General features: G+C 43.1%; 145 protein-coding genes and 1 pseudogene. 105 read left to right on the plus strand and 41 right to left on the minus strand.

Features of this window, described 5'->3' with window-relative positions; genetic code table 11:
• Window positions 1–135: 135 nt before the first annotated feature.
• Together B2746_RS21420 and B2746_RS21425 are read left to right on the plus strand one after the other, a co-directional pair.
• On the plus strand, window positions 136–576 hold the full coding sequence (locus B2746_RS21420; RefSeq protein WP_290798884.1) for a MarR family winged helix-turn-helix transcriptional regulator: 441 nt from the start codon (window positions 136–138) through the stop codon (window positions 574–576).
• Window positions 577–1,541: 965 nt separating this feature from the next.
• Window positions 1,542–3,338: an acyl-CoA dehydrogenase family protein gene (locus B2746_RS21425; protein ID WP_290798887.1), complete on the plus strand. Its 1,797-nt coding sequence runs from the start codon at window positions 1,542–1,544 to the stop codon at window positions 3,336–3,338.
• A 177-nt stretch (window positions 3,339–3,515) separates the two neighbouring features.
• Here the strand turns inward: B2746_RS21425 and B2746_RS21430 are convergent, their stop codons facing one another.
• On the minus strand, window positions 3,516–3,689 hold the full coding sequence (locus B2746_RS21430; protein ID WP_290798890.1) for a hypothetical protein: 174 nt from the start codon (window positions 3,687–3,689) through the stop codon (window positions 3,516–3,518).
• A gap of 19 nt (window positions 3,690–3,708) precedes the next feature.
• Between B2746_RS21430 and B2746_RS21435 the strand changes: the two genes are divergently transcribed.
• From B2746_RS21435 to B2746_RS21460, 6 genes are all read left to right on the plus strand, one after another.
• Window positions 3,709–6,945, plus strand: coding sequence for a SusC/RagA family TonB-linked outer membrane protein (locus B2746_RS21435; protein WP_290798893.1), 3,237 nt, complete (start codon window positions 3,709–3,711; stop codon window positions 6,943–6,945).
• A gap of 10 nt (window positions 6,946–6,955) precedes the next feature.
• On the plus strand, window positions 6,956–8,836 hold the full coding sequence (locus tag B2746_RS21440) for a RagB/SusD family nutrient uptake outer membrane protein (protein WP_290798896.1): 1,881 nt from the start codon (window positions 6,956–6,958) through the stop codon (window positions 8,834–8,836).
• Between the two features lie 71 nt (window positions 8,837–8,907).
• Window positions 8,908–12,240 (plus strand): VCBS repeat-containing protein, encoded by a 3,333-nt coding sequence (locus B2746_RS21445; RefSeq protein ID WP_290798899.1) that lies wholly within the window; start codon window positions 8,908–8,910, stop codon window positions 12,238–12,240.
• Window positions 12,237–13,592: a vanadium-dependent haloperoxidase gene (locus B2746_RS21450; protein ID WP_290798902.1), complete on the plus strand. Its 1,356-nt coding sequence runs from the start codon at window positions 12,237–12,239 to the stop codon at window positions 13,590–13,592. Before B2746_RS21445 ends, B2746_RS21450 begins: the two co-directional genes overlap by 4 nt.
• A gap of 21 nt (window positions 13,593–13,613) precedes the next feature.
• Window positions 13,614–15,299 (plus strand): CRTAC1 family protein, encoded by a 1,686-nt coding sequence (locus B2746_RS21455; protein ID WP_290798905.1) that lies wholly within the window; start codon window positions 13,614–13,616, stop codon window positions 15,297–15,299.
• A gap of 26 nt (window positions 15,300–15,325) precedes the next feature.
• Window positions 15,326–15,745, plus strand: a complete 420-nt coding sequence (locus B2746_RS21460) for a Dabb family protein (protein ID WP_290798907.1) — start codon at window positions 15,326–15,328, stop codon at window positions 15,743–15,745.
• Between the two features lie 108 nt (window positions 15,746–15,853).
• On the opposite strand, the gene B2746_RS21465 is transcribed toward B2746_RS21460, so the two are convergent.
• From B2746_RS21465 to B2746_RS21485, 5 genes are all read right to left on the minus strand, one after another.
• Window positions 15,854–17,020, minus strand: a complete 1,167-nt coding sequence (locus B2746_RS21465; RefSeq protein WP_290798910.1) for a T9SS type A sorting domain-containing protein — start codon at window positions 17,018–17,020, stop codon at window positions 15,854–15,856.
• 262 nt (window positions 17,021–17,282) lie between these two features.
• Window positions 17,283–18,014, minus strand: coding sequence for a 6-phosphogluconolactonase (gene pgl / locus B2746_RS21470; RefSeq protein ID WP_290798913.1), 732 nt, complete (start codon window positions 18,012–18,014; stop codon window positions 17,283–17,285).
• Window positions 18,015–18,074: 60 nt separating this feature from the next.
• Window positions 18,075–19,595, minus strand: coding sequence for a glucose-6-phosphate dehydrogenase (gene zwf / locus B2746_RS21475; protein ID WP_290798916.1), 1,521 nt, complete (start codon window positions 19,593–19,595; stop codon window positions 18,075–18,077).
• A 29-nt stretch (window positions 19,596–19,624) separates the two neighbouring features.
• On the minus strand, window positions 19,625–21,064 hold the full coding sequence (gene gndA / locus B2746_RS21480) for an NADP-dependent phosphogluconate dehydrogenase (protein WP_290798919.1): 1,440 nt from the start codon (window positions 21,062–21,064) through the stop codon (window positions 19,625–19,627).
• Window positions 21,065–21,144: 80 nt separating this feature from the next.
• Window positions 21,145–22,422: a sugar MFS transporter gene (locus tag B2746_RS21485; protein WP_290798922.1), complete on the minus strand. Its 1,278-nt coding sequence runs from the start codon at window positions 22,420–22,422 to the stop codon at window positions 21,145–21,147.
• 91 nt (window positions 22,423–22,513) lie between these two features.
• On the opposite strand from B2746_RS21485, the gene B2746_RS21490 reads away from it, so the two are divergent.
• Both B2746_RS21490 and B2746_RS21495 read left to right on the plus strand, forming a co-directional pair.
• Window positions 22,514–23,710 (plus strand): TCR/Tet family MFS transporter, encoded by a 1,197-nt coding sequence (locus B2746_RS21490; RefSeq protein ID WP_290798924.1) that lies wholly within the window; start codon window positions 22,514–22,516, stop codon window positions 23,708–23,710.
• 165 nt (window positions 23,711–23,875) lie between these two features.
• The gene (locus B2746_RS21495) at window positions 23,876–24,196 is read left to right on the plus strand and encodes an RNA recognition motif domain-containing protein (RefSeq protein WP_290798927.1); all 321 of its coding nucleotides are present in this window, start codon (window positions 23,876–23,878) and stop codon (window positions 24,194–24,196) included.
• Between the two features lie 63 nt (window positions 24,197–24,259).
• Here the strand turns inward: B2746_RS21495 and B2746_RS21500 are convergent, their stop codons facing one another.
• The gene (locus B2746_RS21500) at window positions 24,260–26,680 is read right to left on the minus strand and encodes a hypothetical protein (protein WP_290798930.1); all 2,421 of its coding nucleotides are present in this window, start codon (window positions 26,678–26,680) and stop codon (window positions 24,260–24,262) included.
• Window positions 26,681–26,893: 213 nt separating this feature from the next.
• Between B2746_RS21500 and B2746_RS21505 the strand changes: the two genes are divergently transcribed.
• Window positions 26,894–28,240: an alpha-L-fucosidase gene (locus tag B2746_RS21505; RefSeq protein WP_290798932.1), complete on the plus strand. Its 1,347-nt coding sequence runs from the start codon at window positions 26,894–26,896 to the stop codon at window positions 28,238–28,240.
• On the opposite strand, the gene B2746_RS21510 is transcribed toward B2746_RS21505, so the two are convergent.
• Window positions 28,237–32,262, minus strand: a complete 4,026-nt coding sequence (locus tag B2746_RS21510) for a hybrid sensor histidine kinase/response regulator transcription factor (protein ID WP_290798935.1) — start codon at window positions 32,260–32,262, stop codon at window positions 28,237–28,239. The genes B2746_RS21505 and B2746_RS21510 overlap by 4 nt on opposite strands.
• A gap of 217 nt (window positions 32,263–32,479) precedes the next feature.
• Here B2746_RS21510 and B2746_RS21515 point away from each other — a divergent pair, with 217 nt between their 5' ends.
• The 4 genes from B2746_RS21515 to B2746_RS21530 are packed head-to-tail and all read left to right on the plus strand — an operon-like array spanning window position 32,480 to window position 39,796.
• On the plus strand, window positions 32,480–35,572 hold the full coding sequence (locus tag B2746_RS21515; RefSeq protein WP_290798938.1) for a SusC/RagA family TonB-linked outer membrane protein: 3,093 nt from the start codon (window positions 32,480–32,482) through the stop codon (window positions 35,570–35,572).
• A 17-nt stretch (window positions 35,573–35,589) separates the two neighbouring features.
• Window positions 35,590–37,266 carry a RagB/SusD family nutrient uptake outer membrane protein gene (locus tag B2746_RS21520; RefSeq protein ID WP_290798941.1) on the plus strand — a complete coding sequence of 559 codons (1,677 nt, stop codon included), beginning with the start codon at window positions 35,590–35,592 and terminating at the stop codon, window positions 37,264–37,266.
• An 18-nt stretch (window positions 37,267–37,284) separates the two neighbouring features.
• Window positions 37,285–38,535, plus strand: a complete 1,251-nt coding sequence (locus B2746_RS21525; protein ID WP_290798944.1) for a glycoside hydrolase family 88 protein — start codon at window positions 37,285–37,287, stop codon at window positions 38,533–38,535.
• A 10-nt stretch (window positions 38,536–38,545) separates the two neighbouring features.
• Window positions 38,546–39,796, plus strand: coding sequence for a DUF2264 domain-containing protein (locus B2746_RS21530; protein ID WP_290798947.1), 1,251 nt, complete (start codon window positions 38,546–38,548; stop codon window positions 39,794–39,796).
• A 19-nt stretch (window positions 39,797–39,815) separates the two neighbouring features.
• On the opposite strand, the gene B2746_RS21535 is transcribed toward B2746_RS21530, so the two are convergent.
• A complete protein-coding gene (locus B2746_RS21535) occupies window positions 39,816–40,835 on the minus strand; it encodes a LacI family DNA-binding transcriptional regulator (protein ID WP_290798949.1) in 1,020 nt (339 codons plus the stop codon).
• A 273-nt stretch (window positions 40,836–41,108) separates the two neighbouring features.
• Here B2746_RS21535 and B2746_RS21540 point away from each other — a divergent pair, with 273 nt between their 5' ends.
• From B2746_RS21540 to B2746_RS21555, 4 genes are all read left to right on the plus strand, one after another.
• The gene (locus B2746_RS21540; RefSeq protein WP_290798952.1) at window positions 41,109–42,008 is read left to right on the plus strand and encodes an META domain-containing protein; all 900 of its coding nucleotides are present in this window, start codon (window positions 41,109–41,111) and stop codon (window positions 42,006–42,008) included.
• Window position 42,009: 1 nt separating this feature from the next.
• The gene (locus tag B2746_RS21545; protein WP_290798955.1) at window positions 42,010–43,098 is read left to right on the plus strand and encodes a lipase family protein; all 1,089 of its coding nucleotides are present in this window, start codon (window positions 42,010–42,012) and stop codon (window positions 43,096–43,098) included.
• Window positions 43,099–43,169: 71 nt separating this feature from the next.
• A complete protein-coding gene (locus tag B2746_RS21550) occupies window positions 43,170–44,213 on the plus strand; it encodes a 2-oxoacid:ferredoxin oxidoreductase subunit beta (protein ID WP_290798958.1) in 1,044 nt (347 codons plus the stop codon).
• A gap of 404 nt (window positions 44,214–44,617) precedes the next feature.
• Entirely contained in the window at window positions 44,618–45,232 is a 615-nt protein-coding gene (locus B2746_RS21555) for an L-threonylcarbamoyladenylate synthase (protein WP_290798961.1), read from the plus strand.
• Here B2746_RS21555 and B2746_RS21560 read toward each other — a convergent pair whose 3' ends face one another.
• The gene (locus tag B2746_RS21560) at window positions 45,233–45,832 is read right to left on the minus strand and encodes a ribonuclease HII (RefSeq protein ID WP_290798964.1); all 600 of its coding nucleotides are present in this window, start codon (window positions 45,830–45,832) and stop codon (window positions 45,233–45,235) included.
• Between the two features lie 64 nt (window positions 45,833–45,896).
• Between B2746_RS21560 and B2746_RS21565 the strand changes: the two genes are divergently transcribed.
• The 8 genes from B2746_RS21565 (at window position 45,897) to B2746_RS21600 (ending at window position 50,856) form a co-directional block, all read left to right on the plus strand.
• Window positions 45,897–46,532 (plus strand): Crp/Fnr family transcriptional regulator, encoded by a 636-nt coding sequence (locus B2746_RS21565; RefSeq protein ID WP_290798967.1) that lies wholly within the window; start codon window positions 45,897–45,899, stop codon window positions 46,530–46,532.
• A gap of 80 nt (window positions 46,533–46,612) precedes the next feature.
• Complete coding sequence (locus B2746_RS21570; protein WP_290798970.1) at window positions 46,613–48,028, plus strand: MBL fold metallo-hydrolase; 1,416 nt, start codon at window positions 46,613–46,615, stop codon at window positions 48,026–48,028.
• A 67-nt stretch (window positions 48,029–48,095) separates the two neighbouring features.
• On the plus strand, window positions 48,096–48,401 hold the full coding sequence (locus tag B2746_RS21575) for a rhodanese-like domain-containing protein (protein ID WP_290798973.1): 306 nt from the start codon (window positions 48,096–48,098) through the stop codon (window positions 48,399–48,401).
• 30 nt (window positions 48,402–48,431) lie between these two features.
• Window positions 48,432–48,683 carry a hypothetical protein gene (locus tag B2746_RS21580; RefSeq protein ID WP_290798976.1) on the plus strand — a complete coding sequence of 84 codons (252 nt, stop codon included), beginning with the start codon at window positions 48,432–48,434 and terminating at the stop codon, window positions 48,681–48,683.
• A 5-nt stretch (window positions 48,684–48,688) separates the two neighbouring features.
• Entirely contained in the window at window positions 48,689–48,988 is a 300-nt protein-coding gene (trxA, locus tag B2746_RS21585) for a thioredoxin (protein WP_290798979.1), read from the plus strand.
• Between the two features lie 55 nt (window positions 48,989–49,043).
• Window positions 49,044–49,607, plus strand: coding sequence for a YeeE/YedE family protein (locus tag B2746_RS21590; protein ID WP_349680622.1), 564 nt, complete (start codon window positions 49,044–49,046; stop codon window positions 49,605–49,607).
• Between the two features lie 12 nt (window positions 49,608–49,619).
• The gene (locus B2746_RS21595; RefSeq protein ID WP_290798982.1) at window positions 49,620–50,147 is read left to right on the plus strand and encodes a DUF6691 family protein; all 528 of its coding nucleotides are present in this window, start codon (window positions 49,620–49,622) and stop codon (window positions 50,145–50,147) included.
• Between the two features lie 172 nt (window positions 50,148–50,319).
• Entirely contained in the window at window positions 50,320–50,856 is a 537-nt protein-coding gene (locus tag B2746_RS21600; protein ID WP_290798985.1) for an ORF6N domain-containing protein, read from the plus strand.
• Window positions 50,857–50,874: 18 nt separating this feature from the next.
• On the opposite strand, the gene B2746_RS21605 is transcribed toward B2746_RS21600, so the two are convergent.
• Window positions 50,875–51,876, minus strand: a complete 1,002-nt coding sequence (locus B2746_RS21605; RefSeq protein WP_290798988.1) for a 4-hydroxyproline epimerase — start codon at window positions 51,874–51,876, stop codon at window positions 50,875–50,877.
• A gap of 143 nt (window positions 51,877–52,019) precedes the next feature.
• Here B2746_RS21605 and B2746_RS21610 point away from each other — a divergent pair, with 143 nt between their 5' ends.
• The 4 genes from B2746_RS21610 (at window position 52,020) to B2746_RS21625 (ending at window position 57,633) form a co-directional block, all read left to right on the plus strand.
• Entirely contained in the window at window positions 52,020–53,759 is a 1,740-nt protein-coding gene (locus B2746_RS21610) for a DUF885 family protein (protein ID WP_290798992.1), read from the plus strand.
• A gap of 110 nt (window positions 53,760–53,869) precedes the next feature.
• Entirely contained in the window at window positions 53,870–54,814 is a 945-nt protein-coding gene (locus B2746_RS21615; protein WP_290798995.1) for a dihydrodipicolinate synthase family protein, read from the plus strand.
• Window positions 54,798–56,390, plus strand: coding sequence for an aldehyde dehydrogenase (NADP(+)) (locus B2746_RS21620; RefSeq protein WP_290798998.1), 1,593 nt, complete (start codon window positions 54,798–54,800; stop codon window positions 56,388–56,390). Before B2746_RS21615 ends, B2746_RS21620 begins: the two co-directional genes overlap by 17 nt.
• A gap of 4 nt (window positions 56,391–56,394) precedes the next feature.
• Complete coding sequence (locus tag B2746_RS21625; protein WP_290799000.1) at window positions 56,395–57,633, plus strand: NAD(P)/FAD-dependent oxidoreductase; 1,239 nt, start codon at window positions 56,395–56,397, stop codon at window positions 57,631–57,633.
• Here the strand turns inward: B2746_RS21625 and B2746_RS21630 are convergent.
• Window positions 57,596–59,011: an APC family permease gene (locus B2746_RS21630; RefSeq protein WP_290799003.1), complete on the minus strand. Its 1,416-nt coding sequence runs from the start codon at window positions 59,009–59,011 to the stop codon at window positions 57,596–57,598. The two genes, B2746_RS21625 and B2746_RS21630, sit on opposite strands and share 38 nt — an antisense overlap.
• A gap of 147 nt (window positions 59,012–59,158) precedes the next feature.
• On the opposite strand from B2746_RS21630, the gene B2746_RS21635 reads away from it, so the two are divergent.
• From B2746_RS21635 to B2746_RS21655, 5 genes are all read left to right on the plus strand, one after another.
• Window positions 59,159–59,728 (plus strand): hypothetical protein, encoded by a 570-nt coding sequence (locus tag B2746_RS21635; protein ID WP_290799006.1) that lies wholly within the window; start codon window positions 59,159–59,161, stop codon window positions 59,726–59,728.
• Window positions 59,729–59,737: 9 nt separating this feature from the next.
• Complete coding sequence (locus tag B2746_RS21640) at window positions 59,738–61,438, plus strand: S9 family peptidase (protein ID WP_290799443.1); 1,701 nt, start codon at window positions 59,738–59,740, stop codon at window positions 61,436–61,438.
• A gap of 128 nt (window positions 61,439–61,566) precedes the next feature.
• Window positions 61,567–64,551, plus strand: a complete 2,985-nt coding sequence (locus B2746_RS21645; protein ID WP_290799009.1) for a SusC/RagA family TonB-linked outer membrane protein — start codon at window positions 61,567–61,569, stop codon at window positions 64,549–64,551.
• 18 nt (window positions 64,552–64,569) lie between these two features.
• On the plus strand, window positions 64,570–66,165 hold the full coding sequence (locus B2746_RS21650; protein WP_290799011.1) for a RagB/SusD family nutrient uptake outer membrane protein: 1,596 nt from the start codon (window positions 64,570–64,572) through the stop codon (window positions 66,163–66,165).
• Between the two features lie 149 nt (window positions 66,166–66,314).
• On the plus strand, window positions 66,315–68,723 hold the full coding sequence (locus B2746_RS21655; protein WP_290799014.1) for a glycoside hydrolase family 127 protein: 2,409 nt from the start codon (window positions 66,315–66,317) through the stop codon (window positions 68,721–68,723).
• Window positions 68,724–68,726: 3 nt separating this feature from the next.
• Here B2746_RS21655 and B2746_RS21660 read toward each other — a convergent pair whose 3' ends face one another.
• Window positions 68,727–69,611, minus strand: coding sequence for a helix-turn-helix domain-containing protein (locus tag B2746_RS21660; RefSeq protein ID WP_290799016.1), 885 nt, complete (start codon window positions 69,609–69,611; stop codon window positions 68,727–68,729).
• Window positions 69,612–69,792: 181 nt separating this feature from the next.
• On the opposite strand from B2746_RS21660, the gene B2746_RS21665 reads away from it, so the two are divergent.
• Genes B2746_RS21665 through B2746_RS21685 form a run of 5 tightly spaced genes read left to right on the plus strand, consistent with a single transcriptional unit; the run spans window position 69,793 to window position 75,618 of the window.
• Window positions 69,793–70,992, plus strand: coding sequence for an NAD(P)/FAD-dependent oxidoreductase (locus tag B2746_RS21665; RefSeq protein ID WP_290799019.1), 1,200 nt, complete (start codon window positions 69,793–69,795; stop codon window positions 70,990–70,992).
• A gap of 34 nt (window positions 70,993–71,026) precedes the next feature.
• Window positions 71,027–71,344, plus strand: a complete 318-nt coding sequence (locus B2746_RS21670) for a DUF202 domain-containing protein (RefSeq protein ID WP_290799022.1) — start codon at window positions 71,027–71,029, stop codon at window positions 71,342–71,344.
• A 21-nt stretch (window positions 71,345–71,365) separates the two neighbouring features.
• Window positions 71,366–72,199 (plus strand): universal stress protein, encoded by an 834-nt coding sequence (locus B2746_RS21675; RefSeq protein ID WP_290799024.1) that lies wholly within the window; start codon window positions 71,366–71,368, stop codon window positions 72,197–72,199.
• A 50-nt stretch (window positions 72,200–72,249) separates the two neighbouring features.
• Window positions 72,250–73,335, plus strand: coding sequence for a COX15/CtaA family protein (locus B2746_RS21680; RefSeq protein WP_290799027.1), 1,086 nt, complete (start codon window positions 72,250–72,252; stop codon window positions 73,333–73,335).
• A 45-nt stretch (window positions 73,336–73,380) separates the two neighbouring features.
• Window positions 73,381–75,618, plus strand: a complete 2,238-nt coding sequence (locus B2746_RS21685) for a patatin-like phospholipase family protein (RefSeq protein WP_290799030.1) — start codon at window positions 73,381–73,383, stop codon at window positions 75,616–75,618.
• Here B2746_RS21685 and B2746_RS21690 read toward each other — a convergent pair.
• Both B2746_RS21690 and B2746_RS21695 read right to left on the minus strand, forming a co-directional pair.
• Entirely contained in the window at window positions 75,602–76,342 is a 741-nt protein-coding gene (locus B2746_RS21690) for an SDR family oxidoreductase (RefSeq protein ID WP_290799033.1), read from the minus strand. The genes B2746_RS21685 and B2746_RS21690 overlap by 17 nt on opposite strands.
• A 58-nt stretch (window positions 76,343–76,400) precedes the next feature.
• Window positions 76,401–76,934: a Crp/Fnr family transcriptional regulator gene (locus B2746_RS21695; protein ID WP_290799037.1), complete on the minus strand. Its 534-nt coding sequence runs from the start codon at window positions 76,932–76,934 to the stop codon at window positions 76,401–76,403.
• A 112-nt stretch (window positions 76,935–77,046) separates the two neighbouring features.
• Between B2746_RS21695 and B2746_RS21700 the strand changes: the two genes are divergently transcribed.
• Both B2746_RS21700 and B2746_RS21705 read left to right on the plus strand, forming a co-directional pair.
• A complete protein-coding gene (locus B2746_RS21700; RefSeq protein WP_290799040.1) occupies window positions 77,047–77,409 on the plus strand; it encodes a YciI family protein in 363 nt (120 codons plus the stop codon).
• Window positions 77,396–78,649, plus strand: a complete 1,254-nt coding sequence (locus tag B2746_RS21705) for an RNA polymerase sigma factor (RefSeq protein WP_290799044.1) — start codon at window positions 77,396–77,398, stop codon at window positions 78,647–78,649. Before B2746_RS21700 ends, B2746_RS21705 begins: the two co-directional genes overlap by 14 nt.
• A gap of 644 nt (window positions 78,650–79,293) precedes the next feature.
• Here the strand turns inward: B2746_RS21705 and B2746_RS21710 are convergent.
• Complete coding sequence (locus tag B2746_RS21710; RefSeq protein ID WP_290799046.1) at window positions 79,294–80,544, minus strand: hypothetical protein; 1,251 nt, start codon at window positions 80,542–80,544, stop codon at window positions 79,294–79,296.
• 253 nt (window positions 80,545–80,797) lie between these two features.
• Complete coding sequence (locus tag B2746_RS21715; protein WP_290799049.1) at window positions 80,798–81,811, minus strand: LacI family DNA-binding transcriptional regulator; 1,014 nt, start codon at window positions 81,809–81,811, stop codon at window positions 80,798–80,800.
• Window positions 81,812–82,078: 267 nt separating this feature from the next.
• On the opposite strand from B2746_RS21715, the gene B2746_RS21720 reads away from it, so the two are divergent.
• From B2746_RS21720 to B2746_RS21745, 6 genes are read left to right on the plus strand one after another with little or no spacing between them, the layout of a single operon-like run.
• Window positions 82,079–83,575, plus strand: a complete 1,497-nt coding sequence (locus B2746_RS21720) for an FAD-dependent oxidoreductase (protein ID WP_290799052.1) — start codon at window positions 82,079–82,081, stop codon at window positions 83,573–83,575.
• Window positions 83,568–84,833 carry an MFS transporter gene (locus tag B2746_RS21725; protein ID WP_290799055.1) on the plus strand — a complete coding sequence of 422 codons (1,266 nt, stop codon included), beginning with the start codon at window positions 83,568–83,570 and terminating at the stop codon, window positions 84,831–84,833. The genes B2746_RS21720 and B2746_RS21725 overlap by 8 nt, the downstream gene beginning before the upstream one ends.
• A gap of 56 nt (window positions 84,834–84,889) precedes the next feature.
• Entirely contained in the window at window positions 84,890–87,964 is a 3,075-nt protein-coding gene (locus tag B2746_RS21730; RefSeq protein WP_290799059.1) for a SusC/RagA family TonB-linked outer membrane protein, read from the plus strand.
• Between the two features lie 10 nt (window positions 87,965–87,974).
• Window positions 87,975–89,609, plus strand: coding sequence for a RagB/SusD family nutrient uptake outer membrane protein (locus tag B2746_RS21735; protein ID WP_290799062.1), 1,635 nt, complete (start codon window positions 87,975–87,977; stop codon window positions 89,607–89,609).
• 18 nt (window positions 89,610–89,627) lie between these two features.
• Window positions 89,628–91,211, plus strand: a complete 1,584-nt coding sequence (locus B2746_RS21740; RefSeq protein WP_290799065.1) for an alpha-L-arabinofuranosidase C-terminal domain-containing protein — start codon at window positions 89,628–89,630, stop codon at window positions 91,209–91,211.
• A gap of 9 nt (window positions 91,212–91,220) precedes the next feature.
• The gene (locus tag B2746_RS21745; protein ID WP_290799068.1) at window positions 91,221–92,837 is read left to right on the plus strand and encodes an alpha-L-arabinofuranosidase C-terminal domain-containing protein; all 1,617 of its coding nucleotides are present in this window, start codon (window positions 91,221–91,223) and stop codon (window positions 92,835–92,837) included.
• Between the two features lie 341 nt (window positions 92,838–93,178).
• Here the strand turns inward: B2746_RS21745 and B2746_RS21750 are convergent, their stop codons facing one another.
• A complete protein-coding gene (locus B2746_RS21750; protein ID WP_290799070.1) occupies window positions 93,179–93,991 on the minus strand; it encodes a hypothetical protein in 813 nt (270 codons plus the stop codon).
• A gap of 291 nt (window positions 93,992–94,282) precedes the next feature.
• Here B2746_RS21750 and B2746_RS21755 point away from each other — a divergent pair, with 291 nt between their 5' ends.
• From B2746_RS21755 to B2746_RS21785, 7 genes are all read left to right on the plus strand, one after another.
• Entirely contained in the window at window positions 94,283–95,335 is a 1,053-nt protein-coding gene (locus B2746_RS21755; protein ID WP_290799072.1) for an alpha/beta hydrolase, read from the plus strand.
• Window positions 95,336–95,447: 112 nt separating this feature from the next.
• Entirely contained in the window at window positions 95,448–96,044 is a 597-nt protein-coding gene (locus B2746_RS21760) for an RNA polymerase sigma factor (protein WP_290799074.1), read from the plus strand.
• A 72-nt stretch (window positions 96,045–96,116) separates the two neighbouring features.
• A complete protein-coding gene (locus tag B2746_RS21765) occupies window positions 96,117–97,322 on the plus strand; it encodes a FecR family protein (protein WP_290799076.1) in 1,206 nt (401 codons plus the stop codon).
• Between the two features lie 174 nt (window positions 97,323–97,496).
• Window positions 97,497–100,883, plus strand: a complete 3,387-nt coding sequence (locus tag B2746_RS21770) for a TonB-dependent receptor (protein WP_290799079.1) — start codon at window positions 97,497–97,499, stop codon at window positions 100,881–100,883.
• A 24-nt stretch (window positions 100,884–100,907) separates the two neighbouring features.
• A complete protein-coding gene (locus B2746_RS21775) occupies window positions 100,908–102,398 on the plus strand; it encodes a RagB/SusD family nutrient uptake outer membrane protein (protein WP_290799082.1) in 1,491 nt (496 codons plus the stop codon).
• A gap of 171 nt (window positions 102,399–102,569) precedes the next feature.
• Complete coding sequence (locus B2746_RS21780) at window positions 102,570–102,890, plus strand: type II toxin-antitoxin system RelE/ParE family toxin (RefSeq protein ID WP_290799085.1); 321 nt, start codon at window positions 102,570–102,572, stop codon at window positions 102,888–102,890.
• A 9-nt stretch (window positions 102,891–102,899) separates the two neighbouring features.
• Window positions 102,900–103,208, plus strand: a complete 309-nt coding sequence (locus B2746_RS21785; protein ID WP_290799088.1) for a HigA family addiction module antitoxin — start codon at window positions 102,900–102,902, stop codon at window positions 103,206–103,208.
• Window positions 103,209–103,221: 13 nt separating this feature from the next.
• On the opposite strand, the gene B2746_RS21790 is transcribed toward B2746_RS21785, so the two are convergent.
• The 5 genes from B2746_RS21790 to B2746_RS21810 form a co-directional block, all read right to left on the minus strand.
• A complete protein-coding gene (locus tag B2746_RS21790) occupies window positions 103,222–103,890 on the minus strand; it encodes a hypothetical protein (protein ID WP_290799090.1) in 669 nt (222 codons plus the stop codon).
• A gap of 101 nt (window positions 103,891–103,991) precedes the next feature.
• Window positions 103,992–104,849: a hypothetical protein gene (locus B2746_RS21795; RefSeq protein WP_290799092.1), complete on the minus strand. Its 858-nt coding sequence runs from the start codon at window positions 104,847–104,849 to the stop codon at window positions 103,992–103,994.
• A gap of 11 nt (window positions 104,850–104,860) precedes the next feature.
• Window positions 104,861–105,346, minus strand: coding sequence for a GDYXXLXY domain-containing protein (locus tag B2746_RS21800; protein ID WP_290799095.1), 486 nt, complete (start codon window positions 105,344–105,346; stop codon window positions 104,861–104,863).
• Window positions 105,336–106,322 (minus strand): DUF4401 domain-containing protein, encoded by a 987-nt coding sequence (locus tag B2746_RS21805; RefSeq protein WP_290799098.1) that lies wholly within the window; start codon window positions 106,320–106,322, stop codon window positions 105,336–105,338. The genes B2746_RS21800 and B2746_RS21805 overlap by 11 nt, the downstream gene beginning before the upstream one ends.
• Window positions 106,309–107,226, minus strand: a complete 918-nt coding sequence (locus B2746_RS21810) for a DUF2157 domain-containing protein (RefSeq protein WP_290799101.1) — start codon at window positions 107,224–107,226, stop codon at window positions 106,309–106,311. The genes B2746_RS21805 and B2746_RS21810 overlap by 14 nt, the downstream gene beginning before the upstream one ends.
• Window positions 107,227–107,304: 78 nt before the next feature.
• Here B2746_RS21810 and B2746_RS21815 point away from each other — a divergent pair, with 78 nt between their 5' ends.
• Window positions 107,305–108,666 carry a tagaturonate reductase gene (locus B2746_RS21815; RefSeq protein WP_290799104.1) on the plus strand — a complete coding sequence of 454 codons (1,362 nt, stop codon included), beginning with the start codon at window positions 107,305–107,307 and terminating at the stop codon, window positions 108,664–108,666.
• Window positions 108,667–108,676: 10 nt separating this feature from the next.
• Here the strand turns inward: B2746_RS21815 and msrA are convergent, their stop codons facing one another.
• The 3 genes and pseudogenes from msrA to B2746_RS21825 all read right to left on the minus strand — a co-directional run bounded on the left by msrA (window position 108,677) and on the right by B2746_RS21825 (window position 112,419).
• Complete coding sequence (msrA, locus tag B2746_RS22770; protein ID WP_349680626.1) at window positions 108,677–109,165, minus strand: peptide-methionine (S)-S-oxide reductase MsrA; 489 nt, start codon at window positions 109,163–109,165, stop codon at window positions 108,677–108,679.
• Window positions 109,166–109,207: 42 nt separating this feature from the next.
• Window positions 109,208–110,884 (minus strand): annotated as a pseudogene (locus B2746_RS21820) (amidohydrolase); the annotation flags it as partial.
• Between the two features lie 53 nt (window positions 110,885–110,937).
• A complete protein-coding gene (locus tag B2746_RS21825; RefSeq protein ID WP_290799108.1) occupies window positions 110,938–112,419 on the minus strand; it encodes an endo-alpha-N-acetylgalactosaminidase family protein in 1,482 nt (493 codons plus the stop codon).
• A 99-nt stretch (window positions 112,420–112,518) separates the two neighbouring features.
• On the opposite strand from B2746_RS21825, the gene B2746_RS21830 reads away from it, so the two are divergent.
• The 7 genes from B2746_RS21830 (at window position 112,519) to B2746_RS21860 (ending at window position 119,718) form a co-directional block, all read left to right on the plus strand.
• Complete coding sequence (locus B2746_RS21830; protein ID WP_290799111.1) at window positions 112,519–113,226, plus strand: energy transducer TonB; 708 nt, start codon at window positions 112,519–112,521, stop codon at window positions 113,224–113,226.
• A gap of 14 nt (window positions 113,227–113,240) precedes the next feature.
• Window positions 113,241–113,915: an HD domain-containing protein gene (locus B2746_RS21835; protein ID WP_290799114.1), complete on the plus strand. Its 675-nt coding sequence runs from the start codon at window positions 113,241–113,243 to the stop codon at window positions 113,913–113,915.
• 75 nt (window positions 113,916–113,990) lie between these two features.
• Window positions 113,991–115,859: a beta-N-acetylhexosaminidase gene (locus tag B2746_RS21840; RefSeq protein ID WP_290799116.1), complete on the plus strand. Its 1,869-nt coding sequence runs from the start codon at window positions 113,991–113,993 to the stop codon at window positions 115,857–115,859.
• Complete coding sequence (locus B2746_RS21845) at window positions 115,859–117,394, plus strand: sulfatase family protein (RefSeq protein WP_290799119.1); 1,536 nt, start codon at window positions 115,859–115,861, stop codon at window positions 117,392–117,394. The genes B2746_RS21840 and B2746_RS21845 overlap by 1 nt, the downstream gene beginning before the upstream one ends.
• Window positions 117,381–117,725 (plus strand): MmcQ/YjbR family DNA-binding protein, encoded by a 345-nt coding sequence (locus tag B2746_RS21850; RefSeq protein WP_290799122.1) that lies wholly within the window; start codon window positions 117,381–117,383, stop codon window positions 117,723–117,725. Before B2746_RS21845 ends, B2746_RS21850 begins: the two co-directional genes overlap by 14 nt.
• A gap of 72 nt (window positions 117,726–117,797) precedes the next feature.
• On the plus strand, window positions 117,798–118,859 hold the full coding sequence (locus B2746_RS21855; protein WP_290799124.1) for a bifunctional transcriptional activator/DNA repair enzyme AdaA: 1,062 nt from the start codon (window positions 117,798–117,800) through the stop codon (window positions 118,857–118,859).
• A gap of 46 nt (window positions 118,860–118,905) precedes the next feature.
• Entirely contained in the window at window positions 118,906–119,718 is an 813-nt protein-coding gene (locus B2746_RS21860) for a penicillin-binding transpeptidase domain-containing protein (protein ID WP_290799126.1), read from the plus strand.
• 53 nt (window positions 119,719–119,771) lie between these two features.
• Here B2746_RS21860 and B2746_RS21865 read toward each other — a convergent pair whose 3' ends face one another.
• The 5 genes from B2746_RS21865 to B2746_RS21885 all read right to left on the minus strand — a co-directional run bounded on the left by B2746_RS21865 (window position 119,772) and on the right by B2746_RS21885 (window position 128,826).
• A complete protein-coding gene (locus tag B2746_RS21865; protein WP_290799127.1) occupies window positions 119,772–124,367 on the minus strand; it encodes a YDG domain-containing protein in 4,596 nt (1,531 codons plus the stop codon).
• A gap of 153 nt (window positions 124,368–124,520) precedes the next feature.
• The gene (locus B2746_RS21870) at window positions 124,521–125,432 is read right to left on the minus strand and encodes a diacylglycerol/lipid kinase family protein (RefSeq protein WP_290799129.1); all 912 of its coding nucleotides are present in this window, start codon (window positions 125,430–125,432) and stop codon (window positions 124,521–124,523) included.
• Between the two features lie 33 nt (window positions 125,433–125,465).
• Window positions 125,466–126,425: a glycoside hydrolase family 43 protein gene (locus B2746_RS21875; RefSeq protein ID WP_290799131.1), complete on the minus strand. Its 960-nt coding sequence runs from the start codon at window positions 126,423–126,425 to the stop codon at window positions 125,466–125,468.
• Window positions 126,400–127,704, minus strand: a complete 1,305-nt coding sequence (locus B2746_RS21880; RefSeq protein WP_290799133.1) for a Gfo/Idh/MocA family protein — start codon at window positions 127,702–127,704, stop codon at window positions 126,400–126,402. The genes B2746_RS21875 and B2746_RS21880 overlap by 26 nt, the downstream gene beginning before the upstream one ends.
• Window positions 127,705–127,782: 78 nt before the next feature.
• The gene (locus B2746_RS21885) at window positions 127,783–128,826 is read right to left on the minus strand and encodes a 3-oxoacyl-ACP synthase III family protein (RefSeq protein WP_290799135.1); all 1,044 of its coding nucleotides are present in this window, start codon (window positions 128,824–128,826) and stop codon (window positions 127,783–127,785) included.
• 99 nt (window positions 128,827–128,925) lie between these two features.
• Between B2746_RS21885 and B2746_RS21890 the strand changes: the two genes are divergently transcribed.
• Together B2746_RS21890 and B2746_RS21895 are read left to right on the plus strand one after the other, a co-directional pair.
• Window positions 128,926–129,351 (plus strand): DUF2752 domain-containing protein, encoded by a 426-nt coding sequence (locus B2746_RS21890; protein ID WP_290799136.1) that lies wholly within the window; start codon window positions 128,926–128,928, stop codon window positions 129,349–129,351.
• Window positions 129,341–129,583, plus strand: coding sequence for a TM2 domain-containing protein (locus B2746_RS21895; protein WP_290799138.1), 243 nt, complete (start codon window positions 129,341–129,343; stop codon window positions 129,581–129,583). Before B2746_RS21890 ends, B2746_RS21895 begins: the two co-directional genes overlap by 11 nt.
• Here B2746_RS21895 and B2746_RS21900 read toward each other — a convergent pair.
• Both B2746_RS21900 and B2746_RS21905 read right to left on the minus strand, forming a co-directional pair.
• Window positions 129,560–130,555, minus strand: a complete 996-nt coding sequence (locus tag B2746_RS21900) for an alpha/beta hydrolase (RefSeq protein WP_290799140.1) — start codon at window positions 130,553–130,555, stop codon at window positions 129,560–129,562. The two genes, B2746_RS21895 and B2746_RS21900, sit on opposite strands and share 24 nt — an antisense overlap.
• Before the next feature lie 60 nt (window positions 130,556–130,615).
• A complete protein-coding gene (locus B2746_RS21905) occupies window positions 130,616–131,923 on the minus strand; it encodes a Gfo/Idh/MocA family protein (RefSeq protein WP_290799142.1) in 1,308 nt (435 codons plus the stop codon).
• Window positions 131,924–132,175: 252 nt separating this feature from the next.
• On the opposite strand from B2746_RS21905, the gene typA reads away from it, so the two are divergent.
• The 9 genes from typA to B2746_RS21950 all read left to right on the plus strand — a co-directional run bounded on the left by typA (window position 132,176) and on the right by B2746_RS21950 (window position 145,962).
• Window positions 132,176–133,987, plus strand: coding sequence for a translational GTPase TypA (gene typA / locus B2746_RS21910; RefSeq protein WP_290799144.1), 1,812 nt, complete (start codon window positions 132,176–132,178; stop codon window positions 133,985–133,987).
• A 70-nt stretch (window positions 133,988–134,057) separates the two neighbouring features.
• The gene (locus tag B2746_RS21915) at window positions 134,058–134,591 is read left to right on the plus strand and encodes a hypothetical protein (protein WP_290799146.1); all 534 of its coding nucleotides are present in this window, start codon (window positions 134,058–134,060) and stop codon (window positions 134,589–134,591) included.
• Between the two features lie 101 nt (window positions 134,592–134,692).
• Window positions 134,693–137,068, plus strand: coding sequence for a TonB-dependent receptor (locus B2746_RS21920; protein WP_290799148.1), 2,376 nt, complete (start codon window positions 134,693–134,695; stop codon window positions 137,066–137,068).
• A gap of 49 nt (window positions 137,069–137,117) precedes the next feature.
• The gene (locus tag B2746_RS21925; protein ID WP_290799150.1) at window positions 137,118–137,990 is read left to right on the plus strand and encodes a heme/hemin ABC transporter substrate-binding protein; all 873 of its coding nucleotides are present in this window, start codon (window positions 137,118–137,120) and stop codon (window positions 137,988–137,990) included.
• Entirely contained in the window at window positions 137,980–139,008 is a 1,029-nt protein-coding gene (locus tag B2746_RS21930; protein ID WP_290799152.1) for a FecCD family ABC transporter permease, read from the plus strand. Before B2746_RS21925 ends, B2746_RS21930 begins: the two co-directional genes overlap by 11 nt.
• Window positions 139,009–139,011: 3 nt before the next feature.
• Window positions 139,012–139,785 (plus strand): heme ABC transporter ATP-binding protein, encoded by a 774-nt coding sequence (locus B2746_RS21935; protein WP_290799154.1) that lies wholly within the window; start codon window positions 139,012–139,014, stop codon window positions 139,783–139,785.
• 71 nt (window positions 139,786–139,856) lie between these two features.
• The gene (locus tag B2746_RS21940; protein ID WP_290799156.1) at window positions 139,857–143,108 is read left to right on the plus strand and encodes a DUF1553 domain-containing protein; all 3,252 of its coding nucleotides are present in this window, start codon (window positions 139,857–139,859) and stop codon (window positions 143,106–143,108) included.
• Window positions 143,109–143,111: 3 nt separating this feature from the next.
• On the plus strand, window positions 143,112–144,632 hold the full coding sequence (locus tag B2746_RS21945; RefSeq protein WP_290799158.1) for a DUF1501 domain-containing protein: 1,521 nt from the start codon (window positions 143,112–143,114) through the stop codon (window positions 144,630–144,632).
• 1 nt (window position 144,633) lies between these two features.
• Window positions 144,634–145,962: a c-type cytochrome domain-containing protein gene (locus B2746_RS21950; protein WP_290799159.1), complete on the plus strand. Its 1,329-nt coding sequence runs from the start codon at window positions 144,634–144,636 to the stop codon at window positions 145,960–145,962.
• A gap of 14 nt (window positions 145,963–145,976) precedes the next feature.
• Here B2746_RS21950 and B2746_RS21955 read toward each other — a convergent pair whose 3' ends face one another.
• The 4 genes from B2746_RS21955 to B2746_RS21970 all read right to left on the minus strand — a co-directional run bounded on the left by B2746_RS21955 (window position 145,977) and on the right by B2746_RS21970 (window position 150,526).
• The gene (locus B2746_RS21955; protein ID WP_290799161.1) at window positions 145,977–147,041 is read right to left on the minus strand and encodes a hypothetical protein; all 1,065 of its coding nucleotides are present in this window, start codon (window positions 147,039–147,041) and stop codon (window positions 145,977–145,979) included.
• A gap of 13 nt (window positions 147,042–147,054) precedes the next feature.
• On the minus strand, window positions 147,055–147,840 hold the full coding sequence (locus B2746_RS21960) for a hypothetical protein (protein WP_290799163.1): 786 nt from the start codon (window positions 147,838–147,840) through the stop codon (window positions 147,055–147,057).
• 89 nt (window positions 147,841–147,929) lie between these two features.
• Window positions 147,930–148,571, minus strand: a complete 642-nt coding sequence (locus B2746_RS21965; RefSeq protein WP_290799165.1) for a LuxR C-terminal-related transcriptional regulator — start codon at window positions 148,569–148,571, stop codon at window positions 147,930–147,932.
• On the minus strand, window positions 148,568–150,526 hold the full coding sequence (locus B2746_RS21970; protein WP_290799167.1) for a tetratricopeptide repeat-containing sensor histidine kinase: 1,959 nt from the start codon (window positions 150,524–150,526) through the stop codon (window positions 148,568–148,570). Before B2746_RS21970 ends, B2746_RS21965 begins: the two co-directional genes overlap by 4 nt.
• A gap of 201 nt (window positions 150,527–150,727) precedes the next feature.
• On the opposite strand from B2746_RS21970, the gene B2746_RS21975 reads away from it, so the two are divergent.
• The 5 genes from B2746_RS21975 to B2746_RS21995 are packed head-to-tail and all read left to right on the plus strand — an operon-like array spanning window position 150,728 to window position 161,411.
• The gene (locus B2746_RS21975) at window positions 150,728–153,124 is read left to right on the plus strand and encodes an ABC transporter permease (RefSeq protein ID WP_290799169.1); all 2,397 of its coding nucleotides are present in this window, start codon (window positions 150,728–150,730) and stop codon (window positions 153,122–153,124) included.
• Between the two features lie 43 nt (window positions 153,125–153,167).
• Complete coding sequence (locus B2746_RS21980) at window positions 153,168–154,361, plus strand: DUF2062 domain-containing protein (RefSeq protein WP_290799171.1); 1,194 nt, start codon at window positions 153,168–153,170, stop codon at window positions 154,359–154,361.
• Between the two features lie 6 nt (window positions 154,362–154,367).
• Window positions 154,368–158,231 (plus strand): trifunctional MMPL family transporter/lysophospholipid acyltransferase/class I SAM-dependent methyltransferase, encoded by a 3,864-nt coding sequence (locus tag B2746_RS21985; protein WP_290799173.1) that lies wholly within the window; start codon window positions 154,368–154,370, stop codon window positions 158,229–158,231.
• Window positions 158,221–159,738: a phytoene desaturase family protein gene (locus B2746_RS21990; protein WP_290799174.1), complete on the plus strand. Its 1,518-nt coding sequence runs from the start codon at window positions 158,221–158,223 to the stop codon at window positions 159,736–159,738. Before B2746_RS21985 ends, B2746_RS21990 begins: the two co-directional genes overlap by 11 nt.
• Entirely contained in the window at window positions 159,735–161,411 is a 1,677-nt protein-coding gene (locus B2746_RS21995; protein WP_290799176.1) for a C45 family peptidase, read from the plus strand. The genes B2746_RS21990 and B2746_RS21995 overlap by 4 nt, the downstream gene beginning before the upstream one ends.
• Before the next feature lie 61 nt (window positions 161,412–161,472).
• Here B2746_RS21995 and B2746_RS22000 read toward each other — a convergent pair whose 3' ends face one another.
• Together B2746_RS22000 and B2746_RS22005 are read right to left on the minus strand one after the other, a co-directional pair.
• Entirely contained in the window at window positions 161,473–161,889 is a 417-nt protein-coding gene (locus B2746_RS22000) for a hypothetical protein (RefSeq protein ID WP_290799178.1), read from the minus strand.
• Between the two features lie 401 nt (window positions 161,890–162,290).
• Entirely contained in the window at window positions 162,291–164,450 is a 2,160-nt protein-coding gene (locus tag B2746_RS22005) for an alpha-L-fucosidase (RefSeq protein WP_290799180.1), read from the minus strand.
• Window positions 164,451–164,536: 86 nt separating this feature from the next.
• On the opposite strand from B2746_RS22005, the gene B2746_RS22010 reads away from it, so the two are divergent.
• Window positions 164,537–166,849 carry a DUF4838 domain-containing protein gene (locus tag B2746_RS22010; protein WP_290799182.1) on the plus strand — a complete coding sequence of 771 codons (2,313 nt, stop codon included), beginning with the start codon at window positions 164,537–164,539 and terminating at the stop codon, window positions 166,847–166,849.
• A gap of 21 nt (window positions 166,850–166,870) precedes the next feature.
• Here B2746_RS22010 and aqpZ read toward each other — a convergent pair whose 3' ends face one another.
• Window positions 166,871–167,554 carry an aquaporin Z gene (aqpZ, locus tag B2746_RS22015; protein WP_290799184.1) on the minus strand — a complete coding sequence of 228 codons (684 nt, stop codon included), beginning with the start codon at window positions 167,552–167,554 and terminating at the stop codon, window positions 166,871–166,873.
• A 21-nt stretch (window positions 167,555–167,575) separates the two neighbouring features.
• On the opposite strand from aqpZ, the gene B2746_RS22020 reads away from it, so the two are divergent.
• Window positions 167,576–168,031, plus strand: coding sequence for a hypothetical protein (locus tag B2746_RS22020; protein WP_290799186.1), 456 nt, complete (start codon window positions 167,576–167,578; stop codon window positions 168,029–168,031).
• Between the two features lie 349 nt (window positions 168,032–168,380).
• Here the strand turns inward: B2746_RS22020 and B2746_RS22025 are convergent, their stop codons facing one another.
• Complete coding sequence (locus tag B2746_RS22025) at window positions 168,381–170,909, minus strand: family 20 glycosylhydrolase (protein WP_290799188.1); 2,529 nt, start codon at window positions 170,907–170,909, stop codon at window positions 168,381–168,383.
• Between the two features lie 97 nt (window positions 170,910–171,006).
• Here B2746_RS22025 and acpS point away from each other — a divergent pair, with 97 nt between their 5' ends.
• The 23 genes from acpS to B2746_RS22140 all read left to right on the plus strand — a co-directional run bounded on the left by acpS (window position 171,007) and on the right by B2746_RS22140 (window position 190,718).
• Window positions 171,007–171,381, plus strand: coding sequence for a holo-ACP synthase (gene acpS / locus B2746_RS22030; protein ID WP_290799190.1), 375 nt, complete (start codon window positions 171,007–171,009; stop codon window positions 171,379–171,381).
• Between the two features lie 15 nt (window positions 171,382–171,396).
• Complete coding sequence (locus B2746_RS22035) at window positions 171,397–172,686, plus strand: phenylacetate--CoA ligase family protein (protein WP_290799192.1); 1,290 nt, start codon at window positions 171,397–171,399, stop codon at window positions 172,684–172,686.
• A 57-nt stretch (window positions 172,687–172,743) separates the two neighbouring features.
• Window positions 172,744–174,309: an HAL/PAL/TAL family ammonia-lyase gene (locus B2746_RS22040; protein ID WP_290799194.1), complete on the plus strand. Its 1,566-nt coding sequence runs from the start codon at window positions 172,744–172,746 to the stop codon at window positions 174,307–174,309.
• Window positions 174,310–174,316: 7 nt separating this feature from the next.
• Complete coding sequence (gene fabG / locus B2746_RS22045) at window positions 174,317–175,045, plus strand: 3-oxoacyl-ACP reductase FabG (protein ID WP_290799195.1); 729 nt, start codon at window positions 174,317–174,319, stop codon at window positions 175,043–175,045.
• Between the two features lie 5 nt (window positions 175,046–175,050).
• A complete protein-coding gene (locus B2746_RS22050) occupies window positions 175,051–176,274 on the plus strand; it encodes a beta-ketoacyl-[acyl-carrier-protein] synthase family protein (RefSeq protein WP_290799197.1) in 1,224 nt (407 codons plus the stop codon).
• 68 nt (window positions 176,275–176,342) lie between these two features.
• A complete protein-coding gene (locus B2746_RS22055) occupies window positions 176,343–176,600 on the plus strand; it encodes an acyl carrier protein (RefSeq protein WP_290799199.1) in 258 nt (85 codons plus the stop codon).
• Window positions 176,600–177,481 carry a lipid A biosynthesis acyltransferase gene (locus B2746_RS22060; protein ID WP_290799200.1) on the plus strand — a complete coding sequence of 294 codons (882 nt, stop codon included), beginning with the start codon at window positions 176,600–176,602 and terminating at the stop codon, window positions 177,479–177,481. The genes B2746_RS22055 and B2746_RS22060 overlap by 1 nt, the downstream gene beginning before the upstream one ends.
• Window positions 177,478–177,909: a 3-hydroxyacyl-ACP dehydratase gene (locus B2746_RS22065; RefSeq protein WP_290799202.1), complete on the plus strand. Its 432-nt coding sequence runs from the start codon at window positions 177,478–177,480 to the stop codon at window positions 177,907–177,909. The genes B2746_RS22060 and B2746_RS22065 overlap by 4 nt, the downstream gene beginning before the upstream one ends.
• A gap of 17 nt (window positions 177,910–177,926) precedes the next feature.
• Complete coding sequence (locus B2746_RS22070) at window positions 177,927–178,565, plus strand: hypothetical protein (protein WP_290799204.1); 639 nt, start codon at window positions 177,927–177,929, stop codon at window positions 178,563–178,565.
• Window positions 178,566–178,576: 11 nt separating this feature from the next.
• Window positions 178,577–179,011 carry an acyl-CoA thioesterase gene (locus B2746_RS22075; RefSeq protein WP_290799206.1) on the plus strand — a complete coding sequence of 145 codons (435 nt, stop codon included), beginning with the start codon at window positions 178,577–178,579 and terminating at the stop codon, window positions 179,009–179,011.
• A complete protein-coding gene (locus B2746_RS22080; protein ID WP_290799208.1) occupies window positions 179,011–180,159 on the plus strand; it encodes a beta-ketoacyl-[acyl-carrier-protein] synthase family protein in 1,149 nt (382 codons plus the stop codon). The genes B2746_RS22075 and B2746_RS22080 overlap by 1 nt, the downstream gene beginning before the upstream one ends.
• Before the next feature lie 13 nt (window positions 180,160–180,172).
• Window positions 180,173–181,243 (plus strand): methyltransferase, encoded by a 1,071-nt coding sequence (locus B2746_RS22085; RefSeq protein WP_290799209.1) that lies wholly within the window; start codon window positions 180,173–180,175, stop codon window positions 181,241–181,243.
• Between the two features lie 44 nt (window positions 181,244–181,287).
• The gene (locus B2746_RS22090; protein WP_290799210.1) at window positions 181,288–182,535 is read left to right on the plus strand and encodes an NAD(P)/FAD-dependent oxidoreductase; all 1,248 of its coding nucleotides are present in this window, start codon (window positions 181,288–181,290) and stop codon (window positions 182,533–182,535) included.
• On the plus strand, window positions 182,532–183,185 hold the full coding sequence (locus tag B2746_RS22095) for a hypothetical protein (protein WP_290799211.1): 654 nt from the start codon (window positions 182,532–182,534) through the stop codon (window positions 183,183–183,185). The genes B2746_RS22090 and B2746_RS22095 overlap by 4 nt, the downstream gene beginning before the upstream one ends.
• A complete protein-coding gene (locus tag B2746_RS22100) occupies window positions 183,163–183,432 on the plus strand; it encodes a phosphopantetheine-binding protein (protein ID WP_290799213.1) in 270 nt (89 codons plus the stop codon). The genes B2746_RS22095 and B2746_RS22100 overlap by 23 nt, the downstream gene beginning before the upstream one ends.
• Before the next feature lies 1 nt (window position 183,433).
• Window positions 183,434–184,660, plus strand: a complete 1,227-nt coding sequence (locus B2746_RS22105; protein WP_290799215.1) for a beta-ketoacyl-[acyl-carrier-protein] synthase family protein — start codon at window positions 183,434–183,436, stop codon at window positions 184,658–184,660.
• A 1-nt stretch (window position 184,661) separates the two neighbouring features.
• Entirely contained in the window at window positions 184,662–185,648 is a 987-nt protein-coding gene (locus B2746_RS22110) for a beta-ketoacyl synthase chain length factor (RefSeq protein ID WP_290799216.1), read from the plus strand.
• Window positions 185,642–186,403: a polysaccharide deacetylase family protein gene (locus B2746_RS22115; RefSeq protein WP_290799218.1), complete on the plus strand. Its 762-nt coding sequence runs from the start codon at window positions 185,642–185,644 to the stop codon at window positions 186,401–186,403. Before B2746_RS22110 ends, B2746_RS22115 begins: the two co-directional genes overlap by 7 nt.
• Window positions 186,396–187,028, plus strand: coding sequence for a LolA family protein (locus tag B2746_RS22120; protein WP_290799219.1), 633 nt, complete (start codon window positions 186,396–186,398; stop codon window positions 187,026–187,028). Before B2746_RS22115 ends, B2746_RS22120 begins: the two co-directional genes overlap by 8 nt.
• Before the next feature lie 91 nt (window positions 187,029–187,119).
• Window positions 187,120–187,641, plus strand: a complete 522-nt coding sequence (locus B2746_RS22125) for a hypothetical protein (protein WP_290799220.1) — start codon at window positions 187,120–187,122, stop codon at window positions 187,639–187,641.
• Window positions 187,638–188,006, plus strand: a complete 369-nt coding sequence (locus tag B2746_RS22130) for a 3-hydroxyacyl-ACP dehydratase (RefSeq protein ID WP_290799222.1) — start codon at window positions 187,638–187,640, stop codon at window positions 188,004–188,006. The genes B2746_RS22125 and B2746_RS22130 overlap by 4 nt, the downstream gene beginning before the upstream one ends.
• Window positions 188,007–188,065: 59 nt before the next feature.
• Window positions 188,066–188,284: a hypothetical protein gene (locus B2746_RS22135; RefSeq protein WP_290799224.1), complete on the plus strand. Its 219-nt coding sequence runs from the start codon at window positions 188,066–188,068 to the stop codon at window positions 188,282–188,284.
• Between the two features lie 34 nt (window positions 188,285–188,318).
• Complete coding sequence (locus B2746_RS22140; RefSeq protein WP_290799226.1) at window positions 188,319–190,718, plus strand: zinc-dependent metalloprotease; 2,400 nt, start codon at window positions 188,319–188,321, stop codon at window positions 190,716–190,718.
• The last annotated feature ends 25 nt before the right edge of the window (window positions 190,719–190,743 follow it).

Here is a 190,743-nt window from a genome sequence, read left to right on the forward strand (position 1 = left end):
CCTCACCCTTTTCTAAGGTTATACCTCCATTTTACCCATACTAACTTAACGGATTTTAATCCCCGTATTTTAAATGGAAAAGATTGGAAGAGTCAATTATTTTAATTAGATTTGGATAGTTGTTTAACTAACTATATGCCAAACAACCAATTTAAAAAAGGCGAATTATACAGTTTTATTACGGGCAAGGCATCAACCGCTATTGCGAGGAGATTGCAGAAGAAGTTTAATACGGCACAACTGAATCTGACGATAGAGCAATGGAGTGTGTTGTATCATTTATGGAAGCAGGATGGGATCAGTCAGCAGGAACTTTGTAATGCAACTTTTCGCGATAAACCAAGTATTACCAGACTCGTTGATAATTTGGAGAAGCTGAAACTGGTGAAGCGGGTTTCTTCGAAAGAGGATCGGAGAATGAATATGATCTATCTAACGGCAGAGGCGCGAAAAATGCAGGAAGTATCCATGGAATTGGCAGAAGAAACCCTGAATGAAGCCTTAACCGGCGTGCCCGAGGATCAGGTAGAAATTTGTAAGGGGGTGCTTCAGATTGTCTACGACAATCTGAAGTGAAAGGTGAGAGGTGAGAGGTGAAAGCGGTGAGAGGTGAAAATGGAGTGTCAGGTAATGGAAGACTTTAAGAGAAATAGAGCGCAGAGAAAGGGAAATAAAGAGTAGATGAGCGTTTAAAGCATTAGTTGAGAGAAAGAATAATTAGCTGAGAGAATGAGTAGTTAGCTGAGAAAATGAGTTGTTGATGTGAGTGTTAATTGTTAGTCGTGCGAGTGAGTAGTTGAAGTGGGTGTTAGAAGTGAGAGGTGAAAATGGAGTGTCAGGTAATGGAAGACTTAAAGAGAGAGCGCAGAGAAAGGGAAATAAAGAGTAGATGAGCGTTTAAAGCATTAGTTGCGAGAAAGAATAATTAGCTGATAAAATGAGTAGTTAGCTGAGAGAATGAGTTGTTAGCTGAGAGAATGAGTTGTTAGCTGAGAGAATGAGTTGTTGATGTGAGTGTTAATTGTTAGTCGTGCGAGTGAGTAGTTGAAGTGGGTGTTAGAAGTGAGAGGTGAAAATGGAGTGTCAGGTAATGGAAGACTTTAAGAGAAATAGAGCGCAGAGAAAGGGAAATAAAGAGTAGATGAGCGTTTAAAGTATCTGCAGACAATGAGTAATTAGACGAGAGAGTAAGTAATTAGACGAGAGAATGAATAGCTGATGAGAGGGTTAGTAGTTCGTTGTGAAAGTGAGTAGTTGCTGTGAGAATGGAATCGTGAGAGAATGGAATCATGAGAGAATGGAATCGTGAGAGCGTGAGAATCGTGAGAGAATGGAATTGTGAGAGATCGCGAATCAATTTGAAGCTGAGTTATGAGCCGGTGATGGGAAGAAGTGAATGGGTGAAAGAAGTGAATGGGTGAAGAAGTGAATGGGTGAATTAGTGAATTAGTGAATGGGTGAAGAAGTGAATGGGTGAGTGGTGAATTTTGTCCGGCTGCCCCAACTTTTAACTTTTAATTTTTGACTTTTAACTTTGAAACATGTCAAGTGCATCCCAAAAACAAGCAACCATCCTGAAGGGTGGAGAGTGGTTGATCAAAGAAAGTGCTCCCTTTGACACGTTCATACCGGAGGACTTCAATGAAGAACAACAGATGGTAAAAGAGATGTGTGCCAGTTTTCTGGACACGGAAGTTTTGCCGATTGTGGATCGGATTGATAAATTGGAGCCTGGTCTGATGCCATCACTGGTGGATAAAGCGGGTGAACAGGGATTACTGGGTTCTTCCATCCCTGAAGAATTTGGGGGTTTGGGAAAGGATTTTATTACAGCTACGCTGGTAAATGAAGGACTGGGGGGAGGGTTTTCTTTCTCCGTGGCAGTGGCGGCGCATACCGGTATCGGTACTTTACCCATTCTTTATTTCGGAACCCAGGAGCAAAAGACTAAATACATTCCCAAGCTGGCATCCGGCGAATGGAAAGGTGCCTATGGTTTAACCGAGCCCAATTCCGGATCGGATGCATTGGGAGCAAAGACCACGGCGAAATTATCGGAGGATGGAAAACATTATATACTAAACGGGCAGAAATGCTGGATTACCAATGGGGGCTTTGCCGATGTTTATACTGTTTTCGCTAAAGTAGATGGCGACAAGTTCACCGGATTTATAGTTGAGCGGGGAATGGAAGGTTTTACCCAGGGTCCGGAAGAACATAAGATGGGCATCAAGGGCTCTTCAACTGTCCAATTGTATTTCCAGGATTGCAAAGTACCCGCAGAAAACGTGTTGGGTGAAATTGGAAAGGGGCATATCATCGCGTTTAATATTCTCAATATTGGCCGTCTCAAATTATGCGCAGCAGCATTGGGAGGTGCCAAGAGAGCGTTCAATACCTCTATCGTGTATGCAAATACCCGCGAACAGTTCAAACAGCCCATCAGCAATTTTGGCGCCATCAAGAACAAGATTGCGGAGATGGCTATCCGGATCTGGGTCTGCGAATCAGCACTGTACAGGGCAAGTAAATGGATCGACAATAAAGAAGTTGAATTATTGGCAGACGGCAAACCATTTAATGAAGCCTTACTCGGGGCTGCGGAAGAATATGCCATTGAGTGCGCTATGCTAAAAGTTTTCGGAAGTGAAGTACTTGATTTTGTAGTAGATGAAGGGGTTCAGATTCATGGTGGAAACGGGTATAGTGATGAATATATCATTTCGAAAGCCTATCGCGACAGCCGGATCAACCGGATTTACGAAGGAACCAATGAAATCAACCGGCTCCTCACTGTGGATATGGTATTGAAACGTGCCATGAAAGGGAAACTGGATCTGCTCAATCCGGCGATGGCAGTGATGAAAGAATTGATGAGTATACCTGAATTCGGATCCGGTGAGGAAGCAGCCTTTGATGCGGAGAAAAAGCTGGTGGCAAATTTCAAAAAAGCCATTTTGATGACTGCCGGTGCTGCTGTTCAGAAATTACAAATGAAGATTGAAGCAGAACAGGAAATTTTAATGAATGTGGCAGATATGGCCATCCTTACCTATAATGGAGAATCAGCCCTGCTTCGCCTGATGAAGCTGACCGGGCAGCGTGGAGAAGCTGCCTGCCAGATGGAAGCGGATATGGTTCGAACCTATCTGTATGATATTGCTGACCAAATCAACAAATTTGGAAAAGATGCCATCAATGCTTTCGCCGAGGGCGATGAACAACGCATGATGCTGCTTGGTTTAAAACGATTTACCAAAGCTGCGCCGTTTAACAGCAAGGAAGCAAAACGTCGTATTTCAGAGAAAATTATCGCCGATAATAAGTATCCCCTCTAATAATCAAGCAGTTATAAGTGTTTACACGAAGGAGCCTATGGCTCCTTTTTTGTGTAGTTCAACTATTTGAACGCTTGTTTGGTTTATTTTAACATATCCTGATTATTTTATTAAGTGTTTGATTGACTTTTAATAATATTATCATATATTTAACAAGACCAAACTAAAAGCCATTTATTATGACACGATTGCTGCTATGGCTCCGCCATGTCCGGAGCGACGTATTCCGTCTCTTCTCCAACTTCCCGATTTACAAACAAGATGAGATTCAACTGAACCCAAGAGCAAGGCGCTTGCTGCTGATGGGGTAATCAGGATTTGTTTATTCGGGACACCGGAATCCAATTTCAAACATATTTAAATCAGTTAAATGAATTCATCATTTAAACTCAACCAGCTTAATGGAAAAAGTATGGCTGTGCTGCTATTTGCTGCCGTACTCGCACTGGGCCTTACCGTGCCTGGTAAAGCGAACGCAAATCCGGAGGGGTATACAGATGCTCCCTTTCAACAGTCGCGCGAAATCAGCGGACGTGTAACGGATGATAAAGGAAGTCCAATTGCAAATGCCAGTGTTACTGTTAAAGGCAAATCTTCCGGTACTACTACCAATGACGATGGGTTTTTCAAAATGACTATTGACGAAACGGATAAAACCCTGGTTTTCAGTTTCGTAGGCTTCAGAACACTGGAGTATAATATCACCGCTTCCAATTCCATTGCTATAACCTTGAATGCCTCGAACGAGCAACTTTCAGATGTGGTAGTAGTGGGTTATGGCACACAAAGAAAAGTTACCGTAACAGGAGCAGTTACGGCCGTAAAAGGAGATGCGCTGGTAAAATCGCCCGCTGTAGATCTTTCGAATTCACTTGCCGGACGGTTACCCGGTTTGGTAGTTATCCAGACCAGTGGTGAGCCGGGAAATGATGGCGCCACTATTCGGATTCGGGGAAATAATACCCTGGGTAACAGTAGTCCGCTTATTGTAATTGACGGTATCCCCGACCGGGATGGCGGTTTAGGCAGATTGAATCCCAAAGATATTGAGTCCATATCCGTTTTGAAAGATGCCTCTGCTGCTATTTATGGAGCAAGGGCTGCAAATGGAGCGATCCTGGTAACAACTAAAAGAGGCAGCAGCGGCAAGCCAAAAATTTCTTACGACTTTAACCGCGGTTGGAGTCAGCCTGCCCGAATTCCCAAAATGGCCAATGCCTACCAGTATGCCACTATCATGAATGAATTGCCTATTTATAGAAATGTGAATCCGGCTAATTGGGAAGCAGCCTGGGAATCCATTCAAACAAATGGAACTTATCCCGGTGTACCAAGTGTGCAATATTCTCCGGAATCGGTACAGAAATTTAAGGACGGATCGGATCCCTGGGGACATCCGGATACGGATTGGTTTGGAGATGCATTCAAAACCTGGTCGCCGCAAACAAGACATAATCTGCAATTGAGTGGCGGTACGGAGAGCCTGCGTTATTTCACATCAATAGGATATGTTAATCAGGATGCGTATTATAAAAATTCAGCAACCTTTTATAAGCAATATAATTTCCGCACCAATTTAAGTGCGAAAGTGAATCCCTATATAAATGTAAATGTTGGTATCCTGGCCAGAAGGGAAGACCGGAACTATCCTACAGAAAGTGCAGGTTCTATTTTCCGGATGCTGATGAGGGGACGTCCTACTGAGCCGGAAGTATGGCCCAACGGATTGCCTGGTCCGGATATTGAAAATGGACAGAACCCATATGTAATCACCACCAATGCCACAGGCTATGTTCGGAATCCAACTGACTTTGTACAGGGAAATGGATCTGTTGAAATAACCAATCCATGGATAAAAGGGTTGAAACTGACCTTATCAGGAGCGGTTGATAAAACCACTTCCACCAATAAAAACTGGCAAACTCCCTGGAGATTGTATTCATGGGACAAAATTTCCTATGAGGCAGATGGGGTGACTCCCTTGCTTGTTGGAGCCATCCGATCCAATTTTACGGATCCCAGACTTACACAAACCTATTCATCCGTCCTGAATACGAACCTTACCGGGATGTTGAATTATGATACGAAAATTGGAGAGAATCATTCCATCGGATTATTGGTAGGTGTAACCAAAGAAACCTTCCAGGGTGAAGGATTTCTGGCATACAGAAGAGATTTTCTTTCCACCGCAGTGGCACAGATAGCAGCAGGTGGAACAGCCAACCAGCGGACAGATGGCGGAGCTTATGACAGAGCCCGGCTTGGTTACTATGGTCGTGCTCAATACAACTATAAGGAAAAATACCTGGCTGAATTTATATTCCGTTATGATGGTTCTTATATGTTCCCGGAAGATTCCCGGTTTGGATTTTTCCCCGGACTCTTATTGGGATGGAACATTTCGAATGAAAACTGGTGGAATGTAAAAGCAGTTAATAATCTGAAGCTTCGTGCCTCTTATGGTCAGATGGGTAATGATCAGATTCTGTATAATAATGTGCTGCAGGAATTTGCTTATTTGTCTATTTATGGTTCGGGTACCTATCCGATCAATGGCCAGGTGGTTAATACCCTGTATGAGCGTTTGCTTCCGAATCCGTTCTTTACCTGGGAGAAAGCCAAAAACTACAATGTTGGTTTAGATGCGAGCATTCTCGATGGTAAGTTTGATCTGACATTGGAATATTTCTACAATAACAGAACTAAAATCCTGATACCGAATACAGGCGTTACTCCGGGTTCTTCCGGAATTGCGGATCGCCTGCCACCACAAAACCTGGGTGAGGTTAACAACAGAGGATTTGAATTCTCGCTGAACTATAATACAAGAGTCGGTAAAGATCTTGTTATCAGAGCAGGAATTAATGGCGGATATGCGAAGAATGAAGTGGTGTTTATGTCAGAAACTCCGGGTATACCGGATTACCAACGTATGGAAGGCAAACCGATTGGAGCATTTCTTGCTTTCCAGTACGACGGTGTGTTCAGAGATGTGGAAGACATCAACAAAAATACGGTGGACTACAGTGGTGTAACCGGACAGTTAATTCCGGGTGATATGAAAATCAGGGATGTAAACGGTGATAACCTGATCAATGCAGATGATGCCGTTCGTCTGGATAAAAACAATACACCCACTTTCAACTATGGTGCAACATTCGATTTGCGCTATAAAGGATTTGATCTGAGTTTATTATTCCAGGGAGCAACCGGAGCATTAATCAGAATTCAGACAGAATCCGGGGATATTGGAAACTATCTTGATTATTTCTATAAAAATCGCTGGTCGATTGATAATCCAAGTAGTGTACATCCAAGGCTTGCCAGCAGAGGAGACACCTACTTTACCGGTGGTAATTATGGAAATAATACCTACTACATGTTTAACAAGAATTATGTGCGGTTAAAGAATATTGAAATCGGTTATAATCTGCCTGCAGATTTATTACAGAGAATCAAGCTCAGCAACCTGCGTGTATTTGCGAATGGATTGAATGTTTTCACAATCGATAAAATGAAAGTTTACGATCCGGAGGCAACTGTAGAGAGTGGCGTTTATTATCCACAATCAAGGGTAATTAACCTTGGATTTAGTGTAACCTTTTAAACTTGTACAAATGAAAAACGGGAAAATAATTACCGGCTTTGCGATGGCCATTATGGTGATCGCAGGCGCATGTAAAAAAGACTTCCTCAATACGGAACCACAGAATGAGTTTTCGAGTGAATCAACCTGGACGGATGGGCCATTGGCACAGGCTTTCATTTACAATGTATACTCCTATCTCGGATATGGTGGATATGAGGAGCAGGCATTGGCGGCCTATACAGATGAAGCCATGTTTACCCATGCGGGAAGAAACATCAATACCTTTACGGAGGCAAGTGAAACACCTTCCAATCCGGCCTGGTTCAGTAGTACCTATAGCTGGAACAACATGTATGAAGCCATACGTGATGCCAATATTGCCATCAACCGACTGCCTACTGCAAGTTTTGATGATCAGCCCCTGAAGGATCGCTTACTAGGTGAAGCCTATTTTTTAAGAGGTTATTATTACCATCAGCTGATGCGTTTCTATGGTGGTGTTCCGATTATTAAACGTCCATATGGATTAAATGAAGACTATACGATTGAGCGCAGCAGTTTTGATGCAACTGTAAGTTCAATAATATCCGATTTGGACAGTGCCATCTTACTGCTGGATGGTAAAACAGTAACACCCGGAAGAGCATCTGAACTGTCGGCCAAGGCATTAAAATCAAGAGTATTGGTGTATGCTGCGAGTGATTTGCATGATGCCAATACTGCCAAAGCAAAATCTCCAACGCTTAGCGGGTATGGTAACATTGAATTGGTTGCATATACTTCAGGTGATAGAACTGCACGCTGGCAGGCAGCAAAAGTGGCATCTAAGGCAGTTATGGATGAGGGCCAGGGATATAAGCTTGATTTAACGGCACCGGTCTCTGCAACAGAAGGGAAGAATAATTATATTTCACTTTCAATGGCAGGCGGAAGTAAGGCTGCTGAAGCAGATGCGGCTGCTGCATCAGAATTAATATTCTTCCGTACGTTATCCGGTTTGTATACACAGGAAAGTAACTGGCCACTGGGCGGTTTGCATTACGGAATCAACAATGGTCCGAATGGATATCATAACTGGGGAGGTAATACACCCATTCAGCAATTGGTAGATGATTATGAAATGATGGATGGCAGCAAATTTGACTGGAATAATCCGGCTCAAAAAGCAGATCCCTACACCGGTCGTGATCCCCGTTTTTATGCCACCATACTGTATGACGGAGCAGACTGGAAACCCCGGCCTTCTGATGTGATCGGTCTTGATCCGGTTAGTCAGATTCAGACAGGGTATTACAACAACGGAGGTGCAACTATAAACGGAATAGACACCAGATCTTCCGCTGTTGAAAACTGGAATGGTACAAGAACCCATTATTATACCCGGAAATTTATTGATCCAAATCCGGCTTTGCCCGATAACCAATCGAATTTCCAATTGGTTCCCTGGCCCTTTATCCGCTATACAGAAGCCGTATTCAATTATATTGAATCCTGTATTGCATTGGGTGAGGAAGCCGAAGCCAGATTATGGCTGAACAGAATTCGTTTCAGAGCAGGAATGCCTGCAGTAAATGATGCCGGTCAGGATTTGGTAAACCGATATCGCAACGAACGTCGCGTGGAACTGGTTTATGAAGAACACCGCTACCATGATGCCAGAAGATGGATGATACCTGCTGAAACTGTTGGAAGAGGAATTAAAAGTATTATTGTCAACGGAACCATTAAGGCGGGTGCTACTCCACATGTTCCATATCGCCACGATAAGTCGAGGTATAATTATACGTACACAGTTGTTGATAACAACGAAAATGAGCGAAGAAAATGGGAGGATAAAATGTATTTCAGACCTGTTTTAAGGGATGAAATCAACCGGAATGATAAACTGATTCAGAATCCCGGATATTGATCTTTTTGATTGCATTTACAAAAGAATCTATTCCTAAATTGGGATAGATTCTTTTTATATAGAACCATCAAATGAAGCTGCTTAAAATTTTTACCCTGTTTATTAGTATCATTTATTTGCCTGCCTGTAAGGAGCAGACAGACAGTGAAAGCATAAGTGATGAAAACGGTTTATTCCACCTGCTTCCAGCATCACAAACCGGAATCAGTTTTGAGAACACATTAACGGAAGGATTGAATACCAATATCCTGTTATACGAATATTTTTATAATGGTGCAGGAGTTGCAACGGGAGATTTTAATAGTGATGGACTAATCGACCTCTACTTCAGTTCCAATATGGGGGAGAATAAATTCTATCTTAATAAAGGCAGTTTACAATTTGAAGATATTACCCTGCAATCAATGGCTGGCGGGCGCCCGGGGCCCTGGAAATCCGGTGTAAATGCAGTGGATATAAATGGAGATGGCAGGCTGGATATTTATCTCTGTTATTCGGGTGCCATGCCTGCTGAAAAAAGAAAAAATCAGTTGTTTATAAATACCGGTAATTCAGCCTCCGGCATTCCTCAGTTTGAAGAGAGAGCCGAACAATTTGGTCTGGCACATTCCGGTTTTAGTAATCAGTCCTATTTTCTGGATTATGACAGAGATGGCGATCTTGATATGATCCTGATGAATCATAATCCCAAGAATTTGCCGATTCTGAATGATGTACAAACAAGGCAATTAAATCAACGCGATGATCCGGAAAAAGGAATCCGGCTTTTTCGTCAGCAGGATGGACGCTTTGAAGACGTTACGGTGAAAGCTGGTATTAACGGCTCAGAACTATGTTATGGATTAGGAATTGGCATTGCTGATTTTAACCGCGATGGCTGGCCAGACTTCTATGTTTCCAATGATTACGCTGTACCAGATTTTCTCTATATCAATAATACAAAAGGCGGGTTTACAAATCAACTGGAATCTTCAATGGGACATATCAGCCAGTTTTCCATGGGAAATGATGCGGCTGATATCAATAATGACGGATTAACGGATCTGTTTACACTGGATATGTTGCCTGAGGATAACCGGCGACAAAAATTATTGATGGCTCCGGATAACTATGAAAAATTTGCAGTTAATCTCCGGAATGGTTTTTATTATCAGTACATGCGCAATATGCTGCAATTGAATAATGGCAACGGAACCTTTAGTGAAATCGGACAGCAGGCGGGGGTTTCCAACACTGATTGGAGCTGGTCTGCTTTATTGGCTGATTTCGATAACGATGGCTGGAAGGACCTCCACATCACGAATGGTTATCTCAAAGACTTCACCAACCTGGATTTTATTCATTACATGAATGATTATATTCAGCAAAAGGGACGTTTGCAGCGGGAAGATGTAATGAACATTATTAAGGAAATGCCTTCTTCCAATGTCATGAATTATATGTTCCGTAATACAGGCGGCGCTTCCTTCTCCAATGCTACAGCAGAATGGGGGTTGAACAGGGTTTCCAATAGTAATGGTGCTGCTTATGCGGATCTTGACAATGATGGAGATCTGGACCTGATCGTCAATAATATCAATCAGGCAGCTTTTATCTATCAAAATACCGGTGCAGAAAAAAAAGAGAATAATTATCTGCAGGTCAGGTTGCTTGGAAAGGCTCCGAATACGCAGGGGATTGGTGCAAGGGTGGGATGGTATAAAGACGGGAAGGTTCAATTACTGGAACAATATCCGGCAAGAGGCTATTTGTCGAATGTGAGTTACCTGCTTCAGTTTGGTACTGGAAAACATACGGAGGCAGATTCTCTGGTGATTACCTGGAACAGTGGAAAAACCCAGGTACTGGAAAAGGTAAAAAGTAATCAGGTTATTTCGGTGGATGAAAAGGAGGCGACTGAACCGGTAAGAAGGGAAACAACGGTTGAACCCTGGTTTCTTGCAAAGGAAAGTCCGGTTGAGTGGCAATACAGCGACAGCACTATCAATGATTTTAATCGGCAGTCTCTGTTGATTCATCAGTTTTCAAATGACCAGTTTTGTATGACAAAAGCGGATGTCAACAAAGATGGCCTGGACGACCTGCTAATTGGTGGTCCGATGGGGAAAGCAGCTGAGTTATACCTGCAGGAATCAAATGGCAGATTTGTCAAAAAGCCGGTTCCCGCTTTTGAACAGGATAAAGGTTTTCATGATGCTGCCATTAAAGTGTTTGATGCGAATGGAGATGGTTTTTCGGATATCTATATTGCAAGTGGTGGGTATCATTTTTTTGAACCTGCTGATCCTTTATTACAGGATCGGTTATACATTAATAATGGCAAACAGCAGTTTACAAGGTCAGCCGGATTGCCGGAATTGAGGTCCGGCAGTTCCTGTATCGCAGTGGAAGATATTAACGGAGATGGTGCGCCTGATCTTTTTGTTGGTGCTCGTGTTGTTCCGGGTCGATATCCCGAAACGCCAAAATCTGCCCTGTTAATAAATGACGGGAAGGGCAATTTTCAAAACCGTACGACACTAATTGCACCGGAGCTGGAACAGGCAGGCATGATAACGGATGCGGTTTGGGCTGATCTGAATGGAGACAGTCAAAATGAATTAATTGTGGTTGGTGAATGGATGCCAATACTTGTTTATGAAAAGCAAAACGGATTATTAAAGAATCGTACAACTGCTTTTTTACCGAAAGAAGAAGCAGGATTTTGGAATACGGTGTTTATTTCGGATTTGAATGGGGATGGTAAACCAGATCTTGTAGCGGGAAACCTGGGATTGAATTCACAGATCCGAATAAATGAAAAAGAACCGGCTGAAATGCATTATGCTGATTTCGATAAAAACGGTTCGATTGATCCGATTTTCAGTTTTTATATCCAGGGTAAACGATATCCTTTTGTAACGCGTGATGAATTAATTGGGCAACTGCCGGTAATGCGGAAACGTTTTTCAAGCTTTAAATCGTATGCTGATATAAGTTTGGATGAACTGTTTGCGGGTGATGAATTAAATACTGCCGGAAAACTAAAAGCAACTCAGACTGAAACTATTTTATACCTCAGTAATTCAGCAGGCAAACTGATGAAATCATCCTTACCTGAGCAGGTACAATGTTCTCCGGTTTATGCAATTCAGGCACTTGATTTTAATGGGGATGGGAACCTGGATCTTTTCATGGGTGGCAACAGCAGCCAAATGAAAATAAGATTGGGGAAAATGGATGCCAGTTATGGTTCTCTACTGGAAGGTGATGGAAAAGGAAATTTTCGTTGGGTTCCTGCCATAGAATCAGGTCTTGAAATAAAAGGGGATATTCGGTCTGTTCTGCAGGTAAATAATAAAATTTTGGTTGGTATGCCAGGCAGACCATTGAAAACCTATGGTTTAAATAAAGCAAAAAAATGAACCGGGTTTTATCAAACGGAATTGTAAAAACGTACCTGATTGCATGGTGCGCAAGCAGCTTTTTATCCTGCAAACCGGCAGTTCTGCCTCCTCCTGCTGACTATGAATTAGCCATTGCATGGGCCGGGATGAGCACCTCAATTACTCAAACAACTCCGTCCAACTCACCCACTTTTGCTTCCCGTGCTTTTGGATACATCGGACTAACGATGTATGAATCGGTTGTTCAGGGATATTCAACACATAAATCCATTGCGCCGCAGTTGAATGGATTGGGAGTACTGGCAAAGCCGGAGCCTGGATTCGTTTATCATTGGCCATTATCATTAAATGCCGGACAGGCAGAAATTCTGCGCTTGATTTATATTCAGACAGGAGATGAAAATAAAAAGAGGATTGATTCACTGGAAGCTGCCATAACAGCAAGATTTCAGGCTGTTTTGGAAGACGACAGTCTGGTGAATCGATCAATTCGGTATGGGAGAAGAATCGCAGAACAAATATTTGAATGGTCAAAGACAGATGGGGGCCATCGGGGTTATTTGAAAAACTTTGATAAAAAAATGGAAAGCAGGAAAGGTCCGGGTTTCTGGCAGCCACCATTATATGCGCAATCATTCAGTCATTTTCCATTACATCCGCATTGGGGTAAAAACAGGACTTTTCTGGTGGCTGATTCAGTGATGGAAGCACCCATTCCGCTGGCCTTTGATACAACCCGGGGTTCACCTTATTATGAGCAATTCAGGATGGTGTATGAAAAAAGAAAAAATCTGACAGAAGAAGAAAAGCAGGCGGCCATTTGGTGGGGAGATGACCCGGATCTGAGTTTTACTCCACCCGGACATTCTTATTCCCTGGGAACCATTGCAATAAAAAAAGCGAAACCTGACCTGATCACCTGTGCGGAAACCTATGCGCGTATTGGCATAGCTGTTGCAGATGCCTTTCGTAATTGCTGGAAATGGAAATTCCATTATTATACCGAACGTGCTAATACTTTTATACCAGCACATATAGATCCGGAATGGGAATCTTTCTGGCCTGATCCTCCTTTTCCTGCATTTCCATCGGGTCATGCCATACAGGCAGCAGCAGCAGCTACGGTATTAACTGATTTATATGGTGATTCATTTGCGTTCACGGATAGTTCACATGTTGGTCGTCCGAAAGATGAATTACGAAATGTTGAATTTAGAGCCAGGTCATTTCCCTCCTTCTGGAAAGCTGCAGAGGAAACGGCGTTATCAAGATTTTATGGAGGCATCCACATACCAATGGACAATGAAAAAGGACTGGAGAAAGGAAAAGAAATTGGGGATAATGTAAATGCATTGCGATGGAGAAAATAAGCACCTTAAGAACCCTGCCATATGTATTACAAGCTGCTACTTGTATTGCTTTTCGGATTCACTATTTCCGAAATCAAAGCCCAAACAAAATTTACGGATGTATCAAAAGAAGCCGGGATCCGGCATGTATTTAAAGTACATGAAGGAATGTTCGGAGGAGGTGCGGCTGTGCTGGATTTTAACCAGGATGGCTGGGAAGATCTGTATATAACAGGCGGAAAAAATTCAGATCAGTTGTACCGAAATAATGGTGACGGAACATTTAGTGACTGGTTTGAAGAAGCCGGGTTATCGGTTACCAGAAAATATATAACGCAGGGTGTGGCAAGTGCTGATATCAATCGCGACGGCTGGCCAGATTTGGTTGTGACCACTATTACTTTAAGTAAGAACCCGCCTGCTATTCCCCGGGCAATCAATCTGCTTTTTTTGAATAAGGGAGATGGCAGTTTTCGTGATGCCACAGCTGCGTATGGTTTGGGTAATCATTTCTCTTTTAGTACAGGCGCGAGTTTTGGTGATTTCAATGCTGACGGCTGGCCTGATTTGTATATCGGCAATTATTTCAATCAATATGAAGGCGAACTAAGTAAAATAACAGATGCTACAGTAGTAGGGGCTAATCAGATAGCAAAGGGATATCTGTATCTGAATGAAAAGGGTAAGAATTTTCGGGAGGTCAGTGCAGGTTATGGCTTGAATCAGGCAGGTTTCGGATTTGGCGGATTGTTTACAGACTATGATAATGATCGGGATCAGGATCTGTATATCAACCATGATTTTGGTTATAAACGCACGGCCAATTTGTTCTATGAAAATAAATTTCCCGGTAATTATTTTCAGGAAATCGGCAAGCAAACAGGAATGGATCTGAAAATTAATTCAATGGGTAGTGCGGTTGGTGATTTAAATAATGATGGCTGGATGGATTATTATATAACTAATATTCGTTTTAATGCATTCATGGTGAATGAAAGCAAAGGGAAATTTTTTGTGAATCGTACAAGGGAATTGGGATGCAGTTATTCCGGTATCAGCTGGGGGGCCAATTTTGCAGATTTTGATCAGGATGGCGATCTTGATTTATTTGTATCAAATGGAGATCTAAATCCTAGTTGTAATCCTATTGGAGATTATTATTTTGAAAATACAGGGGCCAGGTTTGAAGAAAGGGCGAGGGCGGTGGGTTTACAGGATTATGGAATCGGCAGGGGCTCTGTGGTATTTGATTATGACAGGGATGGAGATCTGGACCTGTTTGTGGTTAATCAGGAATCGGTTTGTCCGGATTATCCGGTTCTGTCCGAATCGCGTTTATACCGCAATGATACGAAGGGTGGTAATTGGCTGACGGTTGCATTAAGCGGAGTGGATGCAGAGAAAAACGGAATCGGTTCAAGGGTTGAAATCCTGGCAGGAAAAATTCGAATGATCCGCGAAATAGATGGTGGCGGAACGAGTCATATTTCACAAAATTCTTTGTTGGCGCATTTTGGTTTGGGACAATCGGTTACTGTTGATTCAGTAATTGTGCATTGGACAGGAGGTAACCGGCAGGCAGTAACCAATATAAAAGCAAACCAGTTTTTTAAAATTGTTGAAATAGCCGCACCCAGGAAGCAAAATACAATATGGTATATACTGATGGTTGCGGGGCTTCTTGGTTTGGGTTTGTTCATCTGGATCAGCAGGCAAAAAAAATCGTAGTTTCATGGGGTAAAAGAAAGCGAATTATGGATACACAATCTCGTCGTGATTTTATTTCAACAACCGGAAAAGCAACTATTATGGGCGGATTAGGATTAGGTGCGTCACCTGCTGCAGGCGAAGAAGCCAAACTGGATAATACCTTTATACACCATGTATTTTTTTGGCTGAAAAATCCGGAAAGTGAAGAAGATAAACAAAAACTACTAGCCGGATTGCGAAAATTAGCAAAAGCGAAAACGATTCACCTCTCGCATATCGGAGTGCCGGCAAATACCAACCGGGATGTAATTGAGCGCTCCTATAAAGTATCCTGGTTATTGGTTTTTAAAAATGCTGCTGATCAGGAGGTTTATCAAACTGATCCCATTCATTTAAAGTTTATTGAGGAATGCAGTATGCTATGGGAAAAAGTGATTGTTTACGATAGTGTACAGGCTGGCTGATTGGTAAAAAAAAGATTCCTGGCTGCGCTTGTTAGAAAACGGACAGACCAGGAACTCTACCAGAAGGATCCTCTGCACCTTCCAAATTAATCGAACCGTGCAGTATTTTTAAAGCACCATTATTTTAATGGCTTCACCATTTACCTGCATCACGTACATGCCTTTCTGCATGCCCTGGTGATCAAATGAGTGGCGATTGCTATTGAAGTTCAGTTGTTTTATCAATTGTCCGTTGAAGGAGAACACATTGATTGAACGCGCTCTTGATTCAGAGAAGATAAGTTCAGTTCTGCCAACCTGATTGATAACACGCATGGTGCTAAGACTTTGATTGATGCGTATAACATCAGAATATACCATGCGATCCAGAATATTTACGCCACGCACCCGGTAGAATCCATTGCTGAGCGGAGTTTTATCGATAAAGGTATACTGACCGGTACGACCTGGGGCTACAGCAACCTGTCCGATTACTTCATACTGTTTACCATCTGCAGAGCGCTCGATGAAGAATGTTTTTCCTTCATGGTTATCAGCCGTTGTAAAGTTGATGCGGTTCTGGCTGTTTTCTGCGAAACCTTTGATGCTGGTAAACTCCAGAGGAAGGGTTCCAAAATCATAATAATATCCCGTAGTAAACTGAATGAAATTATTCCGGCGGCTATTGCTGTTATCATGAAAACTGCCGGTCATACGGATTCTTCCTGTTAATGTAAATCCACTTGCAAGGGTAGCGTCCAGCAGGTAAACTGTGCGGTTATCTCTTGGGTTAAGGGTATATGACTCATGAATATCCTGACCATTCAATTCAAGCTGGTCGATGATAATTTGGCCTCTATGTCCCGGAGGATTTCCATTTCCCATTTCCAGTTGCAGATAATTCATGTTGGGAAGATCAGCGCGTTTACGATTGCCTACAAAATCGCGGATATTACGGATACGACCATTTTCATCATCTTCCCGACGATTGCCACGGAATGTTTCAGTTTCGTTGGAGATTTCATCCCTTGAAGGATTATAGATAATGGTAAAGCGGATTTCTGCTTCATTATCGAAATCATAGTTATCACTGTTGCCGCGCGTATTGAGATCCGGTGTTCCGAAGATGACTTCCGTTTCGTCTTCATTCGGGTGTAATCCCTGAAAACGTTGAGCTAATAAGGCGTTAGAGCGGTTGGCTGGAATTGATCCATTGTTTAATTGCGCCTGGCTGTTAACGGCGCATACGATGGTCAGGCAGAGCATAAGTATGCTCTTGTAAAAGTTTGTTTTCATTTCTGGTACGATTAACTGATTAATCGGCTTTTGTAAGGAAGAGGATCAATTCTGGTATTGGGTCGATAAGGTTTCCATGTAGATCAGTACTAGGGTTTTTACCGATGACAATACAAAGGTAAACACTTAGATGAATTGTCCTAAGGGTATGCACTTATATTCGATAATCAGGCAGTTTCCTTCGATGAATAGCAGTTTTACCCGAAAAAATCCGTAGATCTTCGGGCTGTTCCGTATTTTCTGCAATCTTAAAAAGGCGTGCTCAGCGCTGTTCAAGGGAGGCTGCGGCAGCTTCATCTACCATCCAGATGGTAGTTCCTTGGGTAGATACTACTGATTGTGCGGGATATTCTACATGATTTTGGGGGCCTTCCAATACATTGGCCAGGGCTTTAGCTTTTCCGGCTCCTGTTGTAAGGAATAAAATACAAGCTGATTTGTTGGCAACCGGGCGGGTAATGGTTACTCTGAACATATCCTGCTGGGGGAGGAAAAAAGCGGATGTCCATCGGGTGTTTTCCTGGATTACCTCCGTATGAGGGAAAAGCGATAAAGTATGGGCATCATCGCCCATTCCAAGGATCAGGAGATCGAAGCTATGGGGATGGTTATCAAAATATTGATGGAGCAGTGCTTCATATTCCCGGGCAGCATCCGTCGGATTGTCGTAATCCGTGCGCATTATATGGATCTGATTTTCCGGAATGGGAACCTTATTCAGCAGGGTATCATAGGCCATTCGGGCATTATTTCGTTCATCTTCCAGGGGTACATACCGTTCATCTCCCCAAAATACATGCACTTTCGACCAGTCGATCTGATTATTGAGTGGTTCTTCAGCCAGCAACTGATGCAGTCGTTTAGGGGTTGATCCGCCGGACAAACAGATGGTAAATCGGTTTTGGCGGGTTAGCACTTCCTGAATCCGGTGAACAATAAAATGTGCTGCTTCACCGGCTACGGTTTCTGCGTTGGGGAAAACATGAAGTTGCATATGCTGGTTTTTTATTTCACCCGTCGGGTACCCGTCAGGTACCCGACGGGTGAAAATTGGTTAGCGGTCTTTATGAGGTTCGGGGAGAGAGGCCCAGTTACGGCCATCGCGGGCGATAAGGGCTTCGGCGTCCTCGGGGCCCCAGGAGGCCGGGGTATAATTCGGGAAATCAACCGGTGCCCGTTGCTGCCAGGCTTCGAGGATCGGCATAATTACTTTCCATGCAGCAGCCACCTGGTCTTCCCGCATGAAGAGGGTTGCATTTCCTTCCATTACATCGAGGAGCAGGGTTTCATACGCTTCGGGTTCATGCTCTTCGTAGGCATCCTGGTAGCTGAAAATCATATCAACCGGACTCAGAGTCAGATCCTGTCCGGGTCGTTTGGCCTGAAAACGCAGGCGGATATCCATTTCCGGAGCTATACTAATGGTAAGGCGATTGGCTCTCCAGGTTTCGGCAGATTCCGGCGGGAAGGCGTAGTTTGGTGCTGCTTTGAACTGAACTGTTACGATGGTTTCCTTATCTGCCATCCGTTTACCGGTCCGAACATAAAAAGGTACATCCTGCCAGCGCCAGTTATCGATATAGAATTTAACGGCGGCAAAGGTTTCCACCGGAGAATCGGGTTCAACATTTTTTTCCTGTCTGTAGCCAGGAACCTGTTGGCCCTTCATCCAGCCTTCACTGTATTGTCCGCGTACGGCCATTTTATGTACTTCTTCTTTGGAAATTTTACGCAAGGCGTGTAATACATCCACTTTTTTATTCCGGATTTCATCTGCATCGAAGCTCACCGGGGCTTCCATCGCCACCATGCAAAGCAGTTGAAGAATATGATTTTGCACCATATCGCGAAGGGCGCCCGAACTTTCGTAAAAATCACCTCTACCCTCAACACCTACCGTTTCGGAAGCTGTTATCTGGATATGATCAATATAATTTCTGTTCCAGATCGGTTCAAAGAGGGCATTGGCAAAACGAAGTGCCAGGATATTCTGAACCGTTTCCTTACCGAGGTAGTGATCGATTCGGTAAATCTGTTTTTCATCAAACATGCCGGCCAGTAATTTATTTAACTGAAGCGCGCTTGCCAGATCGTGACCAAAAGGTTTCTCAACAACCACCCGGGTGCATTTGGTGTCAGCGCAAATATTCAGAGGCCCGAGTTTGCCAACGATTCCAGGCACCAGTTGCGGGGCAACGGCCAGGTAAAAAATCACATTGGGGTGTTCGCCGTATTCAGCTTCTTTCTCTTTTACGATTTCTGCTATTTTCTGGTACTCTTCATCTTTTTCTGCATCCATTTGCAGATAGGCAACATGATTGGCGAAGACCTGCCATTTTCCACCCTGATCATCTTTGCGGCGACTGAATTGCTGAATTCCATTAAAGAGATGAACGCGATACGATTCATTATCGTAGGGCCGACGGCCGATTCCGACAATATCAAATTTCTCGGGCATCCATTCATCGATGAAGAGATTATAAAGGGCGGGTGATAATTTGCGATGATTCAGATCGCCGCTTCCACCAAAAATAAAAATGAGGGAGGCGGTTGGTCTTTTATGTGTAGCAGACATGATTCTTTTTTTGTATTAATGAGCTTTTCTCAGGTCCATTGGGTATGAAATTTTCCTTCCCGGTCGATTCGTTCGTAGGTATGTGCTCCGAAATAATCACGTTGAGCCTGCAACAGGTTCAGTGGCAGACGAGCGGTAGTAAAGGCATCGTAATAGGTAAGGGCATTCATGAGGCCTCCTGCAGCAAATCCATTCAATGCAGCCAGGCTGACTGCTTTTCGAAGCGATCCGATTTGTTGGGTAACCAGCTCAGCAATTGCATCATCCAGCAGGAGGTTACTGATTGCCGGGTTTCGTTGGTAGGCTTCATAGAATGTTCCTAACAGGGTGGAACGGATGATGCATCCACCTCTCCATACTTTTACAGCATTGTGAAGAGGTATATCCATTGCCAGATCTTTTGAAGCAGTATGCAACATAGACATGCCCTGAACATAGGAAAGAATGATGGCAGCAAAAAGTGCTTTTCTGCAATCTTCGGCAAGTTCTTTTTTGTCAAGTGAAAGCGAAGTTGCGGAAGCTGCATTCGTTAGCCGGATTTGCATTTCGCGATGCAGTTTTTCAGCTGCAAGGCGATCTGATTTTAATGCCGAGATAGTACGCATGGTCACGGCCATATCGATGGTTGGAATTGCAACACCCAAATCCATAGCAATTTGTGAGGTCCATTTGCCGGTTCCTTTTGAACCTGCTTTATCGAGGATGCTGTCTACCAGGTGTTTCCCGGTTTCAGGATCCATTTGTTTAAATATGGCGGCGGTGATTTCGATCAGGTAGGATTTGAGTTCGCCATCGTTCCAGTTGCTGAAAAGTTCATGTAGTTCTTCGTTGCTGAATTTTCCACCGCGATGGAGCAGGTCATAGGTTTCGCAGATCAGCTGCATAATCGCATACTCAATGCCGTTATGCACCATTTTAACAAAATGTCCGGCTGCGCCTTTGCCCATATAATCAACGCAGGCTTCTCCGTTAACTTTAGCGGCGATAGAAGTAAGAACAGGTTTCAGCTGTTGCCAGGCAGATTCATCGCCACCGGGCATCATAGAGGGGCCGAAGCGTGCACCTTCTTCGCCACCTGAAACACCGATTCCAATAAAGTGAATGCCTTTGGGTTGGAGGTATTCATATCGGCGGAGTGTATCGGTATAATAGGTGTTTCCGCCATCGATGATGATATCGCCCTTGCTAACAAGTGGTAGTAAACTTTCAATAACATCGTCTACCGGTTTGCCAGCCGGAACCAGGATCATTATACGACGGGGCATAGCCAATTGGGCTACCATCTCTTCCAGCGTATTCACGCCTTTAACGGTAGTGCCGGCTGAAGCAGCAGCTTCAAAATCTGAGGTCTTTTTTGGGTCTTTATCAAAGCCGATCGCTTTAAATCCGTGATCAGCCACATTCAACAGGAGGTTACGGCCCATTACACCGAGCCCTACCATGCCGAAATCAAAGGTTTGGTTGTCCATTGCAGTTGGTTGGATAGGCCGCAAAGGTAAGTACCAATAATGTAAGATTGGTCAGCATTCTGTCAGTTCGGAACTGAAACCTATGCAAACGTTTTACCAGCCTTGTATCCTTTGGCTGCATAAAAAAGAATGTAGAGGTAAGCAGGAGCTGAACAGAGAAAGAAGGCGAGCTGATTGGAAAGTCCCTGTGAATCTTTCAGCCATCCGTAAAGTGGTGGTACAATAGCACCACCGGCAATGCCCATGATAAGGAAGGCAGATCCGATTTGGGTATATTTTCCGATTCCGTCAATGGCGAGCGGAAAGATAGCGGGCCACATCAGTGCGTTGGCGAGTCCCAATGCTGCAATCAATATAATGGCAGTATAACCGGTTGAGAAATAAATTCCGATTGTCAGTAATAAGCCGAGGATAGCGGAATAACGAAGGGCATCCTGCTGGGAAATATATTTCGGAATAGTAAAAATGCCGATAATATAACCGAGCAGCATGGCGAACAGGGTATAAGAGGTGAAATATTTGGTTTCATCCAGGCTCATGCCCATTGATTTTCCATAGGTTCCGATAGCGTCTCCTGCAAGCACTTCCACTCCCACATAAAGAAAAAGGCAAAGAACGCCGAGCATCAGATGCGGGTAGGCAAAAACGGAGGCCCGGGTTTTATTGTTGCCGGTACTGTCTTCTTTTGGTTCGTCGATTTCAGGTAATCCGGATCTGTAGGTAAGGAAGGCAAGGATAAACAGACAGATGGCGATTACAATATAGGGTGGCACGATACGGCCGGTCAGTTCGGTCAGTAACTGTGCTTTTACAAGCGGATCTGTTGCTGCAATCACCTGCTCTTCAATTGCCTGGGCATTTTTAAGAACGATGGCACCCAGGATTAGGGGACTAAGAATGCCGGCAATTTTATTACAAACACCAAGGATACTGATTCGTTTGGCGGCACTTTCGATAGGACCCAGAATACTTGCATAAGGGTTGGATGCGGTTTGCAGGAGGGCCAAGCCGGCACCCTGAACAAAGAGTCCGCTTAGAAACAGCGGAAAACTCCGGGCATTGGCTGCAGGAATAAAAATGAGGGATCCAAGAGCCATCACCGCCAGACCGAGCGCCATTCCATTTTTATAACCGGATTTTTTAAGCAACCAGGCAGAAGGTATAGCGAGGAAAAAATAAGCCATATAAAATGCGGTGGTTACAAAAAATGCCTGCATATCGGATTCCAGTTCACAGGCGAGTTTCAGGAAGGGAATCAGCGTACTGTTCAGCCAGGTAATAAAACCGAAAATGAAAAACAATACGGCGATAATTGCCAGCGCATAAGTCTGGTTTTTAGTTGTGGTGGTTTGGTTCATGCTACTACTTTCAGGGCATTAAAATACGATGTTCAACAGAATAAATCTTGTGCAAACGATTCCGTATGTAATTTGCAGTCTTTAAATTTCTATGTTTAAGCACGGGAAAGCGGCACTGGGATTCATTTTCATCACACTTATAATTGATGTAACGGGATTGGGAATTATTATTCCTGTTATTCCAAAACTGATCTCACAGTTGATAGACGGGAATGTAAGTGAAGCTGCCAGTTATGGTGGCTGGCTTGGTTTTGCCTATGCCATCACACAATTCGTTTGTGCGCCGGTGTTAGGCAATTTGAGTGACCGGTTTGGGCGAAGGCCGGTGCTTTTGTTATCACTTTTGGGCTTTGGTGTCGATTATATTTTCATGGCCTATGCTCCAACTATCGGATGGTTGTTTGTGGGTAGAATTATTGCCGGATTATTTGGCGCCAGTATTACCACAGCTTCTGCCTATATCGCTGATATCAGTACAGCAGAGAATCGGGCACAGAATTTTGGAATGATTGGGGCAGCATTTGGAATAGGGTTCATTATTGGTCCGGTTATAGGGGGTGTGTTGGGGGAATATGGCGCGAAAATTCCTTTTCTGGCTGCAGCGGGTTTAAGTTTACTCAATGCACTTTATGGGTATTTTGTTTTACCTGAATCACTAGCAGTAGAAAACCGGAGATCCTTTGATTGGAAAAGAGCCAATCCATTAGGCTCTTTTCAGCACTTAAGGAAGTATCCGGCAGTATCCGGCCTGGTCATCTCTTTTGTATTGATCTATATTGCTGCGCATGCCGTTCAAACTACCTGGACCTATTATAATATAGAAAAATTCGGCTGGTCGGAGCAGATGATTGGTTATTCACTTGGATTGGTTGGATTGATGGTAGCATTGGTACAGGGTGGTCTGATACGGGTGGTGATTCCCAAACTAGGCTACCAGCGCAGTGTATATACCGGATTATTTCTATATAGTTTAGGGTTTTTGTTATTTGCTTTTGCAACTGAAACCTGGATGATGTTTGCTTTTACAGCGGTGTATTGTTTGGGTGGAATTACCATGCCTGCGATTCAGGGTATCATATCCTCGGTTGTTCCGCCGAATGAACAGGGTGAATTACAGGGTGGATTAACCAGTCTGATGAGTGCGACCTCCATTATTGGTCCGCCGTTGATGACCACTCTATTTGCATATTTTACCCAACCCGGGGCACCTGTTTATTTTCCGGGGGCTCCTTTTTTGACAGCGGCGATTCTTGTTTTGATCAGCGGATTACTGGCCAGAAAAGCCTGAGTTCCGTATTCTTTTGGTGAAACCGAATTAATGGTGTAGGTTTGCGGCGTTATTGAGTTATTGATCCCGGACAGGATCGAGTTATTCTGCTACGCAAATTCTGCTATCTGATTTCTCCCGCCCGTATCGTATTTCTCATTTTTATTTATTATTTTTTTTATTTACATGAACATTTACGTTTCAAATTTAAGCTTCAATGTTGAAGACGAAGACCTGAGAGAATTTTTCGCTGAGTATGGCGAAGTAACATCTGCCCGTGTTATCATGGACAAATTCACCAACAAAAGCCGTGGTTTCGGTTTTGTTGAAATGTCTGATGACGAAGCAGCTCAGAAAGCAATTTCTGAACTGGACGGTGGAATGGTTGAAGGTCGTGCTATCCGCGTAACTGTTGCTAAGCCTCGCGAAGAGCGTACTGGCGGTAACAACGGTGGTGGTGGTAACCGTCGCTCTTTCAGCAACAGCAACAGCGGTGGTCGCTGGTAACTGATTGTTTGTTTACTTTAGGGTAAGCAAAAGAAGCCGGTCAGCGAAACCTGACCGGTTTTTCTATTCTACAATACGCTCCATTCTCGTGAGTTTTCCTTCTACATTTATCCCTTCCACAATTATTCTCCAACGTTTGGTGCTGTCGTTATTATAAACTGTAAATAGTATTCTGCGGTTGTCTTTATCTGTTATGATAAATGGATTCCAGAATAGGGTGGTTCTGTTATCTTCCAGTTCATGCCGTTCTTCATACCTCATATAATCAGGTGAATAAAATTCTTTGATAGGCAGATAACCCGGAATATTGGCAAAATTCAGGCCTTTGATATTTTCATTCGCTGCAGCTCCTTTTTTAGTGTACACTGCAATGGCTCCTGCACTACCACCACCTGGGGCGCCAAGGAAAGGCGGACGAAATACCTTTACCATAGCAACATCGGACATGGGAATATTTTGTACCATGGAAATATCACTTATCATTTCATTCAGGAAAAGGCTGGGTGTTCCACCCCGCCAGTTCATACTGATATTCGTACCCATTCCGGTAATCTGCAATCCGGCAACTTTACCCTGGAGGTAATTCAAAACGGTCATTGCGCCATTGGCAGAAATATCATCTTCGGTAATGAATGTGTAGTCATTCTGTCCGCGGAATAAACCGGAGGTATATTCCTCATTCATTTTCTCCGCTTTCGATTTTACTTTGGCGGTAACAGTAACGGTTTCAAGCGTTTTTACTTTACGGGCAGCTTCTGCTGCCGCCAAATTTTTTTCTCCCATCAGCAGGGATTTTTGCAAAGCTTTGGGATCCAGTTTAGTGAAGACCGGGATCGGTTTATTTGCAGTGGAGAAAGGAATTGCTCCGGGTAAAAACGCAGTTTTGACATCGATCAGGGCCTTCGTGGTAATCAGTTTATTCTTATCGTTGTTAAACTGGTAATAGAGTTTGGCTGTATCGTAAAATACCATTCCTCCGATTCCAAAAGTTCCATCTGAAGCAACAGGAATTGATAGGAATTGCTGTCCGCCACCTTTTAGGGTAAGGATACCAGTTATTTCCTGATTAACCAGTTCGCTTTTTGTGAGGCCGGTAATCTTTCCATTGGCGGTGATATAATCTTCCGGTTTGTTTTTTATTTCAGGAAATTTTCCGGCCAGTACATCTTCCCATTTGAAACGTCTCCAGCCATTGGTCATCATTACGAGATCCAGGTGTTGGGCAACAGAATCTGCTTCACTGGAAAAATAGTAACCGGGTTGGTGGATATAGCCTTTGATATCCGGACTCAGTAAGAGTCCGGAATAAATATCTTCTTCCCCTTTTTGAACCGGGTTGATATCAGCATCCGTTACAGATATGGATAGATTACACTGAATTTCATCGGGTACATCTACCTGAATCACATTACGATCCCGTTTTCTCATCCCCTTTAATGGAACATTCAGGTCGGTAATAAAATAATAGTCCTGTCGGTTGACAAATACGATTCGTTCCGCCAGTGGTTTATTATCATCGGTAAAAAGAGTAACCTGAACAATACCGGCCGGAACATTTTCGATGGGAATCATTGCCTTTACTTCCGCAGATTTTGTCAGGTTTACCTTAGCCCGGTAAATCATTTGTTGTTGGGTTTGTGCAACCACCTGAACAGTTTCGTAAGGCGATGTTTCGCCCTCTTTCCGCTTTACACTATATTGAATGCCAGCCTGTGAATATTGAACTGCCAAAGCCACCCCTTTGGATTTTGCTGACGGAAGATTTTTCTGCTGTACTTTTCCACCCGGATCCTTCCAGGTAGCTTTATATGTTTCGCCGGTGACAGGAGTAAGTTCAAAATGGCCCATTCCCTGGTGAACAGAAGAAAAGCTGGCAACTTTAGCTCCTTTGGAACTAAGAATTTCACCAGTAACAGCAATGGGTAATCCCCTTTGATCGTTTGCTTTGAAAGCTATCCGGGTAGTTACCCCCTGAATGAGATCACCACCTTCCGGGAAAAAATCAAGATAATATTGAGCTGCTGCAGGTTTTGAGGCCGTACTTGTTTTGTTTTCAGGTTGTAATACCGGGATGGCTTTACTATAAAGAAAAGCCGAATCAAAATTGAGCATCCAGCGGGTATATGCCCTTACATATACTGTGGAATCAGTAAGTGTAGCCGGAAGGTCAAATGCCGCCGCGGCTCCGCCAATTGCAATGGGGCTGATTCTTCTATCCAGCACTTTTCCACTACCATCAATCAGTTCGGTATACAGGTTATTACTAATGGTTGTAATGGTTGATCCAACCATGATATACGCTTTCAACCAGATGGTTTCACCGGGTGTATAGGCACCTTTATCAAATTGAACATAAATCTTTTCCTGTGGATATTCAGCATCCAGCTTAAGGAGAGCCGAATCAATTACCTGCGCATTCAGGCCACTGTAAAACAGTATGGATAGAAATAAAACGAAAAGAGACGGGTAGTGCAATTTCTTCATAAACGATAAACTTCAATCAGGCTCAATATCCTTCATTTTTTTCGGAAAGAAGGAGGGATATAGCTCATTTCCTTCCACATTAAAATTTTTTAACGAAAGTGCTCGAAATCAGCGTGGGTGAAAGAAGCGGAAGAAAGGGGTAAAATGCAATAAGAATGACTTCAGATTCCCGGGGAATTTAGGATTAATTTCAACCGATTAAACGATTGTAGTATGATTTCATCAGTTTCAAAAAAAACAGGGTTGGGTTTTGCGGCTTTATTGGTCTCTGCCGCATTGTTGGCACAATCCTATACACCATCAGCCGTTAACCTGGAAGCGAGAAAGACTTTTCAGGACAATAAATACGGGATGTTTATCCATTGGGGATTGTCCAGTATGCTTGGTGACGGTGAGTGGGTGATGAATAATCGCAATATAAAGAAAGCAGATTATCAGCGACTGCTGCCTGCTTTCTACCCCGCTCAGTTTGATGCGGAGAAGTGGGTGCAAACGGCAAAAAATGCCGGGATGAAATACATCGTTTTTATCACCAGACACCACGATAGCTTTTCGAATTGGGATACCAACTATTCCGACTGGAAAATTACCAATACTCCATTTAAGCGGGATGTGTTGAAAGAACTGGCCGCTGCCTGTAAAAAAGAAGGAATCAAACTTGGCTTATATTATTCCACACTAGATTGGTATCGGGATGACTATCCGCATGAAACAGGCCGTACGGGAAGAGGTACTGGTCGTACCGGAAAAGGAGATTACGCTTCTTACCTCCAGTTCATGAAAAATCAACTGACGGAATTGCTGACCAATTATGGAGAGATTATGTCGATCTGGTTTGACGGGCATTGGGACCAGACGAATCCGGAAGGATCGCATGACCGATCTTCTCGTATTGACTGGCGGTATGATGAAATTTACAGCCTCATTCATTCCTTACAACCTCAATGTATGATTGGAAACAATCATCACCTGAGTCCGCTTCCCGGTGAAGATTTTCAAATGTTTGAACGTGATCTTCCGGGAGAGAACAAATCGGGATTAAGTTATCAGACAGCCTCGGATGAAGTACCGCTTGAAACCTGCGAAACCATTAATGGAGCGTGGGGATATAATATCACTGACCGCAATTATAAAACAGTGAAGCAGGTGGTGCAATTATTGGTTGGTGCCGCCGGTAGAAATGCCAATTTGTTATTGAATGTGGGTCCCATGCCAAATGGACAGATACAGCCGGAGTTTACAGATACACTGGCTGCTGCAGGTAAATGGCTGGAAGCCTATGCAGAAACAATTTATGGTACCAGAGGTGGTCCAATTGCACCACAACCCTGGGGTGTAAGTACAAGAAAAGGAAATAAAATTTACCTGCATCTGTTCAAACAACCGTTTGGCAATATGATTTTGTTACCCGGATTCAAAGAAAAAGTGAAGAAGGTACAGGTCTTTATCAATCGTCAGCCGGTAAAGTTCAAACAACAGGCAGAGGGATTGATAATTTCAACAGAAGGAATTCAGTTTGACAAGGCAGATGAAGTAATCCAAATAGAAGTAGGTTATTAAATTACTCCGCTGTTTTTTTCGATGTATTCGGTGGGATTAACACCGAATACTTTTTTGAATTCCTTACTGAAATATTTACGATCCGAGAAGCCAACAGCATAGGCTATTTCGTACACAGCCAATTCTTTTTGCAAAAGCAGACGGGCCGCTTTTTTCAGTCGGACCGATTTGATAAAATCATTAATGGACTGTCCGGTCATCGATTTTATTTTCCGGTATAATACAGTCTGGCTCATGGTTGATTTTTCTGCCAGCATACCTACGCCAAATTGTGGATCATCCAGATTTTCTTCAATAAGTCCGACTATTCTAAGCAGAAAGGTTTCGTCCGTTTTATTCTGTGAAATCGTTTGGATGATGGTTTCCTTACTGGCCGATCCCAATTGAAGCTGAAACCAGTTTCTTAATTTTTCCCTTGATTGAATCAGGTTATTAACCTGTAATTCCAACAGTCGGGTACTGAATGGTTTTGTCAGGTAGACATCAGCTCCGGTTTCCAATCCTTCTACCTGTTCGGAAGGTGTTGTTTTTGCAGTAAGCAGGATTACAGGAATATGACTGGTCCTTGGATCGGTTTTTAAGGTTCTGCAGAAACTAAAACCATCCATCTGTGGCATCATCACATCACTGATTATAATATCTGGTACAATGCTCATTGCTTTTTCCAACCCTGCTGCCCCATTTTTTTCCTGAATAATCCGATAGTGATTACCCAGACTTTCTGCAATCAAACGACGGATTTCTTCATTATCATCAACTACCAGTAAGGTTGGTAAAGTATCTGAAACCGGTTGTTCATCAATTGCGTCAGGAGCAGTTGAAATTGGTTCTGAAACATGCGCTGTTTTCAATGCAGGCTGAATTTGTTCATCTGTGAAATGACTCCTGCCTTTCTGTAGACGAATTATAAAACTGGTTGAACCAGGCTCTTCTGAAGTAGCCTGCCTGCTTGTTACAGATAGCGAACCTTTGTGCAATTCAACGATGCTTTTTGAGAGAGCAAGCCCAATACCGTATCCTGTATTTTGAAGTCCATGATCATTTACCTGAAAAAAATTAGAAAAAAGCTTAGGAAGGAATTCCGGAGCAATACCTTTTCCGTTATCGCGGAAAGTCAACAGCAGTTCCGATTCGTTCTGCTCCAGGAGAATTTCAATTTTTCCTTTTTCAGGTGTGAATTTGACCGCATTGATAAGCAGGTTAAAAAAAACTTTTTTCAATTGTTCTGCATCGATCCATGCCCTTACATCTGCATCCTGTGGAATCAACTGGCTGGAAATCTTTTTTGCATAAATATATTCCTGCATAGATTCAATAACTTCCTGAACAAGAGGAGCCAACGAATATTCCCGTACACGGATTTGCAGGTGATTGGTTTCTGCCTTCCTGAAGTCAAGTAATTCTCTAACCAACAATAACAGGCGCTCGGCATTGGATTTAACAGTGCTTAGTTTTTCCTGTACCAATGGATTATTTTTTTCAAGACGGATAAGGTTCTCCACCGGTCCCATAATCAGCGTCAGGTGGGTTTGAATTTCATGTGATACATTGGTGAAAAAATTCAGTTTCACCTGGTGCAGGTCGTTTTCTTTTTTAAGTAAGGCCTGCATGAAAAAATAACGGGTGGTTAGTAATATTAAGCCTGTAATCCCCACCGCATACAATAGATAGGCCCACCATGATTTCCAAAAAGGAGGACGAATGGATATTTGCAATGCAGCCGGATCACTCCAGGTGCCATCGTTATTGGCACCTTTAACCAATAATTTATAGGAGCCGGGTGGAAGGTTATTAAAGCTGGCGGAAGCAGAGTTGGTTTCAATCCAGTTATTATCTAATCCCTCCAGCTTATAGGCGTATTTATTTTTTTCCGGTTTAATAAAATTCAGAAGTGAAAATTCAATGCTGAAACTACTTTGATCCGGGCCGAAAGAAATCTTTTTGGTGTAACCTATTGATTGTTTTAGTAATCCGGATGCATCACCAATGGCAACCGGCTTATTGAATAAGCGGATATCAGTAAATGCAATAGTTGCTTTTTCCTGATTGTTTTTAATTTGTGCAGGATTAAACATGGTGAAACCTTTGATACTGCCAAATAGTAATTCTTTATCTGCATTCAGGATTGAAGCATTGTAGTTGTATTCATTTGATGGCAGTCCGTCGTTGGTTGTATAACTGTTTAGTGTAAACGAATCCGGATCCATTCGCACCAGTCCATTTGCAGTACTAACCCAGATCTGCCCGTATAAATCTTCCTGAATACTAAGGATATTGTTATTGGGTAGTCCTTCTTCGGTTGTGATACGGTCGAGGGCTCCTGATTCGGGTCTGTACCTTAGTAATCCCTGATAATTCATTCCGATCCATAAGCGCCCTTTGCTGTCTTCAAACAGGCAATTGATATTATCTCTTAACCATTCGGGGTATTGTACAGATTTCAGGTTCTGCAAACTGTATTTCCCTTCCTTATCTGGAATAGCTAGATAAAGTCCATTTGTAGAGGCAATCCAGATCCGATTATTTCTTCCCGCGAGTATGGATTTTATATGCGAGTTGAGTGGCGTTGGAAGCACTTCCAGCGTTTCTTCCATAAGTTTATTGTTGGAGAATCGGGCAATCAATAATCCGGTATTTTTTGCAATCCATAATCGTCCCCATGGATCTTCCTCAAAATCCAGAATTTCGACAGTGAAACGTTGCGGATTGCTCACATCGTGGAAGAAATGAAGGAAATCGCGGGTGGAAGGTTGGAATAAATTGATGCCTCCGCCATGGGTGCCGATCCAAACTCGTTGTTCTTTATCAAGAAAGACAGATTTTACGAGATTGGATCCGATTGACAGGGGATTATCGGGTTGATGTTTGAAGCTGTTGAACCGACCTGATTGAGCGTCAAAATAATTCAATCCACCGCCTTCTGTTCCAATCCAGTAATTTTTTTCTGCATCCTGTTGAAAGGAAGAGACTACGTTATTACTCAGGCTATTGGGAAGATTCCCTGCCTGGAAATTTTGGAATGGCTGGTTATCGGAATAGGCGATATTAACGCCACCGAAATAGGTACCGACCCATATGGAGCCTGTTTTATCGCGGAAAATACTATGTACGGAATTTTGACTCAGGCTGAAACTGTTACCCGGGTCATTTTGGAGGAGTGTTCCTTTCAGGGTAGCCGGGTCTACAAGGTAAATGCCTTCCAATGTACCAATCCAGAAACGACCTTTTTGATCAGGCACAATTTTTCGAACGTTGTTACTGGGTAATCCTTCTTTAAATCCAAGGGATTCAAAACTTTCCTTTACAGGATCAAACAAATAGATGCCGAGGTGTTGCGTGGCCAGCCAGATTTTTCCATCGGGCCCTTCCTGTAGTGCAGTAACCGGCATTTCATTATGAATGTATTTATTCTGGTAGTGTTTGAAGGGGTAGGGTTCAGAATCCGGATCCACTTTTAATAATCCCTGTGATGTTCCAACCCATAATGTACCCCGTTTGTCTTCAAAAATGGTTCGAACCTGAAAAGAAGTAAACAGGCTTCGATATTGTTCGGGGTGATCCTGATCGAAAACTGCCAATCCTTTGTTTGTTCCAATCCAGATTCTGGATTTTCTGTCTTCAAAAATACTGTGAATGGCAGCGGAGTTCAGTGGAATCGCTTCCGGTTTTGGCAACAAAGGGGCTTTGCGAAAATGATCAGTTTCGGGTTGGTAGATGCATAATCCGGCCTGTGTTCCTACCCAAAAGTTTCCTTTTGAATCACTTAATAGAGAGAGGATATAATTCTCGGGTAATGTTGAGCTATCTCCGGGTTTGGCATGGTATTGACGGAATCCGGTGCCATCATAGCGGTTGAGTCCATATCGGGTTCCCATCCAGATAAAGCCGGTTTTGTCCTGTGCTATGGCGAGTACAGAATTCTGGCTCAGCCCATTTTCAACTGTGAGGTGATTAAAGGCGATTTGCTGTGCTTTTCCGGGAAATGGCAACAGAAACCCAAAAAGGAAAAGCAGTCGGCTCAACCAGCGAATTGTATGGCAGCAGTGGATCCTCATCCGAAACTTAAATGTAGTGGATCGGGCAGAATTTTTACCCCGGCGGTTGAAATTTCCCCCTGTTTTCAGTTGCCGCGACTGATAATTACCCCTTCAAACACCGGAATCAACCCCTTATTTAGGGCTGTATCAGAACATATTTGTACCGCTAACGATAACTGTATAAAAAACTAAAACTCTGCTTATGCGTATGTTTCACCACGCAAAACGAATTGTCCTACTGCTTGCCTGTCCACTTCTATTGTGGGCACAGGACAAAAAAATCTCCGGTGTAGTTCGGGATGTTTCCGGCCAGCCGGTTCCCGGGGCCACAATTCAGGTTAAAAATTCCAGTAAAGCTACCCGTGCTGATGAACAGGGCCGATTTGAGCTGACGACTGGTCCGGGTTCTGTGTTGGTTATCAGTTCCATCAATTTCGAAAAAGCCGAATTGAGGGTTGGCGATCAAACCACCATTGGAGTGGTACTGACGAGTCAGCAAAACTCCCTGGAAAATGTGGTTGTTATCGGATATGGCACGCAGAAAAAGGCGAACCTGACCGGTGCGGTTTCTACGGTAAGTGGCAAACAATTGGAAGACAGGCCGGTTACCAATACGGTGGCAGCTTTACAGGGAACGGCACCCGGATTGGTCATTACCCGATCCAGTGGTCAACCGGGCGCTGAGGGCTACGACCTCAATATCCGGGGAGCATCCTCGGTAAACGGGTCGAATAGTCCGTTGGTGGTGATTGATGGCGTGGAAGGTGATCTATCCTTATTGAATCCAAATGATATTGAGAGCATCTCCGTATTGAAAGATGCGGCAGCGGCATCCATTTTTGGGGCAAAAGCGGCAGATGGGGTAATCATCGTTACAACAAAAAAAGGGACGAGCGGGAAAACTGTTCTGAGTTATTCAGGGATTTATTCCGTGAACCATGCTTTTGGTATACCGGAGCGATTGCATTCCTGGGAAGAAGCGGAATTATCGAATGAAGCACGCCTGAATGCCGGACAAACACCTTTGTGGACACAGGAGCAGATCGATATGATGCGCGATCCAAATGTGAATTATATCATCAATCCGGCTAACCCGAATGCCTACCAGTATTTTTATGATATTGACCAAATCGGGTTGTTGATGCGTCGGAATACCAGCAGTCAGAATCATAATCTGGCAGTTCGTGGGGGAAATGAAAAGACCCAGTATTTATTCTCCTTTGGTTATTTTGATCAGAATGGTGTATTCAAATTTGGTCCGGATGGAACCAGCCGCTACAATGCCCGCGCAAACATCACTACAAAGTTTAATACTATTTTTAGCCTGGATAGCCGGATACAATTCAGTCAGGGTAAAACAATGGCGCCGAGTTCCAGTGCCAATGGAGATTACGGGCTCTTTTATAATATTTACCAGCAGCGAACCCTGAATCCGATTTTTCTTCCTGAATCAGGAGATACCAAATATGCTTCAGGTGCCAATGCGGCAACTTATGCTACATTGAAAGATGGAGGTTATAATGAGCGGATACAGCGGAATATGGATGCCGTGTTTACATTGAAGGCCGAGAATATAATTCGTGGTTTATCACTGCGAATGATTTATAATCCACGTTTGAACAGTGATAATACGGATATTTTCGCTCGGCAGATTCCATTGTATGATTTGCGTGCAACGCCCGCATCCTTTATAAATAATCCGAATAGTATAACCAAGCGAAGAGTTACCACATTTAGTCATAATGTGCAGGCGCTTGCTGATTATGACTGGAAAATAGGAAAGAAGAATCGCTTTCATTTATTGGGGGGTTATCAGTATCAGTATTATAACTATGATTATATCAGTTCTCAGGCAAGGGTGCTGGTGTCGAATGATGTACCATCTTTAAATTTTGGAAGTAACCCAACTGTTCCACCGATAGTAGGTGATAATATTCAAACCAACGCATGGGTATCGGTATTCGGGCGACTGAATTATACATTTGATGACAAGTATATTTTTGAAGCGAATCTGCGCAGGGATGGTTCATCCAAACTGGCACCGGGCTATCGGTATAAAACCTTTCCTTCTTTTTCTGCGGGATGGAAGCTGGATAGGGAATCCTGGTTCGAAAATGCACTGCCTTTTTTCTCTGAATTTAAATTACGCGGATCATGGGGCCGGCTGGGAAATTCCAATGTATTGGGGAACTATGATTATATAGCAAGATTGGTAAATGGACCAACTTATCCTTTCAATAATGTGGCGAACCTGAGTTTGTATCAGCGTGATTTAGCATCCCCTGAAAAGGCCTGGGAAACGATTACCACTACCAATATTGGCTTGGATTTCGGGATCCTTAAAAACAGGCTGACAGGTAGTTTCGATTATTTTGTTCGTAAGAATGAAGACATGCTGGTGCAGGTAACCCTGCCGGCATTATTAGGGGTAACACCATCCGCTACGAACTCTGCTTCTTTGAAATCATGGGGTTGGGAAGCGGCGTTGAACTGGAAAGATAAAATCGGTCAGTTCAGTTATTATATAAGCGCCAATATTGCAGATAACCAGAATGAAGTTATCAGTTATAGTGGACGCAATGTAATTGGGGAGGGAATGAATTCCATTATAGAAGGCCATCCATTGAATTCAATTTACGGATTCCGTTCGCTTGGCTATTTCCAGGATGCGGAAGATGTTACCAAATCAGCTTTTCAGGACAATCGCAGTGGTGCGGGTGATATCAAATATGCTGATCTGGATGGAAGTGGCCGGATTGACGGAGGATTATTCCGTCCGGATAATCATGGAGATCTGGTTTATATGGGGAATACAACACCACGGTATACATTTGGGTCTACTATTGGGGCTGAGTACAAGGGCTTTGATTTTTCGATGTTTCTTCAGGGAGTGAGCGGGAGAAATATGCTGATTTATGCAAGGGCTGTATTACCATTAACCGAAAGCTGGAGACAGCCCTGGGAAGTGAATAAAGATTATTGGACACCGGAAAATACGGATGCACGATTTCCGCGCATGTATATGGGAGGTACACACAATACAAGGGTGTCATCTCATTGGGTTCAGAATGCAGCTTATATCCGGTTGAAGAATCTTCAAATCGGTTATACATTACCGGCAGCAATAACACAGCGGGCAAAAATCAGCAAAGCAAGATTTTATTTTTCCGGACAGGATATCTGGGAATCTTCCAAAATGTGGTATAAATATTATGATCCGGAGAATCCTAACAATGCCAGTTTCAACTATCCCTTTTTCCGCTCTTATGCAGTGGGTCTTAACCTGACTTTCTAACGATTTAATGCATTAAAATGAAAACATCAAGATATACCAATATAGCCATACTTGCAACTGGTCTTGCAATAGGAACAGCGGCTTGTAACAAACAACTCGATCAGGTACCACAAACAGACATTTCCGATGCGGGTTTCTGGAACTCTGCCAATGATCTGGCCAATGCCTGTAATTATTTATATTCTTTTCTTCCCGGTTTTGGAGGTTCCTATACCTCCATTGCACCGGCAGCAACAACTTCTCCAACGGATAATATGTCGGATGATGCGTATTCCAATAGTGGTGCCAACCAGGTAAGTGATGGAAGCCGCCTGGCTCCTGCTACTACGGCGGATTGGAATGATAATTACCGGCTGATTCGGGCTGCGAATAATATTCTGGAAAAATCTGTAAAAGTTGTTGCAGCCGAGGCAGAGATAAAAAAATACCTGGGCGAAGCCCGGTTTTTCAGAGCCTATGCCTATTTTGAATTGGTAAAGCGCTTTGGAGATGTGCCGCTGGTAATGAGAACACTGGGATTAAATGATGAGCAATTGTTTAGTGCAAGAATTGATCGTGAAATTGTGCTGGATTCAGTTTATGCAGATTTGGATTATGCAGCTGTCAATTTACCTGCGCCTGGTGCACAGGTTGCAGCAGAATATGGCCGGATTACATCCACGGCTGCGCTTGCTTTAAAATCAAGAATCGGATTGTTTGAAGGAACCCGCCAGAAATTTCATGGCTATGGCTCTTTTCAAAAACACCTTCAATTATCCATTGAAGCCAGTGATGCAGTTATTTCAGGAGGAAAACATCAATTGTTCCGATATGCTGCCAATCCGGATAGCAGTTATTATTTTCTGTTTCAGAATGCAGGAGAAGGTGCTGGAAATAAAGAGAATATTTTAGTTCGCTTATATGGCCAGAATGAAGCGAACAGTATAGCAGTTCATAATTGGGTACGGGCTACGCTGGAACAGGGACAAACGGTTCCTACCCGTGCCATTATGGATGCTTATCTTTATAAGGATGGATTACCTGCTGATAAATCGCCATTGGTTCAGCCAATGACTGAAACACAGGCAGAGTTTATCAATCGGGATCCCCGGTTAACCATGACCGTTTTTAATCGAAACAGTTGGTTTATCACGAATAACTATACGCCAACTTTCGCTTTTTCTCCAACAGGCTACAAGACAATGAAATATTTTATAGCAGCAGACTGGACACCCAATAAAAGTTATGTGGATCTGATGCTGATCCGATATGCCGAAGTGTTGCTGAATAATGCCGAAGCAAAATTTGAATTGAGTGAATCCATCAGTGATGCTGACCTGAACGCGACAGTAAATCTGGTACGCACCAGAGCAGGTATGCCGGCATTAACCAATGCATTTATTGCTGATAATGGATTGATCATGCGGGATGAAATTCGTCGGGAACGTAGAGTTGAACTGGCATTTGAGGGACACCGATATTGGGATCTGATCAGATGGAAACAGGCGGAAACGGAATTACCTAAAGCAGTTATTGGTTCCAAATATTTCCCAGCCGAACATGGAAATCTGAACCTTAATCTGGATGCCAATGGGTATGTAATTGTACAGGATGCGAGTAAACGTCAGTTCAATCCTTCCAGAGATTATCTGTGGCCCCTGCCATTGCAGGAGCTGGGATTGAATATTAATATGACACCGAATCCGAATTGGTAAAACGGTAAATAAAACCGGATGAAAAGAATAATTATATGCACTGCAGTTATTGCAGTTGTGGGAGCCGCTTTTCTTATACCTGAGAAAACCATACCACTGGTAGCGGAAAACCTGGGTTTTGCAACAGCGCAACTAAAAATACAGAGTCAGGAAGCGGAAAAAAATCCGCTTTCCTTTCCTCGTACGATCAATGCAAAAGGAGAGATGATCGGAACCAATATGTATGACTGGACATCGGGGTTTTTTCCAGGAAATCTATGGTATGCCTATGAGTTTACCCGGGAGGAAAGCATAAAAAAAGCAGCCATCAGGTGGACTGAGCGGTTGGAGCCTTTGCAATATTTTACCAGGCACCATGATCTGGGATTTATGATGTATTGCAGTTATGGCAATGCCTATCGATTAACAGGTGATGAAAAATATAAGGCGATCCTGGTTCAATCAGCAAAGTCATTGGCTACGAGATTTAATCCGAAAGTAAAAAGTATTAAATCATGGGAGGGCTTTCGTTCCTGGTCGGATCAAAAGCGGTATAATTTTCCGGTTATCATTGATAATCTGATGAATCTGGAATTATTGTTTTTTGCAACCAAAGTGACAGGTGATGCAAATTATCGGGATATCGCTCTGCAACATGCAGAAACAAGTTTGAAGTATCATATTCGACCTGATTTCAGCTCCTATCATGTTGTTTGTTATGATACTGCTACAGGTGGTGTGACAGGGCAGGAGACGGGACAGGGATATTCAAATAATTCTACCTGGAGTCGCGGACAGGCCTGGGGGATATATGGATTCTTGACTGTTTATCGTGAAACAAAGGATATGCGCTATCTGCAGGTTGCGGAGAAGATGGCGGATTGGGTATTGGAGCCAGGCAGGTTACCAGCTGATTTTGTTCCATATTGGGATTACAATGCTTATCAGGAGGGGTTTCAGCCTGGAATACATTCCAATGCATTTCTTTATCGGGGCATGCCAAGGGATGCTTCTGCGGCAGCTATCATGGCATCGGGCCTGCTTGAATTATCGACCTATAGCACGAAAGGAAAAAAATACCGGGATGCTGCTGAGAAAATGCTGCAATCGCTTTCTGGAAAAGCATATCAGGCGGATGCCGGAACCAATGGACATTTTATTCTTAAACATTCTGTTGGAAGTATTCCGCATGGAGTTGAGTTGGATGTGCCGCTGGTATATGCTGATTATTATTATCTTGAAGCCTTGCTGCGTCTGGATAAGTTAAGCAGGGGTGGCTCACTATTTTAAAACGAATGCTATGACAGCCAGAAGGAAATTTTTACAATCCGCCTCCCTGATTGGCCTGGGTTGGTTATTGCCAGGGAAAACAACAGCAACTGAAAATCCGGCAGTAGTAACGGCTGTGGATGATCGGAAAAATTGGTATGAGTTGTTGTATAAATTGGCGAAACCGGTGCTGGAGCCCATGAGTCGGGATCAGTTAAAGGCAGATATGGACGTTGAATACAGTCCGGCATGGGATGGTCGCGATAAAGGGGTAGCATATATGGAGGCATTCGGCCGCCTCATAGCCGGATTAGCACCCTGGCTGGCCCTTCCGGCAGATGGTACAGAAGAAGGTAAGAAGCGTACGGAATTATTGGGCTATCTGTTAAAAGCACACACACATGCTGTCAACCCCAAGTCAAAAGATTACCTGACCTGGCATAAGGAAGGCCAACCGTTGGTGGATGCGGCCTATATCGCACATAGCTTTTTACGCGCTCCTAAGCAGACCTGGGAGCCACTGGATGCGGTTACACGTCAACATTATATTGAGCATTTCAAATCACTTCGGCGGGTGAAAACTCCGTATAATAACTGGCTATTATTTGCAGCAATGGTGGAAACTTTTTTATTTTCCATCGGAGAAGCATATGATCCGTTTCGGATAGATCTTGCCTTGCGGAAGCATGAGGAATGGTATGCCGGGGATGGCTGGTTTAAAGATGGGGAGGTATTTCATTTTGATTATTATAATGGTTATGTGATACATCCAATGTTGCTGGACATTCTGCAGGTGATGAAGGTGCAGGGGAAACAAATGGAAGAGCAATATGCACTTGAATTACGTCGAATGCAGCGTTATGCGGAGTTTCTGGAAAGGTTGATTTCACCAGAAGGTAGTTTCCCGGCATTTGGCCGATCCGTCACCTATCGGCTGGGTGCTTTTCAGCCTTTATCGCAGTTGGCATTGATGGATCAGTTACCGGAAGGTATTTCGCGGGGACAGGTAAGGGCATCCCTATCTGCTGTTATGAACCGCATGTTTTCTATTGATGGGAACTTTAATAAGCAGGGGTATCTTAGGTTGGGATTTGCCGGCCATCAGCCGGATCTGGCAGATTATTATTCCAATTCCGGTAGCATGTATCTGACATCACTGGGCTTTTTGCAGTTGGGATTACCGGTTAATCATTCATTTTGGACTTCTCCAGCGGAGGATTGGACTTCGAAAAAGGCCTGGACGGGTAAGGCATTTAAAAAAGATTATGCAGTAGGATATTAGAAGATGGGGGAGGGGATCCTCACCTCCGGTGCACCACCAATTCTCCCTCAATCAAGAGGTTCTGCGGAGCGGGTCGCTGGTCTTCGGGAGATTCGAGCAATTGCATAAGAATTTCAGCCGATTTCATTCCCTGTTTTTTGGGGTATTGTTCAATGGAGGCCATTGGCGGACTCTCCAGATAATTGGTAATAGGAAGATTCGCATAACTTATAAAAAAGATATCCTTATTGTTTTTGATCTTTTTGGTTTTGCAGTACTGAATGGCATCCAGCGCAACATAATCATTGATCGCCAATACTGCTGTGGGAGGTTGTTTCAGGCTTAGCAGACTTTCCATGGCTTCTGCAGTACCTTCTCTGGTTAAATCGCAATAGGCTACCAGTGTGAGATCAATTTTTAATCTTTTCTTCTGCATCACTTCCATATAGGTATCGGTACGCTCCTTGGAAGATTTCATTTCTTTAGGGCCATTTATAATGCCAATTCTTCGGTGCCCTTTTTCCATCAGGTAGGTGATTGCCTGATGGGTTCCCTGGGGCATATTAAATGCAACCTTATTATATTCATTGGAAGCGGGCACCCGATCAAAGAATACAACAGGGATTCCATATTTTTCAAGGGCAGTAAAATGATCGAGATTTTTGGTGTGTTTTGACAGTGAAACAATGATGCCATCCACCCGTTGATTCTTCATTGCTGTCAGGATTTCTTTTTCCCTGTCCACATTATCCTGAGACTGCCCTATTAACACATTGTATTTGTGCTGCATGGCAATTTCTTCGATTCCGCTGATAGCGCCGGCAAAAAAATCCTCAATCAAATAAGGGAGAATAACGCCAATGGTAAAGGTTTTGCGTTGTTTAAAGAAGATCGCGGTTTGGTTGGGTTCATATCCCAGTTCTTTAGCAAGTTCCTGAACCCGGGTTTTGGTCCGAAGTCCGATACTTGGGTGATCATGCAAAGCCCTTGAAACGGTTGAAACGGAAATTTTCAACTGTTTGGCAATTTCCTTAATCGTAGGCACTTTATTCATTGTCATGCAGTCGGTTCAGAAACTAAAAATAACCATAATTAAACTAAACTATCTCTGTCAATTATTGTATTATTGCCTGAGGTTATATGTTCTCTGATAACAGCATTAAATCTTAGCTGTCTTTCTTATGAGAGAACGATTTTTTGTTCATTTTCGCAGGATTGAAATTTCTGTTGTTATTGCACAGAAACCGCAAATGCAAATCCCCACTTCACGATACCCAAAGGCCGTCCTTAAAATAAAATCAGTGCTTATCTTTCGTCCTTAATTAATCAATATATGAAAAATCTAATCTGGATTCTTGCAGGTGTAATCATTCTAATGGCATGTAACAATAGTGTGACAGAAGAAAAGGCAAATACCACTGCATTGGTGGATAGTATACAAATTGCGGATAACCAATATTGTTATGAAAATGCAGGTGGCGGTGATTCTATCCGATTGCAGATTGATCAGGTTGGGATGGATGTATCAGGTGAATTATTGTATGCTATTCGTGGTAAAGATCGAAATGAGGGGACGGTTCAGGGAGAATGGCTGGGGGATACACTTTTAGTTGATTATCTTTTTCAATCGGAGGGAAGTTTGTCATCCCGGCAGGTGGTGTTTTTGAAAAAAGACAGCTTACTAATTGAGGGATATGGTGCAAGTGAAGAAAAGGATGGTAAGTTGAAGTTCATTAATCGCGCCGAACTAAAATTTGGTACAGGCATTCAGCTGAAACAGTCCGATTGCCAACAGGGTGGCGCAGGAGCAGGTGAAGCTGTTTCTGCCGCATCATCTGGAGCTGCATCTTCTCCGGTATCAGGCAAAGGAGAAGACCAGGGCAGTGAGGTGCTTTTTATGTTTCGTTGGGAGTTGAAAGAATTGAACGGAAATCCTATTGAAATAGATAAGCGGGCGCAGTTTTTTCTGTTATTCACACCGGGTCAGGTGGGTCGGGTATCAGGTAAAGGAGGTTGTAACCGCCTAACCGGCACATTTGAATTGGTGGGAGAAAGAGGCATGAAATTCGGTGCTATCGCCAGTACCAAAATGGCATGTCCGGAAATGGAGCAGGAAACAACATTCCTGAAAGCCCTTGCGGATGCGAATCAATGGAAAATTATTGACAACCAGTTATTCCTGTCAAAAGATGACTCCAATCTTGCAGTTTTTCAATCTGTAACTGTTAAATAAAATGAGAATAGTAGTCTTGGTAGGTGTTGCATTTATATTGCATGTTTCACAATTAAATGCTCAATCACTTCAACCTGGTTTTGATAAGCTGGAATATGAAGAGTTAATCAAGGTGTCGGCACGTACGGCTAAAGCCGGCCTGTATGCGGATACCTTCCCTCCAACGGAACGATTTCGGATGGTTTATGAATCGCCGGTAATGGGATTGGAAAATTTGTGGGATTTATGGACCGACGATAAAGGCCAGGCAGTAATAAGTATAAGAGGAACAACACCGGATATGAATAGCTGGCTGGCCAATATCTATGCCGCGATGGTACCCGCCATAGGAAAATTGGAATTGGAGGAGGATTATACTTTTGAGTATCAGCTTGCTTCTCATCCACAAGCGGCAGTTCATGTAGGCTGGTTATTATCAACCGGTTATCTGGTTCGGGATATCCTTCCGAAATTGGATTCTACATATAAAGCCGGTACAAAAAATATACTGATAATGGGGCATAGTCAGGGGGGAGGTATTGCATTTTTAATGACTGCCTATTTATACAGCCTTCAAAAATCGGGAAAATTGCCAGGCGATATCCGATTTAAAACTTATTGCAGCGCCGGGCCAAAACCGGGCAATCTCTATTTTGCCTATGCATATGAAGCAATGACTTATGGTGGCTGGGCCTTTAATGTGGTGAATGCTGCAGATTGGGTTCCGGAAGTACCGCTTTCCATTCAGACAGTTACAGACTTTAATGTGACCAATCCATTTACAAATGCAAAAGCAGCTATACGGAAACAGAAATTTCCAAATAAACTGGTTTTAAAATATGTGTACAACCGATTAAGTAAACCCAGTATACGGGCACAACGGAATTACCAGAAATATCTTGGAAAACACACATCAAAAATGGTGGGTAAAAAATTGAATGGATTTCAGGCGCCAACCTATTACAATTCCAATCATTATGTTCGGACCGGAGCTACCATAGTTTTACAACCGGATTCGGAATACCGCTCGCGCTGGCAGGATAGTGAAACCAATGTATTTGTGCATCATGTGCATGCGCCCTACCTATTCCTGCTTAAACGGCTCCCCTGAACCATTCACCCGTCGGGTTTACCCGACGGGTGAATGGACGAAATGTGTAACTTTGCACCTTATTTGAGGTTATGAGTACAATAGAAGCACCCCAGGCAGTGGCACCGAGCCTGACACCGAAAGATTTTGCAACTGACCAGGAAGTTCGCTGGTGTCCGGGGTGTGGGGATTATTCCATACTTGCACAGGTTCAGAAAATTATGCCTGGATTGGGAGTTCCCAGGGAGAATATTGTAATCATCTCGGGAATTGGCTGCAGCAGCCGTTTTCCATATTATATGAATACCTATGGCATGCATTCCATTCACGGAAGAGCAACGGCGATTGCCAGTGGGTTAAAGGCCACAAGACCCGAACTGAGTGTTTGGATCGTAACAGGCGACGGTGATGGTCTTAGTATTGGTGGTAATCATACCATTCATTTATTACGGAGAAATTTTGACGTCAATATACTGCTCTTCAATAATCAGATTTATGGCCTAACAAAAGGCCAGTATTCTCCTACATCGGAAGAGCAAAAAGTAACTAAAAGTACGCCATTTGGATCCATTGATCATCCATTCAATCCATTAGCGCTGGCAATGGGCGCGGATGCCAGTTTTATTGCAAGAAGTATGGATCGAGATCCGAAGCACTTACAGGAAATGCTGATCCGGAGCCATGCCCATAAAGGAGCTTCCTTCCTGGAGATCTATCAGAACTGCAATATTTTTAATGATGGAGCATTCGAGATCTTCACAGAGAAATCGAGCAAACCGGAACAGGCTTTATTTCTGGAACAGGGAAAGCCATTATTATTTGGAACAAATAAAGACAAAGGTATACGGCTGGATGGATTAAAGCCGGTATTGACCGATCTCAACAATGGATTCACTGCCGACGATTGCTGGATCCACGATGAGCGGGATTTTTATAAAGCACAAATTCTGGTACGATTATTTGATGATCCCAGAATTGAAGGGCATATGCCGCGACCTTTTGGTGTTTTCTTTGAACAGGACCGAGCCTGTTATGAAGATATCATGGCTATGCAAATTGAAGAGGCTATTTCGCTTAAAGGTAAGGGTGATCTTGATCGCCTGTTACGTGGATCAGAGGTTTGGACGATTCAATAATTTCACCAATTTTTTCTGTATAAAAAAGCCAGCGATGGACATCGCCGGCCTGTGCTTACCTCTGAAACCACAAAAAGAAAGAGGTTATATATGGGTTTTCAATAATAAATTGATTGAGACAACAAAATTCTCACACACAAATTGAGTAAGGGGTAATTGATCAGATGGCTTTGTCAGGATAAGGTCAAGGAGGAGTTCAGGAAAGGTAGTAAGCTTTCGACGGGATTGGATAAATACAATGGGTAAAGAAACCCTAAAAACTGGTTAAAATTAAAGCCAGAACCAATACGATGCAAGATTTACCCGGAAAAACTTATTATTTTTTTCATTTTGGCACACTAGCAGATTTTTGAGCACAGGTTATCAACATTTATACTGTCTGAACTTTCTTCTTAACTTAGTTTATGCTAATCCACGTGCATCCGGAGAATCCGCAGCCAAGAGCAATCCGGACCATAATTGAAACCCTTCGTGAAGGAGGAATTATCATATATCCAACAGATACCATATATGGAATTGGATGCGATATCTTTCAACCCAAAGCTATCGAACGTATTTGCCGCATTAAGCAGGTAGTACCGGAGAAAGCACAGCTTTCCTTTATTTGCTATGATTTGAGTGATTTGAGTCAATATACCAAGTCCATTTCAACACCCTTATACCGCTTGTTGAAAAGCTATTTACCTGGTCCATATACCTTTATCCTGCCTGCCAGTAAGGAAGTCCCCAAAATCTTAAAAAGTAAAAAGGATACGATCGGCTTACGGGTACCGGATAACCTGATTGCCCGCACAATTGTGCGTGAATTGGGCCATCCGATACTAAGTGCCACCCTGCCGGGAGAAATGGTGGAAGAATACACCGATCCTGAAATGATGCAGGAAAATTTTGGAAAATTGGTAAACATGGTAGTAGATGGAGGGATCGGAGGATGGACGCCATCCACCATTGTGGATTGTACAAAGGAGCCACCAGAGCTGATTCGCCAGGGATTGGGGGAATGGGAAACAGAAGAATAATTAAAATAAAGTGTTTGCTGAAGGATTGATCTGGAAACTTTTCCGGTGAAATTCGCAAAGCCCATATTGCAGGATGGCATCCCGGTGGATTTTGGTTCCATAGCCTTTATTTTTTTCCCATCCATAATGCGGATAAGCTGAATGGAGCTGGTGCATATGGTCATCGCGATAGGTCTTTGCCAGAATACTGGCGGCTGCGATGGATGCATACAGGGCATCACCCTGAACAATACAACGGTGAGGAATACCCGAAAACGGCCGAAATCGGTTACCATCTATCAATAGCAATCCTGGCCTTGCCTTCAGTTGATCAATTGCCTGATGCATGGCTTTCCAGGTAGCCTGGAGAATATTGATGCGATCAATTTCAGCTTCCTCTACCTTTGCCACAGCCCATGCAAGGGCTTGTTTTTCAATAACATCTCTGAGTTCGTAGCGTTGTTTTTCCTTTACCTGTTTGGAGTCGTTCAGCAAGGGATGATAAAAACCGTCTGGTAAAATCACCGCAGCGGCAAATACCGGTCCGGCATAACAACCCCTTCCGGCTTCATCTATTCCGGCTTCAATAAATTCTGACTGATAACAGGCTTTGAGTGGCATGGCTTGGTCAAAAATAGAAAGAATCTTTTGTCGTAGATTTATTGGTTTACTAAAACTCCGAAATATGTCAGTCAGCGAAATACAACAGCAGTTCCCGGCTTTTGAAAAGGAATTGGTACAAGATATCGAATCAAACAGTGAGATCCGCTCTTTTACTGCAGGAGAACAATTAATGCGGACCGGTCAGTATTTTAAAAGTACTATGTTAATTGTAGAGGGACTGGTAAAAGTATACAGGGAGGACGATCAGGGAAATGAGTTTTTTATGTATTACCTGCAACCCGGACAAGCATGTGCACTTAGTATGGTTTGTGCGGTGAAGCAGGAAACCAGCCAGATTATGGCCAAAGCTGTAAAGGATACCGAGGTGATCAGCATCCCATTATCCTATATGGATGAATGGATGAGCAAGTATAAATCATGGTATCATTTTGTGCTGGAAACTTATCGCTCCCGTTTTGAAGAGTTGCTGGAAACCATCGATCATATTGCCTTTCAGGCGATGGATGAACGCCTTGAATTTTACCTCAAAAAACACGTTCAAACATTAGGTTCCAAAACCATCCCGCTCAGCCACCAGGAAATTGCTGATGAGTTGAATTCTAGCAGGGAAGTTATCTCCCGGTTGTTAAAGAAAATGGAACAAATGGGCAAGGTGAAGCTGCAAAGAAACTCCATTGAGGTAATAAAACTCAATTGATGTACTAATGTGACAAAAGTCATAGACCAGTGGGGGATTTAGTTACAAATTTGTATCTGAAACAAATGAAAAACAGAAAAATGAAAATAGAACAAATTTATACCGGATGTCTCGCTCAGGGAGCCTATTATATTGAAAGTGAAGGGGAAGCCGTAGTGATTGATCCGCTACGTGAAGTGGAGCCTTATATTCAGCGAGCCGCCGAGGATGGTGCGAAAATAAAATATGTTTTTGAAACCCATTTTCATGCTGATTTTGTAAGCGGACATATTGACCTGGCTCGCAAAAGTGGAGGAACTATTATTTATGGTCCGAATGCGAACCCAAGTTTTGATGCTTACATCGCAAAAGATGGTGAGGAATTCAAAGTGGGTAAACTCATTTTTAAAGTGATTCATACGCCCGGACATACCATGGAAAGCACCTGTTATTTGCTGAAAGATGCAACAGGAAAACATGTGGGATTGTTTTCCGGAGATACGCTCTTCATTGGTGATGTAGGCAGACCGGATCTGGCACAGAAAGCGGCGGATATGACGCAGGAAGAATTAGCAGCAACACTGTTTGATTCCCTGAGAAATAAAATTATGCCGCTGGCGGATGATATCATTGTTTATCCGGCGCATGGTGCCGGAAGTGCCTGCGGGAAAAACATGAGTAAGGAAACTACCGATACACTGGGTAATCAGAAGAAAACGAATTATGCACTAAGGGCAACCATGACAAAAGAGGAATTTGTGAAGGAAGTGACCAATGGACTTCTGCCACCACCCGCTTATTTCCCCTTAAATGTTATGATGAATAAAGAAGGATATGACAGCATTGATGAAGTACTGGAGCGCGGGCAACATGCTTTGTCACCGGTAGCGTTTGAAGTGGCTGCCAATGAAACAGGTGCCCTGATATTAGATACCCGCGATCCGCAGGTATTTGCAAAAGGCTTTGTACCCAATTCCATTAATATTGGTATCGATGGCAATTTTGCCCCCTGGGTAGGTGCCCTGATTCCCGATGTTAAACAGCAGCTCCTGCTGGTGGCTGAACCGGATCGGGTGGAAGAAGTAGTAACAAGACTGGCACGGGTTGGATACGATTATACCATTGGCTTTTTGGAGGGCGGATTTGAAGCATGGAAAAAAGCAGGAAAAGAAATTGATACCATTCAATCTGTAACTGCGGAGGAATTTGCCGCAAAAGCAGCTAAAGAAAACATACATGTGCTTGATGTTCGGAAAAACAGCGAGTACCTGAGTGAACATGTTCAGAATGCAGAGAATGCACCACTTGATTTTGTGAATGAAAGTATGTTGAAAGTGGATAAGAATAAAACCTATTATGTTCATTGCGCAGGCGGTTATCGTTCCATGATTTTCAATTCTATTTTAAGAGCACGCGGGTATGATAATCTGATCGATGTAAATGGAGGATTTAAAGCAATAAAGGATACCGGGAAAGTAGAAGTTACGGATTATGTATGCCCGAGTACGTTGATTTAAAAGTAAAAAGTAAAAAGTAAAAAGTAAAAAGTGAAAAGTAAAAAGTGAAAGGTGAAAAAGAAAATCTATGATTAATATTTTGAAATCGATGTTTGGAAAGACAGGGGATTTCCAGGCTTTACGTGAAGCAGGAGCTATTGTACTGGATGTTAGGACTCCCGAGGAGTTTGAATCGGGACATATTTCCGGATCAATCAATATCCCGCTGGACCAGCTGAGCAGACAGCTGGCAGGTTTGAAGAAGGATGGGAAAGCAGTAATTGCTGTTTGCCGATCTGGAAACAGAAGTGCAATGGCCGTTGCACAAATGAAAGCAGCAGGTATCGAAGCATATAATGGAGGGGCGTGGGAAAGTTTGAGAAGCAAGGTGTGAGGTGAAAAGTGAAAAGAAAAACATAAGAAAATGGAAAGAGTAGTAAAGGGCTGGAGTTTTATGCGTTGGTTACGGTTGAGTATGGGAATTTATGCACTGGTGGCTGCCGTGATTCAACAGGAATGGATACTTGGTATTGCCGGTATATTCCTTACAGGAATGGCCTTACTGAATATAGGTTGTTGTGCTGGTGGTACCTGTACACCGATGCCTCGCAGAAATAAAACTGAAAAGGAAACCGGCGGAACTATTCAGTTTGAAGAAATTAAATCGGAAAAATAACATTCATGAGCAGTTTTCAGAACCTGATAAATTCAGATAAACCTGTGTTGGTTGATTTCTTTGCAGAATGGTGCGGTCCGTGTAAAATGATGACCCCCATTCTGAAAGAGGTGAAAAATAAGTTGGGTGATTCTGTCACTATTATAAAGGTGGATGTTGACAAGAATCCGGATGCCGCTCGCCAATTTAATGTACAGGGAGTACCAACACTAATCGTTTTTAAGAAAGGCGAGGTTAAATGGCGCCAGAGCGGTGTTGTGCAATCCCGGCAATTAGAACAGGTACTGAATAGCGCGATTTACTAATGAATGCTGAAAAATTTTAGATCAACCGATCTTAACCCAAATACAATTTAAAGTTATGCTTGAATGGTTAAAGCAACCATGGCCATGGTATGTAGCAGGGCCATTGATAGGATTAACGGTACCTACCTTACTGATTTTAGGAAATAAAAGTTTTGGTATATCCTCTTCCCTGAGGCATGTATGTGCTGCCTGTATACCCGGGAAGATTCCTTTTTTTCAGTATGATTGGAAGAAGGAATTATGGAATATGTTTTTTGTGGTCGGTATTTTATTGGGGGGTGTTTTGGCAGCCTGGCTATTGTCGAACCCGGAACCGGTAATAGTGCATCCTAATCTTGCTGCAGAGTTGGCAGGATATGGGATAACCGACTATTATGGGTTGGTACCAACTGAAGTATTTAACTGGCCAGCATTGTTGACTCCACGTGGTTTTATTATGATGGTGGTTGGTGGATTCATGGTCGGATTTGGAACCCGCTATGCTGGTGGATGTACATCGGGGCATGCCATAATGGGAATTAGCAACCTGCAGATGCCTTCGGTTATTGCTACCTGTTGTTTTATGATCGGGGGATTTATTATGGCCAACCTTATTCTTCCATTTATTTTATCACTTTAAGATTTTAGCAAAATGTCAACAAGCAATACGTTTGTTCAACCACAGGATTCCGGGATACCAAATACAGACTTTGAGGTACGGTCACTTGATACCATGTGTGTTAGCGATACTAAAGTGACTGAACCCTGGTATAGTAATCTTAAATACCTCGTTATTGGAATATTATTTGGGATTGTATTTGTAAAAGCTGAGATCATTAGCTGGTACAGGATTCAGGAAATGTTCCGTTTACAAAGCTTCCATATGTATGGCGTCATTGGATCCGCTGTACTAGTTGGGATGCTTTCAGTTTTCCTGATCAAGAAGTTCAATATCAAAACCATTTATGGTGAAAAGATTGAATTTCATGATAAAAAATTCAACAAGGGTCAAATATATGGTGGCTTACTCTTCGGACTGGGATGGGCCATAACAGGTGCCTGTCCGGGTCCTTTGTTTGCACAGATCGGGACTGGTGCTACAGTTATTATAATAACCCTTCTTTCCGCAATTGCAGGAACCTGGGTGTATGGAAAGTTTAGGGATAAACTACCACATTAATTTATTCTGAACGATAAAAAAGAGGCTGACGAAAATCAGCCTCTTTTTTTATTCACTTATCCATCCAATAAGGAAGTGATTTTTATACTTAAATACCGTGTTTTCACCTGTAATTATGTAAATCTCTATGCTTATATTTTGATTAAGTAATTTAAGTATTAATCAGTAGGTAATGGCAAAGAGAGAATTACAGACATTAGTAGCGGAACAAAAGATTCTAAATAGAATTTACGCTGTGAGGGGCCAAAAGATTATGTTGGATGAAGACCTTGCAGCTATGTATAATGTCGAAACAAAACGTCTGAATGAACAGGTAAAGCGCAATCTAAAACGATTTCCAAAAGATTTCATGTTTACACTTACTAAAAAGGAGTTTGACAACTTGAAGTCGCAAAGTGCGACTTCAAGTTGGGGTGGAAGAAGAACTCTGCCATACGCATTTACAGAACAGGGAGTAGCAATGTTGTCAAGTATATTGAACAGTGATGTTGCTATAGAAGTAAATATTAAAATCATTCGGGTATTCACAAAGCTTAGAGAACATGCACTTACTCAGAAGGAAATCTTATTACAATTATCGAAACTCGAGAAAGAAGTAAAGGGTAATAGTAAAGACATTGAAAATATATTTATTGTCATTAAGGAGCTTCTGGAGAAGGAAAAGAAGCCCTCACCTCGAAATAAAATAGGATTTAAGCAATATGAATAAACATAGTTTCTGATGTCATTACAAAACCTGAAACCCAAATGCATACGGATCATCTTCAGGGTCAATCGAAATGGTATTATAACCATAGATTCTGGCCCATCCTTCAATACCTGGACGGATAGCGGGTTTTCCGGCAATAGTTGTTTCATCTTCGATAGTGCCGATAAAGGTGGAACCGATGATACTCTCATGAACAAATCGATCTCCTTTTTTTAATAAACCCTTTGTATACCATTGAGCCATTCTGGCTGAAGTGCCGGTGCCGCAAGGGCTTCGATCTATGGCTTTATCGCCATAAAATACAGCATTACGAGCAGTAGAAGAAGGGTCCAGCACAGCACCTGCCCATAGAATATGCGAACACCCGTTGATAGTTGGATCATCGGGATGTACAAAGGAATATTTTTCGTTGATGCGTTTTCTTAACTCGCGTGCCCAGGCAATTAATTTATCTGCAGAATAGTGTTCCAATCCGGCAAAGTTTTTCTGCACATCTACTATTGCATAAAAATTACCACCATAGGAAACATCAATTACCAGTTCTCCCAACTCCGGGCAATCAACGGTTAATTCGGTTGAAGCCAGATATGCAGCTACATTGGTGAGTTTAACGGAGCGTACTTTATTTCCTTCCTGTTTGTATTCAATTTGTACCAAACCGGCGGGAGCCTCCATCCGAATGCGGCCTGGAATTTTTGGCACAATCAACCCTTCTTCCACTGCAATGGTGATGGTTCCTATGGTTCCATGTCCGCACATGGGAAGGCAGCCACTGGTTTCAATGAATAAAACCGCGACATCATTGGCCGGATCATGGGGCGGATATAAAATAGATCCACTCATCATATCATGCCCCCTGGGTTCAAACATCAGGCCTTTTCTGATCCAGTCATAGTCTTTCAGAAAATGCTGGCGTTTTTCGCTCATGGTTCTGCCGATCAATACCGGTCCGCCGCCTGCTACCAACCGAACCGGATTTCCACAAGTATGGGCATCAATACAGAAAAAAGTCTTCTTCATAAAATATCCTTGGTTCCCGAAAATAAGGGTAGTTCCGCAAGAATCATCAGCCCGGTTAATTTCCGTAAAGTGAAAGCTAAATGAGGATTATCTTTCACAGGCTATTTCAAGTATGTTTGATTTAAACAGGCCCATTTAACAATATGAACCATTCCTTTCGGATACTTATCGCTACCGGCATACTAATCGGACTAATCTTTCCGGCATCTCTGCAGGCACAGCTTAAAACTAATCAGGAAGTTTCCTTACAGGCGTCTGAACTTACGAATACCATCTTGCGATACAAGGCAGACAAAGGAATCCTTGACCGTTTTTATTTTCTGGAAACTTCTCCTGAACGGATTGAACGGATGAAAATACTGAATACAGATTACCTCAATGTGATTAAACAGTTTAAATACGATCAGCTCAGTATGGATGGGATGGTAGATTATGTATTGTTCAAAAGAACCATTCAAAACGAATTACGGAGTCTGGAAGAAGATGCAGCAGGTTTGCCCATTGCAAAAACCTATATTCCCTTTTCGGATGCTGTATTTGGCTATGAAAAAAGGAGGCGAAGGGGGGCACAACTTCCGGCTTCAACCCTTGCAGGGGAGTGGCATCAATGGAAAGAAACTATTTCAGAACAGATAAAAAATCTGGAAGCCGATCAGCAAATTGATATTTCAACAGCTTATATTATTCAAAAAAGATTGCAGGATATAAAAGATGCCTTGAAGTCCGTTTATGATTTTTATTATGGTTATGATCCCCAGTTCAGCTGGTGGTTAGAAAAGCCTTACAGAGGTACAGACAGCTTGTTGAACCAATATAGTAATGCAGTTATGGTTCGTGCCAGAAAAAATTCCTCCGGAGCGGATGATGGAAGTGGAATAATTGGACGACCAATTGGTGCTGCTGAACTGAAACGCCAATTAGAACAGGAATACATTCCCTATACAGCCGATGAATTAATTCAGATAGCAGAAAAGGAATTCGCCTGGTGTGATAAGGAGCTTCTGAAAGCTACTCGTGAAATGGGATTTGGTACCGATTGGAAAGCGGCCTTGGAAAAGGTCAAGAATACCTTTGTACCGGAAGGAAAACAACCGGAAATGATTCTTGATCTGTTTAATCAGAGTATTGAATTTATAAAGAAACATCAGTTGGTAACCATCCCACCTATTGCAGAAGAAAGCTGGCGGATGAATATGATGTCACCGGAGCGCCAATTGGTTAATCCCTTCTTTCTTGGTGGAGAAAGTATTATAATTTCCTATCCAACCAATACCATGGCAGAGCCTGATAAGCTGATGAGTATGCGGGGGAATAATCCACATTTTTCAAGAGCTACTGTACATCATGAGCTGATTGCCGGACATCATTTACAGATGTACCAGAATCAGCGGTACAAAACCTATCGGAATTTTTATACGCCGTTTTGGATGGAGGGATGGGCACTCTATTGGGAAATGATTCTCTGGGATATGAATTTCCCGCGCGGACCTGAAGACAAAATCGGCATGTTATTCTGGCGCATGCATCGTTGCGCGAGGATCATTTTTTCGCTGAATTATCATCTTGAAAAGTGGACACCCCAGCAATGCATCGATTTCCTGGTTGACCGCGTTGGACATGAACGAGCCAATGCGGAAGGAGAGGTAAGGCGATCTTTTCAGGGTAATTATGGACCACTTTACCAACTTGCATATATGATTGGAGGATTGCAGTTTTATGCACTTAAAAAGGAACTGGTGGATGTTGGAAAAATGAATTACCGGCAATTCCATGATAAAATTTTACAACAACACCAGATGCCGGTTGAAATGATTCGGCACATTTTAACGAATACTTCACCCAAAAAGGATTTCAGTACCAATTGGCGATTTTATCCAAAATAACCCTGCTTTATAATCAGTTAAAATCGGTAAATTTTTCATTAATTGGTGGATAGCAGTTCGGGTTATCAGAGGCTAATTTTGAAACATATCTTTTCTATAAAAAAAATATTATGGCAAGCATTAACTGGAACGGTGTTTACCCTGCATTACTCACCCCCTTTAACAAACAGGAAGAAATTGATTTTGATCTTTATAAAATAAACCTGGAAGCACAGTTGGAAGCTGGTGTGGATGGTATTATTATTGGTGGATCCCTTGGAGAAACCAGCACGCTTTTAAGTGAAGAAAAAAGAGATTTATTATTATACTCAAAAGAAGGTCTTCCCGCTCATGTTCCTGTACTGGTGAATATTGCTGAACAAAGTACGAAAATTGCAGTTACTCTGGCCCAGGAAGCGGAGAAAAATGGAGCAGACGGACTAATGGTTTTGCCTCCCATGCGATATAAAGCAGATGATCGCGAAACCGTTGAGTTTTTTAAAACCATTGCAAAGAATACGTCCCTTCCAATTTTACTATACAATAATCCGGTAGATTACAAAATAGAAATAACACTGGAAATGTTTGAGGAAATGGCCGGCATAGACAATATTCAGGCGGTTAAAGAATCCACCCGCAATACGATGAATGTAACACGGATGCTTAACCGATTTGGAGAGCGTTATAAAATACTGACAGGTGTGGACCCGATTGCACTGGAAAGCCTGTTGCTGGGCGCACATGGATGGGTTGCCGGACTGGTGGATGCTTTTCCAAGAGAAACAGTGGCAATCTTCCGTTTGGCCAAAGCTGGCCGAATTGAAGAAGCAGTTGCCATTAACCGTTGGTTTTTACCGCTCTGCGAATTGGATATTCATCCAAAATTAGTGCAGTACATCAAGCTTGCAGCCAAGGCAACCGGAATCGGTTCCGAATATGTTCGGGCTCCCAGGTTGGTGCTGGAAGGTGCGGAAAGGGCAGCTATACAAAAGGTAATCGACGATGCATTGGCGATTCGTCCGGACTTACCTGATTATCTCAACTTACAAACCATATCAAATGCTCAGTGGGCTTAGTGTAATCGGTCATCTGTGCGGCAAGGTACAGGAGTCAAAACTTTTTGCTTTCAGTCCGGTTAAGGGTGAAATGCTTGTTGAAGGTTTTTCAATAGCAAGTGAAGATGAAATAGAAAAGGCAATCCATCTTGCACATTTGGCGGCACCTGCTTATACTGATATCCCGGCAGAAAGAAGAGCAGGATTTCTGGATAAAATTGCAGAGGAAATTCTGGAAATTGGTCCAGTACTAATTGATAGAGCGCATCTGGAAACCGGATTACCGGAAGCCAGACTAACTGGGGAGAGAGATCGTACCGTTAATCAGCTTAGACTCTTTGCATCAGTTCTACGTGAAGGAAGTTGGGTGGAAGCTGTGATTGATACCGCTTTACCTGATCGAAAGCCATTGCCACGAACGGATTTAAGGAAAATGCAGTTGGCAATTGGGCCTGTGGCTGTTTTTGCAGCCAGTAATTTTCCTTTTGCTTTTTCAACTGCCGGTGGTGATACTGCTGCAGCCCTGGCTGCTGGTTGTCCGGTTATTATAAAAGCACACGGTTCTCATCCCGGCACTAATGAATTGGTGGCTCAGGCGATTCAGCGGGCCTCTATTTTATGCGGAATGCCGGAGGGTGTATTTTCTTCTCTTATTGGTGAAGGAGCCATTCTTGGCCAGCAACTTGCCAGGGATGCACGAATTAAAGCCATAGGATTTACCGGTTCCTATAAAGCTGGCATGTCATTGTTTCATACTGCCGCAAATGAACGTAGAGAACCAATCCCGGTTTATGCAGAAATGAGCAGTATAAATCCTGTTTTAGTATTGCCTTCAGCAGTGAAATCGAACACTGTTGCATTGGCAACCCAGCTAGCTGGATCCATTACATTGGGTGTTGGTCAGTTTTGTACCAATCCGGGTATCCTGTTTGTGCTGGAGGATGAAAACACAACTACTTTGACGCAGGCGCTGATAGATTCATTAAAAGCATCAGCATCAGGCATCATGCTCAATAAATCCATTTGTCAAAGTTATTATGACAATAAATCAAAGCTAAAATCATTGCCAGGTGTAATTACTTTAACGGAAGGCGAGGATGCATCCGAAGCCTTTAAAGGAGCTCCTGCACTTTTCAAAGTAAACGCGGCAGATTTTATTAAGGAACCTGCTCTGCAGGAGGAGGTTTTCGGTCCTGCCTCACTGTTCGTAAGCTGTAGTTCGGTTGAAGAACTGTTGATTGCGTTAAATGTTCTACACGGACAATTAACCGGGTCTGTTTTTGGTGAAGCTGCTGATCTGAATGAATATAAAGCTGCTATTGCTCTGTTGCAAGCCAGAGTTGGCAGACTGATCTTTAATCAGGTGCCAACCGGGGTTGAAGTTTGCCACGCAATGGTTCATGGCGGACCTTTCCCTGCAACTACTGATGCGCGTTCCACTTCTGTAGGAGCAGAATCCATTCGTCGTTTTCTTCGGCCGGTTTGCTGGCAGAATTGTCCGGCAGAATTGCTTCCAGCGGCGCTACAAAACGATAATCCGCTCAACATCATGCGCAAAATAAACGGCAACTATACAAGAGATGCTGTAATCGAATAATTTTATGAAAGCAGTTGTTATTGGCGGAGGTATAATTGGATTATGTAGTGCATGGTACCTAAATCAGACTGGGTGGGATGTAATTATAACCGATAAAACAGATTTATCAGATAGTTGTTCCTATGGTAATCTGGGTATGATTGTTCCAAGCCATTTTGTGCCTCTTGCTGCGCCTGGAATTGTTGGACAGGGTATTCGTTGGATGTTCAATTCCAAAAGCCCTTTTTATGTAAAACCGGAACTGAGCCCGAAATTGTTTTCATGGGGGTTGCGCTTTATCCGGAGTGCTAATGCAAGGCATGTTGCGGAATCAGCAAAGCCATTACTTGAAATGAATCTGCTGAGTAAGTTATTGTATGAGGAGTTAGCCGGGAAGTTTGATTTTTTTATGGAATCAAAGGGCATACTGATGTATTTCAAAAACGAAGCAGTAGCAGAAGAAGAATTTCATCTGGCAGAAAAAGCCCGGGCAATGGGGCTCGACGCTGTTTACCTGAATAAAGAATCCGTCCAATTATTGGAACCGGGAATTCAATTGGATGTATTGGGTGCTGTTCATTATAAATCTGATGCGCATTTATATCCCAATGCATTAATGAAAGGACTGATTCAGCAATTAAAAGCGAAAGGTGTTCAATTTCTGAAGAATCATGCATTGCAAACAATCAATCGCAAGAAAAACAGGATAACAGAAATTATTGCAGGGGGTAAAAGTTTGCAGGCTGATCTATTTGTAATGGCAAGTGGTTCCTGGTTACCGGAAACATTGAAATTAGCCGGACTCAATATCCCAATTATGCCAGGCAAGGGCTATTCTTTCACGATTGAACAACCGGTACAAAAGCTCCAGATACCGGCAATACTATGTGAGGCAAGGGTTGCCATTACGCCCATGAATAATAAGATGCGCTATGGAGGAACGATGGAATTGGGAACTGTGCAAAACAAGGTCAATCTGAATCGTGTCAGAGGTATTGTTGAATCCGTACCCAACTATTTTCCAGATCTGAAGCTCGATATGCCGAATGAAAAGGATATCTGGTATGGTTTTCGGCCCTGTTCACCGGATGGATTACCCTATATTGGATTTTCTTCATCTGTAGATAATCTGTTGGTTGCCGGCGGGCATGCTATGATGGGACTCAGTTTAGGCCCGGCTACCGGAAAATTGATTGCGGAACTGGCCAATGGTAATTCAACATCGGTTAACCTGACTGCGTTTGATCCGAATCGTTTTTCCTGATCAGATAATACATTGGAATTCCCAGGAGCGTAATGATTAAGCCCGGCCAGGTATAAGCTGGTTTGAAAACGATCAGTAAGCCGCAAAAACTTAGACCCATCAGGATATAGATAATTGGAAGAACCGGATAGCCAAAAGCTTTATAAGGACGATGGGCATCCGGTCTTTTTTTGCGTAGAATGAAGATACCGGCAATCGTCAGCATATAGAAACCTACAACAACAAAGGAAATCATATCCAATAATTGTCCATATTGTCCACTTAAACTCCAGGCACAGGCAAACAGGCATTGAAACCAAAGTGCATAGGCAGGTACGTTATTATCATTTAGTTCTCCAGCTTTTTTAAAGAAAAGTTTGTCCTGTGCCATAGTGTAATAAACTCTGGCACCGGCAAGAATCAGCCCATTATTACATCCGAAAGTGCTGATCATGATCATGATGGCAATAATTATAGTACCGGAACTGCCAAAAATTACCTGGGCGGCGGTAACCCCAACCCGATCTTTTTCTGCAGCTGCGATTGCATCCAGGGGAAGCACTGACATATAAACCAGATTGGTGCATACATAAATGATTGTAACAATAAGGGTCCCGAGGAAAAGACTCAGTCCTATGTTTCGTTGGGGATTCTTAATTTCGCCCGCAATAAATGTTACGTTATTCCAGGAATCGCTGCTGAAGATCGAACCTACCATAGCAGCGGCTACAGCACCAAGTGCTGCGATTGTGGTATAGGTTTCTACTGAAGACCCTGGTACCAGTTTCTGTAAAGTCCAGGCGGATTTCCAGTTGCTGTTCCAACTATCTGCATTGAATGCAAGCATCCCAAACAGGATCAATCCGAATAAGCTAAGTAGTTTGGTAAGCGTAAACGTAGTCTGGATCAGTTTGCCACTTTTAATACCTCTGGTATTGATATAGGTTAGCAAAATAATCACACAGATGGAAAGTAGCTGTGCGGGTGAAATACGAAGTCCGCCTATGGTTGTCACAACAGCATCCGTGCTGAGCGCGGGAAATAAATATGCGGTGAATTTAGCGAAAGCAACGCCTACTGCTGCAATGGTGGCTGTTTGAATAACAGCGAAAAAACTCCAGCCGTATAAAAAACCAATAAGTGGATTGTATGCTTCTTTTAAATAAACATATTGTCCACCTGCTTTGGGAAACATACCACTCAATTCGCCATAACTCAGGGCTGCGGTTATAGTCATGAAACCGGTTATCAGCCAGATGGTTATCAGCCAGCCGGCACTCCCAACATTTCTGGTGATATCAGCGCTAACAATAAAGATACCGGAGCCAATCATTGAACCAGCCACCACCATGGTGGCATCTAATAAACGAAGGGTCGGTTTAAAACTGGTTGAACTCATATGCAGCGGGTTTTACACGAAATGGAAATTAAGGAATCCTGCATCAAACGGTGCAGGCGGGTTAAAATCAGACCAGCTTCCGCTAAATGCTGTAAAATCATACCTGTACAGTCCCGTTAAGTTTGGTATTGGCTAAATCTGACTGGTATGTACAAAAAAATAATCCTTCTGGTAGTAATAATTAGTGCAGCAAATTTTTCCCTTCGGTCTCAAACGCGGGGCAACTTACATGAACCAACAAGAGAGGAGATGCTGCTACGGTATAAAAAAGCAGCCAGACTCGATAGTGCTGTTAGAACAAGTGTTTATTATCAATATGTGCAGCCTGTTTGGTTCGAAAAAGGCAATCGGTTCTGGTATCAGCGTATACATCCTGATAGCACAATGGAGTACCTGGAAGTTAATCCGGAAAAGGGGGTAAAAAAAATTGCCTTTGATCATTCCCGGTTAGCTGTAGGTTTATCTGCAGTAACTAAAAAAACGATACAAGCCAATCGACTTGAAATTACTATTAATCGGGTTGATGGGGAAAGGAAACAAATGGAATTCAGTCATGATCATAAAAGATGGGAGCTTGATCTAATCAGTTATGTAATCCGGCCGGTGAATTCCAATGATCGGAATTTTCGTTGGACGAATGGCGAAAATGGCTGGACCAAGCGAAGCAGGTGGATGAACTTTTCGACAGATGCTGTTTCGCCAGATAAAAAATGGTAAGCGGAAGTAATCAACCATAATCTTCAATTAAAATCCTTAACAGGGGCAACGGAAATACAGCTTACATCTGATGGAACGGAATATGCAAAATATGGCTCCATGGCATGGTCTCCCGACGGAAGTTATTTGATTTTCTACAGAATACTGCCCTACGAAGATTCTGTGATTCATTATTTAAAAATGGCCGGGGACGCAAGTACCCGGGGAGGGCATTTTTCGATTCCTTACAAACAACCAGGCGATCCTTTTACCAGTTATGAAATGATGGTATATAAAATTGGCGAAAAGGAACCCGGAAAAATTAATATTCCAATAATTGATTTTTTTGGCGCACCCTATCTCCATTTTAATAAAACGCAGTCAGGGAAATTTTTATTTGAACGGGTTGATCGGGGGCACCAGCGTTTTCGTATTCTTGAAGCTGATATTCATACCGGAGAAATCAGGACGGTATATGATGAGCAGACAAACAGTTTTATTTATGAATCACGCATATTTACAGACTATCTGCCAGAAACCAATGAAATTATTCTGAGTTCTGAAAAAGATGGCTGGCGGCACCTTTATCTGCTGGATATAGTAAGTGGTAAAATTAAAAACCAGATAAGTTCCGGGAGTTGGATAGTAAAAGAGATTGATAGTATTGACTATAAGAAAAGGGAAATCTGGTTTCGTGGGGCTGGGATGAAGGAGCTCGAGAATCCATATTATGTGCATCATTATAGGATTGGATTTGACGGAAGAAATTTAGTTGAATTGAATCCGGAGACTGGGCATCATCAGGTAAGTTATTCAGCGGATGGAAAGTATTTTCTGGATAGTTATTCAGAAGTAAACAAAGCACCGATAATAACCGTTCGATCAGGTGCAACCGGGAAAAAGCTGATGACAGTTGAAACACCCGATACAAGTCGTTTAAAAGCACTGCAAATTCCAACTGCAGTGCCTTTCAAAGCAAAAGGCAGGGATGGTAAAACAGATATATGGGGAGTGGTATGCTGGCCGGTGGATATGGATTCAATGAAACAATATCCGGTGATTGAGCATATTTATGCTGGTCCGCAGGATGCATTTGTTCCGAAATCTTACCTGCCTTACAGTGAAATGCAGAGTATGGCAGCACTTGGCTTTATAGTAGTGCAAATTGATGGAATGGGAACAGCAAATCGGTCCAAAGCGTTTCATGATGTATGCTGGAAGAACCTTGCGGATGGAGGCTTTCCTGACCGGATCAGGTGGATTAAAGCGCTAGCAGAAACATATCCCTGGGTGGATACCACAAGAGTTGGATTATATGGCACATCAGCGGGCGGACAAAATGCACTGGGCGGGTTACTTTTTCATCCATCCTTTTATAAAGCTGCTGTTTCAGCTTGTGGTTGCCATGATAACAGGATTGATAAACAATGGTGGAATGAGCAATGGATGGGCTATCCGGTTGGACAACACTATGAAGCTCAATCTAATATAACGCATGCAAATAAACTCAGCGGAAATTTACTGCTGATTGTTGGGGATGAGGACAACAATGTTCCACCGGAATCAACTTATCGGGTGGCTGATGCACTCATAAAAAGTGGTAAACATTTCGAATTGCTGAGTATACCGGGAATGGGCCATAGTGATGGAGGTCCTTATGGCAGAATCCGAAAGCGTGATTTCTTCGTGAAAAGTCTTTTTCGAATAGTACCTCCAGATCGGAATAAGTAATAAGCTGCTAATATCTGGTAACAATTAAATAAAATGTGTGAATCGGTAGAGAATTCATGGTTTTACATTTAAGTGTAAATATTACAATTAACGGATTGCTTTCTGTCACAACCAAAAATTGTTAAGCTATGAGAATTCTTTATGGGAAGAACAACCCATTTTTTGTCTTCCTGCTACTTGCAGCACTACTTGTAACCGGCATATCTGCCCGGGCACAGGAAAATAATCAAAACCGGGTAACAGGGAAAGTTACCAATGAGGAGGGATTACCACTTCCAGGTGTAACGATAACGGAAATCGGAACGCAGAATGGAACTGCCACCGATGAGAAGGGAGAGTTTGAATTGTTTCTTTCCCGTGCGAATGCGAAAATCAGGATAAGTTCAGTGGGTTTTGCATCGCAGGATATTGATCCGGCGGGAAAATCATCGATTGCCATACAGCTATCACCATCCAATTCCAGTTTGGATGATGTGGTAGTGGTAGGTTATGGAAAGCAGAAAAAAGGAGAAGTAACCGGAGCGGTTGCCAATGTAAAGCGGGAAGATTTTACGCAGGGTTTTGCCCGGGATGCCGGTCAGCTTATCCAGGGAAAGGTGGCCGGTTTGGCGATTGTTTCTCCCAGTGGCAATCCGAATGCAACCACACAGATATCATTAAGAGGAAACAGTACCATAATGTCTACAACGGAGCCACTTATTCTGATTGATGGAATTCCCGGTTCATTAAATACGATTGCACCCGAGGATATTGAATCAATTGATGTATTGAAAGATGGATCTGCTGCTGCTATTTATGGTACAAGAGGCACTAATGGTGTTATTTTGATTACTACAAGAAAGAGAAATGGCAAGTTGCCGGTAACCCTTAACTATGATAGTTATGTAAGTCTGCAGACCATTGCGCGAAGAATGGAGTTCCTGAATGCAGCAGATGTTCGAAAATTGGTAGACGATGGTTTTTATCCTGCAACTTATGATAAAGGTACCAGCACAGACTGGTTAAAGGAAATTACTCGTAATCCTATCAGCCATGTGCATAATGTATCACTTCAGGGAGGAACAGCACAGTCCAATTATATTGCAACACTTAACCTGAGAGACTGGCAGGGTTTATTCAACCGTTCGGATAACAAGCAGTTTACCGGTCGGATAGATTTGAACCACAATATGCTGGATAATCGGTTGCGTTTTAATGTTAGTGTATTGGGTAGAAACAGGAAATATTTTTCTGGTCCCAATTACGATTATATCTATCGTCAGGCTATTATTCGTAACCCAACAGATAGTGTGTTTGATTATCGCGGACAGTGGAAAGAAGATCCGAATGCTTATAACTATGATAATCCTGTGCGGAGTATCGACGAAACTTCCGGAGAATTTCGTACTTCTGAACTGCGCCTTAATGGGAGTGTGGTATTTTCTCCATTGAAGGATTTGAATATTAAGTTGCTGGTATCCAATGTTAAAATCAATTCATTATCCGGATATTCCGAAAGTTTTAATCACCGGGCTTCTGTTGTAAATAATCGTACTGGTTATGCATCCCGTACAACTGGATTATACCAGGATAATCTGATGGAGCTTACGACGGATTATACCAAAGCAGTAGGGCAACACCGATTTACCGTATTGGGCGGCTATAGCTGGCAGGATGTAACCAGTGAAGGGTTCAATGCTGCCAATTCAAATTTTCCAACTGATTTGTATACCTATAATAATCTGGCGGCCGGTGATGCATTGCTTTTGCAAAATAACAGTGCCTATGGATTGGGATCCTATAAAACCAATCATAAGCTGATCGGGTTTTTCGGTCGGTTAAATTATTCGCTGAGCGAAAAGTATCTTTTGATGGCGAGTGTACGACATGAGGGCTCATCCAAATTCGGAGCGAATTATAAATGGGGTACATTTCCGGCTGTATCATTGGGATGGCGTATCAATAAGGAGAATTTCCTGGCGAATGCTAGCTTTCTGGATGACCTAAAATTGCGGGCCGGATTTGGTATCACAGGAACAGTACCTACCGATCCGTATCAGTCGCTCATTTCGTTGGCATATAGTAATAACCGTTACCTCTATAATGGTCAGTGGATTCAACCCATTTCTCCTACAAGAAATCCTAATCCGGATTTGCGTTGGGAGAAAAAAGAAGAATATAATATCGGGCTTGATTATGCGATGTTCAAAGGCCGGTTAAGTGGTAGTATTGATTTTTATCAGCGCAATACACGTGATATGTTGTATAGCTTCCCTGTACCTGTGCCACCCAATCTTTTTGGTACAACACTGGCAAATGCAGGAAGTATGCTGAATCGTGGTCTGGAAGTGTTGATAAATTATGATATCATCCGTGAAAAGGATATGGATTTCAAGGCAAACCTTACTTATTCAGGAAATAAGAATAAACTATTGTCCATTTCCAATGAGATTTACCAGACAACCAATGATTTTTTCTATACCGGATATACAGGTGAACCGATTCAGGAAGCAACGCACCGGGTAAAAGTTGGAGACCCTATCGGAAACTTCTGGGGTTATAAATCTATTGATATTGATGAGGAAGGAAAATGGATCATTGAGGGGGAAGATGGAAAGCCGAAACCAATCAGTGAATCCACTCCATCAGATAAAAAAGTATTGGGCAATGGAATTCCGAAACATGTAGCCGGACTGAACCTCTATTTCCGATATAAGCGTGCTGATATTGCTGTAAACATGCGAGGTGCATTTGGTTACCAGATACTGAATTTTCAGCGAATGTATTATGAGAATCCAAAAATCAAGCAGTACAATATGCTGAAGTCTTCACTAGATGAGGTGTATGGCAAACGGGTGTTGGATAATGACCTGGCTTATGTATCCCATTATATTGAGGACGGTGATCATTGGAAAGTGGATAATGTTACAGTAGGGTATAGTTTTGATGTGCAGGGTAGTCGTTACTTCCGGACGGCCCGTGTTTATGCATCTGCCCTTAATTTATTGGTATTAACTGGTTATAAAGGAATTGATCCGGAAGTAAATCGGTTGGGACTGGATCCCGGTGCGGATTCACGTGATAAGTATCCAACTACTCGCACCTTCACATTGGGTTTAAATATTGGCTTTTAACTTGAAAACTGATCCATCATGAAACAATATAAAATTCTAAGCATAGCAGCAGTGTTGACAAGTGCAGCTCTTTTTTCCGGAGGATGTACCAAACTGGATGAAGAAGTATATGACCAGGTATTGGAAACATCTTTCCGGCCTACAGAGAAAGATATTCCGGCTATTATTGGTCCGGCATATACTATTATGCGTCCCATGTATGCGGGGTGGCAGGGTAATTTCGATTTACAGGAAGAACCGGCTGATATTATCGTTACTCCTGCAAGACCAAATGGCTGGTATGATGGCGGTACCTATCAGCGGATGCACAATCACGAATGGAACCAGGTTCAATGGCAACCACATAATCTCTGGAATAACTGTTATAATGGAATAAATACAGTCAACCGAATTTTATTCCAGATTGAATCAGGTTCAATTCCGATTGCCAATGGGAAGGATGCTTTGGTATCAGAATTGAAATCGCTCCGTGCATTTTATTATTCCTTATTGGTGGATACACATGGAAATGTTCCATTGGTAACTGATTTCTCTGATGCTACGCTTCCACAGCAATCGACCCGTCAGGAAGTATATGAATTTGTTGAGAAGGAATTGTTGGAGAATATGAATAATTTGAGTACTGTGGCGGACAAATCGATGTATGGACGAATCAACAAGTGGGTTGCTAAAGCAATTCTTGCACGTCTTTATCTGAATGCTGAAGTATATACAGGAACTTCACAATGGCAGAAATGTATGGAGCAATGTAACGATATCATTGCCGCCAATATTTATATACTGGAGTCGAATTACAAGAATAATTTTGTTACTGCAAATGAAAATTCAAAGGAGTTGATTCTGGCTGTCCCATATGATGAAGTTTTTGCTACGCAGAACTCTATCCATATGAAAACACTGGCTACCGCACATCGGAATGTATTGAATATGGCTGCTCAGCCATGGGGTGGCAACTGTGCAGTTCCACAATTTATTGATACCTATGATGAGGACGATACAAGGATGAAAGATACCTGGATAATGGGGCCTCAGTATAGTGTGACAACAGGAGAAATGATTCTTGATTATACCCGTCATGTGGATGGAATTGCACTGGCGGATTTTTTCCAGGGCTATCGAATTGGAAAATTTGAAATTAAAGTTGGAGCAAGAGGCGGATTAAGCACGGATTTCCCCGTATTCCGTTATGCAGACGTATTGATGATGAAAGCCGAATGTCTGCTCAGAACCGGTAATGGGGCTGATGCTGCAACACTGGTTACACAGGTAAGGCAAAGAGCGTTCGCCAATACTGATCCAGCCAAGGCTACTGTTACAGCAGCTGAATTAAGTCAGGGTAGTTCCTATAATTATGGGTATTGGAAAGATGGTGTAGTAACAGAAGTGCAGGGTGGTGGAGACATTCCATTCGGTCGTTTTTATGATGAATTGGGATGGGAATTTGCAGCTGAGGCACATCGTCGGCAGGATATGATCCGATTTGGTGTATTCCATCGAAAAATCTGGTTTAATCATCGTCCTAAAGGGGATGGTAAGATGAGAACATTATTTCCTATACCTGAGGCAGAGTTGAATAAGAATCCGAACCTGGCGCAGAATCCTGATTATCGGTAATTATTATTGATCAGTTTGCATAATGAGGCTGTTCCGCAAGGAGCAGCCTTTTTGGCAAATTGGAGAAAATTCGGGAATCAAGAGTGAATTTGTGTATATTGTAATTTAAATGTCATATGTACATTTAATTTTGAAAAATGCATGCTATTATGAGGACGAAATATCTATCGATTGCTGTTGCTTTGGGAATTTTTAGTTCGGAACTGAATGCACAAACGGTTCATAATGATTATCCCATCCAGCCGGTTCCATTCACCCAGGTTCATTTTCACGATGATTTCTGGGCTCCGAAAATTGAAGTGAATGCTACGGTAAGTATACCTTATACCTTACAAAAGTGCAGGGAAACAGGCCGGATTGATAACTTTCTGAAAGCTGCAGGCAAAATGCCGGTAGGGAAAATTACTGAATATCCATTTGATGATACGGATTTATATAAGCTGATTGAAGGCGCATCTTATTCTCTGCAAACCAGGCCCAATCCGGAACTGGAAAAAACAATTGATACATTGATACAGATTATTGGGGATGCGCAGGAGCCGGATGGTTATTTATATACATTCCGGACCATGAAGCCGGATACCCTGCATCCCTGGATAAGTACGAAGCGCTGGGAAAAAGATCCTGATCTGAGCCACGAGTTGTATAATTCCGGACACCTTTTTGAAGCAGCAGTGGCACATTATCTGGCAACAGGAAAACGGAATTTCCTGGATATCGCACTAAAGAATGCAGACCTGCTGGTTCGGGATTTCGGACCTGGTAAAGCTGCTTATTTCCCAGGCCATCAGGTGGTGGAAATGGGACTGGCCCGGCTGTATCGGGTAACCGGAAAAAAGGAATACCTCGATCTCGCCAAATTTTTTCTTGATATCCGTGGTAATGGCGATATCAAAGGAGCAGAATATAGCCAGTCGCACAAGATGGTAACGGATCAGCATGAAGCAGTTGGGCATGCAGTAAGGGCTGCTTATATGTATACCGGTATGGCAGATGTGGCAGCACTAACCGGAAACAAAGAATATATCAGTGCAATCAATGATATATGGAAGGATGTAATGGAACATAAAATTTACCTCACGGGGGGCATTGGAGCCACCGGACATGGGGAAGCATTTGGTGCTGCTTATCAGTTACCGAACATGTCTGCATATGCAGAAACCTGTGCATCCATTGCGAATGTTTACTGGAACAGCCGGATGTTTTTAATGAATGGAGATGCCCAGTACATTGATGTCCTGGAACGTATTCTGTATAATGGCTTGTTATCAGGTGTGTCATTAAGCGGGGATCGGTTTTTCTATCCGAACCCATTGGCCTCCATGGGACAACACCAACGCAGTGCCTGGTTTGGATGTGCCTGTTGCATTTCAAATATGACTCGTTTCATGCCATCAATTCCCGGTTATGTATATGCGAAAAGAGAAAATGAGTTGTATTTGAATCTTTATGTTGCCAGCACTTCTTCTATTGAATTGCCAGCTGGAAAGCTGGAGCTGGAACAAATTACCGAGTACCCCTGGAAAGGTCAGGTTGCCCTCCAATTGAATCAGGCCCCTGCCAATGCTTTTTCCCTGCATCTACGAATTCCCGGATGGGCTAAACAGGAAGCGGTTCCGGGTAGTCTCTATGCATTCATGGATACACAGCGTAAGCCTATCCGCCTTTTATTAAACGGGAAAGCCCTTGATTATACCATGGAGAAAGGGTATGCTGTGATAAAAAGAACCTGGAAAAAAGGAGATCGTCTGCAATTAGAATTACCGCTTGAAATTGAGAAGGTGATCGCAAATCAGCAGGTTAAGGATGACCAAAATAGATTTGCACTTCAACGTGGACCAATTGTATATTGTATCGAAGGTGTTGACAATAAAGACAATGCTGCCAATAATATTGTGGTGGATCGTTCAGCAGCAATTACTGCAAAATATGAGCCGCAATTGTTGAATGGGGTGATGGTATTAACAGCAAAAGGCAGCAGCACCAAACGCCAGGTAAACAGCAAAACCTTATTGAGATCAGAACAAACGGTTAAAGCTATCCCTTATTATTCCTGGAATAATCGAGGTCCGGGTGAAATGCAGGTTTGGATTCCCTATGCCGAATCAGCTGCATTGCCTATGCCTGCACCAACCATTGCTTCTAAAAGCAAGGTAAGTTCATCGCAAAATAATTCCAGAATGTTACGGGGATTAAATGATCAGTATGAGCCATCCAGTTCACAGGATCGGAATTCGATTTACCTGCATTGGTGGCCAAAAGAGAATACAACCGAATGGGTGCAATATAATTTCGACAAAGAGTACAGCATCAGCTCTTCCAGTTTTTACTGGTTTGATGATGGTCCGTTTGGCGGCTGCCGGATTCCGCAATCCTACACTCTTCAATATGAAAAAAATGGCAAATACCTTCCGGTAGAAATTGAGAAAATGGATCCGATCAGTAAAGATGGATATAATGTGATAAAATTCAAACCGGTAAAAACAACTGCATTGCGGCTGGAAGTAAAACTTCCAGAGAAACATTCAGCCGGACTTCATGAGTGGATTGTTAATTAACAACTAGCTGGCCACATCATACGTATTCAATGTATAGGACTCAACATATTCGCTGGGCGATTTCCCTAATACCGATTTAAATACCCGGTTGAAATTGGTGATGCTGTTGAAACCGCAGGTATAGGCAATGGTGGAGATGCTATCAAAACCACCTTCTGTCAGTTTTTTGCAGGCTTCATTAATTCTTACTTCATTCAAAAAGGAAATAAAAGTATGTCGGGTCCTTTTTTTGAAGAAACGGCAAAAAGCCTGTGGGGTCATATGTGCCTGTTTGGCTACATCATCGAGGGTAAGTTGTTCTGCGTAATTGTTCAAAATGAAATTGTAGATAGTGCCTAAGCGGAGACCTTCATTCTCACTAAACTGCGCCATTTCAGATACACTGGACAGTTCCTTCAGCTGGAAAGCACCACAGCAGGTATGAAGCAATTCCAGAAAGCTGATAATCTGATCCACATTGGATTGTTGTTCCATTCGAATCATCAGGTTACTGATCGGTTCCGTCATTTCTTCCGGAAGAATAAAACCTGATCTGTGTTTATGCAGAAACTGTCTGATCTGTTTGGTTTCCGTCAGATCAAAAAGGTGTTGCAGTTTACCAGCCGGATTGAAAAAAATGGTTAGAGCTTCCACTTCCAGCTGGCCATCGTAATAAATGGGATCGTTTTTGAAAACATGAGGCTGGTTGGCTCCGATACAATAAATTTCATTGGATCGGAATGGATGCATATTGTTTTCCACAACCAGGGTGCCTTCCCCTTTTATGATCCAGGTCAGTTGCATTTCATCGTGACGATGTAAATGCTGGTACATGTACGCCATCTTATCGCGCTGTACAATGATGTTTTTTTCACCCGGAACCGGAATGGTGAATTGTAAGACTTTCATGTTGTAGCTAATAAGTGTTTGAATGACAGTAATTTAATCAATTCCTGAATATTATCCGTAAATAGTGAAAATATGGTCAAAGCAGGTTAAAATCCGGGCAAAGCAAAATCAGGTCTCGGCGTGACAGCTGTCACATTCAACCGGGGAGAGCTCAGCTACCTTTAATATCTAAACGATTGATATGCAACAACATCATCAGATTTTAATAATTGGAGGCGGAAATGCCGGTATTTCAACCGCAGCACAGCTCCTGCGAAAAAGGCCAGGGTTGGATATTGCCATCATTGAACCTTCAGAAAAACATTATTACCAACCTGCCTGGACATTGGTTGGTGCCGGAACCTTTGATATTCATGATACGGTTCGTTCAGAAGCATCTGTATTGCCGAAAGGGGTTAAATGGATTAAGGAAGCTGCTGCTCAATTTGAGCCGGATCAGAACATGGTTATAACAGCTAATGGGGGGGAGTATACGTATGATTACCTGATTGTTGCCCCGGGAATTCAATTGAACTGGCATCTGGTAAAAGGTCTTCCTGAAACCCTGGGTAAGAATGGGGTAACTTCCAATTATTCATTTGAACTGGCGCCCTATACATTTGAATTGTTAAAAGATCTTAAAGCGGGTGATACTGCACTTTTTACAAGTCCGGGTACTCCGGTGAAATGTGGGGGAGCACCACAGAAAATTATGTACCTGACTGCAGATTATCTTCGGAAACATGGATTGCAGGGTAAAACTAAGGTTGAATTTGTAACGGCTGGATCCGTGATTTTCGGCATAAAAAAATATGCTGATGAACTCATGAAAAAAGTGAATGAATATGGTATTGGTCTGAATTTTAAACATGATCTGGTGGAGATAGATGGACCTGCGAAAATAGCCACTTTTAAAGTGGTTGATCCACAGGGTGTAACAACACTTATAAGCAAACATTTTGATATGATCCATGTGGTGCCGCCACAAAGTGCGCCTGATTTTATACGGAAAAGTCCTCTTGCAAATGAAGCCGGCTGGGTGGATGTGAACAAGTCTACATTGCAGCATAACCGTTATCCGCGAATATTCGGAATTGGTGATGCCACCAGTACACCCAATGCAAAAACAGGCGCAGCAGTTCGCAAACAGGCTCCGGTGTTGGTGAAGAACCTGCTTTCCTTCATTGATGGAGAGCCTTTACACGCAGTGTATACCGGATATGGAAGTTGTCCGTTAGTGGTGGGATATGGTAAACTCATCCTTGCTGAATTCGGTTATGAAAATGAGCCAATGGAAACTTTTCCATTTGATCAGTCCAAACCCCGTTGGACCATGTGGGCATTAAAGAAATATGTATTACCCTGGTTATATTGGAATAAGATATTAAAGGGAACGGCTTAATCAATTCTTGCGTAACTTGTCGCAAAGTGCTGGTATGAATGCTGAAAAACAAGCGCCCACCCGAACCAAACTCTCCCTGACGGATGAACTGGCTGTGGAGCGCACCCGTTTGGCAAATGAGCGCACTTTATTGGCCTATATCCGATCAAGTTTGTATTTTTCCATCGCCGGACTGACCCTGAACAGTTTTTTTCAACTGAAACTGGGTTGGCTTTTGGAGCTTGGTTTCTGGATTGTATCGATTGGCATTCTTATTTTCGGAATTACCCGCTATCGTCAGGTAGCAAAAAAGCTCAATATTTCAGCATTTGCACAGAAACGCTGGCATTTATTAATGGAAGAAGAAGTATAACGAATAGATTAAATGACTCACATGGCGAATATTTTAGTTCCTTTTGATTTTTCTCCCAATGCCATCAGTGCATTGGATCAGGCCTTATATATTGCAAAAGGCAAGGGCTTCACGATAGAAGTATTGCATATTCTGAATTTTAAGGCAGCCCATGATTATCCCAACGAATGGCATATTGACCCGCATCATGTAGACCTTGGTGCGATAGAAGCAAAACTGGCAGAAATTGTTGCAGAACGCAGTCAGGCCTGTTGCGGAGAGGGAGCTCCAACCGTTACCACCTCTGTTCGTGAAAGTGTGATGATCAATGGTGGTATCATCAATCATATGCTTGAGCATAAAGCTGATCTTATTATCATGGGAACGCATGGAGCTTCCAATGCCATGGAGCGTTTCTGGGGCAGCAATACCAGCACTATGATCAACCACAGTTTATTTCCAATAATGGCCGTTCCGCGCGACTGGCACCCGGCGGAATTGGACGAAGTGCTGGCGGCCATCTCCCTGAAAGAAGCCAAAACCTGTTTGCCAAAACTGGTGGAGTGGGCCAACTGGATGAAAGCCAAAGTAGAAGTGATATCGCTTACATCCGTACCGGAAACAGATCAGGACGAAATGGAAGCTGCTGTTGCTGAATATCCGGAAATTACCGCCCACCTGGTTCCTAAAAAGGATGATTTACCCATGTGGAAGAACCTGGTAAATTATACAGCGGATCGCAAAAAAGCGGTACTCCTGATGTTTGTGCACGAACGCACCGTATTTGATAAACTCTTTAATTACAGCATTACTTCAAAAGTGGCAGATGGTATTCATATTCCGCTGTTAGCGATTCCTACCAGTAAAAAATCCTGAGTTTCAACAGTCGTTGGCGTAACCATCGCAATGGGATAACTTTGCGGGCCATGGAAACGATCCTTCAGTTCAATCCTCCTCAACGAGGACAAAAAGCAGTAGCCATCTGGCTGCTGATTGGGGTGGGAATGATAATTGTGCAAATTTTGCTTGGTGGAATTACCCGGCTAACCGGTTCGGGACTTTCGATCACCGAATGGGAAGTAGTTACCGGCACCCTTCCTCCATTAAATGAAACCGGTTGGATGGAAAAGTTCCGGGAATACCAGCAAACCCCGCAATACCGACTACTGAACACCGATTTTACACTAACGGATTTCAAATTCATTTTTTTCTGGGAATGGTTTCATCGCTTTTGGGCCCGGCTGATTGGAGTTGTATTTCTGGTGGGATTTGTTTACCTGATTGGAAAACGCTACCTGAAACGCGAAATGGTTAACCCGCTATTGATCCTTTTTGTGCTGGGTGCCCTGCAGGGGGCGGTTGGCTGGATCATGGTAGCAAGCGGGCTCACCGGAGATGCGGTTTATGTAAAACCAACCCGGCTGGCATTGCATTTTGTTCTGGCAATCGGTCTGCTTTGTTATACGTTCTGGTTTGCACTGCAATTGCTGGTACCTCCAGGTGAGCGCCGTTATTCTGCTACGATGAAAAAAGGAATCTGGCTGATTCTGGGATTATTGACCCTGCAATTGGTTTATGGGGCATTGATGGCCGGACATAAAGCTGCCGCCGTAGCGTCTACCTGGCCCACCATTAATGGTTCCTGGTTACCTGAAGGAATGGGCAGTCACCAGCCCTGGCTGATTAATTTTATTGATAATACGATTACCGTTCATTTTATTCACCGAAATCTGGCCTATCTCATCACTATCTTCATTATAGTTTGGTACAGAAAAGCTAGCCAGGAGCAGGTTTCCAATGCTTCAAAGCGGTATCTGCGCTGGCCTTTGTTATTGGTGGTTATTCAGGTTTTACTGGGAATTTTAGCCGTACTGACCAGTAAGGAAATAGTACCCAACCGCTGGGGTAATTTTGAATGGATGGCCCAAATCCACCAGTTGGTGGCCATGTTTCTGGTTTTGTCGCTGGTTGGCATGCTCTATCTTTTTAGTGATCGCAGGCAGCGGGCATAATTTGCGCCTTGTCTAAACGTTCTAAGAGTGTATCTTGAAACCACTATGAAGCGCCGCCTCAAAGCCATATTTTATTCCTTTGCCGTACAATTGGTGCTGCTCCACTTCAAGAAGTTTCAGATTTTGCTGATCTTCTGGTTTGCTTTATTCGGTGCGGTCAGCGGAAACTTTATGGCAAGTTTTGGAGTTGATTCGTTGTATTTGTCGCCCGAATACCTGGGGAGTGTGAACGCTGTTTCTGCCGGAATTGTTGGTATATCAATCGGGATATTCATCATGAGCTGGAATATCACCACATTTATTCTATTCTGCCGGCATTTTAGGTTTTTGGCAACCACCACAAGACCATTCCTTAAATACTGCATCAACAACGCAGTAATTCCGATTATTTTTCTGGCTTATTATTTTTTTCACGCCGTCGATTTTGATCTGCATAAAGAATTGTTATCGCTACCTGAAGTTTTGACACTGGCAGGCGGATTTCTGATTGGCTTTATATTGATTGTGTTTCTGTCTTTCGGCTATTTTTTTGGAGCGGATATCACTATTGCCCGGAATATGATCAGCCTCAATACGGGCCCCATGGCGCTGCACAAGGGGGTGAAACCACATATTGTATTGAACAGTGGCGGGAGTCGGCTTATCAAAGTAACCACCTATTTGAGCGGAAGGCTGAATGTAAAAGCAGTGCGGGATGTAACGCATTATAGCAAGGAATTTCTGGAAAGTATTTTCAGTCGCCATCATTTTGCAGCAGTACTTTCTATTTTTATTGCCTTTGTTTTTTTAATGCTGGTGGGATTTCTGCTCGATTATGAAATGTTTCAATTACCGGCTGCAGCAAGCATAACCATCTTCTTCGCCATACTGGTTTCAGTTGCCGGTGCCTTCTCTTATTTTTTACAAAGCTGGAGCGTACCTTTTGCCGTAGTGCTGATTATTGTGCTGAATGTATTGTATCGGTTTGGTGTAATCGATCCAACCAATAAGGCCTATGGATTGAATTATGGAAAAGAGATTAAGAAAGCGGAATATTCTGCAGAACAGCTGGCTAAATTGGGTTCACCCGACCGGATTGCCCATGATTCAGCAGCTATGATTGAGGTGTTGGAAAATTGGAAAAGAAGACAGGCTCTTGAGAAACCCCGTCTATTCATAATTAATGTTAGCGGAGGGGGTACCCGAAGTGCAACTTTTACCATGGGTGTAATGCAAAAACTGGATAGTTTATGCGGGGGACAACTGATGCGTAAAACCTTTATGATTACCGGTGCATCCGGAGGAATGTTGGGTGCGGCCTATTTCAGGGCATTGTCCAGAGAGCGCGATTTGGGAAAACCTGTTCGTTTGCAGGACCCAATATATGTGGATGATATATCGAAAGATTTATTAAATCCAACTTTTTCTTCCTTTGTGGCAAGGGATTTGGCAGCTCCCGCTCAAAAGTTTAAAGTGGGCGACTATGAATATGTGAAGGATCGGGCCTATTCTTTTGAACAACAGTTGAATAAAAACACCCGGCTTTTACTGGATAAAGAATTAAGTGCTTTGAAAACAGAGGAGAAACAGGCATTGATTCCAACCATGATTTTCAATTCTGTAATAACCAGGGATGGCAGGAAGATGTTAATCAGTACACATCCGCTTAGTTTTTTAATGAAACCGGCGGGTGATCCGGCACTTCAACTGGCCGGTGATCCGGATGCAGTTGACTTTGCAGCTTTACTGGAAAAGCAGGATCCGATGAATCTTCGTTTACTCACGGCACTTCGCATGAATGCAACTTTTCCCTATGTTTTACCAAATGTCTGGTTACCAACCGAACCCGTAATTGATGTGATGGATGCCGGATTAAGAGATAATTATGGAATTGAAACAGCAGTTCGTTTTATTCATGTTTTCCGTGACTGGATCAGGGATAATACAAGCGGCGTTACCTTTCTACAAATTAAAGACAGGCAGGGTGGGGGTTGGGAATATCCGTTTGAATCGCAGGCGGTATCTGAAATTGTTACCAAGCCTTTGCTTTTACTACAGCTTAACTGGTATAAAATGCAACAGTATAATCAGCAGGATCAATTGGGTATGGTAAGTGATTTATTACCCGGACAATTTTCCCGCATCAGTTTTCAGTATCTGCCGGAGAAGGAAGAGATGAAGGCAGCATTAAATTTTCATCTTACCCAGCGGGAAAAACTGGATATCCTGCATGCACTCGATAATCAGATAAATGCAAAAGGCTTTCAGGAGTTTTCACAATCCAGCATTAATTCAGGGAATTGATTTTTTTGAAGGCGAATCCTGGTGCGATCCTGGATAAATAATAGAGGAGTTTTACTGCGCCTATTTTGATTTCCAATTTATTTTGATGCAATCGCGCCAGCATTTCTTTCACCGCCTTTTGCGGGCTGATGGCAATTTTTGGTGCATTTCCCTCATGCCAGGGAGTATCTACAACAGGAAATAAAACTTCAATAATGTTGGTATTGGATGGATTGATTTGGTGACGAAGTGCCTGCGTAAAGGAATGTAGAGCTGCTTTGGTTGCATTGTAAATAGGGTACAAGGCGCGTGGCGTATATACAAGACCGGTACTAATATTTATAATGCTGTTGGTAGAATGTTGCTGAAGCATTGGAAGAAATAATTTGGTCAGGTGAATGGGTGCAAGCAGGTTTGTCTGAATTTCATTTACTGCTTTTTCAAATGCATCAGGATCATTGCTGAAATTGTTTCTATGTACGATAGCGGCATTATTAATAAGCATATTCAGGGAAGGATAGTTGGATTGAATCCAGGCGGCTAAGTTTTTTCGTTCAGCTTCTTTGCTAAGATCACAGACATAGGTAATTAATTCAGGTAAGCTTTTTTTTGCAGCTTCGAGTTTATCTCTGTTGCGACTGCAAATCAGCACCTTGTTTTGAAGTTTTATGAATTGTTTTGCCATTTCAAGACCCAGACCCGAGCTTCCACCAGTGATGAGAATAGTATTGTTTTGCAGATTCATCGTGTTGTAATTTTAACACGAAACTATCTGCGAGCGGGTTGTAGAAAATTGATCTATGTTAACTGCTTTGTTTTTTTCTGATCCGGCTCAACGATTCTGGTTGTATTCCCAGGTAGGAAGCGATATGTTGTAATTGAACACGTTTATCCAGACCCGGAAATTCATGTTTGAAATTCTGGTATCGTTCTTCTGCATCCAGCAGCAGTAAATCACGTTCTCTTTTTTCTTTAGCGGCATACCCTTTTTCCAGGGCATTGATCAGAAATTTATCCATGGTTTTATCGGATTCCTGAAGTTTTAGCCAGCTGACATAATTAACTTCAAGCAGCGTAGACGTTTCCAATGCCTGAATAAAAAACAAGGAAGGGGTTTGGTGTAACATGGCCGTATAGGATGCCAGCACATTGTCGGCGGAGATAAAACTTTTAGTGAATTCAATGCCTTTGTCGTTCTGGTAATAATAGCGAAAGAGCCCGCTTTGGACAAGTGCAAACTTTCTGGGAACCTGCCCCTCTCGCAGGAAAAATTCTCCTTTCTGAAGGGTGATTTGCTGTGAAATTGACAGTAGATCGGTGTTTTGCAGGTAATCCATAGTAGTTGCTTGCAGGTAAGGATATTAAATTTACGGAAATGAATGTCCTATTTAATAGAACCGGATTGTTATATAGAGGTAAGACAACTTATTAATTATAAAAAAATCTAAGATGCAGGAGTATTTATTGATTTTCAGACATGAAGACGGACAAAAGCAGGCCTCACCCGAGCAAATTCAGGAATGGATGAAACAGACCATGGATTGGATTGGAACCATTGCAGCCAAAAACAAGTTTGTAGGTGGAAATGGATTACCGTTCGAGGATGCGAAAGTTGTGCGGGCTGCAGCTGAAGGACTGCTTGTTACCAATGGCCCATTTGGGGATATTAAGGAAACCCTGGGCGGGTATATCATTGTAAAAGCAGATTCGGTTGAAGAGGCGGTGGAATTTGCCAAGGGAAGTCCGGTTTTACAGGGAGTTGGCAATAGTGTGGAAGTGAGGAAAATAGCCAGCGGAGATGGCATCCATTAAGATGGGAACAGAACAATTGGTACCCCATTTATTCCGGACCGAATTCCGGAAAATTACGGCGATGCTCTGCCGGAATTTCGGTTTGGAATATTTGGGAGATTCGGAAGATATTGCCAGTGAATGTTTTCTGGCAGCATTGGAAACCTGGCCATACAAGGGGGTGCCGGCGAATCCTTCGGCCTGGTTGTTTCGGGTTGCAAAGAATAAAGCAATTAACCGATTAAGAAGGGAAAAGAGTAGAAGGGAGGGGGAGGAGGGAGAAAGGAGAAGGGAGGAGGGAGAAGGGGGAGAGGTTGAAGTTTATATGGAATTACCAAGGGTTCAGGATGATGAGTTGCGGATGCTGTTTGCAGTTTGTCACCCTGCATTATCTGCTGAATCGCAGGTTGCGCTGGCACTGCGTGTTTGCTGTGGTTTTGGGATTGATGAAATTGCCGGTGCATTACTGGCAGGAAAGGAGGCCGTTAATAAGCGATTGTACAGGGCAAAGGAAAAAATCAGGACAGAAGGAATTCAATTAGAACTTCCTGAAGGAGCTGAATTAATAAACCGATTGCAAAATGTACTTATTACAATTTATCTATTGTTTACGGAAGGTTATTATTCAGAAACCAATAATGAATTAATTCGTGAAGAGCTTTGTTTTGAAGCGATGCGGCTTGCGTATTCGCTAACTGAATTAAAGGAAACAAATCAACCCGAGGTTCAGGCTTTGATGGCCTTGTTTTGTTTTCATGCATCCCGTTTTCCGGCACGAAAATCTGCTACTGGAAATTGGGTTTTATATAGTGAGCAGGATACTTCTTTATGGAACCGGGAATTGATTACGAAAGGTGCGCAGTATTTACATCGGGCCAGTGTGGGCCAGTATGTTTCGAGATATCATCTTGAAGCAGCCATTGCATATTGGCATACCCACCAGGTGGACAGTCCTGAAAAATGGGAATCCATTCTTGAACTATACGATCAGTTGATGAAGCAGTATCCATCGCAGGTGGCGGCTTTAAACAGGGTATATGCTGTTTATAAAGTACATGGTAGTGAGTTGGCAATTGAATCAGCAGAAAAGTTGCGGCTGATTAAAAGTCCCTATTATTTTATGTTATTAGCGGAATTGTATTGGGAGCAAGATAATCTGCATGCCAGAATTAGCCTTAATAAAGCATTGGAATTAGCGAAAACAGACGCAGATCGGAATTTTATTCATAAGCGTCTTTTATCCTTTAATTACGAGGAATAAATATCTGGGTTTTGCCTGTCACTACCGCTTCATCCATCTTATCAGCATTCTCTTTCGCATTGGCCCATTAATAAGCACCGTCATAGTTATTTTCCAGGAAATACATTCCATGTACCAACCTCTTAAATGGTTTATCAGAAAGTGGAAAAAGAGTAGATTCTTTAAAGCTGTTCGGCTTCCCGCAGCGGGTGGCTGACCGAACCATTTTCATGTACCTGGTCGAAGTAATTGAAGAGGGAGATACTTCAGCAGTGTTTAATCATCCTGCGAAAGAACTAACTGCGAATTACGTAATCAGATAGCCACCATACTTTTAGTTGCCTTCTCTTTGCGTTTTAAATGCCTTCTCAGCCGTCTTGAACAGATGAGCTGCCTTTTAATAGTTTCTAACCGGGAACATAAGGAGAACAGTGGGTGATTTCCCCAGCATCCCCGGACTTATCCCGGACTTGTACCGCACCTGTGCCGGACCTGCACCGGAGCCGGCAATCATGGCTCAACAAACCGGACTTTTCGACCTTTCAGGAAAAATCGGCGACCAGGTTTTTTACTATAACGCTTTCGGAAGCCAGCCGGAAAACAAGTAAAGAATTTGCTTCCGCACACGGTGTTTCCAATTTATTCAAAAAAGCCGTTGAGTCAAATTACTCAATCTTCCGCATTTCTTTCCACCGCTGATCCTGGAAGACGGAAGAAGGATCGAAATTCGGACTGTTGGAAAGCAGAAAGGAGGAACCGTCACTGCGGCTCCAGGCATGGTTATAACCCGAACTTAATTCGACAGTTCCATTTTCATCCCGGTAATGTTCCACTTCGCGGATGGTTTTAATGAAATTGGTATGCATACGGTCCTGGGAGCTTTGTTTTGCTTCCCAACTACGCAGCTGATTATCCATATCAGCCAGACGACGATTTCCGGCTGCAATGGTTTGTTCCCCTATTTGCCGGGTGCGTTCATCCATCAGGCGGATTTTTCCAAGATGCTCACTTTGCTTTTGTTCCCTCACGGCTCTCCAGTAATTATTCGTAGCGTCTTTCCAGTCTGGGTTTGTTCGGATACTGCCTATGATCATGCTGGCTATTTGTTCGGCTTCTTCGGTCTTATTTTCAGGATAGGTAAAGAGCATGCGACTGGCTGAACTGGTATAGCTGATGCCCATGCTTCCATTGTAAACATTTGGAATATACACTTCAGCGTTTGTTACCCCACAGATAAGGATGGCAGCTTTGCCATTTCCAATGTTGGCTTTTGCTGTTAAGGCAGTATGCCGGTAGTTTACCTGCGCTGCTCCATAGCGCATCAATTCAGCTCTTGCTTTGTCATCCGTTTCGCTATGTGCTTTAACGACATCCGGATTGTTTTTGGCTTCAATCAGGGTTGCATTGCCGAGTTCCGGAAGCCATACCTGGTCTAGATACTGACGGGCATCAATTGGTTGTCCTTTGCCACAGTATTGGGAGCTTTGTTGTAATTGATTTACCTGTGGGTCTGTACTATAGCTCCAGATAATATTGGGAAGGATCTGAAAATTGAATTCACCATCCCGCGACTGTGCAGAGAAATTCATATTGGTTCCTGCGCATGTTTGTCCGGGTGCAGTCCAGATTACTCCTCCCTCAGATTGCCAGTCTTTCGGAAGCAGAATACTGTAGGCTTCTGCCGGTTGGGAGAATGCCTGGAGGTCCATGATTTTGACACGGTTGAACAGAAAGTAATCCTTTCCTTCAGCAAATTGGGGAGCGTTTTGCTGGATTTCGGAACTCTGAGATTGCGGTGGGTTCGAGTTTTCCATGGAAGTTTCAAGTTGATCGGTTTCCGGATTGATATCATTATTGCAGGCGTACATGCATGCCATCAGCACAAATACCGGAATAAAGCGCAGGTTAAAAGACATGGTTTATCAGGTTATACTATACTATAACCGCAGGTAGAAATTGGTAAACAAAAAAAGGTTCTATATGCGTCAGAAATGCAAATTTCTTTTCCAGGCAATTACCTGCACACCATCAGAATAATGAAGATGGTCGGCACTCCGCATGGTGCACATCAAAACGGAAGACGGTTCCATTTTCGGTGAGGAATAAACAATAGCGTTCCGTCAGCCAGCGGTCCTGCTAAAGCAATAATGGATATTCGTTTCATACGCATTAGGATGATTGTCGCACAATCAGTGATCCTTTACTGATGGTGAGCTGAGAGTACATTGATGGTTTCCCTTTGGTTAATAATTCCAGCATAAACTTACCTGCAATCTGGCCAATTTCAAATGGCTTTTGTTCATAGGTAGTTAATCCCGGATCAATGATGGAGGCCCAGGAATCGTTTCCAAATCCGGTTACTGCAATTTGTTCAGGGATTTTAATGCCTTTTCTTTTCAGGATCTCAATAATTTTAATTGCGCCGCCATCGTATACTGTACAAATGCCGTCGGGCGGTTCGGGTAAATTCAGCCAATATTCCATTGCTTCTTCCACATTTTCGGTAAGAAATTTTGAATGCTTTACAAGTTTTGGATTAAATGGAATATTATGCTGCTGAAGGGCAGTTTTATATCCGTTTAATCTCAATCGGCTTGCCAATAAATGTTTAGGTCCGGCAAATAGTGCAATTCTTTTTTTCCCTCTTTCAATCAGGTGTTGTGTTGTTGTAAACAATCCGTTGAAATCATCTTCCACTACTTTTGGTATAGGCAGTTCCTGGCAGATTCTGGCGAAAGAAACCAATGGCACACCCTTACTGTGGAGCTGTTTGATTTGTTCAAAATCACGGGTATCACGGGTATGACAAATTAAAAATCCATCCACCCGACTTAACATCAGCGCTTTTATATTTTCCTTTTCTATTTCTGGAGATTCATCTGATTGCGCGATGATGATCCGATAATTCATACGTGCTGCTGCATGCTGAATGCCACTGACTATAGAAGCAAAAAAGGGTTTTTCAATATCAGGTATGATCACCCCCAGCATTCTTGTTTCGTTTTTGATCAATCCCAATGCCAGCATATTGGGTTGGTAGTCCATTTCATTTGCCACCCGTATAACCGCTTCTCTTGTCTCCGGTTTGATATTCGCATTATTGGTTAATGCCCTGGAAACGGTTGATTTCGAAATCCCCATTTTGCGGGCAATATCAATGATGGTTACCTGATGTTTCTGCATGATTAAAGATATTTTAGAGAGCTGAATAAAGATAGTTTAAAATGGGAACGGTTGCGGGAATGTTCCCAATCCAATTTCCCAAAATTCATACCTAACTCTTTGTTTTATATGAGCTAAACGGATAGTTTAGTCAAAGAATTGATTTCAATACCCGGATTTTTAATTCCTAATTGAAAGTCGGGTTTCACCTCAAAAACGATTGTTAAGGCTTCCTTTTCCGCAAGCATTTTGCGTATTCCAGAAACTTGTCAATACAACTAAAATTTTATGAGATTTATTGAAGAAGAGAAAAAGCAATTACCTGTTTATAACACACCAGAAGTGTTGGTGGTAGGGGCAGGCCCGGCCGGACTCGGAGCAGCTATCGCAGCTGCACGGAACGGAGCACGGGTATTATTATTGGAACGATATGGGTTCCTGGGCGGCAATCTGACTATTGCCATGGTAAATCCTATGTTCACTTTTCATGATATAATGGGTAAACAGGTAATCAGAGGCATAGCCGGTGAACTGGTTGACCGGCTGGTTCAGTTGAAATCTTCTCAGGGCCATGTAACCGATCTGACCTTTGATAATGCCTCTATGACCCCTTTTGACCCTGAAGGAATGAAATACCTGCTTTTTGAAATGGTGAAAGAAGCAGGGGTTGAATTATTATTGCATACCTGGGCGGTAGGTGTTACCAAAGAAGGTGAAAAAGTTACCGGTGTTATCATAGAAAATAAATCAGGACGCCAGATTATTTGTCCGCAATATATTATTGATTGCTCGGCAGATGCAGACATTGTAGCTATGGCAAAATCTCCTTTTGTGAAAGGAAGAAAAGAGGACGGAGCCATGCAACCCGTTACCCTGTTTTTCCGGATTGGTGGCATTAATGTCGCAGACCTCCGGAAATGGATGAAAAACAATCGTGAACTGCTGAAGGATTCACCAACTGATGAAGAAATTGATTCCAGTGAAGCACTGGCATTCCTTGGATTAAAGGAGTTGGTAAAAATGGGAATGGAAAATGGTGAATTCCCCAAAGATGCAGCGCCAAGAATTTTATTTTATCAACTTCCTATGGAGGGACAGATTGCGGTGAATGCAACCCGCCTGCAGGGGATTGATGGTACGAATGCCGCCGATCTTACGAGAGCCGAAATTGAAACCCGTGTGCAGGCCTGGGAAATCCACAAATTCTTACAGAAATATGTAGGTGGATTTGAACATTCATTTATTGTGGATACAGGAGTGCAGGTTGGTGTAAGAGAAACCCGTCATATTATTGGTGATTATGAACTTACTGAAGAAGATGTATTATCAAACCGTGCTTTTGAAGACGGTATTGCCTGTGGCACATTTGCAATTGATATTCATCCACCTGAAGGGGAAAATCAGGTTTTTACAGGTTCAGGAAAAGCTGTGTATGAAATTCCATACCGCAGTCTTCTCCCAAAGGGACTTAATAATGTACTCGTAGCCGGGAGAGCGATTTCCGCTACCCATAATGCATTCGGTTCAGCAAGGGTAATGGCTACCTGTATGGGAATCGGACAAGGTGCTGGTGTTGCCATAGCTTCCATTGTTAAAGATCAACGCAGTACCCGCGAAGTAAATACTGCCTTCGTAAGAAAACAACTGATCGACCAGGGACAATACCTATTGGGCATGCCTGACGATGCAATGAAAGCGGATGATAAGCTGATTCTTCATAAGGTGGATGGATCAGGTGCTACGGCTAGTCATTTCAATCCATTTAAAGATATTGGGCATGGATAAACGAAACGGATCTGTAAGATGGGGTATTGCTACCATGTTGTTTTTTGTATCAGCGTTAAACTACCTGGACAGGCAGGTGTTGTCAGTTCTTGCTCCCACCATACAAAAGGAACTGGGCCTTTCTGATATGGATTATTCCTATATCACTTCGGCATTCCTGCTGAGTTATACGATTATGTATGCTATCAGTGGAACAATTATCGATCGACTGGGAACCAGAAAAGGATTTTTTTGGTTCGTAGGTGGTTGGTCGATTGCCAATGTTTTACACGGATTTGCTAAAACAGTTATGCAATTTTCCATCTTCCGTTTCTTTCTCGGTGCAGCAGAATCAGCCAATTTCCCTGCTGGTGTAAAAGCGGCTTCAGAATGGTTTCCTGTAAAAGAACGAGCGCTGGCAATTGGTTTGTTGAATGCAGGATCCTCCGCCGGAGCAGCGCTTGCGGTTCCGATGGTAAGTTTTATTGCCATCACTTTTAACTGGCAAATGGCCTTTGTGATTACTGGATTATTGGGTGCGGTATGGATGTTTTTCTGGTGGCGGCATTATTACATTCCTTCTCAGCATCCACGCATTTCAGTTGAAGAACTGGCATTGATTGAAGAAGATAAAGAACCGGAAAGCGGAACTACCGGCAATGGTCACTTGTTTTGGCAATTGCTGAGAAAACGCCAGGCATGGGGCTGTTATGTTGCCAGGATTCTGATCGATCCCTGTACCTATTTTCTGATTTTCTGGATCCCCAAATATTTGCAGGAACAACAGGGGCTGAGTTTGAGTGAATTGGGATACTTCGCATGGATTCCCTATGTGGCACTAGCCCTTGGAACGGTGGCCGGAGGTATTATTCCTAGAGCACTAATCAACAAAGGATGGACACTTGACCGATCTCGCAAAACGACTATGCTGCTCGCCTCTTTACTGGTTCCGCTATTTTGTTTTCTTCTGTTCAACACCACGCATGTTGCCATCGCCATATTGGCTATTGCAGGGGTAATGTTTGGACATGGCCTTTGGGGAAACATTACCATACCGGCTGAAGTATTTCCCAAAAGAGTGCACGCTACGCTTACCGGAATCGGAGGAACACTGGGAGGTATAACAGCTATTGGCGTGCAGTTCATGGTTGGCTGGACGGTCCAAAACCTGTCCTACAAACCGATTTTTATTGCAGTGGGAATTATTTATCTCCTCACATTCCTGCTTGTGCAACTACTAATCGGAAAACTCGGTGTTATCATTTCTCTGAATAAATAAACCCCATCTCGTATAAGATCAAACCGAACGATTGTTCAAAACTAAAACTTGGCCATATGATAAAAATTTCTATGCTTCGAAAACCTGACCGGCTGATAGTCGGGATTGTATTGTCGCTGTTGTTCGCAACACCCTCTTTTGCCTGGCAAACCTCCCCGGTTACCGGCAAGGTGAAAGGCAGCGATGGCACCCCGCTTGCAGGTGTATCAGTTGTTGTTAAAGGCAGTAGTCAGCTCGGTACCACTACCGATGACAATGGTAAGTTTACTCTAAATGTTTCAAAAGATGGCGTACTGCTTTTCTCCATGACTGGATATGAAATGCAGGAAATTGCAATAGGCAACCAGTCATCCATCGATGTAATTCTTGAGTCAACTTCAACTGATTTGGACGATGTGGTGGTGATTGGTTATTCCACTACTAAAAAAGTTAACCTGACCGGTGCCGTTAGCTCCATTTCAGGAAAGGAAATGGCTAAACGGCAGGTGGGACAAACTTCCATGGCACTTCAGGGAGCGGCTCCCGGTGTTACCATTACGCAAAGCAATGGCCAACCGGGTACTGATGGGGGAAGCATCCGCATTCGGGGCATTGGTACCTTAAACAATTCTGAACCATTGGTGCTGGTAGATGGTGTGGTAATGTCGATCGATCATATTGATGCATCAACCATCGAATCTATCTCGGTTTTAAAAGACGCAGCCTCAGCTTCCATTTATGGATCGCGTGCTGCAAACGGTGTAATCCTGATTACTACCAAACGTGGTTCAAAAGGAAAGTTTCTTGTTTCTTATGATGCCTATGTAGGTAAACAGCGTACTACTGATATGCCGAATATGGTAAACGGATTGGATCATATGCAAATGATCAATGAGGCCCATACCAATGTGGGCCGTACTCCACTTTTTTCCGATGCGTATATCAATGATTATATTGCCAATAAATCAACCAATCCTGATCTTTATCCCGATACCGATTGGCGGAAAGAAGTATTGAACGGTTCAGGCATTCAAACCAACCATGCTGTAAGTGTATCTGGTGGTACGGATAAAATTCAATTCTTTGGCACAGCAGGTATGTTACATCAGGAAGGACTGATCAAAGATGTAGACTTCAAACGATTCTTTGTTCGGCTGAATTCAAATATTCAGATTACCAGCAAACTGCGTGGCAGCTTCGACGTGTATATAAGAGATCAGACAAGAAATGCTGCTCCACAATTTCCTGGTGCAACCGGTGCTGCATTGTCTGCGAGTGGTACAGCTTTAATATGGGGACTTATCAACAAGCTGCCTGCTACACAGGCTGCCAGGTATACCAATGGTTTGTATGGTGAAGGACAAAACGGTGTTAATCCTGTTGCCATAATGAGAGACGGAGGTTTCTGGAGAAATAAGAGCATGCCGTTGGCGGGTAATTTTGCGCTGGAATATAAACCTGTCAGTTATCTTACCGCGAAAGTGGCCTATGCCCCCACCTATACACCCAGCCGCACCCGTTCTTTTGTAAACACAGTAAGAACCTATGATCCCGACGGAGTCTTACGCTTTACCTTGCCGGCACTTAATACTTTTGATGAAAGCATGAGTGAAGACCGGTTCGATCAGGTAGATGCTAACCTAACATTCAATAAATCGTATGGCAACCATACCATCACCGCACTGGGCGGATATCAATATACCAATGCACAGTTTTCCAGTTTCGGTGCCTTCCGTGATAACTTCCTTTTTCCAGATTATACCGTGTTGAATGCAGGTTCCTCCGGTAATATGCGCAACAGTGGGTCAGCTACTGACTGGTCGCTAATTTCCTATTTTGGTCGCTTGAATTATTCCTATAATGATAAATACCTGTTGGAGGCCAATATCCGTAGAGATGGATCATCCCGTTTTGCAAAAGGCAATAAATGGGGGTCATTTCCCTCTTTCTCAGCAGGATGGCGGATTTCGCAGGAAAGTTTCATGGAGAATATCAGCTGGATCAATGAGCTGAAACTGAGAGCTTCCTGGGGTAAATTGGGTAATCAGCAAATCGGCGACAACTATCCCTTTGCGCCAATCGTTTCGCTCGAACCACGCTATATTTCCAATGATCAGATCCAGAATGGCGCTGCTATCCTAAGTCTGGCAAATACAAATATTTCCTGGGAAACGACCGCCATGAGCAATTTTGGCCTCGATGCGAGGATCTTTAAAAAACTATCCGTTTCATTCGATTATTATCAGAAAAGAACCACCGGCATCCTTCTGCAACTAAGCATACCTCGCACCATGGGAGTTGAAGCGCCCTATCAAAATGCAGGCGTTGTGGATAATAAAGGGTGGGATTTGCAAATCGATTACACAAACCGCGACAATGCCATTTCTTATGGAGCAACCTTCGTATTGTCTGATGTCAAAAATAAAGTGGTTGACTTGAGAGGCATTCAACAAACCGGAACCATCGTTAACCGGGAAGGCTTTCCGATGAATTCACTTTTCCTGTTGCGTTCGCAGGGTTTATTGTCGGAAGGTGATTTCGATGGAAGTGGAGCCTATCTGCACACTCCGCAAACCTATGGTGTAGTGAAACCAGGTGATATCCGGTATGAAGACATTGATAAAAGTGGTGCAGTGAATAACAACGATCGTACCATTATGGGAAGCACCATTCCTCGGTATACTTATAGTATGCGGTTGTTTGCTGAATACAAAGGCATCGACTTTTCTGCCTTCATTCAGGGCGTAGGCAAAGTGGATGGTTATCTGGCCGGTTCTGCCATTACACCTTTTGCGGCAGGCGGTACAGCTTATGAGTTTCAGAAAAACCGCTGGACCCTGGAAAACCAAAATTCCAACTCGGTATTTCCCCGCTTTGCTTTTGGTGAAGTTAACAATACACAAAATTCCAGTTACTGGATGAAAAGCGCTGCCTATCTCCGAATGAAGAATGTTCAAATCGGCTATAGTTTACCGGGAGCATGGGTTAGTTGGGCTAAAATTCAATCGTTGAGAATCTATGCATCAGGTGAAAACCTGTTCACGATTGATGACTTCTGGCCTGGATGGGATCCGGAAATTCCGGCAGGAAGCGCCGGTGCCTATTATCCTCAGATGAAAATGTTTACGCTGGGATTGAATGTTAAATTTTAAACGAACAGCCATGAAAAAGATTTGTTTCATATTCAGTTGTGTTCTCCTTTTGTCCTGCCATAAAGAGCTCGATAAATTTCCACTCGATGCGCCCTCCTCTGCGACCTTCCTTCGTACAGAAGCTGAGTTGAAAGCTGCATTGGTCGGTTGCTATAGTCCGCTCAATCTTCGTTTCGGCGAAAACCCCTATATCCATGTTTTTGATATGTTTTCTGATATCGCTACCAACCGCGATGTTACACCGCATGCCATGTGGAGTACTGCAACTACAAATTATGTGAACAATATCTGGAATACCATGTACCAGATTATCTCACGTTGTAATTTTCTACTGGAAAATGTTAGCAGGGTAACAACCAGCAACACGGCGTTGGTTACACAGGCAACCGGTGAAGCAAAATTTCTGCGGGCTTATTGTTACAGTTTGCTCTCAGATTTTTATGGCGGGGTACCACTGGTAACAACCACATTAAATCTGTCAGATGCGTTTGTATCAAAAAATTCGAAAGCAGAAGTGGTAGATTTTATATTGAAGGAATTAAATGAAGCCGCAGATATGCTGCAGCAAACCAATCAGCCCAATACGATGGTGGTATCAAAAGGGGCGGCCTGGGCTATTGCATCAAGGGTGGCCCTGTATAATGAACGTTGGGCAGATGCTGCAACAGCAGCCAGCAACGTAATGGCATTAGAAGGCAGCGAATACCTGTTGCACCCCAACTATGCAGATATTACCATGAGGGCCGGTAAAACATCAAAGGAGGTAATCTGGGCCATCCAGTTCAACTACAATGATATCTTTCATGAAACGCCCTTAACCTTCCGTTCGCGCATGGCGGGCGGGTTTAGCAACCGGATGCCTGTTCAGTCACTGGTCGATTCATATGATTGCATCGATGGTTTGTCAATCGATCAATCTCCATTGTACGATCCGGCAAAGCCGTTCGCCAATCGTGATCCACGCCTGGCAATGACCATTGCGCTGCCCGGCACAACCTATTACGGGTATCAGTTTGAGACCCACAAAGACAGCCTGCAATGCTGGAATTACAATGTAAGTCCGGCTGTTCGTGTAGCCAATCTTGATGCCACACATACCTTTGCCAGCTTCTCAGGATATTGCTGGCGCAAATATGCTGATCCGAAGGAAACACATACAACCCGTTCAGATATCAATCCCATCGTGATTCGGTATGCTGAAGTATTGTTGAACTATGCGGAGGCTAAAATTGAAGGCAATCAGGTTGATGAAACCGTATACGCTGCCATCAACAAAGTGCGCCAGCGGGTAGGCATGCCGGTTATTGAAGAGGGAAAAAGCATTGAGGAACTTCGTTCCATTGTTCGGAAAGAAAGAAAAGCAGAACTGGCCGGTGAAGGAAGTCGCTATTTCGATATCCTGCGTTGGAAGATTGCTGAAGAGGTATTGAGCGGACCCTGTTATGGACGGGTTCCACGCGGATATCTTTCTTCTGCCCCAGTAATTGACGAAAACGGAACACCCGATTATTCGACGGTTGCGAATCGTGCAGACATGCGGGTGATTCAAACAAGAATCTTCAATGCGCCTACCAACTATGTATGGCCCATTCCTGATATTGAGATTCAGACTAATAAAAACCTCGTTCAAAATGATGGGTATTAATTCACATAACTGAAGCTGATGAAATTTTTTCAAATAGGGGCGCTTCTTTTTGTTCTGGCGCAACCGGGGTGGGCGCAGCACAAAACCAGTCTGGAGATTGTGTTTCCGTCAAAGCCTTCACCCATTGATCCCATGATCTATGGTCAAATGTTGGAGAATGTAAACGACAGCATGATTTATGGCGGAGTGGCAGATATGCAGGGCAATGAACAATTGCATATAACGCCGCTGGTTAAGGAGCTGGATATACCTGTAATGAGATGGCCTGGTGGTACGGTGATTTACGAATACCGGTGGAGAAGTGGAATCGGGCCGCGGGCCATGCGGCCTAAAGTGCCTACACTGGCCTGGAAAGGGGAGGAAAGTTATCAGTTTGGTACCGACGAGTTTCTGCAATGGTGTAAGCGGGTCGGAACTGCTCCTTATATTAACTTCAATATGGGCAGCCATCCTTTGTATCAGGGTACACTTTGGGAGGCGATGGAATGGATGGAATATGTAAACGGTTCTGAACAAACACCATTGGGAAAATTGAGAGCTTATAACGGTCATCAACAACCTTATAATGTGAAATACTGGTGTATTGGGAATGAAAATTACCTGCCAAGTCGCGCAGCCAGAGTCCAGGATCAGGATACTGTATATGCCAACCGCCTTCGTACCTGGTCAGCCACTATAAAAGCGAAGTATCCGGAGGTAAAATTGTTGGGTGTTGGCCGTTCTATACATTGGAACAAAACCGTTATGGAACGCAGTGGAAATTATTTACATTATCTCACACAGCACTATTATGTGAATGCAAAAGTGAAGGATGGTAACTTGGTAAATGCAAGCAGTACGCTATTTGCACCGGCAAAAATGGAAGCACATCTGAAATTGCTTGGTAATCAACTGAAGGGACTGAATCGTCAGTTGAACAGAAGCGATGACCCCGTAAGATTATGCGTAGACGAATGGAATAACCGCCATGCCGTTTATGATGGCAACAGTTATAAGTTCACCCGCCAGTCTGTTCGCAAACAGTTTGATGTGGCTGTAACAGCAGGCATGTTGAATGTGTTTATCAGACAGAGTCCAACGGTTGGCATGGCGAACTATATTTTTCCGGTAAATGCACATGGATTGATCAGAACCGTGGGAACGGATGATGCCTACCTGACGCCAATTTATTATCTGTTTAAACAGTATCGTAGTAAAATGCTGGGCAATAAAGTGGATGTATTGTTGAAAGGGCCAGGCGTTCCAGCTGTTGACGCTAATGTAACGATTGATGGAGATTCACAGGAAATTACCATGGGCGACGAACTGTTGACTTTTGTTGATGCAGCTGCGGTGGTGAATGATAATAAGCAGTTGGTAATAGCCCTGATAAACCGGTCTCCTGATAAATCACAACTGGTAGAAATGCTTGTTCCACCAGGATATAAGACTGGTAGCATCTGGGAGCTGAAACATACCAATATAAATGCTATGAATTCAGCCGACAACCGATTTGAAATTGTACCCAGTACCAGAAAACTCACACAACGTGGAAATAAAGCCAGCGTTCAATTATTACCTTGTGCTTTTGCAATGGTAGAGCTGGAAAAAATTAACAACTAAAGAATTGCTATGAAATATCTGATTAGTAAAATTGGAGCGGGAGTTTTATCGACACTACTATGTGCAACTGTAGCTGACACCTTTAGCCAGTCGGCTAAAGTACCGGTGCAAAAAACGTTGGTACAGATTCAGATTCCTGCTAAGAAAACGGTGATCGATCCCATGATCTATGGTCAAATGCTGGAGAATGTGAACGACAGTATGATTTACGGAGGAGTGACCAATGGAAAAGGAGAGGAAAACCTGCACATAACAGAATTGTTGAAACCGTTGGATATTCCGGTAATGCGTTGGCCCGCAGGTACAGCAATGCACGAATACCGTTGGAAAAACGGAATTGGTCCCAAGCCATTGCGTCCGGTTTCACCCACCTTTGCCTGGAAGGGGGTAGAAAATTATCAATTTGGAACAGACGAGTTTTTGCAGTGGTGTAAACGTATCAACACCGTGCCCTATATTAATTTAAACATGGGTAACAGTATTGAGTATGGCGGAACGTTGTGGGAGGCCCTTGAATGGATCGAATATGTAAACGGTGATTCTACCACCGCCCTTGGAAAACAACGGGCCTACAACGGGCATAGCAAGCCCTATAATGTTAAGTATTGGTGTATCGGTAATGAGAACTATGGCCCCTGGGGACGGCATGAAAAGGAAGACGATACCACGTATGGCAACCGCCTGAAAATATGGGCAGGTGCTATTAAGAAGCAGCACCCGGAACTTAGCCTGCTTGGCATTGGGCGTAGCCTGAAATGGAATAAAGAAGTATTGTCTCGAAACGGAGAATACATAGATTTCCTTACCCAGCATTATTACGTGAATTCCAAATTGAAGGATGGAGTGTTGGAAAGTCCCGGCAGTACGTTGTTTGCGCCTGCTAAAATGGAAAAGCATCTGAGCCTTTTGGGAGAACAACTCAACGAAATAAATCGACAGTTAAACCGGACCGAAAACCCCATCCGTTTATCAGTAGATGAATGGAATAACCGTCATGCGATATTTAATGGAACCGAATTCAAGTTTACCAGGCAATCGGTGCGGAAACAATTTGATGTTGCGGTGACGGCGGGCATGCTGAATGCGTTTATTCGCCAAAGTCCCGCAGTAGGCATGGCTAATTATATTTTCCCCGTAAATGCACACGGCCTGATCAGAACAGTTGGCACCGATGATGCGTACCTGACTCCGTTGTACTATCTATTCAAACAATATCGAACCAAAATGCTGGGTTCGAAGCTTGATGTGCTGGTGAAAGGCCCTGGGATCCGTGGTTCTGAGGTAAAAGGCAATATTGCCGGAGATGCAAATGAGATTAAGTTGGGAGAGGAGTTCTTATCATTTGTGGATGCTGCAGCGGTGTTGGATCAGAAGGGACAGATTTTTGTGACTTTGGTAAATCGTTCCCATGAATTGAAACAGGAAGTAGAAATTGCGATACCTGCCGGTTATAAAGCCCGCGAAATCTGGGAATTGAACCATGCCAATATTTATGCCATGAACACGTCTGAGAACAGATCGGAAATACTTCCCAAAACAGGAATTTTAAAACAAAAAGGATCAAAAGTTACCGTTTCACTGCTTCCTTGCGCATTTGCAATGATTGAGCTGGTCAAACAACCGTAAAAAACTATCCGGCCTGTTTTATTTTTTATGATGCGAAGAAAATATTCATCTACTTCTGAAGTCAGGAAAGTATCCTTTTCAAGTATATGCATATTCGACATGGCCTGATAGCCAAACTCAAAAGGCTGTATCCTTACATCAAACCCATATTCATTTCCCAAATGAATATGAGGCGTTTTTATTGGTTGGCTGGAAGTGTGTGATAATTTTTTATTTTGATAACAATTTAACTGAATATTTCTAGGCAAGGAAAATTGCTGGGCGCTACTAATATTTTCATGCCCCATATAAACTTATATACACAGGTATGAAGAGAATGGCAGAAATAGTCACTTGCCTTATTAGTAATATTCGTACGCATAGCGGGTTACAAAACTTTCTCTTTCAGATGATTTGAATATTATGTGGGAAAGAGTTCCATCTGTGTTATAAAAATATTCTTCCCAATAGCTTGAGGGAACGGAAAGCGTTGTTTTATAATAATGGAATTCATAACGGACGCATTGTCCGGCAGCATTGAATAACCAGTAATATTCAAAATTACTGTGCTTCATTGTTATTAATTTACCTGGTCCCTGTATTTTTCGAACGTATCTGAAGCTGCCATAGTGATCATTCACGATACTGTCCAAAAGACCATCTGAATGGTAGTAATAGCGGCTGTTTTCTAAAACACGAACATTTTGATCTATTCTTTCCTGTTCGATCATTCTTCCCTGTGTATCGTAGGATTCGGTTCTGAGTAGAAAATTTGCCGTGTCGATCATTTCCACGGAATACAATTTGTCTCCTTTCCAAACTGATTTCAATTGTGGATAGGGGTTGCCTTTGCTATCAAAATAGGTTCCTTTTGCAACCTGACCAGTAGCATGATATTCAAACAGACTTGTTAAGCACAATTCAGAATCCATTTGTAGTGTTTTGGGTAAGCAGGAAATCATACTTCGAAATGCACCAGTGCTATCTACTGAAATAATTTTAACGTAAGTTGTTTTGGCTGCGCCTGGCGGATCTTTGATAGCTGTAATCTTTTTGATTCGGGCTGACTTCCTGATGGCCTTTGTGTTGAGTACCGTGTCGGAAAGATCACTGAGTCCTGCCATTTGAGGGAATCCGTGTGATCTTATCTGTGCAGTGGACTCCTGAATTGGCATGATGTGTAGTAGCAATATCATTCCAAAAATGAGTGAACAATTTTCCATTAAAGTTGTGACATTTCAATAGTCTGCAACAAGTATAAGTCATTTACAAAATATAATACTGCAAATGCAAATAAATTGTTCCGGCTGGTCTCGTAAGTGGGAGAATGATACTGCTTCCACTCCTTTTTTAACAGGTTGGCGGAAGTTTAAGGACGAATTTTTATATTGTATGATCAAAACAAAACTTTGAAAAGCAGCCTTATTTTGAATAAAATAAAGTTAGTCAGTAAATGGATTGCAATAATGACAATTTTTGTTATTCATTCAGAATCATTAATTGGACAAATTAATACAGATGCAATAAAGTTAGGTGAGAGAATTACAAAATATTCTGCTACTTATAAGGAGAACAGAGATTTTCTACTTTATGTACCGGAAAGCTGTTCTGATTCTCTTCAGCCTAAAAATGAGATTCCAGCTTTATTTGTGCTGGATGGAGCGGAACTCTTTCTTACAGCGGTTGCATTACAACAGCAGCTGGCAGAGTACGCTTATTATCCGATCCTTCCGGAAATGATAGTTGTTGGTATTGTTCATAAAAACCGGGAAGAGGAATTGTTTCCAATTGCCCAGAATGATACCTTATCAAAAATGGAAGGAAAGGCAGATAAATTCCTTGATTATCTTGAAAAGGAGCTGCTGCCGGCTATTGATTCAATCAGAGGAAGTAAAGGTCCTCGTATTATTTTTGGCCATTCATTGGGTGGTTTATTTGGAGTTCATACAATAAACTCTAAACCGAACCTTTTTAATGCGTATCTGTTAACTGATCCTGCATTATGGTGGGATAAGCAACTGACCTTAAAAACATTCCGCAGAAATTTGACCTCGCAGGTCCGTAACACCAGTTATTTATATCTTGGCATTTCGAATACACTGCCCTATAAGGCAGATACAGTATCGATCCAACAGATGAATCCTTCCCAGATCAGTATTACTTCCCAATTCCAACTGAAGCATTTTCTTGAAAATAGCAGGAAAACCATACTTAGACGGGATGCCAGATATTACCCGGACGAGTCACATTTTACCATTCCGAGCCGGGGATTAAGAGATGGATTACTTTATTATTTCAACAATTACCGATGTCGCTATTTTGAATGGATGGATTCGGATTCTTTGAGCCCCCAGGAACTTGGAAATGCAGTTCGCGTACATTTTGAAAAATTTGCAGCACTGCTTGGGTATAAATTGCGTCCGCCCAGAAAAAATCTGGTTGCGTATATTGATTTTTTAGAAAAGATAGCAGCTACTGAAAAGGCTGCAGTTCTCAGGAAATTCTTGAAGGAGTATTAATTATGTGTGCCTTTCAGAATTATAATCAATCGATTGCGTATAATTTGTTTCCGACAACTCAATTTGCCAAAGTTTTCCCATTTTTACCGGAAGGATTCAAACTCTGACTGCTATGCCTGAACTGCCTGACAAGGATTGTGAGCTATTGCGTCTATTGAAGACGGGAGATAAAGCTGCTTTTACTCAGATTTATGAGTTATATAGTCAATCCCTCTATCTCAACCTGCTAAAACTCCTCAAATTTGAACCGGCGGCTGAAGAACTGCTACAGGATATTTTTATTACACTCTGGGAAAAAAGAACAACCATACAGATTGATACCCATTTATCGGGTTACTTATTTGGTATTGCACAGCATAAAGCACAGGATTTTTTCCGCAAACTTAAAAGGGATAGAAAATTACATGACTATATCCGGGAACTGGCAACCGGTGAATTTGAAAGCGTTGAAGCAAAACTGCTTCGCCAGGAAGAACTGGATCTTCTGAACAATGCCATAAACAGGCTTTCACCCCAACGGAAGCAGGTTTTTCAGTTATGTAAACTGGAGGGAAAGTCCTATCAGGAAGTCAGTCATATACTCGGCATATCGCCTTCTACCATTAACGACCATATTGTAAAAGCAACCCGCTTCATCCGTGATTTTATGCTTGCCCAGGACCGACTGACCACGGCATATCTCCCGATTTTTTTGCTCCTGTACAGTTAAAGATTCAAAAATAATTTAGACCGGGGCAGATGAAAAACTCATCCCGAACGACTTAATTAAAATACCGTTCAGATGAGTTCCTCCAACATTGAGTCACTTTTTCAGAAATACCTGCAGAACCAATGCACTCCAATGGAAGCAGAACAGGTTTTGGAATGGCTGGAACAAGCAAGCTACTCGCCTGAACAAAAAGAGCTGATTAGCAGGATGTTGGGTGAAGTTTCAGTGCCAACACAAAAGGAAGAAGAAAACGTAAGAAATCGCCTGAAACAACAACTGGATCTTACACTTCAAAAAATTGATGAGCGGGAGAATAACAGCGGTCAACTCATTCATTTCCGCTGGTTACGATTTGCTGCAGCTGCACTTTTATTTTTATTTGCCGGGGCTGGTGTTTACCTCTGGATCCAATCAAATATCACTGCACAAACCGGTAAGCAGCTTGCAGTTGTTTCGAATAAAGACATCGCTCCTGGTGGAAACAAGGCAGTGCTAACGCTGGCAGATGGGAGCAAACTGATCCTGGATGAAACAGCGAATGGCGAACTGGCCACCCAGGGCAGTACCAAACTGATTAAACTGGATGGACAAATTGCTTATGCTGAAAATGGTGAGCAATCGGATGAATTATACAATACCATTACCACACCCATCGGCGGACAATACCAATTGGTATTGTCGGATGGCACCTATGTTTGGCTGAATTCAGCCTCCTCCCTTCGATTTCCGATTTCATTTCCAGGAAAGGAACGCAAAGTGGAACTTATGGGAGAAGGCTATTTTGAAGTTGCTAAAAATCCATCCAAACCATTCAAGGTTTCGGTACAATATCCCGCTGGTGAAAAGGGGACGGAAGTAAAAGTATTGGGCACTCATTTTAATATCAATTCCTATAAAGAAGAAGGTCCAATAAAAACCACCTTATTGGAAGGTGCTGTCCAACTAATCAGTCAATCTGAGACGCGGGTCCTAAATCCGGGTGAACAGGGAAGCTCAATGGCAAACGGTTCCTTGAAAGTAACCAGCCAGGTTGATCTTGATCAGGTGATGGCCTGGAAAAACGGGCTTTTCAATTTCAATAATACTGACCTGCAGATGGTGATGCGGCAGCTCAGCAGATGGTATGGCGTTGATGTAGTGTATGAAGGTAATCCGCCACTAAGAGAATTCGGAGGTGAAATCCAACGTAATCTGAAACTAAGTCAGGTACTGAAGCTTTTGGAAACCAATGAAGTGCATTTCAGAATAGAAGAGAATAAGCTAATCGTTACACCTTAATAAACGTTTTTCATCAGAGCCAAAAAAAACCGGAAATGCGGGAACATTTCCGGTGTACATCTGGGCGCTGAATAAAGTCTTGCATGAACATTTATTGTGAAACCCAAACACTGCAAATCTATGCATTTTATCAACTCCGGTAGGCGAAAGCCTACCCGCCAAATCTGGCTTGCTATGAGATTTACGATTGTTTTATTAACCGCTGCTGCCTTGCATGTTTCTGCTACAGGCAATTCACAAACCGTTCAGTTAACAGGTAAGAATCTTTCCCTTAAGAAAGTATTCAATACTATTAAAAGCCAAACGGGCTATGTATTTTTTTATGATGCCAAACTATTGCGGGAGGCGAAACCTGTTACAGTAGAATTGATCAACAGCTCCCTCGACAAAGCACTGGTGGAAATTTTTGAAGGGCAGCCCTTTACCTGGATCATGGTGGATAAAACCATAACGGTTGCTAAAAGAAAGGAACCGGTTATTTCAGAAAAAACAGTTCAACCGGAAAAGCCGGATTTACCGCCGCTTGACATCAAAGGTGTGGTAAGAGATGAAGACGGAAATCCCCTGTCGGATGCATCCGTTAAACTCAAAGGAACAAACCGTGGAACAGTTACCAATAGTGACGGCAGTTTTTCCCTTCAGATTCCTGATGGAAAAGGAGTGCTGCTCATCTCCTATGTTGGGTACCAGACGATTGAATTACCTGTTACCAAATCAGGTGAATTAAACATCATTCTTAAGAAAGCTGAAAACAAAGTGGAGGAAGTGGTGGTGATTGGTTATGGTGCAGTAAAAAGAAAAGATGTTACCGGCGCGATTTCATCCGTTAAGGCAAACGTCATTCCTAAATCAGCTAACACCTCCATTGATCAGGCCCTGAGCGGAAGAGCAGCAGGATTAACCACCGTGCAATCATCCGGACAACCGGGTGCGGGAGTAAGTGTGCAAATCAGAGGTAATGCCTCTTTTGCTTCAACAGGCGTTTTATATGTCGTGGATGGAGTACCGATTAATGGTGGTGCCGGTGAACCGGGTAGCGGTAATCGGTATGGAGGAATTGATCGCTCACCATTGAATTTTTTGAACCCCGATGATATTGAATCTGTGGAAGTGTTGAAAGATGCCAGTGCTGCGGCCATCTATGGTGCAAGAGCGGGAGCCGGCGTTATTCTGATCACAACAAAAAGAGGAAAATCGGGAGAAGCCCGATTGAATTACGGATTCAGTCATGCATTTCAACAGGCAGCAGATTTTTATGAAATCCTGAACCAGCGCGATTATATGGTGGAGCGCAATCGCATCACCAAAGAAAAATGGATGCTGGACAGAGCAATCGCTCCCTATGGAACTACTGACCCTTCCAGTGTTCCTGCATTTGTTCCAAAATATTCGGATGCAGAAATCAATGCTGCAGGTAAAGGCGAAAATACATTGGATCGGATTACTCAAAACGGGTTTGTGCAACAGCATAATATATCCATCGCAGGAGGAACAGCAAAGACAAAGTATTATGTTTCGGGTAATTATCTTGACCAGGATGGTGTGATAAAAACTTCCGGATTCAAACGCTATTCAGGACGGATCAATCTGGATCAGATGGTTGGAGAACGATTGAAAATTGGGGTAAATATGACCGGGTCAAAATCCTTTAGCGATAACCCTGCAATTGGTACGGGTCAGTTTGAAAATTCCGGAATTATTTTATCTGCATTTTATCATCCTCCAACCGTGCCTTTAATTGCAGCGGATGGATCTTATCCCCTCAATCCCGATTATACCAATTCACCCAATCCTTTGTCGTTTTTTGAAACAACGGATAAGACGGTACAGAACAGAATCCTGACTTCTGCATTTGCCGAACTGGAAATAATTGAAAACTTAAAGGCTAGGGCGAATTTCAGTTATGACCAGTCCAATTCAAAACGATCTACTTATTTGCCGAAATCATTTTTATACGGCGACAGAACAGGCGGTCAGGCAAATATCAGTGAGAATACTTCCAATATAAGTTTGCTGGAATACACCCTGGGCTACACCAGAAATTTCAAGAATACCCATCACCTGGATGCACTTGTTGGATACTCTTATCAGGTGCTTTCTTCAGAAGGATTTTCTGCTGGAAATCAACAATTCCTGACCGATAATTTTTTGTATCATAGTTTAGGTGTGGGTGAATTTGCACGTCCTTCGGTTGGTTCCTATAAGAGCGAACAGGTTTGGGCATCTTATTTTGCCCGTGCCCGGTATGATTACAAAAACAAATACCTGTTGCAGGCATCGCTTCGCCGGGATGGCGCTTCCAATTTTGCTAAGAATAAAAAATACGGATTGTTTCCCTCCGTTTCAGCAGGCTGGAAAATTTCCAATGAGCCTTTTATGCAATCCATCCGCGCCATTTCTTTCCTGAAACTCCGGGCCAGTTATGGATCAACTGGAAATAGTAATATCGGCAATACAACTGCTTTTGCTGCGTATCAGGCCGGATCCAATTATGTTTTTGGAAATACGCAACAGGTAGGTGTTTATCAAAGCAGGCTGGATAATCCGGACCTTAGTTGGGAGACTGCCAGAGAAATCAACCTGGGACTTGATTTCGGATTATTCAATGACAGAATCAGTGGTAGTTTTGAGGTATTCAATAAAACCATTTCTGATTTATTGAGCAGCCGTCCGCTTCCTTCCTTTTTTATTGTGAGCAGTGTTGCGGCAAATGTGGGGAAAACACAGAGTAAAGGATTTGAATTCAGTCTGCGTACCACCAACATTGCCAACCATAATTTCAGCTGGAGAACTGAATTCAATTTCGCTCATTATAAGGATACCTGGAAAGAAAGAGATTCTCTTGTTGTGAAAACCCTGGCCAGGTATATTGGTGTAAATGATCCGATCCGCTCTATATATGGATATGTAACCAATGGTATTATGCAGGTGGGTGAAACTGCCCCGGCACATATGCCCGGCCTCCAGCCCGGTATGGTGAAAGTGATTGACCAGAATGGATATGATGCAAATGGAAATCTTACCGGCAAACCGGATGGCAGATTAAATACAGCCGATGCTGTTTACCTCGGTAATTCTGATCCTGGCTATTCCTTTGGTTTTGGTAATACGTTTGAATACAAAAATTTCGATCTGAATATTTTCATGTATGGTATGCTGGATCGTTTGAAATACAATGACGACCGTGCCAGCGCCTATGATTTATATGCCAAGATGGGTTCTTTTGGATGGAATGCATTGGATATGGTGAAAGATCGCTGGGCATCAGATAATACTTCCGGAACAAATCCAAGTGGATTAATTAATCCGTATGGGAGTTATACCGGCAATTATTTTCGGGAGAAAGCCGGCTTCTTAAAATGCAGAAACATTACACTGGGTTATACATTGCCAAAACAGATATTGGATAAGCAGCAGTTAATTCGCGGCTTGAGGTTATTTGCCGATGTGCAAAATGTATTTGTTATTTCTCCTTATTCCGGTTTGGATCCGGAGCTCTCCGGATTTATTGCCTACCCGGCTCAACGATCCTTTATTCTGGGATTGAATCTTGGTTTTTAATAACAATCTTAATGTGAAAACAAAATGAAAAAATCAATTAATAGCCTGGCAGGGTGTATACTGCTGGCATCTGCCATACTGTTTAGTTCCTGCGAAAAGGGCCTGGAACCACAAATCTATGATCAGTTATCTCCCGGCACTTTTTTAAAAGATGCCAATGATGCAAAAGCAGCGCTAACCAATTTGTATCGCGGAATGATGGAAGGCGGTTGGGGAAGTGGATATGGCTCCGCACAAAATTCCTGGGTTGTTCAAAGCAGCCAGACCACCGATGAACTGGTTTGTTCATGGGGTGACGGCGGTAACTGGGTTCGCTTGAATATGCTGAATTTTGATGATGGATTTGGAGCGCTGACCTATCATTACACCGACTTATTACCACGGGTTACCAATGCAACGATCCTGCTGGAAAAAATTGGTGGAATAACAATGGATGAAACCATGAAAAACAGATACCTGGGAGAGGTGAAAGCCTTACGTGCACATTTCACGAATATTCTGTACTCTTTTTATGGCCCGGTTTCTATTGTAATTGACCCTGCTGTTGCACAGGATCCGAATGCATTACCGGAACCACGGCCAACCAGTGAATGGATGTTTCAGCAAATTGAGAAGGATTACAAAGACGCGATGGCTGACCTGCCGGTGAGTTATCCCGCCAGCGATTATGGTCGTTTTACAAAAGGAGCAGCCATGATGGGCTTATTGAAATTATATATGAAGGAGAAAAAATGGGCAGAGGCAGTTGCAATCGGGAATCAGTTGAAAGAACTGGAGGCGCAGGGAACCTATACTTTATTGGAGGATTACGCAGATATTTTCACCATTGAAAAGGAACAGAACAAGGAGATTATTCTGGCTGTCCCCTGTAGAAATGATGCATGGCCCAATGTAAATATGTGGTTGGCGCATAGTTTACCGGGTGATTATGTGGATCCTTCCGGTAAGGCCCTGACAGGTTGGGGAGGTTATAAGATGCCCTGGAAAACCTATGATAAGTTCGATGCGGAAGATAAACGCCTGAAGAAGTTATTGGCAATTTATCCAACCTCAGGGGGTGGAAGCATTGATGCTCGTTCAGCTGGGTTTCCCGGTGCGATTCCTGTTAAATATGGCCCTGATCCGGCTGCATCCGGAGAAGCACATGGAACGGATATAGTAGTTTGGCGTTTCGCCGATGCATTGCTCCTGGTTGCGGAGGCTTTAAACGAAGTGAGCGGTCCCACAAGTGAGGCGTATGGGCTGGTGAACAGGATAAGAGAAAGAGCCGGACTGGATGAGCTGCCAGGCGGGTTGAACAAAGATGAATTCCGTGAGCGGATTGCGGATGAACGTTTGTTTGAATTATGGTGCGAAGGGGTACGAAGAGATGATCTGATTCGCTGGGGAAAATATGTGCAGCGGGCAATTGATGATGGGTCGGTATTTGCCAGTGCAGAAAAAGTCCTGTATCCCCTTCCAAGAAAAGCAGTGGATGAAAGCAGGGGAAAGATTACACAGAATCCAGGGTACTAGTTTTGGAATTTAAATAGCAGCAGTTCGATTTGTCAGGATGCCATCAGACGAAAGTTTGATGGCATTTCTTTTAGAATTACCATAATTTGGTTATTTTTTAGTTATTACCTAAATTTGGTAAAAAATAAAATCTTATAGTAGGGCTTCGCATCAATTAAATGGAATATTGTCATGCGGATTATATTCAAAAACGAGGAACTAAGAGAAATCTATAGACGAGGTAAAGAAACTGGTAAACCCCGCTTTAGTCCGGAGATTGTTAAAGCCTTTATCAAAAAGATCGACATATTGGCTTCCGTGGAAAATTCCGCTGTTTTATTGCAATTTCAAAGTTTGCATTTTGAAGCATTGAAAAGGGAAGCAAAATTTAAAGGATTTCATAGTATCAGGGTTAATGATAAATACAGAATTATTATAAGAATTGTAAAAGAAAAATATAAAATAGAGACTATTGAAATATCCGAGATTCATGAACTTACGGATTATCAATAATAACTTATTATGGAAAATAAACACATTGTACTTGGGAAAAATCAGGAGCCTGTTTATTCAAGAATTGCTACCCACCCCGGAGAAGTGTTGAAAGATGAAGTTGAAGCAAGAAGACTGATTAAATCAGAAGTAGCGAAGCAGCTGGAAATCCTGCCTGGTCATTTAAGTGAACTATTTAAAGGAAAGCGAAATGTATCACCAGCATTAGCGCTTAAACTTCAAAAACTGCTGGGCATTCCTGCTGAAACATGGCTTTCAATTCAGAATCGGTATGATCTTACGCAGCTTCATTTAAAAGAATCAATATTTACGAAATAAAAAATATTGCGGATTAAAAATTTGTAATCGACCAAAAAGAATAACTGCCTTTCAATTTGTAAAGAATAATAAAAAGAGAGCTGATGGTGCCAAAAACCGCCATGTTTTTACCATGTTGAATACTTTGGTAATCATATACATGAACAATTTCTCCGCTTTGTAATGTCTTTTTTGCCTGTGAGATGGCAAGTCCGTAAAATAGACCCACAATACTTAAAAAGCAAAGTATATAACCGGTAAGGATCCATTTGAAAGCAATCTTTTGCGGTTTAAATGCTTTCCTAAAACTGGCGGATGGCAGAATTGTATCTGGTTTTTTCTTCAATAGATACAACCGGGCTATTTCCAGATCATATGCATTCCAATCGTTGGGTTCAGCTAGTACTGCTGTCAATTCATTTGCAGTAAATGATGTAAAATAGTGATCAAAATCAGGATGTTCAATATCCTGCTGCGCCTGTTTAACAAATACCTCGTTTATTTTAGGAAAATCCAGCGGATGGATTTTTACTTCGATAATTGGCTCCGGTGTTTCACCAATAAAAATGCCTGCTACCTGATTGGTGTCATGTTCAATCTTATAGGGTATTTGCAGGTCTGTCAACATATCCGTTAACATACTTGCGTCTTCCTGCGTCAGAAATCTTGAGTAGGTTGCAAAGACTGAATTTGAATTTTTCATTAATGCCAAGATATCTATTAGATTTTAAAACTGCAATAGGGGCAAAGAACGTCAATCAGAACAAAAGCAGGTTTGGCTGAAACAGAATCAAACGCTACTGTTTAGAAATATTCGTAGTAATAGCGGGTAACAAAGCTTCCTCTTTCAGATGATTTGTATATTATGTGGGAAAGAGTACCATCTGTGTTATAAAAATATTCTTCCCCATTAATTGAAGGAACGGAAAGAGTTGTTTTATAATAATGGGATTCATGGCTGACGCATTGTCCGGCAGCATTATACTGCCAGCTATTTTCAAAATATCTGTTCTTCATTGTTATTATTTTACCTGTCCCCTGGTTTTTTCGAATATACCGGAAGCTGCCATAATGATTGTTCACCATACTATCCAACAGGCCGTCGGAATTATAATAATATCGATTGTTTTCATAAATACGCCCAGTTTCATCCGATTTCTCAATTGAAATCGTTCTTCCCTGTGCATCGAAGGATTCGGTAGTGAGTATATAATTTGCTGTATCTAACATATCTATAGAGTGCAATTTATCTGCCTTCCAAACCGATTTCAATTGGGAATAGGGATTCCCTTTCGTATCAAAATAAGTACCTTTTGCCACCTGGCCAGTAGGGTGATACTCGAACAGACTTGTTATGCAAAGGTCGGATTCCATTTGTAGCGTTTTTGGCAGGCAGGAAATTATATTTCCAATAGCACCTGTACTATCTAAAGAAATTATTTTTAGGTAGGTTGTTTTGCTTGCGTTTGGTGGGTCTTTAATTGCCGTAATCTTTTTGATGCGGGCTGACTGTCTGATCGCCCTTGTGTTGAGCATTGTATCTGAAAGATCACCTAGTGCTGCACTTTGTGGATAGCCATGTGATCGGATTTGAGCAGTGGATTCCTCTGTACAACAAGCTAATAATACTACCAGACTGGATACTATCAGTAAGTGAAACATAATACAATTTTTCACTTTATCAGATTTCCGTCTATATCATACAAAGCTACCAGCAAACTGTTTCCTTTTGCATCTATCCGTAGACCTCCGTACCTGGCGGAATCATACCTGGCTGCTTTACCTTCCTGGAAAAAGTAGGACTCTGCACCGATATTCATATCCCAGCTCCTTGGAGCGGTATATTCGATGAGTAATTCACCTGTAGAGCGCGGTTCTCTGCCAGGTTGAATGCGGATCGGCTGAGCAACACTGTTTGCGTCCAGCTTAACTACAAAATAACCACGTTTGGGAATAGAATCATGATTAAAATCACGGGCGATTTTATACCTAAGTTGCATGTAATCACCCTGCATTAGGGAGCGGGGATCAACTGGTGCCAGTTCCAGTAATACCAATGTACCCTCTTTTAAAAGTTTTTCTTTTCCCAGTACGGAATAAACAAAATATCCCAGCAGCAGAAAGAGGTTGAGCAGGATGATCCAGTTTTTAATTTTCAATAGGACTCAATTTTTTGGTTACAAAAAAATAAAGTAGCAGAAAGAGCATGCCTGATATCAGCAGCAGTATTGATTTGGTTAATAAGGTAAAACTCAAATCGTAGTAATACTGTGCTATAAAATAAATGCTGCTTAGAATTCCGAGCAAGAAACCGGTTTTATACATAAACTGAAAGCCAAGTAGTATAATCAATATTGCACCTGAAATGGAAGGAGCAAATAAGGTAGGCAAGAGAAGCAGGGTAACCAGTAAGAGCAATCTTACCGCGGGGGCGGAAGTTTCTGGATTAAATAGTTTACTGATCTGGTTAACGAGGTTAAGTATCACAGCTATTATTCCGACAGAAGCAATCCAGTATAAATAGGGTACTACAGGCATTGCAATTTGGCTGCCTGCCAGATACAGTGCACTCAGGAAAGAAAGTGTAAGCGCTGTTCTTGAAGATAGGTACAAGCTGGCTGTTTTTTCTCCCTGCTGAATAAACCAGGATTTCCTGGTATATACAAAGTAACAGGCGGTTGCCAACAGTGGGATATAGAATAAAACTAGCTCCTGCAAGTCATTGGTGAATAACAGGGCAACTATACATGCATGGATGGATAACTGGGCCACCAGGGCCAGCACCTGATTTGAAGAAAGAAATAAACTCAGCAGGGCAATCACGATAAAGATCAGACAGGAAAGGGTATTAGATACGCCAAACTCACTGAGTGCAAAGCCGATGAGAATGCCACCAATAAGGAATAGTGAGATGCTGATGGTGTCTAGTAATACATTATTATACTCTTTGTTGAGCCAGATGGTTGCTCCGATAAAACCAAATCCAACTAAAAATTGAGCAATGGCTGATTTAAACAAACCTGCAATAAACAAAAAACCGACAAATGAGATACAGGCAAGTACTCCTCCAATTATCGATATGATTTTAATGGGTAAGGAATTTTGCACTGGTGGAGTATTTTTATTGTTGTTCATGCGTCCACTTCTTTTGTAGGTCCAATAGAAATTTTATAGTAAGGGTAGCAGATCCGATAATAAAAAGGCTTATAATAAGGAAGCTACCTGCCTCATTTGAAATGTTCATAAACCAGGTGGAGAGGAGAATGATAAGACTTAAGGAAATTATGGACAGATAGAAGATGGAATGGTGCAACAGACCATACCAGATACCTGCTGCATATGTCACTGCAGCCAGCAGGAGAAGTAGCCCGAAACCTGGTTCCTGAGATCTGATTATTCCTATTATGATTCCAATGGTAGAAAAGCTGATGGTTGCCATCGCTACCAGATTCGTAAACCAAACGGGAATGGTTTTTCCTTTTCTTTTCAGGAGTTTTGTGAATACCAGAGTGAGCAGGTTTACAGAAAACAGGAGGGTAAATACCAGTAGTTCAGACCAATGATTGGCAACCTGTTCCGAATATAAAAAAACAGTAGTATTGATTAGTGTCAGAAAAAGAACCCATAGAGGAGGAAAGCCGGAAATAAGTACCCAGATCGTACTAAACAAGGTCCAGCCCAGAAAAAAATCATAGGCGTTTGCTCCGGTTTGGTAAACCTGTCCGTATACCGCAAACAAAACGCCAATCAATACGGAGGCACCGGTTAAAATACTGTTTCTTGCGGTTTCAGTAAATCGGGACTTTAGGGATAACAATGAAGTCAGGCACAACAAGGTACTAATCAATCCAAATTTGATGAATTTGTGTAAATCGGCCCAATTGTATGCAAAGAAGAAGACAATTCCTGCTACGGTGAATCCAATTCCCATACTTAGAAGAAAGATCCGGATAAAGGATATCCAGGCAGTTCGATCATTGCAAACCTGTTCATGCCCGGTTGTTGACAAGTCCTGTTCGGTTGGGTTGGTATGGTTCATGGCTTCCGGTAACGATTGCGTAAATAAATGTATCAATAATTTGAAAGAAACTGTTAGAAGTATGTAGAATTGTTATCTATGATTCAATTAAGCAGAAAATCATTACCTGATTTAAAACAACATGCCGGTATCGAATTGCCAACAACAGCGCAATTGGAATTTCCTGAGCGGGTATTGCAGTTCGGAACCGGTGTATTGTTACGCGGATTACCGGATTATTTTATCGACAAAGCCAACCGAATGGGGTTGTATGATGGCAGGGTTGTTATTGTAAAATCAACTGAATCCGGAGGAGTTGATGTATTCGCCAGACAGGATGGATTGTATACGGTTTGTGTTAAGGGAATTGAAGAAGGCAGAGTAATAGATGAATTGATAATCAATGCCGCAGTTAGCAGGGTGTTGGCAGCAAAACAGGAATGGGCTGCCATTTTGGAGCTTGCTGCGTCAAGAGATTTAGAGCTTATTCTATCCAATACGACAGAAGTTGGAATTGTGTACCAGTCCGGATCTATTATAGATTGTGTGCCTGATTCTTTTCCGGCAAAGTTGCTGGCATTTTTATACCATCGGTACCTACAGTTTGGAAATGACCTGGCAACTGGACTTGTCATTGTTCCAACAGAATTGATCCAGGATAACGGATCAACCTTAAAAAATATGCTGATTCACCTGGCTGAAGAAAATCAGTTGGGTGCTGATTTTTGTAATTGGCTCCAGGAAGCCAATCATTTTTGTAATTCTCTGGTTGACCGGATTGTTCCGGGTAAGTTGTCATCCTCTGATAAAGAAGCTGTAGAGCAACGTATAAATATGAAAGACGATCTGATGATAATGGCCGAGCCTTTTCGTTTGTGGGCGATTGAGTCAGATCATCCGAAAGTTAAGCAGGCACTTCGTTTCAGCCAGTCGGATCCTGGAATAATCATCAGCAAGGATATCAGTAAATTCCGGGAACTTAAATTAAGGATGCTTAATGGAACGCATACCTTCAGTTGCGGACTGGCAATTTTAAAAGGCTTTAAAACGGTGAAGGAAGCCATGCAGGATCCTGAGATGAGTAATTATATAGAAAAGCTGATGATGGAAGAAATCGCGCTATCCCTCTTGCCATCAATTACAGCCGATGAAGCAAAGGAATTCGGCAATAAAGTACTGGATCGCTTTAGAAATCCATTTATCGAACACCAATGGCAAAGTATTACACTGAATTACATTTCCAAAATGAAACTCCGGAATATTCCGCTGATCAAACGCTACAGGGAGCGATTTAATCAGATTGCGCCTTGTATGGCACTGGGGTTCGCAGCCTATATCCTGTTTATGGAAAGGAAGGATGTAGGTGCTGTGTTGGCAGATACCGAATTATGGGGAGAAGATCTCCGGCAGATAAATGATTTTGAAGCCAGTGTGCTGGAATCAATTAAAAAGTTAAGCTGAACTAATTATATTACAATTTCCAGTCCGGGCGCTCAAAATGACAGGTATACCCACCAGGATTTTTTTGCAAATAGTCCTGGTGTTCTTTTTCTGCATCCCAGAAATCACCAGCCGGTTCAATTTCAGTTACAATTTTACCAGGCCATTTACCGGAAGCTTCCATTTCTTTGATTAATTGTACGGCTGTTTCTTTTTGTGCTTCATCCAGATAAAAAATGGCAGACCGATAAGAGAGGCCAATATCGTTCCCCTGACGGTTCTTTGTTGTAGGGTTATGAATCTGGAAAAAATATTCCAGCAATTTGCGATAGGATAATATCTCAGGATCATAGGTTACTGTTATTCCTTCTGCATGTGTTCCATGGTTACGGTAGGTTGCGTTTAGCACATCACCACCTGTATATCCCACTACGGTTGATTTAACTCCGGGCAAATGACGGATCAGTTCTTCTACCCCCCAGAAACATCCGCCAGCTAATATTGCTTTCTCTGTTTTCATATTTGTTATTTTGATCTTTTCAGCATCGTTGTAAACGATCTTACCATCAAACAAAGTTAGAGCTACTTTTGTTTTGGCAATTTCCATTGAAGGAATTGTAAAGAGATCCTGAGAGAAAACAATAATATCGGCAAGGTAGCCAGGTTGAATTTTACCCTTAACAGTTTCCTCAAAGGACGAATAAGCACCCTCTTGTGTATAGGATTTTAACGCTTCTTTGATTGTTATTCTTTGTTCAGGAATCCAGCCTCCGGGAGGTTTGCCTTCCGGCGTTTGGCGGTTCACAGCAATATGTAAACCTCGGATTGGATCCGGATTGGTACAGGCCGGCCAATCGCTGCTGAAAACTAGATGTACCTTGTTTTTTAACATGGATTGCCAGACAAAGGAATGCGGCAATCGTTTTTCGCCAACGGCTTTTGCCCAAACCGCGATATTACCCGGATCTGCATGAATAGGTTCCATGGAAGCCATCACTCCCAGTTGGCTGAATCTTGGGATATCATCAGGTGAGCTTTGTTCAATATGCTCAATGCGATGGCGCCTTCCTTTGGTTCCATTAGTGAGCATCGCCTTTTCATAGGCATTCAGTGCCTTCCGCACCGTACGATCTCCAATGGCATGTGTGTAAATCTGGAATCCTTCTTTATCAAATCGATTTAACAGTCGCTGGTAAACATCCAGCGGTAATGCAAAATCACTATTGGCATTTGATCCATCAGTTCCAGCATCGCTGTAGGGCTCGAGCATGGGGGAGGTATGGGATTCTATAACACCATCCAGCATAAACTTTATACTGGCTGCTTTGAGTATGGGATGGTTGCGTGTGCGATTTTTTACTTTTATGAACTCTTGAATATCGGCTTCGGTGGTTTTTTTTCCTGCACTAAATGCAGTGGAGGAACGCAGGGTAAATTCACCCTTCTTTAAGAGCGTTTCATAAAGCAAAAACTCCTCCACTGAGCCACTGGCGTTTTGAATGCTGGTTATCCCCAGCGATGCCGCATACTTCATTCCCATTCGCAACGCCTGTAGTTTTTCTTCTCTTGTGGGAGGCGGAACAATTTTCGAAATAATACTACCGGCAGCCTCTGTAAATGCACCGGTGGGGTTTCCATTTTGATCTTTGATTATAGATCCAAACCCTTCATACCTGGTTTCCTTTGAAATACCTGCCAGCTTCATTGCGGTACTGTTTACCCAGATACTATGTCCGTCGTACGCATCCAGCACAACCGGCCGATCCTTCGTGATTCTGTCCAATTCCTTTAGGGCTTCGGCCGTAGGCATTCCCCCTTCAAAAAGATTGTATTGCCATCCCATTCCGGTAATCCATTTTTTCTCCGGGTATTTTTTGACATAGTTCTCGATGGCATTCAATGCTTCCTGAAAGTTTTGGCTTCGGTACAGATCAACACCTGCCAGTCCAAGTGAACCATCCAGAAAATGAATATGTGCATCATTGATACCGGCAGTAGCCAGTTTGCCTTCCAGGTCAATCAGTTTTGTTGCCGGATTTGCCAATTTCTTAATATCAGCCGTACCGCCAATTCGCGTGATTTTATTTCCACTTATTGCAATGGCTTCCACAAAGGCAGGCGATTCATTACCCGTCCAGATTTTTCCATTGAATAAAATCAGGTCAGCACTTATAGACGTTTGAGCTACAATTGAAATAAAGCTGCTGAGCAGAATGGTAAGAATACTTATTTTTCTCATGTGAAAATAAAAGTACTCTTAATTCTCAGTCCTGATATCCAAATAGTACAATTTTATGATTTTGGCAGAATCAGAATGGCCTGCTTTTCTTTTAGCGTCAGACGGATAGTACGATTTTCTATTTTTTCTTTGTTTAAGAAGTGAATACCCTTTTCATCAATTTGAAACAAGTTGACAGCTTTTACTTTAGACCAGTTTTCAGGTAGCTTCCATGTTTTTGAAATATATCCTCTACTACTGTATGCAATAATTTCCCTTTTTTGACTCCAGATTACAGGTACGAATACATTATTACCTTCCCGAAGGATAAATCCTTTATGGCTGATTACAGAGTCCTTTAAACTTGATAGGAGCCCGTCATTATAATAGGCTACACGCTGCAATCCATTTCCCTCTAATCGCTCACGCTTGTATTGATTGAGATAAACATAGGGTAATGTTCCGGTAAAAAACTGCTCTTTAAATGCATCGTGCCAATTGGTTATTGTACGAAAATCATCTTCCAGATCATTAAAACAATCTTCTCCTCTCGTAGACATGCCGAATAGAAAGCCCAGTTGCATTTGTTCTGCAGCCAGAGTAGGGAATTGTTTTAGAAAGAGAAAGGGGCCACCTCCTGTTGCTATGGAAGCAGGGACCTTCATAAATCCGCTTTCAATTTGATCAAACCAAACGAACCAGGGGGATAGACCAATAAAATGATCTTTGCCTTCTCTCAAACGGCTAAAACTTTCCTGTACTACATCTATACCTTTTGTTCTAAAAAAACGTATTACCCGGCGCTGATAAATTTCTTCCTCCTGCTGGGGAATATTCAGGTACTGGTTTTCGCGGGAGAAATAAGCATCTAATAAAACAGTTTTAGCTTCTTTAAGAAAAGGCAACAGGAGGATTAGTTCATCAATTCTTTTGGTCGAATAACCTTTTTCCCATTCTTGTTTGAAACTGATTTGATAGGCATCTAATCCATTGTAGGCACCTATCTTTAATGGCTCTCCATTCTTTTCCCTGGCGATTATGCCTTCTTTCCAATAGGTATCCCAAAGGGGACTGTTGTTATAGGCATCCGCCATATTTACATGTACGCTGATTGTTGTATTGTAATTTTTGCATTCATTGTACAACCAGATCAGCGATTGTTGTCCCGAACTATCCTGGGGTCTTTTTAGGGCATTATTTACCTCATGCCAGGCGGGATAAAGGTCATCATGTCCATTGTATTGCCAGCCAACCAGATAAATAATTTTGGGAATTTTGTGGGTTATGGCATCCACTTCTTTTACCAGCTTGAATACTTCCTCAAATGTACGTCGAACATTGGATCCGCCCTTGCCATCCGGTGTGGCTAGCATTAAATGCATTACCAGTGTTTTTTCGTATTTGTGGGCATAAGGCGTTTCGGGTTTTCCTGTTTTTGCCCAATCATAATAAGCTCCGGAAATATTTTTCCATTCCGGTTGTTGTGCCTTTGTGATTCCCGGTAGGAGAAGAAAATAATAAATCCAACAGCTTAAATATTTTTTTATGGGATTCATTAATGGAATTTTATAATTGACAATCAGTGGGCTTGTTTAGGGCTATACCCGGGGAAGATTTTCTTTTTTCTACCAGTATTCATTCATTATCTTTCAGTCATGCGGTTAATTATTTTTCTATTCTTTTTGAGTTTTGCCACCAGCGGGTTTGCCCAGCAGGATACCTCATCCGGTCCCAGGGTTACCAAACTCTATTTCAAAGGTTTTTTTGAACGCATCAAAACGCAGCCTAAGTCGGCAGAATTTTTGGAGGTGGTGAACACCCATCCGGATAGTTCAATCCACGCTGAAATCCGCCATATTTCGCTGGATCAGATTGTGCTGGATGCTTTTTTCAGAAAAAAAGAACCGGTTGGCATCTGGTATTATCACCTGAATTCCGGCGGCAAAATTCTCAATTATGATTTTGCGTTGGATTATGGATCAGCTGCACCCGATTCCACTGAAAGGTCACTTTTTGTACCGGAAGAATTGAAAATCACTAATTATCTGGTGAGTGTTCCGGAGAAAGAGTACATCGCACCTGAATTTGCTACAGGCGATGCCGACCTCACTGAATTCATGCAGAATAACCTGGTCTTTCCTTATTTTTCTATGGTTAGTCAGGTAGAGGGACGGGTGCTTATCGGGTTGCAAATTGATGAAGAAGGAGAAGTGTCCAATATCAAAATTGAAAACGGCGTCAATATTCTGCTCGACAAAGAAGCTATGCGGATTATGAAAAAACTCCGGTTTAAATCGGGTGCTACCTATAAAGGCAAACCCATCCGGGTTTATTACCGACTTTATATTTCCTTTTACCTATAAGTTTTTTTCAGACAATGGATACGAACCAGCTAATCCGGAATACGGTTGAATTTGTTCAAAAAACGCTGGCAGCTGCTGAAGGAGGCCACGATTGGTGGCATATTTACCGGGTATGGCAAACTTCTAAAACAATAGCCAATGCGGAATTAGCCGCCAAAGATGGAATGACTCCCAATCTATTAATAATTGAATTGGCTGCCTTATTACACGATATTGCTGATTCAAAATTTCATGATGGCGATGATAGTATCGGTCCGCGTGTTGCTGGTGAATATCTACAGGCTCAACAGGTGAATCCTGAAATCATTCGGGAAGTTCAGCAGATCATTACGCATATTTCTTTTAAGGGAGGTCATAATGTGGGAACTTATTATTCAGTGGAGCTGGCCATTGTGCAGGATGCCGATCGCCTCGATGCCATTGGTGCTATTGGTATAGCCCGTGCGTTTAATTATGGCGGATATAAAAACCGTCCCTTGTATGATCCCAACCAGCCGCCTAATCTGCAGAAAACGGTGGAGCAGTACAAATTCAACAACGATCCTACCATTAATCATTTTTATGAGAAGCTTTTCCTCTTAAAAGACAGGATGAATACCGCTGCCGGGAAGCGCCTCGCAGCACAGCGCCATGCCTTTATGGAGTCGTATATCGAACAGTTTTATCAGGAATGGGAAGGGCATCGCTGATTTCATGCAATCGTTTCCGTCGGGTGCATTAGCCGGGATTCGGTATTTTCAGTGCTTCAATCAACCTGTTTAGTCATGAAATCTGCTTTCCATTTTTTCTCTGTGCTGGTATTAGTAACCTGTACACAAATTGCTGTTGCACAATATTCGATTCTGCCAAAACCCGGCAGGATTACTGAACTCAATTCCGCTGATTCGTTCCGTATTTCTGCACAAACCGCTGTTTTGGCCAGTCATCCAAGTCTGCAATCAAGCGCGGATTTCCTGAACAGTTATTTACAGAAACAGTTTTCACTGGCAAGGCCTAAAATCAAAAAAGGCAAACAAATCAATACCATTTCTCTGGCTCTTGGAAATGCCAGCACTGTGTCTGGTGCCTATACACTGGAAACCGGTGCCAGGGAAGTTAAAATTTCAGGTACGGATGCGGCCGGCGTATTTTATGGCATTCAGACCCTGATCCAGTTATTACCAGCTGACAGCAATACCAGCCTGGCTATAGCTCCGGTACAAATTGAAGATGCGCCCCGTTTTCAGTACAGGGGTATGATGCTGGATGTGAGTCGCCATTTCTTTTCGGCTGATTTTATTAAGAAATACATTGATTTGCTGGCTTTGCATAAAATGAATCGCCTTCACTGGCATCTTACGGATGACCATGGCTGGAGAATCGAGATCAAAAAATATCCTCAGCTTACTGCTGTTGGTGCCTGGAGAAACGGTACCATCATCGGAAATTACCCGGGTAGTGGCAATACCAACCAGCGGTATGGCGGATTTTACACCCAGGCGGAGGTAAAAGATATCATTCAGTATGCAGAAAAACGCCATGTTACCATTGTTCCGGAAATTGAAATGCCGGGGCATGCTTCTGCCGCGATTGCAGCTTTTCCTTATTTGAGTTGTTTCCCAAATGAAGCTACCCATATCAATAAATATCCATCCGATTTGACAAAGGTAAAAGGTGGAAAACAGGTTCAGGAAACCTGGGGTGTACACAATGATGTGTATTGTGCCGGTAATGATTCCGTTTTCCGGATGATGGAAGATGTATTGACTGAGGTGATCAATCTCTTCCCCTCTTCATATATACATATCGGTGGGGATGAATGTCCCAAGGAAAACTGGAAAAAATGCCCCCGTTGCCAGCAGCGGATTAAGGACCTGAAATTGAAAGATGAACATGAGTTGCAATCCTATTTTGTTCAACGAATAGAGAAGTTTATCAATTCTAAGGGTCGTATTTTGATTGGTTGGGATGAAATTCTGGAAGGCGGACTGGCACCCAATGCCGTTGTTATGAGCTGGAGGGGTGAAGCGGGTGGAATTGAAGCCGCAAAGCAACGCCACGATGTAATTATGACCCCAAACAGCTATGTTTATTTTGATTATTTCCAGGGTAAGGCTGCGTTGGAACCGATGGCTATCGGTGGGTATCTAACACTTCAGAAAGTGTATTCCTATGAACCCATTCCTTCGGTACTAACTGCTGAAGAGGCAAAACATATCAAAGGTGTTCAGGCGAATGTATGGACTGAATACATCGCCAGTTCCGATAAAGTGGAATATATGAGTTTGCCAAGGATGGCAGCAATTGCTGAAATTGCCTGGACGAGTCAGCCTAAAGACTGGAGCGATTTCACCCGCCGCCTGGAAACTCAACATAATCGGTATGCGTTCTGGAATTATACTGCTGCACAGAGTGCGTATAATGTAAAACAATCCATACAGATTGATTCGGATGCCGGACGCGCCACGGTTAGTTTCTCTACTGAAAGTTTTGAGCCAGAAATTCATTTTACACTGGATGGATCGGAGCCGAGTGCAAAATCAACGCTGTATAAAAAAGCATTTGATGTACGTCGTTCCGTTACGGTCAAAGCCGCAAGTTTCAGGAATGGTAAGCAGGTGGGTAAAACAACCATTCAGCAAATCATATTATAATGAATCGATTTTTCGGGTATGCAATTGGGTTGGTCTGCTTTAGCTGGATGGCTGTATTGCCGGTTTTTGGTCAGCAGAATGCAGGCCGGCCAAATGTGCTGGTGATCTATACGGATGATCTGGGTTATGGCGATCTCAGTTGTTATGGCGCTGTCAAATTGCATACGCCGAATATCGACCGGCTTGCGAAGAACGGGCTACGGTTTACAAGGGCTTATACAACATCAGCCACCTGCACGCCCTCCCGCTATGCCTTGATGACCGGGCAATATCCCTGGAGAAAATCTGGTACCGGAGTGCTTCCGGGTGATGCGGCACTGATTGTACCAACAGACAGGATCAGCCTGGCAGGAGTCTTTAAAAAAGCAGGCTATCGTACGGGTATCGTTGGCAAATGGCACCTGGGTTTAGGTACAGCTGTGACTAAAGACTGGAATGGAGAAATCAAACCCGGACCAAATGAAGTAGGTTTTGATTATTCCTTTATTTTTCCAGCAACAGCAGACAGAGTACCAACCGTGTTTGTTGAGAATAACCGGGTAGTTGCGCTGGATCCTGCAGACCCCATCGAAGTGAGTTATAAAGAAAAAATCGGGGATGAACCTACCGGTAAGGAGCATCCGCATTTGTTGAAGATGAAGGCATCACCGAATCACGGACATGATCAGACGATTGTGAACGGGATTGGCAGAATCGGTTATATGAAAGGCGGCAAAACTGCCAGGTGGACCGATGAAGAAATGCCATTGACCTTTCTTTTAAAGGCGCAGGAGTTTATAGGCTTAGATTCAAAGGAGCCGTTTTTTCTGTTTTATTCCCTGACAGAACCACATGTTCCGCGTATGCCATCCACGATGTTTAAGGGAAAGAGTGGTTTAGGATTCAGGGGTGATGCCATCCTGCAAATTGATTGGGCAGTGGGGGAAATCCTGAAGGCACTGGAGCAATCGGGACAAGCGGAGAATACCCTGATTATTTTTTCTAGTGATAACGGTCCGGTTTTGGACGATGGGTATGTTGATGGCGCTGTAACGCAATTGAATGGGCATACTCCGGGAGGTGAATTAAGAGGTGGTAAGTACAGTATTTTTGAAGCTGGAATGCGGGTGCCATTTATTGTGTATTATCCAAAATTGGTGAAAGCTGGAATTAGTGATGTATTGTTCAGTCAGGTTGATTTGCTGGCTTCTTTTGCCAATTTCCTGGGCGTTAAAATACCTTCAGGAGACGTAGCGGATTCTCAAAATCAGTGGGCGGCATTAAGTGGCCGGTCTGCAAAAGGAAGAACATCCCTGGTGTTGCATGGAGCCAGTTATTCATTGGTACAGGATAACTGGAAATATATTGCGCCATCCAAAGGGCCTGCTGTTTACCAGTTAACCAATATTGAATCGGGGCATTCGGAACAGGCGCAGTTGTATGATTTATCGGCTGATCCAGGGGAACGGGTGAATCTTGCTGAAAAATATCCACAGAAAATGAAGGAACTGGCGGCAGCACTGAAATTGTTAACTTCAGGGAATGGTAAGCAATGAGCAATTCCGCATCCTGGCGAAAAGCTTTGACCAGGTCGAAACCTCACCTCATTTTGACAAAGAATCATTTCGGGTCCGGAAGAAAATTTTTGCAACACTTAATGTCAAGAACCAGGAAGTATCGGTAAAGCTAAACCTAATCGATCAATCTGTTTTTTGTGCTTTTGACAAGGCAGTAATTTATCCTGTGGAGGGAAGCTGGGGTAAACTGGGCTGGACCTTGGTGAACCTAAAAAAGATCCGGAAATCAATGCTGCAGGATCTGTTGACTGTGGCCTATTGCACCGTTGCGCCTCCCATACTGGCCCAACAATACAAGTCTGGAGAATAAAAAAATACCTGTTCATTTTTCGGTGGTGTGAATGCGTTCGGTGGTGTTCTTTTGTATGCTTAAATTTAATACATGGCCAACGCACTCACCGATGATCGCAAGTACCAGGCCCTGGTTGAGAAGGACCCGGAGTTTGAAGGGATTTTTATCACCGGCGTGAAAACGACCGGGATATTTTGTCGCACTACCTGTACGGCACGCAAACCCAAGCGCGAGAATGTAGAGTTTTTTCCTGGAGTTCGGGATGCCATCGCTGCCGGATATAGGCCTTGTAAAGTTTGCCGGCCTATGGAGCAACCTGCTGCAACACCGGATGCGATTCGGGCCTTGATCAGGGAGCTGGAAAACGACCCATCCATCCGCCTAAAAGATTATGATTTGAGGCAGAAAGGCTTTGAGCCTGCTACGCTTCGCCGCTGGTTTCTCAAGCACCATGGTATGAGTTTTCATGCCTTTCAGCGAATGCTTCGAATTAACAGTGCGTTCAAAAAAATTCAACAGGGAGCGTCAGTAACAGGGGCTGCTTTTGAAGCCGGATATGAATCCAATAGTGGATTTGTTGATGGATTCCGCTCGATATTTGGGCTCAGCCCTTCTCAATCAAAAACAGCAGGTATGATAGATTGTAAACGAATTGAAACACCTTTAGGGACCATGCTGGCATGTGCCACCAGCAAAGGGATTTGTCTGCTTGAATTTTCAGATAGAAGGATGCTGGAGACAGAGCTGGTGTATTTATCAAAGCGATTGAATGCAACGATTTTGCAGGGATCCAATCCTCATTTTGAATTACTGGAAAAAGAACTGGCGGAGTATTTTGAAGGGAAGCTAAAAACATTTACCACACCTATTGATCTGATTGGAAGTCCGTTTCAGCTGGAAGTATGGAATCAGTTGCTGACAATCCCTTTTGGCAAAACCCGATCCTATAAAGAGCAGGCGGATGCTTTGGGAAAACCATTGGCGATAAGAGCAGTTGCGAATGCGAATGGATTGAACAAGATAAGTATTATTGTACCTTGTCATCGGGTGATTGGCTCTGATGGAAGTTTAACTGGTTATGGTGGAGGTTTGTGGAGAAAGGAAAAGTTGTTGCAACTGGAAGGAGCGCCGATCCGTTTATCACTATTTTAAAATCAGTTTCGGTTTTAGATGGAATTTGGTGGTTCGAATCAATGTCATGAAACTGAAATTCTTTCCTTTTCTTATTTTGTTAATAGGCTGGCAACTTTCCTTGATTTCAACTGCACAAGCTCAGTCCTTTGAAACTTTATGCAAACAGTGTGAAGTAGATGGAACCATTGTCTTGTATAATTTCAAAGGCGATAAGTGGTTTATAAGTGATTCAGCAAAAGCGATGCAAACAACACTACCTGCATCCACTTTTAAGATAATCAACAGTCTGATCGCATTAGAAACCGGCGTCATCAAAGATGAAACTGAAGTTGTCAGGTGGCCGGGTAAAACCGATACCGTTTTGTATGGCTATCGGCCTGAGATTTATCATGATATGACCGTTCGTGAAGCATTTGAGGTTTCAGCGGGATGGGTTTATATCGAACTGGCAAAGCGCATTGGTAAAGAGCGCTATCGCAGTTATTTGCAGAAAGCTGGATATGGAAATAGAAACCTTTCGCACCCGGATGATGATTTCTGGAATTATGGAGTGTTTGGCATAAGTCCGAAAAACCAGGTGGAATTTTTGATACGCCTGTATAAAAATGAATTGCCCTTTTCGAAACGATCCATTGATCTGGTGAAAAAAATAATGATCAGCGAAAAAACAACTGAGTATCTTAACCACGCGAAAACGGGTTGGACCCGCCAGGCTGGAATCAATACCGGCTGGTGGGTTGGCTGGATGGAAACAAAAAAAGGTGTTTATTTTTTTGCGACCCGGTTATTGCAACCAAGGACAAACAACCGGGCTGATTTTGGGACTTGCAGAAAAACAATTACCCTGGAGATACTGAAACAGTTTGGAGCGTACTAAAATAAAAGAAGCTGCCTCAATTGAGACAGCTTCGTGTTTATGATGCTTGCCACTTACTTAATGTTCACCTTATCGGCTTCTTTGAAGTACTGGCCATATACTCCAAGGATATAGGTTCCTGCGGATAGATGACCTGTCCGAATCGTGTAGGTATTGATTCCCTGGGTCAGTTGTTTGGCTTCCAGGATCAATGTTTGTCCGCTTACCGTGTACAATACAATCGATGCTTTCTGTGCTCTTTCGGCATATATGCGGATCTGAAGTTGATCAGAACTGTTGCTCCATGCCTGAACGGAGTTTTGAGAAGAAGCAGGCGTGATGGTAAGTTGTCCATTTTGATAGCTGATATTGTAATTGGGTGATGCTGCACCTTCTACCCTGATTTCAAATATTCCAAGAGGTGAATTGCCAAACGCATTGGTTGTAACAATTGGAGCAACACTCAGGTCGGATGGCTGATCACCGGCCGCTAATCCCAGGTACTGAAGGGTAAACACCGGATTTGCCTGGCCCTGTTTTTTGGATTTTGAATCAGCTTTGATCAGCAAGTCTGCTTTGGTGATTGTCAGACTGGCTTTTTCAAAACTTTCAATGATATAATTGGTGCCACCGGAAACTGATCCAATTGTGATATCGTATTCACCAACATTATTACCTTCTGTTCTTGAAAGTTTACCTTCAAGTTTTTCTCCTTCCAGAATTCCTTCGATACTATAATTGAAATCGGGATCCTGACTGCCATATACTTTAGTAGCTGCGATTGCTTTAACCGTAACCGCTTTTGGTAAGATAGTACCCACGGAAGCAGTAATCGCAGCTGTTTCCAGTGTATAGTTACCGGCATCGTTTCCGGTAAGTTTGATTCCATCGACCAGCACGGTTTTACCAGTACCACCATTTTTATCAGCATAGGAGGCAGTTTCAGGAACCTCAATGGTTACTTCATCTTCTCCAAAGAGAGCAGGCAGTACTAAATTATCAGAATGGATGGCGGCAGTTGTTGTGCCATCGTACACTTTCGAAATTGTCTGATTCAGGTTGAATTGAACAGTAAGAACAAAAGGCTCAATAGTACCCACAGCGCTGGTTTGGTTACTGGTTAACTTGTAGTTGCCTTTGTCTTTTCCATCCAGTTGCAGAGAATGAATGGTAAGTGGAATATTAGTTCCTGCATTTTTGGATTCAAAATCTGCTTTTGCCTCTACGCTCACATCATCACCGGTTACTATACCTGAAATTTCCAGTGAAAGATCATTCGGGTTCATGGTAGTGGTGCCATCATAGGTTTTGAAGATACCACGTTGAGCACTTTGGGTAACCTCAACTGATTTGGGCAGCAGGGTTCCGGTACCAGATAAGCTGGAGGTGGACAATTCATAATTATCCTTATCGTAGCCAACCAGGGAAGTGATTGTGATTGAGACAGGTTTTTCTGTTCCGGCGTTTTTATCATCAAAAGCAGCTGTAGCCTGTACAAATACTTCATCTATACCTACCAGTCCGGTTAATTCAACGGGATTTGTCTCCAGTTCCAGGTTAGCAGAACCATCATAGGTCTTCACGAATTGCGCATTGTTTTTAACCTGTGGGGTGAGGAGTTTCTTCTGAATGGTACCGGAGCCTTCAATTGAACTGTGGCTGATAGAATAGTTTGCCAGATTGTTTCCAGTAAGCAGGAAATTATCTATTGCCAGTTCTTTATTCATTCCTGCCGTAGCTGAAGAAAAATTGGCAGATGCGCTTACCTGGAGAGCATCACCAGATATTGCGTTTTGAATGAGTAAGGCATTTTGCGGCAGCGTGAGCGAAGGAGTTCCATCATAGATTTTCTCAAAAGAGGCAGCTGGATTGATTTCAATTGTCAGTGGTCTTTTTTGAATGGTAATCAACTGCTCTGCAGCGGGTGCCGGTTTATACGCATTATTTCCGGGTTGGTTGGCGGTAATAGTTACCTGTCCGGCTTTTTTCGCATAGAGCACACCGTTATTAATTGTTGCGATGGAAGGATCACTGGAACTGAACTCAACGGCTAAGCCCGAATTGCTGCTGGCCTGCAGTGTATATTGTTCTCCATAGATCTGTGCGGGAATGGTTTCAAAGCTGATGGTCTGTATTGCTTTTACATTCACATCCAGGTTCACTGCATCAGAGATGGCAGCTGGGGCACAGAGACCAGAAGCAATACAACGATAGCTGTAGCTATCAAGTTCGCCGGTGGCATTGGTGATCGAAAGTGTTGAACTGGTTGAACCACTATAAACAGTGTTGTTGGATATGTTTACAAATCCGTTTCCATTATCTACTTGCCATTGGTAGCTGGTAGCGTTGGCAGCAGAAATTTCAAAAGAAGTTGACTCTTCCTCTTCAATAGCTTTCGGTACTGGCTGTGATGTAATGGTTGTTAACCCATTGACAGTAACAGCCACCTGAATGGGAGTACCTGTACAAATTCCATTGGAAGGAGTAATTGTATAGTTGATTTTTCCATTCCCTGTAAGCGCCTGGAAGATCGTTTCACCGGATCCGTTGCTGTAGCCAGCTACATCACCAGAGACGGAGGCAACTGTCCAGTTAAAAGCAGTACCATTGGAGCCGGTCAGTTCAATGGATGTATTGTTACCTGAACAAATTGTTTCCGTTGTTTTATTGACACTTGCTGTAAATGCAGGGGGTTGAGTGATCGTGAAATTGCGGGTAGTCTGACATCCATTGGCATCTGTAATGGTAACGGAATAAACGCCTGCTGCCAGTCCGGCTGCAGATGCAGAAGTGGCTCCATTTGACCACATATAAGTATAAGGAGCAGTACCACCGGAAACAGTGACCCCAGCGGAACCATTGCTCGCACCATTGCAGGCAACATTGGTTTGCGTTGTGCTGACCTGCATGGCAGTTGGTTGAGTAATTGTGAAGTTGCGGGTAGTCTGACAGTTGTTGGCATCTGTAATGGTTACCGTATAGCTACCTGCTACCAAACCGGTTGCAGTTGCTGCTGTTCCTCCCATTGGTGCCCAGCTATAAAAATATGGGGCTGTACCACCGGATATGGTTACACCTGCTGATCCTGTGCTTCCACCATTGCAGGCAATATTGGTTTGTGAGGTACCAATCTGCATGGCTGTTGGTTGGGTAAGTGTGAAATGACGGGTAGCCTGGCATCCGGTGGCATCTGTAATGGTTACGGAATAACCGCCTGCAACGAGTCCGGCTGCAGTAGCAGAAGTAGCCCCATTTGACCACATATAAGTATAAGGAGCAGTACCACCGGAAACGGTTACACCTGCTGATCCTGTGCTTCCACCATTGCAGGTAATATTGGTTTGAGAGGTACCAATCTGCATGGCTGCAGGTTGAGTAATGGTAACGTTGCGGGTGATCTGGCAACCAACATCATCTGTAACAGTAACGGTATAATTTCCAGGTGCCAAACCTGTAGCTTTTGCTGCAGTTCCTCCCATTGGAGCCCAGCTATAGGAGTAGGGAGGGTAACCGCCAGAAACAGTAATTGTTGCACTACCGTTGCTTCCTCCATTACAGGAGACATTCGTTTGTGATGTACTGGCGTTGATGGCAGTAGGTTGTACTATAGTAAAGTTTCTGCTGGTAGAACAACCAATAGCGTCTGTAACGGTAACGGAATAGGGACCCGCTGCAAGTCCGGTTACGGACGAACTGGTTGCACCATTTGACCACAGATAGGTATAGGGGGCAGTTCCGCCACTGGGGGTAACTGTGATAGCACCGGTAGCAGTTCCATTACAAGCAATATTGGTTAGACTGGTAGCTACATTGACACCGCTGACATTCAGTGTGGCTGATGTTGAGGTAACGGAGGAGGATCCACCCACTACGCAGCGATAGAGATAACCATTCATTCCAGAAATAGCGCCGGTCAGAGTAAGTGTACTGGTGCTGACTCCTGAATAGATGGTGTTGTTCGAAATATTGGTGAAACCGGAACCTGTATTTACCTGCCATTGGTAGGAGGTTGCATTTTGAGCGGTCACAGAAAAACTGGTGTTGCTTCCAACGCAAATTGCCTTGTTAACAGGATGGGCTGAAATCGTTGGTGCGGGCGTCGAAGCAACCGGTCCAACTTTAATATCATCGATCCAGAAATACATAATCGCATTAAAGTTGATGGATACCGAAGTAACCGCCAGGTCTTTTGTATAGGTAATTGCCGTGGTTGTAAGCGCGGAATTGTTTCCCTGTTTGGCAGACATGTCTTTATCTGTTTGCGACCCACCTGCGGCAAGATTGTAGGTAATGGTATACCAGGGAGGAAGCGACATGAACTGCGAGTAACTGTTCATACTTTGGTGCTTTACCCAAAAGCCATAAAACTGAAACGGCTGGCCATCCTCGCGCTTTAGGGTAAACTGATCTCCACCGGAACCATCTTTTTTCAGAGAAGCGCTGTTGCTGACACCTTCAGTAGCGGAGTTGGCAAAAGAGCCATTTCCTCCGCAATCCATTTGATAGCGTACTCCATCAATGGTAACTACCGCCCTGGTTTTCCAGAACGACCAGATGGGGGCTGAAAGGGTAGCTCCTGAATTAAAGTTGTAGGTAGTTTGTGAAAATCCCGACTGCATTGACAACAGCAGCAGGATAAAGGATAAGAGTAGGGGTAAACATTTTTTCATTGCTTCCAATTACGGTTAGACCTAGACGAACGGTATTGTAGAACTGTAATTGCAGCACTGCGGAGGATTAGAATTTTCTTACATCAAAAGCTACGGGCATACCCTTAGTTAAATAAGGTTTGTGGAATGTGTCGTAAAAAAGTTTGATTTATGTCAAATAGGCTGGATCAACTGAATACACCGCTGGAGTACGCGAATATTGAGTGTTTCTTCGCTCTCCCTTGGCTCTCCGTCAATATGGACCGGCGCTAAATCCCTGTTTCGGATCTGAATTTTTGCAGTTTGAAAATATTGGATGGTAGTGCTCTGTTCTTCATGGGCACCAGTTAGTTCACCTGTTGTAACCTGTTGGATTAATGCAAATGGAAGGATGGCTTTGTTCATTTTAGGAACCACTACTATATCCAGCAGTCCGTCATTTAGACTTGCTTTTGGTGCAATGGTAAACTGATTTCCAAACTGATTACTGTTTGCCACACTGATAAAATAGGCATCGGTTTGAATAACATGATCTTCCACCACCATTTCGAAATGATAAGGAGTGGCAGTGAAATAATTTTTTATGGTTTGCTGAGTATAGGTGAGCAGTCCTCTTCCTGGTTGCTGGGCAAAATCATGTGCAACTTTGGCGTCGAAACCCAATCCGCATAACATACAAGCGAACTGATCATTCACAAGGAACGCATCTACAAAACGGGCTTTACCTGTAAATGCAAGTTCAATAGCTTTCTGCGTGGTTTTGGGAATACCTGCTGAAAAGGCGAGACCGTTTCCTGATCCAAAGGGGACGATTCCAAAATGAATATCCAGATCCCTTAAATCATTAATAACCGTATTAACGGTTCCATCCCCACCGCAAATGATTATATCAGTGAAACCTTCTTCCAGGATACGCTGTCGGACGAATGAATAATCGCCACTGGCAACAGTTGGTAATACAATTGCTGAAGAGTTAAAGCCAGCTGCGGTTTCCATTACCAGTTTGCCAAGGTCGGCCTTGGATTTGGTGCCGGAAATGGGGTTGACCAGGAATATGAGTTTTTTCTGGGATGGATCCACTATCATGCAATGCCCATTGGTTAAGGCAAAGCTAAGGCATCAGAACTGTTCCAATATCTTAAATTCTGCCGCAGAAATTTTAATTACGGTACCATGGCGTGCGCCGGTTGGAAATACCAACTGATGGCTCAAATTTTCCCAATTTTTCAGGTCGGCCGAACGCTGGCAGGCATAACGATGCGTACTGTATTGATCGTAATAAAGCCACCAGTATCCCAGGTGATGGACCATTGTAGGGCCTTCTGCCCAGGTTTTTCCCGAAATTGGTTCAGACGCTGCGGAATAGGGGCCGGTCAGTTTTTGGCTGACTGCAATCCGAATATTTTTTTGGGGAATAGGTTTCAATGTTTCATCTTTCAGCAGCATAGTATATTGATTCCCTGTTTTGTAAATACTAGCATCAATGACATTGAATCCCTGATCATATAGTAAGCCCGTTGGTGTGAACGTTTTGAAGTCTTTGGTAAGGGTATAATAGATGCGGTGATTGTATTTTTCATCACCCTGGCTATCCGTTTTGGGAAACCTTCCAGGTATTGTAGAAGACCAGTATATCAAATATTGCATGCTTTCAGCATCATAGAATACTTCAGGTGCCCAGGTATTCAATACACCTGGCTCATGTTGCATTACGGGTAGAAAAACCTGTTCTGACCAGTTGATCAGATCTTTTGACCGGGCATATCCGATTCCCTTATCATTCCAGCTGACTGTCCAGACCATATGAAAATATCCATCGCCTCCCCGGGTTATGCAAGGGTCCCGCATTAATTTATCCTTTGCAACAGCAGGTGCTAGTAATGATTGATCATTTTTTAGTGGAATCCAGTGCTGTGCATCCCTGCTGTAAGCCAGGTGCAGACCATCTTCTCCGTTTCCTTTGAAAAAGGAAAAGATTAATACACTGTCTGTTAAATTGGTTTGTGCGGTTAAAAGCACTGGCAGCAGGAGAAGCACTGCTGCCAGTTGATGTTTAAATTTTGGGAACTTTATATCCATTATTATAATTGGCTTTCAATAAATCATTGCCAGCTTTATTCAGGAACTGATTCTTTTTATGATCCCACTGAAGCAATTCTTTGGTACGGAAGGCAATATTTCCCAATTGACAAACCTGTGCAGTTAATGAGGCCTGTTGGATTGGTGTATTCAATTTGGCCGGATCATTTGCTTTGATGGAAGCCAGGAAATTAGCCATATGTCTTTCTAATGAATCACCCTGATCTTTTTGTAATTCAATGGGTTCCATCTTCCCTTTTTCTGCCTGTACAAACCAGCCTTCCCGATTTAATACCAGGGTTCCATTATTTCCGATAAATGCTGTTCCATGTGTTAATCCATATGGCCCCAGATCAATCCCGGTGGCATGTTCCCATACGATGTTGAATTTATCGTATTCAAATACTGCAGCCAGGGTATCAGGAGTTTCAGACGCGTCATCCGGATAAGCCATTTTTCCTCCAGATGCCATCACCTGATTGGGGTATTGTGCTTTCATTCCAAGTAATGCATAATCCATCATATGAACCCCCCAGTCGGTCATAAGTCCGCCTGCATAATCCCAGAACCACCGGAAATTAAAATGAAATCTGTTTGCATTAAATGGTCGTTTGGTAGCGGGACCAAGCCACTTCGTGTAATCCACACCGCTGGGTGCCTGTCCGTCTGGTTTAATGGGTACGGGTTTCATCCAACCCATATATGCCCAGGATTTTACCGTACGAATATTCCCGAGTTTACCACTGTGAACAAAATTGATGGCATCCTGAAAATGAGGGGCACTTCGCTGCCATTGTCCCACCTGGACGATGGAGCCATAGCGTTTCTGAGCTGCTTCCATTACCCGGCATTCCTCAACGGAATTACCACAGGGTTTTTCAACGTAAACATGTTTGCCGGCTGCGCAGGCATCTACCATCTGGATACAATGCCAGTGATCAGGTGTTCCAATGATAACGATATCGATATCTTTATTATCGAGTAACTCACGGTGATCCTTATAGGTCTTTACCGGCATATTTCTGGCTGCCAGCTCACCTGCTCTTTTGGTCAAAACATTTTCATCCACGTCACAGAGTGCGATACAGCGTACATCAGGCTGTTTGAGGATGGCTTGCAGATTACTCCAACCCATACCATTACAACCAATAACGCCAACATTGATCTGGTCGGCGGCACCAATCCGGTGCGAAAGGGTGTTGGCGAATGAGGGTAAAGCTGTTATGCCGAGTGCTAATGCGGCAGATTGGGAAAGAAATTGTCGGCGTTGGTTAGGCATGGCAATCTTGATTTGGTTTTGTATGGATAGGAAATATACAAACTAAATCGATTCAGCCCATGCTGCACTATATGCTGGTTACCACTTCAGAAGGGCACTTGCCCAGGTAAATCCGCTGCCAAAAGCAGCCAGACAAACCAGGTCGCCCTGTCTGATTTTTCCTTTCTCCCAGGCTTCACATAGAGCTATAGGTACGGAAGCCGCTGTGGTATTTCCGTACTGTTGAATATTATTGTAAACCTGATCATCTCCAAGTTTGAGCTGTTGTTGAACAAACTGAGCAATCCGCAGATTGGCCTGGTGTGGAATCAGCATATTTATATCCGATGGCTGCAGACCATTAGCCTGAAGGGCTTCCATTACAACCTCAGGAAATTTTACTACGGCTTTTTTAAACACAGCCGGACCGTCCATAAAGGGGAAGTTTTGGGCTTTATCAATCATTTCATGACTCATAAACTGTTCACCGATTTTGGCTTCTGCAAAATCGGCATATTGTCCCCAGTGATTGGCATGGGTACCCGGATTATACATAGCCAGGATTTCCGCGCTTTCGCCATCACTGTGAAGATGGGTGCTCAGAATGCCCTGATTGGGATCCTGAGTAGGTTGTAGTACAACAGCTCCGGCTCCATCTCCAAAAATTACTGCTACATTTCGACCCCGGGTACTGAAATCGAGACCGAAGGAGTGCTTTTCGCTGCCAATAACCAGAATGTTTTTATACATCCCGGTTTTGATGAATTGGTCGGCTACCGATAAGGCATAAACGAAACCACTGCATTGATTGCGGATATCAAGAGCTCCAATTTCTTTAAGTTTCAATGCTCGTTGGACAAGCACGCCACAACCGGGAAAATAGTAGTCAGGTGAAAGGGTGGCGAATACGATAAAATCAATGTCCTGAGCAATTATGCCGGCTCTTTCAATAGCAATCTTTGCTGCCTCTACCCCCATGGTGGCGGTAGTTTCTCCAGTCCGGTCAGCATATCGTCGTTCTTTGATTCCTGTTCTTTCCTGGATCCATTCATCATTGGTATCCATGTATTGTGTCAGATCCTGGTTGGTTATTACATTCTTAGGAACATACATACCGATTCCCGCAATTTTTGATCGAAGCATGGCAAACATTTATCCAACAAATATAGGAACTCCATTCACCCGGCGGATGAATGGAGTTGGTGCAACCCGACCAGTGAAATTTTCGTCGTAGATTGAGAGATGGTAATAAGATGGATACAAAAGAACCTGGAAGCAGTGATTTGGATCTGTGCGATGTTATGGCTGGGACTCGCGGTCAATTACCAGGAGAATACCCTGGGATTTTGCCCTTTTCGTTATGCAGGTATTGAAGCAGTAATTGGAATGGATGCTTGTCCGGGTTGTGGCGTGGGCAGGAGCATCGCAGCAGCTATACATGGAGAATGGAAAATTTCCTGGCATCACCATTGGATGGGAATTCCGGCTCTTGCCATTATTGCTTTTAGAATTGTAACTTTATTAATAACCCAACATAAAAACCAACCAAGACATGGATACCTACCTGATGTCCCTGCCCGATCTTCAGCCCGAAGAAGCCGCGGGCATCAAAGATCTTACGAGCAAGATGACCGAATCGCAAAAGAACCAATTCCTTATGATATATAGTGGTAAGCGCAAAAAACCTGGAGAGATTCTACTCCTTACCTGTTTAGGTTTTGTTGTAGTAGCCGGAATCCAGCGCTTTGTAGTTGGTCAGGTAGGAATGGGAATACTCTATTTATTTACCGGGGGGTTATGCCTTATAGGAACAATTATTGATGTTGTGAATCACAAAAAATTGGCTACTGAATACAATCTCCAGCAGATGTATGAATCATCGCGGATGGTTGGACTTTAAATACAATAACCAATCAATAATTTCTTTTTCAACTGCGGGTGCATCTTTTGACTTGAAGGGGGAAGCTATGACATGATCGCCGGTATTTGGCATGGCGATTTCTTTCTTCCAGTTTTCAGGTGTGCCTACCTGCTGAAACATATCCTGCATGGCAGACACTTTCACAACCGGATCCTGTTCTTCTTCGTTTTTATAATAATACATTAAGAGCAGTGGCTGTTTTATTTTGGCAAAGGTTTCAGGTGTCATGGTAGTTTCAAGCAGTTCTTCCAATGCAACCGTTGCTTCCAGGCGATAAGGGGTATTCCAGTATTGTTTATAAACTGGTCGGGTGTCTGAAGAGGTGCGGTAATCACTGCCTAGTACCAGGTGGGCTATTTGTAAGCCCCAGGGATTATTAAGCAGCCAGGCATTGGGGTCGTTGATGGCAATATTGGGCGATAGTAACACCAATGCATACACGTCATTCGGATAGGAAGCTGCCAACTGTAGGGCATTGGTACCTCCTGTAGAAGTTCCCATTAGAATAACCTTTTTCCCCAACTGCTTTCCAATAGCAAGTGCTTCTTTGGCAGATTCCCAATAGTTTTCAGGAGTCAGATTTACGAGTGCTTCACTTGTATCGATTCCATGTTCTGCCAATCTGGAAAGATAGAGGTTTGCGCCGATGGCTTTGGCTGCATTCATATGCGTAGGAGCTCCCTCAAACTGCGAGGCACTGAATCCGTGCAGGTAAACAATTGCGTATTCTGTTGGTTGACGGAGTGAATCATTTAGCCAAACAATTCTTGCTTCGTTATCGGGTTTGAGCCGAAGAACCTGCTCTTTGTTACGAACATAATTTTCAATATCCGGGCTGGTCGGGACTACAGGCATAGCCGTTGAATAAACCGGAGTTGCGGGACTTGGCCCCAGTATGTAAACAACTGCCAGTACAACCGGAATTCCAATTAACCACTTATTGATACGCATGTGGATGCTTTTAAGGCAAAATAAGGAAACAATAGCAGGATCAGTTGGCAAGTTTTACAACTAACAAATAATCGGAACAACCAGCTCTTCCATTCTGCTCTTTTCTGCTGCAAATCCCATAAGATGACTTTCGATGGAAGCTTCAAGCGTAGATGTCAGCATGGTAGGGTCGTTGGCATGAACCGCCATAACGAAATCTGCCATAAGCCTGAAATCGCCTCCGCCATGCAAATCAGTTGTTTCAGCCCATTGTTCTTTTTGACCATTTTGAAAACTGGTTATGACCATTTTTGTCATATCGCCCTCAATATCACCATGACTTCCCATTACCCTTGTGCGTCGACCTTCATAAGATGTAAAAGCCTGAAGAGAGAAACTGGCTGTAACACCACCATCGAATAATAGATTCGCTACATAGTGATCCGGCTGATCATTGTCCATTCTGTAAACGCAACGTCCATAATCGGTTGTACGTAATTGTTGAAGAATGTAGTCGCCCTGTTCTTCTTTGTCTTCGGGCAGGTCGAAAACATAGGTACGTTCGCGTTGCTGGTGATATATCCTGATAGCAGAATAGGGGCATTCCGCTTCTATCTTACAACCATCAGTACAACGGGCAGTACTTCCTTCCGGAGCATTTTCTTCCTTAAACCATCGAAGTCCGCCGAATGCATGCACCGATTTACAGGGCTTTCCAACCAGCCAGCGTAGAATATCGAGGTCATGACTGGCTTTCGCAAGAATGATTGGTGTGGTAGTAGCGCTATTTTTCCAGTTACCCCGAACATAAGAATGGGCCATATGTACATGTTCAATTGGCTCCATATGCTGAATACTGATTAATTCCCCAATTGCACCACTTCGAATCAGACTGCGGAGTTTCCGGAAATAAGGAGCGTATCGCAATACATGGCAAACCGCAACGATTTTACCGGATTCTTTGGATGCCTGAAGAATTTGTCTGCATTCTTCTTCGGAAGGAGCAATGGGTTTCTCAAGAAGCACATGATAACCAGCTTTAAGTGCAGCCAGGCAGGGTCCAACATGTAGCCGATCGGGTGATGAAATAATGACAGCATCTGCGAAACGGGGTCGCTCAAAAACAGCTTCCCAATTGGAGAAACAGTTTTCAGGTTCAATGTGATGGGTGGATGCATACCGTTGGTTACGGATGAGGTTAGGTTCTGCAACACCTATAATATCAAACTGTTGTGCGTATTGTGAAGCAAATTGTCCATATACATAACCCCGTCTTCCGGCACCGATAACAATGGCGGTAACAGGTTTGTCGATGGATTCAAAACGTTCTGGTAAAAGAATATGGGTAGTCTTATCATCATAGGGGAATTCCTTAAAATTCGTCTTCATGGCCAATCTGTTTTTTCGTTCAAAAAATAAGCTGAAAGGTACGAAGGAAGAAGAGAGGGGGAGATGAGAATATGGTTAAAAAGGAGAAAGAGGAGACAAAGGAGAAAGAGGAGAAAAGGAGACAAAGGGGATTGATGTACAAGGGGTTGTGATATATAACATAATGTTTATAGGAAATTCCCTTGCGGGGCGGCTAAATAGCTGTACCTTTGCGCGCTCTTAGGCGATTTGCCTTTGGGTTGAATCAGAGTTATGAATATTAGGAATATAGCAATCATTGCACACGTTGACCACGGTAAGACTACCCTGGTTGACCGGATTCTCCACACTACTAAAGTGTTCCGCGAGAACCAGGATACCGGCGAACTGATCATGGACAGCAATGATCTGGAACGTGAACGAGGTATCACCATCTTCAGTAAGAACGCTGCAGTTACATATAAAGATGTGAAAATCAATGTAATTGATACCCCCGGTCACGCCGATTTTGGCGGAGAAGTAGAGCGTGTGTTAAAGATGGCGGATGGGGTTATCCTCTTGGTGGATGCATTCGAAGGCCCTATGCCTCAAACCCGTTTTGTGCTGCAGAAGGCACTTCAATTGAACCTTAAGCCGATTGTAGTTATCAATAAAGTTGATAAGCCCAACTGTCGCCCTGATGAAGTACATGATGCTGTATTTGAGTTATTTTTTAATCTGGATGCTACGGAAGAACAGTTGGATTTCCCCACCTTTTATGGTTCGGGTAAAAATGGCTGGTTCAACAATACCAATACACAGTGTGAAGACATTACTCCCCTGATGGACGGCATTTTACAGTATGTACCTGAACCAAAAGTGGATGAAGGTCCGCTGCAAATGCAGATCACCTCTTTGGATTATTCTTCTTTCCTTGGTCGTATTGCGATTGGAAAAGTACAGCGTGGCAGTATCAAGGAAAATCAGCCGATTGCATTGATGCAGGCGGACGGCACTTTCAAAAAGCAGCGGGTTCGTGAGCTTTATGTATTTGAGGGAATGGGAAAACGCAAGGTAACAGAAGTTTTAGCCGGTGATTTGTGTGCAGTAGTAGGATTGGAAGACTTTAATATTGGTGACACCATTTCTGATCAGGAGGTAATGGAAGCATTGCCTGTTATCAGTGTGGATGAGCCAACCATGAATATGTTATTCAGCATCAACAACTCTCCATTCTTTGGTAAGGACGGTAAGTTTGTAACCTCCCGCCATTTGCGGGATAGGCTGATGAAAGAAACAGAGAAAAACCTCGCACTTCGGGTATTTGATACAGATAGTGGTGATAGTTTTCAGGTATATGGTCGCGGTATTCTTCACCTGGGTGTACTGATTGAAACCATGCGTCGGGAAGGGTATGAGCTGACTGTTGGACAGCCGCAGGTTATTCTGAAAAATATCGATGGCAAGCGCTGTGAACCTTATGAGGTGCTGGTGGTGGATGTACCACAGGAATTTGCTTCCAAAGTAATTGACCTTGTTACCCGTCGGAAAGGCGAAATGCATGTGATGGAAACAAAGGGCGATATGCAACACCTTGAATTTGAAATTCCTTCACGCGGATTGATTGGCCTGCGTACGCAAATGCTGACTGCCACTACTGGAGAAGCAGTAATGGCGCACCGGTTTCTGGAATACAAACCCTGGAAAGGACCGATACCCGGACGAAACAACGGGGTATTGATTTCCAAGAATACAGAGAAAACGACAGGTTATTCAATTGATAAATTACAGGATCGCGGAACTTTCTTTGTAGATCCGGGCGAAGATGTTTATGCTGGTCAGATTGTGGCCGAAAACATTAAACCTGGTGATCTGGTGGTGAATGTAACGGAAGGTAAAAAATTGACCAACCACCGCGCAAGTGGAAGTGATGATGCTACCCGCATTGCACCAAAAACGCAATTAAGCCTCGAGGAATGTATGGAATATATCCAGCATGATGAGTGCATCGAGGTAACGCCCAACTTTATCCGGATGCGTAAAATTCACCTTGATGAAAATGAGCGGACCCGCCTGGCCAAATCCATGAAAGTGGAAGAGGTATAAGAAAAGCTTCAGCTATTTTTATATAAAAGGCTGCCTCACCAGAGGCAGCCTTTTTACTATATTCGTGGCGGTGCGTACTATAACCGGCATATTCTTATTAGTTGTTTTCTCCAGCAATATCACGGGATTGTTGGTAGTTTTCAAATTGCAGCAACTGCAGATCCGCAGGGAAATCAAACGCCAGATCAAGAGGGGTGTACCCCAGAATGAACTTCATCTTATAACAATAAAACAGGGACAGGAAGAACAGCTCGGCTGGCAGAATGAGAAGGAGTTTATTTATGAAGGAACCTTCTATGACGTAGTGCGTAAGGAAACCGGAGCAGCGGGCGCTACGCTTTATTATTGCATCAATGATACCCAGGAGGAAGCGCTCTTTGCGAACCTGGATGCCCTAATAAAACAGTATTCCGAAAAGCGGCAGTCAAAAGGAAAAATGGCAAAGAAGCTCATAAAGCTGGCTCCAGTTGTTCTCAGCAGAGATATTCCTGATACGGAACCTGCAGTAGTAACAGTTGATCCTTTACAGGTCAGTTATTCCAACCAATACAACTCTCCCATTCTTTCCATTCCTGCACCACCACCCAAAGCCTGCGTTTCATAGTAATTTTTTGTCTCAAAATCTAACGGAATTTTCCGGGTAGAGCCATGCGCATGTCTGCCAGGAAAACAAATTCGTATTCATTCTTTCATCTGAATTAAAAAATGAAAAAACTATATCTGTCGCTTTTAAGCGTAGGGTTTGTTGCGTCCCTGCTGGCCCAAACCCCTCAAACAACAGGCAGCGTCAAAAGTGCTGAAAATGGAGCAGCGCTACCTTACGCTTCTATTCGTGTAGCTGGCTATAAAACGATCACAACCGATAAAAATGGCAAATTCAAACTGCCTTGCATAGACTCTGCACAACTAACGGTTACCCATATTGGATTTGAATCCTATCGTGGAAAATTTGCATGTGGACAGGAACTGAATATTCAGCTAAAGGAGAACTCCCAAACACTGGATGCCGTAGAGATTTCAGCGAGTTCCAATCCCAATAAATCCATGTTATACCAGCCTGCTGCAATTTCAAGGATTGGGTCAACAGAACTCAATCGTGGTACAGGACTATTGCTGGATGATGCAATTAACACCAATGTGGCTGGAGTTTATATGCAACGCCGGACCTTCTCAGCAGGGCAACAGTTTAACATTCGTGGATATGGAAATGGAACTCGTGGAACCAATGGGATCAATAGCAATTTCGATGGACAAGGTTACAAGGTGTACCTGAATGGAATTCCCATCACTGATGCGGAAGGCATTACATTGATGGATGATATTGATTTTGGTTCGGTTGGACAGGTAGAGATAATTAAAGGTCCGGCTGGTTCCTTATACGGACAAGCAATAGCCGGAGTAGTAAATCTGAAAACAAAAAAGCCGGAGTCGGGCCGATCTGCTTTGAGTCAGGATGTATTACTTGGCGGTTATGGATTACAACGCTATACAACCAGTTTACAGCTCAGTACAGAAAAATCAGTATTGCTGGTTAATCATGGCCGTCAGCACTTTGATGGCTTTATGCCACATACCAGGTCGGAAAAGGACTTTGTAAACCTGATGGGTGAATTCAATCCGAATGTAAAACAGACCATCACCAGTTATTTTGGCTATAGTAACAGTTTTGAGGAGCGCAATGGGGAATTGACCATCGGGCAATATGCGAACCTGGATTATTCCGGTAATCAGGCCTATATTAAAAACAATGCACACTCGAATGTGAAAACCTTTCGTGCGGGTATTGGGCATGCATACCGGTTCAATGCAAATTTTTCCTACAACACCACCCTGTTTGGAACCGGTTTGATCAGTGATGTGAGTTCTGCAGGTGGCTGGACAGATAAGTCGGCCGTTAATTATGGCTTGCGTTCTACTTTGGACACCCGGTTTGAACTGGCAACCGAAATATCGCTCAGCGGTATAACCGGACTGGAACTGCAGCAACAGCAGGCGCAGATCCTGGGTTATCCGATGGTGGCGGACAGTTCGAATTTGGCAGGTTATAGAATCCCGGGAGTGTTGCGCAGTAACCAGGTAACTACCACGGGATCTCTTTTATTGTTTACAGAATGGACCCTGGCATTTCCTGCTTCCTTTTCAATAACCGCAGGCATTGGGCATAGCCGAATGGATATTTCGTTGAAGAATCGGTTGTATGCACCTGCAACTACTATCCCAACCCGCTATAGTGCAAGTTATCATAACATGTATGCACCCCATCTGGCAGTGAATAAAGTGTTTTCGGAAAAAGTTTCCCTGTATGCTTCTTACAGCCAGGGATACAAGGCGCCTGTGAGTTCTTATTTTTTCATACCTATAACAGGAGAAGTTATTAGCGGATTAAAACCTGAAAAAGCGAATCAGTGGGAAATAGGAACTAAAGGATCGCTCTTCAAGAATCGGTTCCAGTATGAGGTGGCTGTCTTTTATACCGTTTACCAGGATAAGATGACAACCATCGCGGTCCCCATTCCTGCTAATACTGCCACTTCCTATGTATATGTTGCAAACGCAGGAGAGCAGAAGAACCTGGGATTGGAAATCTCTCTGAAAGGAACAGCGTATGAGTCGGCAGGGTTTATCAGCGCTATTCATCCTTTTGCGAATCTGACCTTGTCGCATTTTCGGTATGGTAATTTTCAGTACGAACAACTGAGCAATGACAAGATGAGTACAGTAGTGATGGATTTTACGTATAAAACGGTGGTGGGTGTACCGCCGGTAGTTTTTAATACAGGCTTTGATCTGATTACGCGAGCCGGCATTTACTGGAATCTGACCTACAATTACCGGGATCCGATGTATTTCACTTCAGATAATAAAAATCAGACAGCGAGTTACCAGTTGCTGAATACGAAAATCGGTTACTCACGCCAGCTGATGAAACATTTTGCGGTAGATGTTCATTTGGGTTGTAACAATTTGACTGGTCAACAGAATTATCTGATGGTATTTCTGAACCAGTTACCAGATGCTTATCTGCCGGCACCCAGGGAAGTGAATTTCTTTGGCGGGGTGAATTTGCATTATATTTTTTAAGTAGTTGGTGGAGATGAAAATTTATCTCCTCCTTTTAAAATTTATTGTAATGAAACAGAGTTTATTGCTCTCCATTCTACTGTTGTTACTAGTTTCCTGTGATCGTTTTGGAAAAAAGCAGGGAGCAGCAAAGGAAGAACAGCGAATAGTTTGTATTGCAAAACAGTACAATGAAATCATCTGGGCTTTGGGAGCCCAACAAAATATGGTGGGAGTTGATATTTCAAGTACGTATCCGACTGCAATACAACAGGTACAAACAGTGGGATATCATCGGGCATTGAGTACAGAAGGAATCTTGGCCACCCGGCCAACCTTGCTGCTGCATGATAACAATATTGGTCCGGAGCACGTGGTTCAACAATTGGAAGCATTAAAAATTCCAATGAAAGTATTTGATAATACCGGGTCAACCATTGACAGTACCAAAATGCTGATCCGGGAGATAGGAGCTTATTTCGGAAAGGAGAAAGCAGCAGATAGTATCTGTAGGAGGCTGGATCAGGATATGGAACTTGCAATGAAAACTGCCAAACAGTATACTAAACCAGTGTATGTATTGGTGGTGCATTTTGGTCAGGCTACCAATGCGTATTTCGTCATGACCAAAAACAGTTCAGCGGCAAAACTCATTCAATGGGCAGGCGGTGAACTGGCAGTGGAAGGAACCAGGGGGATGCAGCCGATATCAGCAGAACTGGTAGCAGCTTCGGATCCGGATGTAATTCTGCTTACAGATTATGGTTACGACCGGCTTGGCAACCCGGAGAAAATAAGGGAACTCCCGGGGATAGCAGGTACAGCTGCAGCCCGGAGGGGAAAAATTTATAGAGTTGAAGAACATGACCTTGTGTACCTGGGGCCACGTACGGGAGAGATAATCGTTCAACTTCAAAAACTCATACACCAGGATGTTAAGTAATAAGAAGAGACGACTGGTTGAAATCGGTTTACTGGTTGGTTTGTTGATAAGTGTATTATTTTCTGCAGGGATCGGAGCTGTATCGATACAATCGGAGGAAATGTTTTCAGCAATTCAAAAATTTATACAGAATAAGCAGAACCTGAACCTGAATGAACGGATTTTTATGGAAATCAGGTTGCCACGAGCACTGCTTTGTGTATTGGTAGGTGCCAGCCTGGCTACCGGAGGCAGTTTGATGCAGGCCTTGTTTCGAAATCCGATTGTTGAGCCAGGCCTGATTGGAACTTCCAGTGGAGCAGCTGCAGGGGCTGCATTGTATTTTGTGATGGGAGCCCAGTTGCCTGTTTTATTCAGCACTTATACTTTGCCGTTAGCCTCCTGTTTAGGTGCAATGCTGGCAACTGCGCTGGTATTTTTTTTAAGTTCGGCTGGGGAGTCAAAAAGCAGTTCCACCACCGCCCTGCTTTTAACAGGCATTGCCGTAAATGCGATCTGCTTGAGCGCTGTTGGTTTTTTATCCTATATGGCACGTGACCCACAGGCAAGATCCATCACATTTTGGAGTATGGGTACATTATCAGGTGCAAGCTGGAAAGCTGTAGGTATAACAGGCTTATCAACAATTATTGGGATTGGTTATGCTTTTCGCCTGGCTCATCCACTTAATACACTGATGTTGGGTGAGCAGGAAGCCATGCTGTTGGGAATCCGAATTCAGCGACTTCGGTTAACCATTTTAATCATACAGGTGATTCTGGTGGCCGTTGCTACCTCATTTGTTGGAGTAATAAGCTTTGTTGGATTGATTGTACCTCATTTACTGCGCATGTTACACGGCTCAGATAACCGCTTGCTAATTCGAAATGCAGCTTTATTGGGAGCCATCTTTTTGAGTGTTGCGGATATGGCAGCGCGCCTCTGGTTAAAACCTGCTGAATTGCCCATTGGTATTCTAACTTCCATAGTTGGTGCCCCTGTTTTTTTATTGCTATTACCTAAAACAAATTATTTCTGATTTATGGTGACCATCAATAAACTTAGCTATAGGTTTGGTAAAAAGGACTTGCTGCATGATATATCCTATCGTTTTCGTCCTGGTGTTCTGAACCTGATCATCGGCCCGAATGGAGCAGGTAAATCAACGCTTATTAAAATGATAAGCAGACAGTTACCAGCACCTACAGGAACTATTTTGTATGGTAAACAACCGATTCATTGTTTTTCCCCTAATTCCCTCGCAAAAATGAGGGCAGTTCTGTCTCAGCAGGTAGACCTGGTTTTTCCAATGCAGGTTGAAGAAGTAGTGTTGATGGGGCGGTATCCCTATTTCAATGGGAAACCTGCCAGGGAGGATTATAGAGTTTGTCAGGACGTGATTACCTATTTTGATTTAGGCAAGCTGGTGGGCAGAAATTACAATACGCTCAGTGGCGGAGAAAAACAACGGGTTCATTTTGCCAGGGTGCTTGCCCAGATCTGGAATAAAAAAGATACCGAACTGCGGTATTTATTGCTGGATGAGCCCCTGACATTCCTGGATATCTATTACCAGTTTAACTTCCTGCAAAAATTGAAAGAACTGATGCAGCAACAACCCCTGGTGGTGGTGGGTGTAATTCATGATCTTCATCTGGCAGCGAGGTTTGCAGAGGAGCTGGTACTGCTGAAGGAAGGTTCAATACTGGCATCCGGGACAGTGAATGAGGTGCTTTCAAAAGAAAATATCCAGGATGGTTTTGGAATTGAATGGACCAATGTATTTACATCGTTCTTACATGTATCTGACACCTAAGCTAAAATAGTTTCAGAAAAGAGCATTTTCGCATAAGGCCGTCTTTGGGATATGGGGTAAATTGGAAAACCATGTTTCAAAGGTGGCTTTTATATGTGCTTGCCAGACCTTTTGGTCTGTGTTTTCTTGTTTCATTCCTGGGAATAGGCTGTTCGCCTGACTTGCCGGATGAGATCGACCAGGCATATAAACAACTCCCCGATAGAGTGGATTATAACCTGCATGTCAAACCCATTCTGTCGGATAAATGTTTTGCCTGCCACGGTCCCGACCAGGCAAAAAGAGAAGCCGGACTGCGGCTTGACCTTTCCACCGCTGCTTTTGCAGAATTACCTGAAACACCAGGGAAAGTGGCGATTGATCCGGGCAACCTGACCAATAGCGAACTCTTTCATCGCATCCTGTCAGAGGATCACGACTACCGGATGCCTACACCGGAATCCAACCTTCAACTAAGCACGGAAGAAAAGGCCATCCTGATCAAATGGATCAAACAAGGTGCGGAATACCAGCCACACTGGTCATTTGTTTCGCCAACTAAACCAGCCATTCCAACAGTTCAACAAAAAGAATGGATACAAACTCCCGTTGATGCCTTCATCCTGAAAAAACTGAAAGAAAAAAAACTTTCGCCTGCAGAAAGAACATCAAAGGAATTGTTGTTGCGCAGGCTGAGTCTTGATTTAACCGGACTACCACCAACATTAGATGAGATCAGTGCATTTTTAAATGACAATTCACCAAAGGCAGTAGAAAAGCAGGTGGACCGCCTGCTGCAATCGCCCCAATTCGGGGAAAAGATGGCGGTCGACTGGCTGGACCTGGCAAGATTTGCTGACTCACATGGTTATACGGTTGATGGATTAAGAGATGTATCCGCTTACCGCGATTGGGTGATTACCTCTTTTAATCGCAATATGCCCTATAATGAGTTCATTGAATGGCAACTGGCGGGGGATCTGTTACCGAATCCAACCAATGAGATGAAAATTGCCACTGCCTTCAACCGAATGCATCCGCAAAATCTGGAAGGCGGCGTCATTGAAGAAGAATTTCAGACAGAATATGTAGTGGATCGGGTGAATACAGTGGGAACTGCTTTTCTTGGACTCACCATCAGTTGTGCCCGCTGTCATGATCATAAATATGATCCGGTATCGCAAAAGAATTTTTATGAGCTCTACAGTTTCTTCAATACGGTACAGGAAGCCGGACAAATATCCATTGACCTCACCATGCCATCGCCGTCCATGTTGCTAACGGATAAAGAAAAAGACAATATACTGGCCATATTGAAACAAAAAATAAAAGAGCAGGAGAAAAAACTGCGTACTAACCAGGAGGCATATACGAAAGAGGCAGAGCAGTGGATCAACCAGGAGAAATATAAATCCATGCAGCAGGCAGGCATCCCCGTTACCGGCTTGCAGGCATCACTGAATTTTGATGGCGGGCATCTGCGTTCGGGTGGAGGAAGCTCCAAAATCACTGCTGCAATGAAGCGGGATTTGAGTTATTCCGCGGGAGATCCTCCCAAATTCACTTCATCTCCACAAGGAAAAGCTTTAGTGCTGAATGGTGATGAATGGCTGGATCTGACACCGGTAGGTGCTTTCAAAAGAAACGATCCGTTTACGATCAGTATCAACTGCTGGATACCGAAAGATTTTAAGGAAGGAGTGATTTTTCATAAGACCATCGCAGAGCGCTTATTCAATTACCGGGGGTATCATCTCTATTTTAAAAATGATCAGTTGGAAATGGGCATATCCCATGCGGCACCCTCCAATGCACTGACAAAGATTTCGAAACTACCCATTCCCAAAGAAGAATGGATTCAGTTAACCATGACCTATGATGGATCAGCCCATGCTACAGGCATGCAGTTGTACCTGAATGGGAAGCCCATTCACATGGAAATCACCATGGATCAACTGACAAAAGATATATTGCCCCCCTGGAATGCGAAACTCGGATTGCAGGTTGGAGCCTGGGACCGCGGACTTGGTTTCAAGAATGGGAAGGTGGAAGAAGTAGTGGTATATGATCGTGCATTGAGCTCACTGGAGTTACTGCAATTGGGTAATCCAAAAGAATGGAAATCGCTCATTAGTAAACCTGCTTCTGGCTTAACTGCGAATGAAAGAACCCTGCTACAGGACTATTACCTCGTTACACAGATTCCTGCATTGAAACAGGAGGAAGCAATTTTAAAAACCACCAGACAGGAACTAACGGATACGCTCACCCGTATACCCGAACTCATGATCATGCAGGAAAGTAAGCAGCCGAAAAAATCGTATATACTGGATCGCGGACAATACGATGCAAAAGCTGCTGAAGTATTTCCCAATACCCCTGAAGCCATTTTTCCATATGATTCAACATTACCAAAGAATCGGTTGGGATTGGCATACTGGTTAACGGATCCCAAACATCCGCTCACTGCAAGAGTGGCGGTGAATCGATACTGGCAATTGTTCTTTGGAAAAGGATTGGTAAAAACAACTGAGGATTTTGGTAACCAGGGAAGTTTGCCATCGCATCCTGAACTGCTGGATTGGTTAGCAGTGAGTTTTACAGAGTCGGGTTGGGATCTCAAGCAACTAATCCGGCAATTGGTTTTATCATCCACCTATGCACAAAGCTCCATTGGCTCAGAAAAAAGCAGGCAGCTGGATCCGGAAAATCTTTACCTGAGTCATGCTTCTCCTATCCGGTTAAGCGCAGAGATGCTGCGGGACAATGCCCTCGCGGCAAGTGGATTGTTAGAGCGTTCGATTGGAGGAAAAAGTATCAAACCCTATCAGCCTGCGGGCTTATGGGAAATCAATAACACGAGTTACCAGGCGGATACCGGTTCTTCCGTTTACAGAAGAAGTTTGTACGTACTGATCAAACGATCGGTACCCAATCCAACATTAACCACTTTTGATGCGGGAGATCGCAGTTACTGTGTAGTACGGCGACAGGCAACTAATACGCCGCTGCAGGCGCTTGTAACGCTCAACGATCCGGTTTTTGTAGAGAGTTGTAAAGTGATGGGAGAGCAGATGGTAAAGATGGGAAATTCAGGCAAGGCCATCGAGACCATCTTTTTGAAGTTAACCGGAAGACTGCCAGATGAAAAAGAAAAGGAGATTTTACAGAATGCCAAAACAAAACAGCTGGCGCTTTTCAAAAAGCAGCCAAAGAAATTAAAAGGATGGCTGGAGGCCGGTCAATATAAAGTGGATGCATCCCTGCCTAAGGAAGAGATTGCTGCAAATGCTGTTGTGGCCAGCCTGATATTAAATGCGGATGCTACCCTCACCAAACGTTAAATTATGTGTGATTCTCATAGCTCTCCAAAACCACCCGGATGGTCGCCCGAACTGGATCAGTTGCAAAAGCAATTGGACCGTCGTCGTTTCCTCAGTCGAACCGCGATGGGGTTGGGTTCCATTGCGCTGGGTTCGTTGATGGGCAATACCCTGTTGGGAAAATCCATCTGTAAAATCGCAACAGAAGATGCATCACTCAGTCTGGAGCAGGAAATTTTGCAGGCGATTCCACACCTCCTCCCCAAGGCAAAAAGAGTAGTATACCTGTTCATGAGTGGAGGGCCATCACAATTTGAAACCTTTGATTACAAACCGAAACTGCTGGATATGTTCGGGCAACCACTGCCGGATTCAGTACGTCAGGGACAACGATTAACCGGTATGAGCGCGGGACAGGCAATCCTGCCGGTGGTGCCATCCATTTACAAGTTTAACCAATATGGGCAGTCGAATACCTGGGTCAGTGAGTTGCTGCCACATACAGCGCAGGTAGTAGATGATCTTTGCATTATCAAGAGTGTGCATTCAGAGGCGATCAATCATGATCCTGCCATCACTTTTTTTCAAACGGGAAATCAATTACCGGGCAGGCCTTCGATTGGGTCCTGGATCAGTTATGGATTAGGAACAGACAACCAGAATTTGCCATCCTTTATCGTACTGGTATCCAAAAATGCAGTGAAAGATCAGCCTCTGTATGCGCGCTTATGGGGTAATGGATTTTTGGCAAGTGAACACCAGGGTGTACAGTTCAGAGCGGGTAAGGATCCTGTGTTATTCCTGGATAATCCGGAAGGTTACGATGGCGAAGACAGGGAGGAAATGTTGCAATCACTGAAAGAATTAAACACCTATCAAAACGAAGTGAACAAGGATCCGGAAGTGGATGCAAGAATTGCCCAGTATGAAATGGCCTATCGCATGCAGACCTCCATACCTGATGTAATGAGCGTGAAAGATGAGCCCGATGAAGTATTTGAGTTGTATGGTCCGGATAGCCGGGATTCCGGTACTTATGCAGCGAATTGCATACTGGCGCGTAAACTGCTGGAGAAGGATGTGAAATTTGTACAACTCTACCACCAGGGATGGGATCATCATGGTGGTCTGCCCGCTGGTATGGCCAAGCAATGCAAAGACACAGATCAGGCAACTGCCGCATTGATAAAAGATTTGAAACGAAGAGGTTTGCTGGAAGATACACTCGTGATTTGGGGAGGTGAATTTGGTCGAACCGTGTATTCACAAGGCAAATTATTCCCGGATAATTACGGAAGGGATCATCACCCGCGCAATTTTACCATGTGGATGGCAGGTGCTGGTGTGAAAGCCGGATTCAGTTATGGTGAAACGGATGATTTCAGTTATAATATAGTAAAGGATCCGGTACATGTGCACGATTTCCAGGCTACTCTCTTACACATACTGGGTATTGATCATGAACGGTTTACTTATAAATATCAGGGCAGAAGATTTCGGCTCACTGATGTACACGGCCATGTTATAAAAGAACTATTAAGTTAATATGCTGCTGGATATAAGCAATTTTCTGGGACGCTTGCACCCTGTACTGGTACATCTGCCTATTGGTTTTTTGGTAGTACTGGCAGCCTTCGATTTGTTTTCCTATTCAAAGCGGTTTAAGTACCTCCAGGCCGTACTACCATTACTTACCTTATTCAGTTTTGTGGCTGCCGTATTGGCGGCTGTTTTCGGGTATTTGTTATCGTTAGAAGGGGATTATCCGCAGCAACTATTGGCGAATCATCGAAATGGTGGCTGGTTGTTGTTGATAAGTACGGGTTGTATTGCGGTGATATTTTATACATCCTTACGAAAACGCAGACATATTCCACCAGTTTTTCAGTCATCCGGCTTTCTTCTCTTGTTATTTTTAACGGTTTATGTCGGACATCAGGGGGGCAATCTCACACATGGGGAAGATTATTTAAGCTGGGATCTGCTGCAGGAGAAAAAAAGGCCGCGTCCTGATAGTTTGAGTGCTGTTCTGGTTTATGAGGACCTGATTCAACCACTGTTAATAAAACGCTGTTCACAATGCCATCGCGATAGCAAGCGAAAGGGACAGTTATCTGTACGCACGATTGCCGATTTGATAAAGGGCGGTAAAACCGGTCCGGCAGTTGTTCCTGGCAAACCCGGAGAAAGTGAACTGATGCATCGGATTTTATTAGATCCGTCAGATAAGAAGTTTATGCCAACAGATGGTAAAACACCGTTGACGAAGGATGAAACAGCTTTACTGAACTGGTGGATTGAAAAGGGAAAAGCCGCAGTTGAAATTCAGGTCGGATCATTGCCTGATACTTCTAAAATCAGACAGATAGCTGCGGTTACATTTGGGTTCGGACAAACATCAGGTACGTTTTCGCAAGCTGAATCCGGAAGGTCAAAGTATACGGATGTTCCGGTTCAAATTGATACGCTTGCTATCCGGCAATTAAGGAAAGAGGGCTTTTATGTAAGGATACTGCTACATGACCCGGTATTGCTGGATATTACACTTCCTCCAGGTCATCAGGGAGCATGGCTTTCAGCAGAGCAGGCGTTTGGGAAGTTGGCTAAACATGTGCTTTGGCTCAATCTGTCTTCCAGCAATCTGAACGAGCAGCACCTAAAAGGCATAATAGCTTGTTCCAATCTTGAAAAATTGCGGCTGGACAAAAATCCGGTGGGAGACAGTCTGTATGTTTTGCTTAAGCCCCTGCATCATCTGGAAGCGTTGAATATTTCTGAAACATCCGTTACTGCCGCCGGCGAGGAACTGTTGCAGCAGTTGCCAGGACTAAAACGCATTTATAGACGTCAGACAGGTGTTAGAACACAGTTCTAACACCTGTCTGACGTTTAACCTTTCCTGGAGGCTTGAATTTTCTTTACAAAACTATCCGCGAAATTTTCCAGTGCTTTTTTAACTGCGGATATATAAGCAGATTTGGTGGTTGAAACTACTACCGGTACCGCATTGAAATCTTTGGCAAAGATGTTTTCCTTTTTATTCAGGACTTTTTTGGTTGGATCCTGCGTAACATTGGTTGCGAATTTTACATCTGCAGAAATATCGCTATCGAATAGAATCTGATCAGTTTGCATCTTCTCATTGTAGAAAAAGATACGTCCTCCAATCGGTTTGCCATCCCATGCTGTACCACCCAGAACTTTGACATTTTCTTCAACCGTTGAATTGAAGGAAAAATCACGGGTTTTCGTAATTCTATAAACAAAAGGCGCCAGACTTCTGGTATACTGACTTGTTTTTACATCGCCATCCATTTTGATATCAGCAAAATCAACTACCAGGTGTACGATAGCCAGGTCTGCTTTTAAGTCGTCCGAAAACCGACTTGCTTTTTTGGCTCTTCCAAATGCAAATCCAAGATTCATTGTTTTGGTTGGATCGTAATTCAATAAGGTATTGCCTTCATATGCATTTACTGTAGTATATACCTGACCTCTACGCTGGCTTTCCTGTTGCATTTTTTCCTCTTCTTTTTTATCTTCCTGATCTTTGTAAAAATCTTGCGAAGCAACTGTTGCCCAATCCACTGTTTTAATTCCTTCCTTATTACAGGCAGCTAATAAATAGGTATAAAACCCATTGGTCAATTGCTGATAATCTTCCTGAGTCAGCTCCACATCTGTAATATCAAGATAAGAAGTTACCCTGCCCGCTACTGATCCTCCACCATGTTTTCGACCTCCCAACGCGCCACGTTCATTCTTGAACATCTCCCTGGTTGTTGCCGTTTTGTATAAAATGGTAACCTGTGGAAAAGCAAGCGACTCAATTTTAGGAACAATGGTTTTCTTACCCATTGCACCACCTCCAACTATTTTTAGGGCATCCGGATTTACCTGGGCCATCAATGGGGAGGCAGCTAACAGCATTGCTGCTACTAAATTGTATTTCATATAATTGATTGTTTTAAAGACTCAGACCTAAAGAAAAATCAAATCGACCCGCTTTGTCTTTTTCTACCCCGGTATCGAGCATTCGTACCAGCCGAACACCTGCAAAGAGTCGTTGCGTAGTATTTAATTGAGCAGCAAATGTTGCAAAAACTGGTTTAGGGTAACCGGGTGTTTCCTTATAGTTTGTTGAAGGATCGGTAACTTTTACAAGGGAAATATCTACGGCGCCTGATAAATCAAGCCAGGCTTTTTTGTGCACGCCTTTTGTTACCATAACAGATGGGCCAAGGGTCAGATAATAACCGGCCGGATCATATATTCGGGGATTGCCATTTACCCTGACACGCTTGCTTGCAAAGAGGTAATCACCAAATGAAACTCCAGGAGATACAAGCATTCTGGGCCGACTGATCGCATTTATATAAACCTGATGCCAACCGATTAAACCGCTCCCGAATGTAAGTTCCGTTGTTCTTTTGGAAGATGGTGCTTTTTTGTTATTCCATAATGCCGGACCATCCGTGGCCAATAAATATATCAGATCGCTTAAGGAGGGATGATCAAACCGCCACCGCAATCCTTTTTTCTTGTAGGAATCATCGCGAATGCTGAATCCGATAGATGGGTAAGTTTGAGGGTCAACATATTTTCCATCAGTTGATGTAAAACGGACATACACCAGAAACCACTGGTTTATAAAGGGATTTTGTTTCTTCTTATTTCGAAATTTTGCAAATTCCTGGGCATAATTGGGCAGGAAACAGGATAATAGCAGAGCTATTAAAACCAGCCTTTTCATAGTACGATCATTTCCTGTAAACCTACAAACCAGTCAGGAGAAGCTAAATCCGTATCTATGCTGAATTTTTATCCGTGGAAGTACGTAGATCAGAGCAAAAAATGGTCACGGGCATAAGCAAGTAAAGCGGTTGTGTTGACCGTTTTGGTTTTACGGAGCAGATTTGTACGATGAGTTTCCACTGTGCGTTCACTAATAAACAAGGCTGATGCTATTTCTTTACTGGTGAATGCTTTTGCCAATAAGTTTAGAATTTCTTTTTCACGTCCTGTTAGTTGAAAATTTTCCTGTTGCTTTTGTAAACGACCCATAGATTTTATCAGTTCACTACTAAAGTAGGACCCCCCATTCATCACCAGTTCAATGGCTATTTGCAATTCCTGTTCCGGATTTTGTTTAAGAACAAAACCAGAAATTCCACCCTGTAATGCATCCTGTACAATTTTTGGCGAATCGTGCATACTTAATACAATTATTTTGATAGTTGGGTTACAAGTTCGAACAGCTATAAAAAAATCAATTGGATCTCTCCCCGGCATGTGGTAATCGGCAATTAAAATTTCAGGCAATAACTCAATCGTATCATTCAGCATTGCCAACTGTAGTTGATTCAGCAGATCTTCCTGTTCATAAAAAACCCTGGTGCAGTGTAGTTCACTTAATAATGCTGCAATTCCATTTGCTACAACTTTATGGTCGTCTATTACCCAGATGCATAACCGCTTTTTCATGCTGCTTTTTTTCTGATCTCTAATGTAAACATGCTGCCTTTTTTTCCTGCCTTTGCATCCACCCAAACAGTTCCGCCAATCAATTTTGCACGGGTATTTATATTTGTCCATCCCTGCCCGGAGGAAGAGAATAAAACTGCCGGATCGAATCCATTTCCGTCATCTTCAATTGTTACCAGTAAAGAATCCGAATCAGAAGACAATTGAAGCTCTACCTGACCTGCATCTGCATATTTCACAATATTATTGATCCATTCCTGCACGATGCGGTAAATATGTACCTGTTGATCTTCCGGTCCATTAAATCCCTGCATCATGGAATGAAACCGGATTGGTAAGCCGGTATTTTTTTCAACAAAATGACTGTATTCAGATAAAGCCGGTTCCAGTCCCCCTTTTGATAAAGCAGCAGGCATTAAATCAAAGGCTACCATCCGAATCTCTTCCTGTAATTGTTGTACGAGAGGAACAGTATTACTGCGCTCTTTATCCTTAAGAAGCTGCAATCGGAGAGAAGTAACGATTTGCCCCAACCCATCATGTATATCTGCTGCAATCCTGCTACGTTCCTGTTCTGTAACCCGCATTACGGTTTTTACTCTTTCTGTTTCAGCCTCCTGTATAAGGTTCATTTGCCGCTGACGTCCTCTTTGTTGGAAATATGCAAATATGGAAATAAACAATAATAACAAAAGTACAAGGCTGACTATTATCCATTTACGTTGCAGCAATTCCAGGCCTGCTTCCTTTAATACAATTTCCTGTTCAGCGAGTTGTTTGTCTTTCAGTGCTGTTTCATATCGTACCTGCATTGCTTCCCTGGCAAAAACCTGTTCTTCCTGATAAACAGAGTCTTTCCATTGATATGCCTGTTCAAGGTGTTTGTTGGCCATCGCGGCGTTACCTAATCCTTTCCATGCGGTAGACAAATTGCTTTGGAGATGCATTAATTGTGTAAATGAGCGGGTTGTTAAAGCCAGACTATCAGCTCTTTTTCCAAACATTATGGCTTCCTGGTAAGCGGACCTGTTATTAGATAAATCACTCAGATTTATAAACACATCTGTGAGGCGATATTTATTTTTTGCCTCCAATGCGGCGGAGAGTGCTTTTTTCATTAACTGGTCGGCTTGTTCATAAAATCCTTGTCGTTTAAATACCTGTGCCCGGGTCATCAAAATAGAATAATGGTCCACAGCAGCCGGACTGGGGCTAAACAAAAGAGCGGAATCGAGATATGAAATTGCCATCTTGTACTGTTCTTTGTTCTTATACAGAATGGCAATATTTCCATAAAGGCGCCCCAGCCCTACGCTGTCTTTAGCTATCTTTTTCAGTTCAGCACTTTTGATATAATAACGAAGCGCTTCATCTGGTTTTTTCCCTTCTGCCAGCACTCCTCCAAGGTTTAGATAGGTTCGTGATAATTCCAGTTCTGTTGCGTTTGCTTTGATTTTGGCGTCCAGACTTTTGAAATAAGCTTCAATTGCTTCTTCCTGTAATCCCAGATTGGTGGCTGAATTTCCGATAAGGTTGTATAATTTCCCCATTAAAGAGGCATCATCAGTAATACCAATGGCCTCCATTCCACTGCTATAGGCTTTTCTGTCTTCACCGCGGACTGCCCAGAAATAAGTGCGCCTGTAAATAAAATCGGCTTTTGTTTTAGAGCGTTTTTTCTTATCCGCGATTGCGATTCCAGCTTGAAGTAACTCGAATGCAGCTTCATCTTTTTCCTGTTTGAATAGGGCAAGTGCACGATTGGAAATGATTTTTAACTGCAGGCTGTCGGTTAGTTTTTCCTTTAAAATCAGAAGGTATAAACTATCCGCAGTTCCTGATTTCCCGCTGTCCAATAATGAATCTGCCAGTGTTAACCGCTCCAGCGTCAATTTATCCTGTGCCACAAGAGGATGCATGGAACAACAAGCCAGCAGTAAAAAAAGTAGTTTCATTTTATTTTTTTAAGTGTCAGACACCAGTTAGTACAAGTGTCTGACACGTCTCTAACAGTGTTCTAACACCTGTCTGACACCTACCGTACGAAATTGAACGGAAAACCGTCCGTTTTCGAACAGTAAGGATGAAAATATATGGTTCAAAATACTGAAAATCAATTAAATAAAAATTGGCATTTCTGTTGTCGAAGGAAATCTATGATTCGAAATTACCTGCTCATAACGCTACGGAACCTTAAACGCAATAAGGTTTATTCCCTGATCAATATTCTGGGACTGAGTTTTGGATTGGCTGCTGCCATTTTGATCCTATTGTATGTTAAAGACGAAGTCAGCTATGATCGATTTCATACCCAATTAGACCAAACCTATCGAATTTGTAACGAAAGCATCAACGAGGAAACGAATGAAACCCGAAGAAGCGCAATAACCGGGTATTTTCAGGGTCCCCGTTTTGCTGCTTCCGTACCTGAAATCAAGTATTTCTCCCGATACCAGCATCGGAATGTGGACATTAAAAAACAAACAGAAATCAAATCTCAGGAGGTGTTTTACACCGATTCGGTTTTCCTGAAAATGTTCAGTTTCCCCCTCATTAGCGGAAACCCGGCCACAGCTCTTCTAAATAAACGATCCGCTGTTATTTCGGAAAAAATGGCCATCGAACAGTTTGGGAATTCTGAAGCAGTAGGCAAAAACATCCTCATTAAAGAAGAAGGTGATAAATTCGAACCCTATACCGTTACTGCAGTAGCGAAAAATTGTCCCCAAAATTCAACCATAAAGTTTGATATCCTGCTTCCTATACAAGTATCTCCGGAAGACCAAACCAATGATGAAAACTGGTTCAATTTTTTCCTGAATACTTTTGTAGTTCTGCATCCCGGAGCCGATAAAGCTGTAGTTGAGAAAAAAATCCAGGCTGTATTCGACAAAGAAGCCAGGCCGATTATGAAAGTACTATCCGAAAAATACGGGGTAAAACTTTCCACTACCTACGGTCTCCAGCCATTTGCAGAAATTCATCTCAGCAAAGACCTCGGTGCCGAAAATGGATTAACAGGGGCCAGTAACCCCATGTATTCCTATATACTTACCGGTATCGCCATCTTTATATTATTGATCGCCTGTATCAATTTCGTTAATCTAACGGTTGCACGTTCCGTTAAACGTGCAAAAGAGATCGGCATACGCAAAGTAGTGGGTAGTAATCGCGCCCAGCTGATTGTGCAATTTCTGGGAGAATCGGTGCTGCTTTGCCTGTTATCCTTCCTGCTGGCACTTGTTCTTTCGCAAGGACTTCTCGGTTTTTTTAACCAGCTATCAAATAAAGCATTATCACTTTCCTACCTGCTGGATCTGAAACTTGTAGCTGGATTTTTCGGGCTGTTTTTAATCACTTCACTGCTCGCTGGTTTTTACCCTGCTCTGGTATTATCCGGATATGACCCCGTAAAAACATTGTACAACCGATTTAATCTGGCAGGAAAAAACTACCTGCAAAAAACTTTGGTTGTTGTACAATTTGCACTGGCATCTTTTCTGATAATTGCCACACTTACGATTTATTCGCAATTCGAATACCTCACCACTTTCGAAACCGGGGTGGACGAAACAAACCTGGTAATGGTAAATAACTGGAACATACAGCACAAAAAAGCTGATCTGGTACGAAATCAGCTGAAACAACATCCCTCCATCCAGGATGTCACCTTTAAAAACGGCGGTTCATGGGGTACCCGCGCAAAAGTGAACGGCGATCAACAGATTCAATTCGCGTATGAGTCCGTAGGTGTGAATTACCTGCCACTCCTCAAAATCCAAATTAAGGAAGGCCGGAATTTCTCGGCTGATTTACCTACCGACTCAACCAAATCTGTATTGGTGAATGAAACCTTCGCAAAAGAAGCAGGCTGGACCAACCCCATTGGAAAAGAGGTTGATTTCTGGTATCGTGAAGAAAAATATACTGTCATCGGGGTTGTGAAGGATTACCACTATCAGTCGCTCCAGGAAAAAATCGGACCCCAGCTCTTTACAATGAAGCCGGAAAACCAGTATGGTCTTGCTTTAATTAAGATTGCACCCGGATCGGCAACGGCATCCCTTCAGCATATTGAAAAAACATTCAAATCAACCTTCCCTTTTGATCCCTATTCCTATCGGTTTATGGATGAAGCCAATCTGCAGAATTATGAGTCGGAAGATCGATGGAAAAAAATCATGTTGTTCAGTGCTGTTATCACCATATTCGTTTCCTGTATCGGTTTGTTCGGGTTAGCCGTTTTAGCGACGGAAAAGCGGACTAAAGAAATTGGTATCCGCAAGGTTCTGGGAGCGTCTGTTCAACAGGTTGCCACCATTTTATCGCGGGATTTCCTGCTGCTGGTGGTAATTTCCCTTCTTATTTCCCTTCCTCTTGCCTGGATGGCTGCTAACAAATGGCTGGAAAACTACCCCTATCGGATTCAACTTGGTTGGAGCCTGTTTGCCATAGGTGCCTTGCTTGTAATTGGAATTGCACTATTGACAGTAAGCTTTCAATCAATCAAAGCAGCCCTTCAAAACCCGGTAAGGAGCCTGAAAGTGGACTAATTTTTTCGTTACTTGCGGTTTGAAATTGACCAGCAAACCGTACATGAACGAACATCCATCATACCAGGAGGCATTTGAAGAACGCAAAGCAGCCGTACTCATTCCTACCTACAATAATGCGGGTAGCCTGGCTGCCGTGCTTCGCGATGTATTATCCTATACCAATTCCATTCTGGTTGTAAACGATGGTTCTACAGATCAAACCGCTTCTCTTCTTCAGGAGTTTCCACAGGTTCAACTGATAGGCTATGAACAAAACCGTGGAAAAGGGTGGGCCCTGAGGAAAGGATTTGAAAAAGCAAGACAGCTTGGGTATCAATATGTTATCACCCTGGATGCAGACGGACAACATTTTGCCAAAGACCTGCCCACTTTATTGTTCAGTATTGATCAGCATCCTGCAACCATCGTCGTTGGAGCGCGAAACCTTCAACAGGAAAATGTTCCCGGAAAAAGCAGCTTTGGGAACCGGTTTTCCAATTTCTGGTTCTGGTTATATACTGGTCAAAAGGCACCAGATACCCAAAGTGGGTATCGCCTTTATCCCATTAAAGCGATGGAAAAAATCCGCTTCTACACCCGTAAATACGAGTTTGAAGTTGAGGTACTGGTTCGATCTGTCTGGAACGGACTGAAGGTTGCCTTCGTGCCTATCCGCGTTTATTACCCGCCGGCTGAAGAACGGGTTTCGCATTTCCGCCCCTTTCGTGATTTTTCAAGAATCAGTGTCTTAAATACCGTGCTTTTTTTTATCGCATTCCTTTATATCAAACCCCGAAACTTTTTTCGTTCCCTTTTTAGTAAAGAAAAAAGAGCCGCTCTGCTGAATGAATTATTGGAATCGGATCATACCCATGAAAGAAAAGCCGTATCCATTGGGTTTGGTGTTTTCATGGGCATTGTACCAATTTGGGGATTTCAACTGATTGTGGCTATTTTTTTATCGGTGCTGCTGAAACTCAACAAAGCTCTTGTAATTACAGCAGCCAATATCAGTATTCCTCCAATGATTCCCTTTATTTTGTATGGGAGTTTTCTGGCTGGCGCTCCCTGGATGGGTGATAAGGCAAGTTCCGTTCCCCTGCCAGGAGATCTCAGTCTCGATTCGATTAAAGTAAACCTGCAACAATATATAACCGGAAGCCTTACACTTGCGGTAATTGCCGGTGGCTTATTCGGGCTCGTCTCCTACATTTTTATGAAATTGATGAACAAAAAAACCGGACCTGCTTTATAGGCCTTTATGGATAATCCCTTCGTGCAGATTGATCGCTTTTTCAGGAAAAACCGGATGATTTTCTGGATAATTTTTCTGGCCTTTATCGGGATTACAGCCGGATTGGCATCGCGTATCCGCCTGGAAGAAGACATCACCAGTATTATTCCGCGGGATGAAAAAACAAATGCCCTGAATGAAATTTTCCAGCAGTCCAAACTGCTGGACAAAATGATCCTGACGGTTGGCACTAATAGCAATGATGCTGCTGATCCCGATTCACTGGTTGCAATTGCAGATGAATTGGCCGATTCCATTTCCAGCCGGCTTGCTCCTTATGTTAAGGAATTAGCCAGCGAAGTAAAGGAAGAAACCACGCTTCAATTGTTTGATGCCGTTCATGAACACCTGCCAATCTTTCTGGAAGAGCCTGATTATGCGAGCCTGGATTCCCTCCTGCTTCCAGAAAAAGTAAAAGAAACCCTGGAACGAAATTATGCCACACTGCGCTCGCCAGCCGGACTTGCCTTCAAACAATTCATAGCTAGAGACCCTGCCGGTATTGCCACACCTGCCCTGAAAAAATTACAGCTGCTTCAATATGACCAGCAATTTGAGCTTTATGATAATCATATTCTAACCAGGGACAGCAAACAGCTCATTCTTTTTATAACACCCGTATATCCGAAAAATAATACCGCAGAAAATGCTGTTTTCCTGAAAAAACTGGATCAGGTACTGGCAGAATTCAAGACCCGGTTTCCTTCTTATTCGGTTACCTATTTCGGAGGAACGGCAGTTGCTGTTGGCAATGCTATACAATTGCGAAAAGATACCCTGATGACGCAAGGGATTACACTGGTTTTACTGGTGCTGTTTCTGGCGCTTTATTTCCGTAGAATTTTTGCTCCGGTATTAATACTGGTGCCGGCCATTCTGGGGTCATTGCTGGCATTGTCTGTTCTTGCCCTGACAAAAGGTTCCATTTCAGTTATTGCTCTGGCAACCGGCTCCATCATTCTTGGCATCGCCGTGAATTATTCTCTCCATGTATTTAACCATTTCCGGCACCAACCCGATATGGAAAAGGTGTTACGGGATTTAGCACATCCCATGACCATTGGAAGTATAACTACCATTGGAGGATTTCTTTGTTTGCAATGGGTACAATCCGAAATGCTTCGTGATTTGGGATTATTTGCAGCCGTCAGTTTACTGGGTGCTTCTCTTTCTTCCCTTATATTTTTACCGCAACTGATAACTGGAAAATCCAGTCAGGAAAAACAGAGCGCGTCCACCGGATGGATTGACCGTTTGGCTTCATACCGACTCGAATCCAATAAAAAGCTGGTGCTCTTCATTCTGGGACTTACTGTCTTCTTTGCATTTTTTATACGCAAAGTGGGATTTGAACCCGATATGAATAAAATGAATTTCATGTCGGAAAAACTCAGGAAGGCTGAGCAGGAAGTGAACCGGCTTAATGCCTTTGCTTTACAATCCGTTTACATTGTTTCGAACGGATCAGATTTGCAGGAGGCATTAAAACGAAACGAAAAGGTTGTACAGCGACTGCATCAATTAGGGGGAACAGGTGTGGTAAAAAAATACTCCGGACTTTCCTCCATCCTGATCTCCGATTCACTACAGGCAGAACGATTGAATCGCTGGAAAGCATTCTGGACGCAGGAAAGAAAAACTGCCGTATTGGAACAGGTACAATTGCAGGGGGCGGCAATAGGATTCAGTAAGCAACTGATTGAGTCGGTTGATGCAATGCTGCAATATGATTATCAGCCGCTTTCTGATACGGCTGCTATTGCCTTATCGCCCGATTTGCTGGAATCCTATATTCTCGCTGGCGATACCAGTGCCAAATTAATAACGCTCGTAAAAACAGCGCCGGAGGACAAAGCAGCTCTCTATGCTGAGTTTGATAAAATTGACGGCACTACTGTTTTGGATATGCAGTATGTAACCGGACGGCTTGTGGATATGGTACGTACTGATTTTAACAGTATCAGCTGGATGGTAGCGGCTATTGTCTTTTTTGTATTATTGATTTCATTCGGGAGGATTGAGCTAACCCTTATCGCCTTTATTCCTATGTTGATTACCTGGATCTGGATTCTTGGCATCATGGGTTTGTTAGGTATTCAGTTCAATATTGTCAACATTATTATTTCCGCTCTCATCTTTGGGCTGGGTGATGATTATAGTTTATTTACACTGGATGGATTATTGCAGGAATATAAAAATGGGAAAAAGAATTTATCCTCGTTCAGGTCATCGATTTTTTTATCAGCGATTACAACAGTAACCGGTTTGGGTGTGCTGATTTTTGCACAACACCCATCTCTGAAAAGCATTGCGCTAATAGCAATTCTTGGAATAATTTGTGTAGTGCTTATTTCTCAGGTAATGATCCCCTTTCTGTTTAATCTTCTTATTACCCGACGGGTAAAAAATGGATTGCAACCCTTTACTTTCTGGAGTCTGACGAAATCTATTTTTGCCTTTCTTTATTTTGTTGTTGGATCTTTGGTGTTAACAATTGTTGGTTTAATCATTGTTAAACTAAATCCTATTGCAGGTGAAAAATCGAAATACCTGTTTCACTGGCTCATGTGTAAATACACCTGGAGTCTGATGTATATCATGGGTAATGTCACCAAAAGAATTCATAATCCGGGTGCTGAAAATTTTTCACAACCGGCCGTAATTATCAGCAACCATCAGTCTTTTCTGGATATTCTGTCTATTGTGATGTTGCATCCTAAAATAATTCTACTCACCAATGACTGGGTCTGGAATTCGCCCATATTTGGTTTTGTTGTTAAGATGGCCGACTATTTTCCGGTAAACAAAGGCATTGAAACAAATATGGAGGCCCTGCGTGATCGGGTTAAAAACGGTTATTCCATTGCAGTATTTCCGGAAGGCACCCGTTCCTGCGATGGCACGATGAAACGCTTTCATAAGGGCGCATTTTACCTGGCGGAGGAACTTGGGGTGGATCTTCTTCCTGTGGTGCTGCATGGCACGGGATATACAATGAGCAAGGGAGATTTCATTTTAAAAGACGGAACCATCCATATTGATATCCTTCCACGCATTAAAGTGGATGATATGACTTATGGAGAGGGGTATGCAGAGAAGGCTAAAAAACTCAGCCGGAAATTCAAAGAATGGTATACCGAACGTAGAGAGCAAAATGAATCAGTGGACTGGTATAGGGAACAATTGAAATACAATTATCTGTACAAAGGCCCCGTATTGGAGTGGTATATGCGGATAAAAACCGGACTCGAAAAAAACTATGCATTATTTGACCAATTGGTTCCTTCCAGAGGGAAGATACTGGATATTGGTTGCGGCTATGGCTTTATGTCAATGATGTTACACTTCAGATCAAAAGATCGTGTTATCACAGCACTGGATTATGATGAAGAAAAAACAAGTACCGCTCAGCATTGTTTCAGCAGAGGAAATGAATTACAGTTTGTATCAGGAAATGCGCTCGAGTTTTCAATGCAGCAATATGACGCTATTTTAATTTGTGATGTACTGCATTATCTGCCTTCTTCGGATCAGCAGGCATTGATCCGGAAGGCACTTGATCATTTGAATCCGGGCGCTAAACTCATCATACGTGAAGGCAATACAGAAATCCGCGACCGGCACAGAGGCACAGAGCTTTCAGAATTCTTTTCCACCCGGGTTTTTGGATTCAATAAAACATCAGCCTATGGATTGTCCTTTTTATCCGGCGCCACGATTCATGCATTGGCAGCTGAGAAAGGATATACCTGTGAAGAAATAGAAGCTTCCCAACGTACCAGTAATACCGTCTTTGTACTCCAAAAACCTGCCGTTGCCTATGTTGCCTGAGTACGATATAATAATAGTGGGGTCCGGACTTGGTGGCCTGCTTTGCGGCGCCATCCTGGGTAAGGAAGGATTCAGGGTTTGTGTACTGGAAAAAAACCGGCAGTATGGTGGCAGTTTGCAAACCTTCTCCAGGGATAAAACACTTTTTGATAGTGGCGTACACTATATTGGAGGATTGGCACCCGGACAAACACTTGAGCAGGTATTCAACTATCTCGGATTGATGGATGCATTGAAACTTCAGCAACTTGATGTGGATGGATTTGATCGTATATTTTTTCTCGAAGACGGGTGTGAGTATGCGCTTGCTCAGGGATATGATCGGTTTGCTGCCAGCCTGAAACAGGCATTTCCAGCCGAAGCCGGTGCAATCGATCAGTATTGCTCCACCATACGTGAGCTCTGTTCAAAATTTCCCATGTACAACCTGCGATCAGGAGAGGGGATGAGCGGGAAAGAGACTGTCATGGGAATTGATACGCTTAGATTTTTACAATCCATCACCAGGAACCAGCGACTGCAGGAAGTATTGGCTGGAAATAATTTTTTGTATGCAGGTCAGCCTGATAAGACCCCCTTGTATGTACATGCCCTGGTTGTCAACAGTTATATTGAAAGTGCCTGGAAGATCCTGGATGGCGGATCACAGATAACCAAACAACTGGTGAAGCTGATACGTTCTACAGGTGGAGATTTGTTCAACCATACAGAAGTAGTGAAACTGGAAGGGGATAAAGAGCGATTAACCATGGTTGTTACCAAAGACGGAAGGCTGTTTAGGGCGAAGCATTTCATCTCTAATCTTCATCCGAAACGAACAGTAGAAATCACTGAGTCACCACTTCTTAAAACAGCCTATAGAAACAGAATTAATCGATTAGCTGATACGGTTTCGAGTTTCTGTCTGAATGCGGTATTGAAGCCTGGAGTAGTCAGGTATCTGAATCACAATTATTACCTGCATCAACCGGGTGCAGTATGGAGGGCTGTGGAAGCAACTCCGGATGACTGGCCATTATCTGCCGGGGTATTTTTTACGGAAGATGGCAGTCGTCCCGGTTATGCTGAATCCGTCAGTATATTAACCTATATGTCGGCCGGCGAATGGGATCCCTGGAAAGAAAGTTTTAATACGGATAGCCAGCAGGGGGAAAGAGGGGCGGACTATCATCGCCTTAAAACAGAAAAAGCTGAATTGTTATTGAAGCTGGTGTCAGCCAGATTTCCAGAACTGGTTGAAGCTATCAGTTCCTATTCCTGTGCAACGCCGCTATCTTTCAGGGATTATATTGGAACAGAAGATGGCAGTTTATACGGCATTGCGAAAGATTACAGAAATCCAATGGCGACGTATCTGCCGACGCGAACCAAGGTTCCGAATTTATTTTTAACAGGACAGAATGTGTTATTACACGGAATTTTGGGTGTTACAATAACGGCGTTAACCACCTGTTCGGAATTCGTACTGGTTGAAGGGTTATTGAATAAAATCAGGAATGCAACATGAGTAAGACAAAACGAAGCATGGGTTGGAGGATTGGTAAAGTTCTGCTGATTATACTGGGTATACTGCTATTGCTCCTGCTGATATTGTTTATCTATTTGTCCCGGGTGTCAAAAATTGAGCCACCGGTCATCACAGACCGGTCAGCCGATCTGTTGGAGAGAACGAATGTTTCGGATAGTTTCTATTACCTCAACAACAACTGGCTGCATCTGTCAAGATCAGGACTGTATGAATTGTATGTAGAAGGCAAACCCTATGAAAGAGGCGTTATCAATGGAAAACTAACTAAGGAACTGGTACAACGCCAGGAAGATCATTTTAGCGCGCAGATTGAAAAAATGGTTCCATCCACTTTCTACCGACATTTCCTGAAATATTTAATTGGATTTTTTAACCGCGATCTGCCCAACCAGGTGAAGGAGGAGTACAAGCAGGAGATTTATGGTGTGTCGCAGGCGGCTTCGGATAAGTATGCGTATATCGGAACACCGTACCAGCGCATATTGAATTATCATGCAGCACATGATATCGGCCATGCCTTACAAACCATGGCATTGGTTGGATGTACCTCCTTTGGTACCTGGGGAAGTCATTCAAAGGACAGTGCATTTATTATTGGTCGCAATTTTGATTTCTATGTCGGGGACCGTTTTGCAGATGATAAACTCATCGCGTTTATTCAACCCGACAGTGGATATGGATTTATGACAGTAACCTGGGGTGGGTTTACAGGGGCTGTATCAGGAATGAATGAAGCGGGATTAACAGTAACGATCAATGCTGCTAAAACGGATCTGCCTCCCGGATCTGCCACGCCGGTTTCCCTGGTAGCGAGGGAAATATTGCAGTATGCCGGTAATATTAAGGAAGCAATAGCTATTGCCGGTTCGCGTAAAATGTTTGTATCAGAATCCTTCCTCGTAGGTTCGGCGGCTGATCAGAAAGCGGTTGTGATTGAAAAAACTCCGGAAGCGCTGGATGTATATGATCCCAGTCAGAACCATATCATTTGTGCCAATCATTTTCAAAGTCCGGTTTTAGGTAAGCTTCCTTCTAATCAGGAGCAGATAGCGGAAAGCGCCTCTGCTTACCGCTATAAGCGGGTACAGGAATTACTGGCGGAGGCAAAGCAGAATACAGTTGAACAAACTATCCAAATATTGCGTGATACCCGTGGACAGCAGGGCGCTGATATTGGCCTGGGAAATGAAAAAGCCATCAATCAGTTAATTGCGCATCATTCCATCGTATTTGAGCCTAATAAAAGGCTGGTATGGGTTTCTACAGCTCCCTGGCAGGAGGGACAATTTGTATGTTATGACCTGAAAAGAGTATTGTCCATGCGCGGGTTAAAAGAAGCCCGTGAAATTACTGACAGTAGTTACCTGATACCTGCGGATACCCTGCTGCAAACAGGAGATTTCAAACGCTTCCTGCAGTTTCGGACATTTAAACAACGGATACTGGATGGTGGAATAGTTGCGCCTGATAGCATTATTGCCAGCAATCCATCTTATTATCACGCGTATGTGCTGGCAGGTGATATGGCAGTGCAACAAAAAAAACTGGCGGAAGCAATTCGCTATTACCGCCAGGCATTGTCAAAAGAAATTGCCACTGTTCAGGAAAAAGTTGCAATTGAAGAAAAGCTAAAAAAACTGGAGCAGCACTAGGCTACTCCAGGAATGTTTTATTAAACAGCCATTGCTACTCTTCTGTTCAGTGCCCTACCTTTTACTGTTTTGTTATCAGCAACCGGATTGGCAGAACCAAGTCTTTCTGTGCTGATTCGGCTTTCTGTCTATAAATCGGGCAGCATCCATATTTTTCAGTTCCGGGCTGGTCAGGGCATTTGTCTTTCAGATCCGGAATGCCATCTCCATCGGAATCAGCTGGGATCAGTTTACCAAACAAGTTGAATTTTATACCCGCCGGGAGGTTCTGGTTGTAATAATCAACAACTGTGTTGTGGTTGCCGGTATTATCCATATTGGTAAGGCCATGAAAATATCGGCCGAATAAAACCAGTCTGCCATGTGGGTTGATTGCTGCTTCTCCAAAAACGGAGTGGCTGGTTGATTTAAAATCTATTTGTGGTTCCGCAACAATTGCAAATATGTCGCCAATATGAAGCTTTAACTGAACCGGCACAGACAGGTACCCAATTCTTCCAACTTGTAAGAGTTTTCCTACTGCCTGGGATTCATTTTAAGCTGTGTTAAATGGAGCTGTGGATCTATAGAAAAGTGCTTACCGATGGAAAACTTAACCCAGGCGCAAGCTGTGCAGCCAGAGCGAGTATCATATCGGTAGGCATTGTTTCCGGAGGTTCTGAGCTTGCTGAAATTCATTGCTCCGAGAAGTCCGCCGCTGACGGTGTAATGTTCCTTTACTATTTTTTGTGAAAAGCTGCGCAGGCTTCCTGCCAGTAATAGCAGAAGCAACATAAATGGATTGCTCATTCCTGTAGCATATTAGTATGATTAAATGACTACTACAGGCCTATAACCGGTAACTAAATTTATTGAATATTATATATAGTAAAATTTTCTTTACTGAATAAAGTCAAAAAAGTTGGCGTTCAATGTTCTTGGCTTACTACTTGTCTGCTTTACCGATAGTTTGACATAACGGCCTTGTTTAAGGGAAGGAAATTTAAAACTTCGCTTGCTAGGGTCATTCACTATATTACCAAATTCAAAGCTTCCGGCAGTTTCCCAATTGGTAGCATCCGTGCTGGTGAAAATTTCACCTTTTTCCAGTAATCCGGATTTAGTGTAGGCCGGAGGCAGGTAGGCGAATCCGGTTAAAGAATACGTGTTGCCAAGATCAATGATTATCAGTTCTGCAGTTGCGGATATTGTTTTCCAATTGGATGGCGGGATTCCAATCTGATCGGTTGCGATGGCCCCCATTTCATCGTTAGCAAAAGCAACCGCTTTTAGCAAACCTCCTTTAAATTCAAAGGGTGCAGTATAAAGCGTTGATTTTTCCGTTGGAGCGCTACCATCGGTTGTGTAGAAAATCTTAATTCCGGAATTGATATTCCCTGCACCATTTTCCCCATGCGGATTCCAGTTGAATGTTTTTTTAACCGGCGAAATTTCGAGCAGCCCTTCTTTTGTCCGGTTAAAACTTAATTGAGGCGGACGGGTTTTATAATAATGAGCAGCTATTTCTGTAATGGCAGGATGATACCTGGCACCGGTTATGCGCAACCGAAAACGATCCGATGTAAGTTCCGGAAACCGGAGAATGCGTTTGTATCCGATATTGGTGGCGGTGGCTATTTCTTTCCATTCATTGTTAATAAATGCTTCCAGTTTGTGGTTGGCAACGCGTTCCCCATGTGATTTTACAGCTTCCTGGATAACAAAGCGGTTGATCGTAACCGGAGCTGGTGTTTCGATTTCAATAATATCAGTTGAATCTTTTACCAGGAAATAGGTATCCGCACGTTTATCTAATAATCCGGTGGTTGCTTCCCCGTTTTGCAACAGATTGTTTGCATAAGTTGCTGTAATTCTTTTACCAACCTCTTCTAATACCGAGACATCTTCCGGTGAAAATTTACCATCACGGTTGGGAGGAATATTCAGGAGGAAGGTAGAGTTACCACCCACTGAACGCTCATAAATATCAAACACATCATCTGCACTTCGCACTTTCTGTTCGGTATCGTCTCTGTAAAACCAGCCTTCCCGGATGGAAGTATTGGTTTCTGCCTGCTGGTAATGCAGGTACTTCGCCTTATACAATTGCTCCGGGTGCCCGAGTGAGTCGTTTGTCAGGTCAGCGAAATTATTCATCAGCGCGGGATCTGTTTCGTACGGCATTACATTCCACTCTGTATCCCGGGTTCTGCCGGCTTCATTGCCACACCAGCGGATATCCTGCTTTCCGAATACAACAGCTTTCGGCGCCAGCTTATGAATCAGTTTTTTCCAGGCCAGGTAATTGTATTGTTGTCCGCCTTTTGTTTTCGGATGAGCCCCATCGAACCAGACTTCATCAATCGGACCGTATTCCGTAAGCAATTCAAATAACTGGTTCAGGAAATATTCGTTGTAATCATCCACTTCAAATTCGAATGTGGTGGTATTGGCAAAAGGGCGGCCTTCTACCGGACGGGGGATCGTTCGTTTCGTGATTGGAGAAAGATTCCCATACAATCCGGTTTTGCTTTCAATCTGGTAGAGATCAGCCGGAGAGAGATAAACACCCAGTTTGAGTCCGTATTTTTTGCAGGAAGCGCTGAGGTCCTTCATGATATCCCCCCTGCCATTTTGAAAAGGGGAGGACATAATTCCATGCGAGGTATAGCGGCTTTGCCAGAGCACAAATCCATCATGGTGTTTGGCGGTAAGAATAACCATTTTCATACCGGCAGCTTTCATGGCAGCACACCACTGATCAGTATCCAATTGCTGCAGATTGAAGATGTTGGGGTCTTCCATGCCATTTCCCCATTCCATGCGGGTGAAGGTATTCGGGCCAAAATGAATAAAGGCAATGAATTCATTTTTCAAGGCTTCGTATTGATTATCGGTAGGAACCACATGAGCCGCTTTCAGCAGGATGGAATCCGGCGTATCTGTTGCTGTAATTGCAATGGTGCTGGCGGGTGTATAGAGATTTTCTTTAGTGCCGGTAGAGCAGGAATAGATCCCGATGGTAAAAAAGAAAAACGAAGCGATTTGAAAAGGTTTCATACTAAACAGAATAAGCCATCAAATTAGTTTAAGTCCGGCGTATTTATTGACTCAATCTTGTGCATTCAATGGCTTATATTCACTGAATGGGACAGAATTCTACCAGGAAGATAACAAGGCAGGGCTTTTTAAAAGAAGCCGGATTGCTGACAGGAGGCTTTTTTCTTTTTCCTATGCCGGCGATGCTTAATAAAAACCAACCTGATTTGTTGACCTATCAGTTGATTATTCCTGACGCCGCAACAAAGATGGAAAAAGAAGCCGCAGTGCTATTGCGTAAACACCTGCTTGAAGTGGCAGCATTCGAACTTCCGATAATTAAAGAAAGCGAGTATTCAACTGACCCGGCCATATTCATTGGCAATACCAGCTATGGCAACACTGAAATTGACGGCCGACAACTTGAACAGGATGGGATAATAATTAAACCGGTTGGTAACAGGCTGGTGCTAACCGGCGGCAGTGAGCAAGGGATTCTGTATGCGGTGTATCATTATCTTGAATTGATTGGCTTCCGGCAATTTACCTCCACAGTTACATATATTCCGAAAGCAGCCAGCATCAGTTTTCCGGAGAAAGAGATCATGCATGTGCCGTACATGAAATATCGCACAACAAATTATAAAGACACGAGAGAAACGGGGTATAGTAACTGGCATAAATTATCTTCCACTGCGCAGTGGGGACTCTTTGTTCATACCTTCAATGAATTGGTTCCACCGGAAGAATTTGGAACCAGTAATCCGGACTTTTTTTCATTGATAAATGGCAACCGCTTACCAGGCACACAGCTTTGTCTTTCTAATGAGCAGATGCTGCAAGTTGTGATTCAGAAGCTGGAAAAGAAAATAAGAGAAAAACCGGCTGCCACCTACTGGTCGGTAAGTCAGAATGACAATGATCAGCATTGCCAGTGTGAGTATTGTACCCGACTCAATAAGCAATATGGTGGCGTTCCAAGTGGCTCCATTATTTATTTTGTTAACCAGGTGGCGCGAAAGTTTCCCGACAAAATTATTTCTACACTTGCCTATTGGTATTCGAGAAAGGCACCTGTCGGTATCTCCATAGAACCGAATGTCAATATCATGCTGTGTAATATAGAAAGCAGGCGACAATTACCGGTTTTTAAAACGGATCCGGCATTTTCAAAAGATCTGACCGACTGGGGTAAGTTGACCAGCAATATTCTGATTTGGGATTACAATATTCAGTTCACGAATTTATTAAGTCCGTTTCCAAATCTGCATACGATCAAACCCAATATTCAATTTTACAAAGAGAACCATGTAAACGCCCTGTTTATGCAGGCCAATGCGCAGGCAGGAGGTGAAATGGCCGCACTGCGTGCATACCTCATCAGCAAACTTATGTTTGATCCGGAGCTGGATGACGATGCGGTTATCAATGATTTTCTACACGGTTATTATGGATCAGCTGGCAACTATATTCGTCAATACATAGACCGTATGTGGGAATCTCTATTGAAGACCGGTGCCCAACTGAATATATTCGGTGGCCCGAATGATGCAAAGGATTCCTGGTTGTCGGTGGAAATGATGGAAGAATATAAAAGAATTTTTGATCAGGCAGAAGCTGCCGTATCAACTCATTCGGAATTACTCAGGCGGGTAAAGATTGCACGTTTACCAATCCTGTATGCGGAGATTCAGATTGGACGAAATGAGATTGGAACACCCAGAAGTATGTTTGAAAGGTTGACAGCAGATAAAATACGTGTAAAACCTGCAATGAAAAAAATGGTGAAGGATTTTGTGCAGTTGTGTAAAGAAGATGGGGTGAGCCGGCTTCAGGAAAGATCTACACCGCCTGATGATTTTTTGCAATCCTACAACAGAATTTTTCATGGGATGGATGAAATGGAGAAGGTAGTTTCTGTTGGTAAAAAGATCCTTCCCGTAAATTTGCCCGACAAGAGTCATGCCGCCATTACAGCGTTGACCGATGGCGTATTGGGGTCTTATGAATCCTGGAGCAATCCTGATATTCATTGGGTAGCGTACAAAGGGACGCATATGGATTTTGTGCTTGATTTGGGAAAACGGATGACGATACATTCCGTATCCATGGATTTTCTGAATGCACAGGCACAGGCAGACTGGAACCTGCATGTATTACCGTCGTTTGTTAGTTATGCAATTTCTGAGGATGGGCAAAATTACAGTGCTCCGCAAAAAATAGTAAACCCCCATAATCCCAACCCATTTGAGAATCGGGGCATTATCAATATCCCCTTTCATACTTTCCGCGCAACATTCAATCGTATCAAAGCAAGATATATTCGGGTACACGCTGAAAGCATGTTGCAGTTGCCTTCCTGGCATATCCGGAAAGGACAACCGGCCTGGATGTATACAGATGAGATTATTGTAAAATAAAACAAGGCATATCAGGTGCAATTACTTGGGCTCATCCAGCAGGTATTTGTAAAGGAGTCCTGCTACAGCGGCGCCTGCAATCGGAACCAGGATAAACAGCCAGAGTTGTTCAATGGCCCAGTCTCCAACAAAAACAGCCTGACTGATACTGCGAGCTGGATTAACCGAAGTATTGGTAACGGGTATGGAAATAAGATGAATCAGGGTTAGTGCCAGACCGATAGTAATCCCAGCAAAACCATTGGCTGCACGTTTTGCAGTTGCTCCCAGGATGATAAAAAGAAACATGGCGGTCATCACAAATTCTGTAGCAATAGCTGCTTTTATGCCATATTTCCCGGGAGAATGTGCCCGGTATCCATTTGCTGCAAAGTCTCCGATCTGGGATCCATTGCCGGTTGCAACTACATACAAAAATGCGGCTCCCACTATTGCACCCAAAACCTGTGCAAGTATATACATGGGTGCCAGCCTGGCTTCAAACTTACCCGCAGCAACCAAACCAATAGTAACAGCAGGGTTAAGATGCGCTCCTGAAATTGGTCCCAGTGCATAGGCAATGGTAAGTACTGTTAAACCAAATGCCAGCGAAACACCTAAGAGGCCAATTCCTACATCGGGAAAAGCGGCTGCCAGTACCGCGCTGCCACATCCTCCGATTACCAGCCAGCAGGTGCCGATGAATTCTGCCAGATAAATTTTCATATGTAAAATTTTTGTTGGAAAATGAGATATGAAAATTTACTATATATTATTTATATTCTTGAAAAATATTATATGATTGGCCAGCGAGGAAGATTGTTGGGCTGTTGTTTATTGTTTCCGGTCAGTCAGCTCTTTGCTCAAACCAATGCTGCAAAAAAGGACAGCACAGCTGTTCAGGTAAACCTGTATGGAAGTTTCCGCGGACATTTTGCTGCTTACGACAAGGAGATAGAGATCCAGGAAAATGCTTCCCGTATGGGCTTTGAGATCAGTGCAAAAAGAAAAGCGATTCGCTATTTCGCTGGTTTGGAAATGCAGGTTAATATGTTTCGCTCAGCAACAAGTTTCAACCTAAGCGCCAGTACAACGGGAGGATACCTGGAAGCCGACCGCAATCAGAACCGGCAGTTGTTGACCAGCCGGCTTGGATACCTGGGCATAGACCTGGGCAAATGGGGCAGTTTTGTATTGGGATAACAGCGCAGTATTTATTACGATATAACCAGTTATACAGATCGGTTTAATGTTTTCGGAGGAGGTGCAAGTGCTATCAACCCGATACAGAAATTTATACGCTAACCGGAGACCGCCCTTTTGATCCGGCGTTCAAAAGAAGGTACCTTCTGCTGGGTGCAGAGTATCGCCCGGTCCGGTTCGGAAAAATATACTCCGAAATACGGATTGCCAGTGGTACCACTGCACTGGGTTTAAAAGAAGCTTCCGTTTTTACAGTTGGACTTCGGTTTGATGCCCAAAAATTTTTCTCCTTAAACGTATTATCAACCCTGTCAAACGAAGAATAAGTGGATGAACTGTTTAAACGCGTTTAGTTTGAAACAGTACGTGATGATCTCCCCGAGCTTGTAAATGTTTTTGCTTTAATGATTCCATTCGCCTCAATCGGACCTGTATACTCCATAGATTTTTCAGTTGGTTCTGAACCATCTGTTGTATACCGAATCACCAGGCCGGGAAACTGAACATTCATCAGCACTTTGCCATTTTCCAGTTTCATGCCCGGTGGTGGTATCCGGTAGGCAAATCCACCTGCATAATAATCCAATTTCGGTAATTCCTGCTGACCGAGTCGATTGGCAAAACGATTCCAGTCTGCTGCATATAATTCACCAGCCTTTTCATAATCGGAACTGGTAGCCCACTCCGGATCTGCCGACCAGGCGCGTTCTGCCAATCCCAATAATTTTGGCAGTATCATATATTCCAGATTGGCTTCACTGCGTAAAGTCTCTGACCAAATCAGGCCCTGCAACCCAATAATATTTGATTTCCCAAAATCAGTCAGGCGGTCTTTTCCTGCAAATGCATCCGCCTTTACGGGATTGCCGGCTGCATCTTCTTTTGTATTACGGAAATAATCATAAGGTATAAAATAAAACGGTTTGTCTACATCCGTAAACCCACCCCAGTAATAACCCGGCTCCTGCGGCGAACGCAGGTAAGACATATCAAAATAGTTATTACTTACCGGAGATAAAATAACTTTATAGCCTGCATTTGCCAGACGATAGGGAAGATCTTCATTTCCCCATCCAACCATATTGTTCCAGACGTGCAAACGATATCCCTCATTTGCCAAACGGGGATTAACAATCAACTTCGTTTGTCCATGTAGTTTAGTTTTACGCATACCCACTTCTTCCCATCCGGATAACTCCAATCCGCGTGCTACCAGCATTTTTTGCACCCGTGTAAAATAATAATACCAGAGGTCATCCACATTTTCAAGGGTTGGATCCGCTGCAATCAGGGCTTTGCATCTTGGGGAGCCTTCCCAAACACCGGCAGGTACTTCATCTCCACCCATATGGATGGTAGTTAGCGGGGCACCTGCTTCTTTATAAATTCCGACCACATCATCAATTATGCGCTCAATAAAAGTGTAAACCGATGGCATTGCCACACACATCACATTATCCGTCCAGGCTTGTGCAGTGCTATACTTCGATTGATCCATCGTATCACGTAACAAATATTTCAATGCTTCCTCACGATTACCTTCTGCCATAAATTTCCGATACCGTGCATCCATCGATTTAATGGCAGCCCTTGCATGTCCGGGTGTTTCTATTTCCGGAATAATCTGAATATGCCGCTCCTTAGCATACTGAAGGATTTCAATAAAATCCTGACGCGAATAAAATCCGCTTGCCGGGAGTTTTCCCGGTATTGGTCCTGCACCATAGGAAGGAGGTAAATTATTTTTACTATTCAGCGGATGCCCTCTTAGTGCACCTACCTGTGTTAGTTCCGGAAAGGAGGGCATTTCAATTCTCCAGCCTTCATCATCATTGAAATGCAAATGAAGTGCATTGAGTTTGTACATGGCCATCAGATCCAGCATACGCAGCATTTCTTTTTTGGGCTGAAAATTTCTTGCGATATCAATCATCAGGCTGCGGAATCCAAACCGGGGCGCATCTTTTACTTCTGCTGCGGGTAATTGAATTGATCCTGTTTTATTTTTCCATTGTACAGCAGGAATCAGCGATTGCAAACTCTGAATTCCATAAAATATTCCGGCACTTGTGCCGGCACTGATTACAACAGCGTTTGCAGAAATTGACAACTCATAGGCTTCTCCCTTCAGGTTATTTTTTTTCAAGTGGATAGTTCCTTCCCGATCCGGACTGGCCGAGCTAACCGGCAAGGTTTTTCCAAACAAACTCAATCCCTGTTTTGACAGATAGTTAGCTTCTGATCCAAATACCGGATCGGTAAAAATGGTGGTTTGTGCATCCAATTTAAAATTACCGGTACCGGAAATCAGGCTTACCGGAGTCGGAAGAATTGCCGCACCAGGAGTTGCCTCATATTTTACCGAAGCATAGTTTATATAAAAATCCTCTGTGGATTTGTATGCAATTGTAGTATCACTGAACTGACCATGTTTAACACTGGCTAAATTGTATCCCTTTTCAGGATTCGAATCCCATACCAGGTAAATTCCATTTGGTGCAGCGGAATGATTGAGGGAATATCCCACGGTTGGGTATTGAAATGATACAGATGCTCCTTTTTTCAATGCCACAGAACCAGCCACCGGGAAAAGCTTATATAAATCACCATTCACATGTTCAATCCTCCAACCACTGGCTGTTGTAGGAATTGCTTCCCGGCTGCAGGAAAAATAGATTGTCCAGCCATTGCCTGGAAATTCCTTTTTGCCCAGGTTCGTCAGTGTCAGTTCGTTCAGTGCCTTGAATTCTTTGTTATAATTATTGGTTATCAGCCGCCATTGCAACTCTATTGAAACCAGGGTTTCAGTATTTTTTTTCTGACAGAAGGAGGTCATACAAAGCAGCAGGAGGAAAAATGCAACGAAAAAACGCATCATGTTGGTTATATATAAGGGTCTAAAATTAGGATATAAATAATGGCAACTTCATCAAAAATCACAAATCCATTAGCTTTGGCCCAATTAAACTGAAGCAATGATCCTTGGCACCGGCATCGATTTGGTGGAAGTGGACCGTATAGAACGAAGTCTCAAAGGAAAGGAAGGCTTCCGGAAACTGGTATTTTCTGCGGGCGAAATTGCTTATTGTGAAAAACAGGCAAATCCCTATCAGCATTATGCAGCCCGTTTTGCCGCGAAAGAAGCATTTCTTAAGGCACTTGGCACCGGGTGGATAAATGGAACTGCTTTTCATGAAATTGAAATTATTCACAACGTACAGGGACAACCGCAAATCAACCTGTTGGGCGAAACCGCTCAAACATTGGCCGGTAGGCCATTCCGCCTTATCCATGTATCTTTGTCGCACCAGAAAACCATGGCCACCGCAGTAGTGCTGCTGGAAGACTAATGTTGCAACCAAACTATGTATTCACCCGAAATTGTTTTTGAAGATGTCTTTCGAATCAGGGAATTGCAGGAAAAGAAGCTGCAGGAACTGATGCTGTATCTTGCTTCCCATTCTGTTTTTTATAAGGAGCGATTTGCCGCTTATGGAATTAATCCTTCTGCCATTCAAGCGCTTTCCGATTTGCAACAGATACCAGTCACCACCAAAGAAGAGCTTCAGTTAAGGAACTGGGATTTCTGTTGCGTGCCGCGAACAGAAATTGCAGAATATATGTCGAGTTCGGGTACCCTGGGTGCGCCGGTTACCATCGCATTGACAGAAAATGACCTGACGCGACTGGCTTATAATGAACTTAATTCGTTTCAACTGGCTGGCGGATCGGCTGCCGACACCTACCAGTTGATGCTGACACTGGACCGCCAGTTCATGGCTGGAATTGCCTATTATATGGGCATCCGAAAATTAGGTGCCTCCCTGGTAAGGGTTGGTCCGGGTGCTCCCTTTTTACAATGGGCTACGATTCAGCGACTGAGCCCAACTGTTATAGTGGCTGTTCCTTCTTTCCTGGTAAAGTTGATAGAATTTGCTGAAGCCAATGGCATTGATCTGAATACCAGCTCGGTTAAATCAGCCATTTGTATCGGCGAAACCATCCGGCTTCCGGATAATACGCCAAACCGACTGGCGAAGCGCATCCAAAAAGCCTGGAATATAACCCTTTACGGCACCTATGCTTCCACAGAGATGCAAACAGCTTTCACGGAATGTGAAGCAGGTTCAGGTGGCCATCTTAATCCGGAATTGCTGATTGTTGAACTGCTGGACGAAAACAACCAACCGGTTGCTGCCGGTGAACCAGGTGAAGTAACCATTACTACTTTAGGCGTGGAAGGAATGCCCCTGCTACGATACAAAACAGGCGATATCTGTATACTTCAGGAAGCACCCTGTTCCTGCGGAAGAAATAGTCCGAGACTGAGCGGAGTCATCGGCCGGAGACAGCAAATGATCAAATTCAAAGGAACCACCCTTTATCCACCGGCCATCTATGATCTGCTGAATGAAATTCCGGCAATCCGGGATTATGTGATTGAATTGAAAAGGAGCGAATGGGATACCGATGAAGTTAGGCTGCACCTCGATATTCCTGAACCATCCGAAAGCCTCCTAACTACCATTCGTGAAAAACTGAGGTCAGGATTGCGGGTAATTCCGGAAATTTTGGTTACTTCAGCGGCTGAAATACAAGCGCTTCAATTTCCGGAAGGCGGCAGAAAACCGCAGAAATTGATCGATCACCGCTAATTGCGGCAATTTTGTTCATTATCCCTAATTTTGAGCCCTTTCAATAACGACAAGAACGTGATAAATTTTACGATCGACAAACAGTTGACCCTATCCGATTTTCAGGAAATAGTACTGGAAGAAAAACCTCTTTCCATTAGTTCCGCTATCCTTAATAATGTAGCGAAGAACCACGATTTCCTTAAAGGCTTCGCGTCCAACAAAATTATTTATGGCATTAATACAGGTTTTGGTCCCATGGCTCAATACCGGATCAGTGAGCAAAACCTCAATGCCCTTCAATACAACCTGATTCGCAGCCACAGTACCGGAAGCGGTCAGCCGATTGCGCCGGTATTGGTTCGGGGATTACTGCTGGCCCGCCTTAATAATTTTCTGCAGGGATATTCCGGCATTCATCCCGAACTGGTTGAATTGCTGGTGGAACTGCTGAATAAAAAAGTGTACCCGGTTATTTATGAACATGGCGGCGTTGGAGCAAGTGGCGATCTTGTTCAACTGGCGCATCTTGCGCTGACCCTGATCGGAGAAGGAGATGTATGGTATGAGGGCGTAATTCGCCCAACGGAAGAAGTCTTCGCGCAGTTATCGATCAAACCGCTCACCATTCATGTACGTGAAGGATTGGCGCTGATCAATGGTACTTCAGCTATGACAGGCATTGCCTTGGTAAACCTGTTGCAGGCCAGAAAACTGTTGGAATGGTCCGTTTTCCTTTCTGCCATGACCAATGAAGTGGTGGAAGCCTATGATGATCATTTCTCTCATGAACTAAACCATGTCAAACACCATCCGGGGCAGCAGGCGATCGCCAAAATGATGCGCAACCTGCTCGGCGATAGTCATATGATCCGCAGCAGAAAAAAACATCTCTATGAAGGGGATAAGATGGATCAGGATGTTTTTGAGGACAAAGTGCAGGAATATTATTCTCTTCGTTGTATTACCCAGGTGCTTGGTCCAATTCTGGATACCATTGAACAGGCAGAAAAAGTGATTGTAGCGGAATTTAATTCGGTAAATGATAATCCGATTATTGACCATGAAAATGCAAATATTTTCCATGGAGGTAATTTTCATGGCGATTATGTTTCGCTTGAAATGGATAAGCTGAAAATTGCCATCACCAAACTGAGCATGTTGAGTGAGCGACAGTTGAACTACCTGTTGAATGCCCGGCTAAATGAAAAATTCCCGCCATTCCTGAACCTGGGCACACTTGGTCTGAATTTCGGTATTCAGGGGATGCAATTCACCGCAACTTCCACTGTTGCTGAGAATCAGACCTTCAGCAACCCCATGTATATTCACAGCATCCCGAATAATAATGATAATCAGGACATCGTCAGCATGGGTTCCAATGCAGCCCTGCTTACCCGTCGGGTGATCAATAATTCATTTGAAGTGTTAGTAATACAGATGATCACTTTATTACATGCGGTGGATTACCTGAAATGTCAGGATCGGATGGCTTCTGCCACACTGGGACTGTACAAGGAAATCCATGCTATTTTCCCAAGTTTTGTGGAGGATGCCCCGCGGTATAAAATGATTGCTGCGGTGCGTGCTTATTTTGAACAGGCTGAGCCGGTAGTAAGCAGGGCCATCCGTCAACAACAATAAATTGCGTATGAAAACTGTATTGGTAACCGGAGGATCCCGTGGAATTGGTCGTGCTATCTGCCTGAAAATGGCCGGATTAGGCTACCATGTGCTGGTTAATTACAAAGGCAATCAGGCAGCTGCCGAAGAAACTCTGGAGGGAATTAAGGCAGTCGGAGCTACCGGAGAATTAATCGCTTTTAATGTAGCAGATAAGGAACAGATCAAATCTGTTTTGGGTGGATGGATCGAAGCAAATAAGGAAAACCCTATTGAAGTCCTGGTGAATAATGCCGGTATCAAAGACGATACCCTGATGATGTGGATGAAAGATGAACAGTGGGAATCCGTACTATCTACCAGTCTGGATGCTTTTTTCTATGTTACCAGAGAGGTTTTAAGTGGAATGCTGATGCGCAGAATGGGGAGAATCATCAATGTTGTTTCCTTATCGGGGTTGAAAGGAATGCCCGGACAAACCAATTACTCTGCCGCAAAGGCCGGTGTTATCGGGGCAACAAAAGCACTTGCACAGGAAGTTGCGAAACGTGGAGTAACGGTAAATGCAGTGGCACCTGGTTTCATTCAAACTGATATGACCGAAGCACTCAATGAACAGGAACTCAAAGCCATGATTCCGGTGCAGCGATTCGGAAAGCCGGAAGAGGTAGCACATGCCGTGGCATTTTTAGCTTCGCCGGATTCTGGTTATATTACAGGTACCGTTTTATCGATTAACGGAGGACTTTATACATAGCAGGCATGAAGAGAGTAGTGATTACAGGTATGGGGATCTATTCCTGTATTGGAAAAAATCTCAATGAGGTAAAACAATCCCTTTACGAAGGGAAATCAGGTATAATTCTGGACCAGGCCCGGAAGGAATTCGGGTATCGTTCCGGGTTAACCGGTTTTGTGGAGCGTCCCAATCTGAAGGGAATGCTCGATCGCAGGGCAAGAATCATGTTACCCCAGCAGGGTGAGTATGCGTATATGGCTACCATTGAAGCGCTTCAACAGGCCGGGATAACCGAAGAACTGCTGAATTCCATGACTATTGGGGTCCTTTATGGAAACGATAGTTCCGCAGAGCCGGTTGTAACAGGCACAGACCTCATGCGGGAGAAAAAAGATACCACATTGGTAGGGTCCGGTTCGGTTTTCCAGGTAATGAATTCTACGGTTACCATGAACCTGGCCACTATTTTCAGACTAAAAGGGGTAAATTTTACGATTAGTGCAGCCTGCGCCAGCGGAAGCCATTCTATTGGTCTGGGCTACCATTTTATTAAATCCGGTTTGCAGGAGGCGGTGATTTGCGGTGGAGCTCAGGAAATCAATATTTATTCAATGGGCAGTTTTGATGCCCTTTCGGCTTTTTCAATTCGTGAATCCGATCCTACCAGGGCCTCCCGCCCTTTTGATAAAAACCGGGATGGCCTTATTCCTTCCGGTGGCGCTGCTACAGTAATACTGGAAAGTCTTGATTCTGCGCTTGCAAGAGGAGCCAATATCCTGGGAGAAGTGGTTGGATATGGATTTTCTTCCAATGGTGAACATATTTCGAATCCTACGGTAGATGGCCCGGTACGGGCATTAAATATGGCGTTGAAGGATGCAGGTCTAAGTTCAAAGGATATTTATTATATTAATGCTCACGCTACATCCACACCAGCGGGTGATAGTAGTGAAGCAAGAGCCATTCATGAAGTATTTGGATCTACCCGACCCTATGTAAGTTCTACCAAATCCATGACAGGTCATGAATGCTGGATGGCTGGTGCCAGTGAAATTGTTTACAGCATGCTGATGATGCAAAATAACTTTATAGCACCCAATATCAATTTTGAAGAGCCGGATGAGGATTCTGAACGGATCAACCTCGTTACAAAAACAATTGACACCGATTTCGATTGTTTTTTATCCAATTCATTTGGCTTTGGGGGAACGAATTCCTCACTGATCGTCCGTAAATATTACAATTAATCACCGATATTCGACGTTTTATCCTTTTACTGATTAAAGAAAACCTTAACCGACTTAATTTAGCCGCTATGACAATTGAGCAAATTATTGAAAAGATCAATTACCTGTTGGTGGAAGAGTTTGAAGTGGACGCGGACAAAATTTCTCCTGAAGCGAACCTCAAAGAAACCCTTGAACTCGATAGTCTGGATTATATCGATATGGTGGTGGTATTGGAACACCATTTCGGTTTTAAAGTAAAACCGGAAGATTTTATAAGTATCGAAAGTATCCAGGATTTTTATGATTATACTGCCCAAAGAATCAACTCTAAAGAACTGGTATAATGGCTACCTGGCAGGGGAAGTCCCAGGCTACTCCGCTGGGTTACCGCATATTTGTTGTGGTACTCAGGCGATTGGGGCTTTCTCCCGCGTATGTGTTGCTTCGATTTGTAGCCGCCTATTATTTTCTTTTTTCCGGGAAATCAACCCGGGTTTTGTTACACTATTTTCAGGATCGCCTGGGATATTCCGGCTGGAAAGCCAGAAAAGCGGTCTATAGCACCTATTATCAGTTTGGTCAGACATTGATAGATAAAGTAGCGGTGATGGCGGGCCTGAATCCAGATTTAAGTTTTGATTTTGATGGAGAAGAATGGCTCCACCAGATGGTAAAACAGGGAAAAGGAGGACTGCTCCTGAGCGCACATGTTGGTAATTGGGAAATCGCCGGACACCTGCTTAAACGATTGAAGGCACCGATAAATGTAGTCATGTACGATGGTGAAGAGGAACAGATAAAAGCATATCTGGAAAATGTAACCGGAGGCCGAAACATGAAACTGATCCTAATCAGGGACGACATGAGTCATATTTTTGCTATAAATCAGGCTTTGGACAGAAATGAACTGGTTTGCATCCATGCGGACCGTTTTCTGGAAGGAAATAAAACGCTTTCGGCCCAATTCCTGGGGAAAACAGCTAATTTTCCGCTTGGTCCGTTTTTATTAGCGGCCAGCCTGCAGGTTCCGGTTAGTTTTGTTTACGCATTTAAGGAATCAAATCGGCATTATCATTTTTTCGCCAGTCCGCCGGTAAACTATACCAGTGGCACCAGACAGGAAAGAGTGAACAATGCCCTGCAGGATTTTGTGGTGGAAACTGAGCAGAAATTGCGACGCTATCCCACTCAATGGTTTAATTTTTACGATTTCTGGAAAGCATGACACTACTGATCAACGAGCAATTAGAACAAATTCTTCCCCAGCGCGCTCCCTTCGTTATGATCGATGCGCTGGTAGCTGATGATCCTGCCCAAACGGAAACTGGTTTTGAAATCTTACCCGAAAATATTTTGACCCGGAATGGCAAAGCTACGGCTGCCTTACTGGTTGAAAATATTGCACAAACCGCTGCAGCAGGTGCCGGATATAAGGCTCTTCAGGGCAATGGTCCTGTGTTGGTAGGTTTTATAGGAGCCATCAAAAACCTGGAGATTCATGCACTGCCAGAGGTAGGTACCCGACTGAAAACGATCACCAGGCAGGTCAACACGGTGTTTAATGTATCCATAGTAGAAGGCTATGTATATAAAGGCGATCAGTTGCTGGCCTCCTGTGAAATTAAAATTTTTCTTCAGGAACCCAAATCATAACCATTAATACTACAGCCATGAAAAAATGTGTTCAATTTTTATTAAGTGGATTTTTTTTACTGATCGCTTCATCTGCTTTTACCCAAAAGAAATCAGATATTCTTAGTGAAGGAACACCACTGGTGTACTTAGGTGTGGATTTTTCCAAAACAAAAGTGATCAATGATATTGCTGCAACTACCTATGATATCAAAACAAGACATTTCCCGGGTATCAACCAGGTAGTGATTGCAGAACCTAAGAAATTCGACTGGCCTAAATACCTGGAGCGCGGTAATATTACCAATGATATTGCTGCAGTTACAGCAATTAATGAAAAAATTGATGAAAAAGCTATCAATAGCAGTTCAACAGCTGATGAAACTCATCTGAAAGAAGCGGATATCCAGGGTATGGTGAACAAATACGATCTTTCCGGAAAGAAAGGAGTTGGACTGGTCATCATTATGGAAGCACTGAGTAAAACTTCAGAGTCAGCTTCTATGTATATCACCTTCATCGATCTTTCTTCTAAAAAAGTATTACACACGGAACGTATGGTGGAAAAAGCAGGTGGTTTTGGTTTCCGTAACTATTACGCCAGTACCATTTTCAAAGCCATGCAATCCATAAAAAAATCGAAACTCAAGTCCTGGCGTTCCAGCTTTGGGTCCTGAGTATAAAACCTATGAATAAAGGATCCCTTTCATATACAACAGAACTGGCCGTACGCTTTAATGAAGCAGATCCGCTGGGCATTGTCTGGCATGGCCACTATGTGCGCTATTTCGAAGATGGCCGAGAAGCATTTGGCCAGGCATTCGAACTTAGTTACCTGCATATTTATAAACAGGGCTATTCCGTACCGATTGTGAAAATTGATGCGGATTACAAGAAATCACTGAAATACGGAGATCGGGTGATTATTGAAACGGAATATATTCCCTGCCATGCTGCCAAGTTGCAGTTTAATTATCGGTTGTATAATGCAGCTACCAGAGAACTGGTTGCAAAGGGGTCAACCATTCAGGTATTTTTGGATCATCCCGGAAATACCTTACAATTAATAAACCCGCCTTTTTATGAGGCATGGAAGAAAAAATACATAACATCGGTTGACTGATGACTGTCCCTCCTGTATATATAATTGCCCACCAGGTGCTGACTCCGCTTGCAAGCGGTACGGCTGCCAATCTGGATGCTATTGCAGAAGGAAAAACTGCAGTTGTTGACAATCGGCACCAGCTCTTTCAGGACCAGGGAATTTGTGGATCCTTATTCAGTGCTGAACAATGGCTTACAATGAAGGCACCGTTGGGAAATAATTTCACCAACTTTGAATCCTTATTGCTACAATCAATCAACGAGGTGGTCAGGCAATCGGGGGTTAATCTTGCAGAAAAAGATTCGGTCCTGATTATAGCATCAACAAAGGGTAATATAGGAGAATTAAAACAAGGCGGAACCGATGCCGCTGAGTTGGCTGGCTTACACCATTCGGCTATTATGCTGGCCGGTGTTTTGAAGTACCATAGCCGACCCCTTATTGTATCAAATGCATGTATTTCCGGGATGACGGCTTTACTGGTAGCCAAACGATTACTACAGGCAGGTCATTATAAGCATGCAGTTGTAGCGGGCGCTGATTGTATCAGTCCATTTATTTTGGCAGGATTTAAATCTTTTCAGGCATTGAGTCCTGCTGTTTGCCGGCCTTTTGATAAAGATAGAAACGGATTAAATCTGGGTGAGGGAGCTGCGACGATAATTCTCAGTACGCAGCATGCAGCGTCGGTTACAATGGTATTAAGTGGAGGTGCAACCAGCAATGATGCCAATCATATTTCCGGGCCATCCAGAACCGGTGCTGAAATGGCACATGCCATCCGTGGATCCATGCGGCAGGCAGGTGTTCAGGCAGACAAAATTGGATTTATCTCAGCTCATGGAACTGCAACCCCTTACAATGATGAAATGGAATCCAAAGCCTTTTTAGCGGCTGAACTTAGCCAGGTACCTGCATTCAGTCTTAAAGCCAGCTTCGGCCATACACTCGGAGCTGCCGGGCTCATTGAATCGGCTATCTCTCTTGAAGCCATGAATCGGGGCTGGATATTGCCATCCAAAGGATACAGCAACCATGGAGTAACAGTTCCGGTAACCATAGCGAAAGAGTTAAGTAAAAATCAATCGCTCCAACATTTTATAAAAACAGGATCGGGTTTTGGCGGATGTAATGCAGCCCTGGTCTTCTCTAAAACAACCATATAGTAGTTCAATTATTATGAATCATTTTTCCAAAGACCGATTAACAGCTGTAGAAGCAAAAGAAGCTGCTCAACGAGTTGCCTTTGGCCCCGTTATGTTCCAGGCTGCACAGGCCATGCGCAAAAATGGCCTGCTGCAAACTATAAGAGATGCAGGTAAAGCAGGAATAACTATTGAAGAGGCAGCAGCCAAATCTGGTCTTTCCCATTATGGAGCACGGGTTTTGATGGAAGCTGGTTTGGGCATGGGTGCTTTTCTGCTGAATGATGATAAGTACAGCATTACCAAAATGGGCTTTTTCCTACTCTCTGATCCTCTCACCAATGTGAACATGAATTTCATTGATGATGTTTGTTATGACGGGCTGGCTGAATTGGAAGAAAGCATCGCCACCGGTAAACCGGAAGGATTAAAGGTTTTTGGTGAATGGACTACCATATATGAAGCACTTTCCAAATTGCCAAAACAGGTTCAGAAAAGCTGGTTTGAATTTGATCATTATTATTCTGATGGTTCCTTTCCTTTGGTGTTACCCATGGTATTTGCTACCGGAGTAAAAAAAATTATTGATATCGGCGGTAATACCGGAAAATGGAGTATTTCCTGCGCACAGTATGCTCCTGATATTTATGTTACAATTATGGATTTACCAGGGCAGGTATCCATGGCAAAAGAAAAAATTGAATCACTTGGATTAGCAGATCGGATCCAGTTTCATCCGGTAAATATTCTGGATGAAAAGCAACAATTTCCAAAAGGACATGATGGTGTTTGGATGAGCCAGTTTCTGGATTGTTTTTCTGATGATGAAATAACATCCATCCTTAAACGCAGTAATGATGCCATTGACGAAAACGGATACGTTTTTATTCTGGAAAATTTCTGGGATTGTCAGCGATTCGAAGGAGCTGCCTTCAGTCTTCAGATGACATCGCTCTATTTTACTGCTCTTGCAAATGGGAATAGCCAAATGTACGATTCGAAGGTTTTCAAAAAATGTATTTATGATGCGGGATTAAAAATCGAAGAGCAGATAGATCATATCGGTGAAGGCGGGCATACACTCCTGATCTGCCGCAAACAATAATTAACCATTAATCATCCACATTTTTCAATCCTAAAACAATCAATGTGAAGCATATTCAAACAGATGTCCTGGTCATTGGTGCTGGTCCCTCTGGCACTGTTGCGGCCTCCATCATTAAAAAAGCCGGCTATAATGTTACCATCGTGGAGAAAATGAAATTTCCCCGTTTTGTAATTGGGGAGAGTTTATTGCCACGCTGTATGGAAGCACTCGAGGAAGCTGGATTTCTGGATGCAGTTCGGGAGAAATCTTTTCAGGAAAAATTTGGGGCGAAATTTGTAAAGGATGGAATGATCTGTGATTATTCATTTGGTGATCAGTTTACAAAAGGATGGACCTGGACCTGGCAGGCGCCAAGGGCAGAATTGGATAAAACACTTGCCGACTGCTGTGAAGCGATGGATATTCCCATTCATTATGAAACAACGGTAACAGATATCCGTTTTACCGGTTCAGATTCAATAACCACCGTGGTTGATAAAGAAGGCCAAAACGCTACCATCAGTGCTCGCTTTATTGTTGATGGAAGCGGATATGGACGGGTTATTCCAAAATTATTCGGACTCGATCGCCCCTCTTCCCTTCCAGGCAGAAAAGCCCTGTTTTGTCATATGAAGGACGAAAAAAGAATGGCGGTGCATGAGCCCAATAGAATCACCATTGTTACACATAAACCCGGTGTATGGATCTGGGTAATTCCATTTTCTTCCGGTATTACTTCGGTAGGATATGTGGGCGACCCTTCCTTTTTTGCAAACTACAGTGGAAATAACGAAGAGGTTTACAATGCGTTATTGGAAGCTGAACCCTATCTGGCTGATCGGTTTAGGGGAGCTGAAAAAATATTTGAAGTTCGGTCTCTGGAATCATGGTCAGCAACCTGCGATAAATTTTATGGAGATGGTTTTGTGCTGACAGGAAATGTTACCGAGTTCCTTGACCCAATTTTTTCATCCGGAGTAACGCTCGCAACGGTATCAAGTCAAACTGCAGCACATCTGGTAATCCGTACATTACAGGGAGGAAAAGTGGATTGGGATAAGGAATATATGGAACACATGATGCAGGGTGTGAATACTTTCCGCACTTATGTGAATTGCTGGTACGACGGCACCCTGGATACTATTTTCTTCTCCAAAAACCAGCAGCCTGAAATTAAAAACATGATTTGTTCTGTTTTGGCTGGATATGTTTGGGATAAGGAGAATCCTTTCGTAAAAGAACATTTCCGACAGGTTAAAAAATTAGCCCGAACACTTACATTAAAACAAATGTTGGAAGAAGGTTCATGAGTACTCAGTCAATGGCAGCTTACTGGATTAATGCGGCGGCGAGGATCAGTGAAAATCGGGCCTTCCGAAACAGCGAATTACTGTTGGAGAAACAGCGCGCTTCCGCGGATGAGTTTTTAGCTGAACTATACAGCAAAATTGGCCTGAATTATCCAAAATGGTACAAAATGGACCGGCTTTCCAAACTGGGAATGCTAGCGGCAGAGCTGGTACTCAGTTCGCCTTTTAACAGCAGGGAGTATGATCCGTTTGAATTGGGTATTGTATTGTCAAACAGACATTCCAGTCTGGATACTGACCGAAAATTCGTGGAGCAGTTAGGCGGAATTCCGAGTCCGGCTGTTTTTGTATACACCCTGCCTAATATAGTAACCGGAGAAATCAGCATCCGGCATGGTTTTAAGGGAGAGCAGGCATTTTTTATTGATGAGGAGTTTCCTGCAGAATTTCTGGTAAACTATATTAGCCGGCTTTTTGAAGAGGGCTCAACCCATACCTGTCTCGTAGGCTGGACAGACATTCTGGGAGAGAGCTACAATGCAACCCTGTACAGAGTTTCCCGGGTTCGGGAGGATTCAGTACATTCAATCCCTTTTACAAGTAAAAATCTTTATCAATATCTACATCATGAACAGGGATCAGTTAGTTGAAGAATTAAAACAGCAGATAATTGAACAATTGAATTTGCAGGTGAAACCGTCTGATATTGTGGCGGCTGATCCGTTGTTCAATGAAGGATTGGGGCTGGACTCGATCGATGCCTTAGAGCTGATTGTTCTAATGCAGCAGAAGTACCGGATTAAGCTGGCGAATGCAGAAGATGGTCCAAAAGTATTTCAGTCGGTAGATACCATGGCTGATTTTATTATTGCCAATCAAACTCCACAAGCAGGCTGATATGCAGCAGGCGGTTTACATAGCAGGCAAAGGTGCGATCTCCTGTATTGGTAAAAATGTGCAGGAAAATAGTTCAGCATTACATGAGGGAAGAACAGGAATCGGCCCCATCCGTTACCTGCATACCTTGCATGCAACAACTTTTCCTGCCGGAGAGGTAAAAGCAGATAACGATGAATTGGCTGCAATGGCTGGATGGACTGGCACCAATAGCCGGACATCCCTGCTTGGATTTATTGCAGCCCGGGAAGCGCTGCAGGAAGCAGGGTTATGGGAGGGAAATCGCATCAGACAAAACATGAATGGCCGGCGTTTGCGGATTGGACTGATTTCTTCTACCACAGTAGCCGGAATGGATCTCACAGAAAATTTTTTTCCCGGCTTTCTTGATAATTCCGCTTCAGGCAAATTACGGTTTGTAAAACAACATGAAGCTGGCGCAACAACCGAACGAATTGCGCTTGGTTTGGGGGTGAAAGATTATCTGAATACCATCAGTACCGCCTGTTCCTCTTCGGCAAACGCCATTATGCTGGGGGCCCGCCTATTGAAAGCGGGACAGTTGGATGTTGTTATTGCGGGAGGAACGGATGCTTTATCAAAATTTACCCTAAACGGATTTAATACCCTGATGATTCTGGATCAACAACTTTGTCAGCCTTTTGACAAACAAAGGCGCGGACTCAATCTGGGTGAAGGAGCAGGATTTGTTGTTTTGGTTGGGGATGAAACTGCCAAATTATTGGGCGGATCATATAAAGTTAAACTGGCTGGTTATGCCAATGCAAATGATGCACATCACCAGACAGCCTCTTCTCCCGATGGTACCGGATCTTTCCTGGCAATGAAAGGCGCGCTTGAAATGGCGGGTGTTTCGCCTGAAGAAGTAGGGTATATCAACCTGCATGGTACTGGTACACAAAACAATGATTCATCCGAAAGCATTGCCATTCAACGATTGTTTGGAAATCGCTATCCGGCAATGAGTACTACCAAATCATTTACCGGACATACACTAGCAGCATGCGGGGGACTGGAAGCAATTTATTCCTGTGTTTCACTGGAAGAACAGGTATTGTTTCCCTGTTTACGCATACAACAACCTGTTATAGATGATCCGGGTGTTGTAGTTACAAGTTTGCGTCAGGTTACCGGCCTGCGTTCTATTTTATCCAATTCCTTCGGTTTCGGAGGAAATTGTTCATCCTTATTTTTTTCGCTGACCTGATATGTTTATCAACGGAGCTTCCGCCATATCGCCCCTTCCTGTTTTTGATGCAGTTTCAGCTGGTGTCAACGTTGTACCTGTGTTAACCCAAAGAGGGAAAGTGACCGAACCGGATTACGGCAGTTTGATTGATCAAAAGCTGATTCGACGGATGAGCCGGATTATCCGGATGGGAGTTGCCACGGCAATGGATGCCCTTAAACAGGCAGGAATTCAGGATCCCGATGCAATCCTGACAGGAACAGCTTATGGATGCCTGGAGGATACCGGAATTTTCCTGAAGCGCCTGGTAGAAAACAAGGAGGAAATGCTGACACCTACTGCATTTATACAATCTACCCATAATACGGTTGGCGCTCAGGTAGCTTTATTGCTAAAATGCCATTCCTATAATAATACGTACGTACAAAGGTCGCATTCATTTGAGTTATCACTGATGGATGCCAGACTATGGTTAACTGAAAATCCGGGTTCATCCGTTTTGGTTGGTGCTGCAGATGAATTGACGGATTATAGTTACGCATTGTTGGAACGATTTGCTCAGTTTCGAAACCAGTGGGGTGGAGAAGGAGCGGCCTATTTTCTGGTACAATCAGAAAGCAATTCGGCTTCCTGGGCCCGGATAGAGCAGATTTATACCCTCTTTCAACCGGATCTGGAAGAGATTACAGCATTTGCAACAAAGCTTTCTGAAGAGCAGAATGGGATTGATCTGTTGTTGTCGGGAATGGAATCAGGAGATGTTAACGCAGACCAATATGCGAGGATTCATGGGTTCATCGGAGAAGATATTCCGGTTATTCATTATAAACAATATTGCGGTTCCTATCCAACTGCAACTGCCTTTGCCTGTTGGCTCGGCGCCTTTTGGTTGAAAACTGGTAAGGTGGATGCCGGATCTTTACAACTGAATGCACCAAAGCGAATACTGATTTATCAGACAGATTCCATGGGATATCATTCATTCATTCTTTTAAAGTCATGCTGAGCTTTAAGAACAGCTCCATACTTGTTATCCTTCTTTTGATAACGGTACTTGTTTTGGACCAGTCCTGGTGGGTTCATGTGGCGATCCTGATGGTTTACCTGTCTGTACTTGTTTGGGGTAGTATCCGGATTGATTCACAGTTTTATACACGGGCTATATGCAATGGCAAAGATGATAAACCTCAGATAGCAATCAGCTTTGATGATGGTCCACTGCCACAGTATACATCATCAATTCTGGTTACCCTTGCAAGGGAAAAAGTGCCGGCTTGTTTTTTCTGTATAGGCAAAAACATTAAAGCATCTCCTGAATTAACCAAAGAAATCGTTAAACAGGGTCATATTATTGGGAATCATAGTTTTAGTCACGATGCAATGTTTGATCTTTATTCAGCGTCCAGCATGCAAAGCGAATTGGAAGAAACAAATGAATTGATTTTTAATGCAACAGGAAAATCAGTTCGTTTTTTTCGGCCTCCCTATGGAGTTACCAATCCCAATCTGGCAAGTGCAATTAAAAAAACCGGGATGACAACCATTGGCTGGAATATCCGGTCTTTGGACACAGTGGCAAAAGATGAAAACATCCTTTTGGAAAAACTGTTGAAGCAGGTAAGGCCGGGGGCAATTGTGCTTTTTCATGACACCATGGCTATAACTGACAGGTTGCTGCCCCGTTTTATTGCCGGTGTGAGAGAAAAAGGAGTTGAAATTGTACCCATTGATCAACTGATTAACGAAAATGCATATGCGTAAAATAGTTTTTCTTTTATTTATAATGGCAGGATTTGGCGTTCATGCCCAGCATAAGGGCTTTTCGCCTGTTTCTGACCTGGTTGCATTTAAGACCGCATTTACACAGAAAGCTGTACTGGTGAACTCCATTCGCTGTGATTTTACTCAGGAAAAAAACCTTAGTTTGTTGGAGGAGAAAATTCTTTCAAAAGGAAAGTTCTGGTTCAAAAAAGATAATCTTGTACGGATGGAATACCAGCATCCTTTTCAATACCTCATGATCATTAACGGTAAAAATATTTACATCAAAGATGGTCAGAAAGAGAACAAAGTAGCTGTACGATCCAATAAGCTGTTCCAAAAAATTAATCAGCTAACCATAGACTGCGTACAGGGTACGGTTTTCTCTAATCCTGATTTTTCTGTCAAAGCCTTTGAAAACAAACAACAATATCTTGTAGAAATGGTACCTGTTACCAAAGAAATGAAGGAGTTTTTCTCCGCTATTCTGGTTCGGATAGATCGAAAAGATTATGCAGTTTCCAGTATAAATATGATGGAGAAAGGGGGCGATTTTACATTAATAAGTTTCCAGAACAAAGAAATAAACCAAGTAATCCCTGATGCGCTTTTTCAGCAGAAATAATCGAATAGGGCTGGTAATAATTTGTTTCGGTTTTATTGCCTGTCGTTCGGTTTATAGCTCTATGCAACCTGTTTCGGGTAAGGATGACTGTTTGACAAAACTTCAACCTCAATTCCGAAATGAGTTATATAAAGCGCAGGTGACGATCACCAATCATACCCTAAGTGGACTTTTACTGATAAAGGAAATGCCTGATAAGTCTATGCGGGTAGTTTTCTCTACAGAAATGGGTGTTAAATTCTTTGATTTTGAATTCATGGAAAATGGTGAATTTAAAGTGATTGATATCTTGAAAAGATTAAACAAAAAAGTAGTAATAACTGCGCTACGTCAGGATTTTGAGTTGTTATTAATGCAGGAAAGGGGAAAAATACCCTTCAAGGTACGTACAAACGAATTGTATTTTTATCATGGTTATGAAAAAGGGAAAAAACAGGCCTGGTATTTGACAGATATGAGTTGCCGAAATTTGATGGGTGCAGAACTTTCTTCTACAAGAAAACCATTAGTGCAGTTAAGATATTTCCATCAGAATCCAGGCAGTCCGGATTCAATTTATATAAATCACCTGAATTTCAAATTCAACATAGCACTCAAAAAATTAGATCGATGATACTCACGGGCGATTTTTTCACCATGCAAACCCTCGATAAGGGTGATGGTATGGTTAAAGCCGGTTTATTATGGAATGCAGAGCATCCTATTTTCAAGGGGCATTTTCCGGGACAACCTGTTGTACCCGGGGTTTGTATGATTCAGTTGATTCAGGAAACACTGGAACAGGCATTGGACAAACCGGTTCAACTGATTTCCAGCAGCCAGGTTAAATTTCTGCATGTGATTGATCCCCGTCAGTTTCCGGCTACTGATCTGCTAATCCAGTACAGCGTAAATGCAAGCGGTACTTATCAGGTTAGCTCTACCCTGCATCTGGGTACCACCACTTTTTTAAAGATGAATGCAGTCTTCTCTGCCTGATTGTTCATCAAATTATCCCGTATTGAAGAAGGTTCAGTATTTTTGCAAAAATTAGTGTTATGCGATTGGTGAGATGGACCCTGTTTTCTTTGTTCCTGTTGCAGCTTTCCATTACAGCGGAAGCCCAGTGTTCTATTTGTACCAAAACTGCCCAGCAAATGGGCGAAAAACCTGCCAAAGCCCTGAATTCAGGCATAATTTACCTCGCTGCCACCCCATTGGCATTAATGGGCATAATTGGTTATCGCTGGTGGAAATCCAACCGCGACATGTTCTGATAGTATCCTTATATTTATCCAAACACGGATACATATGAGAATTGTTTTGCTGCTGCTATTCCCACTGTTTTCTATTTCGCAGTCTTTACCCTCAATCGAAGAAAAAACAAAAGGATGGGAAAAGGTTGTTGGCTTTCTACCTTATTTTATTGATGAGGCGAATGGAAAATTATGGTTGGAAATCAATCAAACCAATCAGGAACTCCTGTATTGTATTTCCCTTCCATCCGGCCTTGGTTCCAATGATATCGGACTTGACCGGGGACTGCTTGGATCACAACAGGTGATTCGGTTTGTTCGCAATGGAAAAAAACTTTTCCTCCATCAACCGAATTATGATTACCGTGCCAACAGCACAGATGCACTGGAGAAAAAAGCAGTGGAAGAGTCTTTTGCTTCTTCTATTATCTGGAGTTTTACAATAGAAGCAGCTACCGGAAATTCTTTACTTGTTGATGCCACTGATTTTTTATTGCGGGATGCAATGAAAGCGGCTGCCCGCATAAAATCTGCTAAACAGGGAAATTTTGTTCTGGATAAAACACGATGCGGCATCTATTTTACGGCTACTAAAAATTTTCCTAAGAATACAGAGTTGGATGCTACCATTACACTGGTAAATAATGATGGGGAAGTAGGGCCAATGGTTCGTGCGGTTGCTGCTAACAGTGATGCCATCACCCTGCGAATGCATCACTCCTTTGTGGAACTACCCGATGCCGGTTATAAGCCAAGAGCCTTTGATCCGCGTGCCGGCTATTTCCCTATTTCCTATTACGACTATAGTTCACCGGTATCAGAGCCAATTGAAAAGTATTTTATCAGACGCCACCGTTTGGAGAAGAAAAATCCCGGTGCTGCTATCAGTGAACCTATAAAACCGATTATTTATTATCTCGATAACGGTACACCAGAACCGATTCGCTCTGCTCTTTTGGATGGTGCCCGCTGGTGGAACCAGGCATTTACTGCTGCCGGCTTTAAGGAAGCCTTTCGGGTAGAACTTTTACCCGCCGGAGCAGACCCTATGGATATCCGTTATAATATGATCAATTGGGTACATCGCAGCACCAGAGGATGGAGCTATGGAGCTTCCGTAACCGATCCCCGCACTGGCGAAATCATCAAAGGAAATGTTACGCTCGGATCTCTCCGGGTTCGTCAGGATTATCTCATCGCACAGGGCTTGCTGGCACCTTTTGAAAATGGTGTTCCGGCAGATGATAAAATGCTGGCGATGGCCCTTGCCCGGCTTCGCCAATTGGCCGCTCACGAAGTAGGTCATACGCTGGGCATCATGCATAATTATGCTTCCAGCGTAAACAATCGGGCAAGCGTAATGGATTATCCGCATCCCGTGGTGAAATTCAATTCATCCGGAGAGCTTGATCTTAGTGAAGCCTATGATACCAAAATAGGAGAGTGGGATAAACTTGCTATCAATTATGGATATGCGCAATTTCCAAAAGGCACCAATGAATCTGCTGCGCTTGATAAACTATTAAGAGAGGGTGCTGCCAAAGGCCTTCAGTTTATTGCTGACCGGGATGCCCGTTCACCAGGTGGTTCCCATCCTCAGGCACATTTGTGGGATAATGGTTCAAACCCTGTTGAAGAGCTGAACCACGTGATGAAAGTCAGAGCAAAAGCACTGGCCAATTTTGGCACCAACAGCATTCGAACCGGAACGCCTTTGGCAATGCTGGAAGATGTATTGGTGCCGGTTTATCTCTACCATCGATATCAGGTAGAAGCTGCAGTAAAGATGCTTGGCGGTATTTCGTATAGCTATGCCGTTAAAGGCGATGGCTCCCCCTCCATGAAACTGGTTCCAAAAGCTGATCAATTAAAAGCACTGGATGCCATTATAAAAACAATTGATCCGCAGGCATTGGTTATTCCGGATAAAATTGTCCAATTGATTCCACCGCGTCCGGCTGGATATAGCAGTTCCCGTGAATTATTCAGTAAGCGGAGCGGATTGAATTTTGATCCGCTTTCACCTGCAGAAACTGCCGCGGACCTGCCTTTTTCCTTTCTCTTTCATCCGGACAGAATCAACCGGATGGAAATTCAGGGTCATCAGGGAGGTTTATCAGCCGGTGAAATGGCAGAGGTTTTGATAACTGCCACGTTTAAGGCTAAACGTAAATCCGGGTTGGAAGCAATGATTCAACAGCAGACAGAACAGGTACTTTTAACCTACCTGTTGAGCTGGTCAGTGAACGAGGCCTTATCCATGCCGGCAAGAGCACGCGGACTCGCCATTCTAAAAGAATTGAAAGACTGGCTGGAAACTGAATTGAAAACAACAACAGATCCTTCATCAAAAGCCCATCTGGCCTATGCCCTGGAAAGAATGAAAGCACCGGATAAGGCTAAACCTACACAGCAGGCGGGATTGCCGCCGGGGGCGCCAATAGGTGAAAGGTGAGAGGTGAGAGGTGAAAAGAGAGAGG

Source organism: Flavihumibacter sp. UBA7668 (genome assembly GCF_002483205.1).
Taxonomy (GTDB): Bacteria; Bacteroidota; Bacteroidia; order Chitinophagales; family Chitinophagaceae; genus Flavihumibacter.

What these genes read in the sequence shown, in the direction of transcription:
- B2746_RS21770 (WP_290799079.1), top strand. Translation starts at nt 97,497, where the DNA reads ATGAGATTTACGATTGTTTTATTAACCGCTGCTGCCTTGCATGTTTCT.
- B2746_RS21845 (WP_290799119.1), top strand. Translation starts at nt 115,859, where the DNA reads ATGAATCGATTTTTCGGGTATGCAATTGGGTTGGTCTGCTTTAGCTGG.
- B2746_RS21545 (WP_290798955.1), top strand. Translation starts at nt 42,010, where the DNA reads ATGAGAATAGTAGTCTTGGTAGGTGTTGCATTTATATTGCATGTTTCA.
- B2746_RS21750 (WP_290799070.1), bottom strand. Translation starts at nt 93,991, where the DNA reads ATGCCAATTCAGGAGTCCACTGCACAGATAAGATCACACGGATTCCCT.
- B2746_RS21795 (WP_290799092.1), bottom strand. Translation starts at nt 104,849, where the DNA reads ATGTTTCACTTACTGATAGTATCCAGTCTGGTAGTATTATTAGCTTGT.
- B2746_RS21595 (WP_290798982.1), top strand. Translation starts at nt 49,620, where the DNA reads ATGTCAACAAGCAATACGTTTGTTCAACCACAGGATTCCGGGATACCA.
- B2746_RS21490 (WP_290798924.1), top strand. Translation starts at nt 22,514, where the DNA reads ATGTTTAAGCACGGGAAAGCGGCACTGGGATTCATTTTCATCACACTT.
- B2746_RS21955 (WP_290799161.1), bottom strand. Translation starts at nt 147,041, where the DNA reads ATGAAATACAATTTAGTAGCAGCAATGCTGTTAGCTGCCTCCCCATTG.
- B2746_RS21460 (WP_290798907.1), top strand. Translation starts at nt 15,326, where the DNA reads ATGGATACACAATCTCGTCGTGATTTTATTTCAACAACCGGAAAAGCA.
- B2746_RS21505 (WP_290798932.1), top strand. Translation starts at nt 26,894, where the DNA reads ATGATTTCATCAGTTTCAAAAAAAACAGGGTTGGGTTTTGCGGCTTTA.
- B2746_RS21730 (WP_290799059.1), top strand. Translation starts at nt 84,890, where the DNA reads ATGATAAAAATTTCTATGCTTCGAAAACCTGACCGGCTGATAGTCGGG.
- B2746_RS21620 (WP_290798998.1), top strand. Translation starts at nt 54,798, where the DNA reads ATGCTCAGTGGGCTTAGTGTAATCGGTCATCTGTGCGGCAAGGTACAG.
- B2746_RS21890 (WP_290799136.1), top strand. Translation starts at nt 128,926, where the DNA reads ATGGTAATAAGATGGATACAAAAGAACCTGGAAGCAGTGATTTGGATC.
- B2746_RS21665 (WP_290799019.1), top strand. Translation starts at nt 69,793, where the DNA reads ATGCAACAACATCATCAGATTTTAATAATTGGAGGCGGAAATGCCGGT.
- B2746_RS22020 (WP_290799186.1), top strand. Translation starts at nt 167,576, where the DNA reads ATGAGATATGAAAATTTACTATATATTATTTATATTCTTGAAAAATAT.
- B2746_RS22140 (WP_290799226.1), top strand. Translation starts at nt 188,319, where the DNA reads ATGAGAATTGTTTTGCTGCTGCTATTCCCACTGTTTTCTATTTCGCAG.
- B2746_RS21985 (WP_290799173.1), top strand. Translation starts at nt 154,368, where the DNA reads ATGGATAATCCCTTCGTGCAGATTGATCGCTTTTTCAGGAAAAACCGG.
- B2746_RS21465 (WP_290798910.1), bottom strand. Translation starts at nt 17,020, where the DNA reads ATGAAAACAAACTTTTACAAGAGCATACTTATGCTCTGCCTGACCATC.
- B2746_RS21715 (WP_290799049.1), bottom strand. Translation starts at nt 81,811, where the DNA reads ATGCAGAAACATCAGGTAACCATCATTGATATTGCCCGCAAAATGGGG.
- B2746_RS21860 (WP_290799126.1), top strand. Translation starts at nt 118,906, where the DNA reads ATGAAACTGAAATTCTTTCCTTTTCTTATTTTGTTAATAGGCTGGCAA.
- B2746_RS21515 (WP_290798938.1), top strand. Translation starts at nt 32,480, where the DNA reads ATGCGTATGTTTCACCACGCAAAACGAATTGTCCTACTGCTTGCCTGT.
- B2746_RS22035 (WP_290799192.1), top strand. Translation starts at nt 171,397, where the DNA reads ATGTATTCACCCGAAATTGTTTTTGAAGATGTCTTTCGAATCAGGGAA.
- B2746_RS22075 (WP_290799206.1), top strand. Translation starts at nt 178,577, where the DNA reads ATGAATAAAGGATCCCTTTCATATACAACAGAACTGGCCGTACGCTTT.
- B2746_RS21605 (WP_290798988.1), bottom strand. Translation starts at nt 51,876, where the DNA reads ATGAAGAAGACTTTTTTCTGTATTGATGCCCATACTTGTGGAAATCCG.
- B2746_RS21635 (WP_290799006.1), top strand. Translation starts at nt 59,159, where the DNA reads ATGTACAAAAAAATAATCCTTCTGGTAGTAATAATTAGTGCAGCAAAT.
- B2746_RS21550 (WP_290798958.1), top strand. Translation starts at nt 43,170, where the DNA reads ATGAGTACAATAGAAGCACCCCAGGCAGTGGCACCGAGCCTGACACCG.
- B2746_RS21525 (WP_290798944.1), top strand. Translation starts at nt 37,285, where the DNA reads ATGAAAAGAATAATTATATGCACTGCAGTTATTGCAGTTGTGGGAGCC.
- fabG (WP_290799195.1), top strand. Translation starts at nt 174,317, where the DNA reads ATGAAAACTGTATTGGTAACCGGAGGATCCCGTGGAATTGGTCGTGCT.
- B2746_RS21905 (WP_290799142.1), bottom strand. Translation starts at nt 131,923, where the DNA reads ATGAAGACGAATTTTAAGGAATTCCCCTATGATGATAAGACTACCCAT.
- B2746_RS21690 (WP_290799033.1), bottom strand. Translation starts at nt 76,342, where the DNA reads ATGAATCTGCAAAACAATACTATTCTCATCACTGGTGGAAGCTCGGGT.
- B2746_RS21560 (WP_290798964.1), bottom strand. Translation starts at nt 45,832, where the DNA reads ATGCCACTCAAAGCCTGTTATCAGTCAGAATTTATTGAAGCCGGAATA.
- B2746_RS21815 (WP_290799104.1), top strand. Translation starts at nt 107,305, where the DNA reads ATGATTCAATTAAGCAGAAAATCATTACCTGATTTAAAACAACATGCC.
- B2746_RS21865 (WP_290799127.1), bottom strand. Translation starts at nt 124,367, where the DNA reads ATGAAAAAATGTTTACCCCTACTCTTATCCTTTATCCTGCTGCTGTTG.
- pgl (WP_290798913.1), bottom strand. Translation starts at nt 18,014, where the DNA reads ATGCAACTTCATGTTTTCCCCAACGCAGAAACCGTAGCCGGTGAAGCA.
- B2746_RS21930 (WP_290799152.1), top strand. Translation starts at nt 137,980, where the DNA reads ATGTTAAGTAATAAGAAGAGACGACTGGTTGAAATCGGTTTACTGGTT.
- B2746_RS22065 (WP_290799202.1), top strand. Translation starts at nt 177,478, where the DNA reads ATGACACTACTGATCAACGAGCAATTAGAACAAATTCTTCCCCAGCGC.
- gndA (WP_290798919.1), bottom strand. Translation starts at nt 21,064, where the DNA reads ATGGACAACCAAACCTTTGATTTCGGCATGGTAGGGCTCGGTGTAATG.
- B2746_RS21790 (WP_290799090.1), bottom strand. Translation starts at nt 103,890, where the DNA reads ATGAAAAATTCAAATTCAGTCTTTGCAACCTACTCAAGATTTCTGACG.
- B2746_RS21485 (WP_290798922.1), bottom strand. Translation starts at nt 22,422, where the DNA reads ATGAACCAAACCACCACAACTAAAAACCAGACTTATGCGCTGGCAATT.
- B2746_RS21650 (WP_290799011.1), top strand. Translation starts at nt 64,570, where the DNA reads ATGAAACAATATAAAATTCTAAGCATAGCAGCAGTGTTGACAAGTGCA.
- B2746_RS21925 (WP_290799150.1), top strand. Translation starts at nt 137,118, where the DNA reads ATGAAACAGAGTTTATTGCTCTCCATTCTACTGTTGTTACTAGTTTCC.
- B2746_RS21880 (WP_290799133.1), bottom strand. Translation starts at nt 127,704, where the DNA reads ATGCCTAACCAACGCCGACAATTTCTTTCCCAATCTGCCGCATTAGCA.
- B2746_RS21975 (WP_290799169.1), top strand. Translation starts at nt 150,728, where the DNA reads ATGATTCGAAATTACCTGCTCATAACGCTACGGAACCTTAAACGCAAT.
- B2746_RS21830 (WP_290799111.1), top strand. Translation starts at nt 112,519, where the DNA reads ATGCGGTTAATTATTTTTCTATTCTTTTTGAGTTTTGCCACCAGCGGG.
- B2746_RS21575 (WP_290798973.1), top strand. Translation starts at nt 48,096, where the DNA reads ATGATTAATATTTTGAAATCGATGTTTGGAAAGACAGGGGATTTCCAG.
- B2746_RS21935 (WP_290799154.1), top strand. Translation starts at nt 139,012, where the DNA reads ATGGTGACCATCAATAAACTTAGCTATAGGTTTGGTAAAAAGGACTTG.
- B2746_RS21810 (WP_290799101.1), bottom strand. Translation starts at nt 107,226, where the DNA reads ATGAACCATACCAACCCAACCGAACAGGACTTGTCAACAACCGGGCAT.
- B2746_RS21695 (WP_290799037.1), bottom strand. Translation starts at nt 76,934, where the DNA reads ATGGATTACCTGCAAAACACCGATCTACTGTCAATTTCACAGCAAATC.
- B2746_RS22005 (WP_290799180.1), bottom strand. Translation starts at nt 164,450, where the DNA reads ATGAAACCTTTTCAAATCGCTTCGTTTTTCTTTTTTACCATCGGGATC.
- typA (WP_290799144.1), top strand. Translation starts at nt 132,176, where the DNA reads ATGAATATTAGGAATATAGCAATCATTGCACACGTTGACCACGGTAAG.
- B2746_RS21835 (WP_290799114.1), top strand. Translation starts at nt 113,241, where the DNA reads ATGGATACGAACCAGCTAATCCGGAATACGGTTGAATTTGTTCAAAAA.
- B2746_RS21590 (WP_349680622.1), top strand. Translation starts at nt 49,044, where the DNA reads ATGCTTGAATGGTTAAAGCAACCATGGCCATGGTATGTAGCAGGGCCA.
- B2746_RS22110 (WP_290799216.1), top strand. Translation starts at nt 184,662, where the DNA reads ATGTTTATCAACGGAGCTTCCGCCATATCGCCCCTTCCTGTTTTTGAT.
- B2746_RS21570 (WP_290798970.1), top strand. Translation starts at nt 46,613, where the DNA reads ATGAAAATAGAACAAATTTATACCGGATGTCTCGCTCAGGGAGCCTAT.
- B2746_RS22100 (WP_290799213.1), top strand. Translation starts at nt 183,163, where the DNA reads ATGAACAGGGATCAGTTAGTTGAAGAATTAAAACAGCAGATAATTGAA.
- B2746_RS21805 (WP_290799098.1), bottom strand. Translation starts at nt 106,322, where the DNA reads ATGAACAACAATAAAAATACTCCACCAGTGCAAAATTCCTTACCCATT.
- trxA (WP_290798979.1), top strand. Translation starts at nt 48,689, where the DNA reads ATGAGCAGTTTTCAGAACCTGATAAATTCAGATAAACCTGTGTTGGTT.
- B2746_RS21455 (WP_290798905.1), top strand. Translation starts at nt 13,614, where the DNA reads ATGTATTACAAGCTGCTACTTGTATTGCTTTTCGGATTCACTATTTCC.
- B2746_RS21895 (WP_290799138.1), top strand. Translation starts at nt 129,341, where the DNA reads ATGATATATAGTGGTAAGCGCAAAAAACCTGGAGAGATTCTACTCCTT.
- B2746_RS21660 (WP_290799016.1), bottom strand. Translation starts at nt 69,611, where the DNA reads ATGAAAGTCTTACAATTCACCATTCCGGTTCCGGGTGAAAAAAACATC.
- zwf (WP_290798916.1), bottom strand. Translation starts at nt 19,595, where the DNA reads ATGTCTGCTACACATAAAAGACCAACCGCCTCCCTCATTTTTATTTTT.
- B2746_RS22050 (WP_290799197.1), top strand. Translation starts at nt 175,051, where the DNA reads ATGAAGAGAGTAGTGATTACAGGTATGGGGATCTATTCCTGTATTGGA.
- B2746_RS21700 (WP_290799040.1), top strand. Translation starts at nt 77,047, where the DNA reads ATGCAGGAGTATTTATTGATTTTCAGACATGAAGACGGACAAAAGCAG.
- B2746_RS21735 (WP_290799062.1), top strand. Translation starts at nt 87,975, where the DNA reads ATGAAAAAGATTTGTTTCATATTCAGTTGTGTTCTCCTTTTGTCCTGC.
- B2746_RS21420 (WP_290798884.1), top strand. Translation starts at nt 136, where the DNA reads ATGCCAAACAACCAATTTAAAAAAGGCGAATTATACAGTTTTATTACG.
- B2746_RS22085 (WP_290799209.1), top strand. Translation starts at nt 180,173, where the DNA reads ATGAATCATTTTTCCAAAGACCGATTAACAGCTGTAGAAGCAAAAGAA.
- B2746_RS21610 (WP_290798992.1), top strand. Translation starts at nt 52,020, where the DNA reads ATGAACCATTCCTTTCGGATACTTATCGCTACCGGCATACTAATCGGA.
- B2746_RS21535 (WP_290798949.1), bottom strand. Translation starts at nt 40,835, where the DNA reads ATGACAATGAATAAAGTGCCTACGATTAAGGAAATTGCCAAACAGTTG.
- B2746_RS21445 (WP_290798899.1), top strand. Translation starts at nt 8,908, where the DNA reads ATGAAGCTGCTTAAAATTTTTACCCTGTTTATTAGTATCATTTATTTG.
- B2746_RS22130 (WP_290799222.1), top strand. Translation starts at nt 187,638, where the DNA reads ATGATACTCACGGGCGATTTTTTCACCATGCAAACCCTCGATAAGGGT.
- B2746_RS21555 (WP_290798961.1), top strand. Translation starts at nt 44,618, where the DNA reads ATGCTAATCCACGTGCATCCGGAGAATCCGCAGCCAAGAGCAATCCGG.
- B2746_RS21495 (WP_290798927.1), top strand. Translation starts at nt 23,876, where the DNA reads ATGAACATTTACGTTTCAAATTTAAGCTTCAATGTTGAAGACGAAGAC.
- B2746_RS21940 (WP_290799156.1), top strand. Translation starts at nt 139,857, where the DNA reads ATGTTTCAAAGGTGGCTTTTATATGTGCTTGCCAGACCTTTTGGTCTG.
- B2746_RS21900 (WP_290799140.1), bottom strand. Translation starts at nt 130,555, where the DNA reads ATGCGTATCAATAAGTGGTTAATTGGAATTCCGGTTGTACTGGCAGTT.
- B2746_RS21705 (WP_290799044.1), top strand. Translation starts at nt 77,396, where the DNA reads ATGGCATCCATTAAGATGGGAACAGAACAATTGGTACCCCATTTATTC.
- B2746_RS21965 (WP_290799165.1), bottom strand. Translation starts at nt 148,571, where the DNA reads ATGAAAAAGCGGTTATGCATCTGGGTAATAGACGACCATAAAGTTGTA.
- B2746_RS21425 (WP_290798887.1), top strand. Translation starts at nt 1,542, where the DNA reads ATGTCAAGTGCATCCCAAAAACAAGCAACCATCCTGAAGGGTGGAGAG.
- B2746_RS21540 (WP_290798952.1), top strand. Translation starts at nt 41,109, where the DNA reads ATGAAAAATCTAATCTGGATTCTTGCAGGTGTAATCATTCTAATGGCA.
- B2746_RS21670 (WP_290799022.1), top strand. Translation starts at nt 71,027, where the DNA reads ATGAATGCTGAAAAACAAGCGCCCACCCGAACCAAACTCTCCCTGACG.
- B2746_RS22135 (WP_290799224.1), top strand. Translation starts at nt 188,066, where the DNA reads ATGCGATTGGTGAGATGGACCCTGTTTTCTTTGTTCCTGTTGCAGCTT.
- B2746_RS21720 (WP_290799052.1), top strand. Translation starts at nt 82,079, where the DNA reads ATGAGATTTATTGAAGAAGAGAAAAAGCAATTACCTGTTTATAACACA.
- aqpZ (WP_290799184.1), bottom strand. Translation starts at nt 167,554, where the DNA reads ATGAAAATTTATCTGGCAGAATTCATCGGCACCTGCTGGCTGGTAATC.
- B2746_RS22115 (WP_290799218.1), top strand. Translation starts at nt 185,642, where the DNA reads ATGCTGAGCTTTAAGAACAGCTCCATACTTGTTATCCTTCTTTTGATA.
- B2746_RS22105 (WP_290799215.1), top strand. Translation starts at nt 183,434, where the DNA reads ATGCAGCAGGCGGTTTACATAGCAGGCAAAGGTGCGATCTCCTGTATT.
- B2746_RS21625 (WP_290799000.1), top strand. Translation starts at nt 56,395, where the DNA reads ATGAAAGCAGTTGTTATTGGCGGAGGTATAATTGGATTATGTAGTGCA.
- B2746_RS21980 (WP_290799171.1), top strand. Translation starts at nt 153,168, where the DNA reads ATGAACGAACATCCATCATACCAGGAGGCATTTGAAGAACGCAAAGCA.
- B2746_RS21970 (WP_290799167.1), bottom strand. Translation starts at nt 150,526, where the DNA reads ATGAAACTACTTTTTTTACTGCTGGCTTGTTGTTCCATGCATCCTCTT.
- B2746_RS21440 (WP_290798896.1), top strand. Translation starts at nt 6,956, where the DNA reads ATGAAAAACGGGAAAATAATTACCGGCTTTGCGATGGCCATTATGGTG.
- B2746_RS21870 (WP_290799129.1), bottom strand. Translation starts at nt 125,432, where the DNA reads ATGATAGTGGATCCATCCCAGAAAAAACTCATATTCCTGGTCAACCCC.
- B2746_RS21780 (WP_290799085.1), top strand. Translation starts at nt 102,570, where the DNA reads ATGCGGATTATATTCAAAAACGAGGAACTAAGAGAAATCTATAGACGA.
- B2746_RS21920 (WP_290799148.1), top strand. Translation starts at nt 134,693, where the DNA reads ATGAAAAAACTATATCTGTCGCTTTTAAGCGTAGGGTTTGTTGCGTCC.
- B2746_RS21775 (WP_290799082.1), top strand. Translation starts at nt 100,908, where the DNA reads ATGAAAAAATCAATTAATAGCCTGGCAGGGTGTATACTGCTGGCATCT.
- B2746_RS21655 (WP_290799014.1), top strand. Translation starts at nt 66,315, where the DNA reads ATGAGGACGAAATATCTATCGATTGCTGTTGCTTTGGGAATTTTTAGT.
- B2746_RS22120 (WP_290799219.1), top strand. Translation starts at nt 186,396, where the DNA reads ATGCGTAAAATAGTTTTTCTTTTATTTATAATGGCAGGATTTGGCGTT.
- B2746_RS22025 (WP_290799188.1), bottom strand. Translation starts at nt 170,909, where the DNA reads ATGATGCGTTTTTTCGTTGCATTTTTCCTCCTGCTGCTTTGTATGACC.
- B2746_RS21885 (WP_290799135.1), bottom strand. Translation starts at nt 128,826, where the DNA reads ATGCTTCGATCAAAAATTGCGGGAATCGGTATGTATGTTCCTAAGAAT.
- B2746_RS21615 (WP_290798995.1), top strand. Translation starts at nt 53,870, where the DNA reads ATGGCAAGCATTAACTGGAACGGTGTTTACCCTGCATTACTCACCCCC.
- B2746_RS21725 (WP_290799055.1), top strand. Translation starts at nt 83,568, where the DNA reads ATGGATAAACGAAACGGATCTGTAAGATGGGGTATTGCTACCATGTTG.
- B2746_RS21565 (WP_290798967.1), top strand. Translation starts at nt 45,897, where the DNA reads ATGTCAGTCAGCGAAATACAACAGCAGTTCCCGGCTTTTGAAAAGGAA.
- B2746_RS21855 (WP_290799124.1), top strand. Translation starts at nt 117,798, where the DNA reads ATGGCCAACGCACTCACCGATGATCGCAAGTACCAGGCCCTGGTTGAG.
- B2746_RS21825 (WP_290799108.1), bottom strand. Translation starts at nt 112,419, where the DNA reads ATGAATCCCATAAAAAAATATTTAAGCTGTTGGATTTATTATTTTCTT.
- B2746_RS21950 (WP_290799159.1), top strand. Translation starts at nt 144,634, where the DNA reads ATGCTGCTGGATATAAGCAATTTTCTGGGACGCTTGCACCCTGTACTG.
- B2746_RS21960 (WP_290799163.1), bottom strand. Translation starts at nt 147,840, where the DNA reads ATGAAAAGGCTGGTTTTAATAGCTCTGCTATTATCCTGTTTCCTGCCC.
- B2746_RS21685 (WP_290799030.1), top strand. Translation starts at nt 73,381, where the DNA reads ATGAAGCGCCGCCTCAAAGCCATATTTTATTCCTTTGCCGTACAATTG.
- acpS (WP_290799190.1), top strand. Translation starts at nt 171,007, where the DNA reads ATGATCCTTGGCACCGGCATCGATTTGGTGGAAGTGGACCGTATAGAA.
- B2746_RS21450 (WP_290798902.1), top strand. Translation starts at nt 12,237, where the DNA reads ATGAACCGGGTTTTATCAAACGGAATTGTAAAAACGTACCTGATTGCA.
- B2746_RS22080 (WP_290799208.1), top strand. Translation starts at nt 179,011, where the DNA reads ATGACTGTCCCTCCTGTATATATAATTGCCCACCAGGTGCTGACTCCG.
- B2746_RS21740 (WP_290799065.1), top strand. Translation starts at nt 89,628, where the DNA reads ATGAAATTTTTTCAAATAGGGGCGCTTCTTTTTGTTCTGGCGCAACCG.
- B2746_RS22095 (WP_290799211.1), top strand. Translation starts at nt 182,532, where the DNA reads ATGAGTACTCAGTCAATGGCAGCTTACTGGATTAATGCGGCGGCGAGG.
- B2746_RS21600 (WP_290798985.1), top strand. Translation starts at nt 50,320, where the DNA reads ATGGCAAAGAGAGAATTACAGACATTAGTAGCGGAACAAAAGATTCTA.
- B2746_RS21850 (WP_290799122.1), top strand. Translation starts at nt 117,381, where the DNA reads ATGGTAAGCAATGAGCAATTCCGCATCCTGGCGAAAAGCTTTGACCAG.
- B2746_RS22060 (WP_290799200.1), top strand. Translation starts at nt 176,600, where the DNA reads ATGGCTACCTGGCAGGGGAAGTCCCAGGCTACTCCGCTGGGTTACCGC.
- B2746_RS22010 (WP_290799182.1), top strand. Translation starts at nt 164,537, where the DNA reads ATGGGACAGAATTCTACCAGGAAGATAACAAGGCAGGGCTTTTTAAAA.
- B2746_RS21765 (WP_290799076.1), top strand. Translation starts at nt 96,117, where the DNA reads ATGAGTTCCTCCAACATTGAGTCACTTTTTCAGAAATACCTGCAGAAC.
- B2746_RS21710 (WP_290799046.1), bottom strand. Translation starts at nt 80,544, where the DNA reads ATGTCTTTTAACCTGCGCTTTATTCCGGTATTTGTGCTGATGGCATGC.
- B2746_RS21435 (WP_290798893.1), top strand. Translation starts at nt 3,709, where the DNA reads ATGAATTCATCATTTAAACTCAACCAGCTTAATGGAAAAAGTATGGCT.
- B2746_RS21500 (WP_290798930.1), bottom strand. Translation starts at nt 26,680, where the DNA reads ATGAAGAAATTGCACTACCCGTCTCTTTTCGTTTTATTTCTATCCATA.
- B2746_RS21745 (WP_290799068.1), top strand. Translation starts at nt 91,221, where the DNA reads ATGAAATATCTGATTAGTAAAATTGGAGCGGGAGTTTTATCGACACTA.
- B2746_RS21680 (WP_290799027.1), top strand. Translation starts at nt 72,250, where the DNA reads ATGGAAACGATCCTTCAGTTCAATCCTCCTCAACGAGGACAAAAAGCA.
- B2746_RS22055 (WP_290799199.1), top strand. Translation starts at nt 176,343, where the DNA reads ATGACAATTGAGCAAATTATTGAAAAGATCAATTACCTGTTGGTGGAA.
- B2746_RS21675 (WP_290799024.1), top strand. Translation starts at nt 71,366, where the DNA reads ATGGCGAATATTTTAGTTCCTTTTGATTTTTCTCCCAATGCCATCAGT.
- B2746_RS21785 (WP_290799088.1), top strand. Translation starts at nt 102,900, where the DNA reads ATGGAAAATAAACACATTGTACTTGGGAAAAATCAGGAGCCTGTTTAT.
- B2746_RS22070 (WP_290799204.1), top strand. Translation starts at nt 177,927, where the DNA reads ATGAAAAAATGTGTTCAATTTTTATTAAGTGGATTTTTTTTACTGATC.
- B2746_RS21760 (WP_290799074.1), top strand. Translation starts at nt 95,448, where the DNA reads ATGCCTGAACTGCCTGACAAGGATTGTGAGCTATTGCGTCTATTGAAG.
- B2746_RS21755 (WP_290799072.1), top strand. Translation starts at nt 94,283, where the DNA reads ATGACAATTTTTGTTATTCATTCAGAATCATTAATTGGACAAATTAAT.
- B2746_RS21645 (WP_290799009.1), top strand. Translation starts at nt 61,567, where the DNA reads ATGAGAATTCTTTATGGGAAGAACAACCCATTTTTTGTCTTCCTGCTA.
- B2746_RS21840 (WP_290799116.1), top strand. Translation starts at nt 113,991, where the DNA reads ATGAAATCTGCTTTCCATTTTTTCTCTGTGCTGGTATTAGTAACCTGT.
- B2746_RS21580 (WP_290798976.1), top strand. Translation starts at nt 48,432, where the DNA reads ATGGAAAGAGTAGTAAAGGGCTGGAGTTTTATGCGTTGGTTACGGTTG.
- B2746_RS21630 (WP_290799003.1), bottom strand. Translation starts at nt 59,011, where the DNA reads ATGAGTTCAACCAGTTTTAAACCGACCCTTCGTTTATTAGATGCCACC.
- B2746_RS21990 (WP_290799174.1), top strand. Translation starts at nt 158,221, where the DNA reads ATGTTGCCTGAGTACGATATAATAATAGTGGGGTCCGGACTTGGTGGC.
- B2746_RS21875 (WP_290799131.1), bottom strand. Translation starts at nt 126,425, where the DNA reads ATGGATATAAAGTTCCCAAAATTTAAACATCAACTGGCAGCAGTGCTT.
- B2746_RS21995 (WP_290799176.1), top strand. Translation starts at nt 159,735, where the DNA reads ATGAGTAAGACAAAACGAAGCATGGGTTGGAGGATTGGTAAAGTTCTG.
- B2746_RS21520 (WP_290798941.1), top strand. Translation starts at nt 35,590, where the DNA reads ATGAAAACATCAAGATATACCAATATAGCCATACTTGCAACTGGTCTT.
- B2746_RS21945 (WP_290799158.1), top strand. Translation starts at nt 143,112, where the DNA reads ATGTGTGATTCTCATAGCTCTCCAAAACCACCCGGATGGTCGCCCGAA.
- B2746_RS21530 (WP_290798947.1), top strand. Translation starts at nt 38,546, where the DNA reads ATGACAGCCAGAAGGAAATTTTTACAATCCGCCTCCCTGATTGGCCTG.
- msrA (WP_349680626.1), bottom strand. Translation starts at nt 109,165, where the DNA reads ATGAAAACAGAGAAAGCAATATTAGCTGGCGGATGTTTCTGGGGGGTA.